At 55.3% G+C, this 223,349-nt stretch carries 226 protein-coding genes, 6 tRNA genes and 2 riboswitches (2 of these 234 running past the window's edge); of the genes, 92 read left to right on the top strand and 140 right to left on the bottom strand.

What is annotated here, in order from left to right; all coding sequences use genetic code 11:
- Positions 1 to 907, bottom strand: partial view of a cation diffusion facilitator family transporter gene (locus ACZ5SR_RS03660; RefSeq protein ID WP_464450223.1) — the 5' portion only. 20 nt of this gene lie to the left of the window's left edge; only the first 907 of its 927 coding nucleotides appear in the window; its start codon is at positions 905 to 907; its stop codon lies beyond the left edge, outside the window.
- A 49-nt stretch (positions 908 to 956) separates the two neighbouring features.
- Positions 957 to 2,189 carry a tyrosine--tRNA ligase gene (gene tyrS, locus ACZ5SR_RS03655; protein ID WP_464450222.1) on the bottom strand — a complete coding sequence of 411 codons (1,233 nt, stop codon included), beginning with the start codon at positions 2,187 to 2,189 and terminating at the stop codon, positions 957 to 959.
- 144 nt (positions 2,190 to 2,333) lie between these two features.
- On the opposite strand from tyrS, the gene ACZ5SR_RS03650 reads away from it, so the two are divergent.
- Both ACZ5SR_RS03650 and ACZ5SR_RS03645 read left to right on the top strand, forming a co-directional pair.
- Entirely contained in the window at positions 2,334 to 3,800 is a 1,467-nt protein-coding gene (locus ACZ5SR_RS03650; protein WP_464450221.1) for a peptidoglycan DD-metalloendopeptidase family protein, read from the top strand.
- A gap of 51 nt (positions 3,801 to 3,851) precedes the next feature.
- A complete protein-coding gene (locus tag ACZ5SR_RS03645; RefSeq protein ID WP_464450220.1) occupies positions 3,852 to 4,991 on the top strand; it encodes an anhydro-N-acetylmuramic acid kinase in 1,140 nt (379 codons plus the stop codon).
- A 33-nt stretch (positions 4,992 to 5,024) separates the two neighbouring features.
- Here the strand turns inward: ACZ5SR_RS03645 and erpA are convergent, their stop codons facing one another.
- From erpA to rplM, 3 genes are all read right to left on the bottom strand, one after another.
- Positions 5,025 to 5,390, bottom strand: coding sequence for an iron-sulfur cluster insertion protein ErpA (erpA, locus tag ACZ5SR_RS03640; RefSeq protein ID WP_464450219.1), 366 nt, complete (start codon positions 5,388 to 5,390; stop codon positions 5,025 to 5,027).
- A gap of 189 nt (positions 5,391 to 5,579) precedes the next feature.
- Complete coding sequence (rpsI, locus tag ACZ5SR_RS03635) at positions 5,580 to 5,972, bottom strand: 30S ribosomal protein S9 (protein WP_100119427.1); 393 nt, start codon at positions 5,970 to 5,972, stop codon at positions 5,580 to 5,582.
- A gap of 11 nt (positions 5,973 to 5,983) precedes the next feature.
- Complete coding sequence (rplM, locus tag ACZ5SR_RS03630; RefSeq protein WP_089953382.1) at positions 5,984 to 6,415, bottom strand: 50S ribosomal protein L13; 432 nt, start codon at positions 6,413 to 6,415, stop codon at positions 5,984 to 5,986.
- 197 nt (positions 6,416 to 6,612) lie between these two features.
- On the opposite strand from rplM, the gene ACZ5SR_RS03625 reads away from it, so the two are divergent.
- The 6 genes from ACZ5SR_RS03625 (at position 6,613) to ACZ5SR_RS03600 (ending at position 11,505) form a co-directional block, all read left to right on the top strand.
- Positions 6,613 to 7,500, top strand: a complete 888-nt coding sequence (locus tag ACZ5SR_RS03625) for a 23S rRNA (adenine(2030)-N(6))-methyltransferase RlmJ (protein ID WP_464450218.1) — start codon at positions 6,613 to 6,615, stop codon at positions 7,498 to 7,500.
- A gap of 176 nt (positions 7,501 to 7,676) precedes the next feature.
- On the top strand, positions 7,677 to 8,708 hold the full coding sequence (gene paaA / locus ACZ5SR_RS03620) for a 1,2-phenylacetyl-CoA epoxidase subunit PaaA (RefSeq protein ID WP_464450217.1): 1,032 nt from the start codon (positions 7,677 to 7,679) through the stop codon (positions 8,706 to 8,708).
- Positions 8,705 to 9,013 (top strand): 1,2-phenylacetyl-CoA epoxidase subunit PaaB, encoded by a 309-nt coding sequence (gene paaB, locus ACZ5SR_RS03615; protein ID WP_464450216.1) that lies wholly within the window; start codon positions 8,705 to 8,707, stop codon positions 9,011 to 9,013. The genes paaA and paaB overlap by 4 nt, the downstream gene beginning before the upstream one ends.
- 11 nt (positions 9,014 to 9,024) lie before the next feature.
- The gene (gene paaC, locus ACZ5SR_RS03610) at positions 9,025 to 9,807 is read left to right on the top strand and encodes a 1,2-phenylacetyl-CoA epoxidase subunit PaaC (protein ID WP_464450215.1); all 783 of its coding nucleotides are present in this window, start codon (positions 9,025 to 9,027) and stop codon (positions 9,805 to 9,807) included.
- A gap of 9 nt (positions 9,808 to 9,816) precedes the next feature.
- Positions 9,817 to 10,365, top strand: a complete 549-nt coding sequence (gene paaD / locus ACZ5SR_RS03605) for a 1,2-phenylacetyl-CoA epoxidase subunit PaaD (protein ID WP_464450214.1) — start codon at positions 9,817 to 9,819, stop codon at positions 10,363 to 10,365.
- 36 nt (positions 10,366 to 10,401) lie between these two features.
- Positions 10,402 to 11,505 (top strand): 2Fe-2S iron-sulfur cluster-binding protein, encoded by a 1,104-nt coding sequence (locus ACZ5SR_RS03600; protein ID WP_464450213.1) that lies wholly within the window; start codon positions 10,402 to 10,404, stop codon positions 11,503 to 11,505.
- A gap of 72 nt (positions 11,506 to 11,577) precedes the next feature.
- On the opposite strand, the gene ACZ5SR_RS03595 is transcribed toward ACZ5SR_RS03600, so the two are convergent.
- The 4 genes from ACZ5SR_RS03595 to ahcY form a co-directional block, all read right to left on the bottom strand.
- Positions 11,578 to 12,177: an OmpW/AlkL family protein gene (locus ACZ5SR_RS03595; RefSeq protein WP_464450212.1), complete on the bottom strand. Its 600-nt coding sequence runs from the start codon at positions 12,175 to 12,177 to the stop codon at positions 11,578 to 11,580.
- A gap of 165 nt (positions 12,178 to 12,342) precedes the next feature.
- Positions 12,343 to 13,173, bottom strand: a complete 831-nt coding sequence (metF, locus tag ACZ5SR_RS03590; protein WP_464450211.1) for a methylenetetrahydrofolate reductase [NAD(P)H] — start codon at positions 13,171 to 13,173, stop codon at positions 12,343 to 12,345.
- Between the two features lie 18 nt (positions 13,174 to 13,191).
- On the bottom strand, positions 13,192 to 14,040 hold the full coding sequence (locus tag ACZ5SR_RS03585; protein WP_464450210.1) for a TlyA family RNA methyltransferase: 849 nt from the start codon (positions 14,038 to 14,040) through the stop codon (positions 13,192 to 13,194).
- Positions 14,041 to 14,050: 10 nt separating this feature from the next.
- Positions 14,051 to 15,484 (bottom strand): adenosylhomocysteinase, encoded by a 1,434-nt coding sequence (gene ahcY / locus ACZ5SR_RS03580; RefSeq protein ID WP_464450209.1) that lies wholly within the window; start codon positions 15,482 to 15,484, stop codon positions 14,051 to 14,053.
- Positions 15,485 to 15,566: 82 nt separating this feature from the next.
- Positions 15,567 to 15,663: riboswitch (S-adenosyl-L-homocysteine riboswitch) on the bottom strand.
- Positions 15,664 to 15,789: 126 nt separating this feature from the next.
- Here ahcY and ACZ5SR_RS03575 point away from each other — a divergent pair.
- The 5 genes from ACZ5SR_RS03575 (at position 15,790) to ACZ5SR_RS03555 (ending at position 21,347) form a co-directional block, all read left to right on the top strand.
- A complete protein-coding gene (locus tag ACZ5SR_RS03575; RefSeq protein WP_464450208.1) occupies positions 15,790 to 16,758 on the top strand; it encodes a hypothetical protein in 969 nt (322 codons plus the stop codon).
- Positions 16,755 to 17,504, top strand: coding sequence for a flagellar motor protein MotB (locus ACZ5SR_RS03570; protein ID WP_464450207.1), 750 nt, complete (start codon positions 16,755 to 16,757; stop codon positions 17,502 to 17,504). Before ACZ5SR_RS03575 ends, ACZ5SR_RS03570 begins: the two co-directional genes overlap by 4 nt.
- 152 nt (positions 17,505 to 17,656) lie before the next feature.
- Complete coding sequence (locus ACZ5SR_RS03565; protein WP_464450206.1) at positions 17,657 to 19,285, top strand: peptide chain release factor 3; 1,629 nt, start codon at positions 17,657 to 17,659, stop codon at positions 19,283 to 19,285.
- Positions 19,286 to 19,333: 48 nt separating this feature from the next.
- Positions 19,334 to 20,128 (top strand): HAD-IIB family hydrolase, encoded by a 795-nt coding sequence (locus ACZ5SR_RS03560; protein WP_464450205.1) that lies wholly within the window; start codon positions 19,334 to 19,336, stop codon positions 20,126 to 20,128.
- A 55-nt stretch (positions 20,129 to 20,183) separates the two neighbouring features.
- Positions 20,184 to 21,347 carry a methyltransferase gene (locus ACZ5SR_RS03555; RefSeq protein WP_464450204.1) on the top strand — a complete coding sequence of 388 codons (1,164 nt, stop codon included), beginning with the start codon at positions 20,184 to 20,186 and terminating at the stop codon, positions 21,345 to 21,347.
- Here the strand turns inward: ACZ5SR_RS03555 and ACZ5SR_RS03550 are convergent, their stop codons facing one another.
- The 3 genes from ACZ5SR_RS03550 to ACZ5SR_RS03540 all read right to left on the bottom strand — a co-directional run bounded on the left by ACZ5SR_RS03550 (position 21,348) and on the right by ACZ5SR_RS03540 (position 29,932).
- Positions 21,348 to 27,746 (bottom strand): excinuclease ABC subunit UvrA, encoded by a 6,399-nt coding sequence (locus tag ACZ5SR_RS03550; RefSeq protein ID WP_464450203.1) that lies wholly within the window; start codon positions 27,744 to 27,746, stop codon positions 21,348 to 21,350.
- A 136-nt stretch (positions 27,747 to 27,882) separates the two neighbouring features.
- Complete coding sequence (locus tag ACZ5SR_RS03545; RefSeq protein ID WP_464450202.1) at positions 27,883 to 28,080, bottom strand: hypothetical protein; 198 nt, start codon at positions 28,078 to 28,080, stop codon at positions 27,883 to 27,885.
- An 88-nt stretch (positions 28,081 to 28,168) separates the two neighbouring features.
- Complete coding sequence (locus tag ACZ5SR_RS03540) at positions 28,169 to 29,932, bottom strand: MFS transporter (RefSeq protein ID WP_464450201.1); 1,764 nt, start codon at positions 29,930 to 29,932, stop codon at positions 28,169 to 28,171.
- A 316-nt stretch (positions 29,933 to 30,248) separates the two neighbouring features.
- Between ACZ5SR_RS03540 and ACZ5SR_RS03535 the strand changes: the two genes are divergently transcribed.
- The gene (locus tag ACZ5SR_RS03535) at positions 30,249 to 31,973 is read left to right on the top strand and encodes a GMC family oxidoreductase (RefSeq protein WP_464450200.1); all 1,725 of its coding nucleotides are present in this window, start codon (positions 30,249 to 30,251) and stop codon (positions 31,971 to 31,973) included.
- A 1-nt stretch (position 31,974) separates the two neighbouring features.
- Positions 31,975 to 32,229, top strand: a complete 255-nt coding sequence (locus ACZ5SR_RS03530) for a DUF4212 domain-containing protein (protein WP_464450199.1) — start codon at positions 31,975 to 31,977, stop codon at positions 32,227 to 32,229.
- Here the strand turns inward: ACZ5SR_RS03530 and ACZ5SR_RS03525 are convergent.
- From ACZ5SR_RS03525 to ACZ5SR_RS03480, 10 genes are all read right to left on the bottom strand, one after another.
- Positions 32,226 to 32,867 carry a DsbA family protein gene (locus ACZ5SR_RS03525; protein WP_464450198.1) on the bottom strand — a complete coding sequence of 214 codons (642 nt, stop codon included), beginning with the start codon at positions 32,865 to 32,867 and terminating at the stop codon, positions 32,226 to 32,228. The genes ACZ5SR_RS03530 and ACZ5SR_RS03525 overlap by 4 nt on opposite strands.
- A 30-nt stretch (positions 32,868 to 32,897) precedes the next feature.
- A complete protein-coding gene (locus ACZ5SR_RS03520) occupies positions 32,898 to 33,155 on the bottom strand; it encodes a DUF1289 domain-containing protein (RefSeq protein ID WP_464450197.1) in 258 nt (85 codons plus the stop codon).
- The gene (locus tag ACZ5SR_RS03515) at positions 33,152 to 33,664 is read right to left on the bottom strand and encodes a YbaK/EbsC family protein (RefSeq protein ID WP_464450196.1); all 513 of its coding nucleotides are present in this window, start codon (positions 33,662 to 33,664) and stop codon (positions 33,152 to 33,154) included. Before ACZ5SR_RS03515 ends, ACZ5SR_RS03520 begins: the two co-directional genes overlap by 4 nt.
- 3 nt (positions 33,665 to 33,667) lie before the next feature.
- Complete coding sequence (locus ACZ5SR_RS03510; protein WP_464450195.1) at positions 33,668 to 34,576, bottom strand: hydroxymethylglutaryl-CoA lyase; 909 nt, start codon at positions 34,574 to 34,576, stop codon at positions 33,668 to 33,670.
- A gap of 17 nt (positions 34,577 to 34,593) precedes the next feature.
- A complete protein-coding gene (locus ACZ5SR_RS03505; protein ID WP_464450194.1) occupies positions 34,594 to 35,514 on the bottom strand; it encodes a 2-hydroxyacid dehydrogenase in 921 nt (306 codons plus the stop codon).
- Between the two features lie 185 nt (positions 35,515 to 35,699).
- Positions 35,700 to 37,709, bottom strand: a complete 2,010-nt coding sequence (locus tag ACZ5SR_RS03500; protein ID WP_464450193.1) for an acetyl/propionyl/methylcrotonyl-CoA carboxylase subunit alpha — start codon at positions 37,707 to 37,709, stop codon at positions 35,700 to 35,702.
- A 21-nt stretch (positions 37,710 to 37,730) separates the two neighbouring features.
- Positions 37,731 to 38,855: a dienelactone hydrolase family protein gene (locus ACZ5SR_RS03495; RefSeq protein ID WP_464450192.1), complete on the bottom strand. Its 1,125-nt coding sequence runs from the start codon at positions 38,853 to 38,855 to the stop codon at positions 37,731 to 37,733.
- Between the two features lie 5 nt (positions 38,856 to 38,860).
- Positions 38,861 to 39,643 (bottom strand): enoyl-CoA hydratase/isomerase family protein, encoded by a 783-nt coding sequence (locus tag ACZ5SR_RS03490; protein ID WP_464450191.1) that lies wholly within the window; start codon positions 39,641 to 39,643, stop codon positions 38,861 to 38,863.
- Positions 39,640 to 40,173, bottom strand: a complete 534-nt coding sequence (locus ACZ5SR_RS03485; protein ID WP_464450190.1) for a DinB family protein — start codon at positions 40,171 to 40,173, stop codon at positions 39,640 to 39,642. Before ACZ5SR_RS03485 ends, ACZ5SR_RS03490 begins: the two co-directional genes overlap by 4 nt.
- Positions 40,174 to 40,217: 44 nt before the next feature.
- Positions 40,218 to 41,825, bottom strand: coding sequence for a carboxyl transferase domain-containing protein (locus ACZ5SR_RS03480; protein ID WP_464450189.1), 1,608 nt, complete (start codon positions 41,823 to 41,825; stop codon positions 40,218 to 40,220).
- Between the two features lie 98 nt (positions 41,826 to 41,923).
- Between ACZ5SR_RS03480 and ACZ5SR_RS03475 the strand changes: the two genes are divergently transcribed.
- Entirely contained in the window at positions 41,924 to 42,946 is a 1,023-nt protein-coding gene (locus tag ACZ5SR_RS03475) for an AraC family transcriptional regulator (RefSeq protein WP_464450188.1), read from the top strand.
- A gap of 21 nt (positions 42,947 to 42,967) precedes the next feature.
- Here the strand turns inward: ACZ5SR_RS03475 and ACZ5SR_RS03470 are convergent, their stop codons facing one another.
- The 12 genes from ACZ5SR_RS03470 to ACZ5SR_RS03415 form a co-directional block, all read right to left on the bottom strand.
- A complete protein-coding gene (locus ACZ5SR_RS03470; protein WP_464451007.1) occupies positions 42,968 to 43,615 on the bottom strand; it encodes an HAD family hydrolase in 648 nt (215 codons plus the stop codon).
- 33 nt (positions 43,616 to 43,648) lie between these two features.
- Positions 43,649 to 44,038 (bottom strand): YchJ family protein, encoded by a 390-nt coding sequence (locus ACZ5SR_RS03465; RefSeq protein WP_464450187.1) that lies wholly within the window; start codon positions 44,036 to 44,038, stop codon positions 43,649 to 43,651.
- A complete protein-coding gene (locus ACZ5SR_RS03460) occupies positions 44,038 to 44,469 on the bottom strand; it encodes a rhodanese-like domain-containing protein (protein ID WP_464450186.1) in 432 nt (143 codons plus the stop codon). Before ACZ5SR_RS03460 ends, ACZ5SR_RS03465 begins: the two co-directional genes overlap by 1 nt.
- Before the next feature lie 45 nt (positions 44,470 to 44,514).
- Positions 44,515 to 45,978, bottom strand: a complete 1,464-nt coding sequence (locus ACZ5SR_RS03455; RefSeq protein WP_464450185.1) for a TrkH family potassium uptake protein — start codon at positions 45,976 to 45,978, stop codon at positions 44,515 to 44,517.
- Positions 45,978 to 47,369: a Trk system potassium transporter TrkA gene (trkA, locus tag ACZ5SR_RS03450; RefSeq protein ID WP_464450184.1), complete on the bottom strand. Its 1,392-nt coding sequence runs from the start codon at positions 47,367 to 47,369 to the stop codon at positions 45,978 to 45,980. Before trkA ends, ACZ5SR_RS03455 begins: the two co-directional genes overlap by 1 nt.
- Positions 47,370 to 47,417: 48 nt before the next feature.
- On the bottom strand, positions 47,418 to 48,545 hold the full coding sequence (locus ACZ5SR_RS03445; RefSeq protein WP_464450183.1) for an acyl-CoA dehydrogenase family protein: 1,128 nt from the start codon (positions 48,543 to 48,545) through the stop codon (positions 47,418 to 47,420).
- 19 nt (positions 48,546 to 48,564) lie between these two features.
- Positions 48,565 to 49,242 carry an SDR family oxidoreductase gene (locus ACZ5SR_RS03440; protein WP_464450182.1) on the bottom strand — a complete coding sequence of 226 codons (678 nt, stop codon included), beginning with the start codon at positions 49,240 to 49,242 and terminating at the stop codon, positions 48,565 to 48,567.
- Positions 49,243 to 49,245: 3 nt separating this feature from the next.
- The gene (locus ACZ5SR_RS03435; protein ID WP_464450181.1) at positions 49,246 to 50,427 is read right to left on the bottom strand and encodes an acetyl-CoA C-acyltransferase; all 1,182 of its coding nucleotides are present in this window, start codon (positions 50,425 to 50,427) and stop codon (positions 49,246 to 49,248) included.
- A 100-nt stretch (positions 50,428 to 50,527) separates the two neighbouring features.
- Positions 50,528 to 51,184: a carbonate dehydratase gene (gene can, locus ACZ5SR_RS03430; protein ID WP_464450180.1), complete on the bottom strand. Its 657-nt coding sequence runs from the start codon at positions 51,182 to 51,184 to the stop codon at positions 50,528 to 50,530.
- Positions 51,185 to 51,230: 46 nt separating this feature from the next.
- Positions 51,231 to 52,412, bottom strand: coding sequence for an isovaleryl-CoA dehydrogenase (locus tag ACZ5SR_RS03425; RefSeq protein ID WP_464450179.1), 1,182 nt, complete (start codon positions 52,410 to 52,412; stop codon positions 51,231 to 51,233).
- Positions 52,413 to 52,457: 45 nt separating this feature from the next.
- On the bottom strand, positions 52,458 to 52,892 hold the full coding sequence (locus tag ACZ5SR_RS03420; RefSeq protein ID WP_464450178.1) for a PaaI family thioesterase: 435 nt from the start codon (positions 52,890 to 52,892) through the stop codon (positions 52,458 to 52,460).
- Between the two features lie 120 nt (positions 52,893 to 53,012).
- Complete coding sequence (locus tag ACZ5SR_RS03415) at positions 53,013 to 53,417, bottom strand: MerR family transcriptional regulator (RefSeq protein WP_464450177.1); 405 nt, start codon at positions 53,415 to 53,417, stop codon at positions 53,013 to 53,015.
- Between the two features lie 130 nt (positions 53,418 to 53,547).
- Here ACZ5SR_RS03415 and ACZ5SR_RS03410 point away from each other — a divergent pair, with 130 nt between their 5' ends.
- Complete coding sequence (locus ACZ5SR_RS03410; protein ID WP_464450176.1) at positions 53,548 to 54,663, top strand: MBL fold metallo-hydrolase; 1,116 nt, start codon at positions 53,548 to 53,550, stop codon at positions 54,661 to 54,663.
- A gap of 26 nt (positions 54,664 to 54,689) precedes the next feature.
- Here the strand turns inward: ACZ5SR_RS03410 and ACZ5SR_RS03405 are convergent, their stop codons facing one another.
- From ACZ5SR_RS03405 to ACZ5SR_RS03370, 8 genes are all read right to left on the bottom strand, one after another.
- Complete coding sequence (locus tag ACZ5SR_RS03405; RefSeq protein WP_464450175.1) at positions 54,690 to 55,643, bottom strand: M48 family metallopeptidase; 954 nt, start codon at positions 55,641 to 55,643, stop codon at positions 54,690 to 54,692.
- Positions 55,644 to 55,661: 18 nt separating this feature from the next.
- The gene (locus ACZ5SR_RS03400) at positions 55,662 to 56,414 is read right to left on the bottom strand and encodes a lysophospholipid acyltransferase family protein (protein ID WP_464450174.1); all 753 of its coding nucleotides are present in this window, start codon (positions 56,412 to 56,414) and stop codon (positions 55,662 to 55,664) included.
- A complete protein-coding gene (gene gmhB, locus ACZ5SR_RS03395) occupies positions 56,411 to 57,007 on the bottom strand; it encodes a D-glycero-beta-D-manno-heptose 1,7-bisphosphate 7-phosphatase (RefSeq protein WP_464450173.1) in 597 nt (198 codons plus the stop codon). The genes ACZ5SR_RS03400 and gmhB overlap by 4 nt, the downstream gene beginning before the upstream one ends.
- A gap of 36 nt (positions 57,008 to 57,043) precedes the next feature.
- Positions 57,044 to 59,176, bottom strand: coding sequence for a glycine--tRNA ligase subunit beta (gene glyS / locus ACZ5SR_RS03390; protein ID WP_464450172.1), 2,133 nt, complete (start codon positions 59,174 to 59,176; stop codon positions 57,044 to 57,046).
- 11 nt (positions 59,177 to 59,187) lie between these two features.
- Positions 59,188 to 60,093 (bottom strand): glycine--tRNA ligase subunit alpha, encoded by a 906-nt coding sequence (gene glyQ, locus ACZ5SR_RS03385; protein WP_464450171.1) that lies wholly within the window; start codon positions 60,091 to 60,093, stop codon positions 59,188 to 59,190.
- 71 nt (positions 60,094 to 60,164) lie between these two features.
- Positions 60,165 to 61,727, bottom strand: a complete 1,563-nt coding sequence (gene lnt / locus ACZ5SR_RS03380) for an apolipoprotein N-acyltransferase (RefSeq protein WP_464450170.1) — start codon at positions 61,725 to 61,727, stop codon at positions 60,165 to 60,167.
- A complete protein-coding gene (locus tag ACZ5SR_RS03375; RefSeq protein WP_464450169.1) occupies positions 61,724 to 62,617 on the bottom strand; it encodes an HlyC/CorC family transporter in 894 nt (297 codons plus the stop codon). The genes lnt and ACZ5SR_RS03375 overlap by 4 nt, the downstream gene beginning before the upstream one ends.
- A gap of 72 nt (positions 62,618 to 62,689) precedes the next feature.
- Positions 62,690 to 63,430 (bottom strand): GNAT family N-acetyltransferase, encoded by a 741-nt coding sequence (locus ACZ5SR_RS03370; protein WP_464450168.1) that lies wholly within the window; start codon positions 63,428 to 63,430, stop codon positions 62,690 to 62,692.
- Between the two features lie 171 nt (positions 63,431 to 63,601).
- Between ACZ5SR_RS03370 and ACZ5SR_RS03365 the strand changes: the two genes are divergently transcribed.
- From ACZ5SR_RS03365 to ACZ5SR_RS03355, 3 genes are read left to right on the top strand one after another with little or no spacing between them, the layout of a single operon-like run.
- On the top strand, positions 63,602 to 65,287 hold the full coding sequence (locus ACZ5SR_RS03365) for an AMP-binding protein (RefSeq protein WP_464450167.1): 1,686 nt from the start codon (positions 63,602 to 63,604) through the stop codon (positions 65,285 to 65,287).
- Positions 65,288 to 65,306: 19 nt separating this feature from the next.
- Positions 65,307 to 66,230 (top strand): MBL fold metallo-hydrolase, encoded by a 924-nt coding sequence (locus ACZ5SR_RS03360; RefSeq protein ID WP_464450166.1) that lies wholly within the window; start codon positions 65,307 to 65,309, stop codon positions 66,228 to 66,230.
- A 23-nt stretch (positions 66,231 to 66,253) separates the two neighbouring features.
- On the top strand, positions 66,254 to 67,795 hold the full coding sequence (locus tag ACZ5SR_RS03355; protein WP_464450165.1) for a caspase family protein: 1,542 nt from the start codon (positions 66,254 to 66,256) through the stop codon (positions 67,793 to 67,795).
- A gap of 385 nt (positions 67,796 to 68,180) precedes the next feature.
- On the opposite strand, the gene ACZ5SR_RS03350 is transcribed toward ACZ5SR_RS03355, so the two are convergent.
- Positions 68,181 to 68,513 (bottom strand): hypothetical protein, encoded by a 333-nt coding sequence (locus tag ACZ5SR_RS03350; RefSeq protein ID WP_464450164.1) that lies wholly within the window; start codon positions 68,511 to 68,513, stop codon positions 68,181 to 68,183.
- Positions 68,514 to 68,634: 121 nt separating this feature from the next.
- Positions 68,635 to 69,684, bottom strand: a complete 1,050-nt coding sequence (locus tag ACZ5SR_RS03345; RefSeq protein ID WP_464450163.1) for a hypothetical protein — start codon at positions 69,682 to 69,684, stop codon at positions 68,635 to 68,637.
- 240 nt (positions 69,685 to 69,924) lie between these two features.
- Here ACZ5SR_RS03345 and ACZ5SR_RS03340 point away from each other — a divergent pair, with 240 nt between their 5' ends.
- From ACZ5SR_RS03340 to ACZ5SR_RS03325, 4 genes are all read left to right on the top strand, one after another.
- A complete protein-coding gene (locus ACZ5SR_RS03340) occupies positions 69,925 to 71,340 on the top strand; it encodes a sigma-54 interaction domain-containing protein (RefSeq protein ID WP_464450162.1) in 1,416 nt (471 codons plus the stop codon).
- Between the two features lie 147 nt (positions 71,341 to 71,487).
- Entirely contained in the window at positions 71,488 to 72,150 is a 663-nt protein-coding gene (locus ACZ5SR_RS03335; protein ID WP_464450161.1) for a hypothetical protein, read from the top strand.
- A gap of 42 nt (positions 72,151 to 72,192) precedes the next feature.
- Positions 72,193 to 73,167, top strand: coding sequence for a hypothetical protein (locus ACZ5SR_RS03330; RefSeq protein WP_464450160.1), 975 nt, complete (start codon positions 72,193 to 72,195; stop codon positions 73,165 to 73,167).
- 10 nt (positions 73,168 to 73,177) lie between these two features.
- Complete coding sequence (locus tag ACZ5SR_RS03325) at positions 73,178 to 73,477, top strand: hypothetical protein (protein WP_464450159.1); 300 nt, start codon at positions 73,178 to 73,180, stop codon at positions 73,475 to 73,477.
- Positions 73,478 to 73,602: 125 nt separating this feature from the next.
- Here the strand turns inward: ACZ5SR_RS03325 and ACZ5SR_RS03320 are convergent, their stop codons facing one another.
- Positions 73,603 to 74,181 (bottom strand): SOS response-associated peptidase, encoded by a 579-nt coding sequence (locus ACZ5SR_RS03320; protein ID WP_464451152.1) that lies wholly within the window; start codon positions 74,179 to 74,181, stop codon positions 73,603 to 73,605.
- A gap of 151 nt (positions 74,182 to 74,332) precedes the next feature.
- On the opposite strand from ACZ5SR_RS03320, the gene ACZ5SR_RS03315 reads away from it, so the two are divergent.
- Entirely contained in the window at positions 74,333 to 75,034 is a 702-nt protein-coding gene (locus ACZ5SR_RS03315) for a hypothetical protein (RefSeq protein ID WP_464450157.1), read from the top strand.
- A 9-nt stretch (positions 75,035 to 75,043) separates the two neighbouring features.
- On the opposite strand, the gene ACZ5SR_RS03310 is transcribed toward ACZ5SR_RS03315, so the two are convergent.
- From ACZ5SR_RS03310 to ACZ5SR_RS03300, 3 genes are all read right to left on the bottom strand, one after another.
- Complete coding sequence (locus ACZ5SR_RS03310; protein WP_464450156.1) at positions 75,044 to 75,568, bottom strand: hypothetical protein; 525 nt, start codon at positions 75,566 to 75,568, stop codon at positions 75,044 to 75,046.
- Positions 75,569 to 75,578: 10 nt separating this feature from the next.
- Positions 75,579 to 78,437, bottom strand: coding sequence for a UvrD-helicase domain-containing protein (locus tag ACZ5SR_RS03305; protein ID WP_464450155.1), 2,859 nt, complete (start codon positions 78,435 to 78,437; stop codon positions 75,579 to 75,581).
- A gap of 117 nt (positions 78,438 to 78,554) precedes the next feature.
- Positions 78,555 to 78,836, bottom strand: coding sequence for an HU family DNA-binding protein (locus ACZ5SR_RS03300; protein WP_464450154.1), 282 nt, complete (start codon positions 78,834 to 78,836; stop codon positions 78,555 to 78,557).
- Between the two features lie 167 nt (positions 78,837 to 79,003).
- Between ACZ5SR_RS03300 and ACZ5SR_RS03295 the strand changes: the two genes are divergently transcribed.
- Positions 79,004 to 81,496: an AAA family ATPase gene (locus ACZ5SR_RS03295; RefSeq protein WP_464450153.1), complete on the top strand. Its 2,493-nt coding sequence runs from the start codon at positions 79,004 to 79,006 to the stop codon at positions 81,494 to 81,496.
- A complete protein-coding gene (locus tag ACZ5SR_RS03290) occupies positions 81,459 to 82,862 on the top strand; it encodes an McrC family protein (protein ID WP_464450152.1) in 1,404 nt (467 codons plus the stop codon). The genes ACZ5SR_RS03295 and ACZ5SR_RS03290 overlap by 38 nt, the downstream gene beginning before the upstream one ends.
- 373 nt (positions 82,863 to 83,235) lie before the next feature.
- Here ACZ5SR_RS03290 and ACZ5SR_RS03285 read toward each other — a convergent pair whose 3' ends face one another.
- The 8 genes from ACZ5SR_RS03285 to ACZ5SR_RS03250 all read right to left on the bottom strand — a co-directional run bounded on the left by ACZ5SR_RS03285 (position 83,236) and on the right by ACZ5SR_RS03250 (position 90,575).
- Entirely contained in the window at positions 83,236 to 84,042 is an 807-nt protein-coding gene (locus ACZ5SR_RS03285) for an ADP-ribosylglycohydrolase family protein (protein WP_464450151.1), read from the bottom strand.
- A gap of 28 nt (positions 84,043 to 84,070) precedes the next feature.
- Positions 84,071 to 84,664, bottom strand: coding sequence for an RDD family protein (locus ACZ5SR_RS03280; protein ID WP_464450150.1), 594 nt, complete (start codon positions 84,662 to 84,664; stop codon positions 84,071 to 84,073).
- A gap of 2 nt (positions 84,665 to 84,666) precedes the next feature.
- Positions 84,667 to 85,446 (bottom strand): hypothetical protein, encoded by a 780-nt coding sequence (locus ACZ5SR_RS03275; RefSeq protein WP_464450149.1) that lies wholly within the window; start codon positions 85,444 to 85,446, stop codon positions 84,667 to 84,669.
- A gap of 337 nt (positions 85,447 to 85,783) precedes the next feature.
- The gene (locus ACZ5SR_RS03270; protein WP_464450148.1) at positions 85,784 to 86,311 is read right to left on the bottom strand and encodes a thermonuclease family protein; all 528 of its coding nucleotides are present in this window, start codon (positions 86,309 to 86,311) and stop codon (positions 85,784 to 85,786) included.
- Positions 86,312 to 86,375: 64 nt separating this feature from the next.
- Positions 86,376 to 87,398, bottom strand: coding sequence for a hypothetical protein (locus tag ACZ5SR_RS03265; RefSeq protein WP_464450147.1), 1,023 nt, complete (start codon positions 87,396 to 87,398; stop codon positions 86,376 to 86,378).
- A gap of 30 nt (positions 87,399 to 87,428) precedes the next feature.
- Complete coding sequence (locus ACZ5SR_RS03260) at positions 87,429 to 89,426, bottom strand: DUF2779 domain-containing protein (RefSeq protein ID WP_464450146.1); 1,998 nt, start codon at positions 89,424 to 89,426, stop codon at positions 87,429 to 87,431.
- Between the two features lie 115 nt (positions 89,427 to 89,541).
- Complete coding sequence (locus ACZ5SR_RS03255; protein WP_464450145.1) at positions 89,542 to 90,309, bottom strand: hypothetical protein; 768 nt, start codon at positions 90,307 to 90,309, stop codon at positions 89,542 to 89,544.
- Positions 90,310 to 90,323: 14 nt separating this feature from the next.
- Complete coding sequence (locus ACZ5SR_RS03250) at positions 90,324 to 90,575, bottom strand: hypothetical protein (RefSeq protein WP_464450144.1); 252 nt, start codon at positions 90,573 to 90,575, stop codon at positions 90,324 to 90,326.
- A 221-nt stretch (positions 90,576 to 90,796) separates the two neighbouring features.
- Here ACZ5SR_RS03250 and ACZ5SR_RS03245 point away from each other — a divergent pair, with 221 nt between their 5' ends.
- Positions 90,797 to 91,231: a helix-turn-helix domain-containing protein gene (locus ACZ5SR_RS03245; RefSeq protein ID WP_464450143.1), complete on the top strand. Its 435-nt coding sequence runs from the start codon at positions 90,797 to 90,799 to the stop codon at positions 91,229 to 91,231.
- 56 nt (positions 91,232 to 91,287) lie between these two features.
- Here the strand turns inward: ACZ5SR_RS03245 and ACZ5SR_RS03240 are convergent, their stop codons facing one another.
- The 13 genes from ACZ5SR_RS03240 to ACZ5SR_RS03180 all read right to left on the bottom strand — a co-directional run bounded on the left by ACZ5SR_RS03240 (position 91,288) and on the right by ACZ5SR_RS03180 (position 100,681).
- Complete coding sequence (locus ACZ5SR_RS03240) at positions 91,288 to 92,070, bottom strand: N-formylglutamate amidohydrolase (RefSeq protein WP_464450142.1); 783 nt, start codon at positions 92,068 to 92,070, stop codon at positions 91,288 to 91,290.
- Positions 92,071 to 92,074: 4 nt separating this feature from the next.
- Entirely contained in the window at positions 92,075 to 92,641 is a 567-nt protein-coding gene (locus tag ACZ5SR_RS03235; protein WP_464450141.1) for a hypothetical protein, read from the bottom strand.
- A 289-nt stretch (positions 92,642 to 92,930) separates the two neighbouring features.
- A complete protein-coding gene (locus ACZ5SR_RS03230) occupies positions 92,931 to 94,040 on the bottom strand; it encodes a hypothetical protein (protein ID WP_464450140.1) in 1,110 nt (369 codons plus the stop codon).
- A gap of 4 nt (positions 94,041 to 94,044) precedes the next feature.
- Complete coding sequence (locus ACZ5SR_RS03225) at positions 94,045 to 94,632, bottom strand: hypothetical protein (protein WP_464450139.1); 588 nt, start codon at positions 94,630 to 94,632, stop codon at positions 94,045 to 94,047.
- 69 nt (positions 94,633 to 94,701) lie between these two features.
- On the bottom strand, positions 94,702 to 95,076 hold the full coding sequence (locus tag ACZ5SR_RS03220) for a hypothetical protein (RefSeq protein ID WP_464450138.1): 375 nt from the start codon (positions 95,074 to 95,076) through the stop codon (positions 94,702 to 94,704).
- Complete coding sequence (locus tag ACZ5SR_RS03215) at positions 95,073 to 95,648, bottom strand: HD domain-containing protein (RefSeq protein ID WP_464450137.1); 576 nt, start codon at positions 95,646 to 95,648, stop codon at positions 95,073 to 95,075. Before ACZ5SR_RS03215 ends, ACZ5SR_RS03220 begins: the two co-directional genes overlap by 4 nt.
- The gene (locus tag ACZ5SR_RS03210) at positions 95,642 to 96,106 is read right to left on the bottom strand and encodes a hypothetical protein (RefSeq protein WP_464451142.1); all 465 of its coding nucleotides are present in this window, start codon (positions 96,104 to 96,106) and stop codon (positions 95,642 to 95,644) included. Before ACZ5SR_RS03210 ends, ACZ5SR_RS03215 begins: the two co-directional genes overlap by 7 nt.
- A gap of 12 nt (positions 96,107 to 96,118) precedes the next feature.
- Positions 96,119 to 96,397 (bottom strand): hypothetical protein, encoded by a 279-nt coding sequence (locus tag ACZ5SR_RS03205; protein ID WP_464450136.1) that lies wholly within the window; start codon positions 96,395 to 96,397, stop codon positions 96,119 to 96,121.
- 103 nt (positions 96,398 to 96,500) lie between these two features.
- Positions 96,501 to 96,929, bottom strand: coding sequence for a DUF3293 domain-containing protein (locus ACZ5SR_RS03200; RefSeq protein ID WP_464450135.1), 429 nt, complete (start codon positions 96,927 to 96,929; stop codon positions 96,501 to 96,503).
- Between the two features lie 29 nt (positions 96,930 to 96,958).
- Positions 96,959 to 97,064, bottom strand: a riboswitch (SAM-I-IV-variant riboswitch).
- 85 nt (positions 97,065 to 97,149) lie between these two features.
- Positions 97,150 to 97,674, bottom strand: coding sequence for a macro domain-containing protein (locus ACZ5SR_RS03195; protein ID WP_464450134.1), 525 nt, complete (start codon positions 97,672 to 97,674; stop codon positions 97,150 to 97,152).
- A 6-nt stretch (positions 97,675 to 97,680) separates the two neighbouring features.
- Positions 97,681 to 99,531: a DUF3857 domain-containing transglutaminase family protein gene (locus tag ACZ5SR_RS03190; RefSeq protein WP_464450133.1), complete on the bottom strand. Its 1,851-nt coding sequence runs from the start codon at positions 99,529 to 99,531 to the stop codon at positions 97,681 to 97,683.
- 1 nt (position 99,532) lies between these two features.
- Entirely contained in the window at positions 99,533 to 100,141 is a 609-nt protein-coding gene (locus ACZ5SR_RS03185) for a hypothetical protein (RefSeq protein ID WP_464450132.1), read from the bottom strand.
- A 57-nt stretch (positions 100,142 to 100,198) separates the two neighbouring features.
- Positions 100,199 to 100,681: a hypothetical protein gene (locus ACZ5SR_RS03180; protein ID WP_464450131.1), complete on the bottom strand. Its 483-nt coding sequence runs from the start codon at positions 100,679 to 100,681 to the stop codon at positions 100,199 to 100,201.
- Positions 100,682 to 100,860: 179 nt separating this feature from the next.
- Here ACZ5SR_RS03180 and ACZ5SR_RS03175 point away from each other — a divergent pair, with 179 nt between their 5' ends.
- The 6 genes from ACZ5SR_RS03175 (at position 100,861) to ACZ5SR_RS03150 (ending at position 110,814) form a co-directional block, all read left to right on the top strand.
- Complete coding sequence (locus tag ACZ5SR_RS03175) at positions 100,861 to 101,448, top strand: SprT family zinc-dependent metalloprotease (protein WP_464450130.1); 588 nt, start codon at positions 100,861 to 100,863, stop codon at positions 101,446 to 101,448.
- 252 nt (positions 101,449 to 101,700) lie between these two features.
- Positions 101,701 to 102,672, top strand: coding sequence for a helix-turn-helix transcriptional regulator (locus tag ACZ5SR_RS03170; RefSeq protein WP_464450129.1), 972 nt, complete (start codon positions 101,701 to 101,703; stop codon positions 102,670 to 102,672).
- Between the two features lie 15 nt (positions 102,673 to 102,687).
- Positions 102,688 to 105,066, top strand: a complete 2,379-nt coding sequence (gene zorA, locus ACZ5SR_RS03165; protein WP_464450128.1) for an anti-phage ZorAB system protein ZorA — start codon at positions 102,688 to 102,690, stop codon at positions 105,064 to 105,066.
- A gap of 10 nt (positions 105,067 to 105,076) precedes the next feature.
- On the top strand, positions 105,077 to 105,871 hold the full coding sequence (locus ACZ5SR_RS03160; RefSeq protein WP_464450127.1) for an OmpA family protein: 795 nt from the start codon (positions 105,077 to 105,079) through the stop codon (positions 105,869 to 105,871).
- Positions 105,829 to 107,508: an EH signature domain-containing protein gene (locus tag ACZ5SR_RS03155; RefSeq protein ID WP_464450126.1), complete on the top strand. Its 1,680-nt coding sequence runs from the start codon at positions 105,829 to 105,831 to the stop codon at positions 107,506 to 107,508. The genes ACZ5SR_RS03160 and ACZ5SR_RS03155 overlap by 43 nt, the downstream gene beginning before the upstream one ends.
- A 3-nt stretch (positions 107,509 to 107,511) precedes the next feature.
- A complete protein-coding gene (locus ACZ5SR_RS03150) occupies positions 107,512 to 110,814 on the top strand; it encodes a DEAD/DEAH box helicase (protein WP_464450125.1) in 3,303 nt (1,100 codons plus the stop codon).
- On the opposite strand, the gene ACZ5SR_RS03145 is transcribed toward ACZ5SR_RS03150, so the two are convergent.
- The 3 genes from ACZ5SR_RS03145 to ACZ5SR_RS03135 are packed head-to-tail and all read right to left on the bottom strand — an operon-like array spanning position 110,815 to position 113,164.
- Entirely contained in the window at positions 110,815 to 111,270 is a 456-nt protein-coding gene (locus tag ACZ5SR_RS03145; protein ID WP_464450124.1) for a hypothetical protein, read from the bottom strand. It lies immediately after the preceding gene.
- On the bottom strand, positions 111,267 to 112,694 hold the full coding sequence (locus tag ACZ5SR_RS03140; protein WP_464450123.1) for a recombinase family protein: 1,428 nt from the start codon (positions 112,692 to 112,694) through the stop codon (positions 111,267 to 111,269). Before ACZ5SR_RS03140 ends, ACZ5SR_RS03145 begins: the two co-directional genes overlap by 4 nt.
- On the bottom strand, positions 112,691 to 113,164 hold the full coding sequence (locus ACZ5SR_RS03135; RefSeq protein ID WP_464450122.1) for a DUF2924 domain-containing protein: 474 nt from the start codon (positions 113,162 to 113,164) through the stop codon (positions 112,691 to 112,693). The genes ACZ5SR_RS03140 and ACZ5SR_RS03135 overlap by 4 nt, the downstream gene beginning before the upstream one ends.
- A gap of 463 nt (positions 113,165 to 113,627) precedes the next feature.
- Here ACZ5SR_RS03135 and lexA point away from each other — a divergent pair, with 463 nt between their 5' ends.
- From lexA to ACZ5SR_RS03045, 18 genes are all read left to right on the top strand, one after another.
- The gene (gene lexA, locus ACZ5SR_RS03130) at positions 113,628 to 114,215 is read left to right on the top strand and encodes a transcriptional repressor LexA (protein WP_464450121.1); all 588 of its coding nucleotides are present in this window, start codon (positions 113,628 to 113,630) and stop codon (positions 114,213 to 114,215) included.
- Positions 114,216 to 114,310: 95 nt separating this feature from the next.
- On the top strand, positions 114,311 to 115,567 hold the full coding sequence (locus tag ACZ5SR_RS03125) for a hypothetical protein (RefSeq protein ID WP_464450120.1): 1,257 nt from the start codon (positions 114,311 to 114,313) through the stop codon (positions 115,565 to 115,567).
- Entirely contained in the window at positions 115,536 to 116,552 is a 1,017-nt protein-coding gene (locus ACZ5SR_RS03120) for a hypothetical protein (protein ID WP_464450119.1), read from the top strand. The genes ACZ5SR_RS03125 and ACZ5SR_RS03120 overlap by 32 nt, the downstream gene beginning before the upstream one ends.
- A 189-nt stretch (positions 116,553 to 116,741) precedes the next feature.
- Entirely contained in the window at positions 116,742 to 116,954 is a 213-nt protein-coding gene (locus ACZ5SR_RS03115) for a helix-turn-helix transcriptional regulator (protein WP_464450118.1), read from the top strand.
- Entirely contained in the window at positions 116,951 to 117,424 is a 474-nt protein-coding gene (locus ACZ5SR_RS03110; RefSeq protein ID WP_464450117.1) for a hypothetical protein, read from the top strand. Before ACZ5SR_RS03115 ends, ACZ5SR_RS03110 begins: the two co-directional genes overlap by 4 nt.
- 4 nt (positions 117,425 to 117,428) lie before the next feature.
- Positions 117,429 to 117,713, top strand: a complete 285-nt coding sequence (locus ACZ5SR_RS03105; RefSeq protein ID WP_464450116.1) for a hypothetical protein — start codon at positions 117,429 to 117,431, stop codon at positions 117,711 to 117,713.
- A 1-nt stretch (position 117,714) separates the two neighbouring features.
- Positions 117,715 to 118,542 carry an ATP-binding protein gene (locus ACZ5SR_RS03100; protein ID WP_464450115.1) on the top strand — a complete coding sequence of 276 codons (828 nt, stop codon included), beginning with the start codon at positions 117,715 to 117,717 and terminating at the stop codon, positions 118,540 to 118,542.
- A complete protein-coding gene (locus ACZ5SR_RS03095) occupies positions 118,539 to 119,156 on the top strand; it encodes a hypothetical protein (RefSeq protein WP_464450114.1) in 618 nt (205 codons plus the stop codon). Before ACZ5SR_RS03100 ends, ACZ5SR_RS03095 begins: the two co-directional genes overlap by 4 nt.
- Before the next feature lie 9 nt (positions 119,157 to 119,165).
- Positions 119,166 to 120,848 (top strand): DEAD/DEAH box helicase, encoded by a 1,683-nt coding sequence (locus ACZ5SR_RS03090; RefSeq protein WP_464450113.1) that lies wholly within the window; start codon positions 119,166 to 119,168, stop codon positions 120,846 to 120,848.
- Positions 120,845 to 121,258, top strand: a complete 414-nt coding sequence (locus ACZ5SR_RS03085) for a DUF6511 domain-containing protein (protein WP_464450112.1) — start codon at positions 120,845 to 120,847, stop codon at positions 121,256 to 121,258. The genes ACZ5SR_RS03090 and ACZ5SR_RS03085 overlap by 4 nt, the downstream gene beginning before the upstream one ends.
- Positions 121,259 to 121,286: 28 nt before the next feature.
- Positions 121,287 to 122,069: a hypothetical protein gene (locus ACZ5SR_RS03080; RefSeq protein ID WP_464450111.1), complete on the top strand. Its 783-nt coding sequence runs from the start codon at positions 121,287 to 121,289 to the stop codon at positions 122,067 to 122,069.
- On the top strand, positions 122,012 to 122,413 hold the full coding sequence (locus ACZ5SR_RS03075; protein ID WP_464450110.1) for a hypothetical protein: 402 nt from the start codon (positions 122,012 to 122,014) through the stop codon (positions 122,411 to 122,413). The genes ACZ5SR_RS03080 and ACZ5SR_RS03075 overlap by 58 nt, the downstream gene beginning before the upstream one ends.
- Positions 122,406 to 124,718, top strand: coding sequence for a phage/plasmid primase, P4 family (locus ACZ5SR_RS03070; protein WP_464450109.1), 2,313 nt, complete (start codon positions 122,406 to 122,408; stop codon positions 124,716 to 124,718). Before ACZ5SR_RS03075 ends, ACZ5SR_RS03070 begins: the two co-directional genes overlap by 8 nt.
- A gap of 111 nt (positions 124,719 to 124,829) precedes the next feature.
- Positions 124,830 to 125,327: a crossover junction endodeoxyribonuclease RuvC gene (locus ACZ5SR_RS03065; protein WP_464450108.1), complete on the top strand. Its 498-nt coding sequence runs from the start codon at positions 124,830 to 124,832 to the stop codon at positions 125,325 to 125,327.
- Entirely contained in the window at positions 125,324 to 125,524 is a 201-nt protein-coding gene (locus tag ACZ5SR_RS03060; protein WP_464450107.1) for a hypothetical protein, read from the top strand. The genes ACZ5SR_RS03065 and ACZ5SR_RS03060 overlap by 4 nt, the downstream gene beginning before the upstream one ends.
- 2 nt (positions 125,525 to 125,526) lie before the next feature.
- Complete coding sequence (locus tag ACZ5SR_RS03055; protein WP_464450106.1) at positions 125,527 to 125,922, top strand: DUF6362 family protein; 396 nt, start codon at positions 125,527 to 125,529, stop codon at positions 125,920 to 125,922.
- A gap of 182 nt (positions 125,923 to 126,104) precedes the next feature.
- Complete coding sequence (locus ACZ5SR_RS03050; RefSeq protein ID WP_464450105.1) at positions 126,105 to 127,355, top strand: site-specific DNA-methyltransferase; 1,251 nt, start codon at positions 126,105 to 126,107, stop codon at positions 127,353 to 127,355.
- 8 nt (positions 127,356 to 127,363) lie between these two features.
- Positions 127,364 to 127,723, top strand: a complete 360-nt coding sequence (locus ACZ5SR_RS03045) for a hypothetical protein (protein ID WP_464450104.1) — start codon at positions 127,364 to 127,366, stop codon at positions 127,721 to 127,723.
- On the opposite strand, the gene ACZ5SR_RS03040 is transcribed toward ACZ5SR_RS03045, so the two are convergent.
- Genes ACZ5SR_RS03040 through ACZ5SR_RS03025 form a run of 4 tightly spaced genes read right to left on the bottom strand, consistent with a single transcriptional unit; the run spans position 127,720 to position 128,951 of the window.
- Entirely contained in the window at positions 127,720 to 128,079 is a 360-nt protein-coding gene (locus ACZ5SR_RS03040; RefSeq protein WP_464450103.1) for a hypothetical protein, read from the bottom strand. The two genes, ACZ5SR_RS03045 and ACZ5SR_RS03040, sit on opposite strands and share 4 nt — an antisense overlap.
- A gap of 7 nt (positions 128,080 to 128,086) precedes the next feature.
- A complete protein-coding gene (locus tag ACZ5SR_RS03035; RefSeq protein WP_464450102.1) occupies positions 128,087 to 128,539 on the bottom strand; it encodes a DUF3489 domain-containing protein in 453 nt (150 codons plus the stop codon).
- Positions 128,536 to 128,739 (bottom strand): DUF6900 domain-containing protein, encoded by a 204-nt coding sequence (locus tag ACZ5SR_RS03030; RefSeq protein WP_464450101.1) that lies wholly within the window; start codon positions 128,737 to 128,739, stop codon positions 128,536 to 128,538. The genes ACZ5SR_RS03035 and ACZ5SR_RS03030 overlap by 4 nt, the downstream gene beginning before the upstream one ends.
- An 11-nt stretch (positions 128,740 to 128,750) precedes the next feature.
- The gene (locus ACZ5SR_RS03025) at positions 128,751 to 128,951 is read right to left on the bottom strand and encodes a hypothetical protein (RefSeq protein ID WP_464450100.1); all 201 of its coding nucleotides are present in this window, start codon (positions 128,949 to 128,951) and stop codon (positions 128,751 to 128,753) included.
- Between the two features lie 105 nt (positions 128,952 to 129,056).
- On the opposite strand from ACZ5SR_RS03025, the gene ACZ5SR_RS03020 reads away from it, so the two are divergent.
- From ACZ5SR_RS03020 to ACZ5SR_RS02880, 29 genes are all read left to right on the top strand, one after another.
- Positions 129,057 to 129,431, top strand: a complete 375-nt coding sequence (locus ACZ5SR_RS03020) for an HNH endonuclease (RefSeq protein WP_464451006.1) — start codon at positions 129,057 to 129,059, stop codon at positions 129,429 to 129,431.
- Between the two features lie 103 nt (positions 129,432 to 129,534).
- A complete protein-coding gene (locus tag ACZ5SR_RS03015; RefSeq protein WP_464450099.1) occupies positions 129,535 to 129,996 on the top strand; it encodes a phage terminase small subunit P27 family in 462 nt (153 codons plus the stop codon).
- Between the two features lie 5 nt (positions 129,997 to 130,001).
- A complete protein-coding gene (locus ACZ5SR_RS03010; RefSeq protein ID WP_464450098.1) occupies positions 130,002 to 131,714 on the top strand; it encodes a terminase large subunit in 1,713 nt (570 codons plus the stop codon).
- A gap of 10 nt (positions 131,715 to 131,724) precedes the next feature.
- Positions 131,725 to 133,203 (top strand): phage portal protein, encoded by a 1,479-nt coding sequence (locus ACZ5SR_RS03005; RefSeq protein ID WP_464450097.1) that lies wholly within the window; start codon positions 131,725 to 131,727, stop codon positions 133,201 to 133,203.
- The gene (locus ACZ5SR_RS03000; RefSeq protein WP_464450096.1) at positions 133,200 to 134,126 is read left to right on the top strand and encodes a S49 family peptidase; all 927 of its coding nucleotides are present in this window, start codon (positions 133,200 to 133,202) and stop codon (positions 134,124 to 134,126) included. Before ACZ5SR_RS03005 ends, ACZ5SR_RS03000 begins: the two co-directional genes overlap by 4 nt.
- 124 nt (positions 134,127 to 134,250) lie before the next feature.
- Positions 134,251 to 135,567, top strand: coding sequence for a phage major capsid protein (locus ACZ5SR_RS02995; RefSeq protein ID WP_464450095.1), 1,317 nt, complete (start codon positions 134,251 to 134,253; stop codon positions 135,565 to 135,567).
- Positions 135,568 to 135,596: 29 nt separating this feature from the next.
- Positions 135,597 to 136,043, top strand: coding sequence for a hypothetical protein (locus ACZ5SR_RS02990; protein ID WP_464450094.1), 447 nt, complete (start codon positions 135,597 to 135,599; stop codon positions 136,041 to 136,043).
- 27 nt (positions 136,044 to 136,070) lie between these two features.
- Positions 136,071 to 136,688, top strand: coding sequence for a head-tail connector protein (locus ACZ5SR_RS02985; RefSeq protein ID WP_464450093.1), 618 nt, complete (start codon positions 136,071 to 136,073; stop codon positions 136,686 to 136,688).
- A complete protein-coding gene (locus ACZ5SR_RS02980) occupies positions 136,685 to 137,035 on the top strand; it encodes a phage head closure protein (protein ID WP_464450092.1) in 351 nt (116 codons plus the stop codon). Before ACZ5SR_RS02985 ends, ACZ5SR_RS02980 begins: the two co-directional genes overlap by 4 nt.
- Entirely contained in the window at positions 137,028 to 137,516 is a 489-nt protein-coding gene (locus ACZ5SR_RS02975; RefSeq protein ID WP_464450091.1) for an HK97-gp10 family putative phage morphogenesis protein, read from the top strand. Before ACZ5SR_RS02980 ends, ACZ5SR_RS02975 begins: the two co-directional genes overlap by 8 nt.
- A 2-nt stretch (positions 137,517 to 137,518) precedes the next feature.
- Positions 137,519 to 137,869: a tail completion protein gp17 gene (gp17, locus tag ACZ5SR_RS02970; RefSeq protein ID WP_464450090.1), complete on the top strand. Its 351-nt coding sequence runs from the start codon at positions 137,519 to 137,521 to the stop codon at positions 137,867 to 137,869.
- Between the two features lie 14 nt (positions 137,870 to 137,883).
- On the top strand, positions 137,884 to 138,294 hold the full coding sequence (locus tag ACZ5SR_RS02965) for a phage tail tube protein (protein WP_464450089.1): 411 nt from the start codon (positions 137,884 to 137,886) through the stop codon (positions 138,292 to 138,294).
- A 13-nt stretch (positions 138,295 to 138,307) separates the two neighbouring features.
- Positions 138,308 to 138,646 (top strand): hypothetical protein, encoded by a 339-nt coding sequence (locus ACZ5SR_RS02960; protein WP_464450088.1) that lies wholly within the window; start codon positions 138,308 to 138,310, stop codon positions 138,644 to 138,646.
- Positions 138,647 to 138,678: 32 nt separating this feature from the next.
- Complete coding sequence (locus tag ACZ5SR_RS02955; protein ID WP_464450087.1) at positions 138,679 to 138,978, top strand: phage tail assembly protein T; 300 nt, start codon at positions 138,679 to 138,681, stop codon at positions 138,976 to 138,978.
- A complete protein-coding gene (locus ACZ5SR_RS02950) occupies positions 138,971 to 141,418 on the top strand; it encodes a phage tail tape measure C-terminal domain-containing protein (protein ID WP_464450086.1) in 2,448 nt (815 codons plus the stop codon). The genes ACZ5SR_RS02955 and ACZ5SR_RS02950 overlap by 8 nt, the downstream gene beginning before the upstream one ends.
- Before the next feature lie 41 nt (positions 141,419 to 141,459).
- Positions 141,460 to 141,798, top strand: coding sequence for a phage tail protein (locus tag ACZ5SR_RS02945; RefSeq protein ID WP_464450085.1), 339 nt, complete (start codon positions 141,460 to 141,462; stop codon positions 141,796 to 141,798).
- Positions 141,795 to 142,499, top strand: a complete 705-nt coding sequence (locus ACZ5SR_RS02940) for a phage minor tail protein L (protein ID WP_464450084.1) — start codon at positions 141,795 to 141,797, stop codon at positions 142,497 to 142,499. Before ACZ5SR_RS02945 ends, ACZ5SR_RS02940 begins: the two co-directional genes overlap by 4 nt.
- A 9-nt stretch (positions 142,500 to 142,508) precedes the next feature.
- The gene (locus ACZ5SR_RS02935; protein WP_464450083.1) at positions 142,509 to 143,216 is read left to right on the top strand and encodes a C40 family peptidase; all 708 of its coding nucleotides are present in this window, start codon (positions 142,509 to 142,511) and stop codon (positions 143,214 to 143,216) included.
- Complete coding sequence (locus ACZ5SR_RS02930) at positions 143,216 to 143,809, top strand: tail assembly protein (protein WP_464450082.1); 594 nt, start codon at positions 143,216 to 143,218, stop codon at positions 143,807 to 143,809. The genes ACZ5SR_RS02935 and ACZ5SR_RS02930 overlap by 1 nt, the downstream gene beginning before the upstream one ends.
- Positions 143,806 to 147,333 (top strand): TipJ family phage tail tip protein, encoded by a 3,528-nt coding sequence (gpJ, locus tag ACZ5SR_RS02925; RefSeq protein ID WP_464450081.1) that lies wholly within the window; start codon positions 143,806 to 143,808, stop codon positions 147,331 to 147,333. Before ACZ5SR_RS02930 ends, gpJ begins: the two co-directional genes overlap by 4 nt.
- Before the next feature lie 78 nt (positions 147,334 to 147,411).
- The gene (locus ACZ5SR_RS02920; RefSeq protein WP_108257226.1) at positions 147,412 to 147,858 is read left to right on the top strand and encodes a hypothetical protein; all 447 of its coding nucleotides are present in this window, start codon (positions 147,412 to 147,414) and stop codon (positions 147,856 to 147,858) included.
- 13 nt (positions 147,859 to 147,871) lie between these two features.
- A complete protein-coding gene (locus tag ACZ5SR_RS02915; protein WP_464451141.1) occupies positions 147,872 to 149,062 on the top strand; it encodes a hypothetical protein in 1,191 nt (396 codons plus the stop codon).
- Complete coding sequence (locus tag ACZ5SR_RS02910; protein ID WP_464450079.1) at positions 149,063 to 150,019, top strand: hypothetical protein; 957 nt, start codon at positions 149,063 to 149,065, stop codon at positions 150,017 to 150,019.
- Entirely contained in the window at positions 150,001 to 150,810 is an 810-nt protein-coding gene (locus tag ACZ5SR_RS02905) for a hypothetical protein (protein ID WP_464451140.1), read from the top strand. The genes ACZ5SR_RS02910 and ACZ5SR_RS02905 overlap by 19 nt, the downstream gene beginning before the upstream one ends.
- On the top strand, positions 150,810 to 151,367 hold the full coding sequence (locus ACZ5SR_RS02900) for a 2OG-Fe(II) oxygenase family protein (protein ID WP_464450077.1): 558 nt from the start codon (positions 150,810 to 150,812) through the stop codon (positions 151,365 to 151,367). Before ACZ5SR_RS02905 ends, ACZ5SR_RS02900 begins: the two co-directional genes overlap by 1 nt.
- A gap of 32 nt (positions 151,368 to 151,399) precedes the next feature.
- Entirely contained in the window at positions 151,400 to 152,761 is a 1,362-nt protein-coding gene (locus ACZ5SR_RS02895; protein WP_464450076.1) for an SPASM domain-containing protein, read from the top strand.
- 65 nt (positions 152,762 to 152,826) lie between these two features.
- Positions 152,827 to 153,210, top strand: coding sequence for a hypothetical protein (locus tag ACZ5SR_RS02890; protein WP_464450075.1), 384 nt, complete (start codon positions 152,827 to 152,829; stop codon positions 153,208 to 153,210).
- Complete coding sequence (locus ACZ5SR_RS02885) at positions 153,207 to 153,671, top strand: glycoside hydrolase family 73 protein (RefSeq protein ID WP_464450074.1); 465 nt, start codon at positions 153,207 to 153,209, stop codon at positions 153,669 to 153,671. Before ACZ5SR_RS02890 ends, ACZ5SR_RS02885 begins: the two co-directional genes overlap by 4 nt.
- Positions 153,668 to 154,165, top strand: coding sequence for a hypothetical protein (locus ACZ5SR_RS02880; RefSeq protein WP_464450073.1), 498 nt, complete (start codon positions 153,668 to 153,670; stop codon positions 154,163 to 154,165). Before ACZ5SR_RS02885 ends, ACZ5SR_RS02880 begins: the two co-directional genes overlap by 4 nt.
- 106 nt (positions 154,166 to 154,271) lie before the next feature.
- Here the strand turns inward: ACZ5SR_RS02880 and ACZ5SR_RS02875 are convergent, their stop codons facing one another.
- On the bottom strand, positions 154,272 to 155,855 hold the full coding sequence (locus tag ACZ5SR_RS02875; RefSeq protein WP_464450072.1) for an ADP-ribosylglycohydrolase family protein: 1,584 nt from the start codon (positions 155,853 to 155,855) through the stop codon (positions 154,272 to 154,274).
- 96 nt (positions 155,856 to 155,951) lie between these two features.
- Here ACZ5SR_RS02875 and ACZ5SR_RS02870 point away from each other — a divergent pair, with 96 nt between their 5' ends.
- Positions 155,952 to 156,575 (top strand): VRR-NUC domain-containing protein, encoded by a 624-nt coding sequence (locus tag ACZ5SR_RS02870; protein ID WP_464450071.1) that lies wholly within the window; start codon positions 155,952 to 155,954, stop codon positions 156,573 to 156,575.
- 103 nt (positions 156,576 to 156,678) lie between these two features.
- Here the strand turns inward: ACZ5SR_RS02870 and ACZ5SR_RS02865 are convergent, their stop codons facing one another.
- Positions 156,679 to 156,879 carry a hypothetical protein gene (locus ACZ5SR_RS02865; RefSeq protein ID WP_464450070.1) on the bottom strand — a complete coding sequence of 67 codons (201 nt, stop codon included), beginning with the start codon at positions 156,877 to 156,879 and terminating at the stop codon, positions 156,679 to 156,681.
- 321 nt (positions 156,880 to 157,200) lie between these two features.
- Between ACZ5SR_RS02865 and ACZ5SR_RS02860 the strand changes: the two genes are divergently transcribed.
- The 4 genes from ACZ5SR_RS02860 to ACZ5SR_RS02845 all read left to right on the top strand — a co-directional run bounded on the left by ACZ5SR_RS02860 (position 157,201) and on the right by ACZ5SR_RS02845 (position 160,844).
- On the top strand, positions 157,201 to 157,617 hold the full coding sequence (locus ACZ5SR_RS02860) for a helix-turn-helix domain-containing protein (RefSeq protein WP_464450069.1): 417 nt from the start codon (positions 157,201 to 157,203) through the stop codon (positions 157,615 to 157,617).
- 176 nt (positions 157,618 to 157,793) lie between these two features.
- Positions 157,794 to 160,148, top strand: coding sequence for a VIT domain-containing protein (locus ACZ5SR_RS02855; RefSeq protein ID WP_464450068.1), 2,355 nt, complete (start codon positions 157,794 to 157,796; stop codon positions 160,146 to 160,148).
- A gap of 1 nt (position 160,149) precedes the next feature.
- Positions 160,150 to 160,530: a hypothetical protein gene (locus tag ACZ5SR_RS02850; protein WP_464450067.1), complete on the top strand. Its 381-nt coding sequence runs from the start codon at positions 160,150 to 160,152 to the stop codon at positions 160,528 to 160,530.
- Positions 160,473 to 160,844: a hypothetical protein gene (locus ACZ5SR_RS02845; protein ID WP_464450066.1), complete on the top strand. Its 372-nt coding sequence runs from the start codon at positions 160,473 to 160,475 to the stop codon at positions 160,842 to 160,844. The genes ACZ5SR_RS02850 and ACZ5SR_RS02845 overlap by 58 nt, the downstream gene beginning before the upstream one ends.
- On the opposite strand, the gene ACZ5SR_RS02840 is transcribed toward ACZ5SR_RS02845, so the two are convergent.
- From ACZ5SR_RS02840 to rpe, 36 genes are all read right to left on the bottom strand, one after another.
- Positions 160,845 to 162,530, bottom strand: coding sequence for a hypothetical protein (locus tag ACZ5SR_RS02840; protein WP_464450065.1), 1,686 nt, complete (start codon positions 162,528 to 162,530; stop codon positions 160,845 to 160,847).
- A gap of 2 nt (positions 162,531 to 162,532) precedes the next feature.
- Positions 162,533 to 163,426, bottom strand: coding sequence for a GIY-YIG nuclease family protein (locus ACZ5SR_RS02835; protein WP_464451139.1), 894 nt, complete (start codon positions 163,424 to 163,426; stop codon positions 162,533 to 162,535).
- 47 nt (positions 163,427 to 163,473) lie between these two features.
- A complete protein-coding gene (locus ACZ5SR_RS02830; RefSeq protein WP_464450063.1) occupies positions 163,474 to 166,206 on the bottom strand; it encodes a phospholipase D-like domain-containing anti-phage protein in 2,733 nt (910 codons plus the stop codon).
- Between the two features lie 4 nt (positions 166,207 to 166,210).
- The gene (locus ACZ5SR_RS02825; RefSeq protein ID WP_464450062.1) at positions 166,211 to 169,054 is read right to left on the bottom strand and encodes an anti-phage-associated DUF1156 domain-containing protein; all 2,844 of its coding nucleotides are present in this window, start codon (positions 169,052 to 169,054) and stop codon (positions 166,211 to 166,213) included.
- Positions 169,055 to 169,085: 31 nt separating this feature from the next.
- Positions 169,086 to 169,703, bottom strand: a complete 618-nt coding sequence (locus tag ACZ5SR_RS02820; RefSeq protein WP_464450061.1) for an anti-phage-associated DUF3780 domain-containing protein — start codon at positions 169,701 to 169,703, stop codon at positions 169,086 to 169,088.
- Positions 169,700 to 172,831, bottom strand: a complete 3,132-nt coding sequence (locus tag ACZ5SR_RS02815; protein WP_464450060.1) for a DUF499 domain-containing protein — start codon at positions 172,829 to 172,831, stop codon at positions 169,700 to 169,702. Before ACZ5SR_RS02815 ends, ACZ5SR_RS02820 begins: the two co-directional genes overlap by 4 nt.
- A 91-nt stretch (positions 172,832 to 172,922) precedes the next feature.
- Complete coding sequence (locus ACZ5SR_RS02810; RefSeq protein ID WP_464450059.1) at positions 172,923 to 173,141, bottom strand: helix-turn-helix domain-containing protein; 219 nt, start codon at positions 173,139 to 173,141, stop codon at positions 172,923 to 172,925.
- A gap of 367 nt (positions 173,142 to 173,508) precedes the next feature.
- Positions 173,509 to 173,584 (bottom strand) — tRNA-Phe (locus tag ACZ5SR_RS02805).
- 54 nt (positions 173,585 to 173,638) lie between these two features.
- A complete protein-coding gene (locus ACZ5SR_RS02800) occupies positions 173,639 to 174,298 on the bottom strand; it encodes a response regulator (RefSeq protein WP_464450044.1) in 660 nt (219 codons plus the stop codon).
- A 21-nt stretch (positions 174,299 to 174,319) separates the two neighbouring features.
- On the bottom strand, positions 174,320 to 176,617 hold the full coding sequence (locus ACZ5SR_RS02795) for a sensor histidine kinase (RefSeq protein WP_464450043.1): 2,298 nt from the start codon (positions 176,615 to 176,617) through the stop codon (positions 174,320 to 174,322).
- A 1-nt stretch (position 176,618) separates the two neighbouring features.
- Positions 176,619 to 177,167: a DUF4390 domain-containing protein gene (locus tag ACZ5SR_RS02790; RefSeq protein ID WP_464450042.1), complete on the bottom strand. Its 549-nt coding sequence runs from the start codon at positions 177,165 to 177,167 to the stop codon at positions 176,619 to 176,621.
- Between the two features lie 46 nt (positions 177,168 to 177,213).
- Complete coding sequence (rsmB, locus tag ACZ5SR_RS02785) at positions 177,214 to 178,569, bottom strand: 16S rRNA (cytosine(967)-C(5))-methyltransferase RsmB (RefSeq protein WP_464450041.1); 1,356 nt, start codon at positions 178,567 to 178,569, stop codon at positions 177,214 to 177,216.
- Positions 178,570 to 178,588: 19 nt separating this feature from the next.
- Positions 178,589 to 179,131, bottom strand: a complete 543-nt coding sequence (locus ACZ5SR_RS02780; protein ID WP_464450040.1) for a LemA family protein — start codon at positions 179,129 to 179,131, stop codon at positions 178,589 to 178,591.
- A gap of 103 nt (positions 179,132 to 179,234) precedes the next feature.
- The gene (gene rpoC / locus ACZ5SR_RS02775; RefSeq protein ID WP_464450039.1) at positions 179,235 to 183,449 is read right to left on the bottom strand and encodes a DNA-directed RNA polymerase subunit beta'; all 4,215 of its coding nucleotides are present in this window, start codon (positions 183,447 to 183,449) and stop codon (positions 179,235 to 179,237) included.
- A gap of 23 nt (positions 183,450 to 183,472) precedes the next feature.
- On the bottom strand, positions 183,473 to 187,597 hold the full coding sequence (gene rpoB / locus ACZ5SR_RS02770) for a DNA-directed RNA polymerase subunit beta (RefSeq protein ID WP_464450038.1): 4,125 nt from the start codon (positions 187,595 to 187,597) through the stop codon (positions 183,473 to 183,475).
- 253 nt (positions 187,598 to 187,850) lie between these two features.
- On the bottom strand, positions 187,851 to 188,228 hold the full coding sequence (rplL, locus tag ACZ5SR_RS02765; protein ID WP_090044659.1) for a 50S ribosomal protein L7/L12: 378 nt from the start codon (positions 188,226 to 188,228) through the stop codon (positions 187,851 to 187,853).
- Positions 188,229 to 188,268: 40 nt separating this feature from the next.
- Complete coding sequence (rplJ, locus tag ACZ5SR_RS02760; RefSeq protein WP_464450037.1) at positions 188,269 to 188,775, bottom strand: 50S ribosomal protein L10; 507 nt, start codon at positions 188,773 to 188,775, stop codon at positions 188,269 to 188,271.
- A gap of 257 nt (positions 188,776 to 189,032) precedes the next feature.
- A complete protein-coding gene (gene rplA, locus ACZ5SR_RS02755; protein WP_100120360.1) occupies positions 189,033 to 189,728 on the bottom strand; it encodes a 50S ribosomal protein L1 in 696 nt (231 codons plus the stop codon).
- Positions 189,729 to 190,160: a 50S ribosomal protein L11 gene (rplK, locus tag ACZ5SR_RS02750; protein ID WP_062407242.1), complete on the bottom strand. Its 432-nt coding sequence runs from the start codon at positions 190,158 to 190,160 to the stop codon at positions 189,729 to 189,731.
- Between the two features lie 122 nt (positions 190,161 to 190,282).
- Complete coding sequence (nusG, locus tag ACZ5SR_RS02745) at positions 190,283 to 190,864, bottom strand: transcription termination/antitermination protein NusG (RefSeq protein WP_108285878.1); 582 nt, start codon at positions 190,862 to 190,864, stop codon at positions 190,283 to 190,285.
- A complete protein-coding gene (secE, locus tag ACZ5SR_RS02740; RefSeq protein WP_464450036.1) occupies positions 190,864 to 191,247 on the bottom strand; it encodes a preprotein translocase subunit SecE in 384 nt (127 codons plus the stop codon). Before secE ends, nusG begins: the two co-directional genes overlap by 1 nt.
- Before the next feature lie 98 nt (positions 191,248 to 191,345).
- Positions 191,346 to 191,421, bottom strand: a tRNA-Trp gene (locus tag ACZ5SR_RS02735).
- 12 nt (positions 191,422 to 191,433) lie between these two features.
- Positions 191,434 to 192,624 carry an elongation factor Tu gene (gene tuf, locus ACZ5SR_RS02730; protein ID WP_100174243.1) on the bottom strand — a complete coding sequence of 397 codons (1,191 nt, stop codon included), beginning with the start codon at positions 192,622 to 192,624 and terminating at the stop codon, positions 191,434 to 191,436.
- A 73-nt stretch (positions 192,625 to 192,697) separates the two neighbouring features.
- Positions 192,698 to 192,772: transfer RNA gene (locus ACZ5SR_RS02725), tRNA-Thr, on the bottom strand.
- A gap of 29 nt (positions 192,773 to 192,801) precedes the next feature.
- Positions 192,802 to 192,875, bottom strand: a tRNA-Gly gene (locus ACZ5SR_RS02720).
- Between the two features lie 86 nt (positions 192,876 to 192,961).
- A tRNA-Tyr gene (locus ACZ5SR_RS02715) sits at positions 192,962 to 193,047 on the bottom strand.
- Between the two features lie 62 nt (positions 193,048 to 193,109).
- Complete coding sequence (locus ACZ5SR_RS02710; RefSeq protein ID WP_464450035.1) at positions 193,110 to 193,871, bottom strand: uracil-DNA glycosylase; 762 nt, start codon at positions 193,869 to 193,871, stop codon at positions 193,110 to 193,112.
- Entirely contained in the window at positions 193,871 to 194,659 is a 789-nt protein-coding gene (gene trpC / locus ACZ5SR_RS02705) for an indole-3-glycerol phosphate synthase TrpC (RefSeq protein WP_464450034.1), read from the bottom strand. Before trpC ends, ACZ5SR_RS02710 begins: the two co-directional genes overlap by 1 nt.
- On the bottom strand, positions 194,652 to 194,792 hold the full coding sequence (locus ACZ5SR_RS02700) for a hypothetical protein (protein ID WP_464450033.1): 141 nt from the start codon (positions 194,790 to 194,792) through the stop codon (positions 194,652 to 194,654). The genes trpC and ACZ5SR_RS02700 overlap by 8 nt, the downstream gene beginning before the upstream one ends.
- A gap of 3 nt (positions 194,793 to 194,795) precedes the next feature.
- Positions 194,796 to 195,824: an anthranilate phosphoribosyltransferase gene (trpD, locus tag ACZ5SR_RS02695; protein ID WP_464450032.1), complete on the bottom strand. Its 1,029-nt coding sequence runs from the start codon at positions 195,822 to 195,824 to the stop codon at positions 194,796 to 194,798.
- Positions 195,825 to 195,862: 38 nt separating this feature from the next.
- On the bottom strand, positions 195,863 to 196,543 hold the full coding sequence (locus tag ACZ5SR_RS02690; protein WP_464450031.1) for a LysE family translocator: 681 nt from the start codon (positions 196,541 to 196,543) through the stop codon (positions 195,863 to 195,865).
- 12 nt (positions 196,544 to 196,555) lie between these two features.
- Positions 196,556 to 197,623 carry a low-specificity L-threonine aldolase gene (gene ltaE / locus ACZ5SR_RS02685; RefSeq protein WP_464450030.1) on the bottom strand — a complete coding sequence of 356 codons (1,068 nt, stop codon included), beginning with the start codon at positions 197,621 to 197,623 and terminating at the stop codon, positions 196,556 to 196,558.
- A complete protein-coding gene (locus ACZ5SR_RS02680) occupies positions 197,620 to 198,201 on the bottom strand; it encodes an aminodeoxychorismate/anthranilate synthase component II (RefSeq protein WP_464450029.1) in 582 nt (193 codons plus the stop codon). Before ACZ5SR_RS02680 ends, ltaE begins: the two co-directional genes overlap by 4 nt.
- Before the next feature lie 2 nt (positions 198,202 to 198,203).
- Positions 198,204 to 199,703 carry an anthranilate synthase component I gene (trpE, locus tag ACZ5SR_RS02675; protein ID WP_464450028.1) on the bottom strand — a complete coding sequence of 500 codons (1,500 nt, stop codon included), beginning with the start codon at positions 199,701 to 199,703 and terminating at the stop codon, positions 198,204 to 198,206.
- 253 nt (positions 199,704 to 199,956) lie between these two features.
- On the bottom strand, positions 199,957 to 200,688 hold the full coding sequence (gene gph, locus ACZ5SR_RS02670) for a phosphoglycolate phosphatase (protein WP_464450027.1): 732 nt from the start codon (positions 200,686 to 200,688) through the stop codon (positions 199,957 to 199,959).
- 4 nt (positions 200,689 to 200,692) lie between these two features.
- Positions 200,693 to 201,373 carry a ribulose-phosphate 3-epimerase gene (rpe, locus tag ACZ5SR_RS02665; protein ID WP_464450026.1) on the bottom strand — a complete coding sequence of 227 codons (681 nt, stop codon included), beginning with the start codon at positions 201,371 to 201,373 and terminating at the stop codon, positions 200,693 to 200,695.
- A 29-nt stretch (positions 201,374 to 201,402) separates the two neighbouring features.
- Here rpe and apaG point away from each other — a divergent pair, with 29 nt between their 5' ends.
- Genes apaG through ACZ5SR_RS02645 form a run of 4 tightly spaced genes read left to right on the top strand, consistent with a single transcriptional unit; the run spans position 201,403 to position 203,811 of the window.
- Positions 201,403 to 201,795 (top strand): Co2+/Mg2+ efflux protein ApaG, encoded by a 393-nt coding sequence (apaG, locus tag ACZ5SR_RS02660; RefSeq protein WP_464450025.1) that lies wholly within the window; start codon positions 201,403 to 201,405, stop codon positions 201,793 to 201,795.
- 38 nt (positions 201,796 to 201,833) lie between these two features.
- Positions 201,834 to 202,793: a thiamine-phosphate kinase gene (gene thiL / locus ACZ5SR_RS02655; protein WP_464450024.1), complete on the top strand. Its 960-nt coding sequence runs from the start codon at positions 201,834 to 201,836 to the stop codon at positions 202,791 to 202,793.
- 35 nt (positions 202,794 to 202,828) lie between these two features.
- On the top strand, positions 202,829 to 203,332 hold the full coding sequence (locus tag ACZ5SR_RS02650; RefSeq protein WP_464450023.1) for a phosphatidylglycerophosphatase A family protein: 504 nt from the start codon (positions 202,829 to 202,831) through the stop codon (positions 203,330 to 203,332).
- Entirely contained in the window at positions 203,332 to 203,811 is a 480-nt protein-coding gene (locus tag ACZ5SR_RS02645) for a CinA family protein (protein ID WP_464450022.1), read from the top strand. The genes ACZ5SR_RS02650 and ACZ5SR_RS02645 overlap by 1 nt, the downstream gene beginning before the upstream one ends.
- A gap of 107 nt (positions 203,812 to 203,918) precedes the next feature.
- Here the strand turns inward: ACZ5SR_RS02645 and ACZ5SR_RS02640 are convergent.
- The 20 genes from ACZ5SR_RS02640 to glpK all read right to left on the bottom strand — a co-directional run bounded on the left by ACZ5SR_RS02640 (position 203,919) and on the right by glpK (position 216,127).
- Positions 203,919 to 203,995: transfer RNA gene (locus ACZ5SR_RS02640), tRNA-Met, on the bottom strand.
- 18 nt (positions 203,996 to 204,013) lie between these two features.
- Complete coding sequence (gene rplQ, locus ACZ5SR_RS02635; protein WP_464450021.1) at positions 204,014 to 204,400, bottom strand: 50S ribosomal protein L17; 387 nt, start codon at positions 204,398 to 204,400, stop codon at positions 204,014 to 204,016.
- An 82-nt stretch (positions 204,401 to 204,482) separates the two neighbouring features.
- Positions 204,483 to 205,475, bottom strand: coding sequence for a DNA-directed RNA polymerase subunit alpha (locus ACZ5SR_RS02630; protein WP_053172515.1), 993 nt, complete (start codon positions 205,473 to 205,475; stop codon positions 204,483 to 204,485).
- 104 nt (positions 205,476 to 205,579) lie between these two features.
- The gene (gene rpsD / locus ACZ5SR_RS02625) at positions 205,580 to 206,203 is read right to left on the bottom strand and encodes a 30S ribosomal protein S4 (protein WP_464450020.1); all 624 of its coding nucleotides are present in this window, start codon (positions 206,201 to 206,203) and stop codon (positions 205,580 to 205,582) included.
- An 85-nt stretch (positions 206,204 to 206,288) separates the two neighbouring features.
- Positions 206,289 to 206,693 carry a 30S ribosomal protein S11 gene (gene rpsK, locus ACZ5SR_RS02620; RefSeq protein WP_019429279.1) on the bottom strand — a complete coding sequence of 135 codons (405 nt, stop codon included), beginning with the start codon at positions 206,691 to 206,693 and terminating at the stop codon, positions 206,289 to 206,291.
- Between the two features lie 19 nt (positions 206,694 to 206,712).
- Positions 206,713 to 207,078: a 30S ribosomal protein S13 gene (gene rpsM / locus ACZ5SR_RS02615; protein ID WP_019429278.1), complete on the bottom strand. Its 366-nt coding sequence runs from the start codon at positions 207,076 to 207,078 to the stop codon at positions 206,713 to 206,715.
- Positions 207,079 to 207,102: 24 nt separating this feature from the next.
- On the bottom strand, positions 207,103 to 207,216 hold the full coding sequence (gene rpmJ, locus ACZ5SR_RS02610) for a 50S ribosomal protein L36 (protein ID WP_028820150.1): 114 nt from the start codon (positions 207,214 to 207,216) through the stop codon (positions 207,103 to 207,105).
- 103 nt (positions 207,217 to 207,319) lie between these two features.
- Positions 207,320 to 208,639, bottom strand: coding sequence for a preprotein translocase subunit SecY (gene secY, locus ACZ5SR_RS02605; RefSeq protein WP_464450019.1), 1,320 nt, complete (start codon positions 208,637 to 208,639; stop codon positions 207,320 to 207,322).
- A 22-nt stretch (positions 208,640 to 208,661) separates the two neighbouring features.
- Positions 208,662 to 209,093 carry a 50S ribosomal protein L15 gene (rplO, locus tag ACZ5SR_RS02600; protein WP_464450018.1) on the bottom strand — a complete coding sequence of 144 codons (432 nt, stop codon included), beginning with the start codon at positions 209,091 to 209,093 and terminating at the stop codon, positions 208,662 to 208,664.
- Between the two features lie 10 nt (positions 209,094 to 209,103).
- On the bottom strand, positions 209,104 to 209,286 hold the full coding sequence (gene rpmD, locus ACZ5SR_RS02595; protein WP_089951917.1) for a 50S ribosomal protein L30: 183 nt from the start codon (positions 209,284 to 209,286) through the stop codon (positions 209,104 to 209,106).
- A 14-nt stretch (positions 209,287 to 209,300) separates the two neighbouring features.
- Positions 209,301 to 209,819 carry a 30S ribosomal protein S5 gene (gene rpsE, locus ACZ5SR_RS02590; protein ID WP_019429274.1) on the bottom strand — a complete coding sequence of 173 codons (519 nt, stop codon included), beginning with the start codon at positions 209,817 to 209,819 and terminating at the stop codon, positions 209,301 to 209,303.
- Between the two features lie 17 nt (positions 209,820 to 209,836).
- On the bottom strand, positions 209,837 to 210,202 hold the full coding sequence (gene rplR, locus ACZ5SR_RS02585) for a 50S ribosomal protein L18 (protein ID WP_062407202.1): 366 nt from the start codon (positions 210,200 to 210,202) through the stop codon (positions 209,837 to 209,839).
- Between the two features lie 11 nt (positions 210,203 to 210,213).
- Complete coding sequence (gene rplF / locus ACZ5SR_RS02580) at positions 210,214 to 210,747, bottom strand: 50S ribosomal protein L6 (protein WP_464450017.1); 534 nt, start codon at positions 210,745 to 210,747, stop codon at positions 210,214 to 210,216.
- Between the two features lie 13 nt (positions 210,748 to 210,760).
- On the bottom strand, positions 210,761 to 211,156 hold the full coding sequence (gene rpsH, locus ACZ5SR_RS02575) for a 30S ribosomal protein S8 (RefSeq protein WP_108285857.1): 396 nt from the start codon (positions 211,154 to 211,156) through the stop codon (positions 210,761 to 210,763).
- 18 nt (positions 211,157 to 211,174) lie between these two features.
- Positions 211,175 to 211,480 (bottom strand): 30S ribosomal protein S14, encoded by a 306-nt coding sequence (rpsN, locus tag ACZ5SR_RS02570; protein WP_053172533.1) that lies wholly within the window; start codon positions 211,478 to 211,480, stop codon positions 211,175 to 211,177.
- Between the two features lie 8 nt (positions 211,481 to 211,488).
- Entirely contained in the window at positions 211,489 to 212,028 is a 540-nt protein-coding gene (gene rplE, locus ACZ5SR_RS02565; protein ID WP_062408250.1) for a 50S ribosomal protein L5, read from the bottom strand.
- 2 nt (positions 212,029 to 212,030) lie between these two features.
- A complete protein-coding gene (gene rplX / locus ACZ5SR_RS02560; protein ID WP_108365650.1) occupies positions 212,031 to 212,351 on the bottom strand; it encodes a 50S ribosomal protein L24 in 321 nt (106 codons plus the stop codon).
- A 9-nt stretch (positions 212,352 to 212,360) separates the two neighbouring features.
- On the bottom strand, positions 212,361 to 212,729 hold the full coding sequence (gene rplN / locus ACZ5SR_RS02555) for a 50S ribosomal protein L14 (RefSeq protein WP_019427444.1): 369 nt from the start codon (positions 212,727 to 212,729) through the stop codon (positions 212,361 to 212,363).
- 274 nt (positions 212,730 to 213,003) lie between these two features.
- Positions 213,004 to 214,605 carry a glycerol-3-phosphate dehydrogenase/oxidase gene (locus ACZ5SR_RS02550; RefSeq protein WP_464451005.1) on the bottom strand — a complete coding sequence of 534 codons (1,602 nt, stop codon included), beginning with the start codon at positions 214,603 to 214,605 and terminating at the stop codon, positions 213,004 to 213,006.
- A gap of 19 nt (positions 214,606 to 214,624) precedes the next feature.
- Entirely contained in the window at positions 214,625 to 216,127 is a 1,503-nt protein-coding gene (gene glpK / locus ACZ5SR_RS02545; RefSeq protein ID WP_464450016.1) for a glycerol kinase GlpK, read from the bottom strand.
- A gap of 88 nt (positions 216,128 to 216,215) precedes the next feature.
- Here glpK and proC point away from each other — a divergent pair, with 88 nt between their 5' ends.
- Positions 216,216 to 217,037, top strand: a complete 822-nt coding sequence (proC, locus tag ACZ5SR_RS02540) for a pyrroline-5-carboxylate reductase (RefSeq protein ID WP_464450015.1) — start codon at positions 216,216 to 216,218, stop codon at positions 217,035 to 217,037.
- A gap of 57 nt (positions 217,038 to 217,094) precedes the next feature.
- Here the strand turns inward: proC and ubiA are convergent, their stop codons facing one another.
- Genes ubiA through recG form a run of 3 tightly spaced genes read right to left on the bottom strand, consistent with a single transcriptional unit; the run spans position 217,095 to position 220,991 of the window.
- Positions 217,095 to 217,946 carry a 4-hydroxybenzoate octaprenyltransferase gene (ubiA, locus tag ACZ5SR_RS02535; RefSeq protein WP_464450014.1) on the bottom strand — a complete coding sequence of 284 codons (852 nt, stop codon included), beginning with the start codon at positions 217,944 to 217,946 and terminating at the stop codon, positions 217,095 to 217,097.
- Positions 217,943 to 218,905, bottom strand: coding sequence for a LysR substrate-binding domain-containing protein (locus ACZ5SR_RS02530; protein WP_464450013.1), 963 nt, complete (start codon positions 218,903 to 218,905; stop codon positions 217,943 to 217,945). Before ACZ5SR_RS02530 ends, ubiA begins: the two co-directional genes overlap by 4 nt.
- A gap of 16 nt (positions 218,906 to 218,921) precedes the next feature.
- On the bottom strand, positions 218,922 to 220,991 hold the full coding sequence (recG, locus tag ACZ5SR_RS02525) for an ATP-dependent DNA helicase RecG (RefSeq protein ID WP_464450012.1): 2,070 nt from the start codon (positions 220,989 to 220,991) through the stop codon (positions 218,922 to 218,924).
- A 109-nt stretch (positions 220,992 to 221,100) separates the two neighbouring features.
- Between recG and queA the strand changes: the two genes are divergently transcribed.
- Entirely contained in the window at positions 221,101 to 222,210 is a 1,110-nt protein-coding gene (queA, locus tag ACZ5SR_RS02520; protein WP_464450011.1) for a tRNA preQ1(34) S-adenosylmethionine ribosyltransferase-isomerase QueA, read from the top strand.
- Here the strand turns inward: queA and ACZ5SR_RS02515 are convergent.
- The 3 genes in view from ACZ5SR_RS02515 to ACZ5SR_RS02505 are tightly spaced (at most 5 nt apart) and all read right to left on the bottom strand, a layout consistent with a single transcriptional unit that may run on beyond the window.
- Complete coding sequence (locus tag ACZ5SR_RS02515; protein ID WP_464450010.1) at positions 222,198 to 222,515, bottom strand: non-heme iron oxygenase ferredoxin subunit; 318 nt, start codon at positions 222,513 to 222,515, stop codon at positions 222,198 to 222,200. The genes queA and ACZ5SR_RS02515 overlap by 13 nt on opposite strands.
- Positions 222,512 to 222,991: an aromatic-ring-hydroxylating dioxygenase subunit beta gene (locus tag ACZ5SR_RS02510; protein WP_464450009.1), complete on the bottom strand. Its 480-nt coding sequence runs from the start codon at positions 222,989 to 222,991 to the stop codon at positions 222,512 to 222,514. The genes ACZ5SR_RS02515 and ACZ5SR_RS02510 overlap by 4 nt, the downstream gene beginning before the upstream one ends.
- 5 nt (positions 222,992 to 222,996) lie before the next feature.
- A protein-coding gene (locus ACZ5SR_RS02505) for an aromatic ring-hydroxylating dioxygenase subunit alpha (protein WP_464450008.1) crosses the window boundary here: on the bottom strand, positions 222,997 to 223,349 show its 3' end. Its footprint extends 913 nt past the window's final position; 353 of the gene's 1,266 nt are visible here — the last part of the coding sequence; the start codon falls outside the window, past its right edge; it ends in the stop codon at positions 222,997 to 222,999.

Raw genomic sequence — 223,349 nt, 5'->3', positions numbered from 1 at the left:
CGTCAAAGTGCGCTTCCACATCACTGGGCAAGAGCTGGATGGTGGCGCGCAGTCCGGGCACCTCGCTCATCAGCGCCTGCTCCACGCTGGTGCGCAAAGCGGCAGCTCGGCCCAAGGTCCAGCTGGCGGGCATGTGCATGTGCACGTCCACAAAACGGCGTTGCCCAGCTTTGCGGGTGTTCAGATGGTCAAAGCGGATGATTTCGGTCTCGCCGCGCTGGTGGGCAAAGCCATCGAGCACCCGCTGCACATCGGCCAGCACTTCAGGCTCCAGCGCCTCGTCCATCAGGCCCTGCGAGGAGCGCCAAACCAGGCTCCAGCCTTCTTTGAGAATGTTCAGGGCCACGCCGATGGCGACCGCCGCATCCAGCCACAGCCAGCCGCTCACGCTCACTAAAACAATACCGACCACCACGCCTGCCGATGTCCAGACGTCGGTCACCAAGTGCCGGGCATCGGCTTCTAGCGCCAGTGAGCGGTGCTGCCGAGCCGCGCGAAACATCAACCAGGCCAGCAAACCGTTCAGGGCCGAGCTGCCCACCGACAGGGCCAGGCCCCAGCCCACTTGCTCAATGGGCTGGGGATCGAACAAACGATGGACCGCCACCCAAATGATGCCCAAGGCGGCGACCAGAATCAGGATGCCTTCAAAACCAGAAGAGAAATACTCGGCCTTGTGGTGACCGTAGGGGTGGTCGTCATCGGCTGGGCGCGCTGCGATGGTGACCATCATCAAGCCGAACACCGCACTGGCCAGATTGACCAGCGACTCCATCGCGTCCGACAGCAGACCGACCGAATCGGTCAACCACCAGGCTCCGGTTTTCAGGGCAATGGTCACCAGCGCCACCACCACCGAAGCCCACAGCATGCGGGTGGGCGTCATCCAGTCATCGAATCTTTTCATGGGCTCAGCATAGCCGCGGTGGATGACGGGTCTGTGCGCCAAGCCCCGATCAAGCCAGTGTGACCTTGGCAAACTTGCGCTTGCCCACTTGGACCACATACGTCCCGGCTTCGAGTTTCAGGCCTTTGTCACTGACCACACTGGAGTCCACGCGCACGCCGCCGCCGTCGATCAGGCGTCCAGCTTCGGTGGTCGAAGGGGCCAAGCCCGCCGATTTGAGCAAAGCGCCAATACCCAAGGGGGCGCCCGACAAAGACACTTCAGGGATGTCGTCCGGCACACCGCCTTTGCTGCGGTTGATGAAATCCTGCTCCGCCGTATCGGCAGCGGCAGCACTGTGAAAACGTGCCGTGATTTCCTTGGCCAGCATGACTTTGGCGTCTTTGGGGTTGCGCCCGCCCTCAACTTCTTTTTTCAACGCCTCGATGTCGGTCATCGACTTGAACGACAGCAGGGTGAACCAGCGCCACATCAAGGTGTCCGAAATGCTCAGCACCTTGGCGAACATGGTGTTGGGCTCTTCGCTGATGCCGATGTAGTTGTTCTTGGACTTGGACATCTTGTCCACCCCGTCCAGACCCTCGAGCAGCGGCATGGTCAAAATGCACTGAGGCTCTTGGCCATACTCGGCCTGCAGGTGGCGCCCCATCAGCAGGTTGAATTTCTGGTCCGTACCGCCCAATTCCAGGTCCGACTTGAGGGCCACCGAGTCGTAGCCCTGCATCAACGGGTACAGGAACTCGTGCACCGAAATCGGGGTGCCAGCCTTGAAGCGGTCATGGAAGTCATTGCGCTCCATCATGCGCGCCACGGTGTACTTGGAGGCCAACTGGATCATGCCCATGGAACCCAAAGGTAGTGACCACTCACTGTTGTAGCGAATTTCAGTCTTGGCGGGGTCCAGCACCATGCTGGCCTGCTTGTAATAAGTTTCGGCATTGAGCTTGATTTGCTCGGGCGTCAGGGGCGGGCGGGTGCTGTTGCGGCCTGACGGATCCCCAATCAGACTGGTGAAGTCACCGATCAAAAAGATCACCTGATGCCCCAAGTCTTGCAACTGGCGCATTTTGTTGAGCACCACCGTGTGGCCTATGTGGATGTCCGGCGCTGTGGGGTCCAAGCCCAACTTGATGCGCAAAGGAACCCCTGTGGCCTCGGATTTGGCCAGCTTTTGCAGCCAGCCCTCCTTGGGAATCAGCTCCTCGCACCCCCGCAATGTGACCTCCATTGCGTGCTGGGTCTTGTCCGTGACCGGGAATTTTGTAACAAGCGCTTGATTCATAAGGGTTTTTTCTAAAGTCAAATGGGCATAGACCAGTACAATGGACCGATACTTCCAAGTCGCCCATTTTAGAGGCGGCCTGACTGTGCAGATCGTGCTGCCATATCGCCTCAGCGAAAGGCAGCGCGAAACTCCCCTGAATTGATGCAATTTTTCGCTTCCATCCAGTCTCGACTGGTCTCTTTGTTGGTTGGCTTCCTGTTCCTTTGCACTGCCGTGCTGGGTGCGTTGCTCATGCTCGTTCAGCGCACGCTGAACTGGCTGGATGGTCAACACCCCCAATTGGTCAATGGACTTCAGGCTTTTGGTCAATGGCTGACACGTCACCCCAAAACCATCAGCGCCACGTTGACCGCTGTTTTACTTGCAGGTGGTGGCGGCGCCTTCGCCATCGCTAATTTGGGGCCAGACATCGCCGAACAACCGGTGGTCACGGTCACCGTGCCTGTCGAAATTGCCAAACTGGAAGAGCAAGCCCAAGCGATTGACCTGATCCAGATGAACCTGATGCGCACTGACAGCACGCGCGCCTCAGACACCCCTGAAAGCTTGCTGCGCCGTTTGGGGCTGGTTGACCCGGAGGCCGCTTCTTATTTGCGCAAGAATCCCTTGGCCAAACAAGCGCTCAAGCAAGGGGGGCGCTCCGTTGTCGCCGAAGCCGATGGCCAGAAGCGCCTGACGAAGCTCAATGTCCGCTGGCTCAACAACGAGACCGACACCTTCTTCCAGCGGCTGGCGATACAACGCACGCCTGATGGCCTGCAGGCCGCGCTGGAAACCTCCCCAATGAACACCAGCCTGCGCATGACAGGCGGTACAGTGTCCAGCTCCTTGTACGACGCTGCAGATGAGGCCCGCTTGCCCGATGCCGTCATCAGCCAGTTGACCCAGATTTTCTCCAACCAGATCGACTTTCACCGCACCCTGCGAAAAGGCGCTCGGTTTTCAGTTGTCTACGAAGTGCTGGAAGCCGATGGAGAGCCCGTGCGTACCGGTCGCGTTTTGACCGCTGAATTCAACAACGGCAACAAAACTTACGAAGCCGTGTGGCACCAAGAGCCTGGTCAAAAAGGCAACTACTACAGCATGGACGGCAAAAGCCTGAGCCGCACCTACTTGGCTTCACCTGTGGCTTTCTCACGCAAGACCAGTGGTTTTGCCATGCGCCTTCACCCCATCTTTCAAACCATGAAAGCGCACTTGGGCGTGGACTACGCAGCCCCCACCGGCACGCCCGCACAAACCGTCGGTGATGGGGTGGTCGAATTTGCAGGCGTTCAAGGCGGCTACGGCAATACGGTGATCGTTCGCCATGGCAACAACCACTCCACCGTTTACGCCCACCTCAGCCGTATTCAGGTTCGCAAAGGCCAGACGGTCCAAAAGGGACAAACCATTGGCGCAGTGGGCTCCACGGGCTGGTCTACCGGGCCGCACTTGCATTTTGAGTTCCGCGTCAATGGAACGCACGTTGACCCTCAAAAAGTGATTCAGCAGGCACAAAGTGTGCCGCTCAGCCCTGCCGCCATGGTTAGGTTCAAAAGAGCGGCATCACAAGCCCAGTCACAACTGCAAGCCGCAGCACAGATGCGAGAAGGCAACGTCCAGTGATCAACAAGGGCCGCAAGGCCCTTTTTTGATGCACAAGCCTCTTTTGTCCACATGTCCTCGCCCCAGCACTTCATCGGCTTGATGTCCGGCACCTCTTTGGACGGTGTGGATGGCGTGCTGGCGCACATCACCCCTCAAGGACAGTTGGCCGTTCAAGCGCATGCCTTTGTCGCCTTCGAAGCGCCCTTCAAAGGCGAGCTGATGGCCCTCAACCAAAGTGGCGCCGATGAGTTGCACCGCAGTGCGCTGGCAGGCAACCAAATTGCGCGCCTCTACGCTCAGGTTGTTCACGACTTGCTGAGGTCCAGCGGCCTTCGAGCCCAAGACATCGCAGCCGTGGGTGCCCATGGTCAAACTGTTCGGCACCGCCCTTTGGAGTTCGATGGTGACACGGCCCTCCAACGTGCACCGGTAGGCTACACACTGCAACTGATCAACCCCTCTTTGTTGGCCGAGTTGACAGGCATCGATGTTGTGGCTGATTTTCGCAACCGTGATTTGGCGGCAGGCGGTCAGGGTGCGCCCTTGGTACCCGCCTTTCATCAAGGTGTTTTTGGCACCTCTGGCTCTTGCGTGGCCGTGCTCAACATCGGCGGCATCTCCAACCTGAGCGTGATTCGGCCAGATGGTTCCGTTCTTGGCTGGGACTGTGGCCCAGGCAACGCCCTCATGGACCATTGGTGCAGCGCCCACACAGGCGCATCCTTTGACAACAACGGTGCTTGGTCTGCAACAGGGCAGGTTGTCGCCAATTTGTTGCAGACCCTCATGGCCGAAGCCTTTTTGCAGCGATCACCCCCGAAAAGCACGGGGCGAGATCTTTTCAACCCGACATGGCTTCAAGCACGCCTGCCGAATGATGCCCTGCAGCCTCAAGACGTTCAGGCCACCTTGACCGAGTTCACGGCCATGGCCTGTGCCCATGACGTGCAGCGGCACGCCCCTGAGGCACGCGAGTTGATTGTGTGTGGCGGTGGGGCTTTGAACGGGCAACTCATGAGCCGCCTGAGTCACCACTTGCCCGGCGTGCAAGTGGTCAGCAGCGAACTGCGGGGCTTACCGCCTTTGCAAGTGGAGGCTGCCGCATTTGCGTGGCTGGCCGCCAAAACCATGCGGCGTGAAACATCCAGCTTGCCAAGCGTCACGGGCGCCAGAGGCGCCCGTGTCTTAGGGGCGATTTACCCCCGTTGATGTGTGGCGAGCTGCGCTCGCCGTGTCAAATAATCAGGTCGAGAAAGAAGAGCCGCAGCCGCAAGTCGATGTGGCGTTCGGGTTCTTGATCACAAACTGAGCACCTTGCAAGTCTTCTTTGTAATCGATCTCGGCACCAATCAGGTACTGGTAGCTCATCGCGTCGATCAGCAAAGACACGCCGTTTTTGCTCATGGTGGTGTCGTCTTCGTTGGTGATTTCATCGAAGGTGAAGCCATATTGGAAGCCAGAGCAGCCGCCACCTTGCACAAACACGCGCAGCTTCAAATCGGGGTTGCCTTCTTCGGCGATCAGGTCGGCGACTTTAGCGGCCGCGCTGTCGGTGAAGACAATCGGGGAAGGCATTTCGGTCTGGATATTTTCAGCAAGAGCGCTCATGGTGTTTCTCCGGTTCAATGCCAAATAGTATAGCGCGTTGGTCGGGAATTAAAGCCCTTTGAAGCAGTAACGCTACTGCGCACATGGGCTTTGTCTGGCCGCTGCGTGATCCCCGCAAAGAGAGAGCCAAAAAACAAAAAGCCGCCTTGGCGAACCAATGCGGCTTTTTGATGAAGCAGAAAAAGCGGATTAACGCTTGGAGAACTGCTTGCGGCGGCGGGCTGAGTGGAAGCCGACCTTTTTACGTTCGACTTCACGAGCGTCACGCGTGACAAAACCAGCTTGGCTCAGCACGGGCTTGAGCGAAGCATCGTAGTCAATCAGGGCGCGGGTGATGCCGTGGCGCGATGCGCCGGCTTGACCGGATTCACCACCGCCGTGCACGTTGATCATGATGTCGAAAGTTTCGGCATGGTTGGTCAACATGAGGGGTTGCTTGGCGATCATGATCGAAGTCTCGCGGCCGAAGTAGGCTTGGATGTCCTTGCCGTTGACCGTGATCTTGCCAGTGCCTTTTTTCAGAAACACGCGGGCGACGCTGGATTTGCGACGGCCTGTGCCATTGTTCCATTCACCAATCATCTCAAGGCTCCTTAGATGTCCAGCACTTTAGGCTGTTGGGCGGTGTGGGGGTGCTCAGCGCCACCGTACACCTTGAGTTTTTTGATCATGGCGTAACCGAGTGGGCCCTTGGGCAGCATACCCTTGACAGCCTTCTCGAGTGCGCGGCCAGGGTGCTTGGCTTGCATGTCGCGGAAGTTGGTTGCAGTGATACCGCCGGGATAGCCCGAGTGACGGTAATACACTTTGTCGATGGTCTTTGTGCCAGTCACTTTGAGCTGGGCAGCATTGATGATGACGATGAAGTCACCAGTATCTACGTGAGGCGTGTAAATGGCCTTGTGTTTGCCGCGCAAACGGAGAGCAACTTCGCTGGCTACTCGTCCGAGGACCTTGTCGGTCGCGTCAATCACAAACCACTCGTGCACGACCTCAGCGGGTTTTGCGCTGAAAGTTGTTGTCATGAGTTTTCTCTTTAAAAGAAAGGTTTGGCGGGTCCTTTTCCACGGTCGGTGCTCCTCTTTTGGGAGCCTCTTAGGTGGGAATTTGCCAATACCTTGCGGCAGCTGGCGTCTTCGCCGCGGGACCACTGAATCGCTGCGAAGCCTTCTATTATACGAAAAATCAAGGACTTGCGCGCGTTATTGGTTACCATCAAGGCATGTTCAGTTACCGACACGCTTTTCACGCGGGCAACCATGCCGATGTGCTCAAACACATCACCTTGCTCGCGACCATGCGCCACCTCATGCAAAAAGAGGCCGGCATCACCCTGATTGACACCCACGCCGGGGCCGGTTTGTACCGCCTGGACGGTGATTATTCCCAAAAAGGCGCCGAAGCCGAGGACGGCTTGTTCAAGCTTTTGGCTGCGGCCGAAAAAATGGATGCCTTGCCCGACCCCGTTCAGGACTATCTGGAGCAAATCGCCAGCTTCAACCCGAATGGGCAGGCCAAGATCTACCCTGGGTCGCCTTTTTTGATGCACAAACTGATGCGCCACGCCTCGCGTGACCGCCTGCGGCTGTTTGAACTCCATCCCACTGACAGCAAATCGTTGATGTCCAACATCGCCCAGCTGGAAGCCGGACGTACAGTCACAGTGAGCCGGGAAGACGGCTTTGAAGCGCTCAAAAAGCTGCTGCCCCCACCGCCATCGGCCACCGGCTCCAAGCGCGCCATGGTGTTGATCGACCCCAGCTACGAGATCAAGTCGGATTACAGCAAGGTCGCCAGCGTCATTCAGGAATACCTCAAGCGCTTTTCGACGGGCACTTACCTGGTTTGGTACCCGATCATCCCGCGCCCTGAGGCGCACGACCTGCCCAAACGCCTTCGCACTTTGGCCAACCAGGCTCAAAAGCCCTGGCTCAATGCCACGCTGGCGATCGGCAGGGGGCCGGGCGACGAAGGCGGTTTGGTGGCCAGCGGCATGTTTGTCATCAACCCGCCTTTCACCCTAAAAGACCAGATCCGCAAAGCTCTGGACATGGTGGGACCGGCTTTGGCACGCGGATCCGGCAAAAACTGGGCCGTTGAGTCTTCTTGATCGTCTTGGTTTGGCCTGCTCCGACGATCTTGGCCAAGCCTTTTTGATACCAAAAATCAGGATCAGGGAAAGACCTGATCGATGGGCCCTCAAATTAACCGACCGAGCGGTCGGTTAATGGGTATACTGTCACCTGCGCCGCGATCATTCCATCCTGTTTGGCGCAGGAGAAGCCCATGTACACGCAATCTTTCAGCGTCCCGGACGGTTCCGAAGACGCCAAGTCGGCCGGCCTGAAGGCCGTGCCCAAAGCCCTGAGTGCGCAAGACACTGCGCTGCAAGCGGCTTTTGACGCCCGCATCGACGCCGACGGCCGCATCGAGCCGCGCGAATGGATGCCCGAGGCTTACCGCAAAACCTTGGTGCGACAGATCAGCCAACACGCCCACAGCGAAATCGTGGGCATGCTGCCCGAAGGCAACTGGATCAGCCGCGCCCCCAGCTTGAAGCGCAAAGCCATCCTGATCGCCAAAGTGCAAGACGAAGGCGGACACGGCCTGTACCTTTACAGCGCCGCCGAAACCCTGGGCACCAGCCGCGACCAGATGCTGGACGCCCTGCACACCGGCAAAGCCAAATACAGCTCCATCTTCAACTACCCGACGCTCAACTGGGCCGATGTGGGCGTGGTCGGCTGGCTGGTCGATGGCGCGGCCATCATGAACCAGGTGCCCCTGTGCCGTTGCTCTTACGGTCCTTATGCCCGCGCCATGGTGCGTGTGTGCAAAGAAGAGTCCTTCCACCAACGCCAAGGCTACGAAGCCTTGCTGGTGATGATGCAAGGCACCGCCGAGCAAAAAGCCATGGTGCAAGACGCTGTGAACCGCTGGTGGTGGAAGTGCTTGGCCATGTTTGGCCCACCCGACGCAGACAGCCCCAACAGTGCACAAGGCATGCGCTGGGGCATCAAACGCATCAGCAACGACGACCTGCGCCAGAAGTTTGTGGACGCGACCGTGCCGCAAGCCAAGGTGCTGGGCGTGACTTTGCCCGACCCCGACCTGAAGTGGAACGAAGCGCGCCAAGCCCACGACTACGGCCAGATTGACTGGGACGAGTTCTGGGCCACGGTGAATGGCAACGGCCCCTGCAACAAGGAACGCCTGGGTGCACGCGTCAAAGCTTGGAACGACGGCGCTTGGGTGCGCGAAGCGGCACTGGCCCACGCCCGTAAACAACAAGCACGCCAAATGAAGGAAGCAGCATGAACACCACTGCCAACACCGCCGTACTCAAAGAATGGCCCCTGTGGGAAGTTTTTGTGCGCTCCAAGCAAGGCCTGGAGCACAAACACTGCGGTAGCTTGCACGCCTCGGATTCTGAGCACGCCCTGCAAATGGCGCGTGACGTGTACACCCGCCGCCAAGAGGGCGTGAGCATCTGGGTGGTGCCCTCGGCCAGCATTTCGGCCAGCGAGCCCAATGACAAGCCTGAGTTCTTCGATCCGGCCAGCGACAAGGTGTACCGCCACCCCACCTTCTACGTCATACCCGACGAAGTCGGACACATGTGAGCGCCGACAACATGAACGCTCCCGTTGATTACCTGCTGCACTTAGCCGACAACGCGCTGATCCTTGGTCAGCGCAACGCCGAATGGTGCGGCCACGGCCCCATCCTCGAAGAAGACATCGCGCTGTCCAACAACAGCCTGGACCTGGTGGGCCAAGCCCGCATGCTTTACCAGCACGCGGCCGCGCTGCAAGGTGGCGGTGCCACCGAAGACAAGCTGGCGTATTTCCGCGATGTGCCTGACTTCAAAAACTACACCCTCTGCGAATTGCCGCACATGACCTTGATGGCCGCCACCTCAGCAGGCGACCGAGACTTTGCCACCACGATCGTGCGCAACTTTTTGTACAGCAGCCTGATGGTGCTGGTGTGGGACCAGTTGCAAAACTCCAAAGACACGCAGCTGGCCGCGATTGCGGCCAAGTCGCTCAAGGAAGTGCGCTACCACTTGCGCCATTCGCGCGACTGGGTGGTGCGTCTGGGTGACGGCACCGATGAGTCGCACGCCAAAGCGCAAACAGCACTGGATCAGTGGATGCCCTATTGCCAAGAGTTCTGGAGCACCAGCCCGCAAGAGCAAGCCGCTCAAGCGAACGGCACCGGCATCGACATGGCTGCGCTGCAAGCCGACTGGAACCAAATCGTGGACGCCGCGCTGCAAGAAGCCACGCTAAAGCGCCCCGCCGATGGCGGCTTTGTGCCCACCGGCAAGCAAGGCGTGCATTCAGAGCACCTGGGTTTTGTTTTGGCCGAGATGCAAAGCCTCGCCCGAGCACACCCCGAAGCCACCTGGTAATTGGCCCCAATGACCGCGACTGCTTCGCCCACCGCCACGTCCGACCGCACAGCCGATGTGAGCCACGCATGGGCACTGCTTGAGCAGCTGACCGATCCGGAAATTCCGGTCGTTACGCTGCGCGAGCTGGGCATCTTGCGTGACGTGCGTGAAGGCTCGCAAGGGCTAGAGGTCGTCATCACGCCCACTTACAGCGGCTGCCCCGCCATGGGCCAAATCGAAGACGACGTGAAAGCCCTGCTGCAAGCCAATGGGCTGCAAGGCCGCGTGGTCACGCAACTGGCCCCTGCGTGGACGACGGACTGGATGACAGAAGCCGCCAAAGACAAGCTGCGCGCTTATGGCATTGCCCCGCCGCACGCCTGCGCCAGCAGCGGCACGGGAGCGGCCAACGTGGTGCAGTTTGCAGCGCGCAGCGCCAAACCCGAGGTGGTCCACTGCCCACAGTGCGGCTCGGCCAACACCACAGAAACCTCCCATTTCGGCTCCACCGCATGCAAAGCCCTTTACCGGTGCCTGGCATGCATGGAGCCCTTCGATTACTTCAAACCTTACTGAGCGGCCCCAAGCCACTCAGCTCAAGAGCCTCAAGCCATGTCCGCACCCCGATTTCATGACCTCACCATCGCTCGCATCAACCCGGAAGCGGCCGGTGCCGTGGCCATCACGCTGAACGTGCCCACGGATCTGCGCAGCAGCTTCGACTTCCAGCCGGGCCAGTTCCTGACCCTGCGTGCCGACATCGACGGCGCCGACGTGCGACGCAGTTACTCCATCAGCTCGGCCCGCAGCCAGCTGCAAAAACAAGGCGTGCTCGAAGTGGGCATCCGCCCGGTGGAAGGAGGCGTGTTCTCCAACTGGGCGTCTACCCAACTCCAAGCGGGCGACAGCCTGCGCGTGATGCCACCCGATGGTCGCTTTGTGGTGCAGCGCCCTCGCGCCATTCACCGCGTGGGCTTTGCCGCTGGATCGGGCATCACACCCATCCTGTCCATCTTGTCGAGCACACTGGAAGAGCAGCCAGAGAGCAAATTCACCTTGGTCTACGGCAACCGCCGCATGGACAGCGTCATGTTCAACGAAGCCTTGCAGGACCTGAAAGACCGCTACCCCTCGCGCCTGACACTGATTCACATCTTGTCGCGCCAAGCGCAAGAAGTGCCTCTGCTCGAAGGCCGCATTGATGCGGCCAAAGTGCAAGCCATCATCGACGCGTTTTTGCCGGTGGGCAGCATGGACGAGGTGTTTGTCTGCGGGCCAGAAGCCATGATCGAAGCCACTGAGCAAGCGCTGCTGACGGCTGGCGTGAAAGCCGAACGCATCCGCACCGAGCGCTTCAGCTCTCCCACACTCGATGCGCTCAGCCCCGAGCAACGCAGCCAAGCTGTGCTGGGCCACGCGGCCACACGCGAAACTGGCGAAGTACAGCTGACGGTGGTGTTGGACGGCAAGCCCTACGACATGCCGATGAACCGCAACGAAAAGATCCTGGACATCGCCTTGTCCCTGGGTCTGGACCTGCCATATTCGTGCAAAGCCGGGGTTTGCTGCACCTGCCGCTGCAAAGTCATGGAAGGCTCGACCGAGATGGAGAAAAACTTCACCCTCGAAAAACCCGAAGTCGAACAAGGCTTCATCTTGTCTTGCCAGGCACGCCCCACCAGCGCGCGCGTGGTGATCAGTTTCGACGAGCGCTGAAACCCATTGGGAGGTCAACAGCGAAAACGCCCTGCTGCGCAGGGCGTTTTTTTTATGGCTGACGCAAGCCCGTCAAAAGCGGTAACCCAATCCCAGCCCCACCAAGAGAGGGTCTAGCTTCAGGGTGCCCTGGTTGACGCCGCCGACAAAGACATTGGAGCGGATATAAAGCTTTTTCACATCGAAGTTCAACGACCAGTTTTTATCCAGCGGAAAGTCCATGCCAACTTGGAGTGCACCACCCCAGCTGTCGTCCTCCAGATCAGCCCCTCCGCCGAGCAAATTGACGCTGGTGAGGCGGGTGTAATTCACGCCTGCTCCGATATAGGGCTTGTAGCCACTCAAACCGGTGAAGTGGTACTGCAGCAGCAAACTTGGCGGCAAATGTTTGAAAGTGCCAATCGATGTCCCACCCAACGAAACCGTCTGTTTTTGGGGCACCGTCAGAACCAGTTCCGCCGCCATGTTCGGCGTGAAAAAGTAGCTGACATCCACTTCCGGAATGGTCTTGTTGTTGACCGACAGGCCCAATCCTGTGCCATCTTTGTTGGCCATATCCAAGTGCACAGCGCGGGCGCGCACCATCCAAGGGCCTTCGCCTGAAGCTTGAGCCATGGCGGCAGTGGCAGAGCACGCAACCAACACGGCTGCAACGATGGTTAGTTTTTTCATGTTGACTTCCTTATGAACGAAGAGCTTTTTGCTCAACTTCATTGGAAGTTCAAACCACCCGCATTGGTTTGAGCGGGGTCAAACTCCGCGGCAAGGCAACACCAGATTTCAAGCGCAATTGTGTTGCGTCAATCCCATTGCAAAGCACTCAGGGCTTTGTGCGTTTCACAACCGACGACAGATTTCTGCTGTGGCAGCACTCTGGTTCATCGTGTAGAAATGGATGGCTGGCACACCGCCGTTGACAAGTTGCTCGCACAAATCACTCACCACATCCAAACCAAAAGCCTTGATCGACTCAACATCATCGCCATAAGCCTGCAGGCGCAGCCTGATCCAGCGCGGAATTTCAGCGCCGCAGGCATCCGAAAAACGCAGCAACTGCGAGGAACTGGTGATCGGCATGATGCCTGGTACCACGGGCACATCCACACCCAGTTTGTAGGCATCGTCCACGAAGCGGAAATACGCGTCGCTGTTGTAGAAGTATTGCGTGATGGCCGAGTTGGCGCCCGCCTTTACCTTGGTGGCAAAGGCTTGCAAGTCAGACTCTGGCGACTTGGCTTGCGGGTGAATCTCGGGGTAGGCCGCCACTTCGATGTGGAAATCGTCACCGGTCTCAGCCCGGATGAAGGCCACCAAATCGCTGGCGTAATGAAATTCACCGCCCGCACCGTAGCCGCTGGGCAAGTCGCCGCGCAAAGCCACCAGGCGCTTGACACCCATGGCCTTGAGGGTGGCCAACTCCGCGCGCACCGAGGCTTTGGTCGCGCCAATGCACGAGAAGTGCGAAGCGGCCGCAACGCCTTCACTCAAGATGGCGCTCACAGTCGAGAAAGTGCCTTCTTGCGTCGAGCCGCCTGCACCGTAAGTGACGGAGCAAAACTCGGGCTTCAGGGCGTAGAGCTTCTCACGCACACCACGCAACTTTTCTGCGCCCTCGGGCGTTTTGGGCGGGAAAAATTCCAGACTGATCGGCAGCTTCAAACCAGACATCACGTCACCTTCAAAAAATCAATAGTCGTTGGCCTTGGCATACGCCTTGGCGGCCAGATCGGCCTCGTGTGCCACGCGTGTTTTTTCGCGCGCAGGCAGCACCGCTGCTGGGTCAGGCCAGCAAGCTTGCACAAAAAATTCGTGGTTGCCATCCCCACCCGCAATCGGGCTGTCCAGCCAAGCGGTCACTTGGAGCCCCAGCTCGGTCAAGGCGGTGCGCACGCGGTTTTCAATGAACGGAAAATGCGTGTCGTCTTTCACGATACCGCCCTTGCCCACTTGGCCCGGCTGCAATTCAAACTGGGGTTTCACCAACATGAGCAACTGGCCTGTGGGCTTGAGCAAATGCACCACGCCCGGCAGAACCAGCGTGAGTGAGATGAACGACACATCGCCCACCACAAGATCAAAGCCCTCGAGCGCATCGGGAATGCGTTCGTCGCCCGGCGCCAGCTCGCGGGCGTTCACGCCTTGGATGCAGACCACCCGCTCGTCTTGGCTGATGCGCGGGTGGACTTGGGCATGCCCCACGTCCACCCCCACCACCTCGGCCGCACCGTGTTGCAGCAAGCAGTCGGTGAAACCGCCGGTGCTTTGACCCACATCCAGGCAGCGCAAGCCGTCGACCAGAACACCGGTGGCCTTCAAAGCCCCTTCGAGCTTGAGGCCGCCCCGCGAGACATAACGCGACTCGGCATCGTCCATCAACTCCAAGGCAGCGCTTTCGGGTACCTCGTCGCGGTTCTTGACGACGGTGCGCCAATTGCCGTCGGGCTGCTGCCACTTCACGCCCCCGGCGATCAGTCGCTGAGCTTGGGAGCGAGAAGCGGCGAGGCCACGTTCAACGAGAAGTTGGTCAATGCGCATGCGTGGTTTTTTAATAGCGGTAAGTGTCGGCCTTGTAAGGACCGTTCTTGGACACACCGATGTAAGCCGCTTGCTCTTCGCTGAGTTCGGACAACATCGCGCCGACTTTCTTCAGGTGCAAACGCGCCACTTTTTCGTCGAGGTGCTTGGGCAGCACGTAGACCTTGCCGTTTTCGTACTGGTCTTGTTTGGTGAACAGTTCGATCTGGGCGATGGTCTGGTTGGCAAACGAAGAAGACATCACAAAGCTGGGGTGGCCAGTCGCGCAACCCAGGTTCACCAAGCGGCCTTTGGCCAACAGGGTGATCTTCTTGCCATCAGGGAAGATGACGTGGTCGACTTGGGGCTTGATCTCGTCCCACTGCAGCTTCTCCAAGGAAGCCACATCGATCTCGTTGTCGAAGTGACCGATGTTGCAAACAATGGCTTCGTCTTTCATGGCGGCCATGTGCTCGTAGCGGATCACGTTCTTGTTGCCGGTGGCGGACACGAAGATGTCGCACTTGTCGGCAGCGTATTCCATGGTCACAACTTTGAAGCCTTCCATCGCGGCTTGCAGGGCGTTGATCGGGTCGATCTCGGTCACCCAGACTTGGGCGCTCAAGGCGCGCAAAGCTTGGGCCGAACCCTTGCCCACGTCACCGTAACCGGCGACCACGGCCACTTTGCCGGCGATCATCACGTCGGTGGCGCGCTTGATCGAATCGACCAAAGATTCGCGGCAGCCGTACAGGTTGTCGAACTTGCTCTTGGTCACCGAGTCGTTCACGTTGATGGCGCGGAACATCAGGCTGCCCTTGGCAGCCATTTCGTTCAAACGCAGCACACCGGTGGTGGTCTCTTCGGTCACGCCAATGATGTGTGCACCTTTGCGGCTGTACCAGGTCGGGTCCACGGCCAGCTTGGCCTTGATGGCGTTGAAGAGGCAAGTCTCTTCTTCGCTGGTGGGGTTGGCGATCAAAGAAGCGTCGGTTTCGGCGCGCTTGCCCAAGTGCATCAGCAACGTGGCGTCGCCGCCGTCGTCCAAAATCATGTTGGGGCCTTCACCGGGCGTGCCCGCTGCGCCGAAGTCAAAAATGCGGTGGGTGTAGTCCCAGTAGTCGGCCAATGTTTCGCCCTTGATGGCGAACACGGGAGTGCCCTTTGCAGCAATGGCGGCAGCAGCGTGGTCTTGGGTCGAGAAGATGTTGCAAGAGGCCCAACGCACGTCAGCGCCCAAGGCTTGCAAGGTCTCGATCAGCACAGCCGTCTGGATGGTCATGTGCAGCGAGCCGGTGATGCGGGCGCCCTTCAAAGGCTGGGCCTTGTTGAACTCTTCGCGGATGGCCATGAGGCCGGGCATTTCGGTCTCGGCGATTTTGATTTCTTTGCGGCCCCAATCGGCCAGGCCGATGTCGGCGATCACGCAGTCAGCGTTGACGGTGGAAGGCATACGTGCATTCATGAGAAAAGCTCCAAAGCAATGTGAATAAGCCACACGCGTGAATGCAGGCACTGAATGAAAAAAACAGGCTCACCGCACGTCGAGTGGATGAGCGTCGTTGCTGTATGAAGGTTCCGAGCCTCACGCCCCGCTGCCGACTTTTGAACAAGTCAGGGGGCGCTGCAACGCTCCTCGGAAGACTGAATTCTACCGCAACCGGACCCAAGTCATGCCCAGCATGGGTGAATGCACCGCTGCGACTGCGGGTGATTCCGCTAGACTGAGCCGGTTTCCAGCTTCCCAGCACCTTCACCATGTCAGACCTGATGCATCTCCTCCCCGACTACTGGCATTTGTGGGCCGTTGCGGCCGTGCTGGGCCTGATCGCCCTGAATTACGCCACCCAATTTATCTTGCCTGCACGCCATCTCAAAACCAGTTTGGCCAAGGTCAACGCCTATTTGACCGATCTGTCGCAACAAGCACCCGGCACACACATCGATCTGGCCCTGTTGAAAACCGAGGTGATGACCTCTCCCGCCTTGCAACATGCTTGGCAGCAATATGCCAGCACACTGCAAGCGCAATGGCAAGCCGCCGATGCGGGGCCCCTCGGGGCTGCGCGCCAGCGGGTTCGCCACTTGTCGCGGGCCTTTTTTGCCCACATGGATGTGGCCTCCCAAGGCCCCCGCCTTGACTTGTCCAACCTGGAGCAACTGGCTCAAAACGACCCCAACCTCGGCAAGCTCTGGACCGAGTACAACCAAGCACTGGAAGCACTCCAGCAACTGGAGGTCTCGGCACAAAACACCACCGGCCAATGGCAAGCCCAAAGCCATGCCGAAAACTACTTCACCGAGCAAGCCCTGGTGGACTCGCCACTGCAATCGAATTTCTACAAACACATCCCTGGTATCCTGACCGGCGTGGGCATCATTGGCACCTTCACGGGCCTGATTGCCGGGCTGGTCAGCTTTGACGTCTCCAACCCGGAACAGGTGCAAGCCGAACTGAGCCAACTGGTGCAAACCGTGGGCCACGCCTTTTGGGTTTCGGCCTTGGCCATCACCTTGGCGATGGTCTTCACCTGGATCGAGAAATCGGTGTTGACCGGGCGTTACAGGCAAGTGGAGCAACTGCAGCAAGGGCTTGACACCTTGTTCAACCCGCAAGGTGGTGCGCAGCACGTCGAGCGCCTCACTTTGGCGGCTGAAATGCAAGCCGCACTGTCCTTCAAAATTTTGAACCACCTGCGCGAATCGCCCACGCAGACACCCACACGATCCGCCCCATGATCGGCCCCAGAAGAGCGCCCGCCCGCAAGCGTGCTGACGAGGCAGAAAAACCCTTCTGGATTTCGTTTTCAGACCTGATGACCGCCCTCATGGTGCTGTTTCTGGTGGCCATGGCCGTCGCCTTGATGAACGTCACCCAAGGCTTGCGCAAGATGGACGAGCGCCGCATGACACGCGAGGAAGGCATCTCCAGCTGCCTGAGCAACGTTCAGCAACTGACCCAACAGGCCGAATACGCCGGCGTGAAACTGCGCGGCCAGACCTTGGAATTGGGTGCATTGGCCGAATTCAAAAAAGACAGCAACGAGCTGGAACCCCAACGCATGGCTTTTTTGCGCAGCTTCGTGCCGCAAATGCTGCGCGTGGCTCACACCCCCGGCTGCCAGGACTGGCTCAAGCGCTTTGTGCTCGAAGGCTATGCCAGCCCCGAAGGCTCTTTTTTGTACAACCTCAACTTGAGCTTGGAACGTTCTCAACGCGTGCTGTGCGTGCTGCTCGATGCCAAGGCTGCCGATGCCCCGAGCTTGGAAGATCGCCAAGCGATCCGTGAAATGTTCTTCGTGGGCGGTTCCTCGTTCAACTCGGCCATCCTGAACCAGCCCGAAAAAAGCCGCCGTGTCGAACTGCGGCTGGAATTCAAGGACCTGCGCCCCCAATGCACCGCCAACACGCCCGGCTGCGAGCCCGACGAGGTGCGCCCCATCCCTTGGGACGACGACTTCAAATGCCCAGTAGCCTCTCGCTGAGCGCCCGGTAGATCGCCTGCACCATCGGCCTGCGATCCAGCACCGGGCACTTTTCGCACAACTGGCCCGGTAAAATCGCATTTTTGCCAGCCTGCACAGGGCTTGGCCACCACGGGGGCTGATTGGCCACCCGCTCGACTTCAGGACTCCTTGTGACCTACGCCCACGAAACCCGGCGCCGCCGGACTTTTGCCATCATTTCCCACCCTGACGCGGGTAAAACCACGCTGACCGAAAAGCTCTTGCTGTTCTCGGGTGCGATCCAGATCGCCGGTTCGGTCAAGGCCCGCAAGGCTTCGCGCCACGCCACATCGGACTGGATGGAAATCGAAAAGCAGCGCGGCATCTCGGTGGCTTCGTCGGTCATGCAGATGCTGTACCGCGAGCACGTCATCAACCTGCTCGACACCCCCGGCCACAAAGACTTCTCGGAAGACACCTACCGCGTGCTGACTGCCGTGGACTCGGCACTGATGGTGATTGACGCGGCCAACGGTGTGGAAGCACAAACCCGCCGCTTGATTGAAGTGTGCCGTCAGCGCGACACGCCCATCATCACCTTTGTGAACAAGATGGACCGCGAAGTGCGCGACCCGCTCGATATTCTTGATGAGGTTGAGCGCGAGCTGGGCATGCCCTGCGTGCCCATGACCTGGCCTGTCGGTCAGGGCAAATCTTTTGGCGGCATCATCAACCTGCGCACGCAGGCCATGACGGTGTTCGACTCTGGCTCTGAACGCCTGCCGCAAGACTTCGAAACCATCCCACTGACCGAGCAAGCCCAACTGGCTGAGCGCTTTGGCCTGGAATGGCAAACCGCCATGGACAGCATGGAGCTGGCCACCGGCGCGTCGCCTGCGTTTGACGAAGCGGCCTTCTTGGCGGGCAAGCAAACCCCCGTGTTCTTCGGCTCCGGCGTGAACAACTTCGGTGTGATGGAAGTGCTCGACGCCCTGGTCGATCTGGCCCCCGCACCCCGGCCCCGCACCAGCAACTTGCTGGTCAATAAGCAGCCCGTGGTCAAAGAAATCCAACCCGAAGACAGCGCGTTTTCGGGTGTGGTGTTCAAGGTGCAAGCCAACATGGACGCCAACCACCGCGACCGCATCGCCTTTGTGCGCATGGCCTCGGGCAAATACACCCCCGGCATGAAGCTCAAGGTGCAGCGCACCGGCAAAGAGCTTCGACCGACCAGCGTGGTCACCTTCATGAGCCAGCGCCGCGAAGCCGTGGAAGAGGCTTTCGCGGGTGACATCATTGGCTTCACCACCCACGGCGGCGTGCAGCTGGGCGACACCATCACCGATGGCGCGAATTTGCAGTTCACCGGCCTGCCCTTCTTTGCGCCCGAACTCTTCATGACCGTGATCCTGAAGAACCCGCTGCGCACCAAGCAACTGCAAACCGGCCTCGACCAATTGGGTGAAGAAGGCGCGATTCAAGTCTTCAAACCCGAAATCGGCGGCCCCATGCTGCTGGGAGCGGTGGGCCAGCTGCAGTTTGAAGTGGTGCAACACCGCCTCAAAGCCGAATACGACTGCGACGTGCGCCTGGAAGGCTGCCAATACACAGGCGCCCGCTGGATCACCGCCGACACCCCGGCCGAGTTGCGCGAGTTCACCAACGCCTACCCGCAGCGCATGTCGCTGGATGCGGCAGGCACGCTGGCCTATTTGTGCACCAGCCCTTACGACGTGCGCTTGGCGCAAGAACGTTTTCCGAAGATCCACTTCCACCCGCTGCGCGAGCACGCGGGCCTGGCGTTGGGCTCGGCAGGTTGACGCTTTAATTGGGGTCAGATCCCAATTAAAACGAACACATTCCAACCGATGCGCCCCCTCTCCAGCTGGCAGGTTCCACGCCTCATCATCGGCGTCTTCACCGACATCGACGACACGCTGACGACCGACGGGGCCATCACGCCCGATGCCTTGCAAGCCTTGGCCGATCTGAAGGCAACAGGCCTGCATGTGGTGCCGATCACCGGCAGGCCTGTGGGCTGGAGTGAGCCGTTTGCCGCCAGCTGGCCAGTGGACGCCATCGTCGCCGAAAACGGCGCGGTGGGCCTGCAACACACCACTGCTCATGGCCTGCGCAAGTTCTACCAGCAAGCCACAGCCACCCGCAGTGCCAACTTCGCCCGCATGCAGCAGGTGCTGGCGCACATCGAGCAAACCGTGCCCGGTGCGCAGCGCTCGCAAGACAGTTCAGGCCGCGAGACCGACATCGCCATCGACCACAGCGAATTCACCCATCTGCCGCAGTCGGCCATCGACGAGGTGGTGCGCCTCATGCAGGCCGAAGGCATGACCGCCACCGTGAGCAGCATCCACATCAACGGCTGGTTTGGCGAGCACAGCAAACTCACAGGGGCCCGCTGGATCGTGCGTGAGTTGTATGGGCGCGATCTGGACGCCGAAATGGACCGATGGGTTTATGTGGGAGACTCCACCAACGACCAGGTGATGTTTGAGCACTTTGCACACAGCGTGGGGGTGGCCAACATCCGGCGCTTTGAAGCACAACTCACACACCCGCCACGTTACATCTCGTCTGCTGAACGCGGCGCAGGCTTTGCCGAATTGGCGCGGCATCTGCTGACAGACATCAACTGCCGCGCATGACAAACCCCTTCGCGGCCACCTGCGCGACACACACAAACTCTGACTGGACACGCGCATGAACGCCCCCACCTTTTTGACTTGGTCTGAAAAAGACACCCCACGCTCTGCCCTGTGGCGCTCTGACCAAGTGCTGCCCAAAACCGTGGTGCTGGCCGACGACACCATGACCGCCGACACGGCCTACCGCCTGGCCTGCGCGGGCACCGGCTTGCTGTGGCGCAGCGACTTTCAGAACGCGCGGCAAATGCTGCAAGCGCTGACACGGCGCATCGACAAACCGAAAAAGGTTCGCACCAAAAAACAAGACCCGGATGCCCCCGTGATCGCCGGTGCAGCCTTTCACACCCACCGCCAAGCGCAAGCCCAGCGCACGCGCATTCTGAGCCAGGTCTTGATTGAACTCAATGGCGACTACGGCATTGACCTGCGCCGTGCGCCCGATGCCAAAGCGGCCTGCATGCAAGCCTTTGGCCCAGCAGACGGCCAACCGTCGGTGATTTCGCTGCGCAGTTTGCAAGGGGTCATTGGTTCGTTTGAATGGCGCAAAAACGGTGTCGAAGTGCCCGCCATGGGCGAAGCCTTGCGCGTTTATCCGCACTACGGCGTGTTCTCGCCCGTGCGTGGCGAATATGTCGAGTTGGTGGCCAATGCGCCCTTGCCCGAAGCATTTCGTGCCAATCCAGTGGCTTTTGACATCGGCGTGGGCACAGGCGTGTTGACCGCCGTGATGGCGCGTCGCGGCGCGACCCATGTGGTCGGCACCGACATGTCCGAACGCGCTTTGGCTTGCGCCCTGGACAACCTGCAGCGCTTGGGTCTGCAAAACCAAGTGACCTTGCAGCACACGCATTTGTTCCCACAAGGCCAAGCGGCTGTGGTGGTCTGCAACCCCCCCTGGTTGCCCGCACGCCCGACCACACTGCTGGAGCAAGCGGTGTACGACGAAGGCAGCCAAATGCTCAAAGGCTTCTTGACTGGGTTGCCCGCGCACCTGTGCGCAGGCGGCGAAGGCTGGCTGATCTTGTCTGACCTGGCCGAACACTTGGGCTTGCGCACACGCGAAGCCCTGCTGGGCTGGATCGCGGATGCGGGCCTGGAGGTGGCAGGCCGCATGGATGTGAAACCCGTGCACGCCAAAGCCCAAGACACCACCGACCCGCTGCATGCAGCGCGGTCGGCAGAAGTCACATCGCTTTGGCGTTTGGTGGTGGCTGGCTGATCAGACCCGCGCCAGCACAGGCCCCAGCGCCACACCGGTGTGCGTACCCAAAAGTACCAGGGCCTCTGGCGTCATGGCCGCCACAATGCGCCCTCCCGCGTTGCCGCCTTCTGGCCCGAGGTCGATGACCCAGTCGGCTTCGGCGATCACGTCCAGGTCGTGCTCGATCACGATCACGCTGTGACCGGCGTTGACCAAGCGGTGCAACACACTGATGAGCTTGTCCACGTCGGCCATGTGCAGGCCCACAGTGGGCTCGTCCAGCACATACAAGGTGTGCGGCGCTTTGTTGCCGCGCTTGCCCACCTCGTCGCGCACTTTGGTCAGCTCGGTCACGAGCTTGATGCGCTGCGCCTCGCCGCCGCTGAGCGTGGGTGAAGGCTGGCCGAGCGTGAGGTAACCCAGGCCGACGTCTTTGAGCAGTTGCAGCGGGTGCGCGATGCTGGGCATGCTGGCGAAGAAGTCCACCGCTTCATCCACCTCCATTTGCAGCACATCACCAATGCTCTTGCCGCGCCAAGTCACCGCCAGCGTCTCTGGGTTGAATCGTGCGCCTCGGCAGGTCTCGCAATGCACTTTCACGTCAGGTAAAAAACTCATCTCGATGGTGCGCATGCCTTGGCCCTCGCAGCTCGGGCAACGGCCTTCGCCGGTGTTGAAGCTGAAGCGCCCGGCGGCATAACCACGGGCTTTGGCTTCCAAGGTTTCGGCAAACAGTTTGCGGATCGTGTCCCAAAAGCCGATGTACGTGGCGGGGCAAGAACGCGGTGTTTTGCCAATCGGCGTTTGATCGACTTCGAGCACGCGGTCGATGGTTTCAAAGCCTTGCACATCGCTGCACGCGCTCAAAGCCACGCGTTGGCCAGCGTCTTGCGCGGTGCGGCCTGCGAAGGTGGAGCGCTGGCTGACGAGCGCCTGCACATTGGCCAGCAGCACATCACGGGCCAAGGTGGACTTGCCGGAGCCACTGACGCCGGTGACGGCCACCAAACGTTTGAGAGGCACTTGCACATCGACTTGGCGCAGGTTGTGCAAGTTGGCGCCGGTGAGTGTGAGCCACTGGGGTGTGAGCACTTCGGGTACATCCGGCAAGGCGGGCTGAGCGGTTTTCTTTTTGCCCTTGACTTTGGCGGATGCGGTCGCGGTGTCGACGGCTGTGGCGTTCGCGGTTTGCAAAGAATCGGGATCTGACCCCAATTTATCCCTCGCACCCACCGCCTCCGCTGCTTCTGCATGGGGCAATGGCGTGGGTGACGATTTTGGCGTACCCCCGCCGTATGAGGAGCCCACGGCATTGCCCCGCGCAGAAGCATCCACCAACCTTCGCGACTGCATCGGATGCTTCATCGCATGCAGCAAATAGCGCCCAGTTTGTGAATCGGCTGAAGCCGTGATGTCAGCAACCGAGCCCTCGGCCACCAATCGACCTCCACGTTTGCCGGCGCTCGGGCCAATGTCAATGATGTGGTCGGCGCGGCGAATGGTGTCTTCGTCGTGTTCCACCACCACCAGCGTGTTGCCCTTGTCGCTCAGGCTTTGCAAAGCATTGAGCAAAATCTGGTTATCACGCGCATGCAAACCAATGGTGGGTTCGTCCAGCACGTAGCACACGCCTTGCAGGTTGCTGCCCAGTTGCGCGGCCAGGCGAATGCGCTGCGCCTCGCCGCCCGAGAGCGTGGGCGCACCCCGGTCGAGCGTGAGGTAACCCAAGCCCACTTCTTCCAAAAACTCCAAGCGGCTTTGGATCTCGGGCACCAGGTCACGGGCGATGTCGGCGTCACGGCCGGTGAGGTGGAGCTTTTGCACCCAATGGCGCACGTCGCTCACCGACAAGCTGGCGATGTCGGTGATGCGCCAGCCCTGGCCAGGTGCTGAGCCCAAGCGCACGGCACGCGCCGTGGCGTTCAGGCGCGTGCCTTCGCAGCTGGGGCAGGCCACGTTGGCCAAGTCTTCGATCTCGGGTTCCGCAAAGGTTTTCTCGCGGCCTTTGTCCTTGTCGTCTTGCACCGAGTCATCAAATACTTTGCGCTCGTCCTTGCTCAACTTGACACCCGTGCCCACGCAGTCGGGGCACCAGCCGTGTTTGCTGTTGTACGAGAACAAACGCGGATCGAGTTCCGCATACGAGGTGGAACACGCCGGGCATGCGCGCAGCGTGGAGAACACCCGGTGCTGGCCGATGCGGGCGGTGGACTCGCCGCTGAACATGGCTTCGCGCAAGCCGTCCAAATCGCTCAGCACATGCACCACGCCTTTGCCGTGCTCCAGCGTTTTGCTCAGCGCCTCGCGCAGCGCGGTTTCGTTGCTCGGCAACACATCCAGGCTGGCCACGGGCAGCTCGATGTTGTGTTCCTTGAAGCGGTCGATGCGCGGGAAACTTTGTGTGGGCAAAAAGTCCCCATCCACACGCAAGTGCGTGTAGCCACGCGGACGCGCCCAGTCGGCCAACTCGGTGTACACGCCCTTGCGGTTGACCACCAGCGGTGCCAACAAGCCGATGTGCTGGCCCCGAAACTGCGTCATCAACTGCGCGATGATGCTGTCGGGCGTTTGCGGTTGCACAGGCGTGTTGTCGTGCACGCAGTGTTGGATGCCCAGCTTGACGTACAGCAGGCGCAAGAAATGCCAAACCTCGGTGGTCGTGCCCACGGTGGATTTGCGGCCGCCGCGTGACAGGCGCTGCTCAATGGCCACGGTGGGCGGAATGCCATACACCGCATCGACCTCGGGGCGACCTGCAGGCTGCACGATGGCACGGGCATAGGCGTTCAGACTTTCCAGATAACGGCGCTGGCCTTCGTTGAACAGGATGTCAAACGCCAGCGTGGACTTGCCCGAACCGCTGACGCCGGTGACCACGTTGAACTTGCCGCGTGGAATGTCCACGCTCAGGTTTTTGAGGTTGTGCTCTTTGGCGTTGACGATCTGGATATTGTTGTTGAGCACAGGCGCGCGTTTGGCAGGCATTGCCGTTGACCCTGCAGCCTCGCGACCCCGAGCAAGCGCCAGCGAGGCTGCGGTGTCAGAGGGTGACGATTTTGGCGTACCCCCGCCGTATGAAGAACCCGCTGACACCGCAGCCTCGCCCCCATAGACATTCGAACGCTCAGCCACCCCAAACACCTCACCCATGGACTCGGCATATTCGCGCAGAGCCAAGCCCGTGTGCGATGTCGCGTGTTGACGCACATCTTCAGGTGTGCCCTCCGCCACGATCAAGCCCCCCGCATACCCACCCTCTGGCCCCAAATCGATCAGCCAATCGCTGGCACGGATCACGTCCAGGTTGTGCTCGATGACGATGAGCGAATGGCCGGCTTCCAGCAGCTTGCGCAAAGCGCGCATGAGCTTGGCGATGTCGTCAAAGTGCAGGCCGGTGGTCGGTTCGTCAAACAAGAACAGCGTGCCCTTGCGCGCCAAACTTTGGCGGCTTTTGGACGCGCTCTTGGCCGCTTCGGCCAAAAAGCCTGCGAGCTTGAGGCGCTGCGCCTCGCCGCCCGACAGCGTGGGCACGGGCTGGCCCAGGCGCACGTATTCCAGACCCACATCCACAATCGGCTGCAGGGCCCGTATGACTTCGCGGTCTTGCGCAAACAAAGCCGCAGCCTCGCTCACGGTGAGCTGCAGAATGTCGGCCACGTTGAGGTGGCGCACCGCGCCGCCGATGGCCTGGCGCTCGATAGTGATCTCCAAAATCTCGGGGCGGTAGCGTTTGCCATCGCAGTCGGGGCAACGCAGATACACATCGCTCAAGAACTGCATCTCGACGTGCTCAAAACCCGAGCCGCCGCAAGTGGGGCAGCGGCCATCGCCACCGTTGAAGCTGAACTTGCTGGCGGTGTAGCCGCGCTGGCGCGAGAGTGGCGCAGTGGCAAAAATCTCGCGGATCGCGTCCCACGCGCCCACATAACTCACCGGGTTGGATCGGGCGGTTTTGCCGATGGGCGATTGGTCCACAAACACCACATCGCTCAGGTGGTCAGCGCCCAACAGGCGGTCGTGTGCGCCGGGGGTTTCGGTGGCTTTGCCAAAGTGGCGCATCAGCGCTGGGGCCAGCACGTCTTGAATCAGGCTCGACTTGCCCGAGCCGCTGACGCCGGTGATGGTGACCAGGCGTTGCAGCGGAAAGTCCACGCTGATATTTTGCAAGTTGTGCTCGCGGGCACCTTCCAAAATCAAACGCGGCGTGCTGTCAGAGACCATGCGCTTGAAGCCCAAGCCGACTTGTTTGCGGCCACCCAGATAAGCGCCGGTGAGCGTGTCGGCATTGCGCAGGTCGGCGGTCGTGCCGTCAAACACGATCTGCCCGCCGCGCTCACCGGGGCCAGGCCCCATGTCGATCATGCGGTCGGCGGCCATCATGACTGCCGGGTCGTGCTCGACCACGACCAGCGTGTTGCCCGCGTCACGCAGGCGGTGCATGGCCAAGGTGATGCGGTGCATGTCACGCGGATGCAGGCCAATGCTGGGCTCGTCGAGCACAAACAGGGTGTTGACCAGGCTGGTGCCCAAGGCGGTGGTGAGGTTGATGCGCTGCACTTCACCGCCGCTGAGCGTGCGGCTTTGGCGGTCGAGTGTGAGGTAGCCAATGCCCACGTCGCACAGGTATTTGAGGCGGGTGGTGATTTCTTCCAACAGCAGTTGCAGGGCTTTTTGTTCGGCGCTTGGGCCTTGGTTTTTTGCCTTCGTGGTTTCTTCGGAGAGGCGGTCTGCATCAGAGCGGGGGGCGGGCTCCTCATGAGGCGGGGGTACGCCAAAATCGTCGCCCGCCCCCCGCTCTGACGCAGACCTTGTGGTCGATCGATCGTCTAGCGACAACTCTGTCGCTGCCTGTGCCTGCGCTTCTGCTTGTGCACCCGCCCCCATGGCTTCGGCCGGGGATGGGCTGGGCGACGATTTTGGCGTACCCCCGCCGTATGAGGAGCCCAGCCCATCCCCGGCCGGAGCCTGAACCAAGGTCGCTTGACCCGACGCAGACACCCGATCAAAGAACAAACGCAAACGATCGAGCGGCATGATCATCATGTCGTGCAAGCTCAGACCCGGCAGCGCCTCCAACTGCGCGCGTGTCCACTTCACACCTGCGGGCATGAAACGCTTTTCAACCGGCAAGACCCCATCGGCATCCGAGTGGCTGCCAATGCGCCACAGCAAACTCTCGGTCTTCAAACGGGCCCCTTGGCACGTCGGGCATTCGGTGTAACTGCGGTACTTGGACAAAAGCACCCGGATGTGCATCTTGTAAGCCTTGCTCTCCAGGTACTCAAAAAAGCGTTTCACCCCGTACCACTGGTGGTTCCAACGGCCCTTCCACTCGGGCGAACCGTTGATCACCCAATCTTGTTGCGCTTGTGTCAGTTTGTCCCAAGCCGTGTCGCGCGGAATGCCTGCGGCCTCAGCGTGGCGCATCAGGTCGTCCTGGTTTTCTTGCCATGCGGGGGTTTGAAGCGTCTTGATGGCCCCGGCCCGCAGGGTGAGCTTCGGGTTGGGAATGACCAGGCCGTAATCGACCCCGATGACCCGACCAAAACCCCGGCAGGTCTCGCACGCGCCCACAGCCGAGTTGAACGAGAACATCGACGGGATCGGGTCGGTGTAGCGTTGGTCGCTGTCGGGGCAATGCAGGCCTGTGGAAAAGCGCCAGAGGTCGAAGGCGGGCTCAGAGGAAGAAGAGAAATTGGGATCTGACCCCAATTTATCTACATACACATTCAGGCGACCGCCGCGTTTGAGGGCGATTTCGATGGCTTCGACCACGCGGGCTTTTTCGGCGGTGCCGATGCGAAAGCGGTCAGCGATCACATCCAGCACTTTGCGCGGGCCGGTGGGGGTGGCCACTTCGCGCTCGGCCTGCACCTTGGTGAAGCCGCTGGCCGACAACCATTGCTCAACCTGCTCGGCGCTGGTGTTAGCGGGCAGCTCGACCGGGAAGGTCAGGTACAGGCGCGGGTCACCCGCCTGCGCGGCACGCTGCGCCAGCTCGGCGTAAATCGTGTCGGGGTTGTCATGGCGCACCGACTGGGCGGTGTCTTTGTCGAACAGCTGCCCCAGACGGGCAAACAAGAGCTTGAGGTGGTCGTTCAGCTCGGTCATGGTGCCCACGGTGGAGCGCGAGCTGCGCACCGGGTTGGTCTGGTCAATGGCAATGGCCGGTGGCACGCCTTCAACCTTGTCCACCGCTGGTTTGTCCATGCGGTCCAAAAACTGGCGAGCGTAGGCGCTGAAGGTCTCGACATAACGACGCTGGCCTTCGGCGTACAGCGTGTCAAACACCAGGCTCGACTTGCCCGAGCCACTGGGGCCGGTGACCACCGTGAGTTCACCGGTGCGGATGTCGAGGTCGATGTTTTTGAGGTTGTGCTGACGGGCACCACGGATGCGGATGAGACCTTGGGACATGAGCTGGCTTTTTCGGGTGGAGGCCAAACATTCTAGGGCGCAGGCTGTGACATTTCTGCGGCCCAAAAGAAAAGCCACGCGGCTGCGTGGCTTTGGGGCGATCACCAGAGCCCTAAGCTCTGGGATGCAGGTGCGCTTACTTGGCTGCGCTGGCGTCTGAAGCCGGTGCGGCAGCGGGGGCAGCAGGCGCAGAGGCATCGGCCTTGGCGGGTTCCACATGCACGGCGTCAGCGCCATGCTTTTCACCGCTCATGTCCAGGCTGTCACCGCCTTTGCTGATGACATACAAAGCCAGGGCAGCAAAGAGCACGAATCCCACAACGAGTTTCCACATCATTCATCTCCAAAATAAAGAAGGCCCTCCACAGAGGGAAGGCCCAGAATGTAGCACCCGAGTCCCCCCGGGTTGCTTACAAAACAGATCAGTCGTCTGCGTAGATGTCGTTGTCTTTGGTTTCTTTGACGAACAGGCCACCGATCACGACGGTCACACCGGCGATGATGATGGGGTACCACAAGCCGTTGTACATGTTACCGGTCTGGGCCACGATCGCGAAAGCGGTTGTGGGCATCAAACCACCGAACCAGCCGTTACCGATGTGGTAAGGCAAGGACATGGATGTGTAACGGATGCGAGTGGGGAACATCTCAACCAGCATGGCGGCGATCGGGCCGTACACCATGGTCACCAACAACACCAAGTAAGTGAGGATGATGATGACGGTGACTTTGTCGAACTTGGCCATGTCGGCTTTGGCAGGATAGCCAGCGGCTTTCAAGGCTGCGCTCAGGTTGGTACCCAACAAAGTAGCACCAGCGGTCTTCTCGTTGCTCAGGTCTTTGACAGACTTGGTGGCAGCTTCGATGGCCTTGGCGTCTTTGGGTTCTGCAGCATTCAGAGCAGCCAGCTTTTCCTCGGCCTTGGCCTTGGCAGCAGCGATGTCTTCAGCGGAGTACTTGACGTTCACCACGGTCTCGCCCACTTTGATCACTGCAGGGGTGCCAGCAGGCGCTGCAACGTTTTCGTAGGACACGGAAGCACCAGCCAAACGCTGTTTAGCAATGTCGCAAGAAGAAGTGAACTTCTTGGTACCTGTGGGGTTGAACTGGAACGAGCACTCGGCCGGATCCGCAGTCACTGTCACCTGAGCCGACTGCTGAGCAGCGTACAGGTCAGGGTTGGCAGCTTTGGTCAAAGCCTTAAACACAGGGAAGTAAGTGACAACAGCCAACAAGCAGCCCGCCAAGATCAGTGGTTTACGACCGATTTTGTCCGACAGCGTGCCGAAGATCACGAAGAACGGTGTGCCGATGATCAAGGAGATCGCGACCATGATGTTGGCGGTCGCGCCGTCCACTTTCAAAGCTTGTGTCAAGAAGAACAAAGCGTAGAACTGACCGGAATACCAAACCACAGCCTGACCCATGACCAGCCCGAACAAGGCCAAGATCACGATCTTCAGGTTTTTCCACTGGCCGAAAGATTCGGACAGAGGTGCTTTGGAGGTCTTGCCTTCGGCTTTCATTTTCACGAAAGCAGGCGATTCGTTCATGCTCAAACGGATGTACACCGAGATGATCAGCATGATCACCGAGACCAGGAACGGAACGCGCCAGCCCCAATCAGCGAAAGCTTCTTCGCCGATGATGGTACGAGTGCCCAGAATCACCATCAGCGAGAGGAACAAGCCCAAAGTCGCTGTGGTCTGGATCCAGGCGGTGTAAGCACCACGCTGGCCCTTTGGTGCGTGCTCGGCCACATACGTGGCGGCACCACCGTACTCACCACCCAAAGCCAAGCCTTGCAGCAAGCGCAGGCAGATCAGGATGACGGGAGCGGCCACGCCAATGCTGGCGTAGTTGGGCAAGATGCCCACGATGAAAGTCGACACACCCATGATCAGGATGGTGACCAAGAAGGTGTACTTGCGGCCGATCATGTCGCCCAAGCGGCCGAAGAAGATCGCGCCAAAAGGACGCACGATGAAACCAGCAGCAAACGCCAACAGCGCGAAGATGAAAGCAGAGCCTTCGTCCAAGCCGCTGAAGAATTGCTTGGCAATGATCGCGGCCAACGAGCCGTACAGGTAAAAGTCATACCATTCAAAAACGGTACCCAGAGAAGAGGCAAAAATCACCTTCTTCTCTTCCGCCGTCATCGGGCGGTTTGCTTCAGTTGTAGCCATAAAGCTGTCTCCAAAAAAGAGTCTCCGAAAGGGAAACTTGGCGCGATTCTTAGGGCTCGCACTTGCCCTTGTCTGACAGGCAACCAACAAATACTTACAGACCAATCGTAAACCCTTGGTATTTATTTCACATGGCGACAAATTACCCTTTACCAAGGGTAATCCCTTGAAATTTTTTAATGCCGATGCCCCAAACCATGGGGGCTGAAAGCATTCAAGCCCATGTTTTATCTCCACCTAAAACCATGGCCAGATCCATTACAGTCGGACGCTCAGCACCCTTGCCTTGAACCTTGCAGCTCATACACATCGATCCATGAACGACAACACCTTTGACTACATCATCGTGGGCGGAGGCACCGCAGGGTGCCTCTTGGCCAACCGCCTGAGTGCCGATGCCAGCAAGCGCGTGCTGCTGATCGAAGCCGGTAAAAAAGACGACTACCACTGGATCCACATCCCGGTGGGCTACCTGTATTGCATTGGCAACCCACGCACCGATTGGCTTTACCAAACCGAGGCCACTGAGGGCCTGAACGGGCGCAGCCTGCGCTACCCGCGTGGCAAAGTGCTGGGCGGTTGCTCCAGCATCAACGGCATGATTTACATGCGCGGCCAGTCGCGCGACTACGACCAGTGGGCGCAGATGACAGGCAACGACGCATGGCGCTGGGACCAGGCGCTGCCCTACTTCAAGCTGCACGAAGACCACTACAACGGTGCCAACGAATTCCACGGTGCCAAAGGGTCCAAATCTGAATTGCTGGCCCCCAAGGACTTGCCCAAAGGCAGTTACCTGCACACGCTGCGCGGTCGCAACACCGGCGGCGAATGGCGCATCGAAAAGCAACGCCTGCGCTGGGACGTGCTGGATGCGTTTTCACAAGCCGCGCAGCAAGCGGGCATTCCGGCCACCGACGACTTCAACCGGGGCAACAACGAAGGCGTGGCTTACTTTGACGTGAACCAGCGCAGCGGCTGGCGTTGGAACACGGCCAAGGCCTTCTTGCGCCCCACCTGCTATTCGCGACCCAACTTTGAGCTGTGGAACAAAGCGCAAGTGTCCAAACTGATCATCGAAACCCAAGCCAACGGCGAAAAGCGCTGCACCGGGGCACAGGTGTGGACGGGCTTGGAGATGGTCGAGGTCAAAGCCACACAAGAGCTGATTTTGAGTGCCGGCAGCATCGGGTCTGCGCAAATTTTGCAGCTCTCGGGCATTGGCCCAGCGGCCTTGCTTCAGGACAAAGGCGTTGAAGTGCAGCATGACTTGCCCGGCGTGGGCGCCAACCTGCAAGACCATTTGCAGATCCGATCGGTCTACAAGGTCAAAGGCGCCAAAACCCTGAACACCCTGGCCAACAGCTTGGTAGGCAAGGCCATGATTGGCCTGGAATACGCCTTCAAACGCTCGGGCCCCATGAGCATGGCGCCCAGCCAGTTGGGCGCTTTCACCAAGAGCGATCCATCGCAGCCGCACGCGAACTTGGAATACCACGTTCAGCCGCTGAGTTTGGACGCGTTTGGTGAGCCGCTGCACAGCTTTCCGGCCATCACGGCCAGTGTGTGCAACTTGAACCCGACCAGCCGAGGCACCGTGAATATCACCAGTCCGCGGTTCGAAGACGCTCCCGCCATTGCGCCGAATTACCTGGCCACCGCAGAAGACCGCAAAGTTGCCGCCGACAGCCTGCGCGTGACGCGCCGCATCATGGCGCAAGACGCGATGAAACCTTTTGCACCCGAAGAATTCAAACCCGGCATTCAGTACCAAACCGATGAAGAACTGGCCAAACTGGCCGGGGACATTGCCAGCACCATCTTCCACCCGGTGGGCACCACCCGCATGGGGCGAGACGACGATCCGATGGCTGTGGTCAATGGGCGACTGCAGGTCCGCGGCATTGCGGGTTTGCGTGTGGTGGATGCGGGCGTGATGCCGACCATCACCAGCGGCAACACCAACAGCCCGACGCTCATGATTGCAGAAAAAGCGGCGCAATGGATTGCGGAAGATGCCGCGCAACGCATCACCCATTGACATGTCATCCCGACTACGCTTTCGCAAACGGGTTTTGACCACGGTGCTTTTGGGCATCTGGGGCTGCATGAACTTTGTATTGCCCTTTTTTGCCCACGACTTGTCGTTCACCTTGTGGGGATGGCCCCTTCACTTTTGGCTCAGTGCACAAGGATCGCTGCTGGTGTTTTTGGCGATTGTGACCTTGTACGCTTGGCTGGTGAACCGCTGGGAAGCAGATGAGGCAAAGTCGTCTGAAGACAAAACCCCAACTTAACCGGCGCGTTTGATCCCGACTGCGCACTGGTCAGGGGCTTGCCAATCGGGGCCGTCAAACCAGGGATCGCCTTGCAGATAGGCCCGCAGCATGGGCAGCGCATCTTGCCCCCAGAACACACGGCCATCGACCACCCAGCTGGGCACACCAAACACACCCTGCTCAATCGCCTCTTGACTGTGCGTTTGCAAAGTCTGCTTGACCTGCGCACTGCCGGGGTCTTGCGCCGGTGCCAGCTCGGCTGTCAGGGTCGACAGGCGCTCGGGATCGGCGGCATCCAACCCGGTGCACCAAACGTGGCGGAAAATTTTCTCGCACACATAACGGCTGGGTTCGCCATCGGCATCACACGCGGTGGCCAGTCGCAACAAGCCCAGCGGGTTGAAAGGGTGCATGGCGGGCAGCTGCAAGGGCGTGCCCTGCTGACGCGCCAACCACAACACCTGCCGGTACGTCCAATCGCGCTTGGCGGGGATTTCTGCCGGTCCCAGCTGGCCGTGGTGCTTGAGCATGGCGGCAAACAGCACTGGTTTGTGCACCACGCGGTGGCTGATGCCCTCCAAAGCACGGGGGAACGCATCAAAACCGAGCCAAGCGTAGGGGGAAATGAAATCGAAATAAAAGTGAATGGTTTTCATGGTCTGGTGCCATCTCGGCAGACAAAGCGCTCAGCGCTCCATCGCCTGTCGCTGGAGCAATCGCTGAGGAATTTGCGCCCACACCTCACGCTTTTCTTCATCGCTGGCCCGGCTCCAGCCGCCGATTTCGGGCAGCGTGCGCAAGCAGCCATCACACCAGCCTGCGCTGGGGTGCATCAGGCACAGCGAGACGCAAGGCGATGGCACCGAGTTGGGCGCAGGCGGCACTGGCTCTGCCAATACTTGGGCAGCACGTTCACTGAGTTTTTTCCAGTAATGCGCGCTCATGCGGAGGCCTCTGACATGGCTTGAACAACATCCACCACAGGCGCATCGGTCAGGCGCTTGAGGTCTTCTGGCTGCAACTGAAACACCCCATGCGGATGCCCTGCTGCGGCCCAAACCACCTCAAAACGCCACAGGTCCTGGTCGAGCAAGGTGACAGGCGGGTTCAAGTGCGCCACAGGTGAGACGCCGCCAATGCTGAAACCTGTTTGCGCCTTCACAAAATCGGCATCGGCTCGCCCGACCTTGCCCACCAATGCCGAGACTTTCTTTTCGTCTACACGCCGATCGCCCGATGTGACCACCAGCACGGCCACCCCGTCTTCCTTGCGCTTGAAGATCACGCTCTTGGCGATCTGACCCAGCAACACACCTAGGCCGTCGGCAGCCTCTTGTGCGGTGCGCGCTGCACCGTCGAGCATGAGCGGTGTGTGGGGGTGGTGGGCAGCTTGCAAAACCTTGGCCACACGTTGCACGCCTTCAGGCATGGCATGAAGTTCGGCGCCACACATCACTCAACCTGCCCGCTTGTTGAGGATGGCCTTGGCCACATTGGAGTTAGGCTTGCGGCCCAAAAAGTCGCTGATGAACGCGCCGGCATCGACCAGTTTGTCAAGGTCAATGCCTGTGGTGATGCCCATGCCGTGCAGCATGTAGACCACGTCTTCGGTCGCCACATTGCCCGTTGCGCCTTTGGCATAGGGGCAGCCCCCCAGTCCTGCCACCGAAGACTGGAAATTCCACACGCCCATTTGCAATGCGGCCAAGGTGTTGGCCAAAGCCTGACCATAGGTGTCGTGGAAGTGGCCACAGATGCGGTCGATGTCGAAATGCTTAAGGGTGGCCTCGATGGCGCGCTGCACCTTGAGCGGTGTGCCGGTGCCAATGGTGTCGGCCATGTCCACGCGCTGCACGCCAATCTGCTTCATCAAGCCTGCCAAATGGGTCACACTCTTGGGAGACACATCCCCCTCATAAGGGCAACCCACGGCGCAACTCATGGCTCCGCGCACGGCAATGCCTGCAGCCAGCGCAGCCTGCACCACGGGTGCAAAACGCTCGATGCTTTCTTCGATGGAGCAATTGATGTTCTTCTGACTGAAGGCCTGGCTGGCGGCTGCGAACACCACGATTTCATCTGGGCGTGACGCCACCGCCGCTTGGTACCCCACCATATTGGGCGTGAGAACCGAATAAAGCACACCCGGTTTTCGCTGAATGCCCGCCATCACTTCGGCGTTATCGGCCATCTGCGGCACCCACTTGGGGCTGACGAAACTGGTGACCTCGATTTCGGTCAAGCCTGCGGCCTGAAGGCGGTGCACCAATTCAATCTTGACCGCGGCGGGCACAGGCTGCTTTTCATTTTGCAAGCCGTCGCGGGGGCCGACGTCGATGATTTGAACTCGGGAAGGCATAGACATAAGGTTTCTCTTTCTGTTCAATAGCCGCGCTGCGAATCCACAACGCCATTGATCGCTTGGCCACGCTGCAAAGCTTGGATTTTGCCAACGATCTGCGCGATGCTTTCCTCGCGCAGGGTGCGGGCCGATGTGTGCGGCGTCACGGTGATTTTCGGGTGACGCCAAAATGGGTGATCAACAGGCAGTGGCTCGGTGCGGAACACGTCGAGCGTGGCCCCAGACAAGTGGCCGCTGTCGATCAGGGTGATCAGGTCTTCTTCGACCAGGTGCTTGCCGCGGGCCACGTTGATGACGTAGCCGCCTTGTTGCAGCAGCGACAAATTGGCATGGTTGAGGATATTTTCCGTCTCAGGGGTGAGTGGCATCAAATTCACCAGCACGCGCGTGGCGGCCAGAAAACCAGGCAAAGCCTGCGCGCCGCTGAAGCAGCGGATGCCCGGCAGGTCTTTGGGGCTGCGGCTGAAGCCGTTGACGGGAAAGTCAAACACCTGCAGCGCTTTGGCCACACGCTCACCCAATACACCCAAGCCCATCACGCCCACCGCAAAGTCGGCCCGGCTGCGGGGTTTGCGGTAGGACCATTTGCCCGCTTGCGTGTCGGCGTCGTAGACGTCGAATTCGCGAAAATGCCGGATTACCGCATGGCACACGTATTCGGCCATTTGCACCGACATACCGGCGTCGTCCAGACGCACCACCTTGAGGGCGGGCGGCAGTTTCAACTGGAGCAAAGCGTCGACCCCTGCGCCGATGTTGAACAGGGTTTGCAGACCCGGCTGCTGGTCGATGAACTGCTGGGGCGGCGCCCAGACGATGGCGTGGTCTGCGGGCGGCGCACCAGGGGCCCAGGCCGACACATTGGCCAGTGGAAGGGCTTGTTGCAGGCCCTGTACCCAAGGGTCCGCCGAGAGGCCAGAGAAACAAACAGTGAGCTTCATAGGGCTATTTTGTCAGCAAGCGCCTGACCGAGGTGTCACCAAGGGCAAGGACTTCCTGCTCAAGCCCGTCAGTTGCCTTTTGTGGGAGCGAGCCCTGCTCGCGAATGCGCACCCAGACTGAGCAGGTATTCGGCCGCAGGGGCAGCCGCCCACAAGCGTCTGAGCACGCCTCAGCTGCAAACGCCTCACACCGCCAGCTTGAGCAGCTCTGCCCCGTCGGCGACCTGGTCTCCCGGGGCGTAGAGCAACTCGGCCACGGTGCCATCTTTGGGCGCGCTGATGGTGTGCTCCATCTTCATGGCTTCCATCACCGCAAGGGCCTGCCCCGCTTTGACCTTGTCGCCCGCCTTGACGGCAAAGGACACGACCTTGCCCGGCATCGGAGCCGTCAGACGTCCGCCCTCTTGCGCAGCTTCACCGGCATGCGCCAATGGGTCGAGCACGGTGATGCGGGTCGCGCCCTGAGGCGTGAAAATGTGCGCGGTCTCGCCTTGCCAGTCGATCTGACTGAAGCAACGCGCACCGCCCCACTGCACCCACAGGCCTGCGCCATCGGGGGCAAAGTTCAATGTGCCCGACACAGCTTCTTCGCCTTCCAGCGAGAGGCTCAGAGCACCGTCGTGCAAATAGCTCAGGCGGGCCGAGCGGGGCTGGTCTTGCCAAACAAACTCAAAGCGGCGCTGCGCCACCCCGTGTGACTGCCAGCCATCGCGGCGGCTGAACGGGTCTGCACCCTGCAAAGCCTTGTCGGCCTGCAAGCTGTGCGCCACCACGGCCGCCACAGCGGCGGGCAAACCCACCTTGTCTTGCTTGAACAAGACGGCGGCTTCGCGCTGGATGAGCGCGGTGTCGAGCTTGGCCGTGGCAAAGGCCTCGCTTCGCACCACATGACGCAAGAACTGCACATTGGTGTTCAGGCCCACGATGTGGGTTTGCGCCAGCGCGGTGTCCAGGCGCGCCAGCGCCTGCTCGCGGGTGTCGCCATGCACGATGAGCTTGGCCACCATCGAGTCGTAAAACGGGCTGATGGTGTCGCCTTCGCGCACGCCATCATCGATGCGTACCGTGCTTCTTTCAAAGCTTGCGGCTTGCGGCTTGCGGTAAACCTGCAAGGTGCCCGTGGCAGGCAAGAAGTTGTTGTCGGGGTTCTCGGCGCAGATGCGCGCCTCAATCGCATGGCCCTGAATGCGCAGCTGATCCTGGCGCAAGGGCAGCAGCTCGCCGCTGGCCACACGCAATTGCCACTCGACCAGGTCCAGGCCGGTGATGGCCTCGGTGACGGGGTGCTCCACCTGCAAGCGCGTGTTCATTTCCATGAAGAAAAAGCGCATGGATTCAGGTTGGTCATAAGCGGTTTGCTCGACGATGAATTCCACCGTGCCCGCGCCCACGTAGTTCACAGCCTTGGCCGCAGCCACAGCCGCTGCGCCCATTTGTGCACGCAGGGCTTCGGTCATGCCGGGAGCCGGCGCTTCTTCCAACACTTTTTGATGGCGGCGTTGCACCGAGCAGTCGCGTTCGAACAAATACACGCAGTTGCCGTGGGTGTCGCCAAAGACTTGGATCTCGATGTGGCGTGGACGCTGCACGTACTTTTCGATCAGCACCGCATCGCTGCCAAAGCTGTTGATGGCTTCGCGTTGGCAACTGGCCAGCGCAGCTGCAAAGTCTTCTGACTTTTCAACCACGCGCATGCCCTTGCCACCACCGCCTGCGCTGGCTTTGATGAGCGCGGGGTAACCGATGCGGTCGGCCTCGGCTTGCAACAGCGCCGGGTCTTGGTCAGCACCGTGGTAACCAGGCACCAGCGGCACACCGGCTTGCTCCATCAAGCGCTTGGATTCGGCTTTGAGGCCCATGGCCAAAATCGCCGAGGCGGGCGGGCCGATGAACACCAAACCCGCAGCGGCGCAGGCTTTGGCGAAGTCTTCGTTTTCGCTCAGAAAACCATAACCGGGGTGCACGGCCTCGGCGCCCGTGGCCTTGGCGGCCTCCAGAATCCGCTCCCAGCGCAGGTAGCTGTCTTTGGGGGCGCTGCCGCCCACATGCACGGCTTCGTCGCAGGCCTGCACATGCTTGGCCCCGGCATCCGCGTCTGAGTAAACAGCCACCGTCTGGATGCCCATACGGCGGGCAGTGGCGGCAACGCGGCAGGCGATTTCGCCACGGTTGGCGATCAGAATTTTTTGGAACATTTGAAGTCTTTCTCAGCTCGTTTAAGGTTTCCACACCACGTGCTCATCCACCGCATACAGCAGACAAGGGGTTTTGGCATTTTTTTGGCAATTGCTCAACGCGCTGGCAAGAGGGTCATCTCCACCATTGGCCCAGCCCCAAGCACCCGAACTTGACAAGGCGAAAGCTCTGGGAAAGGGTCTAGCGAGAAACGCCCCATAGCCTTTTCGCCCGCCATCTTTCAAGTGCGGGATTCGATCAATCTCTTTTAGATCAGCCCATTGCGTTGCCTCTGGCTTCGGTGTTTTTCCAACTGTGCCGTACTGAGGAAAAATCAACGCAGTCGGCATACCGTGCTGCAGTAGTTTGGCTTCAACACTGGGCCACCAAATGGACAGTCCGTCAGGGCTCGCAAACATGCCATGCGCATCTGAACCAAAGGCACCAAAGGCATTCAGCTCAGCCTTGCCACCCGCTTCAACATAGGCTTGATGCGCAGGCTTGATGACTTCGGGCGGGAAAAAGCTGTCATTGGCACCGTAAAACCATAGCGAGTCAACCTTCGCCTTTTTGCCATAGGCATTGAACGCATCTTTCAATGCCAATTCCCACTGGCAACCTTGGGTGTACTTCAGCCCGCCTGCAAAATTGACAACAAATTTGATGCCTGAATGCGGGTCTTGCGCGTAAGCGAGCGTGGTCAAACCGCCATGGGATTGGCCCAACATGATCATCCTCTGAGCGTCCGCCCATGGCTGCTGCACCACCCACTTCATCACCGCATGGATGTCGTCCGCTTGCGCTTCGCCATTGCCCGCTATGTTGCAACCTTCTCCGACAGCCGCGCCTCCTGATTTGGAGAACCCCTGGCGCATGGGCAATATGACGGCGTAACCCCTTTGGAGAAATTGCCGAGTCACAAAAATCGCCCGCTCACGTCCCTGCAGACGGTTATTTCCAAAGCTTTTCCCATGATTGATGATCACCACAGGAAAAGGGCCTTCTCCCTCTGGTTTAAAGATCGTCGTCTCCAAATTCACGGCAAATAAACGGTTGTTCTTGATCGCCACAATCGACTCACCCAAACCGGCTATCGGTTCTTGCGCCTGTGCCAAACAAGTCCACAGCGCAAGCGCTATGACACCGAGCCAAGTCTTCGATTTCATGAACATCACCTCAGCCAATTGGGTTTTCGTTTTTGCAAGAAGGACTGCACGCCCTCCTTGCCTTCGCTGCTGGCGCGGATGTCGGCAATGCCCGCCACCGTCTGCGCTATCAGTGCGTCGTTGATCTCGCGCTCGGCCACGTCCTGCACCAGCTTTTTGCAAGCACGCACGGCATGGGGGCTGGCGTTCACCAACGCTTGGGTTAGCTCGGCCACTTTGGCGTCCAGCGCGTCGGCGGCCACCACCTCGTGCACCAAACCGATGCGGTGCGCCTCGGCCGCACCAAAGCGCTCGGCCGTCAAGAAGTAGCGGTGCGCCGCACGCGTGCCCATGGCGCGGATCACATAGGGGCTGATGGTCGCCGGGATCAGGCCCAGCTTGACTTCGCTCAGGCAGTAATGGGCCGTGTCCAAACTCACCGCCATGTCACACGCCGCCACCAGGCCCATGCCGCCGGCGTACACGTCGCCTTGCACGCGGGCGATGGTGGGTTGGGGGCATTCGTAAATGGCACGCAGCATGGCGGCCAACTCGCCTGCGTCGGCCAGGTTTTCTTCGCGGGTGTAGTCGGCCATTCGCCGCATCCAGTTGAGGTCTGCGCCGGCGCAAAAGGCGGGGCCCTCGGCGGCCAACACCACGCAGCGCACCGATGCGTCTTGCGCCACCGCCAGAAATGCGTTTTTCAGCTCGGCGATGACCTCATCGTTGAAGGCGTTGCGTACATCGGGGCGCGAGAGCGTGATGGTGTGCACGCCATTTTGGGTGGACATGTTCAGGGCTTGGCTCATGCTTTGGAGGCCTGTTCAGTTTGGAGGAAATACACCATGTCCAGCTCAGGACAGGGATGGCCCATCGCCGTCAACGCCGCCGTGATCTGACCCCGGTGGTGGGTGGCGTGGTTGAACACATGCGCCAGCGTGGCTGCAAAGGGCAAGGACTGGGGCACGCCCTTGCTGGTCTGGTAGTCCAGTTGGCTGTCAAAGCGCTCTGCGGGCAAGTTGACCATCAGGTGCGACCAGTTCGCCGCGCCGCCGTTCAGAGCTTGCGCCAAGCGTTCGCGGTGGGGTTCCACCTCGGTGTTCAGCGCCAGCACCGGCGATGTGCCTTTGGCAAAACGCGCATACCAAAGCAGGTGCTCGGCCACCAGCATGTGGTTCAGCGTGCCGTGGATGCTTTTGAAAAACAGACCCACGTCGCGTTGGTAGTCTTCGGCTGACACGCGTGAGACCGCTTCGAGCAAGCGGCGTGTGGCCCAGACGTGGTAACGTGCCAGACCGCTGAAGTGGGTGTGCCAAGTCGATGTGTTCATTGTGGCCATGTGTCCATTCCTTCAAGTCGTGTGAATTTGAATGGTCATGCACATCACATGCGGAAAAGTCCAAATTTCGTCTCAGGGATCGGCGCATTCAGCGAGGCACTCAAGCCCAGCGCCAGCACCCGGCGCGTGTCGGCCGGGTCGATCACGCCGTCGTCCCAAATGCGGGCAGTGGCGTAATAAGGATGACCCTGCACTTCGTACTGCTCTTTGATGGGGGCCTTGAAGGCGGCTTCTTCGTCGGCACTCCATTGGCCGCCCTTGCCCTCGATGCCGTCACGCTTGACGGTGGCCAGCACGCTGGCCGCTTGCTCACCGCCCATGACGGAGATGCGGGCGTTGGGCCACATCCACAAGAAGCGGGGGCTGTAAGCGCGCCCGCACATGCCGTAGTTGCCCGCACCAAAGCTGCCGCCAATGATGATGGTGAACTTGGGCACAGCGGCCGTCGCTACAGCCGTGACCATCTTCGCGCCATTGCGGGCGATGCCTTCGTTTTCATATTTGCGGCCGACCATGAAGCCGGTGATGTTCTGCAAAAACACCAGCGGGATCTTGCGCTGGCAGCACAGCTCGATGAAGTGCGCGCCCTTGAGGGCCGACTCGCTGAACAAGATGCCGTTGTTGGCGATGATGCCCACCGGCATGCCTTCGATGCGGGCAAAGCCACAAATCAAGGTGGTGCCAAAGCGCGATTTGAATTCGTCAAACTCCGAGCCGTCCACGATGCGGGCGATGATCTCGCGCACGTCAAAGGGCTTGCGTGTGTCGGTCGGGATCACGCCGTACAGTTCTTTGGCCTCGTACTTGGGCGGCACGGGCGTGTGTGTGGCAATGTTGGGGGCCTTTTGCGCATTCAGATTCTTGACGGCCTGACGCGCCAAAGACAAAGCGTGCACATCGTTTTGCGCCAAGTGGTCGGCCACGCCCGACAGGCGCGTGTGCACATCGCCACCGCCCAAATCTTCGGCGCTCACCACCTCGCCGGTGGCGGCTTTGACCAAAGGCGGGCCGCCCAAAAAGATGGTGCCCTGGTTTTTCACGATGATGGTTTCGTCACTCATGGCGGGCACATACGCGCCGCCTGCGGTGCAGCTGCCCATGACGACTGCGATTTGCGCGATGCCTTGCGCACTCATGTTGGCCTGGTTAAAGAAGATGCGGCCAAAGTGGTCACGGTCCGGAAAAACCTCGTCCTGGTTGGGCAGGTTGGCCCCACCCGAGTCGACCAAATAAATACAAGGCAAGCGGTTTTGCTGCGCGATTTCTTGCGCACGCAAATGCTTTTTGACGGTCATGGGGTAGTAGGTGCCGCCCTTCACCGTGGCGTCGTTGCAGACGATCATGCAGTCCACACCGCTCACGCGGCCAATGCCCACGATCACGCCCGAGCTGGGCGCATCGTTGTTGTACATGTTGAGTGCGGCCAGCGGAGCGACTTCGAGGAAAGGCGTGCCGGGGTCGAGCAGCATCTGCACACGGTCACGCGGCAGCAGCTTGCCCCGGGCGGTGTGCTTGGCGCGGGCGGCTTCTCCACCGCCTTGGGCCACGCGCTCCAGGTGGGCGCGCAAGTCATCCACCACAGACTGCATGGCGGCGGCGTTGGCCGCGAATTCGGCCGAGCGGGGGTTGAGTTGAGAGTGCAAAACGGTCATGGTGCTTCCAATGGAATCGCGTACAGCCGACAGCATAAGGTGCAGCCTTGGCCATGAAAAGGCCATATGGGTTGCAAATCCTGCCAAAATACCCATACATGTCGACCCCCACACCGCCCTCACGCGCAGAGACCCCGATCGCTTTCATTCAAGCAATGCTTCGGGCTTACGAACAACGCGGCATGGACCCACAACAAGCCCTGCAAAAGGCACAAATTGCGCCAAGCTTGCTGAAGCAGCCGCAAGCCCGCGTGACCGCCTTGCAGATGGAATGGATGAGCGAGGCCGCCATGCGCGAGCTGGACGACGAGGCGCTGGGCTGGTTTCGCCGTCGCCTGCCTTGGGGCAGCTACGGCATGCTGGTGCGTGCTTCGCTGACGGCCCCCACCCTGGGCGTGGCACTGGCCCGCTGGTGTCGGCACCACAACCTGCTGACCGACGACATCCGGCTGAACCTGAGCACATCGAACGGGTTGGCCCACATCGAACTGCACGAACAGCACGACCTGAAGAACCTGCGCGAGTTCTGCACCGTGTCGGTGCTGCGCAATGCGCTGGGTGTGGCCTGTTGGCTGACCGATTCGCGCATTCCGCTGGCTGCGACGCAATTGCACTTTGCGCCACCACCCCACATCGACAGCTACCGCGTGCTGTTTGACGTCCCCAGCCAATTCAACACCGCGCACAGCCAGCTGAGCTTTGATGCAGGCTACCTGCAGCTGCCGGTGCGCCGGGACGAAGCCGCCCTGCAACGCATGTTGCAGCGTGCCCTGCTGCTCACGGTGCGACCTTACCGGCGCGACCGCCTTTTGGTCGAAAAAGTGCGCCAAACCCTGGCCGAACACCCCGAACACAGCCGCAATGCCGACGATCTGGCCGCATGGCTCAACCTGTCACCCCGCACACTGCACCGGCAACTCAAAGAAGAAGGCGCCAGCTTGCAGCAACTCAAGGACAGCGTGCGGCGTGACCTGGCCACCGACTTGCTGCTGCGCACCTCACGCCCGATCAAACAAATCGCAGCCGAGGTGGGGTTTCACAATGAGAAGAGTTTCATGCGGGCGTTCAAGGGGTGGACGGGGGTGACGCCCGACGAGTTCCGCACCAGTCGCCAGGGCTAAGCCAAACCCCAACCCAAGCGATCAACCCAGACGCAACTCGTGCATGCCCGTGAACACGCGAGCGGCCCCAGCTTGCATCAGCGGCGCATGCTCGGCAGGTGGCGCGGCATAGGCCCACACGGTGGCTCCGGCCGCCACGCCCGCTGTGATGCCCACCGTGGTGTCTTCAATGACCAGGCAACGTGCCGGATCAATTTGCAAGTGCGCGGCAGCGGCCAAGTACACATCGGGGTGTGGTTTGCTGCGCGGCATCTCGTGCCCGCTGAAAATGCGTCCTTCAAAAAAGTGGATCAGGCCCACCTGCTTGAGCATCATCTCGACCTTGAAGCGGTCTGCGCCGGAAGCCACCGCAATGCGGCCCTGGCAATGGTCATGCAGATGCGCCACCGCTTCGTGCACGCCGTCAATGGCGGTGATGCTTTGTGTCAGGCGTTCGTTGCGGCGCGCAAAAAACTGCTCCAGCCACGCATCGGTCAGGGGCTGGCCGGTGTGCGCTTCGATGGTTGTACGCTGGCTTTTGACGGTGTGGCCCACAAAACGCTGCATGCATTCGGCCAGCGTCATGCGCCAGCCTTGCTCTTCAAACATGTCGCGCAGCACGCCACAGGTGATGGCTTCGCTGTCCACCAGCACGCCGTCGCAGTCGAACAAAATGGCTTCAAAGTTCATGCGGGCGATCATACGGTCTGTCACTGGGGTTGCTCAAAGCTCTTCGCCATCCACATAAAACCAGCGGCCGTCTTCGCGCACAAAGCGACTGCGTTCGTGCTGGCGCACCGCTTTGCCGCCCACCCGAAAACGCGCGACAAATTCGACCTCGGCGGTGTCAGTCCCGGTGACGCGGTGGTGCTTGATCTCCAAGCCCAACCATTTGCCGCCCGTTTCGAGCGTCAGCTCGGCAGGGCGCTGGGTGGGGTGCCAAGTGGCCAACAAATAAGGCACATCGCCCCGCACAAAAGCGCTGTAGCGCGAGCGCATGAGGCGTTCGGCATCGGGTGCAGCCTGGCCTGCGTGCAGGGGGCCACAGCAATCGTCCAAGGCCAGCCCTTGGCCTTTGGGGCCGAGGCGACCACACGGGCATGGCGTCGCCATCAAGCGCCTTTGCGCGCCGCGCTTTCGGCCTTGTGTTGTTCCATGGTGACAATGGGGGCCGCTGCTTTTTTCCAGGCCGCAAAACCGCCGTCGATGTGAGCGACGTTGGTCATGCCCATGTCTTGCAGGGTTTTGGTGGCCAGGGCGCTGCGCCAGCCTGCGCCGCAAAACAAGACGAACTGCTTGCTTTCGTCCGCGAACACGGGTTTGAAGTACGGCGATGCCGGGTCCACCCAGAATTCGAGCATGCCACGCGGGGCCACCAAAGCGCCGGGCAAGGTGCCATCGCGCTCAAGCTCGCGCGGATCGCGAATGTCCACGATTTGCACGGCCGGGTCGGCCAGGCGCGCTTGCACCTCGGCCACGCTGTGCGTGGTGACCTGGGCCATGGCCTCGTCGACAAGCGTTTGGAATCCTTTGGTGATGGGCATTTCAGTCTCCTAGTGATTATTGAATAGCGTCGATTGAAGGTGGGTTTATTTTCGCCAAAAGTGCGAGCTGAACAACACCAACACCGACAGCAGTTCCAGTCGGCCCAGCAGCATGGCAAAGCTCAAAACACTCAATTGAAAAGGGTTCAGACCACCGAAATTACCCGAAGGACCCACTTCACCCAGACCAGGCCCGATGTTGTTGACGGTGGCAATGACGGCCGAAAACGCGGTCACGATGTCCAAGCCGCTGAGCAAAAGCAACATACTCAGTCCCATGGTGGCACCGCCATAAATCAGCATAAAGCCCAGCACCGCCGTCATGACCGACATGGGAATCACCGCGCCGCCCAGTGTCACCGGGTTGATGACACGTGGGTGAATGATGCGCACCAACTCACGCCGGGCTTGCTTGACCAGCAACACCATGCGCACCATCTTGATGCCACCGCCCGTGGAGCCTGCACACGAAGCAAAGCAACCCAGAAACATCAACAAAATCGGTGCAAACACTGGCCACTGCGCGTAATCGGTGGCGGCATAGCCGGTGGTGGTGGCCAAGGACACCACATGAAAGGCGCTGATGCGCAAGGCCTCCAGGGCGTCGTTGTAAACACCATGCACCATCAAGAGCGCCATGACCAACAACGTGGCAGCCAACAAAACACCCAAGTAAGTGCGAATCTCCCGGTCATTGCTGATGGGCAAAATGGAGCGACTGCGCAGCACCACAAAGTAGCGCACAAAGCTGATGCCCGCCAGGGTCATGAACACGATGGCAACCCACTCGATCGTGGGCGAGTTGAAATGTCCAAAGCTGGCGTCGTACGACGAAAAACCGCCCAGGCCCATGGTGGTGCACATGTGCATGAAGGCATCGGCCCAGCTCATACCGGCCCAGCGGTAAGCCAGCAGGCACGCGCCCGAAAACAAGAAGTACACGCCCCACAGTCCGCGCGCCGTCTCGGCAATGCGCGGGGTGAACTTGGTGTCTTTCATCGGACCCGGCGTTTCGGTTTTGTAGAGCTGCATGCCACCCAAGCCCAACATGGGCAACACCGCCACCACCAACAGCATGATGCCCAAACCACCAATGAGCTGCAAAAAGCAGCGCCAGATGTTGACCGAGACCGGTAAATGATCGAGTCCCGACAAAGCCGTTGCCCCGGTGGCTGTGAGCGCGCTCATGGCCTCAAAGTAGGCTTTGAACCAGGTGATCTCGGGCACCAAAAACATGAGGGGCAAAGCCGAATAGGCCGGCAAGACCAGCCACACCATGTTGACGAGCAAGAAGCCGTCTTTGGTCTTTAATTCACGCTGGTGCTGCTGCGTGATGAATGCCAACACCAAGCCGCTCAAAGCCGTCAAACCAAAACCGGCCAACCAGATCCACTGCAAATCGCGGTGGTCTTCAAACCAGGCCCAAATGCCAGGCACCAAAAACGTCACCGAAAACGCCATCAGGATGCGTGCCATCAAAGACAACACGGGAGCGAAGAAGGTGAACATCAACCGAAGAAGGTCGCACTGACCTGGAAGAGTTTTTCCACCGCACGCACATCGCGCTTATTAGGAATGAACAAGACGATGTGGTCATTGGCTTCGATCAGGGTGTCATGGTGCGGCATGAGCACTTCGGCATTTTTGCCCTCACCACGAACAATGGCCCCCATGCTCACGCCCTGTGGCAGCTTGATTTCCTCAACGCGTCGCCCCACCAGCTTGGAAGTCTTGATGTCGCCACGCGCGATGCCCTCCAAGGCCTCGGCCGCGCCCCGGCGCAGGCTGTGCACCGCCGCCACATCGCCCCGGCGCAAATGCGCGAGCAACTCGCCGATCACGGTTTGCGCGGGCGAGATCGCGATGTCGATCGTGCTGCCTTGCATCATGTCGGCATAAGCGCGTCGGTTGATCAAGGCCATCACACGCCTTGCGCCCATGCGCTTGGCCAGCATGGCCGACATGATGTTGTCCTCGTCGTCGCTGGTCAGCGCCAGGAACAAATCCATCTCGCCCACGTTTTCTTCGTGAAGGAGGTCTTCGTCGGCGCCGTCGCCATTCAGGATCAGCATGCTTGAGGGCAACTGACTGGCCAGGTATTCGCAGCGTTTTTTGTCGCGCTCGATCAACTTCACGTCGTACTGGCCCGCCAGAATGCGCGCCAAGCGCAAACCCACTTTGCCGCCACCGGCCAGCATCAGGCGCTTAACCGGTTGGTCCGTCTTGTGAATGCCCGCCAGCACAAGGGGAATCTTGCGCGTATCGGCCAGCACAAACACCTCATCGCCAGGCAAGATGCACGTCTCGGGCAACGCGTCCACTTGCGCATCTTGCCGGTACAGGGCCACCACGCGCATCTCGGCATCCGGCAAGCGATCACGGAACTCGGCGATGGTGTGATTGACCAGCAGGCTATCGGCCGCCGCACGCACCACGATCAGGCTGACACGTCCATCGGCAAATTCAAGCACCTGCAAGGCCTCGGGGTACTCAATGAGCTGCTCGATGTAGCGCATCACCGACTCTTCGGGGCAGATTACATGGTCCACCGCGAAACCGGACTTGCCCAGCAACTCATCGCCCTCGTTGAACTCGGGCGAACGCAGGCGGGCAATGGTGGTGGGGACATTGAAGACGTCGTGGGCGATCTTGCAAACTACGAGATTCGACTCGTCGGCCGCCGCGCAGGCAATCAGCATGTCGGCATCTTGCGCCCCGGCTTCGCGCAGCACCGAGGGCTGAATGCCGTTGCCCACCACGCCGCGCAGGTCCAAGCGCTCTTCCAGCAACCGCAGGCGTGCCGGATCCTGGTCGATGACGGTGATGTCGTTTTGCTCGGAAACCAGACTCTCAGCAACGCTTTCGCCCACACGGCCCGCACCCAGGATGATGATGTTCATGGGGCAGGATGATACGTGAGCGGTGGCTCAAAAGGGCTATTTTGGCGCTCAAAGCGCCCGTTGAATGATGATTTTCTGCACGTCGCTCGTGCCTTCGTAAATCTGGCACACACGCACATCGCGGTAGATGCGCTCGACCGGAAAATCGCTCACATAACCATAGCCACCCAAGGTCTGGATGGCGGCAGAACAGACTTTCTCAGCCGCTTCGCTGGCGAACAGCTTGGCCATGGCCGCTTCTTTCAGGCAGGGGCGACCCGCATCGCGCAAGCTGGCCGCGTGCCAAATGAGTTGGCGTGCGGCTTCGAGTTGTGTGGCGCAGTCGGCCAAACGGAATCCCACCGCTTGGTGGTTGAAGATGGACGTGCCAAAGCTTTCGCGCTGCTTGGCGTAGTCAATCGCCACATCGAGTGCGCTGCGGGCCATGCCCAAACTTTGCGCAGCGATGCCGATGCGCCCGCCCTCCAAAGACGACAAGGCGATCTTGTAACCCTCGCCCTCTTGGCCGATCAGGTTTTCGGCGGGGATGCGGCAGTTGTCAAAGTTGATTTGTGCGGTGTCGCTGGAATGTTGGCCCAGCTTGTCTTCCAAACGCGCCACGTTGTAGCCGGGTGTGCGGGTGGGCACGATGAAGGCGCTCAGGCCTTTTTTGCCTGCGCCTTTGTCGGTCACCGCGATCACGATGGCCACGTCGCCGTTTTTACCGCTGGTGATGAACTGCTTGACGCCGTTGATGACGTAGCCGTCACCGTATTTCACAGCGGTGGTGCGCAAAGCCGAAGCGTCGGAGCCTACATGCGGCTCGGTCAGGCAAAAAGCGCCGAGCATCTGGCCTTGGGCCAGGGGCGTGAGCCACTGCGCTTTTTGCACGGCGTTGCCGTACATCATCAAGATGGCATTCACCGGGCAGTTGGTCACGCTGATCACGGTGCTGGTCCCGCCGTCACCGGCCGCGATCTCTTCGAGCACCAGCGCCAGCGTCACATAGTCCAGGCCCGCACCGCCAAGCTCCTCGGGCACGCAGATGCCATAGGCACCCAACTCGGCCAGGCCCTTGTGCACGTCTTTGGGGAAGTGGTGCTTCTTGTCCCACTCTGCGGCGTGGGGCCACAGCTCGCGCTGGGCAAAGTCACGTACGGCATCGCGGATCATTTCCTGGTCGGAGGTCAGTAGCATGTCGGTCTTTCAGTGTCGGTCACCAGGGCAGCGTGCTGCCATCGTGGTTCAAAAATGCGCCACGGTGTTTCGGGTCGCGTTGCGCAAGGACATGGCTCAGCGTCTGGCGCAAGCTGCTCGCGCTTTGCTCGGGCGTCAGCGGTGCAGCCGCCCCGCCCATATCGGTCTGCACCCAACCGGGGTGGATGGCCAGCACGGTGATGTCCGACTGCTCAGCCTGGGTGCACCGGACCACCATGTTGAGCGCCGCCTTGCTCACGCGGTACAGCGCCGCATTGCCACTGGTGGTCTCTTGCATGCTGCCCATGATGGAGCTGATGCAGGCGATCACACCTTTGGTCTCTTGAACCATGGGTGCGATTTGCGGGATGACCTGCATCGCGCCCATCACGTTGGTGTGCATGACGGCATCGAAACTTTCGCGAGTCGGCGGGATGCTGGCGCTCGCTCGGTCCATCGCGCCCGCCACGTAGATGGCCAGGTCAACCTTCTCGCCGTCAAGCTGCCAAGCCAGACCTGAGTTGCTGGCCGGATTGGCCACGTCCACGCGGAGGGTTTGCGCGCCCATCGACTTCAGACGTTCAAGCCCCTCATCGCTGCGGGCTGTCGCGATCACTCGCCAGCCATCTGCGATGTACTGGCTGGCCAGTTCAATGCCGATGCCGCGCGATGCGCCGATGAGCAGGACCGTCGGCATTCGTCAGACCAGTTCCAGCGCCACGGCCGTGCCTTCGCCGCCGCCGATGCACAGCGTGGCGAGGCCCTTCTTGAGACCACGGGCTTTGAGCGCGTGGATCAGCGTGACCATGATGCGGGCACCTGACGCGCCAATGGGGTGGCCCAGCGCGCACGCGCCGCCGTTGACGTTGACCTTGTCGTGCGGGACATTCAGCTCTTTCATGAGCGCCATAGGCACCACGGCAAAGGCTTCGTTGACTTCCCACAGGTCCACGTCTTGCACCGTCCAGCCCGCTTTGGCCAAGGCCTTTTGGGTCGCACCCACGGGGGCGGTGGCAAACCACTCGGGCTCTTGCGCGTGGGTGGCATGGCTCACGATGCGGGCCAGCGGTTTGCAGCCCAGCTTGGCAGCGGTGCTTTCGCGCATCAGCACCATGGCGGCCGCGCCGTCGTTGATGGATGAGCTGCTGGCGGCGGTGATGGTGCCGTCTTTCTTGAAGGCGGGCTTGAGCGATGTGATCTTGTCGAGCTTGACTTTGCCAGGGCCTTCGTCGATGGACACCACGCGTTCGCCGCTGCGGTCTTTCACCGTCACAGGTGTGATCTCTGCGGCAAAGGCACCCGACTCGGTGGCGGCTTTGGCGCGCTGCACACTGGTGGTGGCAAAGTGGTCTTGCTCGGCACGGGTGAAGCTGTATTTGGCCGCGCAGTCTTCGCCAAAGGTGCCCATGCTGCGGCCGGCTTCGTAAGCGTCTTCCAGGCCGTCGAGCATCATGTGGTCGTAAATTTTGTCGTGGCCCATGCGGTAACCACCACGGCCCTTGAGCATGAGGTAGGGCGCGTTGGTCATGCTTTCCATGCCACCGGCCACCAGCACATCGTGTGTGCCCGCCACCAGCATGTCGTGCGCAAACATGGCCGCGCGCATGCCCGAGCCGCACATCTTGGACAGCGTGACCGCGCCCGCGCTCTTGGGCAAACCGCCCTTGAAGCCCGCTTGACGCGCCGGCGCCTGACCCTGGCCTGCCATCAGGCAGTTGCCAAACAGCACTTCGGTGACCAACTCAGGGCTGATGCCTGCGCGGTCCACGGCAGCTTTGATGGCTGCGCCACCCAGGTCGTGGGCGGCCAATGGAGAAAAGTCGCCCTGAAAGCTGCCCATGGGGGTGCGGGCAGCGCTAACGATGACGATGGGATCGGACATGGTTTTCTCCAGAAAATTGAACAAGGAAATTTACTTTGGACTTTCGGTTCAGCGAAAGAAATCAAGCAAAAGATCTATGAGGGTCAGCCAGTGCCAAGCTTCAAAGACCGCCGCGTGGATAACGTTTGAAGGCGTTGCGGAACACGTCCACCACCTCGTGACTGCCGCTCATGCTGACACCCAGGTCTTTGGCCAGGCCATCTTTGAGGCCGTAGCACCAACCGTGCACGCTGAGCTTTTGCCCGCGTGACCAAGCGTCTTGCACCACATTGGTCAGAGCCACGTTGCCCACTTGCTCAATCACGTTCATCTCGCACAGGGCATCTTCTTGCTCGGGCACGGTCAGATGGTCCAGGCGACGGCGGTGGCGCACCTTGACGTCGTGCACATGGCGCAACCAGTTATCGGCCAGGCCCACGCGCATGCCACGCAATGTGGCCAACACGCCGCCACAGCCGTAATGCCCCACCACCATGATGTGCTCGACCTTGAGCGCATCCACCGCGTACTGGATGACCGACAGCGCATTCAGGTCCGAGTGCACCACCACGTTGGCCACATTGCGGTGCACAAAAACCTCGCCCGGGTCCAAGCCGGTGATTTGGTTGGCGGGCACGCGGCTGTCGGAGCAGCCGATCCACAAGTACTTGGGATTTTGCTGGTTGGCCAAGCGCGAGAAAAACGCCGGGTCATCGCGCACCATGCGCTCAGACCATTGGCGGTTGTTGTCCAGAAGTTGTTGCAGTGAAGTAGTCATGGGGAGATTGTCGCTGGACAGGCCTACCGCAGGATGACGAACCGACTCAGCAGGTTTCGGCAAACAGTTCGCGGCCGATCAGCATGCGGCGAATCTCGCTGGTGCCCGCACCGATTTCGTACAGTTTGGCGTCACGCCACAGGCGGCCCAGCGGGTATTCGTTGATGTAGCCGTTGCCGCCAAAGATTTGTACGCCCTCGCCTGCCATCCAAGTGGCTTTTTCGGCGGTCCACAAGATGACCGAGGCGCAATCCTTGCGCACTTGGCGCACGTGTTCTGCCCCCAGCAGGTCGAGGTTTTTGGCCACGGTGTAGGCAAAGCTGCGACCGGCTTGCAGTACGGTGTACATGTCGGCCACTTTGCCCTGGATCAGCTGGAACTCGCCAATGCTTTGGCCAAACTGCTTGCGGTCGTGGATGTAGGGGATCACGTTGTCCATGACGGCTTGCATGATGCCCAAGGGCCCACCCGTGAGCACAGCGCGCTCGTAGTCCAGGCCGCTCATCAGCACCTTGGCGCCGTTGTTCAGGCCACCCAAAATGTTGGCTTCGGGCACTTCGACGTTGTTGAACACCAGCTCGCCCGTGTGACTACCGCGCATGCCGAGCTTGTCGAGCTTTTGCGCGATGGAAAAACCTTTCATGCCCTTCTCGATCAAAAAGGCCGTGACGCCGCGCGCGCCCAGCTCGGGCTCGCTCTTGGCATACACCACCAGGGTGTCGGCATCGGGGCCGTTGGTGATCCACATCTTGGAGCCGTTGAGCAGGTAGTAGCCGCCTTTGTCCTCGGCCTTGAGTTTCATGCTCAGCACGTCTGAGCCCGCGCCGGGTTCAGACATGGCCAAAGCACCGACGTGTTCGCCGCTGATCAACTTGGGCAGGTACTTGGCGCGCTGCTCAGGGGTGCCGTTGCGCTTGATTTGGTTGACACACAAGTTGGAGTGCGCACCGTAGCTCAGACCGACAGAGGCGCTGGCACGGGAGATTTCTTCCATGGCGATCATGTGCGCCAAGTAGCCCATATTGGCGCCGCCGTACTCCTCGCCCACGGTGATGCCCAGCACGCCCAAGTCGCCCATCTTGCGCCACAGGTCCATGGGGAACTGGTCGCTCTGGTCAATCTCGGCAGCGCGAGGAGCGATTTCTGCTTGGGCAAAGTCGCGCACCGCGTCGCGCAAGGCATCGATGTCTTCACCGAGTTGGAAATTCAGGCCGGGCAAGTTGTTCATGGGTTCTCCGTTGGGGGTTATGCGTTGGGTGCCAAACGCCGTACATCAATAGGTCTTGGTCACAGGCACCAGGGTTTGTTGCATCAAGGCGCAGTCCGAGCGCTTGCCGCTGTCATCGATGTGCACCACTTCGGCCGTGGTCACGATGATGCGTTTACCCGCCTTGGTGACGCGGCCAATGGCGCGAATTTCGCCGCTCTGAAAGCTGGCGAGGAAGTTAATTTTGTACTCCACCGTGGTGACCTCCATGCCTTCGGGGGCCACCGTCAAAGCGGCGTAACCGCCCGCAATGTCGGCCAATGCGCCCATGGCGCCGCCATGAAAACCGCCCTGCTGCTGGGTCACTTTGTCGCTGTAGGGCAAAGCCAATTCCACCTCGCCCGCCGTGGCCGACAAGAGGCGCACACCCAAATGGTTCATCATGCCCTGACGGGCCAGGCTTTGGGCAACACGCTCGTGGGGGGTCAGGGCAGAGGTCACTTCGCATCCGGTGGTTAAAGTCAAGCCGAACTGTAATTGACGTTTACGTCAACGTCAACCAATTGCCCGTGCCCTTCAGGCCCTGCGCACAGGGTCTGGGCACGGCCCTAACAGCGGCGATCAGCTGGCCGACGCGGCCTTGTTGGCCTTGTTCAGCAAACTGCGGGTTTCTTTTTCGTGGGTTTTGACCTCGTCCAGCGTGGCCTCGAGGTCGGCCAGCTGCGACTCCAGCTGCTGGCGGTGTTCGGCCAACACCACCATGAATTTTTTGAGCTGGGGCACGGTGTCGCGCGGGCTGTCGTACATGTCGATCAGGTCTTTGGCCTCGGTCAGCGACAGGCCCAGACGCTTGGCGCGCAAGGTGAGTTTGAGGCGAGTGCGGTCGCGCGCCGAGTACACGCGGTTGCGCCCACCGGGGCCAGAGCGCTCGGGCTCCAGCAGACCCATGTCTTCGTAAAAACGGATGGCACGCGTGGTCAGGTCAAACTCCTGAGCCAAATCGCTGATCGTGTACGTGTTCGCCATGGCGTGCGGTTCTCACCTTGCTTGCGCAACCGGGACAGGTGGCTGCGCCACCGGCCCCTAGAATGCATTGTCATCTTTGACGTTAACGTCAACGTCAATTTCCCGAATCCTAACCCAAACCACCCCACGCATGCCCGATTTACCCGAAGCCAAGCCCGCCCCCGAGCCGAGCACGGGCATGCCGCCGCTGCGCTACCCGCTGGGCGAGCACCTGCCGCCGTCAGGTACGGTCACCGAAGTGGCGCCAGGCGTGTTCTGGTTGCGCATGGGTTTGCCTTTCGCCCTGAACCACATCAACCTGTGGCTGCTGCGCGACCGCCTGCCGGACCCGGCCCAGCCGGACGTGCTGCGTGAAGGCTGGACAGCGGTGGACTGCGGGATCGACAACCCTGCGACCCGCCAGGCCTGGGAGCAGATCGAAAAAAACGCGCTACAAGGCCTGCCCATCCTGCGCGTGCTGGTGACGCACATGCACCCTGACCACATGGGTCTGGCCCATTGGCTGTGCGAGCGCTGGCAAGCGCCTTTGTGGATGAGCACCAGCGAATACCAATCGGCGCTGCTCGCTTGCAGCGGGCTGTCCAATTTTGGCGGCGCACCCACGGTGGCATTTTTCACAGCGCATGGCTGGAGCCAACCTGAGGAACTGGCACAGGTCAAAGACCGTGTGGGTTATTACCCCAGCATGGTGCCCAAGATCCCCAACGCCTATGTGCGCCTGATGGAAGGCGCGTGCGTGCGCATTGGCGGCCGCCTTTGGCAGTGCATCAGTGGTTATGGCCATTCCCCTGAACACATGGCTTTGCACGATGCCCAGGATCAACTGCTGATCAGCGGCGACATGCTGCTGCCGTCCATTTCCACCAACGTCAGCGTGTACGCGATGGAGCCCGATGGCAACCCGCTGCAGTGGTTCCTCGAATCGCTGGACAAGATGGCGCACCTGCCGGACACCACCTTGGTACTGCCCTCGCACGGGCGGCCTTTCCAGGGCGCGGCCACGCGCATTGCGCAACTGCAAACCCACCACCAAGAGCGCCTGGCCGAGCTGCTGCAAGCCTGCCGTGCGCAGGCGTGCTGTGCCCACGAGCTGTTGCCTGTGCTGTTCAAACGATCCCTGGATGTACACCAAACCACCTTCGCCCTGGGCGAAGCCGTGGCCCACCTGAACCTGTTGTGGCTGTCAGGCCAGCTGCGCCGCGAACGCGGGACCGATGGGGTGTTGCGCTTCAGCACCAACCCGTAGTTCGGTGCCTTCAGACAAGACCTGAATCAATCCTCTTTCAAGTCCACCGGTGCCTGGCGCAAGGCTTTGCGGCGTTGGGCGTAGTCGGGCATGACCTCGCCCACGGTCTCCCAAAAGCGCGGGCTGTGGTTCATCTCGCGCAGATGGGCCAGCTCGTGCACCACCACGTAATCGATCTGACTGATGGGCAAATGGATCAGTCGCCAGTTCAGCCGGATGTGCCCATCGTTGCGCGCACTGCCCCAACGCGTGCTGGCACTCGACAAGCTGAGCTTTTGCCAGCGCACACCCAACAGCGGGGCAAAGTGATGCAAGCGCTGCTCAAACAAAACCTTGGCTTGTTTTTTCAGCCACACCTGCGCGGCGTCACGCACCTGCGTCACGCTGGCGCCCGGTGGCACCGTGACGGGCAACATCTGGTCGGGCGGAATGTCTTGCCCCTGCACGCGGCCCACACCACGCTCCATCACGCACAGCTGCACCATGCGGCCCAAATACGGCACCTCGGCCCCGTGCCGCCACTCGATCGCTTTTTGAAACTGCTCGGTCTGCCGCTCTTTGAATTGCTGCAGCTTGGCCACAATCCAGGCCCCTTTTTCTTGCACCGCGGCGTCCACCTCGCGCAGCGGCACCCAGTTAGGCGCACGCACCACCAGACCATCGGCCCCCACCAGAAAACCAATGCTCTTGCGGCGCGAGCGTTCAAACCTGAAAGACACCGTGACGCCCTGCAACTGGGCGTGGCGGTTGGCAGCGGGGTGGGTGAAGCCCCAAGGAGTGGCTTGTGCCTGGGGCATGTGCCCTGCTGCACCCACTGTGCTCGGCGGGAGTGACGATTGCGGCGGCGCAGCAGATGGGGCCTGTGCCGATGGCTGGGCCTCGGCTGTGGTTGCAGGCGCAGCAGGTGTGGGACTGGGCGAGGGGTACACCGGGTCACCCCCAGTGAAAAAGTCCAACACAAACTGAATCGGCGTGCGCATGCTTCGCCCGGCTCTGGCTCAGTGGTCCATGGGTGCGGCCGGGTAGGCCTCAGGATCCAGGCGGTGCATTTCCGCCTCGATCCAAGTCTCGACTTCGAGCATCAACTCGTCGGCACTGCGGCCTTCGGTCGCAATAGCTTGGCCAATCGAGATGTCCACCACACCAGGCGTTTTGACGAAAGCCCGTGTAGGCCAACAACGCGCCGAGGTCACGGCAATCGGGATCACGGGCACACCGGCTGCAATGGCCAGACGCGCACCGCCACTTTTGTACTCGCCCTTTTGTCCACGCGGGATGCGTGTGCCCTCGGGGAACATGATCACCCACACCCCCTCGGCCATCAGGCGGCGGCCTTGTTGCACCACCTTGGCAAAGGCACGTGAGCGCTGTTTGCGGTCGATGTGGATCATGTCCATGCGCGCCATGGCCCATCCGAAAAACGGCACATGCAGCAGCTCTTTCTTGAACACGTAGGCCAGTGGGTGCGGCATGATCACGGGCATCACAAAAGTCTCCCAGGTCGACTGGTGCTTGACCAACAACACTGCCGGATCTTTGGTGCCCAAGGGCAGGTTCTCCATGCCCTGGATGCGATTCTCGATGCCCAAAATCCAAGTGCCACTGTTGACCGCCAGGCGCAGCCAGCCGACACACACCCAATACAGGCGGGTGCTGCTGACGACATAAGAAATCAGGACCACAAACAGGGCCCAAGGGATGACGGTGATGGCCATCCACAACACATGGACCAGAGAGCGGATGAAATTCATGTTGTCGTCGTTGTCAAAGGTAAGCGCGAGCCCGATTCAGAGCCCAGCAAATGATCGACACAGGCAGCCAAATCGGCATGCACCTGTGTACGGGCCGGAAATCCCGGCGGCAAGGCTTGACCCAGCCATTCGGGGTGCCGCCCGCTCAGCACCATGTGCGGCACGCAGCCCACCGCTTCGGCCACTTGCATGTCCGTCAAGCTGTTGCCAATGCAGGGCACACCGGTCAGGTCTACGCCATAGCGTTCGGCAATTTGCGAGAAAAGACCGGGCCATGGCTTGCGGCAACCACAGCCTTCATCGGCCGCATGCGGGCAATAGAAGAAGGCATCGATGCGCCCACCCACGGCCGCCAATTTTTTGATCAGGTGGCTGTGCACGGCATTGAAGGCAGCCATGTCAAACAGGCCCCGGCCCAAACCCGACTCGTTGGTCGCCAGCACCACATGAAATCCCGCATGGTTCAAGCGGCTGATCGCTTCCAGCGCTCCGGGCAAGGGCTGCCACTCGTCTGGCGATTTGACGAACTCATCACCCGTGCGGTTGATGGTGCCGTCGCGGTCGAGGATGACGAGTTTCAAATGGGTGTTCATGCGTGCTCGACTGAGGGTCAGACTCGGTTCAGTCCGTCAAGCCGCCAGACGCGACAAATCGGCCACGCGGTTCATGGCCACATGCAAGCTCTTGAGCAGGCCCTGGCGGTTCAAGCGCAGGTCCATTTCTTCGGCATTGACCATGACATCGTCAAAGAAGGCGTCGACAGGGGCGCGCAGCGCGGCCAGGGTTTGCAAGCTGGCGGTGTAGTCACCGGCTTTGAACTGCGCCTCAGACTCCGGAACCAGCTTTTGCATGACGGCGTAGAGGTTTTTCTCAGCCTCTTCTTGCAGCAGTGCGGGGTTGACGTGGGCGTCCACCTCACCGGCTTTCTTGAGGATGTTGCCAATACGCTTGTTGGCTGCCGCCAAAGCGGGTGCTTCGGGCAAGGCGGCAAAGGCGCGCACAGCCGACAGGAACTGGCTGACCTGGCCCAGACGGGCGGGACGCAAGGCCATGACGGCATCGACTTCTTGCGCACTGAAGCCTTGCTCGCGCAGGCTGCCGGACAAGCGGTCGTAGATGAAATCAATCAAAGCGTCTGCACCGCCCGTGATCTTGTCGCCGAACACAGGCGCTGACAGCGCCAGCAACTCGGGCAAGCCCAGCGCTACGTCTTTTTCGATCAGCATGCGGATCACACCAAGCGCATGCCGACGCAGCGCAAACGGGTCTTTGTCGCCCGTGGGCACGTTGCCGATGCCAAACATGCCGACCAGGGTTTCGAGCTTGTCGGCCAGCGCCACCACCAAGCCGACGTTGTTGCGCGGCAACTCGTCGCCCGCAAAGCGCGGCTTGTAATGGTCTTCGATCGCTTCGGATACATCGCTGTTCAAACCATCGTGGCGGGCGTAGTAGCCGCCCATGATGCCCTGCAACTCAGGGAACTCGCCGACCATGTCGGTCAGCAAATCGGTCTTGGCCAAACGTGCGGCCTGCTCGGCTTGTGCCGCCAGCGCGTCGCCGCCCACTTGTTGGCCGATCGCCTTGGCGATGGCGCAGACACGCGCCATGCGCTCGCCTTGTGTGCCCAGCTTGTTGTGATAGACCACTTTGGACAGGCCTTCGACGCGAGACTCGAGCGTTTTCTTGCGGTCTTGGTCAAAGAAGAATTTGGCATCGGCCAAGCGCGGGCGCACCACGCGCTCGTTGCCACCGATCACCAAGGAAGCGTCGTCGGGGGTGATGTTGCTCACCACCAAAAAACGGTTTGTCAGCTTGCCCGATGCATCGATCAAGGGGAAGTATTTCTGGTTGGCCTTCATCGTGAGGATCAGGCACTCTTGCGGCACACCCAAGAACTCGGTCTCGAACTGGCAGGTCAGCACATTCGGGCGCTCGACCAGCGCAGTCACTTCATCCAGCAGGGCTTCGTCTTCGATCGGGCGGGCACCGTTGCCCACTTTGGCCGCAGCAGCGTTCAGCTGGCGCACGATCTCGGCGCGGCGCTCCGCGAAGCTGGCGATGACCGAGCCATCACGCTTGAGCACTTCGTCGTACTGGTCAGCATGTAGCAACACCACAGGCGAGACCTTGGCCTCAAACCGGTGGCCTTGCGTGCTGTTGCCAGCCGTCAGGCCCAAGGCTTTGACAGGCACCACGGCAGCGCCATGCAGAGCGATCAGGCTGTGCGCGGGGCGCACAAAGTTCACACTGCTCCAGCCCGGCAATTCGCAATCGGTTTCCAGCTGGTACTGCATGACTTTGGGGATGGGGAGCTTGGCCAGCGCTTCTTCCAGCGCCTTTTGCAGACCCGCTTGCAGCGATGCGCCTTTGACGATGCTGTCGTAAAACAGGGCTTCGGCTTTGCCATCGGGGGCGCGCTTGAGGGCGGCCACAGCCATCGCCGGGTCGCTCACATCTGCGCCCAGGGCTTGCAATTTTTTCAGCAGAGCTGGCGTGGCGTTGCCCGCCGCGTCCAGGCCCACGGCCACGGGCATGAGCTTTTGTTGCACGGCCTTGTCGGCACCTTGTGCCAACACACCGGTCACATGAGCGGCAAGGCGGCGGGGCGATGCGAAAGCAGTCACCACCGCGTCGGCCGCAGCCAGGCCCTGGGCCTTGAGTTGTTCAGCCAGCACGCTCGAAAACGCGGCACCCAACTTGTTGAGCGCCTTCGGAGGCAGCTCTTCCACAAACAATTCCACCAGCAGATTTTGTGTCGTCATGTCGCTCTCCCTCACGCGGCTTTCTTGGGCATTTGCGCAACCCATTCACGCGGAGCCATCGGGAAGTCCAGACGTTCGCGGCTTTCGTAATAACTCTGAGCCACGCTGCGGGCCAGATTGCGGATGCGGCCGATGTAGGCGGCACGCTCGGTCACGCTGATCGCGCCACGCGCGTCCAGCAGGTTGAAGGTGTGTGCGGCCTTGAGCACTTGCTCATAAGCCGGCAAAGCCAGCTGGGCACCCATGAGGTGTTGCGCTTGCTTTTCGTGTGCGCCAAAGGCTGTGAACAAAAACTCGGCGTCGCTGTGCTCGAAGTTGTAAGTGGATTGCTCGACTTCGTTTTGTTTGTACACGTCGCCGTAGGTCAAGCCCTCGGTCCATTGCAGGTTGTAGACGTTGTCCACGCCTTGCAAATACATGGCCAGGCGCTCCAGGCCGTAGGTGATCTCACCCGTGATCGGCTTGCAGTCGATGCCGCCGACTTGTTGGAAGTAGGTGAACTGTGTGACTTCCATGCCGTTGAGCCACACCTCCCAGCCCAGGCCCCAAGCGCCGAGCGTCGGGTTTTCCCAGTCGTCTTCGACAAAGCGGATGTCGTTCTTTTTCAGATCAAAACCCAGCGCTTCGAGCGAGCCCAAATACAGCTCCAGGATGTTGCTGGGCGCAGGCTTCAAGACCACTTGGTATTGGTAATAGTGCTGCAGGCGGTTGGGGTTCTCGCCATAACGGCCGTCTTTGGGGCGGCGGCTGGGCTGCACATAGGCGGCCTTCCAAGGCTCAGGGCCAATGGCGCGCAAAAACGTGGCGGTGTGGCTGGTGCCCGCGCCGACTTCCATGTCGTAGGGCTGGAGCAAGGCGCAGCCCTGGGCGTCCCAGTACTGCTGCAATTTGAGGATGATTTGCTGGAAGGTCAACATGGCCAAAGCAAAGCCAGCAGCGAGCTGGCCGGGGTTAGGGATGGGCGCAAGTTTTGCGCGAACCCTTGATTTTACGGCCTTTGCCGCTTCCAAAAAGCCCAAGCCACCACCGCACAGCACAGCGCCCACAGCGGCCCCAAACCCCAGGTTCCGGCCCAGCGGGCAAAGGGCGTGAGGCCATGACGCCCTTCAAAAGTCCCCTTCAGACTGCCCCGGGTAAAGCGTGGCATCTGATCGGTCACCCGACCGGTGTGGTCGATGATCGCGGTGGCCCCGGTGTTGGTGGCGCGCAGCATGGGACGACCCAGTTCCATGGCCCGCAGCCGCGAGATGCTCAAGTGCTGGTCCACCGCCAATGTGTCGCCAAACCAAGCGATGTTGCTCACATTCACCAAGGCGGTAGGGGCCGTAGCGGGGTCTTTGAAGCGCTGGGCCAGCTCTTCGCCGAACAGGTCTTCATAGCAAACGTTGGGGGCCAGGCGCTGGCCCTGCCAAGCCACAGAAGGCTGGCCCCAGCCACCCGAGCGAAAATCACCCAAAGGGATGTTCATCATGCGCACGAACCAGACAAATCCAGGGGGCACGAACTCACCAAAGGGCACCAGATGGGACTTGTCATAGCGGTAATCCGGCAAACCAGCAGGCTGCAACGCCACCACCGAATTGGTGTACCCCTCGGTCATACCGCCCAAAGGCATCCCCACCAGCGCCATCGACCGAGCCGACCGCGCGAAATGCTGCCTTAAGCTTGCCTCATAGCCCTCAGGCAAATGTCGTGGCAACAAAGGGATCGCGGTTTCGGGAGCCACCACCAGGGGCAGCTGGTTGGCGCGCAGCTGTGCGTCGTACCACTGCAGCGCATCGCGGATGCCGCTGGCCACATCAAATTTGGCATTTTGAGAGATATTGGCCTGCAGCAAAGCCACCTGCCCCACCCCTGCGGTGGTGGTGAAACTGGGGCCCCAAAGCTGCAGACCCCAAGTCACCATACCCAAACCGACCAAGGGTTTGAGCGCGCGCAGCCGCCAACCTGACAGCGCCAAGCGCATGGCCAACCAAGCGGCCAAAGCGCCCATACCGTACACCCCCACCCAAGGCGCCCAAACCGAAAGCACACCATCGACGTGCGCATAACCGCCCGCGCCCCAAGGAAAGCCGGTCAACCAGCGCCCGCGCATGAGCTCGGCCAAAGTCCACAGGGCAGCAAACACAACACTGATTGCTCCCGGACGCTGCGCCAACAGCCCGCGCGCCAAAACCACCCACGCAGCACATGCGGCGGCGTAATACAGCGCCAAAGCGGCCGCCAAAGCCAGCACCGCAACCGCTGCCAAAGGTGCAGGCAAGCCTCCAACATCGTGCATGGACACATACAGCCACCAAAAGCTGCCAGCCAGCCAAGCTGTGGCGAACACGCCACCCGACCAAGCGGCTTGTCGGTGTGCGGAACGTGACAAATATGAGTGACGGGCAACGTCGGCCAAGCCAGCGGCCAGCACGGCCAAGCTCAAAATCTGCAACCAGCCATGTGCTTGGCCGCTGCCGGGCATGGCAATCGACGCCGCCTGCGCTAAACCTGCCAAAGCGGGCCACACGGTTGACAGGCCGCGTGCTCGCTCAGGGCGGAAACTCATGCCTTGGACTCTGAGGATTCCACGGCTACAACCGGCGACACCTTGAACCAACGCACAGCGCCAGCACGGGTGTGCAAGACCACAAATTGCAAGCCCGCCAAAATGTATTTTTCGCCTCGTCGCGGCACGTGGCCCATTTCGTGGGCAATCAACCCCCCAATGGTGTCAAAGTCCGGGCCTTCGGCATCTTCACGGGCCTCTTGCAGGTCCACGCCAAAGGCTTCACTCACGCGCTCCAGGGAAGTATCGCCACTGACGCGGAAGCTGCGGTCGGGCAAGCCAAAAATGTCCCCCTCGTCGTCGGCGATGTCGAATTCGTCCTCGATTTCGCCGACGATCTGCTCCAACACGTCCTCGATGGTGATCAAACCCGCGGTGCGGCCAAACTCATCGATGACGATGGCCAGATGGTTGCGGTTGTCCCGGAATTGGCGCAACAAATCGTTCAGCCCCTTGCTTTCGGGCACAAACACTGCTGGGCGCAGCAGGGCTCGGATGTTCAATTCAGGCGCCCGTTGCAGCTTGAGCAAGTCCTTGGCCAGCAAAATGCCAATGATGTTTTCGGTTTCCCCTTCGTAGACGGGGAAACGCGAGTGTGCTGTCTCGATCACTTGGTGCAACAAGCGGTCAAACGGATCTTCGATGTTCAACAAATCCATCCGAGGTGCGGCCACCATCACATCGCCAGCGGTCATGTCGGCCATGCGGATGACGCCTTCCAGCATGAGGCGGCTCTCGGCATTGATGATGTGGTTGTCCTCGGCCTCGGCCAAGGTTTCGATCAACTCGTCGGTCGAGTCGGGGCCGGGATGGATGAATTCGGCGAGCTTTTGCAGAAAACTGCGTTTGTCTTCACGTTCAACCGAACGCGCAGGGTGAGGGTCGGACACAGTCAGGAGATGCAGGACATGCGGTTGTTGGCAAGCCTCTAGGATAGCGGATTCAGATGACAAACCGCCAAATCAAGGCTTGTGTGTTGTGTGACGGGCATCGCGCACGCCCTGACGGATCTCTTGCACTGTGGCCAGCCAGTCACGAAATTGGTGCGCCTGCATTTTCAGCTGGTAATCCACCTCGGCCATCTGCTCTTGCATCATTCCGCTGAACTGGCTGTCCAGCGTCGCCTCGGGCAATGACAGGTAGGCTTCGCTTTCGCTGCCATCCCGCTGAACTGTGGCTCCGGCATGGCGGGCAATCTTCAGCATGGCCACGTTTTCGCTCAAAGCGTGAATGAAGATCATGCTCACCCCCTCATTGCGGGCATGCATCACGGCATGGTTAAAAAGGCGGACGCCCAAACCTTTGCCCCGCTGATGGGACGCGACCGACACACCGAGCTCGGCGCAAGTGGCCCATTGCGGGTCGATCGAAAAGGCCAAATGGGCCATGGCTACCAACTCAAGCCTGCGGTTAAACACCCCAAAAATCTCGTCACGCTCAAAGTTCAAGCCCGTCACGTAGCGCGCAATTTGCTCATCTGTGGCTGGGTACCCGAAGCGCAAATACCGGTCCTCGGGCTTCAAAGCCAGCAAATGCTTCAAGATGCGCGGTTTGTGCCGCGCAGACAGGGAGCGAATCGGAATCCACCCGCCCAATACAGATTTGTGACCTGTATTGGCCGGCGCACCCGAGGCAAAAGCCGAAACCCAGCGCCGCCAAAGTTGCCGCCAGAATCCAGGAGAAGTGTTGAGTTCTGAGTTCATTTGAATTAAGGGTTTGCACCTATTTTGCACCCAATGCGCCGACCTTGTCAGCTGCTGTACTTGGCCCTGGCATTTGTCGCGTGAGAGACCCATACAGGCCTCACTGGGGAATTGCCCGATCACACTCGCCCACACAGTTGGCCACAATCAGGGCATCAAGGAGACAAAACGATGGAACGTATTTGGCTGAAGAACTACCCCCCCGGCGTCCCGCACGACATCGACCCCCAGCAATACAGCTGCTTGACGGACTTGCTGGAGCGGGCATTTCGGGAGCACGGCAACAGTCCTTTTTCGGTCTGCATGGGCAGATGGATGAGCTACAAGGAACTGGACGAACTCTCCAAAGCCTTGGGGGCTTGGCTGCAAGCCAAGGGCCTGCCTGCTGGCAGCCGTGTGGCCATCATGCTGCCCAATTTGCCCCAGTTTGCCGTGACCATGGCCGCTGTTTTGCGCGCTGGCTATGCGTGTGTGAACGTGAACCCCTTGTACACCGCTCGCGAGCTGCAGCACCAACTCAAGGACTCCGGCGCCACCACCATTGTCATCTTGGAAAACTTTGCCGCCACATTGCAAGATGTGATTGAACACACCCAAGTGCAACATGTGGTGGTGGCCTCCATTGGCGACTTGCTGGGGCCTTGGTATGGGCGTTGGATGACTTTTGCCGTTCGCCATTTGGCCAAAATGGTGCCCGAGTTCGAGTTACCGCTGACAAGCGGGCGAACCGTCACACCGTTCAAAAAAGCCATCTCACAAGGCCGTCAGCTGAACCTGAAGCCTACACCCCAAACCTTGGATGACACCGCGTTTTTGCAGTACACGGGTGGCACCACGGGTTTGTCCAAAGGTGCTGTGCTGACCCACCGCAACATCGTCGCCGCTATCTTGCAAGCAGAGGGCTGGTTCTCGCCGGCACTGGCCAGCATTGGCGACCTGCGCAAGGTCAACAGCATCGCCGCATTGCCGCTGTACCACATCTTCGCGCTGACGCTTTGCCTGCTGGCCATCCGCCAAGGCTCGCATCTGACACTGGTCCCCAACCCGCGCGACTTTGCCAAGTTCATCGAAGTGCTCAAGCAGCGCCCCTTTCACATGTTGCCTGGGGTGAACACCCTGTTCAATGCCTTGATGCAACACCCGATGTTCAAGACCATCGACTTTTCATCGCTCAAACTCACCCAAGCCGGCGGCATGGCGGCCTCTGAAGGCACCGCCAAGCATTGGCAAGCGGCCACAGGCAGCGCCATGATCGAAGGTTGGGGCATGAGCGAGACCTGTGCCATCGGCACCAATAACCCCGTCACACAAACCCATTTCAGCGGCAACATCGGCCTGCCCCTGCCAAGCATCGACATTGCCATCAAGGACGACGCGGGCAACAACCTGCCGGTGGGCAGTTCAGGCGAAATTTGCATACGCGGACCCAACGTGATGACAGGCTATTTCAACCAGCCCGAAGAAAATGCCAAGACCTTCACTGCCGATGGCTTCATGCGCACAGGCGACGTTGGCATCATGGACAACGAAGGTTTCACACGGATCGTCGACCGCAAGAAAGACATGATCATTGTGAGCGGATTCAACGTGTTCCCGAGCGAGCTGGAAAATGTCATATCGACCTGCCCCGGCGTGGTCGAGTGCGCCGTGGTGGGCATTGCTGACACCATGCAGGGGGAAACCATCAAGGTGTTTGTGGTGCGCAACGACCCCATGCTGACCGAAGAATCCGTCTCGCGCTTCTGCCAAGAGAACCTTACTGGTTACAAGCGGCCCAAGTACATCGAATTCCGCGATGAACTGCCCAAATCCAACGTTGGCAAGATCCTGCGAAGGGAATTGCGCAACCACAAATGAAGCGCCCGCGCCCGTCAGCATGAACTCTTCCCCCATCCTGCCTGCAGGCGTGACCGTATTCGAGCGCGGCTGGCTGTCGGCCAACAACGTGCTGCTGTGCGACGAAAACAGCGCCACCTTGGTGGACAGCGGCTATGTGACCCACCAGGTCCAAACACTGGCCTTGGTGGCGCAAGCGCTGCAAGGCCGCCCTCTGGACCAGCTGGCCAACACGCACCTGCACAGTGATCACTGCGGTGGCAACCAGGCCTTGCAAAATCGTTACCCCGGCTTGAAAACCTGGATACCGCCGGGCTTGGCACCGGATATTCAAGCTTGGCGCGAAGACGCGCTCAGCTACAAGCCCACAGGCCAAAACTGTCCCCCCTTCGGTTTTTCCGGCCTGCTCCAGCCTGGCGACAGCCACCACTGGGGAAACATGACTTGGGAGGTCTATGCCGCACCCGGCCACGATCCCCACTCGGTCATTTTGTTTGCGCCTGAACACCGCTTGCTGATGTCCGCTGATGCCCTGTGGCAAAACGGTTTTGGCGTGGTGTTTCCCGAATTGGTGGGCATTGACGCGTTTGACGAAGTGGGCCAGACCCTGGACCTGATCGAGCGGCTTCAACCGGCCATCGTCATCCCAGGTCATGGCGCCGTGTTCACAGAAGTCGCGCCTGCATTGGCACTGGCCCGCAGCAAACTCGAAAGCTTTGCGCGAAATCCTGAACGCCACGCCCGTTACGGCACCAAAGTCCTGCTCAAGTTCAAACTGCTCGAGTGGGGGCGCATTTCCAAAACCGAATTCAGCGAATGGGCTCTGCAAGTGCCCTACATGAACGACCTGCACCGCCGATTTGGTCTAGGCCACGATGCGCACACTTGGCTGGACATGATGCTGGCCGAACTGGAACGCAGCGGAGCCTTGGAGGTGCATGACGGCATGCTGCATGACGCTTGAGTCACGACAATGAAAATAGAATCATGTTTTTATTGCGCTGGCTGCGCCCTAACTGTGTCAGTTGGAAAGTGAAAACTGCTCAAACTATGATCTTTTCCAAATATTCGATCAAAGCACTTGCCGCACTGCTTCTGACGTTCTTAATGTCCCCGATTTTTGCCAACGAGCCAAAAATCGGTCCATCACAGGCCTTGGCCTATATTTTCATGGACACCAACTACGGTGCAGTGGTGAGCCGCTACAACCTGAAAGTAGCTGGCGTTGAAATGCCACAGATGCATGGCTACAAGTATTTGGCACTTTCATTACCACCCGGCCAGCATCTGATCGAATCAGATCGTGATGGTGTTGGCGGAACTTCGATCAACCTCAAAGTTGACTCAGGCGAAAAGCATTACATTTTCATTGACCCTATCGGATTTCCTAGGCCAAAGCCAACCTTAACCAAGGTCGATGCTAAAAGAGGAATTGAGGGTATAGACAAGTCCGTGGAATTGCCCCTCACAGAGACTGCACTTGCTCTTTTAGCAGGCAAAGGAATTCGGCCAGCTAAAACCCCTGAGATGTCACTCGTCTCAGTCATGGCTGGCTTACAGCAGCCTTCCGCAGTATTAACCCCACAGAAAACCCAAGCCATCGAAGCACGGAATCAGCAAGCTGAAATCGACCTATTGCGTGCAGAAGTTGAGGAGGCACGTAAGAAGCAAGCCGAAACCGAACGCTTACGCGTGGAATCTGAAGAGTCCAAGCGCAAGCTTGCTGCTGCAGAAGAAAATTTAAAACGCCTGACCCAACAGCAAAACACTCAGGTTGTCTCAACCCTCCCCGCGCCAGTCAATACACCGCCGGACGAAGCCACACTGGGCAACAGGCGAGCGCTCGTCATTGGTAACGACAACTACCAATCCGTCCCCAAACTCGCGAATGCCAACGAGGATGCTCGTACGATAGCTTCCACTCTCAGTGCCATTGGTTACCAAGTGACCTTGCGACTGGATGTGAACGAACGCGAAATGAAATCTGCCCTTCGCACCTTCTCTAGTCAGGTTCAAGGGGGAGACGAAGTGCTGTTCTTCTTTGCCGGGCATGGCGTCCAGCTGGGTGCATCCAATTACTTGCTCCCGATTGATATTGGCAGCGACAGCGAAGCTCAAGTACGCGATGAGGCCATTCAACTACAACGCATCCTCGATGATTTTTCAGATCGCAAAGCCAAGTTCACACTCGCATTGCTCGATGCTTGCCGCGACAATCCTTTCAAATCACTGGGCAGGAGCATTGGTGGCCGTGGCCTAGCACCAACTACAGCGGCTACTGGGCAGATGGTTATTTTTTCTGCCGGCAGTGGTCAGCAAGCGATGGACAAACTCAGTCAGGTTGACACACACAAAAATGGCCTTTTCACCAGGATATTCGTGCAAGAAATCCAAAAGTCGGGGCTCAGCATTGACAGGGTCATGAAGAATGTCCGCCATCAGGTGGCACAACTGGCCAGGTCCGTTGGCCACGAACAAGTGCCCGCCATTTACGACCAGGTTTTAGGGGACTTTTACTTCAAGAGATGAAATTGAACTTCAAACCATGTCTTGTCTGGAAGTAAGCCGCGACAGACTTCTAGCGTTGGTGTTGCCACCCTAATGCCCGTCGACACCATTCGAAAAGAACCCAAAGAGTTTCAGCACACCCACAAAGTAAAACACCGCAAGCACTTGCGTACTTGCGGTGTGAACTGGTGGTGGACTCCGGGCACTCAAAACAAACGCTCTCGGAAAACACAACGGCCTTTGTCACATCGTGTCGGGGTTTGTCGGGCCGTGTCGGGCTATCCAAACCCGCCAACTCCCGCCACCCCAAGGCGCTAAGAATAACGCCACCGTGGCCGTTTTGTGCCCTTTCGGACCCAGGCAGGGGTGGATTCTATCCGAAATTCTTCTGGTCTTGCGAAACCAATCAGTTTTTTGACCTAGACCCGGTCAATTTGCGTAGGATCGATGGATGTTGACTTCTTGCCTCATCTACCGCTGCTGCGATTGCGGTCAGGTTCTCTGACTCACAAGCTCTGACAAGCATCAGCAAGGTTCCTCGTAGATCATGAACTTCTTCCATTGACGCTTTATTAGGCTCAGGCAAGTATTCACGATTCCAGGGCACGCCACGAAGTGCCTCTCGAGCACGCATAGAAATCCAGTCAAGCCTTCTTGTTTGTTGTCGTGATGCGTTGGCTATCCGCCCAATGTGGTCCAGCGCGTCTCGCAGCAAATCGATCTCTTCATTTGAAGTCATCAGTTGAGGCTCCTAGTTGTTGGAACAATGGCCATTGCAGTAACGTCCACTGACAGAGCGCCGGATCAAGTTTCATCTAAAAGCACTGCCGATTGGCTTACAGAATTAATTGCCGATGCAGTTATTCAACGGCATACACATTTCGAAAATAGCCTTGCTTAGTCCAGTACCCAGGGTTGTTAATTGGATCCCAGCAAGAAATTCGAACACGTTTGCCTTTTAGCTTTTTTGCATTTTCAGTTATCAAGCCAGTTGGATCAAAGGTCGATGTTTTCATATAGCGTCGACTGTTATCGCCCAATACAAGCGCAGTACAACTAGATCCTCGGTATAGCTGATTCTCCAGTACATCTACGAGCAGATCAGGCGAAGACAAGGTAACCTGCTTGTTTTCTTTCTGCGCATTCAACTGCTCGCGCTTGAGTCGATCAATGTCCATTTTTTGAATCTGGATGGTGGACTCTTGTTCGGCAATGATGTTGCTCTGATTGGCATTGACTTCGCTTAGCTGCTTAACTTCCGTCTTTAATGTTTCTGCAACTTCCAATGCTTGATTTCTCTCTGCAATTGCCGCGTTAGTTCTTTGCTCTGAGGCAGCTACCGTTTCTTTCATCATTCTTATTTGTTCATCGCTCATCTTCTCTCCAAGAAGAATCACGAGGTCTGCATGCTTAGAGATTTCCCCTTTGATGTAATTGGGATGCAGCTCGATAAGAGCCTGAGGGGACAGCAAGTTGCATTCCCTTAGGCTGCGCATGACAGCTGAGAGATGCTCTTCTGTATCAGCGTCATTGCGCCAAACAGTCACAAGGACTGGGAGATCAAGGCCTTTACGCTCCCCAATGATGAAGTGGCCAAATTGTTCTTTTTTGTTTGAGTCTAAAAAATATGCGTCAAGACTAATTCGGTCAGCATTTTTTTGCGGCTTGTTAGTAAATGAGATACGAGTCAACGTGATTTTCGCGTCTACCTCAAAGTGCATTCCGTACCGAAGTGGAAGCGAGTCACAATTCGCATGCTCATCGCTCGGCACATGAACCACCAATGACGGTGACTGACTGACCTGCTGCCTAATCCAATCTTGAAAATTGGTACTTCCCAGGGTGCCGTGGAGCTTCCCTAGATCACTCAAGCTATTAACCTTGGCCTGATTTGACTTTTTCGTCTGCATAATGACCTCTTCTGCAAATGGGTGCCGACGGCCTCTTACTGGAAGCGCCCTCCAGCGACGTCAGCCATCTTTCACCTAGAGAGCCCCTGCCTCCAAGGCGTGGATTGTTAGCATATCATTCTAAAAATGAACTCAAAGTCTTGGCTTGTTGCGTGGATCGGCGCAGCTGATCATGAGTGCGCCGAGAGCAAAAGAGGCGCGGATCTAGGGCCGATTGCCACAGCCCTACTAGGCCAACCTATGTATGACAGGGTCTATCTGCTGTCCAACTACGACTTTGAACGCAGTCGAAATTTTTGCACCTGGCTAGAGTCAATCACTGGATACAAGCCATCGGCGATTGACCTATTCAGCGTCGACTTGGCTAGTCCGATTGATTACTCAGATATCTATACCCAGGTAAGCTCAAATCTCAGCCAGGCTGGCATCCCTCGCGATGATGTTTCACTGACTTTTCACCTCAGCCCTGGCACGCCAGCCATGGCGGCAATTTGGATCATTCTGGCTAAAACCCGCTTTCCAGCCAAGCTGATCCAGACATCTAAAGAGAGAGGCGTCGAGGCGATCGATTTCCCCTTCGATCTTGCCAATGACTTCTTACCCGAGTACCTACAGCGCACCGGCGATCGGGTGAAGAGACTCACTGACGCCATTCAACTGCCTGCGCCAGAGTTCGACAAAATTATTCACCAAAGTCAGGTAGTCGCAGATCAGATTAGCCTGGCCCGACGCATTGCTGCATACGATGTACCGGTCTTGATTCTTGGCGAAACCGGTACGGGCAAAGAGTTGTTCGCGGAGGCGATTCATGCAGCAAGCTCAAGATCAGACCGTCCCTTTATCGCCGTGAACTGCGGAGCTATATCTCCGGAGATGGCTAACTCGGAGTTGTTTGGTCATAAAAAGGGGGCGTTTACAGGCGCCACCACTGACAGAAAGGGTTGTTTTCTGGAGGCATCTGGCGGAACGCTCTTTCTGGATGAGATTGGAGATCTGCCGCTGGATACACAAGTTCGCCTTCTGCGAGCTTTGCAGTCACAAGAGATCACACCCATGGGGCAATCAAAGCCTGTTTCAATCAACACGCGCATTTTGGCTGCGACTCACCGGGATCTGGCTGCGGATGTCACGGCAGGTCGATTCAGAGAAGATCTATTTCACCGTCTGGCAGTGGGCATTCTTCAGCTGCCACCTCTACGCAACCGGGCAGGCGATGTGATGCTACTTGCTCAGCACTTCCTGGGTAATATCAACGCAGATGCAGCCAATAAACCGGAGGCTCAGCAAAAACACCTGTCCAAAGAAGCTGCCAGGGCGATTCAGAGCTATGCATGGCCTGGCAATGTGCGTGAGCTCTATCACACATTGCTGCGCGCAGTGATCTGGTCCCGGGGAGCTGAAGTGACGGGCCAAGACATCAATTCGGCATTACTGCCGGTCTCCAATCAGATTAATGTCTTCCATCAAGCAGTTCTTAAAGATGGACTTACTCTGCAGGACCAGCTCGATCAAGTTGCCCGCGACTGCATCGAGCAGGCGCTCCAAAAAACCGGATGGCGCAAAGCAGGGGCGGCAAAGCTACTAGGATTCACCAATCACCAAACACTTTCAAATTGGATGAAGCGGTTGGGTATGGAAGATGGCTCAGCCGCTTAAATCAAATATTTTTACATTTAAGTAAATAAATTTACACTTCAATCTCAAGCCAATCTTCATAACCCATTGATTTATAAGGGTTAAATTTAAATTTCTCGCTGGCACGGATCTCGCAACTTCTAAGGCAACAAGACTTAGGAGTGCGAAATGGAAAAAGCTGTCGAATTTGAGCGGATCGTGGATGGCGCAGTGACCTTGCAAGGCCGTCCGTTTGAACAAAGATCCTGCCCCGATCAGTACGTCGGTACTTTGGCCGAACTAATTGGTCAATCTTCGTTCCCACTGAGATGCCCAGTCGGACAAAGGGCATCAGGTCCTTGCCTAATCCTTGTGCTGGAGTCGCCTCATAACGACGAGTTTGTTGATGAACCCGGCCCCGCGAAAGGGTTTACGGGGGAAATGATCCGCAAGTACTTGCCGGATGCATTTGACCTAAAAGGGTTAGGCGAGTATGGCTTGATTCTGCTGAACGCCATTCAATATCAATGCTCATTAGGCAGTAGCACAGCGGTGTACCGCGACCGAATCTTTCGAGCCGCTTGGGAACAAGGCGGGAAGGAAAATTTCCAGGCTCGGCTCCAAGCCACGTTCAGACCAGATGACCAGGTTATGAATTGCTGCACCAAAGGCAACGATTTTGAAATCAATCCTCCCCTCCGATCGCTGGTTGAAGTAGCCATTCGGCAGGTGATTCCGGGGCTGCAAACGATCAAACGCATGCATCCTGCTGCCTGGCGAGATCCAGCCTGGAGAGGAAAGTCATGGCGACATCACGAGCAACCTGCACTTCCAGCTCCTCAAGCCCATTGAGCAGTGAGAGGCACTTAATCAATAGAAAGACAAGAGGAAAACATGCGCACCATTACAGTCCGCGTCATCAGAAGTAGTCATGCAAATTTAGATTCACTGCCGCTCCGGTTTGGCATGCATTTCGATGCTAATCAGACGTTAGAACTGGAGATCATCAAGGATTTGGGGGGCGACCCTGGGTACCCCGATCGATTTCATGTGGATGCCAAGTTTCGGGATCCAAGAAATGAAAATTCAGAAGAGTATCAAGGACATTTCGTCCTGGCTCATAGCCCACAAGACGTGACACCAGTTCTCGTTACTGTTTGGAGAGGAAACAGGGATACCGAGTGGGGCCTATCGAACACGATGACAGCACTTCGGAAGGATGGGTTCCTAACTGTTGAGCACCTCCTGGAAATGCATCCTCTCTATGCGCAGGGTCGCATGGCTGACTCGGCCAGCCTTTTGAAATACATGAGTTCGAGCATTGCTCGCAAGGACATTGAGCGCTTCGAAAGCGTTGCCGCCCAAGCACGTGCAGATACCGTTCGACTTATTAAGAACTTGGAAATGGCCAGGGAAGAGGCCGAGATGGCCCGCAATAAAGCTGAGCGGATGGAAAAAGTCGCCAAAGAAGCCATCAGCGCTGTTGAAGGGCTGGAAGTCGAGCGATCCAAGCAACAAACGAAGATCGATCAACTCGAGGCCCGAATCAAAGCAGGTGAAGCGCGGTACCAAATCGAGGTTGCCGCCGCCAAACAAGACAGCAGTGTGGCCACGCTTTCTGCTCCGGATACATTGATCGAAGTGAATGAGCGCGTAATGATTCGTGGATCGTTTTGTACGGTTCTGGTCCTCGCCGATGGAACTCGTCGCCACATGAAAACTGCAACCTTTGACAGGGATGGGGCAGTGACCAAAAAGGCCAAAGAGCTTGTGGGATCGCGCGTTCGGACAACCTGCTGGGACCCAGTGGGAAATCCAGGTAAGTGGTCAAGGCAAGGCTACTTCCGAAATATTTACGAAACCAAATGAAAGATAAAAAATGATCCTGAGTTACGTCATCCACAACAAAACCGACAACGACTTTCCACTAGGCCTCAATGAGGCTTGGAAATTTATAGTTGAAGCAGACGACAAGTACGACGCCTACATGCAAATGGAAAAGGTAAAAATGTCAGCTCGCATGCATCGACACACTATCATGAATGTCTATCTGGACGGCGCTCCATTTGACGCCAGGGAATACTGGACAGAAGGTGCTAATTCAGATGACTTTGACTACGACGACGCAATTCAGATCACCGAAATCCGGGATGAAACGACTCCTAGGCGTCGATCCTAAAACTAGTTGCGCATCACTCCGCCACCCCAAGGGGTTGTAACTAACGCTTGTGTGGCCGTTTTGTGCCCTTTCGGGCCCAAACAGGATGGATTCCATCTGAAATTCTTCTGGCTTGGCGAAACCAATCAGTTTTTTGGCGCAGGCACTGCCGACAAATCGGCCATGTGCGTCCAGGTCATCAACTCGGAGGCCTTGGTCGTGTCTGCGCTAAGCCAGGTTTCGTGCAGCTCTGAGGTAATGATCACGGGGGTGCGCTTCTCGTCCCCAGGCTTGTGAAACTGGTTCATCACCGGATGCTTGTCTGCATTGACCGTGAGCATGGAGAAACTGACCACCAACTCGCCAGTTGACGGATCCATCCAGCGGTCCCACAGGCAGGCAATGCCGAACGGATCACCCGAAGCCAGTTCAATCCTCCACCGCACTGCCCGGCCAGACTCGTAGCTGGGCTCGTAGAAATTGTCCACCAGCAGCAGGCCGTACTGACGGTGATGCCAAGCTGTTCGGTAGCTGGGCTTCTCCGCCGCAGTTTCACTGCGGGCGTTGTAGGTGTGGCGACTGATCTTGTCATCCTTTGCCCACGAGGGGATCAGTCCAAATTTAGCCAATCCACAAGCAACTCGTCCTGTCTGGTGACTCTTGACCACGATCGGTGCATCAAACCCAGGGTAAGTCTCATCTGGATACCCCGAGGGCAGATTCACGCCCAGCGAAGATTTCACCCACTGGGTGTTCTTTGTTGGCGTGAAATTTGTACACACACGGGCAGTTTATCTCTGGCCTTAACTCCTAGATCCTGAATTAACTGGCAATCAAACGTCAGAGACCTTGCCGAATTTGTAAGGACTCGAGAGAATGATCAACTACCTTATGCCATCTAAACCAAAAATCACTGCCAGCGAGTTACCCCGAGCAATCTTGATCGACTACGAGGGGAACATTGACCGAGCGCCAACTCTACTGGGTTGGCGAATAGACGGTCAGACAACAGCGGCAATCATCGAGGATGCCTTCGCGACCTGCAGTGATCGATACCGTGCCAAGGGAATTTTTCAACACCAGCACAAAAAATTGGCAGTTGATCTGATCGAACAAGCTTGCGACGAAGATCGTGTTGTTATTAGCTGGAGCGAACACGATCTACGCGTCATGTCGCAGATTCTTTCCCCGAAGAACCAATCAAGACTGATGCATCGTTACCGTAACGCGATTGCGACCGCCAGACCGTGGCACTACAAACTTGAACAGGCACGTGCTCCCACAGGTGAGTTGGCTTATTTCAACAAGCTTCTAGGGTTTCCGATCCCAGACAAATACGGGACAGGAAAAGTAGGTCAGGGACTGCGCCTGATACGAAATCAGCTCAACGAGGGACGAGACTATGCTGAACTCACCCCTAAAGCCCGCGCTTCATGGATCGCAATAGTTAAACACAATGCCTTGGACTTGAGATCAATGGAATATGTCCTGCGAGCGATGTTCCAGCTGCCACCTCAAGAATCAACTTCTGGTCAGTTGGCTCTAACGTTAATTCAAGAATCAATGGACACAGATTAAGCCAATGTTTTAACTGAATGTGAACCCTCTTGACTTGGCAAAAAGCACAAACAACTCCAGCCCTTCGTTAGATGAAATCTGCTCGAAATATCGAACACTTTCACCGTAGTTGCTTGGGACCTCCCAAACTGGATGATCGTAAAGATAACCGGTTCCCCATTTGGAAATCACTCGCTCCTCCTTCAAAGTAGTGCCAATGTGTCTGAACGAGTCATCTTGAAAATAGATCACAAGATCACCAGTAAGAAACATGCCTTTTGGCCGCTCCCGAAGAAGTTCATGGCTCAACAGAAAATTTATGAAATCGGCCCCTGCAAATGTTCGACCTAATCCGAAACCAGCAACAGAGAGATACGTTGGATCTTGCACTAATCCGAATGAGTGAACTACACATGTGTAGCTCTCAATCGGATATTTACTTTCAATAATTTTGATTCCGTGCCTTGCAATTAAGCTTAACTCCTGAATCAGCAAGGGGTGCTGGGTCACAGGCAATGTGTCTGTAATGCGTTGCAAATCTTGGCGAAGTGTCATGCCAGTCTTGTTATCGAATGTTGCGCGTATAGCTGCACTGCCCAGAAGAGTAATTTGTGCAACCTAGGAACGCGCCGTATTTCCCATCGCGTCTAACGAGCATCCCGTCTTCACACTCAGGGCATGCCTCGAACTCTTTGTTGCATCTCGGGTTGTCGCAACAAATATGCACCCCATAGCGAACAAGGAAGCCTCTTCCGCAAGCAATACAGGGGCGGCTGGTTGACTCGCAGATTGGGTAATTCGAACAACCGAAAAATAATCCATGCTGACTATTACGCTCAACCATAGGTGCCTGACAAGCAGTGCAACGTCGATTGATGGCGCGCCCGAGATAGTTCTTGTCAACATCAGGATCTTTGATGAGCTCAGTGAAGAATGTCGACTCAGCGCTGGGATCTCCGACAACATACACAGCGTGCTTGGTTCGCGTCAAAGCCACATAAAGCAATCGACGCTCTTCGGCATGTTCAAAATGCTCTCGAGCAGATAACACCAGATCCAACAGAGGATCATCGGCGATTTCGCTCGGAAACGAGTACCGTCCGCTCTTTACTCCGACCAGAATGGCATAGTCTGCCTCAGCCCCCTTGGCCGCATGCACGCTACTAAAAGTCAAAGTCAAATCAGGCCGTTGTACTTTCAGTTCAGCAATACCCAGTTGATCCTTGTAGAAGTTATATCGAGCCAAGATTAGGATGCTCGTTTTTCCAGAGCTTGCCACAGGAATATGCTGCGCAATTGACTCAAGTAGTGATCCACTCTCCTTTTGAGGATGCCAGAGGATCACGGATTTTGAGTTGTCACGAACTTTCGCGATGACCTTCTTTTTGATCTGAGCCTCATTCTTCAGGACAAACCTTGAAGCCACAGACTCGACCATCTGATCGAAGCGGAATGTCTCAGGAAGCATTCGGACTTCATGTCTTCCGAAATGATCTTCGAAGGATGTCATGACGCTGATGTCACTACCTGAAAACCGATAGATCGACTGCCAGTCATCGCCCACGGCGACTAATTTTGCGTGGTCAGTTGAGCTGAGTAGCGACTTGATGAACTGCGCTCTGCCGATGGAAATATCCTGAAACTCATCAATCAAAACGTACTTGATGTCTTTGAGCTCATGTCCGCCATCTAGCGCTTGCTCCGCAAGTCGAATCATGTCATTGAAATCGATCAGGGAGGTAGAGGCGAGATGCTCTTGATATCGCTGATACACCTCCCCAAATATTTCAATGAATTTTCTGGCACGAGCCGCATCAGAATCATTTTGGGGAAGTCGATTGGATAGATCACCAAGACTCAGAAGTGAACCTTTGAAGAGATTCAGAAAGGTGCCAAGCAAAATCCCAAGCTCAGAGATGTATCCAGAAGAATTGAGCTTATCCAGCAGCTGGTCCTTCGGCAGAGGCGAAAAGATCACACCCTGCTGCTCAAGATTCCTTCGGAGGTTGCCTGTCAGTGTGCCGCTTCGTTTCTCATGACTGAATGTCTGAACAAGCTTTGTCTTGTATTGCTGATGGGTAAGAATTTTCCAATCTCGAGACTCTAGGTAATCCTTTTCATTGATGAATGGCGGAGTATTTCCGTTGATATCAATTGCGAAATGCTCTATGTAGATTCCGTAGTCAGGCAGGTAGAAGTCGGGCTTGTATTGACGCCTTTTAATGCTGGAGACAGGGTGTTCGTAGTCTTGCTCGTAAAGGTAATTCACCCCATTTGCATAAAAGAAGTTGGCCAGCTCAAGCTCTTCAAGACTTTTGACCGTCTCCCCATTCAAAGTAATCAGCCCGACTGAGCGAACGTAGGCGATGTAATCACCCATGCTTTTGAAGTCGAATTGATCGCGATATGGTTTTGCATAACTGACGAAAAATTCAGCCAGCTCAGCGTAGTTGTCTTCGTAGATCTGTTTGATCAACCCGTCGAGATACTCTCCAAGCTTTTCTCGACTCTCCGCTAACTCTGTGAGGCTAGGTTTTTGGCCTTGCGCTTCAGCAAGTATCTTCAAACCAAGAGCATGGAATGTATTTATGTTGATGCCAGGATACGGTGAGGCGAGGGATTTCTCCAGATCTTGTTGCACGTTCTTGTTGAAAGAAATCACCAAGATTTGATGAGGGGAGGCCATCCCCTTGTGAACAAGGTAGGCAACCTTGGACTTGATGGTCGTTGTTTTACCCGAGCCAGCTGCAGCGACAACCAACTCCGCATCTTCATTCACGATGACTGCTTTTCTTTGCTCTAACGTGAGCGGATTTGAGAGCACGCTATCAAAGAAGCTCTGGTAACGCTTTAGCTCTTGCGCCTCGAACTCCAGATTGCACTTAGAACGAAAACCCGTCCGATCTGCCTTCACCTCGTTCATGTACCGAATGTGATTGGCTAGCTCCAACTTAAACATTGGTAAGTCAGATACATCCGTGTTCCAAAGATACGTGAGTCGATCCTCATGCTCTTGCAGGATATCGTCGATCTCACGATATGTCACCCATCGCTCACCTCTCGTCGCACTCAAATACCAATTGGTGCAACCTTCAATCCATTCGGCATTTGTAGCATTGCGATCATCAAAATTCTTGGCCTCCGCAATGCGTGCCTTCAATACCTGGGCAATTTTTTCTTGGGCTCCATTCGCGACCCACCCAAAGACCTCTTGAGAGCCGCTCGCCAGCTTGAAGTTGATTCTTGACCAAATGAATCGACGTTCAACCTCAAGACCGTCTAAATCCGAATACGGAACTTGCACGCTCCCATCGGCAGACTTGAGAGTTAAAAAATATGGGCTAAATCGCAAGAACCTTTGCCCAGCACTACTGGAGAAAATTCGATGAAAAAAAGAGGGCCGAAATTCAGTAAGCAAGGTCATTTTGTAATCATCGCCTATTTCGAGCAGACCTCAAACAGGACGGTGACCGCGAAGTTCGCCAAGCCAAGCCCAAAAGAACAACGGCCCCGAAGGGCCGCAGTCCGGACATGAGCTAGCTCACTTTTTCTTGTTCACAGCGGCTTTGAAGCCAGCGCCAGCTGTAAATTTGGGCACAGTAGCCGCCGCGATCTTGAGCTTCTCCCCCGTGCGAGGATTCTGGCCAGTACGGGCTGCACGCTTGGTAGCCTTGAAAGTACCAAAGCCGATCAGCTGGACGTCTTCCTTCTTGGCCACAGTCTTAACAATCGTTGACAGGACGGCCTCCAGAGCACGGCCAGCAGCAGCCTTAGACAGTTCGGTTTCCTTTGTGATCGCTTCGATCAACTCACTCTTGTTCACTCAAATCTCCTTAGTGTTGGATTGGATCATTTTGGCAGAGTTGGCTCATGAGATGAGCTTTCTAAGGCCTATTATTCAATTTCTGATTGCTTGCCATACTAAGATTGCTTATAAAGGTTCACGATGATCATGGACAGTCAACTAGATTGGGGTGTGGAGACAATGAAATGAGCGACTTGCAAAAGCAATACGCCGCATGGGATGAGTTCCTATCTGTCTGGCCCGCCTCTCGGTTGGCCACGATGACATTGAATGAATATAGCCTCGCGGGGTCCAAGGACAGCTTCACCTACTGGATTGAATCGAGGCTCGATGAACTGGGTAGCATCTGGGGTGGATCATCGTTCAAGTTCGGCGTTTTCTCTCGCAAGGACACGGAAGACAAAAAATCCGATGCAAAGCTTTCCTACTCGGATACCCATGGCTGGTATTCATCGCTAGGCACTACAGCTGAAGCCGCATTTGACCAGGTGCGAGGTTTTGTGGTGCAGGTGGCCGATTGGGCCGCCAAGGGCGATCTGGAGGCCATTGAGTCTTTCGAGCATCTGGGTGAAGCTTTCAAATGGAAGATTGCCTTCCACTACCAGAACCGCCACGAGCCTGTGATCGTGGACATCTTCAAGCGTGCGATGCTGGCGGTTTTCGTTAACGGGACTGCAAGCCAATCCATGGCTACGCTGCAGAAAGCTACTTTGGCTAAACGACCTGATGGGCTTGCCATTTTGGAGTTCGGACGGCAAGTGTGGGAAGCGTGGAGTCAAAAGAATCTGTCGATCTGGAAGCTATCGCATGGGATGAATGATTTTTCTTCCGAGGAACGCAAAGCTTACCTACAGGCTGAACTAGGTGTGATGCATGGTGACACCGCCAAAAGCCAGGGCGAAAACTTCCAAGAGGCCCCGGTTGGTGATCTATTCTTCTTGTGCCATGGCAACGAAAGCATGCCTCTGGTGGGTCAATTTACGTCCATGCCAGAACCTTGCGATAAAGGCGATGGTTGGTTGCAACGCCGCTACCGAGTGTTGAAGCAGAGTATCAAACAAGGCGGCTACCAAGGTGGCCAGAAGGGCTGGACCCCCAACTACAGGTCTACCTTCAAAAAGGTGCCTGAGCATGATTTGCCCGAGTTAGAGATCTCTTTACTCAAACCCTTCTTTGACACAGATCTGGCCGAGCTGGCCGCACTCGCTGGCGAGCCCGTTGAAGATGTAAGCGCAGACAGCAATGCCAGACATTTAGCCCCCCCTGCTACGACACAAAGCGCAATGACCCAACCAACCCCATCTTGTTTCAACCGCATCTACTACGGACCGCCCGGTACCGGAAAAACATACACCCTGATGCAGCTGCTCAAAGACAGCTATGAGCAACCCGTTCAAAACACTGATGAATGGCAAAAGCAATTCATTTTGGACCGATTCTCAGGATTCAAATGGTGGGAGGTTCTAGCAGCAGCGCTGTATGACCTTGGCCGCGATGCTGCCGCAGCGAAGGTGAATGATTTGGTAAATCATCCATTTGTCAAAATTTATAGCTCAACAAGGCAATCGACCGCTTATTTGAGTCAGTCCATTTGGCGAATCCTTCAAAACTACACAGTTGAGGATTCAAAAACTGTAAAACTCAAGAGCCGCTTATCTCCAGGAATTTTCGACAAAACACCAGACTCGCAATGGAAATTTTCTGGGGACTGGAAAAATGACTGCGCCCACATCATCGAGCTTGTAGACGAATACAAAAAAGGGGCGCAATCTACGGGCGCTGTTAAACGCTACTCATTTGTGACGTTTCATCAATCCTACGGTTACGAAGAATTCGTCGAGGGTCTTCGTCCTGTACTAACCGGAGATGCAGATGAGTCAGCGGTGCAATACGAGATCCGCTCTGGGGTGTTCAAAGATCTATGCCGCCGCGCCCGACTGGAGCCGGAACAGCGGTTTGCGATGGTCATTGATGAAATCAACCGGGGCAACATCAGCAAGATTTTCGGCGAACTCATCACTCTGATTGAGACAGATAAGCGTGAGGGTAATACCAATGCGGTGACAGTGACGCTCCCGTATTCCATAGAACCATTCAGCATTCCAGCCAACGTTGACATCATTGGCACGATGAACACAGCAGACCGGTCATTGGCTCTGTTGGACACGGCTCTTCGTCGTCGCTTCGAGTTCGTGTCTATCCACCCCGATACAGGAGATGAGTCGGGTGCCCCACTCGCTGGCTTGCGCATCACAATCAACGATGAAGTCATCGACATCCCCAAGATGCTCACCGTAATTAATCGACGCATCGAATCCCTTTATGACCGTGATCACTGCATCGGTCATGCCTATTTCACAGGCCTAAAACTGATTCCAGATGGTCAGCCCAGATTGAATGCTCTGAAAGATATATTTCGCAACCGCATCATTCCTTTGCTCGAAGAATATTTCTTCGAAGATTGGCAGAAGATTCGCTTGGTACTGGCTGACAACCAAAAGCCGCTATCGGCGCAGTTCATCGCGGAGAGCTCCGATCATGAAGGCGATCTGATTGAGCTTTTTGGCCATGACCATGGTCTGGACACCTTTTCGACCAAGAGAGGATTTCAAAAGCAAGACGACGCATTGGGGAACCCCAGTGCCTACATTGGTATTTACCAAACCATGGCTGCTTGACCCCTCAGCAATGAACGGCCGTTCTATCTACGAATTCGACGCACTCGTATCCAATGAGGGCGGGCTGGTTGACGTGGATGGCGTCCATGGCGTTCCCGCTCCTGTTTTCGCATGGCTTGAATCTGAGGCGTTGCGCATTGCTGATCTTGGCGAAGGTTCCTGGATTCGACTGTCCCAGCGCAGAGGTAAGCGGGCTGTTCAAGTGACCAGCTATGTTGGTGTTCTACGTGCGCCAAACGGTTTTCAGATTGAAGTGCTGCCTAAGGTCGGCAAGGTGATCGGCGGTGGTGCCGTCGAGGCCCGACAGCTATTGATTGATATGCTGTGCTGCCTGCAGCGGTTCAGACATGTGCAGACAGACAAGGCTAAATTGGTCGCCCGCCGGATGCCCTTACTTGAGGTTTTCATATCGGAGTTTCTGCGGGCGGTTGAGCTGGTAGTCAAACGCGGGCTTCAAAGCGACTACGCGGCACATCAAGAAAATGTTTTTGCGCTGCGCGGCAAGTTGATGATGGCACCTCACTTGCGCCAAAACTTATTCCGAGCCGATCGGTTCTTCACGCAGTTTGATGAATTCACACCAAATCGACCTGAGAACCGACTGTTGCACACGGCGCTGCAACATGTATTGCGATTAACCACCTCGCAAGAAAACCAGAAGCTTTCCCGTGAACTGACGTTCGTATTTGCAGATGTGCCGCTGTCAGACCTGCCTAGTGTGGATTTTCAACGTGTGCGTAACGATCGCAGTATGGGGCATTACGAAGGAGCCTTGGCGTGGGCACGCCTGATTTTGGGCAATGAATCGCCCATGACCGGTTCAGGGAGTCACACTGCGCCTTCTTTGTTGTTCCCGATGGAGGCTTTGTTCGAAGCGTTCGTTGCCAAGCACTTGCAAAAGCAAGTTGGCTCTGGCTTTGTACTCAAAACCCAAGCCCGCAGCCTTCACCTGGTTCGCCATCAAGAGCAAAATTGGTTCAGGTTGAAGCCAGATTTACTGATCCACGACGACCATGCCAATCGACTGGTTCTGGATACCAAGTGGAAGTTACTTGATAGCGTGAAAGCTAACGGTTCGGACAAGTACGGCTTGTCCCAGGCTGATTTTTATCAATTGCAAGCCTACGGCCAGAGCTACATGGATGGCAATGGCATCTTGGCGCTGGTCTATCCAAAAACTGCCGCGTTTGACCAGCCGCTACCCGTTTTCAAGTTTCCGAAATCCGAAGGACTGGAACTCTGGGTGTTGCCGTTTTGCTTAAAAAATAGAACGCTCTTGGCTCCTTCGTCCGAAGACTTTTCGACATACTTTGAAGGCACCATGAAATTAGAAACAATGAAAGCGGCTGACTCTAATTTTGTGTAAATGGAGGGTCTATGGGTCACTACAGAACAATAGCTATCGAATCATTCCGAAATCCCGGTGAGCCCTCAAGTGCCTCTGTGCGAGCTCGCCCGTTACCTGGCCAGGGATTGTCTACTGAGATTCGCGTGGAATGCTCGTCAAAAATGCGAAAAAATTATCCAATCGGGACAATTTTTATCGTGCAGGCACAGCTAATCGACAAAGAGGGAGGGGCTCCATTTCTCTATACACACTACAACTGGCCCTACACCGTGGTTTCACGGCCAGAGGCAGAAGTCAAAATAAAAAATAAATCGTTAGGCTGAAGTCAACGCTCATCAGCCACGGGGGCCGAAGTGGTGATGCGAAATGGGACAAACCAGACTTTCATTGGTCACACCACGGTATGTAAGGGCATCCTGTAGCCCCCGGTATGTTTAGATGCGTCCCGATACATATGCTGAACCACCGCGGTCATGTCTGGCGGCAGTCTTTGCCAAGCCTCTTTGCAGAGATCTGAAGGTATTTGAAAAAGCGCCTCGGCAACTGCACCCGTTATAGAGGCCAAGGTATCGCTATCGCCTCCGAGGGAGATCGCATTACGTATCGCGTCCTCAAAATCAACGGCTTCAATTGCGCAGATGATGGCTTCTGGCACCGTCTTCATACAGGACTCGTAGAAGCGATAGTCTGGGCGAATTGACCCGACTGTTCGGTCCATGTCGTATCCATACTCTGACGCTACATGGTTTCGAATTTCTGCTGGTGTGGCGGCATTGAACGCCAGCCAAATTGCATCTGCTGTTGCCAACGCGCCTTTAAGACCTTCAGGATGGTTGTGCGTGATTTCTGTCACCTTAGTCGCCAACTCCCTCGTGTATTCCAACGATGGCGAAAGAAAGGCAGCAGGGCTCACTCGCATGGCCGAGCCATTGCCAAAGCTCGCATAGGGTTCCTGCCACGAAAGATCAAACCACTTGGTAAATCGATCCCCGTACCCCATGCCTGGGTAATTCCTGCACCAGGACACCATTGTTTCCGTTGGGTCTCGGTGATTCAGAATGGTGTCTGCTACAGCCACCGTACAGACGGTGTCATCCGTAATTCGGCTTTCGGCTCGAAACAACTCAAAGTCCTTGGTCTTTATGTTGTCGAACTCGTAGATTGAGCCAACGATATCGCCAATGATTGCGCCCAGCATCTGATACCTTTCAGCCGCCTTCGAGACCCTACGTACGAACTACTAAGGTGTTCGCCCACTTGTCTCCCAATCTCTGTCTGCGGACGTTGAAAATCATGATGGCATCAATGAGCGCCAGAATGGGAATCATTGTGGTGATGTTCCTTAGGAAGGATTCTGTGAGAGTGCAAGAGGCACCACTTTTAGAATTGATGACCCTCATGCCCAACAGCTTTTTCCCGATCGACTGCCCCTTAGGCATTCCATCACTTAGTGACACATAGCTTAGATATGTAACGATCAATACAGCACCTTCAAAGCCGGAATCACCGACAAGGCTCGACAAAAGCACCGCTGCAAAAACAGCAAATATTTGATCTAGAGCCTGTGCTCCATACCTACGCGCTGGGGAAGCAAGTTGTCCAAGCGTGACTCCAACAGGAAAATCTTCAGGATGCGGATCGGCTGTAGCCTCATCGCTGTATGCCCTCAAATCATCAGCACCGACGCCCCGCTTTTTTAGCTCTTCGTCAAGTATCTGAAGAGCTTCCTCTGTAAGTCCTCCCTGAGTCCTTCGCTCCAGCAACTGATCAGTGTGCATATTCGAGAAGTTCTCTCTCAACATTTCAGCATAAGACTGCATGTTCATTTCTCCGCTCTCTTGACTGCGCTGAGACTCACCACCAAACGATCCGACTTGATTTTGAAATCATTTAATGAAACTCGCACAGACCTTATGGCGTCATCCTTCTGATATGTCACTTGTAGATCATCTCCGCGCTCTCTGTGTCCCATTACCTCATCAGCATCCGTGATGAGAGTAGTCAATTTCGAGCCGTCAGACTTGACCAAGCTCAGCGTTACCTTCTTTGATTTCGAATCTTCGTCGTTATCGACTTTCCTCTGGGTCTCTAAGTAAATGACTCTGGTTGCGTCGTTTTCGCTATGCAATGGAAGGATCCGGCTGAGTATCTGATTTTGATCTGGGAATAGCCATTGCGCTTTTTCTTGATCAGGTGAAACAAAGAGCAGATTTCGGGTTTCGTTGTCGCGCCCCTCGTACCCTCGTTTTGCCCCGTTTGCATTAACAAGCAAGATTAGATTGCCAGCTCCGCCATCAAAATGCGCTAGATGAACACGAAGAGCGTCCTCGGCTTCGACAGATGCACCAGCAGGTGGAATGATTTGCTTGCCTTGTGAATGTCCTTGGCTTGAAATGAAGGACCATCCAACCAAGCAAATCAGCAAGACCAGACCACCAGCTGGTATAAGAGTGTTGAAGCGGTGAATATAGAGGAAGAATTTTTCAGAATTCATGTTGATAATTTCCTTTTCCCGAAAAGCGAAACCAAAGAGGGAATCGCCTGTAAGGTCTAAAACGAATGTCTTTTGGCCCACCGTTACTCTATTCACTACAAGGCTCATGGAGTGAGCTTGGGTGGTTTTAGGATGGAACAAATCAATGCGGCTGGCATGCTCCTCGCCAAGATTTTTCCTGGGCGCTCTGACGACATAAATGGTTAACGCTGGAACTCCTCACATCGAACCGCTGTGTAAGCTTGCCGAGTGATAGGAATTTCGTTCTGGCCGGGATCGTTGATATCGAAGCGAGAAAACAGTATCTGACCGTTTTCAAATACATGCTTCAAGTAGACCCATTCACCGTCTGCGGACCATTTGCAAAATTCTTCGCTGGGAAAGTCGTACATATTTTCATGATCAATGACCGGGAATGTTCGCATTTGGTCTTTTGAGATATTTTTCAATTGATCACTCCAGCTTTGTCCTTACCCTTGCTATTAGATGATGAGCGTCGCCATGCCCAAGGCGGGGTTGGCTGGTCTTCAGACCATAGTCCAGCATGAGCAGCCCTTGCTGCCTGTTCAGCATGAGCATAGCTATGACGGTCTTCAGATGATTGCTCATTGGCATACTGTTTGTAATGCCAGGCCATCCCACGAGTAATCTGCTCAAGGCATACGTCGGCCCCATTACCTCTAAGAACCTTGCCCACTATGCGGCCATATCGATCTCGCTTGTCCCAATGGACTTCAACCTGACCTTCGAAAACAAGATCTGACAACGATTGCTTCGCTCGCTGTCCAAAGGGTTGCGCTTTTTCTGGGGCGTCAATGCCCATTAGACGAATAACGAACAATTTCTTGGAGTCATCAAGAACTTTGATCGTGTCTCCGTCACTCACTGAGACAACTCGACCCACAATTGTTTCGGCGTGCAGTAGAGATGCACATAGGCAAACAAGGGCGATAACTAACTTGAATGATTTCATCACAGCTAACTCATCCTAGGGAACGATACGAGATCAATAGTCAAAGGATGTGATTGACAGTCAATCAGTTCTCGTCTGCAAACTCACCAATCATTTTTATGAAAGCCGTTGCCTCGCGGAATGATTGCTCTTCATACGAATCAGGCTGATAACCTTGGGTCTTCCAGACGATGTACTGCTCCCAAGGCATCAACCCAAGGACCATTGCCATGGGTAGAAACAAACCAGCTTGGTGTAGCTGGTCCATTCCATAAAATTGAGTGAGCTGATAGCTATTTAACTTGCTCATGCCATCAGACAGGATTTCCGTCGCCTCATCGACATCCATCTCGATTGCTTCATCATCTTCCAGCCCCCAAATTGGACGCTCAAGCAATGCCCCTTGTGCATGCATAGCGAGATCGAGAAATGGGGAGCCCTCGAAGTCCTCAGCAGAGTACTGGAACTGATTTTTGACAAGTTGCTCACAGTAATCGTCAGGAAGTTTCTCATCGATGATCAAGTCGCGCCAAACGCAAAAAATCCCAAAGGCACTGATCTGTTGTGGATCTAGCTCACCCAAAACTGCTCGCTCAAATGCAACGGCCTCAATGAAGTCTCTGCAATTTGAAGCGACGGGATAACCAGCTGGCGTCGTTGTGTCAACAAGGTAAAAAAGACCATCTTTCAACACAATCTGTGCCTGACATTCCTCTAGTGCATGGATATCCTCTTCGATTGCCTCTACAAATTTAGCTGGCCATCCACTTTCTGTTTCAAGTAGTTTTATGTCGTAGCTGTTCTTGCCACGGGAGTAAATGCCCACCTTATCGCTGCTGGGTGTGACAACTCTGTCATCTGCTGAAAAGTGGTCACGAGTAAGTGTGTTGAATTCTCTCAACTGCTTGACTGCGACAGCCATCGAGTACCTAGGTACATGGGATTGACCAATGTCCCAATTGAAATGCCCATTTTCTGGATCAGACGATTCACCTGGCACTGACTTGACAAAGTGCCAGACTTTTTCCCGGCGTTCCGCAAACAGACGTCGATCACCATCTTCGCTGATGAGTTGCACATCAAAGTCGTTTTGGATCATCTGCCACATAGAAACACTTCACTTTCAAAAAATATCGAATCAAGACTTGATCTCAATTTTGGTTGGCACAACCCCCCAGGCTTGCATCACCATCACCATAGCAAGCGTGTCGAGCTCACAATATCTCAACAGCGCTGATCTGATTGATTGCCGTTGAAAATCTGGCATGTCTTCAAACTGCAAGCGAGCATATGCTGACATTGCGGCACCTCCCTCACGCAACTCCTCAGACAGACTTTCTTCCAAGGCCTCAATTTCAGCTACTGGAATGTCAGTAAAGACAGGGGGGAGGAGCTTGTATGGATCAACGACAACTTCATTCTTTTCTTGCCACCAAGCCATCGGACTATCAAAGTTCAAGCTTGCCCCCGGGCCATACCATGCTGCGCTGTATGAGTCTCGCAAAAATTTTGAACTACTCATCACTGCCGGGAGCACTTTCTTGAGGGAGTTGCTCCCCTTGGTCGAGGGGTGAAAGTAAAACTTCTCAGCCAACCTGCACAAATCGACCATGTTGCGCGGCCCCACTACGTCCGAACCATCTGCCTTCCTAGTTGTGATGCTCTCAATGAATGCAACCAGTTCATCTACGTCACTCGGGGGTTGCTCGGCGCGTTTTAATTGCAGCCGAATGTGGTTCAGTACGGTGTTCTCGTGCGCGGCCCAACGGAAGATTGTTCCCTCGTCTTGCGTAAGCGCGTCTCTGAGAGCTCTCACAAATTCATAATTAGGATTGATCCCCGGCTCGATACTAATCCACTGTGTTTTATGTTGGATTCGCCCATCTGATTTGATTACGTGATGGGAGAACTGGAAGGCCGTGGTCTCATAAGGATGCATCCCCTTCACGAAGGGGATTGCAACCGCACATGTCTCAAAATCGATGCAGTGCAATGGATAGGTCCAGCGTGAGCTCTCACGTGATAGGCCGCCCACGTCCAGGTAGTAGTCGCCACCACCCGGCCAATCTGGTTTGCAGGTATACCACTGCCTGTGTTTTGTCGTTAGGCCATCCAAGCCTGGTTCTTCATCATTGAAACCAATGTCGCTTGAATTGACAGTAGAAAGCTTGAGCACACCTTGGTCAATCAAGGCATCCTTTTTGAGGAATCTCCAAAGGTCCAGAACGGTCCCCGATTTGAAGTCTTCTTCATTCCAATCGAATGCTTGCGCCCAGCACTTATGGAAACCACTTTTCGGTTCGCCCGCACTGGGATAGCTGTCTACTTTGAACTGACACCCAGCGCATTTCCCTGTCGGGTTCGGGGGTAGCGGTGAGTCTGTTGCGTATGCTTCAGAGAATGCTTTCGCCGCCTCGACAAAGTTCACGAAATTGTGTGGCTTTACTAAAAGATCGCCAGCAATAATTTCATCCACTTGGCTGTCTACGTTTACGCACACCAACAATGGATCACCAAAGAGTGGCTGCGTTAAAGCAGGATCGGTCAAGACCTTTAGCCTACCTTCAACTTTTCGAACTTTGAACCGCTGATTGATGCCATCGACGCTGCTAACGGCATCCTTGTTAGCAAGCATGAGAAATGCATTGATCTTGTGCCCTGGCAGCGCCTGCTGCGCAACATAGCGTTGGAACGCCACATCCTGCAGGTATGGCAGAAAGTCAGACTTGATGCCGCCACGCGCTCCACGAAAGTCTCCATCATCCGACTGGCGGTAAGACTTCGCCTTAACCTCAATCAGCTCGATGCTATTTCCTGATTTCTTGAGGACATCGACACGGATGAAGAAATTTTCAAAAGCAAGGGCAGCTTCAAAGATGACGATTTGATCTCGTTTGAGAAGTTCTCGAGTCTTCTCCAGTGCAATTTGATGCCCCAACTCGTCGATGGTCACACCACCCGGGTACATGAGCTTTGCAAGCTCCCCTACTTGATAGCCGCCCTCGGCCAATGCTGCAAGGAAGCTGTCGTCCCGAGACTTGTCCAAGTACTCTCTCTTGCCCGTATAGAACAACTTGCGCGGACATTCGATAGCAATCTTAAAGCGAGACTTGGTGAGATAGCGGGAAGATGCCATTTTCGTCACAAACTCCAAATTACACGTTCGTTGAAGATACTGCACGCATAACATCGCGTGTTGTAAAGGTCATACGCACGATACTTTCTCGATGGCAAAGTGACTCCCCCTTGAATCAAGTGATACTCCTCAATCCTTCGTATGTAACGTTCAATCCGTGTCCTCTATAGATTGCAGGCATTTCATCCGAATCAATGTTGTCCATGCTAAACATTTCTGTCATATCGGCAACTCCGACAGCCGCGAAATTCCCCTTGGCTGAAGCTTTGCTAAGTTGAGCCTTAATTTCTTCGATATTTTCAGGCAATCCCCCATCCTCATCTGGGAACCGGTAGGCTTGAACAATGACCCATTCTGGCCCTTGATCACCAACGAACCAAATCGATGGCAAGACCGCTGGATTTCCATTCCAAGACATCAGTTCTCGACCAGCCTTCTTCAGATCATCTCGTACCACTTGCACAGCGAAATCCTGTAGCTCCCATTCAGTCATCTCAATTTTTTCGTCAGATACAAATGAAATGGGATCTATTGCTCTGCGGGTCTCAGCATCTATGAGCCCCCAACCTGGTGCTGTGGTCTGCCATCGGCCACCTTGCTTCTTCATTGGCATCAGACAGGCATGACCGTTGCAGCCTTCAGCAATCGCCACAAGTCCATCTGGGCTTCCAGGCACATCAAGTCGACCATCTTCATCCTCGATCTGGATGAAAAACAATTGATTCCCTAATCTGAACGAAAGATGCTCCAAAAATGGCGGCGCAAGAGTTGCTTTAAGCCAACTCATGAGCTCACCACCTGCCATACGTTGTATGTGCGAACCAGCTGCATTCCAGCACTGAGAAAATTCCTCGGTGAACTCGGCCATATGAATGTTGTGCATTTAGGTTTATCCCCTCAGAAGCGGTCTTCTTCGTCTTTGTTAAATACAGCACCCAAGCCGGTCGCCGAACTGCCCATTCTTGTACTGCCGTCTGAGCTGAAGCTGCCCATATGTGTAAAGACTGAACCATCACTACCCACCGTTGTGTTTCCCATGCGGTTGTAGACGGTCCCATCGGAGGAGATGGACGTCGTATCAGACACCTTCTGAATTGACTCGCCCGAGTCGGAATACGCCCACTTCCCGAGAATTTGCCAGAAAGACATATTTGCTCCTTGCTTCAGATGATTTTCAACATTAGAACCATGTGCAGGCTCATCCCGTGAGCTCACCAAGCCCTAACCTACATCCACTCCCCAAACCCAAACTCGGTATTGGATGCAGTTGCCAAAGGAGTCTTTGCGCCCCATACATGGGGCGTTTTTTTTGCTGATTTCAAATAACTCTTTTATGATGCCAACGTCCAATCAATCACCGCAAGTAAGTAATGACTAACTTTGCCATTCAACTCAAGTCAGAAATCAGCCGGATTGCCAAGAAGGAAATCCGCTCGGAAACTAAACAGCTCAAGAAAGCCTCTGCGGGCTATCGTTCCGAAATCGCATCACTGAAGCGACGGTTGAGTGAGCTAGAGAAGGCGCTGAGTAAGGCGAAAAGTGCGGCTTCCAAATCGCCTAAATCGCAGGACGCTGAGGCCAAAGAAAGTCTGCGTTTTAGAGCTTCAGGGTTCGCAACACTGAGGAAAAAGCTGGGGCTGTCGGCTGAGCAGATGGGTAAGCTCATCGGAGTATCAGCTCAGTCGGTTTATCACTGGGAAGCGGGAAAATCAAAACCCCGCGCCAGTCAGTTGCCTGCAATCGCGCAAGTTCGAAAGATTGGAAAGCGCGGTGCAGTTGCGCGACTTGCTGAACTGACGTCTTAATGCCCATGGCTTTGCCGCAAGTTTGCACAGAATCAACTAGATCCCTGCGCGTTGGTTCAAGCCACTAATTTGGCCAGTCCTGCAACACAGCAAGCTTTGATTTCATTTGAAATCCGAGCAAACTCCAAATTTGGTTCCCAGCTCTTAGAGTTCAGGTACAGATCTCGATTTACCTCGACCATCACAGCCATGACCCTGGGATCACTCCGATACCTGCTTGCAGGGACCAATGCTCCCGCAAATGGCTCATTCACTGCCACTCTCCAGCCATTGCGACCGAAGACTTCCACGAAACTCTGCTCGAGCGTCTTGGGGGTATGAAACGGATCTGAACCGATGCAGATATCAGGCCGAGCAAGCGCCGGATCCGCTTTCTCATAAGGCAGCGCAGTACCTGGGAAGCTGTGCCCATCAATCACCAAACAACGGCCATAACGTTCTAAAGTATCGGCGACTTCAGCCTCCAATCGCTGATGATGCGGGTGGTACCAGGTCTGCATGAGCACTTCCCGCGCCTGCGGCGATAGTCTTCGCCTGAGTGGCTTAAGGTGCGATGTGATCTCATAAACAGCACCCATCCCCCGCGCCGCCATAGGCTCTTGCGCATCTTCAGCGAAACGCTCCACATCAACCACAAGTCGACTGACTGGTGAGCGAACAACTTTCGCGGCTCCAAGCGGCTCGGCAAAAATTGCATGCGTGAAGTGATCGGTCATCAACCACAGTTCGTTCTCAAGTTCAGCATCCGAGAGTAAAAATTGAGACCGCACTTCATCAGGGATCAAGCTCGAATCATGCGGAATATGCAAGATCACCCAAGGAGGGTACATATGGCTCATGCAGTTAATTCCCGTCTACCATTACCTCGGCGACAGCACCCCGAAGTCGTGGGTCTACGTTATCGAGATAGTTAGGATCCAAATCCGCATCATCTCGAACTTCTTCGCGCCAGTCACCGGTAATCAATTCGCCTAGCGCTTCAAAAACAGCGTCTGGCAGATCCTCCGTTGGTGGTCGGCCCTCCTGCCATTCCAGCCAGTTGTATTCAGGTCCCAACCCATAGGTAAACACCTCGCGCTCCACCAAAGTAGAAACAGCCACGACGATTGATTCAGACCGAACTATCACAGATTTTTCATAACGACCATTGAACCGCGATGGCACAGCCCAAGTTAACCAGTCAACTCGAACAATCTCGTCAGCTGAGAACGAGCAAAGTGGTTCAAGAAACTCCGGATAAAGAGATCTGACCGCATCACCCGACACCCAGCGCACATCGAGAATAGTGTGATCGAGAAGAACCTCTTCAGTCTGGTCGTAACCACATTGCGCCGCTGCATCTCTAGCAGCTTCAAAAATCTGCTCTGATACTGGAGCAGACCGATAAACCAGTTCATCCATAACTGCCATCAGGACTCCTTGTTGAAACCTGGAATCTCAACCAAGTGTGAAAGAGCAGACATGTAGGCTCCGCAAACGGGGCACACAAGCTCCGTAATCTCATCATCCACCTCACCTATATCCACTTGACCACCATTTCCAGACCAGGCGCACTGACGGCATTTGAAATTCAGACTCTTCCAGGTAAGCAAGTTGAGGTAGGGCCATCTGGGGTTTCCGTATTGATCGTATAGATGCGCGAACTCGGGATCTGGAGCCTTCTGGAGAGCTTCGATAGATTGTTTGAGATTCTCCACAATCACTCCTTCAATTTCTTCAAATCAGGTTCATATTCACCCACCTGTTTCAGGATACTCTTGTCAAGTTTTACCTTACGTCCAGAAGACATGGAGCCTTCACTTTCCAACACTACCTTGGCATATCCGTCTTGATCCGGGGGGTACATGTAGGCGTCCCCGAGATTGGTTTCAACCCTGTAGACGTCGTGATAGATCCTGATCCACACTCCGCGCCGCATAACACCAACAACCTTCAAGATGCGTAACGTAGGAATTGTGGGCCATGTGCCCGCCGCACATCCAGCCAGGCATTTGACGCAATATGTAGCCCCTACGTCGAGTGCGATTTCCCTCAAGCGCTCGGCATACGGACCCAGAGGCTTTTGAGACTCATCCACGTCGTCATCGTCTAAGGAATCTCTGCTAAGTTGACTTGACTCAATTTCAGAGTCGCGTTCTATTGCCCACTGGACCAACTGACGCGTGCTCATCAGCTCCTTACTATCCGGAAGATCATCCATTCCAGAGAAGTCAGTGCTCTCGGTGATGAGATGCCAGCGACCGTTGCCTCGGTAGCGGAGATAGTGGTCCCACGATTCATTGCGCCCTGGCGCGTCTGTGAGCTCCCCGTGAAAGAAATGATGTTTGTCTGTGAGAGTCTTGCGACCCACAGCGGAAGCCGCGATCCCAACCTCTGACAGCGCAATTTCTGTAGCCTCAGCATTTCGCACAAAGGGGAGGCGATAGATTCTCCCTTTACTCGACACCAGGTTGTCGGCCCAATCCCATCCGATCGCATCCGATGCGTCTTCGACGGACAGGAAATAGCCCGTGGTGTCGAACTCGGGAGCCCAATAGAAGTACACCCCACCCAATCCACGTATATCGATGTGATAGCCACCGTAAGAGCCATGCGCGGTGTATCGCTTGTAGATACGACCGTCGTTGTGCAGCAAGTCGATCAAAAACGTATCGACATCAGCATTGGGCAACTGAAGTTCCTCACCCCTCGCCAGTGACGTCAAGATCGTCGGTGTGTCGCTTTTGAACGTCCGAGCAATTTCATCGCGGACGTGAGCATCGTCGATCAAGTAACGCCGTATCTCTTCAAATGTGAGGAGCTTTTTCATACGATCACTCCTTGCGCTTCTTGAATCGCACTGGAATGGCTGCCGCTGCCGCAGCTTTGTTCGCTGCACTGACATCACATGTCAACTCTGCTGCGTAGTAAGTGCTTCCTGGATGCTCGCCTTCGACAATGTTCACACCAAGAGCATCAAGCGCATCGCCATCCATGTTCTGGAAGAACTCCAGTGCAGCACCTTGCGCAGTTCCATTCCTGGGCAAATGGTCGTCTTCCCAATTCCAGTTAGGAGGGCTTGAAAACCATTTCTCGATCTCAGGAACAATGCGTTCCTCAAACTCGCCAGCGGTCAGCGCTAAAAGCCAATCTGCGACACCATTATCTGGCTCCTCAGGCATTGCCTTGAGCCTAGCCTTTAAGGCAGCTGTCCTCTTTTTAAACACCCCAGAAGTTTCGCTGATCTCATCCAGCGCAGACTGAATTTCGTCTCGAACTTCGGTGTAGATGGAGTGAACAGCCCAAGCTAGCGGCTCGCAGTCGTCCATCGCGTCAGCAAGATACGCAGGGGATTCAGACCACGAGTCGTACACAGACTCATAAAACTCCGATCGAATCTTGGGTTCCCAAAAGTCGGCCATGGCAAGAGTCCCTGAGCTATCTACTTCAAACTCTGTGCAACCCGCTCCAACACTTTTTATAGACATTTTCTACTCCTCGTTTAAAGCGTAGGTCTGGGCCTTTGGCGCTTTCAAACGCACATCCTTGCTCTGACCATTTTCAAGCTTTGGCGTCAATATTTCTTTCTGTACCGATTGAGGCAGCGGCTGTCCAGCATCAAGCGAAAGGTCGCAAAGCCTGATCCGAAGTGTCGGATGAAGCGTTCCCAACCAAGTTGGCAACTCACCAAATCGCTCCGAATAGGAGGATTTCTTCGCAAGCCACGCCATGCCGGTAGCCAACGGAAACGCGTAGCTGATCTGCTGCCCATCTTCGGCGGTCACGACTTCCTTGAACTGACCGCCCGAAATTTTGTCTTTAGGTGCTGATAGAAGAAGTTTCCGAATTTTCTCGATCAGAGTCATAGATTGACGCACGCAAGTTGTTCCATCAGGCGGACTTCAGCGGCGAGCAGGGCCGCCATTGGAGCGCGTCGTCGCTCAAAGATTTCAGCCAGCGACCTGTAGTACCAGAGGGTTCCTTCGCGTCCAGTAGTAAATCGATTAAATACATCAGGACCTATCTTCAACAGATCGCTAACGATTGCGCGCGCGTTGTGCAACTTATCAGATCCAGAGACGAGCAAAACATCGTCCGACGCATTTGCAAGATGCTCCAAATAAGCGCGTTTTCTCTCACCCCAAGCCCCTTTCTGTCCAGAGGCATCTGGCATCCCATCAGTGCATCCATCAACGATAGCCAATACTCGTTCGCCAAAGCGTTCCTTAATGACCGCCTCGTACTGCGGTCCACCATCTTCGAGAACGTCGTGGAGCAGCGCCGCAATGGCTTGGTCTTCGTCTGCGCCAAATTCCAGGGCGATTGATGCGACTCCCATCGGATGTGACACGTAAGGAATGGTCGTCCCTTTGCGCACCTGATTTTCGTGGGCTTGGACCGCAAGGGCAAGGGCTTCAGAAATTCTTTCCGTCAACATGAGACATCCTCCTTTTGATTTCTTCCCGGGTAGACGCCTGTGCGACTGGCTGAGTAAGGTGAGGGGGCTCCGCATAGATCAAGTCGCTTGATCTTGCTACCCTCAACTTTCGCTAGTACGACAGCCGCTAATTTTTCTTTGTCGCCCTGAGCCATAACAACGCACGGCCCGGGCAACTCTCGATCAAGGACTCCCATCTCAGCCCACACAGTTGCCCCTGACCTCCTGATAGCCTCAAGTTTCGAAGTGATGTAGGCAAGGTAGTCGGCTTTGGATGTGATCTCGGGTAGCACCCATTGCGATGCGTAGTGAAAATCCTCGGCCAACATGGGCTCCAAATTCGACGCATCGAGCGTGTTCATCATCTGGGCATAGGCCCAAAGTGCTTCCTCCTTGCTCAGATCCTTCGCAGCCAAGCTCGATCCGTCTTGATTTTGGACTGGTGCAGCGGTTGCCATTTTTTCCCCAGATTAAGCAGAGATAGCTTCATCCAATGAACCAGCGTTCTGCAGGAACTTTCCGATGACTGTTTGAATTTCGACCAAGCGAGTGCGTTCGATGCAAGTTCGCGACTTGATCCGCTTCTCCGCCGGATTCTTGGCATTCAGCAATTGCGTCTTAATGACCAGCTCAACCAGCCAGGGTTGAGCCTCAATTGCCTTAATGTTGAGCGTCTCGATGTACGAATCAGAAGCTGACAGGACACACTCGATTTCCGTTGGCTGAAGTGTTTCTTGGACGATGGACATTACTTTCTCCTATTTAGCCGCTTTGACGATGTGTCGGGGGCGGCAATCTGGATCAAATCCCCCCGAGCTGCATGACTGATGAGGCAGCCCAACTCATATTGGTTTATCGCAAAAGAATCAGCTGAGGAGTCCCATCCGATCCATTCCAGACAATCGCGTTTTGCTCAAGACGATTGCCTAAGGTCTTCGCTGCTTCCAGCGTCAGACCAAATACCAAAAAACTTGGCTCACCCGGCCATTGATTAGAAGAATGTTGGCCAATGCCAGCCACGAACTCTAGGCTGCGTGTTGCAAGCTCTTTTGCCAGCGTTTTTTGTCTTTTCGCATTGGCTTCATCAGTTAACTCTTGGCTGAAAGGATTGCAAGCCGTAATGAATGCGCTGCACTCAACCCGATGCCGCTTGTGCGCCACAAGCAAGTCGCTACTGACTTTGCCAATTCGGAGCGTGAAAGGTATTCCCTCCAGCACACGGAACTCAGTCTCCGTGTAGGCCTGGATGAGGTCGGGATGAATATCAGACGCAGAAAACAAAAAACCCTCCGTTCTTGGAGGGTCGACGCTGTTGCCCGGTTGGTTGCTTCTAAAGAAGCCACATCCGCTTTCGCGATCCACCTTGCCCGGGTAGGCAGGTTGGCGTGGGCGTCGACCCATCTCTGAATGTTGCCACTATTGTAGCAACGTATTTTTACTTTGCAAAGCCCCTAAGGCCACACATTGTGTGACCACCAGTTTTGAGACGGTATACACATCCTCATCCAACGTTTAGCCCCACATCAACAGCAAGCGCTGATTCAAAAAGCTGCCGCATATCGTCATTCACCACGCAAATTCTGACAAGCTCAATGTCATGCTCCCCCTTGGCGACCTCCTGCAAGCATCTAGCTGTTATCCGTGCAGCCAAGACCGCCGGAAACTTGAACATGCCTGTTCCGATGGCTGGCATTGCCAAGGTTTTGATCTTGTTATCTCTTGCTACATTCAGCATAGAAAAGATGGCAAACGCCATGTACCGCTCCGGCTCAGTGTTGTTGATGTAGTGAGCAGAGCGAACATGAATCACCCATTTGTTGGGCAAGTCAAAGCCTGGAGTGATTAGCGCTGCCCCGAGCTCTAAGGGGGCAAATGGCTGGCAGTACTCTTCTAGCTTTTTACCTGCCGCCATGTGAATGGCACCAGCAACACCGGACCCTAGGCGAAGGTTCGCATTTGCTGAATTTACGATGGCCTCTACGTCCGTCTGCTTGACGATATTGCCAATGACAACTTCAATCTTCATTGGTTTTCACTCCAGGAAATATTGCTGGCGCAGATCTCTCTGCAAGACTTTGGTGAATTGATCCCATTCCAAATCATCTTCTCTTCCACAAACAGATCGACCTCTGTTCGCTTCAAATGTTCGTGTCACTTGGATAGTTTTGCCCGTGACTTGATAGCTGACGAGATAACTCAGCGTTTTAGATTTGAATCTGACATCAGCCGGAGCACGAGTAATACGGGACTCCTCTGGAAGATTCAATTCAATAATTTCTTTGTGAGAGGAGGATCCGCAGATGTGAGGGAACTTGCCTTTGTCTTGAGCTTTAACGCTAGCAAGCGTTTGGAATCGTCCCTGCGCCAGCCCGACCGGCATAGACAAAGCGACAACACCGGGAAGGTTTGCTACGGGGTCTAATTCGTAATCTGAATTCACTACCCAGTCAGCATTCAAATCTAACGGGTCAGGATGCTGTATTCGTCCTGATCCAGATTCGTTGAATCTGGCCAACATATTTCCAACCACCTCGTCCTGAGGCTTGTTCAGATTTCTGTAAATCCTAGCTCTAGACAGGAGTTGAAAATAGCCGAACTGCTCAACCCGAGAAGTGCCCGTGACTCGGCCATCTGGATGAAGTTTCATCTTTGTCAGCGTGATGGTCTTATCTTTCTCCACATCATCAAGTGGTGTTGTGAGCACTTGGCCTGTTGCTGTGATCAGCCCAGGTTTGCCAACATCACCTTCTGGCAGCAGGCCAATTGGCGTGAACCGGGAGGTTGAATCCAAGAACAAGTCGAGCGACGGAACATACGTGATGACATGATCGAATACTGCAGCACTCGGGACCTCTGGCAGTTTGTAGGATTTGTCTGAATTGATCAGAACCTGCGAGCTCTCGATGCCAACCGCTCGCAGAAGCGCTTCAAGCAAAGTTGCATGGTCCTTGCAATCACCGTACCGCGCACGAAGAATACTTTGCGCCGAATGTGGAACATAGCCACCGGATCCTGCAAATACTCCGAGGTAGCGAATATTCCTGGAAACCCATTCATAGAGTCGTTTAACCTTCTCTCGCTCAGTACTTGCGTCCCCAACTATTTTGCGAGCATGAGCTACTATTTCGGGGGTAGTCGACGCCTTGGGACGAGCGCGATCTTGATATGCCTTCGCCACATCAGCGTAGCTCTTGAAGCTACTGGCAGAGAATTGAGGAGCGTAATCAACGTAGCTCACCATGTTCGGTTCTGTAGGGTTCGCAGTTGGCTGGGCATACCGAAAAACATAGCGTGTCACGCTGCTTTTGGTACTCGCAGGATCCTCTACACGACCACCAGTCATTCCACGACCACTGACTTTTATGTCTATCGATGCTGCGTGCGAAAACCTAACCTCGACGTCCCCATATTTCCTATGCGGAGAGAAGTACTCTGACCATGTGAAGTTGTTAGGAAAATTTGGCGTGTGCTCGAATGACTCGACAAGGTAGTAGGTTTTGCTTCCAACTCTGACGTTGGGGAAAATCATGACCTTCACCTTGGACTCGCTGTAAACGCCATTCGAGGCATCTTCCTGGTCATCTTGCGTCCGAATACGATCAAGCGTCACCACATCTTTACTTCCATCTGGATGAAGCGTGTAGGCCTTGATCACTCGGACACGTTCATGTGCGCTGTTGTAGGTGATCTTCTGCTCTCCGAGCAAGGCGATGCCTTGTTCCGTCTCAACCTTGTTCACGACCTCCATCCGCTGACGCACTGTCCAGTCCTTGTTCACATGGATCTCTATGAGAGATTTTTCAGTCGAAACTGGGGCCACAAATTCAGCCATCGCATGCGCAGCGAATGTGCAAGCCGCTATAAACATCAAAATCTTCCGCATTTCAATTCCATTGAGTCAAAAACTCACCAACAATTTTTCGACTACGAACTATGGCGTAGCCATGAATCACGTTGCGTGAAATTTCATATTGAGGCCCGTTGTAGTCCTCTCCTGTACTTGGCTGGTAGCCCGTGGTTTTGAAACTCCACATGACATCTCCAGGCTTCATCTGTTGACGCAATTCTTTCCACCCATGGTTGAGATGCCCAAAGGGCAAGTCGGGAACCCTTTTTTTCGGATCAACAACTTTTGCGACTGCTTCGACTTCGTGTGGATTAACGATCTCAATCAAGTCCTTTTTCTCACTTGTGAATTTCGGCTCATCATCTTTGATGTAAGACGAGTCAGGCTTCCCCCTGAGCTCATTGACTAGAACCGCGAATGCGACTGGCCAAACAACAAGCACCAATGAACCCGTGGCAATGCTCTTGAAAAACTCCCGCCGTTTCTCCTGAGGTGTTTTGTCCTCTTCAAGTGCTGCCAATGCGCTTCTCACGAATTCGCTACGCTTGTCCTTATAGAACAGCTTGACCAGCACTCGGCCAACAAGCACCAGGACAACACCAATGATGAAGTAGCAACCCAACCAAAACAACAGCTCAGAGTTCATTTCTTGGCTCCCCGAAGTTCAGCGATGAGCATGGTGATGAATAGAAAAATCATGCGATCACTTCCGTCCGAATGTTGTCATCGCTCCAATTCGATAGCCTTGAGGCGCATTTGGATCTGCGTGGCCGTTATTCACTATGCGATCGGACATCAAGACCCCGTTATCTATTCTCAAGAACAAGTCCATCTCGTATCGACTTGCATAGCCCCCATGTACATATTCAAGTAGTCCACCCATTGGGCAACGTAGCTCACCTGTGTACCAATGCGCAAACACGCCATCCGGGTATTCCGGGAAGATATCCCCAAGCTCGATTTCCGTTGTGCCTGAAGCTGTTTCCTTGAACCCTTTGAGCTTCACCAAATACAAACGTCCATCCTCAATCGTCCAAGTTCCTACATATCCTCTCCAGAGGGCTGTGGAAGGAGCTTGCAGCTTCAAGTCTTTGCCTATCGTCTGCATGTAGTAGCGCAGCGGCTCATCGCACAAGGAAAGCTCCTCGCCTTTGTAGATCATCTTTTCTGCAATTTGTGCGGTCATCTTTGGCTCGTTTGCGGTGATTCAGTGCCTTCAGTGTTCCAGAACCGAGGCTCAATGCATGAGCCTGCCAAATGGCTTCTTGAGCCACCTACTGTATAAAAACCCTCCTCCAGAGGCTCACGCAATTAGCCCCGGGCTCACCAAACTGTGAGCCTGACTAAATTCAGTTTTGAGCCCGTATGACCAAGCACACCACCCGCGAAACTTGGCTGCTTGCAGCCGTTGACTTACTCCGTCCAGTCTTTCTGGCAAAACACCACATCATCCCGTCAGATGTCATGGTCTCCTGCGGTTTCGCCAGCACAAGCACGCGCAGCCATCACGTCGGGCAATGTTGGTCAAAGCAAAGCAGCACCAATGACCAGAATCAAATTTTCATTTCCCCTGCGCTACATGAGCCCGTCGAGGTCCTTGACACGCTTGTGCATGAGCTTGTCCATGCCGTAGACGATTGCCAACACAAGCACGGCAAAGAATTCAAGAAGATTGCATTGAGCCTGGGCATGAAAGGTCCAATGCGCAGCGCAGATGCCGGGCCTGAGCTCAAGGAAAAGCTCACCCAACTTGCTAAGCAGCTTGGCGTCTACCCCCATGGGAAGTTGCAGGTGACTCACCACAAGGCGGTTTCTCGCGCCAGGGCACGTGCTAAGTGCCCAGAGTGCGGTTTTCAGGTGCCGATGTACCGCAAGTTTCTGGCGTATGGGCCTCCGCTTTGCCCCAAAGACAAAATTGAAATGACCCCTGTCGGCGATTGGGAGGAAGCATGATCTTCGGTTTCAGCTATGTCCTAGCGATGCTTTTTACCCAGATCGGGGTAATTTCGTCAGGAATCGATTTCGACCATTTCAGCTTCCGAACCAAACAGTCAGAGGTCGTCAGGACCGCCTCCGAGACAAATTTCATACTTTCTGACTATGGAGTGCGGTTTGACCCCAGGAAACTGGGGCGGAAGGAGCGCTTGGCACTCGCCTTCACCAACATGGCTGAATCTGGCCAATAATTATCATAATTGGACGCATATGAGTGAAATTGACAGGCTCTACAGCTACAGAACCCTCCTGACCGGGCGAAGGGCCGTTCCACGCCATGAAATCCTATCGAAGCTTGAAATCTCATTGGCCACGTTCAAACGAGACTTGGCTAAGCTACGTGATCGCCTCAATATCCCTATCGTCTTTGATCGGGATCTGGGAGGCTACAAGCTGGAGATCGCGGACTCACGAGAGGAACTGCCTGGACTTTGGTTTAGTCAGGAAGAAATCCTTGCGCTATTGACCATTCAAAACATGATCGGACAGCTGGAGCCAGGCATCCTGGGGCCGAAACTCAAGCCATTGCAAAAACGGCTGGATGAGATGCTGACCAGCCAGGGATTGAGCTCGCAAACCTTGGCCCAACGCGTGAGATTGGTACATGCCGGTAAACGTAGTCTCCAACTCAAATCCTTTGAAATCGTCGCCAAAGCCACGCTCGAACGGCTCCAACTAAAGATCACACATTTCAATCGCCAAAGTGGAGAAACGCTACAACGCGTCATCTCCCCACAACAACTCATTCATTACCGAGATAACTGGTACGTGGACGCCTGGTGCCACCTGCGTAAGGGGTTAAGAAGTTTTGCAGTGGATGCAATTGCTGAGTGCGAACTGCTTGAAGACGAGGCAAAGGAATTCGATCCCGAGATGGTTCGCGAGAGCATGCAAGAGGGATACGGGATTTTTGGTGGTAAGGTGAAAGATTGGGCGAAACTGAAATTCTCTCCAGAGAGATCAAGGTGGGTTCAGTTCGAAGAATGGCATCCAGATCAACGTAAGGCTATCAATAGTGATGGTTCTGTTGTGATGGAAATTCCATATTCCGACGAGAGAGAAATACTTGGAGACATTTTGAGATATGGCTCAGATGTAGAGGTTCTCTCTCCTCCGACTCTCAGAACCAGCGTACTAATGGCTGTTGAAAAAATGAAGACTCGATACGAGACATACAAATAAGAAAACGGATTCGTGATGATTGAACAATTGATCCCGTACCTCCAAAGCTGGGTACACCATGCTCTTACATTGGTGCTGGTATCCGTACTTGTCTACTTCGCCTACACATTTGTACGAGATTTTTATAAACCAGGCCAAAAAGTCTCTGCAGATTTGGCATTAGCACTGAGCAAGCTTCGAGAAATCAAATCTCAAGGCAATTACACAGATCTTGATGGCATTCGTGAGAATGCAATGGTCAGTTCAACTCTGAAGTCCTGCTGGGATGAATTTAGCGACACTTTGCATGGCCAAAAAAAGGCTGATTCCCAGGGGGTCATGCAGGTCAATCGGTATCGAGCAACCGCTCTAGCCAATAGCTTCTTCACCGAGCAAATTGTTATATCGACTCCGCTTAAAGCAGAGTTCTTTAAACATCTGCCGGGCATTCTCACTGGCATCGGCATCATCGGAACATTCCTAGGCTTAATTCTTGGACTGTTCACATTTGATGTTTCAAAGGATGCCGATCAGGTCCGAAATAGCCTGCGTAATCTTCTTTCAAGTGTCGGCAATGCATTCATCGTGTCGCTGACAGCAATCGGCATGGCCATGTGGATCACGTGGCGTGAAAAAAGAACAATCAACGGACTCTATACAGAATTAGATGAGCTATGCGGCTTGATAGACAGTCTCTTTGAGGCTGGCGCAGGCGAAGAATATCTTCAGCGCCTTGTGGATGCTTCTGAGACATCAGCTACCCAAGCGATGCAGATGAAAGAGTCGATAGTCACCGACTTGAAGCAGGTCCTGACCGAGCTTACGAATCAACAAATTGCAACGATGACTGCGAATAGTCAACAACTTGCAAAATCAATAGGCGAAAACATCACAGAAGGACTTGCGGAGCCACTGAAGGATATTGGCATCGCAGTCAAAACTGTAGGAAATAGTCAAGGCGAAGGCGTCACAAAACTCTTGACTGATGTCATGAGCCGTTTTGCAACGGAAATGGATGGGATGTTTGGATCTCAAATGCGAGGTATGAATGAAATGCTGGTGCAGACAGCCAGCACAATTCAAGATGCTTCACAGCGCTTTGAGCAACTTGCAAACCAAATTCAACAAGCAGGTAGCGGAGCAGCAGATGCAATGTCCAAGAGAGTGGAGGAGGCTCTGCTCAACATGCAAAATGCTCAAGCGAGCTCTAACGAGCAAATGCGATTGTTTGTGGAGCAGCTCAAACAAAACATTACTCAAGGTCAGTCCGAATCAACTGAGCTCACGAAGAATCTTGTGAAGGAATTGAGCGAGTCCACGACAGCGTTGGTTCGCAGCCTCCAAGACCAATCCAACAGTGCACAGAGCGCTCACGACGACAGACAAAAAGAGCGCGATGAGCAGATGAATCGGCTGCTTGAACATTTGAAAGAAAACATTGCGAATACACAAGCAGAATCCGCAAATGCGACAACACAACTGCTTGGAAAGTTGGGCGAATCAACTGAGAAATTGGTCAAGCAACTAGAAGATCAGACCGAGAAGGCTCGCCAAGAACAAGTTCAACGGAGTGCTCAACAAGACGCGAGCACAGCCGAGTTGCTCGACAACCTTAAGAAGCACTTTCAAAGCGCACAAAGCGAGACAGCGTCATCAACTTCTGCGCTGCTTACTCAACTGGGCGAGGCCACTCAAAATCTGGTCAAGAGCCTGCAAGATCAGGGCAACCAGGCTCAACTTGATCACACACAGCGCATGTCCGACCTGGTGGACAAGATCACCACCGTACTTGGCCAAAATCACGCTCAAGTATCACGACTCACAGAGGTCGTTACCGAATCCAGCAATGCCATGCGTGACTCCATCAGCCGACTGCAAACAAGCACCAATTCAAACATTGAGAAAATGGGCACGGGAGCCGAAATGCTTCATGGTGCATCGGTCAGACTCACCGAGAACTTATCGGCTGTCAAAGCATCCACAGAGGGTTTGGGCGCTAACGCAAAACAATTGGTCGATGCATCGAGCAACTTGTCCAATGCACTCTCGGCAATGCAACACGCTCTGGGCGATCAAAAGTCTGTACGCGATGCCATTGCATTGATGGTGACTGACTTGAAGAATACAGTCGAAAACGCGAAGAAGGACGCCGGATTGACTACGGAGCTGGTTGCCAACCTTGAACGCGCCAGCGGACAACTCCAGAAAGCACAAACAGATGCCGGTAAGTATCTGAGCGGCATTTCGGAAGTTCTGGCAAAAGCTCATTCAGAATTTGCAACACAGCTGAAAGCCACTCTGACTGATAGCAATAAAACCTATCAAACGGAGCTGGCACAGGCGACAAACTATCTGAAGGGCGCAATTCAAGATCTAGGCGATGTCTTGGATTCTTTGCCCTCAAGCTCAAAGTAAGCGCTAGAGCATGTTCGAAATTACCAAGAACGCTAACGCGCAAAAGAAGCGCGAGGATGGAGAGAAGCCCTTTTGGATTTCTTTCTCCGATCTAATGTCTTCCCTCATGGTCTTGTTTTTGATTTCCATGACCGTCGCTTTACTTGCTGTTACGAATGAACCAGACATTGCAGCAAAAGAGGAAGCGGAACGATCGCAGGCAATCAAAGACTTCATGGTGGAAATTGAGCAGATTTTGACTGCGCAAGAATTCAGCGGAGTACGAGTGGATGGGACCACCATTGACTTCGGTGTCCGAGGGACCTTCGAGAAAGAGGGGCAAAACACTCTCTCGCAGCAGCAAAGTCAAATGCTCAGAAGCTTCACCCCCAAATTGCTGGAGAAGCTGCGCACGACTGATGCTGGGAAAATTTGGTTTAAACGCGCAGTTGTTGAAGGCTACGCCAGTAAAACAGGCACGTATCTCTTTAACTTAAACCTGAGCCTCGAGCGCAGCCAGCGCGTTTTATGTGAGCTTCTTCGCGAGCCCACAAACGCAACCGAGAAACCGTTCTCCTCCGAGGACAGAAAACTCATTGCAACGAAGTTCTTTGTTGGCGGGGCATCTTTTAACTCCCTTAGATCCGGAGGGGGCGCTCAAAGCCGAAGAATTGAGTTCAAACTGGAATTCAGAACGAGACAGGAAAAACTGGCCGAAGAAAGTACACCTGCCCCCAAGTTAGACGATGCAGAATTAACCAATGCATTGAATCCGAAAGAAAAATGTCCGATTTTCGATCGCTCAATGAGCTCGAACATCTCTTAAAAGAGCAGTTCGATCCTCGATTGATTCTCCATGGGGTGACCTTTGGGGACTCTCGAGTCATGTCCAAAGTTCTCAAAGAGATCAAGCGTGACCTAGGTGATAGCGAGGGTCGCCCTTCAGAAGACGTTCTCATCAAGGCCATTCGGAAATTTGAGACCAAGGGCGACACGGATACATTCACTGAACTCAAATATGTCTGCTACGGAGCGGAAACTCCAGTTGGCCCCCAAAAATACAGACTCATTGAAGACAAAGAAACCTTCGAGCTCTTACTGAAGGCGGTAGAGAAACGAAATAGCAAGCAACTTCGGCGTTGCTTCCAAGGACTGCTGTCGAGCTACTTTCGTTTTGATCCTAAAGAGCCTGTCAATCAAAAAGGATCTGAAAATTGGGCTCTGCTCAAAGGCTTTTTGAAGAAGAAGCTATCCCCGATTTTTCAGTCATCAAAAGAACGAGGTTCAATCCCAGATTGGCTGTCCACTCTGTATGAGCACAAGAATCTTCTGGAAGAGAATCCATGCAAGCGATATGCGGACTCTCTGACAAGAGGCAGCACACAAGAGCTCAAGGAAGTCTGTGAAGGATTGGGAATCGAATCTTCTTCATGGGTCTGGAATGAAGCGTTCCTCGCTTATGTGCAGACAGTTTGTGCCATGCGTGACGAGCCTTTCGTGGGCCACCTCAATGGCGTACTCGAGCTTGTTAATGGGAAAGGGCAAATTCATTTGCCCGAAGCAATGGCAATTGAGGCTACGGCTCATTGTGTGATCCGTTACTCAAAATCTGCCAACACCATAGAGCATCCGTTTCTACGAGATACGTGCGTCAGAAGAATTGGCAACCCCATGTTGGAGCAGACCAAGTGGGATGCATTTGTCGACCATGAGCCTGCCCGTCAAATGGTCACCAGTTGGCTCAAGCAACAACTGATCAAAGACTTCTTTGAGCTATTGGCCCAGGATGGAGCTGCCGATATTCGAAGGCTGAACTATTGGTTGAAATGGGAAAAGCACATCACAGAGATGTGGTTCTTCTTGGGAGAGATGGCCTTTAAAGACCAAAGATCGGCATTTAAAGACGTTAGAGAGCGGATGGGCGGATCGATTCGTCAACTTGACGAACCTAGTAGGCCGGAGAACAACGCCTTTGTCATGCGCATTGGCGAGTATTTGGTCATCGAATTTTCTACCAAGAACAATGCAATGTTCATCTATCAGGCAGATCAAGCGTCACCTGATATGAAGTACACCTATCGAACCACCCCTCGACTTAAAAACCTGAAGGGATCACTTGGCAAACACTCTCACATAGGAGGTTGGGAGAGCTCGTTTGATCATGTCCTTAGGCGCAGGCTTAGTCAATCGATACCCTCAACGGCCAGTCAAGCGCCTATCTACCGGCCCTCATCATCGCAGCCAAAGCCTGCCTCAGCCGTAGCGTCTGGAGTATTGCCGCTCAACATGAGCGAGCTCAGAACTGTGGTTGATGTTTCCAAGGCAAGAATTGAAGACTACAGAGCCAAGCAAGGCAATCTTTGGGTGACATTGACGGACAGATCACAAGACCCAGGCTTGGCAACTTACCTGGAACGTCGTGGCTTCAAGTTCGTGGCTGGCAGAGGCTACTGGATCAAATAAACAATGAGTCTCTTTGACAAGCTTTTCAGTTCAAAATCCCTCAAGGGAGCGACTCCGGGTGAGTCGAATCCAGTTCGGCTGCATTTTGGCCATGAGGGGATTAAGTACGAATTCACCGCAAATCCTGTGGCGATTTCAAACGGCATTGAATCTGCGAATGAGACGGTTACCGATCAAGCGCGACGACTTTCCCAGCTGGCAACAGAAGGACTTGCAACCCAACAAGAGAACGAATTCTCGATCAGCTGGGACTCTGTGTATCAACTGCTTGCTGATGAAGACTTTGCAAGTTATGTCACCCCACTGGGGATACCTGGCTATACGTCTGCTGTCCCGAAGTTGAAAAATTCAGGGGCACTCCTCGACCCCTCTTTTTCAATTCTTCTGGAGGAATGGGTGGACTCGGATGGTATTCCACTCACATCGCAACCGAAATTGGAAGGCAAAGTGCTCCGCTCTCGTGATGGGGCGCATCTTCTCAAACCTCTAGTCGCAGAACTCTTAGATGAGTTGCAAGCGTTTCATGCTGTTCCTGCTGAGAAACGCGATCAAAAATTCAAAGAAATCCAGTACGGAAAAATCAGACGACTCGCTTTTGACACTTGCGCTCCGGTTTCTGACTATGTCTCCAAAACAATCGTTCTTACACCAGAGAAATTGAAACTGGAGATCGAAAAGCGAGGCGAAGCAAATGATCGCGTGATTGAAATTTGCCCTACGTTTGAAGATGCACCGCCCGATTGGATCTCCGTTTTTGACAGATTCCCCCTTAGCGACTCCTATGAGGTGCCAGATGGCTTGTCTGTCACACGAATTGTGCTCACGCCAGAGGTAAAGACAGTCTTAGATGAAGTCAAGAAAATGCCCGCACGCAGGGTTTCTGGTTCTCGTGCTGAGGCTTTCGTGCGCAACCCTTTTTCTTTGCTTGGAGAAGAAGCGGGGAAGGTATTGAGCCCAGAGGACGTTGAGTCACAACTAACAAAGGCGGGGATCAGCTTTGCGCAGTTCACCCCGCATGCTGAGTTTGGCGAATTCGGTGAAATTACACGCGTTGGCATCCTCATCAATGATCTTTCCAAACCTGAAGCATCAGCAGCCATTTATTGGTTTGACTCTCCGAGTGAGTTGAATCGCTTCATCCATAAGGCCACCACAAGCCATCAATCAAATGCCCATTCGTTTGCCTGGATGAGGTACGACTTAGAAGTCATTGGGGACACGCTAGATCACATAGATCAGTTGAGCACATGGCTTGATGCTTGGAGCTCACCAGAACTGTGGACTGCATCGGAAGTCCTTGACCTTAGTCATTACTCCGATCGAATCGAGTCTATTGGGTTTGAGAAGCCATTCATCGTTCCCGTCATCTCCAAGAAGAATAATGAAAACGGCTGGTTCGATGAAAACGTAACAACTGGTCTGGCTTCTGTCGATGAAAAAACGGGGCAGGTCACCATAGTTTCCTTCCCATTCAAAAACATTCTTCCACTGCATCAAGCCGTTGAAGAAGCAATTCAAAACAACAAAACACACGTACAGGTTGTTGGATTCAAGGAGCCCGTCCCGCTTTACGACGCACAGATGGCGTTGAAAGATCTCAAGGCCGCTCGCGAGGACTTGAAGGGAAAAAAGTTCAAACCTCCATCCAAGAACATCAAGAAGCCAAGTTCTCCCAAGAAGCGACTGGTCATCAAACGCAATCTTGAGGACATTGACTACACAGAGAACAGAGCTGAAGCCCTGACCATGGCCGAGGGCACGCAGCCAGTGCTCCCTTCCGCTTTGTTGCCTACGATTCAATTAAAAGAACATCAGCATATCGGAGTAGCTTGGCTCCAACACTTGTGGAAGCTGTCTCCACAGCAGTGCCGAGGGACCGTTTTAGCTGACGACATGGGCCTCGGTAAGACCTTGCAGTTGCTTACGTTCATTGTTTCGGCGTTTGAGGCTGATCCAGATCTACCCCCTGCTCTGGTTGTCGCTCCTGTCGCATTACTTGAAAACTGGCAAAACGAACTTGAACGTTTCTTTCAGCCGGGCACACTTCCAACTCTACTGCTGTACGGTTCTACTTTGAGGCAACTGCGCGTTGCCAAGAATGAGATCGACGCAACACTCAAGGCAGAGGGCGTTACACGACTCTTGAAGAAGGGGTGGATTGGCAACAACAAACTGGTGCTGACCACGTATGAGACGATGCGCGACCTTGAGTTCGCTCTTGCCAGCCAACCTTGGTCTGTCATGGTCTGTGATGAAGCGCAGAAGATTAAAACGCCTGCAGCTTTAGTTACCCGCTCCGCAAAAAAACAGAAGGTCCGATTTCGCATCGCCTGCACCGGAACGCCTGTTGAGAACACATTGGCAGATCTCTGGTGTCTATTTGACTTTGTTCAACCAGGGATGCTCGGTGCACTCAATTACTTCTCCAGAACATACAGGCAGCCCATCGAAGCAAAGACACACGAGCAGCAACTTAAGGTTGAAGAACTTCGTGAGCTGATTCGTCCGCAGATACTGCATCGAAAGAAGACTGAAGTTGCCAAGGACCTTCCTGCCCCAAAAGAAGACCAAGCCTGCAAACTGTTGGCGATGTCAGAGTATCAGCATCGACTCTATGAGCGCGCATTAGCTAATCTTCATGAACAGAGGCAAGTCAATCCGTCTGCCCAACTCCAGGCTTTGCAAGCTATTCGAAAAATTTGCTCAGATCCGCATGGACACGCCGAGTCCAATACAAGCAGCGTGTCGATCGATCGCTTACTTAGCGAATCACCCAAGATGGGATGGCTGATCAATCTGCTCAAGGAGCTTGGTGCAGACCAGAGCGGGAATCACAAAGCAATCATCTTTTGTGAGTTCCGAGAGCTTCAGCTAATACTTCAACGTGTGATTGCGGCCATCTTTGGTTTTGCACCGTCAATCGTCAACGGAGACACTTCGGCGGATCCTCGTGTAAATGAAAATCGCCAACAGTTGATCGACGCATTCCAGAGGAAAAATGGTTTCAACGTCATCATCCTCTCGCCATTGGCCGTGGGTTTCGGGGTGAACATTCAGGCGGCAAATCACGTCATTCATTTCACACGGACATGGAACCCAGCCAAAGAAGATCAAGCAACGGCCAGAGCCTACCGAATTGGTCAGACTCGAACTGTCCAGGTGTACTACCCAGGTGTGGTTAGCCCGAAATTCCCTAGCTTTGATGTCCGCCTTGATGCGCTTCTCAGCAGAAAACGAGAGCTAGCTTCCGACATGCTCAATGGATGCAGCGATCTGAAGATTGATGACTTTTCTGAACTTCTCTAACTACGTATATCCCAATTGCTCTTTTTGATCGCTCCAGATCACGGGTATTTCACAGTCCCGACCTCTGATTTGATGCAGATTTAACGTGACTGGCTGAGATCCATTGAGAATCGATTCCACAATCTCGGGAGCTAGCCGGGTCATTCGAAGCACTTCAGCCACCCAACCGGCCTCAAGCTTTAGCTCTTTCGCCAGGGCGTTTCCGCTGTCGTACTCGCCTTCATCAATGAGTTTTTGCCAATAAAACGCTTTTCCAAGCGTTTTCAGCATTGCGTAATCGATCGACGTTTTCGAACCCTCACGTTTTACCCCTGCTGGCGGGACGAGAACTTTGCTGGTGTGTTTCTTTTTTATCGTCAAGGGCACAAAGGTCACCACTCGGCCAGCATTGACGTATTCACGTTTTTCGCCGTTTTCTTTGATCAACAGTTTGCTCTTGTAATCACGGTTGCTCATGCAGCCTCCAATACATTTGGGACTCTATTTTTTTGCCGGGTGTGCTCCAAGTCCTCGGAAACGAAGGGGTGTTCTTCGTACTGATTTTTAAACGCTGAAATGACCTCTTCATTCCACGTCACCTCAATTCCGTGCGGTAGGAGCTGAACACGATCAAGAAGCTTTTGAGCTATCAAGTTTTGCTCTGCAGGAAAAAGTTTTGACCAGACTGCCTCAATCTCGCGCATTGCCAGAATGAACGTAGGCTCATCCAATTTGAGAGATTCGCTGAATCCCTCTACAACCTTGAATGCACCAATCACGACGCGAGGATCTCGCAGCACGTCCAAAATCATTTTCAGCACATGATTCTCGATCTCGGCTGCGGGGATATGCCCAAAGGATTCCATGCCTTCCACTGCTGTGGCTCCAGCCCGCTGCCTCTTTTCCAAGTACGGGACGTAGTACCTGTACATGCGGCCATTTTTCTTGCGGCTTTGCGTTGGAAGCATTCTTTGTCCGTCCGGCGCGTACAAGATCCCCGTAAGCAGAAATCGATTAGAGCTGTATCTTTCGTAGCTCCCGCGCTTTCTTTGGTCGACGATGGCGGCGACCTGATCCCACAGTTGGCGATCAACTATTGCGCGATGTTGTCCTGGGTACGCAACCCCCTTATGAACCATTTCTCCGATGTAAACACGGTTCCTCAACAACGTGAACAGGTACTGCTGATCAATCGTCCTGCCTTCTCGATGATTACCGCCTTGGGTCACCCATTCTTTTGTCTTGCGCCCTTCAATTTGTAGTTGCCTAACGATCGTGGCTGCAGAACCATGCTGCGCATACATCGCAAATATTTCACAAACCAGATTGGCTTCGACTTCGTTCACGATGAGCTTTCTTTCGACGACGTCATAGCCCAAAGGCGGAACGCCCCCCATCCACATGCCCTTTGCCTTGCTTGCTGCGATCTTGTCGCGAATTCGCTCCCCAGTGACTTCTCGTTCAAACTGCGCAAAAGACAATAGGATGTTGAGTGTCAATCGTCCCATTGAGGTGGTGGTATTGAATTGCTGCGTCACGCTCACAAACGTGACCCCGCATTTTTCAAAGGTGGCCACCATCTGAGCGAAGTCCACCAACGACCTAGACAGTCGATCTATTTTGTAGACGACTACAACATCAACCTTTCCCTGCTCAACATCTTCAAGCAATCTCTTCAACGAGGGGCGATTCGTATTCCCGCCGGAGAATCCACCGTCGTTGTACTCATCATCCAAGACAACCCAACCCTCATGTCTCTGGCTGGTGATAAAGGCAAGAGCTGCGTCACGTTGAGCCTCAAGGCTGTTGTATTCCTGATCCAGCCCTTCATCAGTTGATTTGCGCGTATAGATTGCACATCGCAATTTTTTCGCCGCCATTAGCGTATTGCTTGACTTCATGATCGAGCCCCCTCCTTACCTGCTTTCTTCTTGAGCCCAAAAAATGCGGGGCCAGACCAATTGGTCCCCGTGATTGCTCTTGCTATGGAGGAGAGACTCTTAAAGGGTCGATTCAGGTACAGGTATCGACCATCCTCTAAAACTTCGACACGGTGCTCTTGTTCTTCATGCACACGAATCAGCGTCGTTCCTGGCATCAAGTCATGTTCTGATCGGTTCTTATGGTTCGGGACTTCCCCGGTTTCGCCAATTTTTTCAAGACGTTTTCGAGTCTTTGCGGGCAGGCCTCCATATGCGACCTCTTGGATCCGGTGTGCCAATCGACTCTCTATGTATGTCCTGTGGTGATTTCCTGGTCGAAAGTCAAAGTGCTGATCCCATACCAGCCAAAGCTCTTTCATGGAGAGTTCAGTCAGGCTTGTGATCTGATCTCGGATGTTTTTTCCTTCTTCAAAAATTGACCGCTTCATACGCAAACTCCTTCTATCTGAGACGGGTCTGTATGAACGCTCTGTTTGGGCATTACTCCTAGTTGAAGATCGCTTGTTTCGCCGATCTGTGAGATATCAGCGACACCATCGCCTACATTCATGCCCCGCAGGACAGCTTTCGCCAACATCTCTTCAATAACCCGATGCCCAGGCCTTACCTTCGGCAAGACTGCGGCACTTGCGCATCGAATTGGTTTCTCATTTGCCATCTAGTCACTCCAGTTAAAAACTGGCTCTATTCCAAAGGCGAGAGCTCGGATTTCTAAGCGTGGAATTGGCCTGGCGCAGCTTGTTCTTGCGTCACTTTTGAAGCTTCGGCGCTTCAAGGCGGTTATTGGCGACGTCGATAATTTCTTAATACCTAGGGATTCAATATGGCCTGATTTCAGGTAAATGATGGCCACGCTTGCAAGGTGAACGAACGTTCACTACAATCATTTCCGTGAAAAAGTCCAACAACGATCCCCAATACCTTGCGACCTTGCAGCGCTACTACGCAGAGCATCGAGTTCTACCCTCGTATGCACGCATGTTGCCCCTACTCGGATTCGCATCGAAGGCCGCCGTCAAGAAGGTTCTTGAACGTCTTGAAGTGGTCGGCATGCTTGAGCGAACCGAGGATGGCGACTGGGCTCCAAGTGAACGATTCTTTGAGCGCGCTATAGCAACTCAACCAGTTCCTGCCGGGGCACCTATCTCTGCTGAAGCAGATGTTCATGAGCACATCACGATCGACAGATTTTTGATTCGCGATCCAAACAACACCGTACTGATTCGGGTCAAAGGTGATTCGATGGTTGAGGCGGGGATTCATGAGGGCGACCTTGCTGTAGTGAAAAGAACCACGCAAGTGAGTCCCGGTGAAATCATCGTGGCCATTGTTGATGACGATTTCACACTCAAGACCTTGGCCCGAGACAAAACCGGCTACCACCTCCTACCATCGAACAAGAACTACTCTCCGATTCGCCCAAAGGGGAAGCTCGAAATTTATGGGGTCATGGTCGGACTCGTTCGACGATACCCATGAGGACCAACTCCGTTGCAAAGAAAAATAACAACGCCTTCACTAACAAAAACAACCCACCCTAGAGAACGCTTTTCGTCTGACATTCAAGTCTCGCGATGGCTTCTGCTTTCTGGAGACAAAAAGAAATGATCGACGCTGAAAACCTTACCCGGCTCTTGGGCCACCTCCCTCCAAAGACATTCCACGAACTTGTGGTGGAGTCATTCAAAACGCCTTTGACCGCGCTTGATGAGAAACAAAACAAGACCGAGCAGCGTGCAGCCATGTCAGAGCAGCTGCTGGCGCTGCCGATCGGTAAGCGCAAAGGCATGGAGGATGAAGCAGAAAAAATCATGCTCCTCTCCGATGGTCCTGGTCAAGATGTCGTCGATGGGTTTCGCGATCAGATACCAGGACTGAAGGACAGAACTGCTTTTGCCGGACTGAAAACCCAGCACGAACGGGCCTACTGGCTGTACTCCAACAATCGAAAACTTTTCACAGAAGCCCTGGATGCTCGGCAGGCCGACATCTTTCGTCAGAGCTCAACTTGCTACTCAGGTTTTACGGCTCCTCCCCAGCTAAATTTCCATTTCGACGAGACGTCCATGGCGAAGTTTCGTTCGCAAATGGCAGAGAAATTGGCTTGCAATGTGGATGATGTCGCCGTTCAAATCTTCAAACGAATGAGGCCCGATGCAGAGCAAGGCGAGGATGTTGACCTGTACCAGGTCAGCATTCACTACAACCGCCCTCCTGAAGTCGTCGAAAAGGTTGAGAACAGTACGCTCAAGAATCAAGAGATCATCAGAGCCGTTTCCAGCTATGCCACGTATGAGCCGGTGAACGGACATCTAGAGGTTTTATCCCGTGACAACGTCGGGCGAGAAGATCTCGCGCGCTTGGTTGCGGATGTGCTGTTGGAGTCACCAATTACAGGTGAGCGCATACCGCTCAAATCGTATGACTACCAATGTCTGGCCGGAGACTTCTCATTTGACCTCTCGAGCGAGCCAACGGTTGCCTCGGCAAAAGTCATCGAGCTCGGGTATACAAATGGCGATAACCGATCGGTGGTCATGAAAATTTGGGCCAAAGACGTTGATGACATTCACACAGTTGCCAAAAAATTGATTGGCCCAACATTCACATTCTCAAGCCACCGTCTCAATTACGCTCGAATTTCAGTCCGCACGCACAAGGTCGCAGGAGAGCGAGCACGAAACATCAGCATCGTGATGCGCGACGAGAACAAGTGCAACATCAAAACGAAAAGGGATAAAGACCGTGCTCTGTGCGACCGCCTCCTTGCCCGTTGGGGATTGGTGAAAGAAATCGGCAATGAAGAAGCTGACGACACCAGCACTGATTGAATTGACCGAGGTCTTTGAAAGATCTGGCTCATCACTGCCAGATCTAGAGGGACTGCGTGTTCAAGGCGTACCTGGCTGGGATTTATGCAAGCTCGCACGGATCACTCCTGCCATAACCAGCTACTGGCTGAACAAAGTCGGCTACGCGGGAACGATGCCCGCCTACCGTGGTGATGAGAAGGTCCCAGTTGAGATTACGGAACTCGATGACTCAGGCCCGTCAAATTTCCAATACCGGTGCCCAGAAACATTTCGCATGCGTCGTGTTGCGGCCAGCGCCATTGCTGTCTACGCCGTAAAGCCTGAGGTGTACCTTGATTACATCGCGGAGCTATTCGGCATTCACAAAGCTGCTCGCTCAGGGATCAAGCAAGCCTCTATACCAGGGTGTCTTTGGAAGTTGGGCGTTGCTCGGATTGGACCATCTCAGGTCCCTATCTGGTTCGTTCGAGAGCTTGGAGTAAAGCTTGACAAAGTACTCACACACTTGAACGACGTCTCCGTTAATCCTGGCGGCTTACTCGTTACATCTGGGTTTGATTTGCCCAAGCACATTCAGTTTCCGAAGAATTTTCGAGTTGTGCGTCTGCAAGAAGCACTCGTTGAATTCACACGATTCTCACAACTTGATTTCACCTACCTTGAGCGACTCATGAGTCAACCTGCTGAAGAGAAGGTCATCAAAACAAGCAAGGTGTATTTCAACGAGAGTACATCCACGCTTTCGATCGGTTCGATAAAAGAATCATGGAAGATTGGTGGCGTCAAGCAAGCCAAGGCTGTTCACCGCATGTACCAGGCTGCCTGCTCTGACATATGGGAATTGACACACGCGGAGGTACTTGATGCCGCTTACAAAGGTGCTCCAGAAAGCGAACGCAAAGGAAAGACTATCCAGCATTTGTTCAAAGGGAATGCCAAATGGGAGATCTATTTGCGCATCACACGCAGAGGACATATTGCGTTCAATTTAGCCACCGACTGATCACTACAAACCCTTCAAAAAACCGCCTTCTTGGCGGTTTTTTTTTGGACGTTGACGACCCAAAAACACCTGAAACAGCCAAAGAGCTCAGCCCCCATATTCGCCCCCATATTTCGGGAGTGGCAGCCCCCATAAGCCCAAGAGGACAGTCCAACTCACGAACTCGCAATTACCTGAAAGGAGCGAAAAGTGAGCGTAAAACACCTCAATCAACGCCAATTGGCGGACCGTTGGGACATCAGCTTGAGAACCTTGGAGCGCTGGCGCTGTGAGGGTATTGGTCCCCTTTATCTCAAGCTTCAAGGACGTGTTCTGTACCGAGTCGAAGACATCGACAAGTACGAAACCCGTTGCCTGCATGCCAGTACTTCGGCACGAGCAGCAGTAGGAGGTGCAGCATGAATGCACCCCTTACACATCCCGAGATCAGCGGTACGCCGCTCTCCACCTTGGCCAACCTTTCAGCTCAAGAGCTGTTGGTACTCAAGGCGGGTCTGTCTCGTGACTACGTCGCTGCCAAGTCTGCACTTGAGCACCTAGACCGGGCACTCAATCAAAAGTACAGCGAACGCGCCAAGACCCTTCGCATGCAAGAAGGCAAAGACACAGGGGTTGTCCATTTCACCGATGGCGATGTCCGTGTGAGCTTTGACCTACCCAAGCGCGTCGAGTGGGATCAGGAAATTTTGTCAACCCTTTACACGACGCTCGTGTCGACGGGACAAGACCCTGCCAAGTACATCGACTGCGCCTATCGCGTGAGCGAAACCAAATTCAAAGAGTGGGACTCGGAAATCCGTCAGCTCTTTGAGCCCGCTCGAACCGTCAAAGGTGGCAAGCCATCTCTATCCCTTGAACAAATCACGGAGTAAAGCCATGTTCAAAAACCTTCTCCCCTCCTTGCGCAAGAAGTCCTTCGTTATGGAGGATTTGCCTGAAACCATCTCTGTGCCTAGCTACGGCAATAAGCCAGAAGTCCCAGCGCTGAGCATTGAAATCGCGACAGTGGATGACATTGCATTCGCCATTCGCGAACTGGATCAAAAGTCCACTGCCATCTATACGCAGATCAGCTCCTTGCGCCGCTTGCATGACCTTGCACGCCGTCGCGGTGCCGTTGGCACGGACAAAGTCGCTGACATCTTTGAAGGCGAGGTCTGACATGAAGTTGCAGTTCATCACAGCTGAGCAGCGCATGGCAGAAAAACGCGGCTCCAAAGGCGTCATCTTGGGTCCATCTGGCGTAGGGAAAACCTCGCTGCTGCACACCACAGATCCAGAAAAAACACTGTTCATCGATTTAGAAGCAGGTGACCTGTCGGTCATGGGCTGGAGCGGCGCAAGCGTTCGTCCTAGAACGTGGCAAGAGTGTCGCGATCTCGCTTGTTTCATTGGTGGTCCCAACCCAGCATTGCGCGAAGACCAGCCATATAGCCAGGCTCATTACGACAGCGTATGCGTATCGCTCGGGGACCCAGCAGTGCTGGACAAGTACTCGCTGATCTTTGTCGACAGCATCACGGTCGCCGGTCGCTTATGTCTGCAATGGGCCAAAGGTCAACCGCAGTCCTACTCCGAGAAAACAGGAAAAGCAGACACGCGGGCCGCTTACGGACTTCACGGCAGTGAGCTGATCGGCTGGCTCACGCAACTTCAGCATGTCCGCAACAAAGACATCTGGATGGTTGGGATCTTGGATGAAAAGTTAGACGACTTCAATCGAAAGGTTTTCTCACCGCAGATCGAAGGCTCTAAGGCTTCCCTTGAGCTGCCCGGAATCGTTGACCAAGTCGTCTCAATGGTTGTCCTCAAAAACGATGAAGGCAATCCATACCGCGCATTTGTGTGTCAGCACATCAACCCATGGGGCTACCCATCAAAAGACCGCTCTGGACGACTCGAAATTGTCGAAGAGCCAAACCTCGGGCGCTTGATTTCAAAGATTACCAGCCCCCGTCAACAACAAACCGAAAAAGGAAATTCCAAATGAACAGTTACTCATCCAATGGCGCGTGGTCGGACTTCAACGATGCAGAAGATCAACGCGAATTCGCGCTGATTCCCCACAAATCTATCGTGAAAGTTATCGCCAGCATCCGTCCAGGCGGCTATGACGATGCCAATCATGGCTGGGTTGGCGGTTACGCCACTCGCTCGGACAAGACTGGTGCCATTTACCTCAACGTCAAATACACCATCGTCGAAGGTCAGTACGCTAAGCGTGTGATTTTTGGATTGATCGGATTGCACAGCCCTAAAGGTCCTGAGTGGGCAAACATTGGGCGCAGCTTCTTGCGTGCAATGCTCAATTCAGCGCGCGGCATTCAACCTGCAGATGTTTCTCAACAAGCACAGAACGCACGTCGCATCCGAGGCTTTGGAGATCTGGATGGCCTGACATTCGCTGCCAAGGTGGAGATCGAGAAAGACCAAAACAACGAAGAGCGCAATGTGATCAAGGCAGTTATCCAGCCCGATCACAAAGAGTACGCAAGTGTCATGTGTGGCACACCGACCGTTCAAGTTGCCGTTTCTCAAACTTCTGCGAGCCAAACCGGGCAACCTGGCCCGAATGGCTTTTCAATGCCCGCCTGGGCCAAGTAAGGGGGCAGCATGATTCTTCGCCCTCGTCAGAGAGACTTTGTCTCTCGGTGTGTCAGTGCTCTCAAGGCACATGGGAACACGCTTGGCGTCGCCCCCACGGGGGCGGGAAAAACCATTTGTCTATCAGGAACAGCTGGTGAGTTACTGGCAATGCCGGATACAAAAGCATGTGTCATTGCTCACCGTGACGTTCTGACAAGTCAGAACCGGGACAAGTTCTCCAAGGTCAATCCACGAATCAAGACATCAGTCTTTGACTCACGTGAGAAATCTTGGGGTGGTCAGGTGACGTTTGGCATGGTGCAAACGCTGGCTAGAAATGTCTCTGACATCCCACGACTTGATTTGCTGGTTATTGATGAAGCACACCACTGTGCGGCACCAACATACCGGGCTGTCATTGACCAGGTGCGTGATAAAAACCCGGACGCATTGATTTTTGGCGTCACGGCGACCCCCAATCGTGGCGATGGCAAAGGTCTGCGCGAGGTTTTTACAAACGTTGCGGACCAGATCCGACTGGGCGAGCTCATTCGATCGGGTCACTTGGTGGCACCTCGAACCTTTGTGATCGATGTTGGCACACAGTCCGCATTAGACGGAGTCAAGAAGCTGGCGTCGGACTACGACATGGAGGAAGTCGCCTCCATCATGAACACATCCCCCGTGAACGAATCGGTCGTCAAGCACTGGAAGGAGAAATCCGCAGGCCGAAAAACCATTGCATTTGCTGCGACCGTTGATCACGCGCTCTCGGTTTGTGCTGCCTTCATCAAGGGTGGAGTCGCTGCAGATGTGATTTATGGAGAAATGAGCAAAGCAGAACGTGCAGTTGTACTTGAACGATTTGAGAAAGGCCAAACCGCTGTATTGGTGAACGTGGCAATCCTGACCGAGGGGTATGACTTCACCCCAACGTCCTGCGTCGTACTCCTTCGACCAAGCTCCTACAAGTCAACCTTGATTCAAATGGTTGGGCGTGGGCTGCGAGTAGTCGATCCCAACGAGCACCCTGGCTTTATTAAATCTGATTGCATCGTTCTTGACTTTGGAACTGCGTCTCTTAAACACGGGAGTCTTGAGCAAGAAGTCGATTTGGATGGACACGCTTCAAATGGAGAAGCGCCGCAAAAAACCTGTCCTGAGTGCGAAGCGGAAGTTCCCCTTAGCTGCAACGAATGCCCAATTTGCGGGCACGAGTTCAAAAGCATTCGGGAAGACAACAGATCAAAGATCAGTGACTTCGTCATGACTGAGATTGATCTTCTAAAAAGATCCAATTTCTCGTGGTGCGACCTCTTCGGGGATGACTGTGCGCTACTGGCAACGGGCTTCATCGCCTGGGCTGGGGTCTTCTTCCTGAATGGGCGCTGGTACGCCGTGGGCGGAGTTGAAAAGGGTGGGTCACGCCTTTTGGGTGTTGGGGAGAGAAGCATTTGCTTGGCACAGGCGAATGACTGGCTCAACAACAACGAAAGCGATGACGCTGCTCACAAAACCAAGCGCTGGCTCAAAGAACCACCCACGACAGGACAACTCAAGTACCTGCCAGTGGAGTTCCGTGCTGATTACGGCTTGACCCGGTATCACGCATCTGCCTTATTGACCTTCATGTTCAACAGGGTGGCCATCCGTCGTCTCGTGAACGCAGCCAATGACTCACAGATGACGCCTCAATTGGAGGCCGCGTGAAATGCCACATCTGCTCCAGACAAGCGAAGGGCTACGGCTACTTCAACCCCAAGCTCAAACGCTCCGATCCGCAGCGGCACAGCCACCTTTGGGTGTTTTGCAGTCGTCGGTGCCAAGAGGCTTTTTCAAAAGCCATGAAAAAACTCAACGACTGCTCGGAGGCTGGAGTGATTGATCCCTCAGAAATGGAAACCGAATCCATGCACTCAGCTCTCGTTCCATTGGGTGAATTCGTGGGATCCATTGGGATGGACCGACCTTTCTCCCAGTACAGCAAAGCCGAAGTGCTCCGCTTGATTGAAGTGGTCATTGACGCCTATCAGGGATCAATGCTCACCAAGCACGAAGAACAAGCCGAACGTGAGCGCATCTATTTCGAACGTCTTGCCGAGCGTCAAGCCCGTCAATGACTTCAACACAACAAAGGAATAACAACAAATGATTGACCTGAACCATCAACCCAAGTTTCACGAACTCGTGACTGCATTACTTGATGCATCCATTCAACGTGAACGAGGCAAACAACCCAAGCGCTCTTACCTTGGCGCATCACGTCTTGGGGTTTCATGTGAGCGCGCTCTTCAATTCGAATTCACCAATACGCCCAAGGACGAGGATGGAGATTTTCCTGGTCGAATCCTGCGCGTTTTTGATGTCGGGCACGCACTCGAAGACCTTGTCATCAATTGGCTGCGAGCAGCAGGATTTGATCTCTACACCCGCAAGCAAGATGGGCACCAATTTGGATTCTCTGTCGCGGGCGGAAAGATCAAAGGCCACGTGGACGGCATTCTTGCTGGAGCCCCCACTGAGCTCGAACTGGCATTTCCCATGCTTTGGGAGTGCAAGACGATGAACGACAAAAACTGGAAGGAAACCGCCAAGAAGGGAGTTGAGGCATCCAAGCCTGTTTATGCCGCGCAAATGGCTGTCTACCAAGCCTACATGGAGCCAAGCGTGCCTGGCATCTCCTCCAATCCAGCTTTGTTCACTGCGGTCAACAAGGACACCCAAGAGGTCTGGTGTGAGCTTGTTCCTTTCAATGCAGCCTTGGCTCAACGTATGTCTGATCGGGCTGTAAAGGTGCTTCAGGCAACAAACGCTGGCGAACTACTTCCGCGCATCGCAAGCCAACAGACCTTCTTTGAGTGCCGATCCTGCTCATGGAGCAATCGTTGCTGGAACGGTCCACAGGAAATCTCGATGGGGGCTTCTCAATGAAAGGAAATGCAGCAAAAGCATCCTCAAACAAGAAGGCATGCACTCTCACACGTGCAAAGCCGCTGATTACCGCTTCGTTGGTTGAAAGACTGCTGATGCGACATGTGGATTTCGTCTCGCCTGAGTCGCGACTGATCGTGGCCGTCATAAAGCAAGGATTCATCGACCTCAACGCTCCGTCCGAACATCTTCGCCGAGAGGCTTGCAAGTTTTTCAAAGACGACCGTCTAGGACTTTGGTCTGAACGTGTTGGTATCTCTGCGCATTTCGTTCGTGAAATTGCTGTCAAAGGTGGCTTTTTACCCATGGAGTTCATGGGGCTGAATGGAGGTGCACATGCTTGATTTCAATAATGATGAAACAGGAGCGCCTTCACCCCCTCATGATTCAGATCGCGATGCAATTCGGAATGAATTGATCGCACGCATCGAGTCTGTTCTGTTTTCGATCATGCCTGCTGGCAAGGTTGTTCATGGGAAATTCGTGGTCGGGGATATCTTGGGTAGCCCTGGGCGCAGTCTAGAAGTTGAAATCGATGGTGAGCGTGCAGGTCTTTGGATTGACAGAGCCACTGGCCATGGCGGTGACGTCTTTGATCTGATCGCGGCGAACTCTGGTCTGTCTTCTCAGGTGGACTTCGGTGAAGTGCTAAATGCAGCTCGAGAGCTACTTGGTCGTCCCATGGCTCAGCGACCTGCGCGAAAGAAGTCCAACGTCATGATCGATGACCTTGGCCCTGCCACAGCCAAGTGGGATTACTTTTGCGCAGACGGAACGCTCATTGCATGTGTCTACCGCTATGACCCCGAGCCTGGTCGCAAGGAATTCAGACCTTGGGATGCAAAGCGTAGAAAGCTCGCCCCTCCCGATCCTCGTCCGCTGTTCAATCAGCCTGGCATTGCAACCTCTGACACCGTTGTCTTGGTCGAAGGGGAAAAGTGCGCCCAAACTTTGATCGACTTGGGCGTGTGCGCCACTACAGCCATGCATGGTGCAAATGCTCCTGTGAATAAAACGGACTGGAGCCCTTTGACTGGCAAGAACGTCTTGATCTGGCCAGACCGAGATAAACCAGGCTGGGAGTACGCCATGCACGCATCTGAGGCGGTCATGGCAGTGGGTGCGACATCATGCGCCGTACTCATTCCCCCGACTGAACCCACTCCCGAACACCCCCATGGTGAGCCTGACGGATGGGATGCGGCAGATGCGTTGGCACAGGGCTTTGACATCCATGAATTCCTGGCTCATGGGGAGCGGTTGCAACTTCAGGCAGCAATCACCGATGTCGAACCCGTGGTTGATGAAATAACCGAACAGTCGGTTTGGGCGACCGAGGATGCTTTGGCGCTGACCTTCTCGACCCGTTACGGGCAAGACTGGCGCTATGTCGCAACCTGGGGCAAGTGGGTCTTTTGGACGGGCAAGCGTTGGCAAGTTGAGGAAACGCTTGCAGCCAACCAATTGATGCGACAGATCTGCCGAGAGGCAGCTCTGAAGGCCGACTCTCATCGACTGTCTGCACGGTTGGCAAGCAGCGGAACAGTTGCTGGTCTGGAACGACTTGCTCGTTCGGATCGTCGTCACGCAGCGACTGCAGAAGAGTGGGATGCAGACATTTGGTTGATCAACACCCCCGAGGGAGTTGTTGACCTGAAGTCTGGTGGCAAACGTCCACACGACCGCCTGGATCGAATGACCAAGATCACTACAGCCAGTCCGTCTGGAGATTGCCCCGTCTGGAAGCAATTTCTGAACGAGGTGACTGGTGGCAATAAAGACTTGCAGTCCTACTTGCAGAGGATGGCGGGCTACGCGCTTACCGGATCCACGCAAGAGCATGCGATCTTCTTCCTGTATGGAACTGGAGCCAACGGAAAGTCAGTCTTCACCAACACCCTCGCCACGATCATGGGCGACTATGCAGCCAATGCACCCATGGATACGTTCATGGAAAGTCGCACCGATCGCCACCCAACAGACATGGCAGGACTCAGGGGCGCTCGATATGTGTCTGCAGGTGAAACGGAGCAGGGTCGACGTTGGGCTGAGTCAAAGATCAAAAGCCTGACTGGTGGCGACAAGATTTCCGCTCGCTTTATGCGAAAGGATTTCTTCGAGTTCTTTCCGCAGTTCAAGCTCTTTTGCGCAGGAAATCACAAACCAGCAATCCGCAACATCGATGAAGCGATGAAGCGCAGGCTGCACTTGATTCCGTTCACGGTAACCATTCCGCCCGAAAGGCGTGACAAGAACTTGCAGCAAAAGCTCCTTGCCGAGCGCGATGGAATCATGGCATGGGCACTTGAGGGATGTCTGCAATGGCAACGCCTCGGGAAGCTCGAACCTCCCAAGGATGTTCTAGATGCCACTGACGAGTATTTCGAAGAAGAAGACTCGATTGGTGAATTTCTGGACGAGGAATGCACCCTCTCTGCCACGTCACGCGAAACGATTTCGGCAATTTACATCCGATGGCGAGAGCGAGCCGAAAGACGCGGGGAGTACTACGGAACAAGTCGCTGGCTTTCTCAGCAACTGATCAACAGGGGCTTTTCTCGAACCCGTCTAAGCGGGGGAACAAAAGCGCTCATGGGTTTGTCGCTCAAGCCCAAAGAGATGGGCTACATGCCCTACCGAGATGACTGACAAGGTCTGTGACCGAAAGTGACTCTCCTTTCTAAATCTCTCTATACGTGCGCGTGCGCACACGTGAGCAGTTAATGGAAATCAGGTCACTTTTGGTCACTCATAAAAGAAATGGAGATAAAAGTGTCGATTAATCATGTATTCGCGCTCGATCTGGGCACACAGACAGGTTGGGCCTTGATTGCAGCCAGTGGCTCAGTCACAAGTGGAACCCAGTCCTTCAAACCGCAACGCTTCGAAGGTGGTGGCATGCGCTTTCTGCGCTTCAAGCGCTGGCTGACCGAAATGAAGCAATGCACCCCGTCCATCGAACTGGTTGTTTTCGAAGAGGTTCGCAGGCATGCAGGCGTGGATGCAGCGCATGCATACGGTGGGTTCATGGGACAACTGACAGCTTGGTGTGAGCACCACCAAATCCCGTACCAGGGCATTCCAGTTGGAACGATCAAGAAGCACGCCACAGGTCGTGGTAACGCAAGCAAGGAGGAAATGATCGAAGCGATTCGCGCCAAGGGACACAACCCAGATGACGACAACGAAGCAGATGCCATTGCACTGGCTTACCTGGCAAAAGCAATGAATGAATCCTCAATGGAGGTGGGTAAATGAAGATTCCAAATCGTCCCTATCAATGCCCATTGGGGAAAGCACAGCCCACACCAATCAATCTGGATGCAATCAAAAAATCGGGATGGCTAGAACAACACATTCTTGTGATTTCAGATGAAGACGACCGACTTGATTTCATCGAGCGAGAGTTCATTCGACGAATTGGAAATCGCTTGTATGGCAAAGGGAGGCCGTGATCATGAGAGTGGAACAGAAGATTTGGACTATCGATGATGTGGATAACGAACTGCGACAAGCTGCACGCACCGCGCATCGCTTGCCTCCAGTTCGAGTTGCCGGGTATGTCAGTCGCTGGCCCGTCATCATCAGGACAGATGGCGAAAAGGTTACCGTTGAGGAACAGAAGCCCTTTCGCATCCCCCCTTCTCCAAAGGATGTGGATCAAATGCTTGAGGCAATGCGGTGGATGCACTGGCTAGACGTTGAGCAACGCCACCTTCTTTGGATGAGGGCTGAGCGGCATCGATGGTCTGAAATTGCGAAGCGATTTGCTTGCTGTTCTCGAACTGCACAAAGGCGGTGTGATGCTGCCATGCATCTGATATCGCTCTACCTAAACACGGAGAAAAAGTGAAATAGACGGGCCTCGAATATGAATGTCGGGGTCTGTCGGTTTTTGGCGAGATCGCGCTCTCCAAAGGGTGTCGCATTTAGTCCGGAATTCATCTACATTCTGGATACGGTCAGCAAGACCACGCGCTTTTGATTCCCGCGATAACTCGGGAACTCCTCTCCAAACTTCCCCCCAAATTCCCTATGAAACCCGAGATCCAAATGGTCCCGGTGGATTCGCTCATCCCGTATGCGCGAAACGCCCGCACCCACAGTGAAGAACAAATCGCCCAGATCGCTGCCAGCATTCGTGAGTTCGGTTGGACCAATCCAATCCTGACTGACGGTGACAAAGGTGTGATCGCTGGCCACGGTCGTTTGGCTGCAGCTCGAAAGCTTGAATTGACCGAGGTGCCCGTCATTGAATTGGGCCACCTAACTCCCGAGCAGAAGAAGGCCTACATCCTGGCCGACAACCGAATTGCACTCAACTCTGGCTGGGACGAGGAGTTGCTCAAGCTCGAATTGCAAGAGCTTCAAGGTGTTGACTTTGACTTGGACTTGCTCGGGTTTGGAGATGAAGAAATTGAACGCTTGCTCAATGGAGATGACGCAGGCGGTGGTTTGACCGAAGATGATGCAATCCCAGAAGCACCAGTAGATCCAGTATCCAGACCTGGGGATCTGTGGATTCTCGGCAACCACCGCCTCCTCTGCGGGGACTCAACGGTTCTAACGGATGTTGAGCGCCTCATGGACGGTCAATTGGCAGACATGGCTTTTACCGACCCACCCTACAACGTGGACTATGGCAACAATGCCAAGGACAAGATGCGGGGCAAAGACAGGCGCATCCTGAACGATGCGCTGGGTGAAGGGTTCTACCAATTTCTGTACGACGCCTGCGTGAACCTGCTGTTGGTCACTAAGGGCGGATGCTACGTTGCCATGAGCTCTTCGGAACTGCACACTCTCCAAAAAGCTTGGCTTGATGCAGGTGGTAAGTGGTCCACCTTCATCATCTGGGCCAAGAACACTTTCACATTGGGGAGAGCCGACTACCAACGTCAGTACGAACCCATCCTGTATGGCTGGAAGCAAGGCTCTGATCACTTTTGGTGTGGTGACCGGGATCAGTCGGATATCTGGAATTACAACAAGCCCCGGGTCAATGACTTGCACCCCACGATGAAGCCAGTCGAGCTGGTCGAGCGGGCCATCAAGAACTCATCTAAAACACGGGACATTGTGTTGGATCTGTTCGGTGGCTCTGGCACCACGCTGATCGCTTGTGAGAAAAACAACCGTCAGGCCCGATTGATGGAACTCGATCCCAAGTTCGTGGATGTGATTGTCAAACGTTGGGAGGATTACACAGGTAAAAAAGCAGAGCGTGTGCCCAGCGAACAATCTGCAGAAGTCACACTTGGTGACGCCGTCGTTCAGCCCTCATAATGAGAGCGATGGAAAACGACCTGCTACAAAGCATCGCCGCCAGAAAGCTCGCCATTAAAAAACGGGACGAGAAGATGTATGCCATGTACCAATGCGGCAGCGACTTTTCAACGATTGCACGTGCGTTTGATATGACGCGCGAAAATGCAATTAATCGAATCCAGCGTTGGGAACTTGCTATTGCAAAGGCTAATAGCACTAACCCGTTTGAAAAAGTTTCAGACAGAACTGCAAGGTTGCTACGAGATAACGGCATGAATACTCCTGAAGCAGTTCAACAGGCTGGCCCCCAAGCACTTCTTCGCATCAGGAACTTTGGAACAAAAGCCCTACTTGAAGTTCAGAAATATTTTTTTCATAGTGCTTAGCCCAGCCGGGCAACATAACGCGGGCTGTCGCCACCAGACGGATCGATGAACAGGTTTGGACGTCCCGGAGCGCGCACCATCACGCACAACCTGCCATCCCAGTAATCGCCTCCCTTGCCTTTGAGCCAGTCGCGAGACTTGCTCAAATTCAATTTAAAGCCATCGAATTCTTCAGGGTCCATTTCTCGGATCTCGGTCACGTAGACGGCCTCGACACCGCAAGACGCAATGTCGGAGATGTCCGTGGGCTTTCGGCCAAAGGGCAGCGGAATGCTGAGTTTTTGAACCTGCAATTCCCGGCCATCAAATTTGATGGTGATGGGCTTGGATTCAATTGTGATGGTGATGGGGTTCATATGGTCCTCAAACGGTAGTGGTGGTGATGCGGTAAACGCGGTCTGTGCCGGTCTGTTTCTCTGAAGTGATCTCAAGGCCCAGCTTTTTCTTTAGTGCGCCCGCCATGGCTCCCCTGACGGTATGCACTTGCCATTGAGTGGCCTCGACCATCTGAGACAACGTGGCACCTTCCGGTCGCTTGAGCAAAGCAATCAGCGCGGCTTGTTTGGTCCCGTCCCGTTGCTTGGTTGGAACTGCTGGCTCAGTGCCGATGGACTGTAAGCCTGCGGTGGTGATAGCAAACAGCGTGGTGCCCTCGGGTGTTTTACTGTGCGGTGCAATCAGCTCTGCGTTACCTAAGGCCGTGAGCACTTTGATGAGTGCGCCACCTTTGAGGTTGACTGGGAAGTCAGCCAGCAGTTTTTGAGGATGCTTGGCCGCTGCTTTGAGCAGATTGCGCTGGGTGTCTGAGAGTTTCATTTCTTTCCTTTCGATGTTGTTGATGTGTTTTTGGCTGCTTCGATCCCTGCGGCGTAGGCGGCTTCAAGCGCGCTCTTGACTGCCCAGACTGATACGTCATGAAAGTCCAAGCGGTCACGGTGCTGGGTTTTCAGCGTTTCGATGAACAGATGCTCAAGAGCAATCTGCTCGATGACTTGTTGTTGTTTGGTTTTGCTCATGGCGTTACCTTTCATGCGTTGTGAATCTGTTCGGCTTTTGCAAAGCCCACCCAGTGGCCTTGCTTGTCCAGCCCCCGGTTGGCGAGTTCTTTGCAGGCCAGCGCGTTGAGGTCTAGCTCCCCGTTGGCGACTGCTGCCAGGACCTTGTTCAGTGCGAGCTGGATGAATCCAAGCTCGTCGATGGTGAAGGTGTTGTTTGCTTCGGTGGTCATTGCGTTCTCCTGTGTGCGTTGCGATGTAAAGCATTGACGCTCTGAATCGAGGTGAAGCCAAGTTAATTACGAGATGTGTCGCTTAATTCTTGAAAGTTGATTGATATGCCAAGAAGTGCGCCAACCCCTTGCAGATACCCGGGTTGTATGGCTGTCTTGGCCAAGCCCGGCTACTGCGATTTGCACCGCGCTGCTACTCACCGTGAATACGGTCGGGCTAGACGTAGTTTTGATACCGAGCTGGGCTTTTACCAATCGAAGAGTTGGCGGCTCCTGCGTGCGGGCTTCCTTCGGATGCACCCCTTGTGTGAGGGTTGCGCCAAATTAGGAAACGAAACACCAGCGGTCGTCGCTGATCACATCCTTCCAATCAAAGACGGAGGGGAGCGATTTGACCCAAGCAATCTTCAGGCGCTGTGCATCTCATGTCACAACCGAAAGACAGCACATGAGACTGCCCGACGCCACCCGAGGGGATAGGGGGTCTAAATCTCTAAGGACGGCGGCCAAAGATGCGCGCGCCAGCTCAAATTTTTGCGCGTGCAAATTGAACTAGGGGGGGTTCCCCCAGAGATGGATATTTATGGCTGGTCGAAAACCGCTACCCACCAAAGTTAAGCAAATTAAAGGCACGCTTCAAAAGTGCCGCACAAATTTGCGCGAACCAAAGCCAACTGGCGACTTGGTTGAACCACCTGATTACATGCCCGATGGGGCAAAGACAGCTTGGAGATATGCGCTTGAGTGCGCACCGCCCAATTTGCTCAAGAAGTTGGACATGTCGGTGCTTGAGGTTTGGGCATGTGCCGCAGACCTTTATCGAAAGGCTCAAGCGGGCATTGCAAAAACAGGGTTACTTGTAAAAGCCCCAAACACAGGTGTGCCGATGCAGTCGCCATATTTAGCGATTGCCAATAAGCAGGCACAGATCATGACTAAAGCAGCTACTGAGATGGGGTTCACGCCTGCATCTCGTTCCAGAGTCACATTGCCGATGGAGGCAGCAGATGACGATTTGGATCCGTGGGCTGATATCGCGGGATAACTTCAATGGCACAAGACAGTTATGCGGACATTGCCAAGATGTACGCAGAGAGAGTCGTGGCCGGAGAGATTCTTGCGTGCAAGTGGGTGAAGGCAGCTTGCAAAAGACAACTCAATGATTTGAAGAAGTTCAAGGGCAAGTCCAGTCCATACCAATTCAATCCAAAGCTGACAAGCAAAAGCGGGAAAAGCTACTACCCAGCAGACAACCTGTGTGCGTTCATTGAACGGTTACCGCATGTCAAAGGTCCACTTGCAGGTGAGCCCATCGCTTTGGAGCCATGGCAAGTATTCATCCTCGCGACAGTGTTTGGTTGGGTGAAGGCTGATGGGACGAGAAGGTTTCGTCGTTCGTATATCGAGGTTCCACGTGGAAACGCCAAATCAACTTTGTCCTCCGCTGTAGGGCTGTACATGCTGGCGGCTGATGGCGAAGGTGGTGCAGAGGTTTACTCACTGGCCACCACACGTGATCAAGCACGTATCGTTTTCGGGGACGCACAAACCATGGCGCGTCGTAGTCCGGGATTTCGTAATCGTTTCTCGGTGAATGTCGGTGCGCACAACATGAACGTGATGGCCTCGGGCTCGAAGTTTGAAGCGCTGTCTGCTGAGGGCTCCACGCTCGATGGTCTGAACATTCACTTCGGTTGTGTGGATGAGTTGCACGCGCACAAAACTCGCACGGTTTATGACGTTGTTGAAACCGGTACCGGTAAACGGGATAACTCCCTGCTGTGGGTCATCACCACGGCTGGTAGTAATCGTGCAGGCATCTGTTACGAGGTCCGCTCATTTGTGACCAAGCTGCTCGATGAAGTGTTTGAGGATGACACCCAATTCGGGATCATCTATGGACTGGACGACGGTGATGACTGGACAACCGAAGAGTCACTCATCAAGGCCAATCCCAACTGGGGCATTTCAGTTCGATCGGAGGTGCTCGGACCGCTGCAAGCCAAGGCGATGCAGTTACCAAGTGCGGTCAACAACTTCAAGACCAAGCACCTCAACGAGTGGGTCAACGCAGACACTGCTTGGATGGATATGCGGGCATGGGATGCCTGCTCAGAGCCAGGAATGTTCATTGAACAGTTCGAAGGGCAACCTTGCTGGATTGGGCTTGACCTGGCCAGCAAGACAGACATTGCTGCACTGGTGGCTGTGTTCAATCATCCGGAGATCTCGGACGCATTTGTGACCTTTGGTAAGTACTACCTGCCAGAGGACACAGTCAATGCTGCGGTGAATAGCCAGTACTCCGGTTGGATGCACTCTGGACGATTGATCGTTACTCCCGGCAACGTGATTGATTTTGGTTGGATCGAAGCGGACTTGTTGGACATGGCCACGCGCTATGAAATTCAAGCAGTGGCATTCGATCCATTTCAAGCTACGCAGTTATCCACAAGGATGTTGTCGGAAGGGTTGCCAATGATTGAGGTTCGACCAACGGTCTTGAACTTCAGCGAACCCATGAAGACCTTGGAAGCCCTGGTCTTGCAAAAGAAGCTCGTTCACGACGGCGACCCTGTTCTAGGCTGGATGGCCAGCAACGTGGTGGCGCACTTGGACGTCAAAGACAACATCTATCCACGCAAGGAGCGAGCAGAAAACAAGATAGACGGAATCGTGGCGCTGATCATGGCGCTTTCACGTGCCATCAAACCCGGTGAATCGGTGGTGCTTGGTTCTGACTATGAGTTGATGGTGCTCTGAAGCCATGGGAATGTTCACATTTTTTGATCGATTCAGAGCTTCAGGCGGGGACCGTTCTCCATGGGGGGACTTCTTCTTTGAGCCAGTTGCTGCACGTAGCACCTCGGGCATGCGTGTCTCGCCCGATGGTGCGCTTAGGCTTTCGGCTGTTTACGCCTGCGTACGAATTCTGTCGGAGACGATGGCCTCACTTCCGGTGGTTGTCTATCGCCAGCGCAAGGACGGCTGCAAGGATCGGGTCACGGATCATTGGCTCTACGGACTTTTGGCTCGAAAACCAAATCGGTTCCAAAACCCTTTTGAGTGGCGCGAGATGCTGCAAGGGCATTTGTCTTTGCGAGGGAATGCCTTCTGCCAAATCATCTCTAACCCCAAAGGTGAAATCACTGAGCTGATGCCCATCCATCCGGATCGTGTGCGAATGGAGGTTATGGATAGCGGGGACTTCCGTTACCGTGTGCGAATGCAAAGCGGGGACGAAACGGTATTCCCTCGCGGTCAGATTTGGCACCTTAGGGGCTTGTCTTCTGATGGGTTGATGGGGATGAGCCCGATAGAACTGGCGCGTGAGAGTCTTGGAATGGCTCTCGCCGCTCAGGACTATGGCGCACGATTCTTCACCAACGATGCCAAGCCTACAGGCGGCTGGATTGAGTTTCCGGGCACCTTTAAGGATGCAGAAGCAAAACGGGTCTTTCGGGATTCGTATCAGTCGGCACAAGCTGGTTCTAACCGGGGCAAGGTGCTGGTGCTCGAAAACGGCATGAAGTTCCACGAGGTAGGTGTCACGAACAAGGACGCTCAGTTCTTGGAACTACGCAAGTTCCAAATAACTGATATCGCTCGAATGTTTCGTGTGCCACCGCACATGATTGCTGATTTAGATCGGGCGACTTTCTCGAACATTGAACAGCAAAGCCTTGAGTTCGTCATGCACACCATGACACCGTGGGCTGAACGCTGGGAAGCTTCGATTGAGTCAGACTTGATGCTCGAAGGGGATCGGTTGGAGGTGGAGTTTGACTTTGCGAACCTCATGCGAGGGGATGCAGCCAGCCGATCGGCTTATTACCAAAGCGGTATCCAAAACGGCTGGTTGACCCGAAACGAAGCTCGCATCGCTGAAAACCTCAACCCATTGCAAGGACTCGATCAGCCGCTGCGCCCACTGAACATGGTGGAAGAAGAGGATGCCGAAGAGGCCGAGCAAGAAAACGAGGCCAACGATACCGAACCTTCTGAGGACGCCACACCTCCGGCTGAGCAGGACATGAGCCTGCGTTTTCGGATGCTGGTGGCATCAAACGCCAATCGTCTGGCGCGGCGCATTGCCAAAAAGGGCGCGATTGGCACCAACGAAATCGGATTGATCTCACAAGCCTTTGGGCTCGATGCCACTCATGTGAGTACATGGGCGCAGCAACAAGTCCTCCCGCTTCAAGAAGACGCGCTGTCGGCTTCACTTATTCAACTTGGAATGAACCAATGAACAAACAACTCCTTCTCTCTGAATTCTTGACCACGCCTTGGGCACTGATGCCCGAGCGCTTGCAAGCCATGTCTGGCATCTTGACCCGTTGGTCTGCGGGTGAGCCGCCCAGCGATGAGACGATGTTTCAGGTCAATACTGATCGTGTGCTTCGCGACTCACGCAAACAGATGGCAGCGGCCAGCACAGGCTCTGGCATTGCGGTGCTTCCCCTGTATGGGGTGGTGACCCAACGCGGCAACATGGTCGATGACATTTCAGGTCCTGGTAGTTCGAGCACCCAGCAGTTCACCTCCGTCTTGCGCCAAATGCTGGCTGATGACACGGTCGGTCAGATCCTGATCGACATCGACAGTCCTGGTGGAAGTGTCTACGGTGTGAGTGAGTTGGCAAGTGAAATCACCAAAGCACGTGCCCAAAAGCCTGTAATTGCCGTGGCCAACAGTCTGGCCGCATCGGCTGCTTACTGGATTGGTTGCTCGGCCAGTGAGTTCTATGTCACCCCAGGTGGTGAAGTTGGCTCTATTGGTGTGTGGCAAGCCCACTTCGATTATTCAAAAGCACTCGAAGAGGATGGGGTCAAACCAACGCTCATCTCCGCAGGCAAGTTCAAGGTGGAGGGAAATCCGTACGTTCCGCTCGATGAGCAGGCGCAGGCTTTCATGCAGTCGCGAGTCGATGACTACTACAACGCCTTCGTGGAAGCAGTAGCGATTGGTCGCGGTGTGTCCATCAACGATGTCAAAACCGGAATGGGCGAAGGTCGAGTGTTAGGAGCTGATGCCGCATTGGCTCAAAACATGGTCGATGGCATCGCCACCTTTGATGATGTCTTGGCCAAGATGCAAGCGAACTTCCGATCCAGTAGGCCACATAGCCAGTCACGCCTGAAGCAAGCGCGTGACGCACTTGCGCTGATCTAACCACTTTCATTTTTTGCACCTCTCCTTAGAGGGGTGCGCATTACTTCGACCCGTTGGTCGTAATCCCTGTCGCCGCCTTGAGTCATTTCGACCAGGCGGTTTTTTCATTTCTGGAGAAAAACCAATGAGTAAACATTTGCGCGAGCTTCAAGCTCGCAAAGCATCCCTGGTCAAGGACGCACGTGCCCTGACCGATATCGCTGCCGCTGAGCAGCGTGACATGAACGAAGAAGAGGTCAGTGCTTTTGAAGCCCTGAAAGCCAAGATCGAAGCAACTTCGAGTGCCATCGATCGCGAGGCTGCCTTGATTGCTGAGGAGGCGCAGATGGCCCACACGGCCCAACTGCCCACTGCCTCGGTGATCACGGTTGTCGATAACGCAGCCTCTGACCCAAAACACGGCTTCAAAAGCGTTGGCGAGTTTCTCAAGACCGTCTGTCAAGCCCAAAAGCATGGCAGCTCTCTTGATGAGCGACTGCTGATTGGCTCAACCCGTGGTGCCGCTGCACCAACGAACTTTGGTAGCGAAGGCTCCGCTCAAGATGGCGGTTTCTTGGTGCCACCTCAGTTCGCACAAGAGATCTTCCAGTTGTCGCTGGGCGAGGACTCGCTCCTGCCGCTGACCGACAACGTGGAGATCACGGGCAACACCATGGCCTTCCCCAAGGATGAAACCACGCCATGGGGTAGCAACGGCATCCGTGCCTACTGGCAAGGTGAAGCCACCCCTGCGGTGAACACCAAGCCGGTGTTGGGCCTGTCCACCTTGCGCCTCAAAAAGCTGATGGCCCTGGTGCCTGTGACGGATGAGCTGTTGGACGACACCAATGCGTTGTCCACCTACTTGCCCGACAAGATCGCCACTTCCATCCGCTGGAAGACTAATGAGTCCATTCTCTTTGGCTCGGGCACAGGCGTTCCTGTGGGCTGTATGAGCAATGCCACCACGGTGACGGTGGCCAAGGAAACAGGTCAGGCGACACAAACGCTGTTGGCTCAGAACTTGGCCAAGATGATTTCTCGCCTGCCCCCAGCGTCATTTGCGAAGGCGGTCTGGATCGTCAACAACGATGTGTTGCCAGCGCTGTTCACACTCACCTTGGGCAACTACCCGATCTACCTGCCCATGGGCTTGAACGTCGGTGGCATCCAAGTCTCTCCCTACGGCACCTTGCTCGGTCGTCCGGTGTTTGTCTCGCAACACGCGAACAGTTTCTCCGGCGCAGGCGATGTGTTGTTGGCGGACTTGTCTTACTACCAGACCATCACCAAAGCGGGTGGTTTGCAAACGGCCACTTCCATGCATCTGTACTTCGATGCTGATCTGACGGCCTTCCGTACGACCTTCCGCATGGACGGTCAATCCAAGATCGCGGCACCCATTTCGCCTGCCAAGGGCAGCGCAACGATGTCGCCCTTTGTTCAATTGGGCGCACGTTGATCGTGGCCATTACCTAAAGGAAAAATTTAATGTTTCCCAATGCAAAAGGCAGCGAACTGATTTCAGTTCTGGCCACCATCGATCCCGCCAGTCAAGCGGCGGGTACTGTCACTACCGGCTGGATTTCAGCTGGCAATCACCACAACCTGCTGGCTTTGATTCAAAGCGGTGTCCTGGGCACGGGTGCCACGTTGGACGCGAAGCTCCAGCAAGCTACCGACGCCTCAGGCACAGGGGCTAAGGATGTGGCTGGTAAAGCCATCACCCAGATCGTCAAGGCCACGGGGGACAGCAAGCAAGCCTTGATCAACTTGCGCCCCGAAGAGCTGGATGTGAACAACGGGTTCAGCTATGTCCGTCTCTCTGTAACTGTGGCTGTCGCAGCCAGTCTGACTTCAGCGCAGTTGCTTGGGTTTAATCCTCGATTCGCACCGGGTGACGCAAGCAACCAGGCTGCAGTGGCTCAGGTTATCTGAGTCTGAGGGGAGACCAAGGGCATGCCCATGCAATTGATCACCTCTCCCGCAGGGGAGCCAGTTTCTCTTGAAGAGGCCAAGCTCCACCTGCGGGTGGATTTCGATGATGACGATGGGTTGATTCAGGCTTTGATATCTGCTGCCAGACAAGCAGCAGAGACCATCACCAACAGGCAGTTCATCACGGCGCGTTGGAAGTTGGTCATGGATAGCTTTCCCGGTCCGAGCCTCATGGGGGTTCCAGCGGGGCAGTCTTTCACATTGCCTGGGCATGCCATCTTGATTCAAAAGTCACCCGTTCTGAACGTGGTGTCTATCAACTACCTCGACATGGCTGGCGTCATGCAGACCATGCCCTCGAGCAACTACACGGTCGATACAGCCTGTGAACCTGCTCGGATCACGCCTGTATTCGGACAAATTTGGCCCATCTCATTGCCGCAAATTGGCTCGGTATCGGTCACCTTTGATGTTGGATACGGCAACGCCGATGCGGTGCCCGAGGGCATCAAAAGCTGGATCAAGTTAAGAGTTGGCAGCCTTTATGCGCACCGAGAAGAAGTCGCTGCACTCTCACGTGGGCGAATTGAATCTTTGCCATTTGTTGACGGCTTACTCGACCCATTCAAGGTCTCATTCATATGAATCCCATCAGCGCAGGCATGCTCTCGCGACGCATCAAGGTGCAACGTCCGAGCACCATCAAAGACAGCCTAGGCGCTCCTTGTCGGACTTGGCTGGACGTGGCGACGGTGTGGGCGGACATTCAACCCCTCTCAGGCAAAGAGGCTGTGATTGCCAACCGAATCTCTGCTGAATTGACGCATCAGATCACGGTTCGGTATCAGCCTGTATTTGACAACCCACAGCAAGTCGCACAGATGCGAGTGCTCTACAGGTCCCGCATCTTCAACATTCACTCAGCTTTGAATGAAGACGAGAAGCGAGCTCAACTCATCTTGCTGGTGTCCGAAGGGCTTGACGATGGCTAAGCATGAAATTGTCAAGATTGAAGGCTTGGCAGAGTTGGCCAAGGCGCTTCGCGAGTTGCCTGATCGGGTAGCGAAGAATGGACTGCGCGTCTGCGTCTATGCAGGTGCGAAGGTCATTCGAGATGAAGCGAGGATGCGTGCACCAAAGGCTGCCGAGTCGCTGGGTCCAAACCAACCTCCGCCAGGCACGTTGAAGCGCTCGGTGATCATGAAGCACATCCCCGAGCTTTCAAGCCTCACAAGGCAAACCTTCTTCGTAACTGTGCGTCACGGCAAGAAGTACCGCAAGCAAGGCAAAAAAGGGAACCTCTCGCAAGACGCTTGGTACTGGCGCTTCATTGAGTTTGGCACTCGAAAGATGCGAGCAAGGCCATTTCTGAGACCTGCTCTTGAAGCCAAGCGGCGTGAAGCAGTTCAAGCGATGAAGGATCGACTCAGCGATCGCATTGAACTTGAAGCCAAAGCGTTGAACAGGAAATAGCCATGCAGGACTTCTACGACGCCATCAAAACATTGGCGGCTGGCGAGGTCTATGCGCTAGTTGCAGCACAAGACGCTCAGTACCCAGCCATTGTTTACACGCCCATCGTGCAAGAGCACATCTTTGGTCTCGATGGGCCGCAAGGCTTGCAACGCATACGCATGCAGGTCGATACCTATGCCAGAACGTATCAAGAGGCATTGAGTCTGCACGACGAGATTCTTGAGATGTTGTTGGTCGACAAAAGCACCGTCGTCGATGTACGCATGGGGCTATCCGATTTTGAAGAACAGGCCCGGCTGTACCGGGTGAGCGTGGACTACACCTATTTTCGACAGGTCAGTCCACCCTAAACGTGGAGCTACACATGAGCAGCACAGCAATTACCGCACAGGGAATCACGATTTCCCGATTTGGCACAACCACCTTTGAAGTGATCCCCAACGTGGTGTCGTTTCAAGGTCCTGGCGGTCAAGCCGCCGTGATCGATGTCACCAACCTGGCCTCGGCGTCTAAAGAAAAGCGCGTGGGCTTGCGTGATGAAGGTCAGTTGACTTTGACCATGCACTACAACCCCGACGATACGATCCATCAAGGTCTGCGAAGTGATCGCGCCAATCGTGTGCGCCGTCAGTTCAAGTTGACGTTCACGGACACCGTGCCAGCGATTTGGACCTTCTACGGCTATGTCACAACCTTCAGCGTTCAAGGTGGTGTGGATGCTGTGGTGCAAGCGTCTGTGACGATTGAGATTGATGGCGAAATTACCGAAGCTTGAGAGGAAGAAACACATGTTGACGCGTGAACAAATTTTGCAATGTGACGACTTACCCAAAGAAACAGTCAAAGTCCCCGAGTGGGGTGGTGAGGTGCAGGTGCGCACCATGACGGGAACAGATCGCGATGCGTTTGAAGCCAGCCTGATTGGCAAAGAAGGCCGACTGGAAAACGTCCGTGCTCGCTTGGTCTCTTTGGCCGTGTGCGATGAATCGGGCAGTCGCCTCTTTGGTGACGCAGACGTTGCTGCCTTGGGTGCCAAAAGCGCCAAGGCACTTGATCGGGTGTTTGCGGTCGCTCAGCGTCTGAACGGCATTGGTGCTGAGCAGGTCGAACAAGCAAAAAACGCCTAAAAACCCATCCGACACGACGCTTTGCATTTCGCTTGGCACTGGCACTTGGAATTCCCGTGCGCGAGATGCTGGCTCGGATGGGCTCTGATGAGTTTTCGGAATGGTTGGCCTTTTACCAACTTGAGCCCTTTGGCGACTACCGCGCTGATTACAGGTCGGGCGTGGTGGCATCCACCTTTGCCAATGCGCACAGGGCCAAGGACGCAAGCCCCTTTAGGCCTGAAGACTTCATGCCGTTCATGGAAAAACAAGCGACTACGCAAGACGTCAGTCTCAATGTGGCGAGGTTCAAGGCCATGTTTGCTCACAAGGTGAAGAAGAACAATGGCTGATATTGGCTCCTTAGTTGTCAAACTTGCAGCTGAAACGGCAGAGTTTCGGGAAGATTTGGGCAAGAGTGCCCGACTTCTTGAAAAGCACGCCGATGGCATGCGATCTTCGTTGGAACGTGTGGCCGAAGTGGCCAAAACCACCTTTGCCATTGCGATCGGGGTTGAGTCTGTTGGCGCACTCAAGGAATTGATTGCTCACACGCTTGAGACCGTGGCGGCGTTGCAAGACTTCGCCGAGCAAACGGGTGCGAGTGCAGTCGCTTTGTCTGGTTTTGCCCCTGTGGCCACCATTTCTGGTGTGGCCATGGAGCAAATCAGCGTTGGACTGACCAAACTCTCCAAGGGTCTGGCCGGTGTTGATGATGAAACCAAGGGTGCAAGCCAAGCGCTGGCTTACCTTGGCATCAAGGCTAAGGACTCTGGGGGAAATCTTCGCGATCCTGCGGAGGTGATGAATGACATCGCCTTGAAGCTCTCGGACTTTGAAGACGGTGCAGGCAAAACGGCCATCGCGCTTGAGTTGTTCGGCAAGTCAGGGGCGACGCTGCTGCCGTTCCTTAAAGACTTGGCTGCAAATCAGGATCTCAACATCCGAATGACTCAAGCGGAGATTGAATCCGCTGAACAAGCATCCAAAGCCCTGGGGCGTATGAAGGCAGAGCACAACTTTGTGGCTCAGACCATCGTGACTGCGGCCTTACCTGCCATGGAAGAGCTGGTGGGGCAACTCAAAGAAGTAGTTCTTGGCACGCACAACTCGGCTGAGGCCATGGTTCGTTTGCGCGATGACGGCACACTGAAAGAGTGGGCGCAAGATGCTGCCGTTGGATTGGCGATCGTGATTGATGCGATGCGTGGGCTGATCCAAATGGTCAAGTCTGTGATCGGCAGTTTTGAAGCTGTCTGGGCAGATATGGAACTGCTTGGGACTTTCATTGCTGGTGGCAAGGGACTTAACCCGTTCTCAGAAGAGAACCAAGCCACGCTCAAAGCTGCACTTGAGAAGCGAAACGCGATTGTTGAAAAGGCCAACCAGAACTATGTTGACCTGTGGAAGATGCCGCTGCTCTCCGATGCGGTCAAGTCTCGATTTGATGCCATAAACAAAGGGGAATCCGATGCTGCAGGCGGTGCAGCCAAACCGAAGCTGAACTACAACTCAGCGACAGGGGCACTCACTGCAGGAGCAATGGCTCAAATTGAGAGCGACATCAAAAAGCTTCAAGGTCTCACAGACGTTGAGAGCGGCATTCTCAAAGACCGTCAGAAGATCATTGATCTGTATGAGAGTCAAGGCTACATCAGCTACAAGGAAGCGAGTGAGGCAAGGCTAAACGCGCAGGAAGACTTCACGCAAAAGCTGGGTGACCTGTATGGGCAAGAGGAAGCCATTCTCAAACGCGGTCTTGCAACGGTTGCTAAAACCACCCAAGACAAACTCAAGCTTCAAGAAAAGCTGTCTGAAATCACGCTGCGTCGTGAAAAACTCGAACGTGATGCGCAACAGTCCAATCTGGAGCGCGAGATCAAATTGCCCGGCGAGACGATCAAGGACATCCAAGAGCAAGTCGCCAGAGGTCAAAACCAACTGCGAGCCACCGAGGAGCAGATCAAGGTTCTCAAAGATAGTGGTGCCATCAGCGAGGTGGAGTCGCTCAAACGCCTCTCGGCTGCACGCAAGTCCAGTGCTGAGGAATTGGCTGAATTTTCCGCAAAGGCAAGGGAGCTGGTAGAGGCTGCACCAGGCAACGACAAGTTGGCTGACTCCTTCAAGCGAATCGAGGAAGCAGCAAGGCAGGCCGCTGATGGTGCGCAGCTCTTGGGTCAGCGAGCGTTTGAACTAGCAGACCCCGGTGCTGGGTTTTCTAAAGCGTTGCGGACCCTCGGCGAAGAGACCGAACAAGTGGGTAAGCAAATGGAGGCGGTTACCACCAGAGCCTTCCATGGAATGACCGATGCGTTGACCAACTTCGTGATGACAGGAAAGCTTGATTTCCGAACCCTTGCAACGTCGATCATTTCGGACTTGATTCGAATTCAGATTCAACGCTCCATCACCTTGCCAATGGCAAATGCCTTGGGTGGGATGTTTGGATTTGCCAATGGTGGCGTGATGACTTCAGCTGGCCCTTTGCCATTGCGCACCTATGCAGGCGGCGGGGTTGCCTCGTCCCCTCAATTAGCTGTGTTTGGTGAGGGCTCCATGAATGAGGCCTATGTGCCTTTACCTGATGGCCGCTCGATTCCCGTGACCATGCGCCAAGGTGGTTCGAGTGGTGGGGACGTCTTCAACATCTCGGTCAATGTTGCCGAGGGTGGAACAACCTCAACGGCTGGTCAAGGCCAAGACTTAGGTCGCGCTATCTCCAGCGCTGTTCGCCAAGAGTTGCTTAACCAAAAGCGAGCTGGCGGCTTGCTTGATCCCCGAAGGATGGGGTGATGAGACTGAACCAAGGAACTTTCTGACCCAAGGAACTTTTGATGGCTACCTTCACATGGATTCCATCCATCGGGGCTTCACTCACCGTTAAACCCAATGTGCGACGGGTCTCGTTTGGGGATGGCTACGAGCAACGCTTGGCTTATGGCATTAACACGCAGCCTGAAGTCTGGTCGTTGGAGTTTCGGGGGAAGTCCACCAGCGACGCATCTGCCATCGACACCTTCTTACGTGCCCGAGGTGCTGTTCAAGCATTCGACTGGACAACGCCAAGCGGCCTCACGGGCAAATTCACCTGTGAGGAGTGGAGTCGCACGATTGAAGAGCCCAACATCGAAAACATTCGCGCCACCTTCAAGCAGGTGTTTGATTTGTCATGACCACACAAGCCATCACGACCGAAATTCAAAAACTTGCACCAAGTGCGGTCATCGAGTTGTTTGTTCTGGACCTGAGTCTTTTCAACGAAGGGGTCGTGCGCTTTCATGCGGGCACAAATGAGCTGCGCAGACAGGTGGTCTGGCAAGGAAATGCCTACGAGCCGTTTCCGATTCAGGCCGATGGCTTTGAGTTCAACGGCAATGGGCAAGTGCCAAGGCCAAAGCTCAAAGTGGCCAACGTCACTGGCAGTATCACAGCCTTGATCTTGTCGTATCAAGACCTAGTGGGAGCCAAGATCACTCGCAAGCGCACCTTGGTCAAGTATCTGGACGGGGTTAACTTTGCCAGCGGCACCAACTCAACGGCGGATCCAAGTGCGGAGTTTGCGGATGACGTTTATTACATCGATCGCAAGTCTCGCGAAACGCGTGATGTGGTCGAGTTCGAGTTGGCAGCTTCGTTTGACCTTGAGGGTGTCTCGTTGCCGCGCAGACAGATTGTGCAAAACGTCTGCCCTTGGGGGTATCGAAGCTCAGAATGTGGATACACAGGCACGGCGTATTTCAATGCCAACGATGTGTCCGTTTCTTTGAAATTCCAAGACGCCTGTGGCAAGCGACTGAGTTCTTGCCAAAAGCGATTTGGCTCCAATGCGGAGCTTCCCTTTGGCGGGTTTCCCGCTGCTGGATTGATACGGTGATGTTTGCTGATGCTTGAAACCAATAAACAATTGGCTCTTGAGCATGCAGCGCGTGAATTTCCACGCGAGTCATGCGGCTTGCTCGTCATCCGCAAAGGCAAGGAGAGCTACGTTGCGTGTCAGAACATTGGCGTGGGGACTGATCAATTTGTGATTGACCCTGTGGACTATGCCAAAGCAGACAAGCGTGGGCAGATTGTTGGCGTTGTTCATTCGCACCCCAACATGCCTGCGACACCAAGCCAAGCGGATCGTGTGGCCTGTGAGGCCAGTGGTATTCCTTGGTTCATCGTCTCCTATCCCAATGGGGTGTGGGAAGAGATCGAGCCGCAGGGTTATGTGGCTGCGCTTGTTGGCCGGGAATGGTCACACGGCGTTTTGGACTGTTACTCGCTGATCCGAGATTGGTATGCCCAAGAGATGCATCTCGACTTGCCCGATTACCAACGCTTTGATGAGTGGTGGAAGCGTGGTGAAAACCTCTACCTCGACAACTTTGCACATGCGGGTTTCGGTGTTGCCAGTTCAGATGGTTTAAGCGAAGGCGATGTCTTGCTGATGCAGGTGAACTCGGATGTTCCGAATCATGCGGCCATCTACTTGGGCGATGGATTGATCTTGCATCACCTGCAAGGCCGGTTATCGAGCCGCGATGTTTATGGCGGCTATTGGCAAAAGATCACAACACACATTCTTAGACATCAGTCACAACGGTAATGGCAACCATCATTCTTCTCGGCGAACTAGGGCGACAGTTCGGTCGCCGACACAAGATGGTGGTGGCTAGTGCTGCTGAGGCCGTGCGTGCATTGAGTGCCAACTTTCCAACCTTTGAGCGTGAGTTGGTGGGCTCTGGAGAGCGCGGTGTTGGCTACAAAGTCCTGGTTGGCCGAGATGAACTCAATCTTGAGCGTTTGCATGAACCTAGTGGTCAGCAACGCATCACGATTGCGCCCGTCATCTCGGGTGCTGGTGGTAATGGACTTGGGCAAATCATCCTTGGCGCTGCATTGATTGCCGTTGCTTGGTGGAACCCCATGGGATGGGCTGCGGCAGGAAGTTTCTTGTCGCAAGCCACGCTGTATTCGGTGGGCACATCCATGATTCTTGGCGGTGTGGCTCAGATGATCGCTCCAACGCCTAAATCCTCAGACCCTTCAGAGCGGCCAGAGAACAAACCCAGCTATGCATTCAATGGTGCAGTCAACACGACTGCGCAAGGTCAGCCTGTCCCAGTGGGCTACGGACGCTTAATTGTGGGTTCCGCTGTCATCAGTGCAGGGATTGATGTGGACGAGGTGCCTGTATGAGTGAAGCGATGACCGAATCAATGAGCCAAGCTTCACTCATCATTGGATCTGGGGGTGGCGGCAAAGGTGGTGGAGGTAGTGCGAGGGTTGCACAAGAAGCCCCCGATAGCCTGCGCTCCAAAGCCTTCGCTCGCGTGGTGGACTTGGTGTGCGAGGGAGAAATTCAAGGGTTGGCCAATGGTCTGAAGTCTGTCTATCTGGACGACACAGCCATTCAAAATGCCGATGGCAGTTACAACTTCGCTGGCGTAACGCTAGAAACTCGCAACGGAACGCAACAGCAAAGCTACATCCCTGGTTTCTCATCGGTTGAGAACGAGGTGGCTGTGGGTGTTGAGTGCAAGTTCAATCAGCCCGTTGTTCGCGCCATCACCGATCCGGATGTAGATGCTGTTCGCATCAAGATTAGTTTTCCGGCGCTGACCTATCAAGACGCTACCAATGGCGACTTGAGTGGCACAACCGTGGACTTTGCGATCGATGTGCAAAGCAACGGCGGTGGTTACTCGCAGGTGGTGGCTGACTCAGTTTCTGGAAAAACTACTACCAAATACCAACGCAGCTACTACATCCCACTCAATGGTTCTGCCCCATGGGATGTGCGGTTGCGTCGCATCACAGAGGATTCAACCAAGACCAACATCCAGAACAAGACATTCCTGGAGTCCTATACCGAAGTCATTGAGAGCAAGCTTCGTTACCCAAACAGCGCCTTGATGGCATTGCGCGTTGATGCCTCGCAGTTCAGTTCTATCCCGAAGCGCAGCTATGACTTGAAGCTGCTTCGGGTTCGCATACCGTCAAATTACTATCCTGAGACTCGCTCTTATTCGGGTGTGTGGGATGGCACGTTCAAAGTCGCATGGACGGACAACCCCGCATGGTGCTTCTACGATCTGGTGACCAGCACCCGTTATGGGTTGGGCAACTACATCCCAGAGGCACAGGTCGACAAGTGGGCTCTGTATCGCGTGGCTCGTTATTGCGATGAATTGGTGCCCAACGGGTTAGGAAGCTATGAACCTCGTTTCACCTGCAACCTGTATCTGCAAACCAGAGAGCAGGCGTACAAGGTCATGCAGGACATGGCCTCGATCTTCAGGGGCATGGCGTATTGGTCTGGTGGTGCCATCACCGTGACCCAAGATGCACCGCAAGATGCGGTCTATCAATTCACGGCTGCCAACGTCATCGATGGGGACTTCTCGTATCAAGGCTCGTCTGCCAAAGCGCGTCACACCGTGGCGTTGGTGAGTTGGATTGACCCGGACGACTTCTACCGTCAGAAGGTGGAATACGTTGAGGATGTCGACGGCATTGCCCGCTACGGGGTGGTGCAAGCTGATGTTGTGGCCATGGGATGCACTTCCCGAGGTCAGGCTAACCGAGTTGGTAAGTGGTTGCTCTACTCGGAGCAGTCCGAGTCGGAAATCATCACGTTTCGCACAGGACTTGAAGGTGCGGTGGTGCGTCCAGGTGACGTTATCAAAGTGGCTGACGCTAGCCGTGGTGGATTGCGACTCGGTGGGCGAATTGCAGCGGCCACAACTGTGACCGTGACCCTTGACCAAGATCCGCCTGCAGGTTCGTGGCGAATTTCAGTCATCACGCCAGCTGGAACGGTGGAAGAGCGGCAGGTTGGATCGTTCAGCGGTCGAACACTTGGTGTGACCAGTGCATTCTCTGCAGCGCCTCAAGCAGGGGCGATTTGGGTCTTGGCCTCAAGTCAGGTCGAGGCACAACTCTTTCGGGTGGTGCAAGTTGCTGAGAGTGAGCCGGGCATCCATGAGGTGACAGCCCTTGCGCACAACCCAAGCAAGTACGCTGCGATTGAGCAGGGCTTGGCGTTGCAACCTCGTGACATCACTGTGCTGTCGACCACCCCTGCAACGCCAACAGGCTTGAAGGTGTCTGAGAGCCTGTATCGGGTCAAGGATCAAGCGCTCGTTTTGATTCAGGTGGCGTGGGAGCAGGTCTTTGGTGCGCTTGAGTATCAGGTGAGCTATCGGGTTAATGGCGGCAACACCGTCACCTTGCCTCGGGTGTCCACCAGTTATCTGGAAATTCGCAATGCCGAAACTGGAGACTATGTCTTCACGGTCAAAGCCGTTGGCGTTTCTGGAAAACTTGGTAACGGTGCAACGCTTGGGCAAACCATCCTTGGCAAATTGCAGCCCCCCGACGATGTGCAAGATTTCCTTGTGTATCGCCGAACGACTGACTTGCTTCTCAAGTGGGCAGCCAACACAGATGCTGACTTGGCGGGTTATGAGGTTCGTGTGGGCTCGGGTTGGGACTCAGGCGTATTGGTTGGCCAAACCGCAGGCACGCAGCTTGTTCATGACCAAAGTGAATCGGGCCAGTACAACTACTTCATCCGTGCGTTTGATACCTCGGGCAAGTACAGCACGCATGTCACGACTTTTCAGCTGATCTTGCTTGCCCCATCGTCGGTGAGGCAGTTTGATGTGGTCCAGTCAGCGAATCGTCTTGAGTTTCGATGGTTGCCCAACCCAGAGCCTGAGGTTGTGGCTTACGAACTCAGGGAAGGGGGAGCCTGGGACACCTCTATCTTCATTGCAGAGGTGAAGTCCAGTAGCTACACCTTGCCATCGGGCTTCGATGGTGAGCGCAAGTTCTGGATCAAGGCGATTGCTTCTCCTGGCATCTACTCGGACGAAGCCACCTTTGTCTCGACGGTGGTGGTCCAGCCGCAAAACGCCAACCTACTGGTGACAATGGATGCGCAAGCGACAAGGTTTCCGGGGATCAAGCACTTTGCGTCTGTGGAATCAGTCAACAGTCTCGATGTCCTGCGCATGGACAGCGGAGTCAGTCAGTCTGAGTATCTGTTCGAAGTGAACCTTCCGACCAGTTATCGGGCTCAGAACACCTTACTGGCCAGCATTGGCGCAACGCTGGATGACCGCGAGACATGGAGCACGGCCAACTATGCGTGGAACAGCCAAGCGGCCAAACGTCAATGGACCTATGACGGGGCGCTCAAGAGCATTGAGGCGCGATTTCAAATTGCGCGTGAAGACACATTGCAGTCGGGCGAGATTTATGGATGGCGCCTCAACGGTGTGCTCAGCGGTTACGGCAGTCCAACAAGTGGGGATGCCGCAGGCGTGAGCTACGGAGATGGTCGTTACGGAACAGGTGTGTTGATCAAGGACACCACCAAAGTGTCATGGGGCGTTCGCATACCGGCCGTGTTTCATGTGAGCTTTTGGTTCATCCCTAATCAAGTGACCACATCGGTGATCTGGAGTGCGACAGGTGTAGGCGTGAGCTTGTGTGTCGGGTATGACGCAACGAACCAGGTGTTTTTCCTTGAAGATCACCTGTTCAATCGCATCCAAGTTCCATACCCCGTCAATGTGAGTGATCGCATTTGCGTTGGGGTGTGTCAAACCGCGACAGAGCGCAGGCTCTTTATCGGAAAGATGGGAGGGGATGTACAAAGCGCTAGTAGCGCAATGGCACCTACAGCGGGCTACACCGCACTCAAGCTTTATTGATCCCCACGGAATTTTCAAAAACCAGGCGTTGTACCGAAAGGTCCAGCGCCTTTTTCTTTGCACAACTAGGAATTACTCATGATTGAAGAAGGCATGAACATTAAAGGCGCAATCACGCTGCTGTTGGCCAAGGCCAGTGGCGAAGTGGAGGTGGTCCATAAAGAGAACATCATCGTCAATGGAGGCTTTGACTTTGTAGCCGATGCCATTGGTAACTCATCCAGTCGCCCCGGTGTGATGGGGTGGATTGCCCTTGGAACGGGGACCACGGCAGCTGCTGCAACGCAAACGGCGCTGGTCACCGAGATCAAGCGCAACGCTGCAACGTATGCCCATACGGCTGGCACCAAGGTTTTTACCTTCACCGCCAGTTATCCCGCCGGGGATGCTACGGGAGCGATCACCGAGGCGGGAGTGTTCAACGCTGCATCTGCTGGCTCCATGTTTGACCGTGTCGTCTTTCCTGTGGTGAATAAGGGCGCTGATGACAGCTTGACCGCCGTGTTCACCTTCACCATGAGCTGATAGGACTGGGGCTATGGCCGAGACCGCAAGCGTCACAACGACACCGGGTGCTAACTACACCTGGAACACGGCAAAGTTTGCGTGGAACAGCGCCACCTCAGGCAAAAACTGGACAAACGCCTATCCCGCCATATATGCCCTCAATGTGGCATCCGATCTCAACTTCGCAGAGTTGGTCCAAAAGCTCAACATCAAGCAAATCGCCGATGGTTTTGGCATTGTCGAAACCAGCCGTCGTGGCGTGGGACTCAATAAGTTCGAAGCCTGGGGGTTTGTTGAAACCTACACCCACCTGATTGCCTACGTCCTGCGGTTTGTGGAGTCGTTCTCGGTATCGGAGCAGTACAAGCAGAACTGGACCAAGGTTGTGCTCGAGGCATTTCAAGTTGGCGAAGGACTGGCACGGCAGTTGGTGCTCAAGAAGTTCGAAGCGATTGGGATCGCTGAAACCTATACCGACCTCATCGCGTTCATCCTACGCGTGAGTGAGAGTTTTAGTTTTTCCGAAGTCTCCGCCAAGAGCATCACGCAACCTCAGTTTGAGACGCTTGGTCTGTCGGATGGCCTTGCCAAAGCGCAGACCAAAAGAGTGGCAGAAGCATTTGCTTTGGCTGAACTCTTCGGACGCACCGTTGCCTACCGACGCGCCCTTGCCGAAGGCTTTGCAATTGGTGAGGCATTAAAGCGTGCTCAGACGATCAAGCTCAGCGAGGCATTTGCGCTGGTTGAGCAATACAGGCGCAAAGCCAACGGCGTGATCAGCGACATGATCGTTGCCAGCACCGAGATCACTGAGCAGGACTTCATGGACATCTTGGAGTCTGGTCATCCACCGGGTTACACAAATTTCCGAGACTTCATCCAAGGCGACTACACCTACCAACGGGCGCTGTTCAGAGCGGTGATCACCTCCAACAACGCGGACAGGGGCTACATCGATGGTTTGCGGGTCACCGTGGATGTGCCCGATGTGTTTGATCGTGGAACGGCGCAAGTCACGAATGCGGCGAATGGCGTGTTCGTTGGTTTCTCCCGAATGTTCAGAGTGGCCCCTGAGGTGACGCTGACCTTTAAGGGCGGAACAACCGTTGCCGTACCTCGGATTCTTGGAAGTGTGAGCACCACAGGCTTCACGGCAGTTTTAGAAAACACCTCTGGCACGCGGGTCACCGGTGCCATCTCTTGGGTTGCACAAGGTTATTAAATGCAAAACTACACCGAAATTCCATCGTCTTCGACGCTGTCGGACTCGTTGTCTCAAATCTTGAACAACGACAAGACGGCTATCTCATGTAACAGTGGAACCACCTTTCCGACGACTTCCGTGCAAATCGGAATGCTGTGCTACCGCACGGATCAGTTGAAGCTCTACCAGTTGATCGGAACCAACCCCGACAACTGGCGCTTCATCATGGATTTGGCAAACGGCATCGATGCCCAGTTCGCAGCCAAACTCAACGCTGCGTCTTACACCGCTGCAGACGTTCTTGCAAAACTACTGACCGTTGATGGTGCAGGAACTGGGCTCGATGCTGACTTGCTCGATGGCCAACATGCGAGTGCATTTGCCTCTAGCACGCACAACCATAACGCTGCCTACCTCGGCATTACCGCCAAGGCAACCGACGCCGACAAGCTCGATGGCTATGACTCCACAGCCTTTGTGAGGTCAGTTAACGGTGCCGGGCCTGACGCTGCTGGCAATGCGACGGTCAACATTGACCTGTCGAGCCGGGTCGCAAAAACCGGCGACACGATGACGGGCAATCTCACGATTCAGAACACCGCCCCAACTATCAATATGCAGGACACGGACAACGTGACCCGCTATCTGCATGTCAACAGCAACCTGATGGGCTTTTTAAAGTCCGATGGCAACTGGGACATGTACATGAATAACAGCGGATCTATGTGGACCGCGAACTACGGATGGTTGCATGACTACTTCTTCTCATCCGTCTCAAATTGCGCGCCTACGCTGGTCAACTGCAACGGCAATGCTGGTAACTGTATTCCCGAGGTGCCGATCAATTGCTACGGAAGCGGGAACGTCGCAACTGTTCGCACTGAACTGATCGACAACGGAAGTCAGATTCAACTTCGGTCGGTTCGGTACAACTTCAACTGCAATTGCAACTGTGCTTGCGACTGTTGCTGCTGATGGGGGAGATTATGAAAGTCATTGCAGTACCCAACCCGCTTCTTCATCCCTATGCATTCCATCAAGTCTCCATCTCGCGCGAGTTAGAAAGCAGGTCGTTGATCGTTCGATACCGGTTGGCCAGAACAAATCATGCCGAAGAAGATCCTGTCTTTGATGCAGAGGAACAGGCGGTACGGATCAATCTGGCAGCGCTCAGAAACCGCCCCGACTGGTGCGACCATCAGTGCTATTTCCTGTCGCTCAAGGATGGGCGTCTGGGCCCCCTTTTTTCCCTATTTGTGGCCACACTTCCTGCACGACTTGCAGCAACAGAGTTCGCAACTATGTCGCAGCAGAGTTTGATTCTGGGAGTCAATGTGCCGTTTGCCGACGCTACGGACGACGAGCTGTTTCTGACCGTCAACATGAACCAGCGATGCCGCGATGCAGATATCTCACTTGACGGTGATTTGGATCTTGAGTGGAGCCAGGCGGCTTCAAGCGGAACACACAGAACCTTATTGCTACCGCACCTGCGTTTGTCGGCTCCGTCAACCATCGCAGCCGATGGCCAGGCGACGATCACTATTCAACTTGAGGATGCTGCTGAACAACCTATTGAAAGGCAGGCAACCGTCTATCTGGAAGCGGTCTCAGGTGTCTTGCCTCGGGCCAGGGTAACCACGACTCAGGGCACTGCCGCCGTCCCTGTATTTGCCACTGGTTTGAGACCAGGTGAGAAGGTTCGCATCAAAGCAGGCTGGAAGTACTTTCCCGGCGTGGACGACATCACGCTTGAGGTTGTCTGATGCTCCAAGCACTGTTTACGGTCCCAGTCCTCGTAACAGAACTGGGCATATCTGAACGCGAACGCAGCGTTCTCTGCGAGCGTGCCCTTGCCGCATACCGGGCCAACAACACGAACGGGAAGCCTTGGTCTAGAGCTACCCGGGAGTCTCTGGCAGTCCAAGAGCCGGTTTTTGAGGCTCTCTTCGCCATGGTCTCTGGGGCGATAGAAGTTGCATTTGGCGTCCGTGTCGTATCCATCACCGGTCGCGAACTGGTTCAGTTTGATGGCGATTTTGTCCCCCCGCATGTTGAGCCGTCTGTGCTGTCTGCCATCTACTGGATAGATGCCGCCGCCACGCCGAATCATGCGTATGGGGATCACAACGGATCGCTGGTCCTTCAAAGTCCAGTAGGCCCCTTTGGCACCAAGGTACTTCCAATTGAAGAGAGGGTTCGGTTTATCGATCCGAAGCCTGATCGCCTACTGGTTTTTCCAAGCCATCTGGTGCACTTCGGCCACGTCTACCGCGCGGCAACACCAAGCGTCGAGGTTCACTTCGAAATGGAGATTGCGTGATGTGCGCAGTCAATTTCTACCAATAGGAAGCCATGAGTACTTTTGTCATTCATACCCTCATTCCGGGCGGGCAGGCAGGCCCCACCCTCCGCTATGACAACCAGACCTCGGAACTCACCAACCTGCAAACTGGGCAGCCGGTTGTGAGGTCTTTTGCAGCCATCCAGCCCGCGAGCCAAACCTTCGCCACCAGCAAAGACACACCAGCCCGAAAAGATTCCCCTCGGGTCTTGAAGATCTCTCTTGGCCTATCATGCAACTACGAGTGTGAATACTGTTCTCAGCGCTTTGTGCCGCGCGCGGCTGAGACGAATCCTGCTGAAGTTCACGCCTTTGTTGCGGGGCTAGATGGGTGGGTGACCATGCCGCCCGAGCGTATTGAGTTCTGGGGAGGGGAACCCCTGGTTTACATCAAGACCCTGCGTCCGCTCGCTCACGCCCTTCGTCGCAAGTACCCAGACGCTGGCTTTTCAGTGATCACCAATGGATCGCTGCTGAACGCCGACATCAATCAATGGCTGGATGACATGGGCTTTAGTGTTGGCATCTCGCATGATGGTCCAGGTCAGCATGTACGGGGTCCTGACCCACTTGATGATCCTGAAAAGCGTGCAGCGATTTTGGATCTATATCGGCGACTCGCACCGAAGAGGCGTGTGAGCTTCAATGCAATGCTCAACCGCTCAAACATCTCCAGGGCGGCGATTCAGCAGTTTTTTACCAATCTGACCGGTGACCCTGGCGTCATGATTGCAGAGGGCGCGTTTGTTGATGCTTACGATCCGGGCGGCTTGGCGCTATCACTGTCTTCAGATGAAGCCCATTCATTCCGTCGGACCGCCTTCCAGGAGATCCGACAGGGTAAGGCGGACAGGGTCTCCGGTGCAAGGGATCGGGTTGCCTCCTTCGTCAACTCCATCCGTTTAAAACGTACTGCATCCAGTGTGGCGCAAAAGTGTGGCATGGATCACATCGATTCGATAGCGGTTGATCTTCGCGGCAATGTGCTGACTTGCCAAAACGTCAGCGCTCAGTCAACCGCGCCCAATGGAGAGACTCACCGCATCGGACATGTCAGCGATCTTCCATCGGTGGCGCTGCGCACTTCAACGCATTGGTCCAAGCGCGAGGACTGTCCGAAGTGCCCTGTACTTCACATTTGCAAGGGCGCATGCATGTTTTTGGAAGGGCCGCTTTGGGAGGCGTCATGTAATAACGCCTACTCAGACGCTCTGCCAATCTTTGCTGCGGGTATTGAGTTCCTTACGGGTTTAATTCCGGTACATATCGATGGCGAGCTTCGTCCCGATCGCAAAGATGTCTTTGGCTTTTCAGATCAGATGGCACAGAGTAATAAAGCTAAGCCATTTTCAATTCCGATCGTATCGGCCTAAGTCGACTAGTTCATAACCAGTCACCCTGAGTTTGCTCACGGTGGCTTTTCTTTTTGGAGATTTCAATGCCTGAACCTACAAGCTCCGGAGTCGCAGGTGCGGCCGCCGCATATAAAGCCATTGGAGGCACTGCGGGGGCTGTTGCAAGTGGTGCGACGCTTGCTGCAGTTGTTGTCATGCTCATGACGCCTCCTCGAAACAAGCGCGAATGGGCCGTCGGACTCATCAGTACGGTTGTTTCAAGCATTGGCGGCGGTGCGGTGACGATTGAGTATTTCGTACTTCATCACTGGGCGTTCTCAACGACAGGCCTGTACGCTATGGGTGGACTGATGTTTGCCTGTGGCTTGCCCGGGTGGGCACTTGTGCGCTGGCTATTCAATTTCATCGATCTGCGACGCGACGAATCCATCGATCAGGTAGCCAAGGATGTTAGGGAGTTGCTATGAGTCCAAGTGAATTCATCATGCGGCTCACCACGGCTGCCATTGCATCAGCCAAGGCAAGTGGCGTACCCGCAAGTATCACAATTGCACAGGCGGCACTTGAGTCTGGCTGGGGTGAGTCTGCCTTGGCCAAGACTGGCAACAACCTCTTTGGTATCAAGGCTGACAGTCTCTGGCGCGGTCAGACCCTGACCATGAACACCAAGGAGTTCATCAAGGGGCAGTGGGTGGTGGTGCCTGCTTTGTGGCGCAAGTATTCGAGCTGGCAAGCCAGTGTGGATGACCACGCTGCATTTCTTAAGCGTAACCCGCGCTACAAGATTTGCTTCACTTGCACCACGGCCCAGGCATTTGCCAAAGCGCTGGCACAGGCAGGCTATGCCACCGATCCGGCTTATTCGGACAAGGTAATTAGTCTGATCAAACAGCACGACCTGCTGGCCTTGGACGGAGAAGCTCCATGAGCTGGCTTAGCCGCTTCATGCTGGCCAACTGGTCGCACATTCTGGGGGCACTAATTCTGCTCATTGCGCTGCTGTTCGGCATGCAAATTGGCGCATCTCGTGTCCAGAAGGCATGGGATGCCGAAAAGCTGGAGATTGCACTGACCCAGGCCAGACAGGAGCAACGTGTAGCCGATGTGCAGCTGACTCAATCTCAAATCACCCAAGATATCTCGAATGAATACGCAAAAAGGTCAAAGCTGCTGGCTGATCGTCAGCTTGACAGTCGTGCTGGCGGGGTGTGCAACATCCCCGCAACCAGTGTCAGGGATCTGCCCGCCGTTCCCGAAGCTCCCGCCAGAGCTGCTCCAGCCCGCTCCGACCCTTTACCTGCTTCCTCAGGCGATGCGGGAGCGGTGAGCTGCGAACAGCTGAGCAAGGATGCTGCACAGACAACCCTGATGCTTACTGAGCTACAGCGGTGGTACGTTTTTCAGTCTGAAGCCTTCAAATGATGAAAGCCCCTAGTAGCCATGTTCGGCTGCTGGGGCTTTTTTATTTGGCATGTCCGAATGCTCAATCAGATGTGTTCTCCCAATCAATTCTCGATGGTTGATCAGATCAGTTCAAGATTACAGAATTTAATTTTCGCAAGCTCGGCAAAACCATTTTGATAGTAAATTCATCAGGCCGAGGCTGCCCTTTTCTTGTTGAACAGGTCATCAACTTTACGAGCATTTCTTGTGGAATTTTGTCGACACCATGAAGTGTGCCAATAAGGCCCCCAACGATGCAGGCATTAGTGTCAGTATCCCCACCCCGTTCAAGTGTTTGCGTCAAGGCATCTTCATAGCTATCTTTACGTTTAAGGTGATAGAAGGCGAAGCTAAATGCATGTTTGACAAAGCCAGCCAGTGGATATGCCGGGGCAGGTTTATTTTCAATAATGTTTTCCATCCACGAAGTCACTTCTTCGCTGTTTTCGCGGGCATAGGTCATAGCTATTGCAAAAGCACCAGTGGCGTCACCTGGGTGACGAATTAGATGACGAATCGCAAGGACATATGCCGCAGTGGCGTGCTGGCATGTTTCGTTTGGGTGCGTCAAACACGCATCTTTTCGGGCGATCTCAATTGCGTCTTCTAAACTGAGAACTGCGGAGATCACTCCTAACGGAGTGGCCCGCATCAGACTGCCGTTTGCTTTTGATTCGCTATTGAAGTTAGCTGCCTGTCTTGTGACCTTCATCTCAAGAGGATCTGTGCTGTCATCGTAGGGATCTTCCATCAGTGCGCTTGAAGTCGCCATTCCGATATCAAATGGTTTGGAACGCTCCCAACTGCAATAGGCATTGGCCACTTGATTTACCAAGTAACTTCCATTTGACTGCGCAAGACTGTTCAATAGGGCGACAGTCATTTCACCGTCATCAGTGAACTGCCCAGGTGCTAGATTGAAAACTCCGCCGCCAGGCATGTCGAGCGCCCTTTGAACCTCTTCTTTTGTTGGCTTGCGGCCCATGAACTCCAGCACTCCACCGGCCGCGTCCCCAATCAGTGCGCCGAAAACACTACCGTACATTGCGCGTTCAGCGCTCGTTAATTCTTCGGTATCCATCATTTTGTCTGGCAGATTGCCAAGCATGGCTTTGAGTTCTTTGGATTGGCGCACCAGTTGCGCAGATGGGTAGGTGGTACAGGCGCCATTGCTACGGTTAACAATTTCAGCAATCCCCTGGGTGGTCTCTAAGACCATTTTCAATTTGTCATATGTGTTTTCACCCAAAAGGATGTGCCAGGCCTTAACCAGGCTTGGTTGGCTCTGGTTGATTAGGCCTTGGCCTGCGTGTTGCCAGAACTGCTCTTTTGCCGCATCTTCGGCTAACTGTCTCTTTGCTCGGTAATCTTCAAATGAAGTTTCCTCACTGCATCGCTTAATTTGTTCAGCAGTTAAAACATATCTGCGTTCTTTAGCGTCAGCACCTTCGAATGCGAGATAGGTGGCTGTTAAGTGAATGGGGTCAACTTCCACACATTGCCAGCAACCACCACCATTAGAAGTAACCATGTTGTACGACTTGCCAACGCAGGCCCAAAGTTCAAAAACACCCCAGCCACCGCAGACCCACTCTGGCTCCAAGCACATGGAAATATTGCCGTTTTCCACTCGCAAAGCGCCTGCTTTCAGTGTTTTACTCTTGCGCATACATACCTTTCATAATCGTCAGCCTAATAAATTTTGCATACCAGTTTGAGAAAATTGATAAATCCTGGACACTAGTGTCACTTATTACCTAGCAGCATGAAAGAAACAGAAACAAAGCCAGCCCTTCGTATCAGCCACATAGTTCACGGTCGTCAGCTTGTGGGCAATCGCGTGTATTACCGAGTTGATCCCAAGGGCATCAAGGATTTAATGGCTGTGCCTGAGACAGTGGTTCTGAGACGTTGGCGTGCTCGCCACTTTCCAGGATATTCTTTTTCCGGCACTCGCTTGAGTTCAACTCTTTGGCGTGCAGTTGGGTTGGCATTGGGTGCAGATGCAAAGTACTTATGCCGCCTAACACCTGTAATAATTTCAGAAATCGTAGACCAGCAACGGACTGTGCTCAGAGCACACCATTTTGCATTGCCTGCGCCAGACGCCTTGCACGCTTTGTTTGCTGTGCTTGGTCCTGACAGACTGCAAGCCGTTCTTAACCGCCATTTAGCCCCCGATCGAGGCAACCTCTCAGGCATTCCAGATCTTTTCCTCTTTGCAACACCCACTGGCTCGAAAAAGCCAGGAATAGCTCGGTTTGTTGAGGTAAAAAAACCAGAAGAAGCAGTATCCAAAGCGCAGCTTGCCGAAATTGACTTTCTCAACGGCTTAGGACTACACGCTCGAGTGTTGCGTTTAATCGAGCCAACGCTACCCAAAGACTGAATCGATTTGAACGTCAAGAACACGGACTGATACATGTAGATCATGTTGTTTTAGATTAGTGTCATGAGCCCCCAGCAAGCTACTAGGCTGCTGGGGGCTTTTTTCATTTAAGCGCTTCACGCACCTTCACAGCGAGCCCCATCACCTTGGGGTCATTGCCAGATTTCGTGATCACCATTTCCAAAACAGACTCAATTGCTTTTTTCATGGCTGGGCTGTATGTCACGTCCTTCAGCTTGGCCACTCGTGCGCACTCGTCTTTTGCCAGCTTGATGAGCCCGTTGATCGTTGTTGTCGTAGTCATATTGTTCCTTTCGGTGTTGATTTCGTTTTTTCAGAAGACCACGTTTCCGGCTTGGTCGTCAACTTCTGATCTGCTCCGGATAGCCACACCTACGGTGTGAATTCCCGACTTTTTTGAGCGGGAATTGATCCCGTCCCGGACATCTCAAATTCTTCCGCTGGCCAGGCTCACGCCTTGAGCCCAGCCCTACCTACATTGACCTCTAATCAGTCTGCCCCTCTGGTTTGGGTGATGGTTCTGGGTAAAAGTGGCCTGATTTATTGCGACAGTTTATTGCGACACTTTTAACTGTTACAATAATTCAAAACGCCCCTTCTGAACATGAACACCAAGACCTTTACCGCTGACGAGTTGAGCCAGTTGACGGACATCCCGAAGAGGACGATCCGCTACTACATCCAACTCGGACTGGTGGACAGACCAATCGGCGAAACCAAGGCCGCTCATTACGTTGATACCCATCTGGACCAGCTCCTGCGGGTAAAGAAACTGACTGAAGCCAAGGTTCCGCTGGAGCGGATTCGGCAGGTGATGGATGGTGAAGCTGAAGCTCCCCCAACCAGCACTAGGAAGCCAGGCTCGATGGAGGTGAAGACGCACCTCTATGTGATGCCTGGGATTGAGATACAGATTTCTGCTGAGGAGGCAGGTATGAGTCCAGAACAAATTCGGATGCTGCTCAAGGAAGTTATGGCAGCAACACATCGAGTAATGAAGAAAGACAACGGCGAGAGCTGATTGGTGGGCCTACGTGATATGGGCAGTCAGGTGATGCCTTGTAGATGCGAAACCTGACTGTCGGTGGTACTTGTGGCCCTTAATGATTGAGCAAGTACCACCCCTTTCCAACCGCGAAACGAGGGACGCGGAATCTACATCTCCCCTCAACTAACAACACCAAGCTGGAGCGTCCTATGAAAACAAAGACAGGTCTCGAAAACGAATACGGCCAAAACGTTTCCCTCAAATCTGTTCATCTCGAGGGCAAACTTGAAGGCCTCCTGCTCACCATGCTCGTGAAGCAGCGGTACCTGAATGATTCAGATGAGACGATCGAAGCCAGCTACACCTTTCCGGCGGGATGGGGTGCAAACCTGATGGGCTTCAGTGTGGAGCTCAATGGCAAACGGATGCAGGCAGTAGCTCTTGCCAAGAAGAAGGCGGAAAAGAAGTACGAAGAGGCGATCGAAAGCGGTGACACCCCTGTCATGCTGGAGAAGTCTCCTCTTGGCCTGTACACAGCTAACCTGGGGAATATCAAGCCGGGCGAAGAAGCAGTGATCATCATCGAGTATGCCCAGCTACTCAGGTTTGAAAAAGGGCGGGTGCGCATTACTGTCCCCACCGTGATCGGAGAGCGGTATGGTGACGAGGTGTCTGATGGACATATTGCTCCGCACCAGACGGTGGACACGGACTTACTGGTCGAGTACCCATTCACTGCCACTCTCGACATCCTTGGTCAAATGGCACAAGGCAATATTGCCTGCCCGAGTCATCAAGTTGATGTGGAGCAAATTGAGGGAGGAACTCGCCTGCGACTTGCAAAGGGTGGCTTGCTTGATCGCGACTTCATTGTCACCGTAGAAGAGCTCAAGGGTGAGTCGTTCGTTTCAGCAAGTGAAGATGATGGGGCGTATGCAGTTGTTGCGAGCTTCTGCCCGAAGCTGCAAGAAAAAGAGCCGACGCCTCTGGGGCTCAAGATCCTTGTCGACTGCTCTGGTTCGATGCAGGGTGACAGCATTGAACAAGCGCAAGAAGCGATGCATGAGCTGATCCTCAGGCTCAATGAGCAAGACATGGTTTCCTACAGCAAGTTCGGCTCGAAGGTGATTCACACATCTAATCAACTCGAAAAATGCACACCGCGCTACATCAAGAACGTGCTGGCTAAAGCTGTTCACGACACAGCGGCAGACCTTGGCGGTACGGAGCTGAATCAGGCCCTGACATCGACGTTCAAAATCAGCTTCACTAAGGCCTACACAGAAGGCTGTGATCTTCTCCTGATTACCGATGGCGACGTTTGGGAAATCGAAGAAACCGTCAAGCAAGCCAAGATCAGCAACCATCGAATCTTTGCCATTGGGGTAGGTAGTGCGCCAGCCGAAAGCTTGCTGAAGGATCTGGCCGAGCAAACAGGTGGCGCATGCGAGTTGGTTACCCCCTCTGAGAGCATCTCGGAAGCGGTGCTGAGGATGACTCAGAGAATCCGATCTGCTCGGACGAGCTCGATTGCCATTCACTGGGAAGGCGAAGTCCTCTGGCAATCCAAGCTCCCCAAGCAGGTTTTCTCAGATGAGACGATCCATGTTCATGCGCGACTCAAGAACAAGCCCACAGCAACTCCGACTCTGCGCTGGACGGTTGAAAACGTCTTGAATGAAGAGTCCGCACCTTCAATCGACTGGAATTCAACAGGGGCGTTGCCTCGCATGGTGGCGGGAGCAGAAATCTCCAGCATCACTGATCCGAAGGCTGCCGAAGAACTTGCCCTGAAATATCAACTCGCCAGCAAGTACACCAACCTGCTTCTTGTCCATGTTCGCGAGGACGAAGAGAAGGCGGAAGGGCTTCCCAAGCTGCAAAAGATCAAGCAAATGAGTGCCGCTGGCTGGGGAGGTCTGGGCACTGTTGAACAGTCACGAGTGCTGTACTCAATCTCTGCATCTCGAATTCTTCGGACCGGAACAGATGCTGTTGCATTTTCAGCCAGTGCGGCTCCTGCTGTTTGGCGTGCCAGTCGAACCGCTGCAGCTTCACGGGTTAGTGATTTGTCGATTCAAGACATGGATGATTTTGAGGTTCCAGCATTCCTCCGAAAACAGGATGACTCTGCAAAATCGAAGGCTGTCTTTGAAGAGGACAGCTTCACCCCAGAGGAAATGCTTGAGAAGTTCAATGAGCTTTCACTCACAACCACTAAATTCAGCGACATCACTTGGGAGCTCATGGAGCGAGTATCCAAAGGATACGTCTGGAAGGTGTTGTGTGAGATGGCATCGTCCGAAGACGAGATGGATGCCTATTGGGCGTGTCTCTTGCGTTGGCTCTCAAACGAGGTCGCTGGAATCGTTTCGCTGACAAGACATTCACAGCGACTGCTTAACGCTCAGATTGCCAACATTGAAGCCTCGTTGGTTCAAGAGGTTGAAGAACAACTTACCCAAGCGTTCCCAACCATCTCCAAGTCCTCCTGGGGGCAAACCCCTGCGACAGAGAAGCGCTCGTTGCTGTCCCGCTTCAAAAAGTTGATGTCCGGCGGTTGATATGCAAACGAAGAGCAGCACCCTTTGCCCTCACTTCCAGTCTGTACCGGAGGAGATCAAATGGCACCAGGCCGATGCGAATCTGGGCTTCACCAGTGCGCAGCATCGTCTTGGGGTGCTCTATCTTGAATCTGCGAGCGGCTCAGATGATTTGTATCAAGCCTACAAGTGGCTATTCATCTCAGTAGCCCTGGGCAACGAAACAGCCCGGGATGATCTCATTGAGGTCAACAGACGACTTGATTACGAGCAAATTGGAGAAGCCTACCAATTGGCCGAAGATTGGTTTGAAGAGAAATTTGACGATGATTTAGACCGAGATGAATGCAACTGGTCGCCAGAGTTGATGAAGTGGCGCTTTGCTCTTCCATTGGTCCATTGAAAGGAATAGCTGTGTCCTCACAACCAACTGAAATCATGTGCGACAAGGAGACCATGAAGGCTCGGATGTCAGAAATCATTGAAAAATTAACCCCTGATCAATGTGAGCATTTCGCCTATGCGTTAGAACAGGTGGCGAGTTGCTATCTGAGCGCATCCAGCCATGGGGCACTACTCATTTCCAACGAAAAGGATGAATCTCAGTCATTGGTCGCCATCAATGCAAGTGAGATGCAGATCTCTGAGATGGTTGGATTCATGGCTGAAGCCATACAAGGACGACACTCATCTCCTGGCGGGATGTACGTCAATTAATCAGGTTGGCCACCGGAATCGATGGATCGGCTTGTAGTAAGTCCGCTTGAGCCAATCTAGATCACTCTCCCATCGAGCGACTGCCTCCATGTGACGTTTAAAGCGCTTGGTCATCAAATGCAGGTGCCAAGCAATACGTCGAAGACGCTTACGGGAATTTGCTTCTCCCCAGTCCTCCATGTATTCATCCGAAATGCACCAGGGCAAACTCTCTTCGGCGTATGTTTCTTCAAGCAAGTCATGTCGTCGTGATGGGGTCAGGGCAACTTGCTGCGCCACGGAGTACCCCATCTTGTACAACGGCGACGAGGCATCTTCACCGTCGAAACCTTCTCCTATAGTGGCGGGAGGGCCGTCTTCAAAAGTGGTTTCAGGCCATGGGAATTCTTGATTAAACAGGTACTCAAATACTGGGTGCCCGTCTACAAACTTCAGCAAGGATTCAGGATCTGCGATCTCAAGTGGATCTGCCTGCATTGCCAACAGCATCACAAATAACTCTTGTGGGTAGACCCGCAACGATTCACCATCTCGTTCTTCGATCTGAGCGTCGATTACAGACTCTGACCAGTTCTCTCGTCCAACAATCACGACCTCAATGTCAGCATCACAGCCGTTTTGCCAAACCTCGAACCCGATCTCCTGAAGCAACTCCGTGAAGTTATCGATAGGCCAAGGCCCATCACCAACCAGAAGAACCTGCTTCGGCACTACACGCTCGTAGGGATCCTCGAATTGGCTGACTAGCCATTGGACTGTTTCAAATGATCGGATGATGACTTCACCGTCTGGCGTCGAAGCCAGCTTGTTGAGAGCATCTTTCAGATCACGGCTGATTTTTTTTGCATTTGCCTCAGCTAAAGATTGACTCTGTAAGGCTTGATTTTTCTCAGCCGTCAGATTGCGAATGCGCGTCTTTCCCGCTTCATAGAGCCTGGTCACCTTCGTGTGTTCTTCTTCTAGGGATCGCAGCGCTTTTTCGATTCCTCTGAAGTGCCCCACACGCGCCTGTAGATCACTCAATTCGTTTGACAATTTTTCTAAACGAGCTCGCTCAACGGAAAGTTTCTTTTCGGATCTTTCAGAGTCGATGATCCGCAGTCGAATTTCTACCTCTGATTCTGCTAACTCACGCTGTGCGGCGGACAACTTTTCTGTTGCTTCATCAAGCTCCTCAAGACGAATTAAATCGGCCTCAAAGGCTGCTCTATCCTCCTCAAGTTGAAGCCGAGCCTTTTGAAGTAGGGCCATTGACTCATCGGCTTCGCGGATGATCGCATCTGCCTGAATAGCTTTTTCTCTCCAACGCAGGATCAGATCTTTGTCGGGTAACTCTGCAAGCTCGCGCTTCAGCCGCAAGTTATCTTCTGCCAATAAGCCATTGGAATTCTCTGCGGCTTGCAAGCGTGCAAGGACATCTCTGTGTTGTTCCTGCAGTTGACTCAGCACAACATTTGGATTGGCCTTGACAGAGTTGAGCTCTGCGACCAGTTGAGTGTTTGCTGTTCGAAGCCCCTCAATTTCCAGAATTAGGGCTTCATATGAATTTGTGGAGGATTGAGGACTATGTGTCTTAGAAGAAACTGCTGGCAGAGTTTGCTGGTGCGTAGCTTGAACAGGCGAGTTTGTCTGAAGTCCTCCGGACCTAGCCAGCCTAGCCAACTGCTCTTGCAGACTTTCTTTCATAACTATCCCTCTTGAGCCCCTTCCCAATCAGCAAATGACAATTTGTTGAGCATCTTCCACGCATTGCGTCCGTTAACACTAGTTCCACTCACAATAGCTGCAGCTGAAGAAACGGAACGAAAAACGTAGTCAGAGTTCAAAACCAGATGCCCTTCAATTTCACTGAGCAGGCCTTTTTCAATTAACTGGGCACGCAAGGCAACAATGCCCTCTGGAGCAGTAGCCGCTGTAACAAGACGAAGCTTAGAACCTTTCTTGAGCACAAATTCACGACCATCTGTGATGGACATCTCTGCTTCGTAGCCTTTTCCTGAGTAATAAAAAACGGGACTTCCATCTATCGATGTCTTTTCGTCCCTTGTCACAACGCTGCTGCCCGTGACAACTTTGAATAAATCACATCCTAAGGAGCCGACCAACGTCTTTGTTTGATCGATAAATTCTTCCATGGCCTCCCTGTCAGGCAGGGGTAGCTTCCCAAATTCGCTAGCTCGTTGCGTGTTATCCAGAGTCCACCTGGGATTCAAAGAAGCATCAGAAATTAGCCTTGCTTCTACATATCTCGCATGTGAAGCCGTGAGGTTTTCGTCCTTACTAACCAAGGCGATTGTGTCTGTCCAGTAGTTCTTATCTTCTTTCCCAGCGTGGAATCTGAGCCTGTCAGCGACACACTCAGACTGTCCCACATAGGCAATCAATTTTTCAATATTCGTCTCGTCATAGCCGAGCAATATGTAAACACCAGGGCGTGACAGTTCTTGAAAGCGTTCACGAACTTGACTAAGTTGCAACTTTCTAAATGCAAGTGCTTGGATTGTGGACATCGAAACTTGGGCTACGCGTATTCCACCGGGATCGCCTTCAGCAAGAAAAATATTAATGGAGCGTGGCCTCATTCATTGCCCCATTACAGATTCAATCTGCCTGACGAAATTGATCGCAGTTATTTCCATGGCGCCTCCATAATTTCTTGAATATCTCGCCTGGAGAGAACCCGTGTGCATTCTTCCCATTTGTTCTGATCGCTGCTAACGGTTGCACCCCAAGTTTCTTCGAAGATATTTGAGATCTGGCCACGCAAATGAAGGTGGGTCTGAGCTAGATCTTCGAACTCTTGGATGTCCTCTATCCAGTCGTCGTCGATACAATCTGGAAGACCACCGAAGATGTCGAAGCGATCTTTCATACGCGCCGAGATAGTGTTGTAGACGTCCTCATCACGCGTTGCGTGATACGTCAAGTTGAGCATGTCAACCGTATCCCTTGCTTGCCCAAATCGCTTAATGCGCCCTAATCGCTGTTCAAGGCGAGATGGATTCCAGGGCAAGTCAATATTGACCAATGTTCCAAGCGTTTGAAGATTCAATCCCTCGCAAGCGGCATCTGTCGCTACAACCAACTGTACTTCCCGCGTCTTGACCAACTTCTTGATTCGATCGCGTTCGACACTAATAAATTCACCATCCCTGAAGAGACCACTCTTACCTGCACCCGCGTAGACGGCAACGACCTTATCTGGGAAGTCTTTTGCAAGTTCAGTGGCCACCCAATGTGCAGTGTCGTAGTACTGCGAAAAAATAATGCACCCTAACTCGCTCCAAGTCTGTCCACTGCTGCGATGCTGGCTTAGAAACCATCGCACTGCATTGAGTTTCGGATCGACGGCTTCTGCTCGGGTAAGTTCATCTCGGATCGCTTCTAGGTAGCCAACTTCTTCCTCGGTTAGAGTTTGCAATGCACCAAGTTCCGCCATTTCCATTTGCGGATTGTCATCGCTGGTGTCAACACGCCGTTCCAACATGCGCTCGACGGTTAGGCGTCCAGACTGAAAGGAAGAGCAAATCCGTTGCAAGAAGACTGAGCGTAGTAATTTCGCTCCCTTTGTACGCTTGCTGAGAACATCAATGAATGCCTCTGCTGCCTCATAAGCCAACTCAAATGGGCGATTTGTCATCAGACCTCGTCCAACGAACGTCACGCCAGGATATGTGCCCGGCGATGCATCAGGATCTGGATGAACGTCAACCGCAATTTTCTCCAGCAAACCAGCGTCCTCAAGTGTCTTGCGACGCCGAAGTACAACATGCCGAACGAAAGGATTGTTGCGTTGAAAAAAGTTCGTCTTGACAACAGATTGCAGGTCTGAACGGGCAAAAGGCGACAAAGCTGTGGGAGCGTCAGATACGTGAAATTGAGTATCTGCCAGGTTTAAGTCGGTTCGAACCGAAAGCACCAATTGACGGCATACGTCGTCCATCATCGGTGTCATCTTTGCGGGTAAGGGGGAGCGCAATAGATCCCATGCAACAGCTTCGTCCGGAACAAACTCCTGCCCAGTGATAAATGGATGTGTTCGCTGCCAGAATCTCCAAATCGAAGCGTGATCTCGTCCCATCACGAAGTCTGCGCTCTGATTCAAGATCATTAGCAGATCCCACAGTTCACGCACCGAAGTTTGGATGGGGGTTGCTGTACCAAGCAAAACATGGCGAGCGTTGCTAGCCATCTCTTGCATGAAGGCTAGCAAATTATTTGGCTCTGGTTCATCGACTCCAAGTTGACCGCGTCGTCGCGCCTTGTGTGCCTCATCAAGAATGAGTGTCCCCACACGGACTCGTTTCAGTATGCTGGCCTCAGTGGATTGGTGCACGATAAGCCCGGTCGAAACAATTGCGACCTGAAATGGACATCGAGCAATGTCCTCAGGTCCACGGGTCATGATCGTTCGGCCTTCAGAGTCTATCCAGCACTTTTGATTACTGACCCAAACACCGCTTGGAATACCCAATCGATCCTTCAGTTCTGCTTGCCACTGCAGCGTCAGCGTGGCTGGGCAAAGAATGAGTACAGGGCCATCCCCCAATAATGAGCTGACCAATGCAGCTGTGGCCATAGATAGCGTTTTACCTAGCCCCACTTCATCGGCAATAAGAAGACGAGCCTTGCCGTAGATCTCACGGTGCTGCAAGAAGGTAGCAACAAATGATCGTTGCCAAGGTTGAAGTTGCTCCCCGCCTCTGTAGATAGGAGACTCCGCCATCGTCGCAGCCGGGATATCCTTTGGCGGCAAGTCGCCGAATGTAACTTCCACACGCTCCGCGATCCGCTTGACCTCGGTGAGGATGGCATCGGGCAGATCGTGACCTTCCGCCCATAAAGCTTCGAACTCCTCATCTACCCATCTGCAGCCCTCTTCAGAGGGGTCTTCCCAGAGAATTTCGTAATTTTCAGCGAATGCTGCTCTACTCTCATTGATACTTCCTAAGAAGCTTGTACGCTGCCCATCCGCCATCGTGATGACGCCAGCCTTGCCATGCAGGAAGACCCTGTTCTTTGGGACGACCTTAATTTGTACGCGTCCACTACTCAGAAGCTTGTAGAGTCGGCGGTATCGCTCCCGGTGAAAAAACGCTTCGGTATCAATTGGCTCTTGATTCCAGCGCTCCTTCAGCGCGACTTCGCGAGCCGCCTTGGACACCATCACATCGTGTGGATCCAGTTCGCTATTGCAGACGATTCGCACATCTTCAATATCTTCGATCTGCTCGCCAACTAACTCCAAGATGGATGATCGAAAATAGCCCGCGATGCGTTTGTAGGATCGCGCACCCTTTAGGCGATTTGCAAGGAACACATGATCCAGGCGTTGCCGTAGCGATGAAAACCTCTGAATCAAGACGTTACACCCGTTCGCGTCTGACGAGATCGCGCAATACCATGGCGTTCGAACTTTCGTCGGGTCGAGCCTTGGCGGTTTTCTTATTCACATAATCAGCCAGTGCGATGATTCGATCGCGTTCACGGAAGTAATCCGGAATCAAATCTCGCAATTGGTGAAGGATGTCTTCAGGCTTGACCTTGTTCTCCTGAAGTAAGTGAATGGCGTAGAGCACACTTCGCAATACAGTCGGTCCAAACTCTTCGCCAGCAGTCATGCCACGCTTTCCGAGCTGCGCGGCGGACTTGAGATTTGCGTGGTTGGCTCTTACCTCGTCCATCACAGCACCGTAGTCCTGTACTTTGAAGGCCTTGGCAAAGTTCTGGTAATTTGACAGGACGTGAATTCCCTTGGATTCCATGTCCAACATCTTTAGGTAGAAACGCTCAATGCCAGTGCTTTTCTCCCATACAGCACGATCTACACCCTCCGGCACCAAGTACTCGTTTGCAATGTTGACCGCAAACGCGATCAACTCGTCGACCATCGTTGTTTGACCTTTGACTCGAGGACGCATGGCCTCTTGAGTCATGGAAACACCATCAATCTGGCTGTATCGCGTTAGGACACGAAGGGCCGCCGCATAGCCCGCCATCTGTAGATCAGCGTCTTCAAACAAGTTCTCGTCTCTGTATAGCTCCTTTACGTCTTTATTAAGGCCAGTTAGTAAATCAACTTGCGTCTTCACCTCTTCGGCCAGTTCATACGCTAGCTCGTCACGCGCCGCATCGACGTCTTCAAGCCGCTTACGCAACACAAGCAAGATCGTCCCCTTGACATACTGACCGTCTCGCAAAGCACTGTCTGTTTCAGTGACCACATACCATGCTGCTGTAACTCGGAGACCGCTAGCCCAAACAATGTTGGCCATATCAGCCCAGATTGCGCCGGACTGGTGTGTGAACATCACAATTTGCATACCGTTGTCAGGCATGTGATCGGTCATTCGCTTGTATACCGCAACCATGCCCAACTTAAAGTCGTGATCTTCGCCTTTAACTGCCAGAGCTCTCCTAGAGTCCCAAACCCAGTCTTGAAACTCTGGGAATGAATTTTTTCTTACCCAAGCAATAAAGAAATCAAGAAGTTCCTCGTACTTCACTGCATCCCCATAGGGAGGGTCAGTTATGAATAACTCTGCTTCAGATGAAAAATCGTTAGCAGGGCCATTGATTATTTGATGTTGACCAACCACGGGGGCATGTGAACCCAGCGATGAAATAAATGGAGCTAGATAAACAAGGCCGCGACTTCCGTAGTCGTAAAGCGGGTTGAGGGCCTGATTCATGAATACTTTTTGAACGCTCCCTCCACCTCCGTCGGAACGATGCCAAACGCTTAGCCGGGAATTCACATCCAGGCCTCGCATCGTCATACTTAAACTTTCCGGTGTTTTGCAACAGGAAAATAGAGTCGCATTCAATAGCAATTGGCGAGGGTTGAATGCGTGATGCCAATGTGTCCAACCACGCTCAACGATTAGGCTTCGTCCCTGGTAACGAGGTGGTGCACCTGGTTCAATACGAAGATCCGGTAGATATCCAAGGTTCTGCCACGTAGTCAGATTTTTTTGTACGTGCGCAAGTATCTTCTCTTCTCTCTTGAGGTCATCCTTTGTTACCTCTCTGAACTCGCTTTTTGGCCGACTTGCGTCAGTGTCTTCAATCCACTGAACAGCGTAAAGTCGCTCGCCAAGTATGTCTTCGGACTTGAAAACAAGATCTGAGTTTTCCCATTGCCTTAATCGATTCCTAGGTACATCTGCTCCTTCTACTTTTGCGACATAGTCTCCTCGAATACTAGAAATGGAATTCCTATGCTGAATTCCATCAACGGTATGAGTTAGAAATGCTTCGCCATAACGGCTGTTTCGCGTGATGGTTCCAACCTCAGCATTTTTAAGTTGAGCATCAGTTGCGTTCTGGTCAAGTACTATGTGGTAGCGCTTTTGAGTCGCATCAGGGATTAGTCTGGCCACAACTCGATATCCAACACTAACCACTAAAGATTGAAGAACTGGGACCCTCCAACCAGACGTTGGACACAAGACTTCCAAGCAATATAGATATACCTTTCCGCGCCAACCTTTACCATCGGTCTCTACGCCAAGTGCGTCTATTTTTTCCTTTGCCTCGGCAATTGTTCTTGCCTGTTCATTGGATATCTCTTGGCGTCGAGCTTCCGAAGAACCTGCGATTCTGAAAGCACTCCAGGTAAGAAGACATGCAATTGGATTCAGGTCAGATGCATAGGCATCGCATCCCAATCGAGAGGCTTCAAAAGGAATCTGACCAGAACCTGAGAATGTGTCTGCTACCCGAGGTCGGTGACCATATCTCATGATCCCAAGTTGCTCCACCAACTGGGCGTAGTTTCTGGCATTTGTTCCAAGATGCGCGTTCACCTTTTCCCAAATATGCGTGTGAACGCTGTCGATTATTTCTTCGGCTCGCTTGGCTTTGCTTGCGTGAGTTTTGTATGGCAATCGAGGCAAAGACTCATCGTCGCGCAGCTGCAGTCTCTTGCGCATGGACTCATCGTCCATACTCATCAGCATTTCAAAGACTTCGAGATCTCTCTTAGTGTTGCCGGTCGCTGGTAAGAGCGCGCCCAGAATGCAAGCTCGATTCAGAACAAGGGGCTTCCGTCCTTTCCAGTAGGAGCCCAAAGAGGTTAGCGTTTGGCCAGATCCCGCCATGCGCTCTTTGTAGACATCAATCGAAAGACGCTGAACCGGAAGCACTTTCTCAATCAGTGCCGGTGCGTCTTTCAGACTTAGCGGAACAATCTCATTTATTTTTGTCATCTGGTTGGGCTCTCAAAACTGCATCTCAGTTTCAACCGAATAGGCTGATCGTCTTCGGGTCATCCATCAGCGCCCGCTTCGCTCTTCGAGGTTCAACGGCATCGATATCAGACAAGGCATAAAACAAAGCTCTGCGCCATCCACGCTTGCCGTCTTCCGCAAGGCCGCCCTGTGCTGCAGTCATGGCATACAACCACCACCGCTCCTCTGGGCGAAGGGCTGTCCACTTAATGCAAATAGCATCTAGTTGCTCCTCTCCTGCATGCTCCGCAGCCCACATGAGCACACAGAGTTCCTTTCCGAGCATACGATCCAGCGGGTTGTCCTGCGGCTTCCAGGAACTCGGAGGAACTTTTCTCGCCCGCAATCGCGCATTAAAGTCCTTGCGCGCGGCGTCAGCCAGCTTTCCCCACTTCCCTCGGGGTAGAACGGCACGGACTTCATATTCCGGCGTGCCTTCTAGGCCAGCAAGATACCCGTAATCTTCTGTGAGAACGACCTCGCCAGCACGCCCAGCTGGGATATTCGCTTTGAATACATGAGCACCAAACTCAGCACTGGCACCAAACCCAATGAATTTGGCGGATTCGTCATCCTTGAGGGCAGTTGTTTTTTGAAGTAGACCTTCTGTCACCAATGGGTGCGTCATTCAACCTCCTTCCAGTCACCGGCATAGCTTAGATCGAGCGCGCCAGCGAAGTCGATCAGATCTTGCCCTGTAGGGAAACTAGCTCGAAATTGCATTGTTACCGGCGTTGAGGGTGAGAAGCCCTCTGCCAGCATGGTCAATGCTTGCTGCACGCGCTCGCCTTTCGCGGACTGACCTTGCAGGCCAAATTGCCCGAAGGCAGCCCCCTCTTGGATGCGCAGTACGACATCGGTAAATTCAATGTTGCGTTCTGAAGCCTTGGCCAGCGCTGCGAACACCTTTTCGCGGGAGGTCACCTGGGCATTGCGCTGGGTAGGAAACACAACAGGCTTGTTCAGCGGAGGTTCCGGCTCAGTTCCGCCGCCCGCGCCACCGCCTGCTTCACTCCCGCTACCGGAGGCCTGTGGTATGCGAAAGTCAACTTTGGTCTCTAGCCCGCTGGCCTCGGCGAACACCAGTAGCATGGACGCTTCTGCGCCAACAGTAAAAGGTGCCGTGTAATCAATGCCATTGCGTGGCTCCGCACCATTGAGGGTATAGCGGAGCACATCAGCACGTGGAAGCGCCTTCAACGTAACGACCCTCTTACCCTTTGCTGCGGGAGCGATTTCCCACTGGACCATCAGCTTGTTCGGCCAGACGTAGGGAGTGCCCGTTTGCGTCCGACCAGAGTGGTCGACAGCTAGGAAGGCCACGCGCAGTGCCTTCGTTGTCAGTTTGTCGTCGTTGAGCTTTGGACTGGCTTCAGTTACCTCGCCGTCCTCGGAGTAATGTACGCTGGTGGTGTCAGGGCTAGCGTTGATGATGCCAATCTGCAGAACTGTCGACCCGTCGTCTTGCATCTTGCCAACCGGCGTAACCTGCACCCCAGCCTGCTTGGGTTTAGGCTTCTTGGTGATGTAGCCATTACCCAGGTCTTCCCACAGCCCTTCGTTGATCGCGCGTGTCTTGATCTTCTCAAGGTCACCCGACGGCAAGAAGTACATCGAACAGTCGGTCTGAGCTTTATCTTTGATGTCAGCCCAAGCCATGTCGTCCTGCGCTCCAAATAGGCGTTCGACACGAGACTTTACGCCAGAGAATTTTGTTGGATCCTGCCAGTCAAGATAAAGCTTGATCGGATCCTTGATAAGGGTGGCCTCAATGCGCGCTTCGCCATCGTTTGTGTCACCGCTCTGCTCCAAATTTCGGGGCTGCAACTTCGCAGGGGTATTCTGCGTTTGAAACGGGAAGAGGAGCTTATCGAACAGAGTCTTCACGACACCCGTGAATGTGAGTTCGAACTGCTTCTTCAGGTCTTCAAACTCTTCCCACTGCGGGCCACCGCGTTCGACACGGCGCTGGGCTTCGGCCTGGCCAGCTGCATAGACCATCTTCGCCGCATCCCACAGTTTGTCCATTTCGAATGAACGCTCGCCGCAGAGTATCAGCAGATTGTTTTTACGAGTCAGACCTTCGAAGAGCTTTACAACTTCTTCGGGAGGCAGCGATGAGTCCGGAGGAACTATGGCAAGTACACGACCAGCCTGCACGTCGGCCTGGATTTCGTCGATCAACGGCAGCGCGAGTACTTTGCTGTATGCGGATTTGCGTTTGGGTTCAAACATCTGCTTGAGACGTGTTGCAACCAGTTCCTTGACTTTTGGCTCTGGTGCGCGCTCGGCCAATCCGACTAACATCTTTGTCAGATTTTCGATTTTGTCGAAGTAGATTCGGCCCTCTGTTGTCTTGTGCAGATACCAAGCGGACTTCTGTAGCGACTCAATGGCGGCTTCGAAGAAGCTCAAGTCTGCAAGAGGAGATGCCAAGCATTCAAGCGCTTCCGACCGCGTCAATCCTTTTACCGGATTCACAGCAGTCGACATGCTGGATATAAGCAACAAGTTAGCTGCCTGGGTGGCGCAATCGCTGCCTGCGTTTGCATCAATGATTTGAGCGTGAGCACCACCTTCCTTCGAGTAAATGTCTCGAGCGACTGCGTCCTCCAAGCGAGAGATGGAGATTACCTTTTCTCGAACTTCATCGATACTGAGGTCGAAGTGCTGAGGTCCAATTAGCAGGACATCGTCGGCCTGCCGTGACCACACTGAATTCAGCAATCGCGAGGCTAGTTCCATGAGGCCTCGCGTTTGCTGAAATTCTTTGTTCTCCTTGAACAGGGCGAACAAGTTCTTCATCTGTGGATGAAATGGGTAAGTCTGCTCGACTTCCATCGCCAACTGCTCTGGCGTCTTCTGTTGATCGATTGTGCGTGATTTTTGCGCCTGTTCGATGCACTTCGAGTACATCTGCGCCAAGTGGCTGATCTTGTTGGCATCGGGTAGGCTGGCGAAGAGCCGTTTCTTCAAGATCGCGTAGGTTTCGTCTCCGGCCAAATCTACTGGTGTGATGTTGAACTCGACCCTACTCAGTTCCTTACGTGCGTTTTCCAGTGCAGAGTTGATGATCTGCGTACCCTCCGAATGGGACGCTTCAAGATCGGATACCACTACGCAGATATTCTTGCGGGCCATAGCCGCAGTGAGCATGTTTGCGAACGCGCGTCCAGCAACGTCAGCTACCGTACCCCCGCCAATTGGCTGAGTTTTGTAGTACGCGAAGTACGTCGGCATCTCGTCCAGAAGGATTAGCGCGGGCGCCTCGATCTTGTTGAAGAGATCTGTCCAGTGGTTCTCGCCCGGTGCCTTCACGCCTGGCTCAAAAAACCCCTCGTATCCAAGCTGGAAAGCGATGCGCCCCCAGAAATAGTCATCGGGTTGTTCCCGCCCGTTGAAAAACGTGACCTTTGCAGCACCGAACTTGTAGCGGCTGGCAGCCTCACTGAAAAACTCCGATCGTAGAGGTTCATGCCGTGCCAGGAATGCCATAGTCTTGATCAGATGCGTCTTACCGCCACCCATGGCTTGTTTCAGGCGAAAGACTGGTTTACCACCAAGTCCGCCAGAGAGTCGTTTAAAACCCTCCTGAACTAACTCGATCATGCCCTTAGTCAGGTAAGAATGCTTAAGGAACAGGCGGCCGTCATCGATGCTCTGAGTATCCTCATCAACACGTTCGATGCCGTCACTGATGCGGATGCTAAGTGCGCCTTCATTGAGTGTGCAGGCTTGTTTAACTGTCAAGAGCATTCAATTACCCCGTTCAAATATTTAACTTGAAATTCTTTTCTAGATCTAACGAGAACGACTTCGGACTGATAGATCAAGCCAAAACCGATTGCTATGCAACGACTTGCCGCGCCGAAATGCCTGGTGTCATCAATGACTTTTGCGCATCGATCCATCCTTGGATGTCGGCAAACTGAAATCGCCAAGTCCCAGCCACCTTGAATCCCGGCAACTTGCCTTGTTGAGCTAAGCGATAGATCGTTTTTTCATCTACGCTGAGAAAGCTTGCAACGTCTTTCACAGTCATGGCGGGTTTGATGGTTTCAGTCATATAAGCCTCCATTCCGATTCATGATACATGCGAATTCAGGGCAAAGTAGTCCAAACCAATCAATCTCGGTACAAGCTCAGGTTAACAAACCCCAAGCTCACGATATGAGCGCGTCCTAGCTCATATGTGGAGAGCCCGTGCTATTCGACACACGCTTATCTCATTGATTTTTATGGATTTTTGCGCGTGCTTCTCGCACCTAGTTCGCCATACTTTTTTGAGAAACGGGGGGCAGGAGAGAGTCGAGTGTCCCGTTTGGGCGACACGCGCACAGACTTGTGGCACACGCAGAATGGGCCGTAAGCCCTAGAATTGCGCCACGAACCCAAAAGAAAAGGCCCAACTGAGAACAGTTGGGCCTTCATATTGGTGGCCTGGGGCAGAATCGAACTGCCGACACGCGGATTTTCAATCCGCTGCTCTACCAACTGAGCTACCGGGCCGAAGACGAAATTATAGCAGAGCCAAATGGGAATTTTGGACCGCATGAAGACAAATCAGATGGGCCGCTTGCTTCGGGACAAATCAACGCCCAACTGCTTGAGCTTTCTGTACAGATGTGTGCGCTCAAGACCGGTCTTTTCGGCCACTTTGGTCATTGACCCCGCCTCATGGGCAAGGTGGAACTCAAAGTAGGCTTTCTCAAATGCATCACGCGCCTCGCGCAATGGTCGGTCAAGGTCAAAGGTTTGCTGAACAGCCAGCACAGCGTCGATGACTTCGCCATGTGTCACTGCAGATGCCGCCACCGCTGAGAGGGATGCCGAAGCAGCAACAACGGCCTGCTTCACTTGGTCGCGGGCAAGCCCCTGCTCCACCGCGGTCAGCAGTTTTTGCAATGTGATCGGTTTTTCCAGAAAGGCATGCGCGCCAATTTTGACGGCATCAACTGCCGTATCGATGGTGGCATGTCCGCTCATCATGATGACGGGCATGTTGAGCAAGCCCGATGTTGCCCACTCCTTCAAGAGACTGACGCCGTCCGTGTCAGGCATCCAGATGTCCAGCAGCACCAGATCGGGACGCATGCGCAACCGCGCTTCACGCGCCATGGCTGCATTTTCGGCGAGTTCAACTTGATGACCCTCGTCAAACAAGATTTCTGAGAGCAGGTCACGGATGCCCAGCTCGTCGTCAACCACCAAAATATTTGCCATAGTGTCTTGTCTTGTCTCTGTTCAAGGGGTGGGCTGAGGCGTGCCGCCCACCTTGGATTCCAAGGCGAATGATAACGAGACTTGCGCGCCTTTGATTTCACCATCCTGAATCACATTCGCGAGTTCTATTTTTGCGGCGTGTTCGTCGGCAATTTTCTTCACGACCGCCAAGCCCAACCCCGTGCCTTTGGCCTTGGTGGTGACATAGGGCTCAAACGCACGCTTGAGAATATTGGGCTCAAAACCAGGGCCTGTGTCGGTCACGATCAAACGGACTCGGCTGCGCGAGACGTTCCATTCGGTACGCAAACTCACAAGAGCGCCCTGTGGCAACACGCCTTTGACCTCGCAGGCGTCTTGTGCGTTTTGAAGCAAGTTGTGAATCACCTGTCTGAGCTGTTGTTCGTCACCCAAAATTGGCGGGCAAGTCGTGTCGAGGGTTGTGATCACAGGCGCACGAGGAACTTGATCACTGGGCTCATTGGTGTACAAAACCATCAAATCGGAAATCAGCGCATTGAGCTGCACAGGCTTCAGATCAGCCGAGGGCAAGCGCGCGTAGTCGCGAAACTCATTGACCAAGCGCTTCATGGCGTCCACTTGGTCCACGATGGTTTTGACCGATTTGTGGAGCACCGCATCGTCCAGGTCATCGAGCTTACCCTTCAGTTTGCGCTGCAGCCTTTCAGCAGACAGCTGTATCGGGGTGAGTGGGTTCTTGATTTCGTGGGCCAAGCGTCTGGCCACTTCACCCCAGGCTTGAGCACGTTCTGCAGACACGATCTCGGAGATATCGTCAAACACCAGAAGGCGCATACCGTCGGGCAACACTGCACCTCGGGCCACCAAGGTCACAGACGTCTCGGTCAGCCCCTGGCCTGTGGCGTGAATTTCAAATGATTTTTGCCAATGGTCCAGCTCATGTGCGTCTGAGTCCAATCGCAGCATCGCAAACTGTTCGGACACGCCCTGCGCAAAACTTCCAAGCCCAGGAAGGCTGGGCAGGGGCGCCCCTTGATGAGCTGCCACAGGCACACGCAAGATGCGAGTCGCGCCCGGATTGGCTGATTGGATAACCCCCTGGGCGTCCAGCACCATGACGCCTGCCGTCAAGTTGTCGAGGATAGTTTGCAAGTTACCCCGTGCTGTATCCAGCTGCACCAGACTCCGCTGCACATTCGTTCGGGCATCCAGCAGTTGCTGCGTCATATCTGCAAAAGAACGGGTCAAGCCACCGAGTTCATCTTTGCCTTGCAACGCCATCTTGGGCGTCAAGTCACCAGAGGCCACTTGACGCATGCCCAGTGCCAGCAAAAGCAGCGGCCGCGCCAACTGGTTACCCAGGACGACGGCCAGCAAGATGGCCCCGAGCACCGCCATAAACAAACTCAGGGTCAGCGTGCCGATGTACATGCGGCGCAATCCTTCGCGTGCGAGGGCACGCTCCTGGTATTCCCGATAAGCCGACTGCACTTCCAATGCGTTGTTCACCAAGGTCGGCGGCAGGTCTTGCGTCACTTGCAGCAGGCGCTTGTCTTCGTCAATGGCCAATCCCGATTGGGGCAACAAAACCAGGGCCTTGATTCGGCCCTTGTCACCTCCGGGGACGGCCTCATCAAAACCTTCCACCCATTCGATGCTGCCTTTTTGGCGTGCATCCTTGAGTTGCTGCAAAGGGGGGCGTTCGGGACGAATTTGGAATCGCGATTGACCAGCACTGGCCACCATGCGCCCACTGACCGTCCAGAGCACCGCATCGCTGACGCCCATTTGTTCTCGTAGCTTTTCCAGGGCGATGCTGGCACTCACCTCAGACACATCGCTCAATTGCGTTGCAGCGGCCCGTGCTTGTTTGGAGAGGTCGGTGCTCAAGGTGTCGAGTGTGGCTCGGCCAAGATTCAGGCCAGCGACCAGCGCAGCCTCCACCTTCACATCGAACCAGCTTTCTATCGAGCGCGAGACAAACTGGTAGGACACCACGTAAATCAGGACGCCGGGAATCACACCGACCAGCGCAAAAATTCCTGCGAGCTTGACGAGCAAGCGAGAACCAAATTGACCACGCTTGAGCCGCAACAGAAGCTTGACCGCACCCCACAAAATGGTGACCAGCAGGCCACCTGCCACCACGGCATTGACCAGGACCAACCATTCGTAATTTTGGTTGTAACTTTCACGATTGCCAGTTGCCTGGGTCATCAACACCAACAAGCCCAAACCGATAACGACCATCGCCAGTGCACCCAAGCCCAGCAGCCATTGGCTGGCTCGCGATGCCCGTAGGGCCTGCTTCTCCGTACGCCTGATGGACAGTCCCATCTCAGCGCACCATGTCTGGGGTCAAACGCATCTGCCTCGCCACAGACAAACTCCATTCGGCCTGATTACCTGCCGCGATCTGGAAAGGACGTGGCAGCTGGGTCATGTCTAGCCTGAAGCGGTAAGTCATGTATTGCCGTGCGTCCACATCCAAGTCGGTGATGTCCGCCACTTTCCAGCCAGATTGGCGGCGAATCACATCCAATGCTTCGGGCAAAGTTTCAAAGTTTTGAGAAATGCTGCCTGCCAAGCCTGCCCCGGAAATCGGTTCATTGGAGACATTCAGCCGCCAGCGGCGCGTCAGGGGCTGAAAAGCGAGGCGGTAGTAACGGGTGGCAGCCCCGACTTTGCGGTCGTACCAATACCAGCGGTCCCTCAAGACCTCGGCCTCAGCGACAAAGTGCACGGCCAGTCCTTTGACCAAGGCGTCCTCGACCACTGGCCCCAGTTCGAGTTTGACTTGGGCGGTCAAGTAAAGGCCCGTATCCCGCCTTTCGGCCCGCAACTCTGTCAGCTCCGCTGTGGCGGATTGAGCCCAGACAGCGGGCACAACAAGCAGCCAGGCCCCCAGGACCCAGCCACCCCGGCGCCAGAGTTCAGCCCAGGCGCTTTTCCAGCAATGCGTAATAAAACCCGTCATGTTCACCCAATGCATTGTCCACGACTGGCAGCCCAAAAGGGGGCTGCCCGGGTATCAAATGTCCTGGAGAAGGCTGCATTAAGGCGTCGGTGTTGCGTTGAAGGAACGCCTGCACCGTTTCGTCGCCCTCTGCCTTGAAAATCGAGCATGTGCAATACAACAATCGACCGCCGGGCTTGACCAAGGGCCAAAGCGCCTTGAGCAGCAGCGCCTGGGTACGCGCCAACTGTTCGCTGTCCGTGGGACGGCGCAGCCAACGCACATCGGGATGCCTGCGCACAATGCCCGAAGCCGTGCATGGGGCATCCAGCAAAACCGCGTCAAACAGCACGCCATCCCACCAAGATGCAGGCTGCCCAGCATCGGCCGCAACGACTTGAGCGATCAGTCCCAAACGCTGTAAATTTTGGTGGATCCGCTCGCAACGGCCCGCATCCACATCCAGCGCCAGGACTTGCGCCTGAGGGCTAATCTCTAGCAAATGTCCAGTTTTTCCGCCCGGCGCAGCACAGGCATCCAGAATGCGCCATGGCGTTGCGGCATCCATACCTTGCAGCAACAAGTTGGCAGCCACTTGAGCAGCGGCGTCCTGCACCGACACATGCCCCGCCGCAAAGCCGGGCAACTGGTTCACGGGAACGGCCTTGTCCAATTGCAAGCCCTGCGAGCCCACCGCCTTGGCCTGCAGCCCTCTCGCCTGAAGTTGCTCTTGGTAGGCGGCCACGCTGTGGTAACGGGTATTCACCCGCACGGTCATGGGAGCCGCTTGTTGTGCCTGGAGCAAGATCTGCTGCCAGTGCAAAGGATGATCCGCTTGCAATCGCTCCACCCACCAGCGTGGATGGTTCCATTGCGCTTGCAGATTGTTGTCGGTTTTTAGAACCAACGCCTCGCGTTCACGCATGAAGCGCCTCAGGCAAGCGTTGACAAATCCGCTTTGGGCCTGGGTATTTCTCTGCTTCCGCGCTGCTTCTACCGCTTGATTCACCAATGTATGAATTGGGTAAGGCGCTTCTTCATCGCGCCAGCATAAAGCCAGCGCCGTGCAGAGCAGGGCATCCACAGCAGGAGTGGGTGTTTTGGCAGCCAATTGCTCACGCAGCGCCGTGGCGCGACCGAGCTGCCTGAGCACCTGAAAGCTCAAGGCCTGCACACCAGGTCGCAGCTCCTGCGAGACACTTTCAAGCAGTGCGGTGAGGGAACGCCCCTGCCGAGTGGCCTGCACTGCCGCCGCTGTCGCCTGCAACAGACGCCACAAAGGGGCAGACTGAGCTGAGGCGCGCGGATCCTTGGACGGAACGTGTGTTGTCATCGTTGATTTCAGGCAGCGCTCAAGCGGCGCCCATGGATAAATCCATTCGGATTGCGGGTTGGAGTTTCAAACGGCGGGCCAGCAATGACGCCGGGCGCATGGCCAATGCTTCGTTGTAAGCGACCACCGCCACATGGTAAGGAATGAGCGCGGCGGGCAGTGTTTGCCGCATACGGCTCAAGGCAATTTCCAGATCCGGTTTGACAGCATCGTTTTCTGTTTGCAACAGACGGCGAATTTCGACCACAACCTTCTGATGTTGCACCATCACCAGTTTCTGACTTTCTGCATCGAGTGCTTGCAAACGGGCCTGAGACAAGGCCTCCAGCAGTTCGTCACAAGACGATTGGAGGTGCTGAAGCTCATCTGCTCCCTCGATCAATGCCAAGGTCTGCCGTGCCGCAATACCACCTTGCATGCGTACAACCAAGCGCAACCAAACCGCATCAACACTGCTCCATTGCCGAACCACTTCGGCACGCAAACGCACCAACCTATTGTGTGCGCCAACCGCCCAAAAAATGGCAATGGCCAGCATGAGACCCAAAATCAACGCCACCATGCTTTCACCTTTTTCGACTTCTCGCCATAAAAACAGCCCCTGACCGCATGACGGTGCAGGGGCTGTTCACGTGTGCTCACCAACTAGAGGGTGAACGCGTCACTCAAGCGGCTTCGCCGGTATCGGTGACAGCATCTTCAGTCGCAGGACCTGCGAGGTCAGCCGCTTCGGCATCCGCAATGGCGCGGCGCTCGGCGTCGTCCATGGCGTCCTTGACTTTGCGTGCTTGGTGGTAAGCCAAACCGGTACCGGCAGGAATCAGGCGACCAACGATCACGTTTTCCTTCAGACCGCGCAGCTCGTCGCGCTTGCCCATGATGGCCGCTTCGGTCAACACACGGGTCGTTTCCTGGAAGGAAGCGGCCGAGATGAACGAGTCGGTCGACAAGGAGGCCTTGGTGATACCCAGCAACAAGTTGCTGAAGGTCGCGGGGATCTTGCCGTCGCGCTGCAATGCGTCGTTGGTGTTGAGCATTTCGGAGCGCTCCACCTGCTCACCGGAGATGTAGTTGGAGTCACCGATGTTCTCGACCACCACGCGGCGCAGCATCTGACGAACAATCACTTCGATGTGCTTGTCGTTGATCTTCACGCCTTGCAAGCGGTAAACGTCCTGCACTTCGTCCACGATGTAGCGGGCCAGCTCTTCGATGCCCAAGAGGCGCAAGATGTCTTGTGGGTCGGCTGGGCCGTCCACAATGCTCTCGCCCTTGTTGACCACTTGGCCTTCGTGCACCAGGATGTTCTTCTCTTTGGGGATCAGTTCATCCCAGACCTTGCCTTCAGGGTCGGTGATCTGCAAGCGGACCTTGCCTTTGGTTTCTTTACCAAACGACACGGTACCGGTGATCTCGGCCAGCATGCCCTTGTCTTTGGGTGTGCGGGCTTCGAACAGTTCGGCCACACGGGGCAAACCGCCGGTGATGTCTCGGGTCTTTTGACCTTCGACCGGGATACGCGCCAAGACTTCGCCTGGGCCCACATCCATGCCGTCGCGCACCTGGATCAGCGAGCCGATCTGGAACCCGATGGTCACCGAGTGGTCGGTACCGGGGATCTTGACTTCCTTGCCAGCCGCATCGATCAGCTTGACCTGAGGACGGATGACCTTGGCAGCGCCACGGCGCTTGGGGTCAATGACCACCAGGGTCGACAAGCCGGTCACCTCGTCGAGCTGCTTGGCCACAGTCAGGCCTTCTTCGACGTTCTCGAACTTCACGGTACCCGCGTACTCGGTGATGATCGGGCGGGTCAATGGATCCCAGTTGGCCAAAATGGCGCCAGCCTTGATGGTCTGGTCGGCCTTGACCGACAAGATGGCACCGTAGGGCACTTTGTGACGCTCACGCTCACGGCCGTGTTCACTGATGACGATTTCGCCAGAGCGGGAAATCACCACCAACTCGCCTTTGCTGTTGGTCACATAACGCATGGTGGCGTTGAAACCAATGCTGCCGTTGGACTTGGCTTCCACGCTGGAGGCTACAGCGGCACGCGAAGCCGCACCACCGATGTGGAAGGTCCGCATGGTCAGCTGTGTGCCGGGCTCACCAATCGACTGGGCAGCGATCACACCGACCGCTTCGCCGTTGTTGACCAGGCCACCACGGCCCAGATCGCGGCCATAGCACTTGGCGCACAAGCCAAAGCGTGTTTCGCAAGTCAGGGCTGTGCGCACTTTGACTTCGTCGACGCCTGCAGCCTCGATTTCGTCGAGCAAGTCTTCATCGAGCAAGACGCCCGCTTCCACCAGCACGGCGCGATTTTCTGGGTGCAGGACGTCTTCGACGACGGTACGGCCCAGAATACGGTCGCGCAGCGATTCGATGACTTCACCACCTTCGACGATGGCACGCATCAAGGAACCATCCGAAGTGCCGCAATCGAGCTCGGTCACGACCAAGTCTTGCGTCACGTCGACCAAACGACGGGTCAGGTAACCCGAGTTGGCGGTCTTCAAAGCCGTGTCGGCCAGACCTTTACGTGCACCGTGTGTTGAGATGAAGTACTGCAACACGTTCAGACCTTCACGGAAGTTCGCCGTGATGGGGGTCTCGATGATCGAGCCGTCAGGCTTGGCCATCAGGCCACGCATACCGGCCAGCTGACGGATCTGCGCTGCAGAACCGCGGGCACCGGAGTCGGCCATCATGTAAATCGAGTTGAACGATTCCTGATCGACTTCGTTGCCATGGCGGTCAATGGTCTTCTCTTTGCGGAGTTGGTCCATCATCACCTTGGAGACGACGTCACCGGCCTTGCCCCAGATGTCAACGACCTTGTTGTAGCGCTCGCCTGCGGTCACCAGACCGGAAACGTATTGCTGCTCGATGTCTTTGACTTCTTTTTCGGCCGCTTCAATGATGGCGGGCTTCTCTGGCGGCACCAACATGTCGTCAATGCCAATGGAGATACCGGCGCGTGTGGCCAAACGGAAGCCGTTTTGCAACAACTTGTCAGCGAACACCACGGTCTCTTTCAAACCGCACTTGCGGAAAGACGTGTTGATCAGCTTGGAGATTTCCTTCTTCTTCAGCGCCTTGTTCAGGTTGGAGAAAGGCAGGCCTTTAGGCAGGATTTCCGACAGCAATGCGCGACCCACAGTGGTTTCCACCATCGACACCGACGAAGTGAATTCACCCGTCGATTTGTCCTTGGTCCACTCGGTCATGCGCACGTTGATCTTCGCAGTCAACTCAACGGCATTAGCGTCCAGGGCGCGCTGCACTTCGCCGATGTCGGAGAAGATCAGGCCTTCGCCCTTGGCGTTGATGCGGTCACGGGTCGCGTAATACAGACCCAGCACCACGTCTTGCGAAGGCACGATCGAGGGTTCGCCAGAAGCGGGGAACAAGATGTTGTTCGAAGCCAGCATCAAAGTGCGGGCTTCCATCTGGGCTTCCACCGACAAAGGCACGTGAACGGCCATTTGGTCACCGTCGAAGTCGGCGTTGAAAGCCGCGCAAACGAGGGGGTGCAACTGAATGGCTTTGCCTTCGATCAGCAAGGGCTCAAACGCCTGGATACCCAAACGGTGCAGCGTAGGCGCACGGTTGAGCATCACGGGGTGCTCTTTGATGACCTCTTCCAGGATGTCCCACACCACAGGGGTGCCGGCTTCAACTTCTTTCTTGGCGGCCTTGATGGTGGTCGCGATGCCCATGGCTTCGAGACGCGCAAAGATGAAGGGCTTGAACAGCTCGATGGCCATCAACTTGGGCAAACCGCACTGGTGCAGTTTGAGGGTGGGGCCCACGGTGATCACGGAACGACCGGAGTAGTCCACGCGCTTGCCCAGCAAGTTCTGACGGAAACGACCGCTCTTGCCTTTGATCATGTCGGCCAACGACTTCAAGGCACGCTTGTTGGCGCCGGTCATGGCCTTGCCGCGACGGCCGTTGTCCAGCAAGCTGTCCACGGCTTCTTGCAACATGCGCTTTTCGTTGCGCGCAATGATCTCGGGGGCCTTCAATTCCAGCAAACGGCGCAGACGGCTGTTGCGGTTGATGACGCGGCGGTACAAATCGTTCAGGTCGGAGGTCGCAAAGCGGCCGCCGTCCAGTGGCACCAAAGGACGCAGGTCCGGTGGCAACACGGGCAGCACTTCCAGCACCATCCACTCGGGCTTGATGCCCGACTTCTTGAAAGCTTCCAGCACTTTCAAGCGCTTGGAATTTTTCTTGACCTTGAGTTCGGAGCCGGTCAAGTCACCGCGCAGGCGCTCGATTTCGCTTTCGATGTCGATGCCTTGCAGCAATTCCTTGATGCCTTCCGCGCCCATCTTGGCGACGAATTCATCGCCGTACTCTTTGACCTTGGCGTCGTAATCGTCTTCGCTCATGATGCCGAACTTCTTCAGCGGCGTCATGCCGGGATCGGTCACCACATAAGCTTCAAAGTACAACACGCGTTCGATGTCACGCAGCGTCATGTCGAGCACCAGGCCCAAACGTGATGGCAGCGATTTCAGGAACCAAATGTGGGCGCAAGGCGCGGCCAGATCGATGTGACCCATGCGCTCGCGACGCACTTTGGTTTGTGTGACTTCAACGCCGCACTTCTCGCAGATCACACCGCGGTGCTTGAGGCGTTTGTACTTGCCGCACAAGCATTCGTAGTCTTTGATAGGGCCAAAAATCTTGGCGCAAAACAGACCATCACGCTCGGGCTTGAAGGTACGGTAGTTGATGGTTTCCGGCTTTTTCACTTCGCCGAAAGACCACGAACGGATCTTCTCGGGCGATGCCAGACCGATGCGGATCGCATCGAAGTGGTCATCGGGCGTGAACTGCTTGAACAGGTCGAGTAGTGATTTCATGGTTTAAATCCTTTGCCTGTGAATTAAGAACGCTCGAGCTCGATGTCAAGGCCCAGCGAACGGATTTCCTTGACCAGCACGTTGAACGACTCGGGCATGCCCGCTTCGATGGAGTGTTCGCCTTTGACAATGCTTTCGTACACCTTGGTACGGCCTTGCACGTCGTCGGACTTCACGGTGAGCATCTCTTGCAGCACATAAGAGGCGCCGTACGCTTCCAGTGCCCACACTTCCATCTCACCGAAACGCTGACCACCGAACTGCGCCTTACCACCCAGCGGCTGCTGCGTGACCAAGCTGTAAGGACCGGTCGAACGGGCGTGCATCTTGTCGTCCACCAAGTGGTGCAGCTTCAAGAAGTGCATGTAGCCAATGGTGGTCGGACGGTCAAAGGCATCGCCTGTGCGGCCGTCAAACAAGTTGGCTTGTGTGCGCGTGGCTGTAAGACCTTTGGCCTTGGCCAAGTCTTCTGGGTAAGCCAGGTGCAGCATGGCGCGGATTTCTTCTTCGGCCGCACCGTCGAACACGGGCGTGGCGAATGGGAAACCTTCTTTGAGGTTGCCAGCCATGGACAAGATTTCGTCGTCGCTCAGTTGCGACAAGTCTTCTTTGCGGCCCATGCTGTTGTACAACTGCTCGAACAGCTTACGCAGTTCAGCAATCTTCTCCATGCGCTGTGTTTCGGCTTGCAGCATGTTGCCAATGCGCTGGCCAATGCCTTTGCCGGCCCAGCCCAAGTGAACTTCCAGCACCTGACCCACGTTCATACGCGAAGGAACGCCCAAGGGGTTCAACACGATGTCGGCGGGGGTGCCGTCGGCCATGTAAGGCATGTCTTCGACGGGAACGATCTTGGAGACCACACCCTTGTTACCGTGGCGGCCGGCCATCTTGTCACCAGGCTGCAAGCGGCGCTTGACAGCGAGGTAGACCTTGACCATCTTGAGCACGCCTGCGGGCAACTCGTCGCCTTGGGTGAGCTTTTTGCGCTTTTCTTCAAACGACAAATCGAAGCTGTGGCGGGTTTGCTCCAGCGAGTTCTTGATCGACTCGAGTTGCATGGCCACGTCGTCTTCAGCTGGGCGAATGTCGAACCAGTGGAATTTCTCGACCGACGCCATGTAGGCCTTGTCGATCTTGGTGCCTTTGGCCAGCTTTTGTGGGCCACCGTTGGCCACGCGGCCCACCAACAACTTTTCGATACGGTCAAATGCGTCGGCTTCCACGATGCGCAGTTGGTCGTTCAAATCCAAGCGGAAACGCTTGAGTTCGTCGTCGATGATTTGCTGGGCGCGCTTGTCGCGCACGATGCCTTCGCGTGTGAAGACCTGCACGTCGATCACGGTGCCTTGCGAGCCCTGGTCCACGCGCAAGGAGGTGTCTTTCACATCGCTGGCTTTTTCACCGAAGATGGCGCGCAGCAGCTTCTCTTCTGGCGTGAGGGTGGTTTCGCCTTTGGGTGTGACCTTGCCCACCAGCACGTCGCCGGGCTGCACTTCGGCACCCACGTAGATGATGCCGGAGTCGTCCAGTCGGCCCAGTTGCTGCTCGGACAGGTTGGGAATGTCGCGCGAAATTTCTTCGGCACCCAACTTGGTGTCACGTGCCATGACCACGAGTTCTTCGATGTGGATCGAGGTGTAGCGGTCTTCCGACACCACACGCTCAGAGATCAAGATCGAGTCTTCGAAGTTGTAGCCGTTCCAAGGCATGAAGGCGATCAGCATGTTCTGACCGATGGCGATTTCGCCCAGGTCGGTCGATGCGCCGTCGGCGATCACGTCACCCTTGGCCAGCTTGTCGCCACGCTTGACGATGGGTCGCTGGTGGATGTTGGTGTTCTGGTTGGAACGCTGGTATTTGATCAGGTTGTAGATATCCACACCCACTTCACCGGCCAAAGCTTCTGCGTCGTTCACGCGGATCACGATGCGGGTCGCGTCCACGTAGTCCACGATACCGCCACGGGTGGCGGTCACCACAGTGCCGGAGTCGACCGCTGCAACGCGCTCGATGCCGGTGCCGACCATGGGTTTTTCAGGACGCAGCACAGGCACGGCCTGGCGCGACATGTTGGCACCCATCAACGCGCGGTTGGCGTCGTCGTGCTCGAGGAAGGGGACCAAAGAGGCCGCCACCGACACGATCTGCGCTGGCGACACGTCCATGTACTGAATGCGCTCTGCGCCGCACAGGATGGATTCACCTTTTTCACGGGCAGAGACCAAGTCACCGGTCAATTTGCCATCTTTGTCCAATGTGGCGTTGGCCTGGGCGATGACGTACTTGCCCTCTTCGATGGCCGACAGGTAGTCGATGTCCATTGTGACTTTGCCTTCGACCACTCGACGGTAGGGGGTTTCGATGAAACCGTACTCGTTCAAGCGGGCGTACAAGGCCAGCGAGTTGATCAAACCAATGTTGGGACCTTCAGGTGTCTCGATAGGGCAAACGCGACCGTAGTGGGTCACGTGCACGTCACGCACTTCAAAGCCTGCACGCTCGCGGGTCAAACCACCTGGGCCAAGAGCCGACACGCGGCGCTTGTGGGTGATCTCGGCCAGAGGGTTGGTCTGGTCCATGAACTGCGACAGCTGCGATGCGCCAAAGAATTCTTTGAGTGCAGCAGAGATGGGCTTGGAGTTGATCAGGTCGTGCGGCATGAGCGGTTCTTGCTCAGCTTGACCCAAACGCTCTTTCACAGCTTTTTCGATACGTGCCAAACCTGTACGGTATTGGTTTTCGGCCAACTCACCGACGCAACGCACGCGGCGGTTGCCCAAGTGATCGATGTCATCCACTTCGCCATTGCCGTTGCGCAAGTCCACCAAGATCTTGACCACGGCCAAGATGTCTTCGTTGGTCAACACCATGGGGCCTGTGGACTCGCCACGGCCCACGCGAGCGTTGAATTTCATGCGACCGACACGCGACAGATCGTAAGTGTCGGGGTTGTAGAACAAACGCTGGAACAGGGCTTGCACAGCGTCTTCTGTTGGCGGCTCGCCAGGACGCATCATGCGGTAGATGGCCACACGTGCGGCGAATTCGTCGACGGTTTCGTCAATGCGCAGGGTCTGAGAAATGTACGCGCCCTGATCGAGTTCGTTCGTGTAGATGCAAGGCAAATCTTGAATGCCCGAGGTGCGCAGCTTTTTGAGCAACGCTTCGGTCAATTCTTCGTTGGCCTTGGCGATGATTTCGCCTGTGTCGGCTTCGACAATGCTGCGTGCGACCACACGGCCAAGCAAGTAGTCTTCTGGCACGCTGATGTGCGTGGTGCCCGATTGCTCGAGTTCACGGGTGTGGCGAACGGTGATCCGCTTGTCTTTGGCCACCACCACTTTGCCGGACTTGTCGGTGATGTCAAAACGGGCCACTTCACCGCGCAGACGCTCGGCCACAAATTCCATTTGGGCGCCACTGTCCATCAGGCGGAAGTTGTCGTTCACAAAGAAGTTCGCCAGAATCGATTCAGGGTTCAGGCCAATGGCCTTGAGCAAGATCGAGACAGGCATCTTGCGGCGACGGTCGACGCGGAAATACAAGATGTCTTTCGGGTCGAATTCAAAGTCGAGCCAAGAACCGCGGTAAGGGATGATGCGGGCCGAGAAGAGCAGCTTGCCCGAGCTGTGGGTTTTGCCCTTGTCGTGTTCAAAGAACACACCAGGAGAACGGTGCAACTGGGAGACGATCACGCGCTCAGTGCCGTTGATGATGAAGGAGCCTTTGTCGGTCATCAAAGGCACTTCGCCCATGTATACCTCTTGCTCTTTCACTTCCTTGACCACTTTGTTTTGTGATGTCGAGGAATCGCGGTCGTAAATGATGAGCTGAACACGCGCACGCACGGCCGACGAGAAGGTCAGACCACGGGTCTGGCATTCGCGCACGTCAAAGGCTGGCTTGGCGAGGTTGTACTCGACGAATTTCATCTCCACAAAACCGTTGTGGGACACGATCGGGAAAGCCGACTCAAAGGCCGCTTGCAAACCCTCGTGTGTGCGTTTGGATGAAACAACACCTGCTTGCAAGAAAGACGTGTAGGCGTCTTTTTGCATTTGCAACAGGTAAGGAACTTCGAGCACGCTTTCGCGGCTGCCGAAACTTTTGCGGATTCGCTTGCGTTCGGTGTATGAATAGGCCATGAGATCTCCGGGCTTGATCTTTCAGAACTGTGTGCTGAGCGAGCTTTTGCACTCTCTCAACGGGCTTGGCGGCTGGCCTCTACCAGCGTTGGCGGACGATTGCGCATTGCACGCAACCCGAACCAAGGGTTTTCTGCAGTCGGGTCAGAAAACACTGGAAAGCAGACTGAATGGAGTCTGCTTTTCGGTGTGCTCTTCAAGCACCAAAGGCTGGAGGCCCTTGCGGGCACTCCAGCCTTGGAACAAAACCGAATTACTTGAGTTCGGCCTTGGCGCCAGCTTCTTCCAGCTTCTTCTTAGCAGCTTCAGCGTCAGCTTTTGGCAGGCCTTCTTTGACCGCCTTAGGAGCGCCGTCCACCAGGTCTTTGGCTTCTTTCAAGCCCAAGCCTGTGATTTCGCGCACAGCCTTAATCACGGACACTTTGTTGGCGCCGGCTTCGAGCAACATGACGTTGAAGTCTGTCTTCTCTTCAGCAGCAGCACCACCAGCAGCAGCGCCGCCAGCAGCAGGAGCGGCCATAGCGGCAGCGCTCACACCAAACTTCTCTTCGATGGCTTTCACCAGGTCGTTGAGTTCCATGACCGTCATGCTGTCCAGCGCGGTCAAAAATGCGTCTTTATCGAATGCCATTTTTATTTCCTAACAATTGGTTAAAACACGAACGCTGGCCTTAAGCGGCAACAGCTTCGCCTTCGCCTTTTTTGGCCGCCAAAGCACCCAGCACAATGGCTGTACGCGACATAGGCGACATCAACAAGCCACACAACTGAGCCAACAAAACTTCTTTCGAAGGGATGCTTGCCAATTGCTTAACGCCGTTCACGTCCAAAGCTTTGCCTGCAAATGCACCTGCACGAATGACCAACTTGTCGTTGGTTTTCGCGAAGTCAGCCACCACCTTAGCGGCAGCCACTGCATCTACAGAGAAGCCGTAGATCAGCGGACCGGTCATCTGGTCGGCGACAACTTCAAACTGCGTACCTGTCACAGCACGGCGAGCCAAGGTGTTTTTCAACACCGTCAGCGATACGCCGAGGCTGCGAGCTTTGACGCGCAGGTTGGTCATGTCAGCGACCGTGATACCACGGTATTCCGCCATCACAAGCGTTTGAGCTTTAGCGGCGAGGTCGGTCACTTCGGAAATGACCGCTTCTTTCTCACTGCGATTCAGACTCAAGGTCTACTCCTTTTTATGTGTTTTTCGGGTTGCCCCTGAAACACGCCTATTTGCAGCGACCAACTGTTCAGGATCTTCATCCATCTGCAGCGGGATCGCCATCTGCGTTGGCCCAAACTTTCAAGCGGACTTGAGAGTTTGTTGATTAAGCACACGGGGTGTGCACCAACGGTCTTGGATGGCCTGCAATCCTCTTACAAGGAATACAGCCCACCACATCGAGCAGGTTTTAAAACCCGCTCAAATTTTTATCGCCATCAAGCTGCGATGGATTGTGTGTCGACGCGAACGCCCACACCCATGGTCGAAGACACGGCCACTTTGCGCAGGTAAACACCCTTGCTGGTGGCTGGCTTGGCTTTCACCAAAGCTTCGATCAATGCAGCCAAGTTGCCCTGCAACTTGTCAGTGTCGAATGAACGACGACCGATGGTGCCGTGCACGATACCGGCTTTGTCAACGCGGAACTGGACTTGACCAGCCTTGGCGTTGCGCACAGCGGTAGCAACGTCAGGGGTGACAGTGCCGACTTTGGGGTTAGGCATCAGGCCACGTGGACCCAGGATTTGACCCAATGTACCCACGACGCGCATGGCGTCGGGTGCAGCGATGACCACGTCGAATGGCATGTCGCCCGCTTTGACGCGTGCAGCCAAATCGTCCATACCGACCACATCCGCACCAGCAGCCAGCGCTTCTTCAGCTTTGGCGCCTTGGGCGAATACGGCCACGCGTGCTGTTTTGCCAGTGCCGTTAGGCAACACAACAGCGCCACGAACCACTTGGTCAGATTTCTTGGCATCAATGCCCAATTGAACGGCCACGTCGATGGACTCATCGAACTTGGCAGTGGCGCATTCTTTGACCATGGTCAAAGCATCGGCCAATGCGTACAGCTTCAGGCTGTCGACTTTACCCACGAGGGCTTTTTGTTTCTTGGTCAGCTTGGACATTTACACGCCCTCCACATTCACGCCCATGGAACGGGCAGTACCAGCGATGGTGCGAACGGCTGCGTCCAGATCGGCAGCAGTTAGATCTTTCATCTTGGTCTTGGCGATCTCTTCCAGCTGAGCGCGGGTGATTTTGCCGACCTTTTCCAGACCTGGCTTGGTCGAAGCCTTGTCGATCTTGATGGACTTCTTGATCAAAGTCGCTGCAGGCGGCGTCTTGATGATGAAGGTGAAGGACTTGTCTGCAAACGCTGTGATGACCACAGGCAATGGCAGACCTGGCTCAACGCCTTGGGTCTGGGCGTTGAACGCCTTGCAGAATTCCATGATGTTCAAACCACGCTGGCCCAGTGCTGGACCGATGGGTGGTGATGGATTGGCTTTACCAGCTGGCACTTGCAGCTTGATGAAGCCGACGATTTTTTTCGCCATGCTTTTCTCCTTGCGGGTTGTAACGCTCAAAACCAACTGGTCTTGGGCTCCCCGGGGTTAACGACTCTGGAATATTGTTCGGTGCCGAGTCGGGAAGCACCAAACAGGAAATACAAAACCAATCAGGTTTTTTCGACTTGCCCGAACTCCAACTCAACGGGTGTAGCGCGACCAAAAATAGTCACTGATACACGCATCTTGTTGCGCTCGTAATTGACTTCTTCAACAGTGCCGTTGAAATCGGTAAATGGACCCTCTTTGACGCGGATGTATTCACCCACTTCAAACTCCACCTTGTGGCGTGGCTTGTCAGTGCCTTCTTGCATCTGACTCACAATTTTCTGGACATCGGCTTCAGAAATAGGTGCTGGACGGTTTTTAGCGCCACCCACAAAGCCAGTGACTTTGTTGGTGTGCTTGACCAGGTGCCAAGTTTCATCGTCCATGACCATTTCCACCAGCACGTAGCCGGGGAAAAATTTGCGTTCAGTGGTGCGCTTTTGACCGTTTTTGACTTCGACCACCTCTTCCGTGGGCACCAAAATACGGCCAAACTTGGACTCCATACCTGAGCGGGCGATGCGCTCAATGATGTTGCGCTCGACCGCTTTTTCCATGCCCGAATAGGCATGAACGACGTACCACTTCAAGTCCGGATTGGTCGAGGAACCCGCCATGGGCGCGTTGACTACTGCATCGTTCATTATTTTTTCCACCCAAGAATCAGATCGTAGAAAACCCATTCCAGAGTTTTGTCGGTGAGCCACAAGAACAAGGCCATCACCACCACAAAGGCAAAGACATAAGCCGTGATCTGCATCGCCTCTTTGCGCTCAGGCCAGACCACTTTCTTGACTTCGCGAACAGCATCACGGCCGAAAGCCACCAATTGACGCCCAGACTCGGAAGTAAAAAACACCACCACGCTGGCCGCCAAGCCCACGAGCAAGCCTGCCCATTGCGCCAAACTGCCTTTGCCAGCCAACATGTAGAAGGCCACCAATGCGGCAATGACCAATGCACCAGCCAATGCCAGACGCATCTTGTCACCAGCAGCACTCACAGTTTGAACTTCGGACGTTGCCATACGGCTTTAAACCTTTGTTGAGCCTTCTCTCGAGAAGACTCCTATCAGACAAGGAAGCCCGCTAGGGTCTAGCGGGCTTGAAAATCCACCTTTTCAGGTGGCAGGGGCAGTAGGAATCGAACCTACAACCTTCGGTTTTGGAGACCGACGCTCTGCCAATTGAGCTATACCCCTACAGCAAATTCTTTAAGCGATGATCTTGGCAACCACGCCAGCGCCAACCGTGCGGCCACCTTCGCGGATGGCGAAGCGCAAGCCTTCTTCCATCGCGATGGGGTTGATCAACTTCACAGTGATCGACACGTTGTCACCAGGCATCACCATCTCTTTGCCTTCTGGCAATTCGATCGCGCCGGTCACGTCAGTCGTACGGAAGTAGAACTGAGGACGGTAGTTGTTGAAGAAAGGCGTGTGACGGCCGCCTTCGTCTTTGGACAAGACATAGATCTCGCCCGTGAAGTGGGTGTGGGGCTTGATCGAGCCTGGCTTGCACAGCACTTGGCCGCGCTCGACGTCTTCGCGCTTGGTGCCGCGCAGCAAGATGCCGACGTTGTCACCGGCTTGACCTTGGTCCAGCAGCTTGCGGAACATCTCAACGCCTGTGCAAGTGGTCTTGACAGTGTCTTTGATACCCACGATTTCAATTTCTTCGCCGACTTTGACGATACCGCGCTCGATACGGCCAGTCACCACAGTGCCGCGACCGGAGATGGAGAACACGTCTTCCACGGGCATCAAGAAAGCGCCGTCCACTGCGCGGTCAGGCGTAGGGATGTAAGTGTCCAAAGCAGCAGCCAGCTTCATGATGGCTTCTTCGCCCAATGGGCCTTTGTCGCCTTCGAGGGCCAGCTTGGCAGAACCCTGGATGATCGGTGTGTCGTCGCCTGGGAAGTCGTACTTGGACAACAACTCGCGCACTTCCATCTCGACCAGTTCCAACAACTCAGCGTCGTCGACCATGTCGCACTTGTTCAGGAACACGATGATGTAAGGCACGCCAACTTGACGGGCCAACAGGATGTGCTCACGGGTCTGAGGCATAGGGCCGTCAGCAGCGGAGCAAACCAAAATAGCGCCGTCCATCTGGGCAGCACCGGTGATCATGTTCTTCACATAGTCAGCGTGGCCTGGGCAGTCCACGTGCGCGTAGTGACGGTTTTCTGTTTCGTACTCAACGTGAGCGGTGTTGATCGTGATACCACGAGCCTTCTCTTCGGGAGCCGCGTCGATCTGGTCGTACGCTTTGGCAGCACCGCCGAACTTGGCTGCCAACACGGTGGTGATGGCGGCTGTCAGGGTGGTTTTGCCGTGGTCAACGTGACCGATGGTGCCCACGTTGACGTGGGGTTTGGTCCGTTCGAATTTCTCTTTTGCCATATCTTCGACTCCGAAAAGTAGTGGTCAACAACCAAGACAGAGGGCGCACAATTCGCATTGCGCGCCCCAAAACTGGTGCCCTTGGCGGGAATCGGACCCGCGACCTCTCCCTTACCAAGGGAGTGCTCTACCACTGAGCCACAAGGGCAAAACTTCTAACAAACTCAAGCAATTGACTGGAGCGGGAAACGGGAATCGAACCCGTGTCATTAGCTTGGAAGGCTAAGGTTCTACCATTAAACTACTCCCGCACTGATTGCGCCGCACGAGTGGATGCTGCGCCAATGCTTGGAAACCATTTCCAAATGCTCTCATCAACTGCCAAATGACAGTTTGCTGGTGGAGGAGACTGGATTCGAACCAGTGTAGGCGTAAGCCAACAGATTTACAGTCTGCCCCCTTTAGCCACTCGGGCACCCCTCCAGAAGCGAGTCTTAGATTATGCCATCTTTTTGTGAACCCCTGCAAGATGGCTCACAAAATTTTCACCACTTGATGGTTTTTTCGCCGCTTTGCGCCAAAAAGGCATTGGCCTGCACGAAATGACCACAGCCGACAAAAGGCAGGGGGGCTCGCAAGGCCGACAAGGGCGAAGGATGGTTGGCCACCAAAATCAAATGCCGGCCCGACTTTCCAGCTTGTTCGATCAACGTTTTTTTGGCCTGGGCCTGCGCGCCCCACAACATGAACACCACTGGAATTGAACTTTGGGCAACCGCTTTGACCAGCTCATCGCTCAAAACCTCCCAGCCCCAGCGGGCATGACTGCCCGCTTGCCCAGCCTGTACCGTGAAACAGGTGTTGAGCAGCAAGACCCCTTGTTTTGCCCAGCGCACAAGAGAACCATCCGTAGGCATGGGGGCGCCCAAGCTGCGTTGCAGCTCTTTGAAGATATTGCGCAAACTGGGCGGCAAGCGAACACCCGGCGCCACCGAGAAGGCCAGGCCTTCTGCCTGGCCCGATCCGTGGTACGGGTCTTGTCCCAGAATCACCACCCTCACCTGACTCAAAGGGGTCAGGCGCAACGCCAAAAACGGATCGGGAGGGTAAATGAGCTCACCGGCATTCAGGTCATCGGTCAAGCGCTTGGACAAGGCAAGCCCCGTCTCGGAATTGAGAAAAGCGTCGACCAAGTGTCGCCACCCCTCGTCCAGACCTTGAAGATCCGCTGGCCAATTCAGCCCTTGGTGGGGCACTCCAGGCACCTCTTCAAACCCCAGGCTTTGCTGCCCCGTCACGCTGGCCATCAGCTAAAGAGTTTGGCCAAGGCTTCGCCGGGCTCAGTGGCACGCATAAAAGCCTCGCCCACGAGGAAAGCATTGACTTGGGCCTCGCGCATGCGGCGGACGTCTTCCGGGGTTTGAATCCCGCTTTCGGTGACCAGCAAGCGGTCGGCCGGTACATCGGGCAACATGTCCAGGGTGGTCTGCAAGGACACCTCGAAGGTTTTCAGGTTGCGGTTGTTGATACCAACCAGCCGCGTTTTCAACTTGAGGGCCCGTTCGAGTTCAGCCCGGTCGTGCACCTCCACCAGCACCGCCATGTCCAGGCTGCGGGCCACTGCCTCCATCTCCGCCATGTGGGCATCGTCCAGGCACGCGGCAATCAGCAAGATGGCGTCGGCCCCCATGGCCCGGGCTTCGTACACTTGGTAGGCATCGATCATGAAGTCCTTGCGCAGCACCGGCAGGTCACAACTGGCGCGGGCTTGCTTGAGGTAATCCACACTGCCTTGAAAAAATTGCTTGTCCGTCAACACCGACAGGCAAGCCGCCCCGAACTCGGCATAGCTTTGGGCAATATCGGCCGGGATGAAATCCGCCCGCAACACGCCTTTGGACGGGCTGGCCTTCTTGATTTCGGCGATCACCGCTGCTTGGCCTGCAGCGATCTTGGCACGCATCGCGCCTTCGAAGTCGCGGGTCAGCACACGGCTTTCGGCATCGGCGCGCACCACGGCCAGCGATTTTTGCTTCTGGGCCGAAGCCACCTCTTCGCGTTTGACCGCGACGATTTTGTCCAGGATGTCACTCATGATTTTCTTTCTGTGCGGGCGCGGTGGCACCGTTTTTCAAAATGCGAACAAAGACGCGGTGCATCACCAACCCGACCACCACAAACAAGGCCGATACGCCCACGGCGATCCAAGCCCCTTCGTCGTGCCACATGGCTCAAGCCACCTTTTGGCCAAAGGCCACAAACTGTGCCAGCTTGGCTTTGGCCGCGCCCGACTCAATGGCCTCACGCGCACGCGCCAAACCATCGGCCATGCTGCTGGCCACATTGGCGGCGTACAAGGCAGCACCCGCATTGATCATGACAATGTCACGGGCTGCGCCAGGCTCATTGTCCAGCACGCCACGCAGCATGGCCATGGATTGCTCGGGCGTGTCCACTTTCAGGGCTCGGTTGCTGGCCATGGTCAAGCCAAAGTCTTCCGGGTGGATTTCGTATTCGGTGATCTGACCATTTTTGAGCTCTCCCACCAGCGTGGCCGCGCCCAGGCTGATCTCGTCCATGCCGTCCCGCCCATAAACCACCACCGCATGCTCCGCACCCAAGCGTTGCAAAGCGCGCACCTGAATACCCACCAGGTCAGAGTGGAACACACCCATCAGAATGTTGGGTGCGCTGGCCGGGTTGGTCAAAGGCCCCAGGATGTTGAAAATGGTGCGCACGCCCAGCTCCTTGCGCACCGGAGCCACGTTTTTCATGGCCGGGTGGTGATTGGGCGCAAACATGAAGCCGATGCCCACCTCTTCGATGGAACGCGCAATTTGCTCTGGCTTGAGGTTGATGTTGCCACCCAATGCCTCGACCACATCGGCGCTGCCTGATTTGCTGCTGACACTGCGCCCGCCATGCTTGGCGGTTTTGGCCCCGGCAGCAGCCGCCACAAACATGGCGCAGGTTGAGATGTTGAAGGTGTGGGCACCGTCACCGCCAGTGCCCACAATGTCCACCAAGTGCGTGGGGTCAGGCACATGGACCTTGGTCGAAAATTCGCGCATCACTTGCGCGGCGGCGGTGATCTCGCCAATGGTTTCCTTTTTGACACGCAGGCCGGTGATCAGCGCTGCGGTCATGACGGGTGACAGCTCGCCATTCATGATCATGCGCATGAGGTGGAGCATCTCATCGTGAAAAATTTCGCGGTGCTCGATGGTGCGTTGCAACGCTTCCTGTGGGGTGATAGGCATGGGAATTTCCTTGCGATGAATCGAAAATTTTGAAAGCGTCAATGCGCGGGCGCGTCTGTCAGCGCCAGTTTCAGGCCGAAGCCCACAAACAGGCATCCCGCCAAGCGGTCCAGGTGCTGCAGTCTGCGCTGTAACCCGCGTGAGCGTTGCGACAACCAATCGGCCGCCAGCGCCCAGCCCATGCAGATCAACAAGCCATTGAAATTGAACAAGCAACCGAGCGCCACAAAAGTCCAGGCGGGATCGGCCGTTTGGGCCGGAATGAATTGCGGCACGAAGGCCAGAAAAAACAGGGCCACCTTGGGGTTCAAGACATTGGTGGCGAACGCCTTGAGGAAAACCCACCGCAGGCGGGGAAAATTGGGCGTCTGATCACTCGCCGCATGCGCCGGCATGGCAGGCCCCATATCCCAGGCCAAACCACCTGATTGGGTTATGGCCCACAACATGCGCACGCCAATCCACATCAGATAAACCGCCCCCAACCATTTGACGGCATTGAATGCGTTGGCAGAAGTGGCCAGCAAAGCACCGACACCACAGGCCGCCACGCCCACATGCACAAAACACCCGGCCGTGATCCCCCATGCAGCCACCACACCAGCGCGCACACCGCCACGCAGAGACTGAGTGACGATGAAAAGCACGTCTGGCCCAGGCGTGACGTTGAGCAGCACGCCCGCCGCCATGAACATCCAAAGTTGCTGCGCGTCTGGCATGTTTTGAAAAAATCAGTAAACGCCTGAGCGGGAGGGGCCTTGCGCCGTATCGCCGGCCGAGGTTTGCATGAATTGGCGGATGCACGCCACGGCATGGTCAATGCCTGCTGCGTCCACATTCAGATGCGTGACAAACCGCAAACCGATCAGCCCCGTGGCCAAAACGCCCTGGGCTTTCAAAGCCTCCAGCAGCGCCGGGCCTCGGCCATCGGCCACGTCCACAAACACGATGTTGGTCTGCGCCGATCGCACGCTCAAGCCAGGTATGTCCTGCAGGCCTTGTGCCAGACGCTGGGCCAAGGCATGGTCATCGGCCAGCCGATCGACATGGTGGTCCAGTGCATGCAAGGCCGCCGCCGCCAACACGCCGGACTGGCGCAAGCCACCGCCCAAAACCTTGCGCCAACGCAACGCCTTGGCGATCAGCTCACGCGAGCCGCACAGGGCAGAGCCCACGGGCGCGCCCAAGCCCTTGCTGAAACACACGGACACGCTGTCGAAGTGGTCCACGATGCGGCGCACGCTGGCTGTGACTGGTCCACCTTCGGCCTGAGCCACGGCCGCATTGAACAGCCGTGCGCCATCCAGATGCACAGCCAAGCCATGCTGTCTGGCCAGACCCGTGGCTTGAGCCAAGTAGTCTTGCGACATGGGGTGGCCGTTCCAGGTGTTTTCCAGCGCCAGCAGGCGAGTGCGCGCAAAGTGGCAGTCGATGGGTTTGATGGCTACAGCGATGTCACTCAGGGACATTTCACCTGAAGTGTTTTGCGCCAGGGGCTGCGGTTGGATGCTGCCCAACACGGCCGCGCCGCCGCCTTCGTAGCGGTAGGTGTGGGCGTTTTGCCCCACGATGTACTCGTCACCCCGCTCGCAGTGCGCCATCAAGGCGCACAAGTTACTCTGCGTGCCAGAGGGCATGAACAGTGCAGCCTCTTTGCCGGTGATGTGCGCGATGCGCTCTTGCAAGGCATTGACCGTGGGGTCGTCGCCAAACACATCGTCGCCCACAGGCGCAGCCAGCATGGCCTCGCGCATGGCGGCGGTGGGCTGGGTGACGGTGTCGCTGCGCAAATCGATCATGGCCGTTCCAAAAAGTTCTTGAGCATGGCGTGACCATGCTCGGTGAGGATGGATTCCGGATGGAACTGAACGCCTTCGATGTCCAGCTCGGTGTGGCGCACGCCCATGATCTCGCCATCGTCGGTCCAGGCCGTGACTTTCAGACATGGTGGGCAACTGGCCCGCTCAATCGCCAGCGAGTGGTAGCGGTTGACGGTGAATTTTTCGGGCAAGCCCGCGAACACACCTTCTTGCGTGGTGGTGATGACACTGGTCTTGCCGTGCATCAACACTTGCGCCCGCACAATCTTGCCGCCCAAGGCCGCGCCAATGCTTTGGTGACCCAAGCACACACCCAAGATGGGCAACTTGCCCGCGAAGTGCTGAATGGCCGCCACCGAGATGCCCGCCTCTGCGGGCGAGCAAGGGCCCGGTGAGATCACCAATCGATCAGGTTGACGCGCTGCAATGCCTTCCAGCGTGATCTCGTCGTTGCGAAACACCTCAACCTCTGCACCGAGCTCACCAAAGTACTGCACGATGTTGAAGGTGAAAGAGTCGTAGTTGTCGACCATCAGGAGTTTGATTTTTTTCGCCATGATCACTCCAAACCTTCTTCGACCAACTCGCTGGCCCTCAACAAGGCACGCGCCTTGTGCTCGGTTTCGCGCCACTCCATCTCGGGCACCGAATCGGCCACCACCCCGGCAGCGGCTTGCACATACAGGGTCTGATCTTTGATGACCGCGGTGCGAATGGCAATGGCCACATCCATGTCGCCCGCATAACTGATGTAGCCACAAGCGCCGCCGTAAATGCCACGCTTGACGGGCTCAAACTGATCGATCAACTCCATCGCGTGCACCTTGGGTGCGCCTGTCAGGGTGCCCGCCGGGAAGGTGGCTTTGAGCACATCCATGTTGCTCATGCCCTCGTTCAGCAAGCCTTCGACGTTGCTGACGATGTGCATCACATGGCTGTAGCGCTCGACCACAAAAGCCTCGGTCACCTTGACCGAGCCAATTTGGGCAATACGACCAATGTCGTTGCGCGCCAAGTCAATCAGCATCACATGCTCGGCCCGCTCCTTGGGGTCGTTGATCAGTTCCTGCTCGGCGGCCTTGTCCTTTTCGGGGGTCGCACCACGGGGGCGTGTGCCTGCCAAAGGACGGATGATGACTTTGGCGCCCTCGTCGGTTTGCTCCTGCCGCACCAAAATCTCGGGACTGGCCCCGACCACATGAAAGTCGCCAAAGTTGTAGAAATACATGTAGGGGCTGGGATTCAGCGAACGCAGCGCCCGGTACAGCGAGAGCGGGCTTTCGGTGTAGCGTTTTTTGATGCGCTGCCCCACCTGCACCTGCATGAAGTCGCCACCGGCGATCAGCTCCTTGGCTTTTTCCACGGCGGCGATGTAATCGGCCTTGGCAAAGTCACGTTCAGCGGGGTAAGACTGGCTGGCTTTGACGACCGGAGCGCTGACCGAATACTTGAGCTGCTCTTTCAAGTCACGCAAGCGTTTTTTGGCACCCACATAGGCCTCGGGCGTTGCGGGATCCGCATAAACGATGAGGTAGAGCTTGCCCGACAGGTTGTCGATCACCGCGAGTTCTTCGCACTGCAGCAGCAAGATGTCGGGCGTGCCGAGGGTATCGGGCGGGCAGGTTTTCTCGAGTTTTTTCTCGATGTAACGCACCGCGTCGTAACCAAAGTAGCCCGCCAGGCCGCCACAAAAACGTGGCAAACCGGGCCGCAAGGCCACCTTGAAACGCTTTTGGTACTGCTCGATGAAGTCCAGCGGGTTGCCGGTGGCCGTTTCGATGACCGCGCCATCGTGCACCACTTCGGTCTTGGCATCGGCACCAAAACCGCTGGCTCGCAACAGCGTGCGTGCGGGCAGACCGATGAAGCTGTAGCGTCCAAAACGCTCGCCGCCCACCACCGATTCGAGCAAAAAGCTGTACTTGCCGTTGTCCTTGGTATGAGCCAGCTTCAGGTAAAGCGACAGGGGAGTTTCCAGGTCCGCAAAGGCCTCGAGCATGAGGGGAATGCGGTTGTAGCCTTGGCTGGCCAGGCTTTTGAATTCAAGTTCGGTGATCACAGGTTAGCGCCTCCTAAGCGCTCAGCGACCTCGCTTGAGGTGCTTTTCATTCATCCAGGTGCCCGGTCATTTTGCGTATGCAGCCGGGCGCGGGTGGCGGGCAAGCCGCCCAATCGATGGGGTCAGGCTGGCCGACGCCAGGGCCAGGCTCCCCGGCCTTCCGCGGAGGAATGGCTCGGCAGGCAGGCTGCGCTGAGGTGGCTGTGGATGATGAACATGATTTGCCAAGTGTAGCAAAGCCAGCAGACGGTTTTCACCGGATCTTGGTTTGTAACCGTTCTGGCAAGTCGGCCAGCGTATCCAACCAAGCAGCGGCAGGTGTGTCTTGCACGCGCTGACCGTGGTTGTAGCCGTAAGTGACCAGCACCACCGGGCAGCCCGCAGCGTGGGCAGCCTTCGCGTCGTTGCTGGAATCCCCCACCATCAAGGTGCGTGCGGCGTGGGTGCCCAGCGCCTCACAGGTTTTGAGCAAGGGCAAGGGATCGGGCTTTTTGCGCTCGAAACTGTCCCCCCCAAACACGGGGCCAAAAAAGTGCGTCAGTGACTTTTCTTTCAGCAAGGCTTGGGCAAAGGCCAAGGGCTTGTTGGTGACGCAGGCCATGGGCACGCCCTGAGCCGCCAAGTTTTCGAGCACCTCCAGTGCGCCAGGGTAGACATCGGCAAACTGACCATTGATCGACAAATAGTGTTGCTGGTAGCGCTGCCAGGCACGGTCAAAAAGGGCGTCCACCGACAGGGCTGGGCAAGCCTGGCCCACACCCTTGACTTCAGGCCGGTTGATTTGATGCGCGAGCAAAGTGCGGATCAGGTGCTCGGATCCTTTGCCAATGGTTTGCGCGATGAGCGCATCTGGCACGGGGGGCAAGTCCAAGTCAGCCATGGTGCGGTGCAAGGCCACCTGGAAATCACCCAAGGTGTGCACCAAGGTGCCGTCCAAGTCAAAAATGACCGCATCGACTTCTAGCAGATCCTGCATGGCTTTCATGGCGTTAACCCAAAGCAACGCGCATCTGGTCGATCACGCCCTTGTAATCGGGTTTACCAAAGATGGCGCTGCCCGCCACAAAAGTGTCCGCCCCGGCATCGGCCACGCGGCGGATGTTGTCGGCCTTGATCCCCCCGTCCACTTCGAGGCGAATGTCCCGGCCGCTTCGCTCGATCCATTGGCGTGCCAGCTCGACCTTGCGCAAGGCCGAATCGATGAAACTTTGGCCCCCAAAGCCGGGGTTCACGCTCATGATGAGGATCAGGTCGATTTCATCAATGGTCCACTCCAGCACATCAAGGGGTTCGGCCGGGTTGAACACCAAACCGGCCTTGACGCCTTTGCTTTTGATGGCCTGGATGCTTCTGTGCACATGGGCGCTGGCATCGGGGTGAAAACTGATCAGGTCCGCTCCGGCCTCGGCAAAAGACGCCGCCAGTGCATCCACTGGCGAGATCATCAAATGCACATCGATCGGCACGGCCACGCCGGATGCCGTTTTGGCATGCGGCTTGAGGGCTTGGCAGATCATGGGGCCGAAGGTGAGGTTGGGCACGTAATGGTTGTCCATCACGTCAAAATGAATCCAGTCTGCACCGGCGTCAATGACGCTTTTGACTTCCTCGCCCAAGCGGGCGAAATCAGCCGAGAGGATGGAAGGGGCAATGCGGTAGGTCGTCGTCATGGCTTAATTGTCGCAGTTAACATGTGCGCATGTCCGCCCACACCGTTCAAATTGATGTGCTGCCCCAATACGTGGCAGACCAAAGCAATCCTTTAGAGGATATTTTCGCCTTCGCTTACACCGTCACGGTCACCAACACAGGCCGTGTTCCTGTTCAGCTGATTTCGCGCCACTGGGTCATTCAGGATGAGCGTGGACACAGCGAGGAAGTCAAGGGCCTTGGCGTCGTCGGTCAACAACCCTTGCTTAGGCCTGGCGAATCATTCCAGTACACCAGCGGCTGCCGCCTTCGCGCAGCCAGTGGCACCATGCACGGCAGCTACTTTTTTGTGGCGGAGGACGGTCACCGATTTGATGCCCCCATTGGCACTTTCGTTCTTGATGCTTCCAGCGCCATCCCCGGTGGTCGAACCTTGCATTGATGTCGCTCTCGGTTTGACTCTCGGTTAAGCTCTGCCCCATGGGTGAATTTGAGCTGATCGAACGGTTTTTCAAACGTGCTGCGCGGCAAGCGGATGTCGGCATCGGTGACGACTGCGCCATTTGGACACCCAGTCCAGGCCACCAATTGGCCCTGTCTGCTGATATGTTGGTCGAAGGTCGGCACTTTCTCTCGACCGTCAACCCCCGCGATTTGGGCCACAAGGCTTTGGCCGTCAACCTGAGCGACTTGGCCGCCTGTGGTGCGACGCCACGCGCTTTTTTATTGTCTTTGTCTTTGCCCCGGGTGGACGAGGTCTGGTTGTCAGGCTTTTCGGAAGGCTTATTCGCTTTGGCAAATGCACAGGGCTGTGAATTGATCGGCGGTGACACGACCCAAGGCCCTCTGAATATTGCCATCACTGTCATGGGCGAGGTGCCTGGCCATCAGGCCGTCTTGCGCTCAGGCGCCCAAGCTGGCGACGACGTGTATGTGAGCGGACACTTGGGCGATGCCCGTCTGGCTCTGGAAGCATTTCGTGGCTCTGTCAGCCTGCCGCAAAGTGTCTTTGAGATGGCCCGCTCTCGCATGGAACGGCCCGAGCCACGCACAACGCTGGGTGTTTCATTGCGCGGCGTGGCCACTGCCATGGCCGACATCAGCGATGGTCTCTTGGGTGATCTGGGACACATCCTCAAAGCCAGTCGTGTTGGGGCCGATATTCAGATCGCCTCGATTCAAAATTTGATGCTGACAGGCGGTGCATGGTCCTGTCCTCAAGAACTCTTGCAACGCTGCGTTCTGGCGGGCGGGGATGATTACGAACTGGTTTTCACCTGTCAACCCACACACCGCCAGCATGTCGAGTCCTTGAGTGTGGCTTGTGGCACGCCTGTCACGCGCATTGGCCGCATCACGTCTGACCCCCGCTTGCTTTTGCTGAACGAGGACGGCAGTGTTTTGCCCAACTCCTTCTCTTCTTTCGATCATTTCGCTTGAAGATGTCCTCCATTTCTGAACTATCTTCCGTTCTCATGACCCGCCCCATTCGGCCCAACGCTTCGTTCATGTTGCGGCATCCCGCCCATGCCATTGCCTTGGGTTTTGGCTCTGGTTTGTCGCCCAAGGCGCCGGGCACAGTCGGCAGTCTTTGGGGATGGGCTTCTTGGTTGCTGATTCAAAACAGTCTTTCATTTCATGCGCAAGCGGCCTTGATCTTGTTTGCGTTGTGTATCGGTTGGTGGGCATGCACCTTGACGGCTCGCAACATGGGGGTGAGTGATCCGGGTTCTATTGTTTGGGATGAAATTGTGGCCATGTGGATGATCTTGTTTTTGATCACACCCTCTGGTTTCATGGCCCAACTTTCTGCATTTTTGTTGTTCCGCTTTTTTGACGCCGTCAAACCTGGTCCTGTGGCTTGGGCTGATCGCTTGTTCAAAGGATTTGGCTGGCGTGGTGGCTTGGGTATTTTGTTTGACGATTTGGTGGCCGCTTTTTGCACGCTCTTTGTCTTGGCTTTGTGGAGGTGGTTCTGATGTCTGAAATTGCATTCGATTTGGCTGACAGGCTCACCTCATTGGGTTGGATGATGGCCACCGCTGAAAGCTGTACTGGCGGCTTGATTGCAGCCCAATGCACCGATTTACCTGGTTCAAGTCGCTGGTTTGATCGTGGTTTGGTGACTTATTCAAATGCCGCCAAATCCGACTTGCTGGGTGTTGATGCTGCACTGATTGATGTGCATGGCGCAGTGAGCGAATCTGTGGCCCGAGCCATGGCCTTGGGTGCCGTGTACAGAACAAACGCCCGAGTAGCCGTTGCGGTCACAGGCATTGCGGGTCCTGATGGCGGCAGCGACGCCAAACCTGTGGGCACCGTCTGGTTTGGCTGGTGCATTGACGGCTTGGTCTATTCTGAGTGCCAACTTTTCTCTGGTGACCGACAACTGGTACGACAAGCCAGCAGCATTCATGCGCTCTCGGGTTTGGTCAAGCGACTGCCTGTTGTGGCATGAATTGTCACAACGGATCGCACCCAGAACTTGCTGTTTTTTAAATCCTGAGGCACAAAACAAAAAACCCTCCGAAGAGGGTTTTTTGTTTTTCAACCGCTGTTGAAATTTGGTTGCGGGGGCCGGATTTGAACCAACGACCTTTGGGTTATGAGCCCAACGAGCTACCAGACTGCTCCACCCCGCGGTATCTTTGAATTATACCTTACTCTGCTGCTGTATCAGCAGAAGAATCAGCGCGATCGACCAATTCAACCAAGGCCATCGGTGCATTGTCACCCACGCGGTAACCCATTTTCAGGATGCGTGTGTAGCCACCAGGACGCTTTGCAAAACGTGGGCCGAGATCGGCAAACAACTTGACGACGCTGTCGCGATCGCGCAGGCGGTTGAATGCCAAACGCTTGTTGGACAAGTTGTCTTCTTTGGCCAAAGTGATCATCGGCTCAATGACGCGACGCAGCTCTTTGGCTTTAGGGAGTGTTGTTTTGATGACTTCGTGCTCGATGAGCGAATTCATCATGTTGCGCAACATCGCGAGGCGGTGCTCGCTGGTGCGGTTCAATTTGCGGAGGCCGTGTCCGTGACGCATGGTGCTTACCTTTCTTTATTAAACAGGCAGCCGTATCAGGTACTGCCCGTGCACACCCCGGAATTTTTCCGGGAACTTCAGATTATCGCTTTTCCAGACCTGCTGGTGGCCAGGCTTCGAGCTTCATGCCCAAAGTCAAACCACGAGAAGCCAGAACTTCTTTGATTTCGTTGAGTGACTTGCGACCCAGGTTAGGGGTCTTGAGCAACTCGTTCTCGGTACGCTGAATCAGATCGCCGATGTAATAAATGTTTTCTGCTTTGAGGCAGTTGGCAGAACGAACGGTGAGTTCGAGCTCGTCCACTGGGCGCAACAAGATCGGATCGAAACTGCCAGCGCCACCACGTTGAGCAGGCTCATTGAAAGCAGACAATTCACTGCCTTCAAGCTGTGCGAACACAGCCAGTTGCTCAACCAAGATTTTGGCGGATGAACGCACTGCATCTTCCGCGCTGATCGCACCGTTGGTTTCGATCTCGATGACCAACTTGTCCAAGTCGGTACGCTGCTCAACACGGGCGCTTTCAACGGTGTAGCTGACGCGCTTGACTGGAGAGAAGGAAGCATCGAGAACGATGCGGCCCAAGGCCTTGGTCGGCTCATCGGCAAAGCGACGCATGCTGCCGGGTACATAACCACGACCTTTTTCAACCTTGATCTGCATGTCCAGCTTGCCACCATGTGACAAATTGGCAATGACATGCTCAGGATTGATGATTTCAACATCGTGAGGTGTCTGGATGTCCGCTGCGGTCACAGCGCCTTCGCCGTCTTTGCGCAAGCTCAGAGTCACTTCGTCACGGTTGTGCAGTTTGAAAACCACACCTTTGAGGTTCAACAGGATGTTGACCACATCTTCTTGAACACCGTCAATGGAAGAATATTCGTGCACCACACCTGCAATGGTGACTTCGGTGGCGGAGTAACCGACCATGGAAGACAACAAAACGCGACGCAGCGCGTTGCCGAGGGTGTGACCATAACCACGCTCGAATGGCTCCAGCGTGACTTTTGCACGGTTGGCGGCCAATTGCTCGACTTGGATGGCTTTGGGTTTCAACAGATTGGTTTGCATTCAGACTTCCTCTCAATACCCCCGGTCCGTTACACCGGTAAGGCTGATGAAGCACCCGGTGCAGCCTGTTAGGGCCACCCGGGAACGATTGAAACGACTCAGAATTAACGCGAGTACAGTTCGACGATCAACGATTCGTTGATGTCTGCAGCGAATTCGTCACGATCAGGAACCTTCTTGAAGGTGCCTTCTGCCTTATCGGCATTGACTTCAACCCAAGCAGGCATGCCCACTTGCAAAGCCAGTTGCAAAGCTTCAACCACACGGTTTTGCTTTTTGGACTTTTCGCGGACAGCGATCACATCACCGGCCTTGACCAAGTAAGAAGGAATGTTCACAGACTGACCATTCACCGTGATGGCCTTGTGTGACACCATCTGACGTGCTTCAGCACGTGTAGAGCCAAAGCCCATGCGGTAAACCACGTTGTCCAGACGGCATTCCAACAGACTCAACAAGTTCGAACCTGTGTTGCCTTTACGGCGGTCAGCCTCAGCAAAGTAGCGGCGGAATTGTTTTTCCAGCACGCCATACATGCGTTTGACTTTTTGCTTTTCACGCAGCTGCAAACCGTAGTCTGAAGTACGTTGACCCGAAGTACGGCCGTGCTGGCCTGGCTTGGAATCAAATTTGGACTTGTCCGCAATCGAGCGACGTGCGCTCTTCAGGAACAGGTCGGTGCCTTCACGGCGAGAAAGTTTGGCCTTGGGGCCGAGGTAGCGTGCCACTTGATTTTCCTTTATGCAACTGCCGCATCAGAAATGCGGGAGCCAGGCGATGCAAGCATGGCCTGGCGGTGGGCTTGGTTTGAAATTAGATACGACGACGCTTTTGAGGGCGGCAGCCGTTGTGCGGAACCGGTGTCACATCGGCAATCGAAGTGATGCGGATACCCAACGCACCCAGGGCACGAACCGAAGACTCGCGACCAGGACCGGGGCCCTTGATTTCGACGTCCAGGTTTTTGATGCCTTGTTCTTGCGCAGCGCGACCTGCCACTTCTGAAGCGACCTGAGCGGCAAAAGGTGTCGACTTGCGTGAACCCTTGAAGCCTTGGCCACCCGAAGAAGCCCACGACAAAGCATTGCCTTGACGGTCGGTGATCGTGATGATGGTGTTATTGAAAGACGCGTGAACGTGTGCAATACCGTCAGCAATGTTCTTGCGGACTTTCTTGCGAACTCGTTGTGATGCGCTGTTTGATTGTGCTTTAGCCATGGTGGTCTCTCAGTCCTGCTTATTTCTTCAGAGCCGCTGCGCCTTTGCGCGGACCCTTGCGAGTGCGTGCATTGGTGCGTGTGCGCTGACCGCGCATGGGCAAGCCGCGACGGTGACGGAAACCACGATAGCAACCGATGTCCATCAAACGCTTGATGTTCATGGTGGTTTCGCGGCGCAGATCACCTTCAATGGTGAAGACTGCGATTTGATCCCGAATCTTTTCGAGATCAGCGTCCGTCAGATCTTTGATCTTTTTGGAATAAGCGATGCCAGAGGCTTCGCAAATTTGTCGAGCGCGGGTGCGACCAATACCGAAGATGGCGGTCAAGCCAATTTCAGCATGTTTGTGCGGCGGAATGTTGATGCCAGCGATACGTGCCATTTTCGTCCTCTAAAACTAATTCAATCAGCCTTGACGCTGCTTGTGACGTGGATCTGTACAGATCACACGAACAACGCCTTTACGGCGAATGACTTTGCAGTTACGGCAAATTTTTTTCACCGAAGCAGAAACTCTCATGGTTCTCTCCTAAAACTCATCGATACCCAGACATCGCAGACCAGGTGAAAATTGTGGCCCTGCGTCAACCGCAGGGTTCTTTACCAAACCCAAACCAAGTCAATCAAGACTTGAAACTCGCCTTCTTCAAAAGCGAATCGTATTGTTGTGACATCAAGTAGTTTTGAACTTGAGCCATGAAATCCATGGTCACGACCACAATGATCAGCAACGAGGTGCCGCCAAAGTAAAACGGAACATTGTATTTCAGAATCAGGAATTCAGGCAGCAAACACACGAATGTGATGTAAGCCGCGCCCACCGCAGTCAATCGCAGCAAGATCTTGTCGATGTACTTTGCAGTCTGATCCCCTGGACGAATCCCCGGGATGAATGCACCGCTTTTCTTCAAGTTGTCTGCAGTTTCACGGCTGTTGAAAACCAACGCTGTGTAAAAAAAGCAAAAGAAAATAATGGCAGCGGCATAGAACATCACATACACAGGCTGTCCTGGCGCCAAAGCATTTGCCACATCTTTGAAGAATCGAACGACCGCACTCTCCGAAGAACCCGAACTGAACCAGCCAATCAGGGTTGCTGGCAGCAAAATGATCGACGAAGCAAAAATCGGAGGTATGACACCCGCCATGTTCAGCTTGAGTGGCAGGTGCGATGACTGTCCACCATACACCTTGTTACCCACCTGACGGCGTGCGTAATTCACCAAAATTTTCCGCTGTCCGCGTTCGACAAAGACCACAAAGTAAGTGACCAAAGCCACCACCACAATGATCATGATCGAGACCAATGGATTCATGGCGCCGGTACGAACCAACTCAAACAGGCCACCCAATGCACTGGGCAATCCAGCAGCAATACCCGCAAAGATCAAGATCGAGATGCCGTTGCCCAAGCCGCGTTCAGTGATCTGCTCACCCAACCACATCAGGAACATGGATCCCGCAGTCAAACTCACGACGGCCGTCATCCGGAATCCGATGCCAGGGTTGATCACCAAGCCGGCAGAAGCCTCAAGCGCCACAGCAATACCGAAAGACTGGAAGATCGCCAAACCCAAAGCACCAAACCGGGTGTACTGAGTTATCTTGCGACGACCTGCTTCGCCTTCTTTCTTCAACTGCTCAAAGGTCGGCAAAACATACGTCAACAACTGCATCACGATGGATGCAGAAATGTACGGCATGATGCCCAACGCGAACACGGTAAACCTCGACAGGGCACCACCCGAAAACATGTTGAACAGGTTCAAAATGCCGCCTTGCTGACCATTGAACAACTGTTTGAGCTGATCAGGATCGATGCCAGGAACCGGGATGTGTGCGCCCGCACGGTAAACCACCAGCGCGAGCAACAAGAACAGAAGCCGGCGACGAAGGTCACCAAACTTGTCTGTTTTGGCTGTCTGATTAGCGCTGGTTGCCACTGTGTTTCTCGCTTATGAACATTCAGGCAATAGAGCCGCCAGCAGCCTCAATGGCCACCTTGGCACCAGCTGTTGCACCAATGCCTGTCAACTTGACGGCTTTGGTCAACTCACCTGTGTTGATCACTTTGACCACTTTGGCCATTTGTGAAACCAGACCAGCTTGCTTCAATGCCAAGACATCCACTTCTGCCAAGTCCAAACGGGACAAGGTGGTGAGTGTGATTTCTGCGTTGTACTTCAGCAAATGTGATTTGAATCCACGCTTTGGCAAACGGCGCTGCAAAGGCATTTGACCACCTTCAAAGCCCACCTTGTGGTAGCCGCCTGAACGTGACTTTTGACCTTTGTGACCACGGCCGGCGGTTTTACCCAGACCCGAACCGATACCACGGCCCACGCGACGTGGCGCGTGCTTGGAGCCTTCTGCGGGCTTGATGCTGTTGAGTTCCATCATTCGCCTCTTAGAGAACTTTGACCAGGTAGCTGATCTTGTTGATCATGCCGCGCACTGCGGGCGTGTCTTGCAACTCGCTCACAGAGTTCAGCTTACGCAAGCCCAGACCGCGCACAGTGGCACGATGGGACTCTTTGGTGCCAATCGGGCTGCGAACCAGTTGGACTTTCACTGTAGATTGTGTCGTCATGTTCGATCTCCGGTTCAGCCGAACAACTCTTCAACCGACTTGCCACGTTTGGCGGCCACGTTGGAAGCTGTTGTGCAATTGGACAATGCGTCCAGAGTGGCACGAACCATGTTGTAAGGGTTGGATGAACCATGGCTCTTGGCCACGATGTCAGTGATACCCACCACTTCGAACACAGCGCGCATAGGACCACCCGCAATGATGCCGGTACCTTTTGGCGCTGGTGCCATCATGACGCGAGCTGCGCCATGGTGACCGTGAACTGCGTGGTGAATGGTGCCATTTTTGAGGTGGACTTTGGCCAAGTTGCGACGGGCTTCTTCCATCGCTTTTTGCACGGCTGCTGGCACTTCTTTCGATTTGCCCTTGCCCATGCCGACTTTACCGTCGCCATCACCAACCACTGTCAAGGCTGCGAAACCGAGGATACGGCCACCCTTGACCACCTTGGTCACGCGGTTGACCGCGATCATCTTTTCACGCAGACCGTCTTCAGGACCGTCGCTCTGCGGTTTTGCTGTAAATTTAGCCATTTGTAACTCCGATCCGTTTAGAACTGCAGACCTGCTTCACGGGCTGCTTCGGCCAAAGCCTTAACACGACCGTGGTAAGCGAAACCTGCGCGGTCGAAGGCGACCTTCTCAACGCCAGCAGCCTTTGCTTTTTCAGCAATGCGCTTACCGATGACGGTGGCTGCAGCGGCATTGCCACCTTTGCCTGCTGCACCCAATGCTGTGCGCACTTCGGCTTCGGCAGTGGAGGCGCTGGCCAACACTTTGGTACCGCAGCCCGAAATAACGCTGGCGTAGATGTGCAAGTTGGTGCGGCTCACGGTCAAACGGGCCACGCCTTGCTGTGCAATGCGGATGCGTGTTTGGCGTGCACGACGCAGACGCTGCTCTTTCTTGGTCAACATGATGCAGCTCCTTATTTCTTCTTGGTCTCTTTGATCGTGATCTTCTCATCCGAATAACGGATGCCTTTGCCTTTGTAAGGCTCAGGAGGACGAACAGCACGGATCTCAGCAGCAATTTGGCCAACACGTTGACGGTCAGCACCCTTGATCACGATTTCAGTCGCGGTCGGGGTGGCCACCGTGATGCCAGCTGGCATGTCGATGTTGACAGGGTGCGAGTAACCCACAGCCAGGTTCAATTTGGCGCCAGAAGCAGCCGCCTTGTAACCCACACCGATCAGGTTCAACTTCTTTTCGAAGCCTTTGGTCACGCCAGTTACCATGTTGTTCACCAGCTGACGCAAGGTGCCGCTCATGGCATTGGCTTCACGCGAATCATTGGCGGGAGCAAAACTCAATTTGCCTCCTTCGTTGTTCACGGTCACCAGTGTGTTGGTGGCGATGGCCAATTGACCACCAGAGCCCTTCACACTGATTTGTGTTGCATTGATCGACACATCCACGCCAGCGGGGATGGTCACAGGCATTTTTCCTACGCGGGACATTCTTTTTCTCCCTTTAAGCGACGTAGCACAGCACTTCGCCGCCGACACCGGCTGCACGCGCTTTGCGATCGGTCATCACGCCCTGAGGTGTGGTGACGATGGCCACGCCCAAGCCGTTTTGGACTTGAGGAATAGCATCACGGCCTTTGTACACACGCAGGCCAGGACGGCTCACGCGCTCAATACGCTCAATGACCGGACGGCCAGCGTAGTACTTCAGGGCAATTTCGAGGGTGGCTTTGCCATCTTCGGTTTTGACTTGGAAGCCATCAATGTAGCCTTCATCTTTCAGCACTTGGGCGATGGCGACCTTCACTTTGGAAGATGGAACCAACACGTTGGCTTTTGACACCATTTGTGCGTTACGGATGCGGGTCAACAGATCGGCAATAGGATCACTCATGCTCATGTTGTTATCTCCTGCCGATTACCAGCTGGCCTTGGTCACGCCCGGAATATTGCCTGCAAAGGCAAGTTCACGGATCTTGGCGCGGCCCAGACCAAATTGACGGAACGTACCGCGTGGGCGACCGGTGATTTCACAGCGGTTGCGTTGACGGGTCGGGTTTGCGTTGCGCGGGAGCTTTTGCAGACCCAGACGGGCAGCTGCACGCTCTTCATCACTGCGCTTGGCATCGTTGGCGATGGCTTTCAATTCCGCGTATTTTTTCGCGAATTTGGCCGCCAGTTTTTCACGCTTGAGCTCGCGCTCGATCAAAGCTACTTTAGCCACGTGACACCTCAGTTCTTGAAGGGGAAGCGGAAAGCCGCCAGAAGAGCTTTGCACTCTTCGTCAGACTTGGCCGTTGTGGTGATGCTGATATTGAGACCGCGCAAGGCATCGACCTTGTCGTACTCAATTTCAGGGAAAATGATCTGCTCTTTGACGCCGATGTTGTAGTTGCCACGGCCATCAAAGGCACGGCCAGAAATACCACGGAAGTCACGAACACGCGGCAAAGCCACGGTCACGAAACGGTCCAGGAATTCATACATCTGAACGCCACGCAAAGTCACCATGCAACCGATAGGCTGCTGCTCACGGATTTTGAAGCCCGCAATCGCCTTCTTGGCCTTGGTGACCACAGGCTTTTGACCTGCAATCTTGGTCAGATCGCTCACAGCGTGGTCCATGACTTTCTTGTCAGCCACCGCCTCAGACACACCCATGTTAAGGGTGATCTTGGTGATGCGAGGCACCTGCATGGGTGACGTGTAGCCAAATTTGGCTGTCAGGTCAGCTGCGATTTTCTCGCGGAAGAGTTGTTGCAAACGTGCCATGCTCATGCCACCTTGATTTCTTCGCCGCTGGACTTGTAAACGCGAACGCGCTTGCCGTCAGCCTGCAACTTGATGCCCACACGATCAGCCTTGCCGGTTGCAGCGTTGAAAATCGCCACATTGGATTGGTGAATTGGCATGGCCTTTTCGATGATGCCGCCAGTTGTGCCCTTCATGGGGTTTGGCTTGGCGTGTTTTTTGACGATGTTGATACCATCAATCAACAAGTGCGAATCGCTGGCACGCGAGGACACTTTGCCGCGCTTGCCTTTGTCACGACCTGTGATGACGATGATTTCATCGCCTGTGCGAATCTTGTTCATGGCGCGTCCTTACAGTACTTCAGGAGCCAAGGACACGATCTTCATGAACTTCTCGGTACGCAGTTCACGCGTGACCGGGCCGAAGATGCGGGTGCCAATAGGCTCCAACTTGGCATTCAGCAACACTGCAGCGTTGCCATCGAATTTGATGAGGGAGCCATCGCCACGGCGAATGCCCTTGGCAGTGCGAACCACCACAGCACTGTAGATCTCGCCTTTTTTGACGCGACCACGTGGGGCGGCTTCTTTGATGCTCACTTTGATGATGTCGCCAACACTTGCATAGCGACGCTTGGACCCGCCGAGCACCTTAATGCACAGCACGGACTTAGCGCCGGTGTTGTCGGCCACATCCAACCGAGATTCTGTCTGGATCATTTCTTTGTTCCCAACTTGTACTCCTTGCCAACTGGCCGATAAGCCAACCCGCAGGAATCAGTCTTGGACCCGTCATTCACACAGCAAACCACTCGCTGTGCTTCAGTTTGGGCAGATACCTACGCCTTTTGCAAGGCGAAGCCCACGATTATGCCTGATAAAAATGGGCCGCGCAAGAGTCTTTTGAAAAAATCCCTTGAATCCGCTTCTTGTTGGCCCATCGGCGCCTTTAGACCTGCTGCCCCTAAGGGACGCATTCAATCATGGGGTCACCTCAAGGGCAACGGCCATATTCGTCGGCAAGCACCTGAAATTCTTCCAAATTCGGATTGATCGCCAATTCCTGTCGCAGGATTTCCGCCACTTTGGGTGCCACCGATTTGGCCAAGGCCGCATCCAAAAATAGGCAGCGAGATCGTCTGGCCAAGACATCTTCCACATTGCGCGCATATTCATACCTTGCCGCAAACCTCACCATGGCCTCTGTCAGACCCGGTGCGAGCTCCACTTGAGCCCCCGGCAAACTCCCAAGCCAAAGTTGCTCCGATCCATACAAATGCGCCCCACCAGGTCTGGTGAGAGGCGAGGGTCTGTCGCCCTTCTTTGGCGCACCGATCAATGCGTACGCTTTTTCCAATGCATTGACTGGGGACTTCAGCCCCACCAGGCTTCTGGCTTGCTTCATCACGTCTTGCGCCATGACGCTGTAAGTTGTCCATTTCCCACCCGTGACCGTCACCAACCCGGAATCGGTCACCTCGACATGGTGTTCGCGGCTGATTTTCTGGGTCATTCCACTTGACGCAGAGGATTGCGAATCCGCCCGAACCAAGGGGCGAAGTCCCGCCCAAGCACTCAAAACATCTTTTCGCTCTGGCACCTTTTTTAAGTACCGACCCGCCTCTTTCAAGATCAAGTCCACTTCTTCACTTGCTGGACGGGGCTCACTGGGCGCGTCAAGGCGGGCGGTATCCGTCGTCCCCAACAAGACCTTGCCCAGCCAGGGCACTGCAAAAAGCACACGCCCGTCAGCTGTTTTGGGGACCAGCAAGGCTTTATCCCCCGGCCAGAACGAGGCGTCAACAACCAAGTGAACGCCTTGGCTGGGCGACACCAAGCGGCTCATGGGCTGCTCTCGCTGTATCCCATCGGCCAAGCGCAGCCCATCCACCCAGACACCCGTTGCATTGATCACACAAGCCGCCTTCAGATCAAATTCCAGGCCCTGTTCGGCGTCTTGTGCACGCACCCCCGCGACCCGCCCCTTTTCGTAAAGGAGGTGACGTACAGGAACATGGTTGACCACGCACGCCCCTTCGCGGGCCGCTGAACGTGCCAACGCCAAGGCCAGCCGAGCATCGTCAAATTGACCATCCCAATACTCCACCCCCCCACGCAAACCTTCAGTGCGAACACCTGGCAAGAACGCTTGTGTCACCTGCGCATTCAAAAAGCGGGTTTTACCCAAACTGGCCGAAGCGGCCAGCCACTCATAGAGTTTGAGCCCCGCCCCGTAAAACGCCTGGTCACCACGACGGTAAGTGGGCATGACAAAGGCCAGCGGCTGAGCCAGATGGGGTGCCCGCTCGAGCAAACCACGCCTTTCGTGCAGCGCCTCCCTCACCAAAGGCCAATGGCCTTGGGCCAAATACCGCACGCCACCGTGCACCAGCTTGGTCGATCTTGAGGACGTGCCCTGGGCAAAGTCCTTGGCTTCCAGCAATGCCACTTTCAAGCCTTCTCGTGCGGCCTGCAAAGCAATCCCTAAACCCGTCGCTCCACCACCAACAACGACCAAATCCCAGACCTCGGCTGCGGTCAAACGGGCCAGCAAATCTTCACGCCGGGTGGGCAAAGGCGCGGCTGAGGCCGCCAATGGATGATTCAACACTTCGTCAAGCCCTTGCCCAAGCGCGAGACCGATCGACAGCCTCACGCCAGCGTGCGACAAACTGTTGGCGCTGCGCCACGCACCATTCGGGCTCAAAACGGCGCTCCTCTTGCCATTGCGCCGATATTTCTTCAGCGCCCGACCAAAAGCCCGTAGCGAGTCCCGCCAAATAGGCGGCACCCAAGGCTGTGGTCTCCGTCACGCGGCTGCGCACCACAGGCACGCCCAGCACGTTGGCCTGGATTTGCATCAGCAAATTGTTTTGACAGGCGCCGCCGTCCACACGCAACTCGGTCAAGGCCAAGCCACTGTCACTGGCCATGGCTTGAAACACATCGGCGGTTTGCAAAGCGATCGCCTCCAGTGCTGCCCGTGCAATGTGGGCTCGCCCCGTACCGCGTGTCATACCCACCAATGTGCCCCGGGCATGACCATCCCAGTCGGGGGTTCCCAGTCCTGCAAAAGCCGGCACCAAAAATACATCACCCGTATCCACCACGCTGGCAGCCAATGCTTCTATTTCCGGCGCACTTTGAATGATCTGCAAACCGTCCCGCAACCACTGCACCGTCGCGCCCGCCATGAAGACAGAGCCCTCCAGTGCATACGCCGTCGAATGTTCAGTGTCAGAGGGGCCTTGCCAAGCGACCGTGCTGAGCAGCTGGTGACGGCTCACCACAGGACGATCCCCCGTGTTCATGAGCATGAAGCAGCCTGTACCGTAGGTGTTTTTGGCCATTCCTGGCGCAAAACAGGCCTGCCCGAACAGGGCTGCTTGCTGATCACCCGCCCATCCTGCAATCGGGACACGCCCACCCAGCAAAGTGGCATCGGTTTCAGCCACGATGCCGCACGAAGGCATGACCTGGGGCAAAACAGCAGCAGGAATGTTCAGCAAAGCCAACATCTCGCCATCCCACGCACCCGTCTCCAGATTGAACAACAGGGTACGTGAAGCGTTGCTGGGGTCGGTGGCGTGCACGCGCCCTGCTGTGAGCTGCCAGACCAACCAACTGTCCATGGTGCCAAAGGCCAACTCGCCCCGCTCAGCACGGGCACGCGCACCCGGCACATGGTCCAGCAGCCATGCCAACTTGGTTCCCGAAAAATAGGCGTCCAGCACCAGCCCGGTTTTGCGGGCAATACGACGGGCATGACCCTGCGCCCGCAAAGCCTCACACCGATCAACGGTTCGACGGTCTTGCCAGACGATGGCCGGGGCGACTGGTTGACCTGTTTGACGATCCCAAAGGACCGTGGTTTCACGCTGGTTGGTGAGGCCTATGGCCCGCAACTGGCGCGCCGAAATCCCGGCTTGGGCCATGGCCGCGTGCATGACAGCCGATTGGCTGCGCCAAATTTCCAGGGCATCGTGCTCGACCCAACCAGGCCGAGGAAAGTATTGGGTCAATTCGCGCTGCGCCATGGCCACGGGCTGGCCTGCATGGTCAAAAACCACCGCGCGACAGCTGGTGGTCCCCTGGTCAAGAGCAAGGATGTATTCCATTCCTGTGAGACTACCCCAAACTCGTGGCCACAAAAAGCGACAATTCCCGGATTGACCATCTGCATCAGACACACAAGGGACACCCGACATGAGCACCTCACAACACATCGCCTTCATCGGTGGCGGCAACATGGCCAGCGCCATCATCGGCGGCCTGATCCGCCAAGGCATGAAGCCCGATCAATTCACTGTGATTGAACCCTTTGCCGAAACCGCCGCCAAACTGCTCAAGGACTTCGGCATTACCGCCTTAGCCGCAGCAGGCCCCGCCCTGGCTCAGGCCAACTTGGTGGTCTGGGCGGTCAAACCGCAAGTCTTCAGCGAAGCGGCTGCACCTGTCATGCCCCACACCCGGGCCGCCTTGCACCTGTCGGTGGCTGCAGGCATCCGCACCGACAGCATCGGCCGTTGGGTCGGCACAGATCGGGTGGTGCGCTGCATGCCCAACACACCGGCGTTGGTGGGACAAGGCATCACTGGCTTGTTTGCCTGCCCATCGGTCACACCGGCAGACCAAACATTGGTGGAGCAGATCATTGGCACCACAGGACAATTCATCTGGGTGCAGCAGGAGTCGCAACTGGACGCTGTGACCGCCTTGTCGGGTTCAGGTCCAGCCTATGTGTTTTATTTTCTAGAAGCCATGACCCAAGCCGGTGTAGGTATGGGCCTGAGCGCACAGCAGGCCTATCAACTGGCAGTGGCCACGTTTTCGGGCGCGTCTTCACTGGCTGCTGCATCCACTGAATCACCCGAGGTGCTGCGCCAGCGCGTCACGTCCAAAGGTGGCACCACCTACGCCGCCATCACGTCGTTGGATGCCTCGGGTGTCAAGGCCTCATTTATGAAAGCCATGCAGGCCGCCGAAGTTCGCGCCGGAGAGTTGGGCGACGAATTCGGCAAGGCCTGATCGGCTTGGGCCCTTCGGCAGCGTCGACAGCTTCGGCTGCGACATGGCTGACACGCGTCAACGGTATGACAAGACCACACCCACAAAGACGCTGAACCCCAGCCAGTGGTTCAACCGGAAGGCCTTGAAGCAACCTGCGCGTGTACGGTGTCGGATCAAAAAATAGTGCCACACCACCTGCCCCACCGAGACGAACCAGGCCAGCCAGAACCAAAGCCCTTGCCGGTGCGCATCCAGCAGCCATGCCCAGATCCACAAATAAGCCCCATAAAAACCCATGATGGCGGGCACATCCAGCTTGCCCAGCGTGATGGCAGAGGTTTTCATGCCGATTCGCAGATCGTCATCACGGTCCACCATGGCGTATTCGGTGTCGTAGGCCAGAACCCAAAACAAGTTGCCCAAGAGCAAGGCCCAAGCCAAAAGCGGCACTTGCCCCTGCACAGCCGCAAACGCCATCGGGATGCCAAAACTGAAAGCCACGCCCAGCACGGCCTGCGGCATGGACACAAAACGCTTGGCATAGGGATAAATCAAGGTCACGGCCAGCGCCGCGAAAGACCAAGCGATGGTGGCTTGGTTGGTGGTCAGCACCAAGCCGAACGCACACAGCGCCAGCACCGCCCCGACCCTCAAAGCTTCGCGCGTGCCGATGCGCCCACTCGTCACCGGGCGGTTGGCCGTTCGTTTGACGTGCTTGTCAAAGTCGCGATCGGCCACGTCGTTGATGCAACACCCAGCGCTGCGCATGAGGATGGTGCCCAAAGTAAACACCGCGATCAGATGCCACCCGGGAAAACCGCCCTCCGCCACCCACAGGGCAGCCAACGATGGCCAGAGCAAAAGCAGCCACCCGGCAGGCCGATTCCATCGGATCAAATCCAAATACAGCTTGAATTTTTCGGTCATGACAGGCGCGTGACACCTGGCAGCGGGCAGGCATAAATGGCGTTGCGCATGGCGGCAATCGCCTCGTAGCGGGTGTAGCTGCGACGCCAGGCCAGTACCACGCGGCGGGTCGGTGGCTTGCCGCCCGCGGGGTCGACGATGGGCAAGTAGCGCACCGGTGAATCGTGTGGTCCGCCCGTGCGTTTGCGCACAGGTTTGAGGTCGGGCACCGACATGCGGGGCACCAAGGTCACGCCCATGCCTGCGGCCACCATGTGCTTGATCGTCTCGAGGGACGAGCCCTCAAATGTTTTGCGGATGCCCTCGGTCTGGCTGGCGTAACGCGCAAACTCCGGACACACCTCCAGCACATGGTCGCGAAAGCAATGGCCCGTGCCCAGCAGCAGCATGGTCTCGTTTTTCAGTTGCTCGGGCGTGATGAACGCCTCTTTGGCCAGCGGATGGTTCAGCGGCAAGGCGGCCATGAAGGTCTCGTCATACAGCGGCGCAATGGCCAAACCTGACTCGGGGAAAGGCTCCGCCAGGATGGCGCAGTCAAGCTCGCCTGTGCGCAGCATCTCCAGCAAACGCACCGTGAAGTTCTCTTGCAGCATCAACGGCATCTGCGGCACGTCGGTGATGATCTGGCGCACCAGATCGGGCAACAAATACGGTCCAATGGTGTAGATCACACCCAGCCGCATGGTGCCCGCCAGCGGGTCTTTGCCGCGTTTGGCAATTTCCTTGATCTCGGCTGCCTGCTCCAACACGCTTTGTGCCTGGCGCACGATCTCCTCGCCAAGCGGGGTGACCGACACCTCGCTGGCGCTGCGCTCAAACAATTTGACTTCCAGCTCTTCTTCGAGCTTCTTGATGGCCAGTGACAACGTGGGTTGCGACACAAAGCAGGCCTCGGCCGCCTTGCCAAAGTGCTTTTCACGGGCCACGGCCACAATGTATTTGAGTTCGGTCAGGGTCATGAGCGTTATTTAAACATCAAGCTTTCAAATACTCGGATTTCCCGCCCAGCCAACGGCCAATGTGGCGTTCGGCCAAGTAGGCATGCTGGTCCAACATGTGCGGGGCCAAGGCCCGCGCCCAGTCCAGCAAATGCCCGTCGGTTTCAAGATCGGCAAAACGCAGCAAAGGCGCACCCGACTGCCGCGCCCCCAAAAATTCCCCCGGCCCCCGGATCTCCAAATCGCGCCGGGCAATCTCGAAGCCGTCGTTCGTCTCCACCATGGCCCTTAACCTCTCGCGGGCAGTCTCACTCAGTCGCCCACCTTCGGGCGTGCCATAGAGCAGCACACAGGCCGAAGCCGCAGCGCCCCGCCCCACCCGACCACGCAGCTGGTGCAGCTGAGAGAGGCCAAAGCGCTCGGCGTGTTCAATCACCATCAGCGAAGCATTGGGCACATCCACCCCCACCTCAATCACCGTGGTGCTGACCAGCACACCCATCACGCCGGCGGTGAAGAGTTCCATCACCGCTTTCTTTTCGGCCACCGGCATGCGCGAGTGCAGCAAGCCCACCATCACACCCGGCAGCGCCTCGCTCAGGTCGGCGTGGGTTTGCGTGGCGTTGGTCAGGTCAAGCGCTTCGCTTTCTTCAATCAAAGGGCAGACCCAATACACCTGCCGCCCTTCTTGCAACTGCGCCCCGATGCGCGAGACCACTTCGTCACGGCGGTGGTCCGACACCACGCGGGTCACGATGGGCGTGCGCCCCGGCGGCAGTTCGTCGATCACCGACACATCCAGGTCGGCGTAATAGCTCATGGCCAGCGTGCGCGGAATGGGCGTGGCCGTCATCATCAGCATGTGCGGCTCCATGCCGGGGGCCTGCATCTTGCCGCGCAAGGCCAGGCGCTGGGCCACGCCAAAGCGGTGCTGCTCGTCAATGACCGCCAGTCCCAAGCACTTGAACTTGACGTGCTCTTGAATCACCGCGTGCGTGCCCACCACCAGCGCGGCCTCGCCCGACTCGATCAGCGCCAGCATGGCGGCGCGTTCTTTCTTCTTTTGGCTGCCAATCAACCAGGCGACTTTCACGCCCAGCGGCTCCAGCCAGCCCACCAGTTTTGCAAAATGCTGCGTGGCCAAAATCTCGGTCGGGGCCATCAAGGCGCATTGCCAACCCGCGTCGATAGCCACCATGGCCGCCAGCGCGGCCACCACGGTTTTGCCCGCACCCACATCGCCTTGCAGCAAACGGTGCATGGGCACCGGGCGGCTCAGGTCTTGGGCAATTTCTTGGCCCACACGCTGCTGGGCATTCGTCAAGCCAAAGGGCAGTGCTTTGAGCAACTGGTCGTGCAAAGCGCCGCGCTTCATCTTCAAATCCGGGGCCCGCAACAAATCGCGCTCGCGCTTGGCCGTGAGCTGCGACAGCTGCTGAGCCAGCAACTCCTCACACTTCAGGCGTATCCAGGCCGGGTGGCTGCGGTCTTCTAAAGCGGCCAGCGACACGTCGGACGTGGGGTGGTGCAAAAACTGCAGCGCATCGCGCAGCGTCCAAGCCCCACGCGGGTCGGGCCAGGGCACACCCGGGGGCAAGGTCTCGCTCAAATCAGCATGATTCAGCCCGGTGATCACGGCGCGGCGCAAATAGGCTTGTGCCAAGCCTGCCACTGTGGAGTACACAGGCGTCAGCGCCTCCGCCAAGTGGCCGCCCGCTGCCTTGAATGTAGGGTGCATCATGGTCAGGCCCATGAAGCCGCCCTTGACCTCGCCCCGCGCCCGGATGCGGTTGCCCACCGCCAGCGCCTTTTGGTGCGAGGGGTAAAAGCTGAAAAACCGCATCACGCAGGTGTCTGAGCCGTCATCCACCGTCACCAAGAGCTGACGGCGCGGGCGCATCGTGATCTCACACGCCGTCACCGTCGCCTCAATCTGCGCCGTGTCGCCCTCGCGCGCATCGCGCAGCTTGACGATTCGGGTCTCGTCCTCGTAGCGCAGCGGCAGGTGCAGCGCCAGATCGATGTCGCGCTTCAAGCCGAGCTTGATCAACGCCTTTTGGGGGGCGCTCAGCGTTTTCACAGGCTTGACAGCGGACGGGGTGGACATGCCCCGATTGTGCCGCGAGAGCGGCCTGCATCGGTAGATTGGAGCGCACTGACCCCTTCGGGCACAATGGCGTTTTTCTTATTTGTACGGGCCTGTCCAGCCCTGAATCATGTCTGCACCTCCATCCCCAAGCGCACCACGCGCCTTCACGCTCAACGATTTCGACTTTGAGCTCCCCCCCGAACTGATTGCCCAACACCCAGCCGCCCAGCGCAGCGGCTCGCGTTTGCTCGACGGCTCTGGGGCCACCGCGGTGGACCGCATCTTTCACGAACTGCCCGGCCTTCTGAATGCAGGCGACCTGCTGGTGTTCAACGACACCAAGGTGGTCAAGGCACGCATCTTTGGCGAAAAGGCGTCGGGCGGCAAGCTGGAGCTGCTGATCGAGCGCGTGCTGCCTGGGCATCAGGTGGTGGCGCACATGAAGGTGAGCAAAAAGCCTTTACTGGGCGGCAAGATGCATCTGGCAGGCGGCGCGCACAAGGGCGGATTCGATGCGGTGCTGTTGGGCCGTTGGCCCGATGAAAACGGTCAGTTGTTTCACCTGCAACTGAGCGACGAGCCGCACGCCTTGATGGAAAAGCACGGCGTGATGCCCTTGCCCCCCTACATTGAGCGCCCAGCGGGCACCGCCGACCATGCCGACACCGCAGAAGACGCCCGGCGTTACCAAACCGTTTTTGCGCGCGCACCCGGCGCGGTGGCCGCACCCACGGCAGCGCTGCATTTTGACGAGGCCTTGCTGGCCTCGCTGGAGGCCCGTGGCGTGCAACGCGCCAGCGTGACCCTGCATGTGGGCGCAGGCACTTTCCAGCCTGTCAAAACCGAAAACATCGCGGACCACACCATGCACAGCGAGTGGTACGAAGTGCCCGAAGCCACCCAACAAGCCATCGCCGCCTGCAAGGCAAGGGGTGGCCAAGTGGTGGCCGTCGGCACGACCACGGTGCGCACACTGGAATCGTGGGCCCAATTCAAACAGGCCAGCGGCGACACCCAGATTTTCATCACGCCGGGGTTTGAATTCAAAGTGGTCGATCGGCTGGTCACCAACTTTCACCTGCCCAAAAGCACGCTCATGATGCTGGTCAGCGCCTTTGCAGGCTACGAACACATCATGGGCCTGTACCGCCACGCGATCGCGCAGCGCTACCGTTTCTTCAGTTATGGGGATGCGATGCTGCTGACCCGCACCGCGCCAGCATCTCAGACCAGCTGAAGAAACACTCGCCCGCCTTCGATCTTGACCGGCCAGGTCTTGGCGGGTTCTGTGGCGGGGCCACAGGCCACCGAGCCATCGCGCAAGCTGAACTGGGCCTGGTGAAAGGGGCACTCGACATGGTCACCTTCGACAAAGCCTTCGCACAACTTGGCGTTGCCGTGGGTGCACAGGTTGTTGATGGCAAAGACTTCACCATCAACACTGAACAGTGCAATGTCTTGGCCCTCGGGGGCCACGGCAATGCCTGCGCCTTCAAACAAATCGGCCTCGGCGGCCACGTCGATCCAGTTTGTCATGGTCATATTGGGTAAATGATGGCGTTGGGGATCATTTCGCTGTCGTAAACACACAGGCGTTCGGCGAACTTCAGACCCTCAGGGGTCTGCACGATGGTATCGATGTAGCGGCCCACGTTGAACACCGTGCTTTCCTTGTCGAGCTTGGTGCGGAACACCGCATAGTTGGCCTCGGCATGGATGCGCTCACCGTCGACACGCCTCACCACGGGCGCACCCACCACATGGCGCTGGTAATAGGGGTCGTGGTACAGCGTTTCCTGAATGCCGTACACACGGTCTTTCAGCATGCCCTTGCTGGTGAACGACAGGGTGCACAGCGGAAAGCCGCGCTCATGGTTTTCACGCGGGATGAGTTTGTAAACGCACTGCTCGGTAAAAAACTCGGGCCACAAATCCCAATGGCCGCTGTCCACGGCCAAGGCGTAATCGGCATACAGGCGGGTCAAGGCCATGTGGGTTTCAAAGTTCACCATGGTCATTTTGTTCAGGCCTCCATCACTTTGCGCCAGTATTCGTACATGCCCCGGATCAGCGTCTCGGTCACCATGTGGTCCGTCTCGCCGACATCGCGTCCACCCAGCTCCACCAGCATGCGGTGCTTGGGTTTGGTCTCAAAGGCTTGCTGCGAGAACTCGATCACCTCGCCGTCGTCCGCGCTCACAAAACCCGCCGGGCCAAACAAATTGGATTGGCGCAGGCGCCGCTCGGTCATCTCAGGTGTGTCGTCTTCAAAGCCAAAGTGCGTCCAGACAAAGTCAAACGCGCCATGCCCATCGGGCTGGATGTGGCGCGTCGACACGCTGTTGACCTGCTGCTGAAAAATCACGCTGGGGAACA

The sequence above is a fragment of the Limnohabitans sp. TEGF002 genome (genome assembly GCF_055395845.1).
Note: the sequence above shows the minus strand (reverse complement) of the source record. Positions and strands in the feature narration are given on the sequence as shown.

What these genes read in the sequence shown, in the direction of transcription:
- ACZ5SR_RS03195 (WP_464450134.1), bottom strand. Translation starts at nt 97,674, where the DNA reads ATGAAGATTGAAGTTGTCATTGGCAATATCGTCAAGCAGACGGACGTA.
- ACZ5SR_RS03365 (WP_464450167.1), top strand. Translation starts at nt 63,602, where the DNA reads ATGGAACGTATTTGGCTGAAGAACTACCCCCCCGGCGTCCCGCACGAC.
- ACZ5SR_RS03110 (WP_464450117.1), top strand. Translation starts at nt 116,951, where the DNA reads ATGAATGCACCCCTTACACATCCCGAGATCAGCGGTACGCCGCTCTCC.
- ACZ5SR_RS03520 (WP_464450197.1), bottom strand. Translation starts at nt 33,155, where the DNA reads ATGAGCGCGCATTACTGGAAAAAACTCAGTGAACGTGCTGCCCAAGTA.
- paaB (WP_464450216.1), top strand. Translation starts at nt 8,705, where the DNA reads ATGAACACCACTGCCAACACCGCCGTACTCAAAGAATGGCCCCTGTGG.
- ACZ5SR_RS03220 (WP_464450138.1), bottom strand. Translation starts at nt 95,076, where the DNA reads ATGACTCTGATCGAGAAAATTCGGAAACTTCTTCTATCAGCACCTAAA.
- rsmB (WP_464450041.1), bottom strand. Translation starts at nt 178,569, where the DNA reads ATGACAACACACGTTCCGTCCAAGGATCCGCGCGCCTCAGCTCAGTCT.
- ACZ5SR_RS02840 (WP_464450065.1), bottom strand. Translation starts at nt 162,530, where the DNA reads ATGAAAGAAAGTCTGCAAGAGCAGTTGGCTAGGCTGGCTAGGTCCGGA.
- ACZ5SR_RS02650 (WP_464450023.1), top strand. Translation starts at nt 202,829, where the DNA reads ATGACCCGCCCCATTCGGCCCAACGCTTCGTTCATGTTGCGGCATCCC.
- rpsI (WP_100119427.1), bottom strand. Translation starts at nt 5,972, where the DNA reads ATGATTGGTGAATGGAACAATGGCACAGGCCGTCGCAAATCCAGCGTC.
- gp17 (WP_464450090.1), top strand. Translation starts at nt 137,519, where the DNA reads ATGCAGGACTTCTACGACGCCATCAAAACATTGGCGGCTGGCGAGGTC.
- ACZ5SR_RS03440 (WP_464450182.1), bottom strand. Translation starts at nt 49,242, where the DNA reads ATGCCGACGGTCCTGCTCATCGGCGCATCGCGCGGCATCGGCATTGAA.
- ACZ5SR_RS03010 (WP_464450098.1), top strand. Translation starts at nt 130,002, where the DNA reads ATGGCACAAGACAGTTATGCGGACATTGCCAAGATGTACGCAGAGAGA.
- ACZ5SR_RS03465 (WP_464450187.1), bottom strand. Translation starts at nt 44,038, where the DNA reads ATGGCGACGCCATGCCCGTGTGGTCGCCTCGGCCCCAAAGGCCAAGGG.
- ACZ5SR_RS03225 (WP_464450139.1), bottom strand. Translation starts at nt 94,632, where the DNA reads ATGGCCGACTTTTGGGAACCCAAGATTCGATCGGAGTTTTATGAGTCT.
- ACZ5SR_RS03135 (WP_464450122.1), bottom strand. Translation starts at nt 113,164, where the DNA reads ATGAAGCGGTCAATTTTTGAAGAAGGAAAAAACATCCGAGATCAGATC.
- ACZ5SR_RS03140 (WP_464450123.1), bottom strand. Translation starts at nt 112,694, where the DNA reads ATGAAGTCAAGCAATACGCTAATGGCGGCGAAAAAATTGCGATGTGCA.
- ACZ5SR_RS03105 (WP_464450116.1), top strand. Translation starts at nt 117,429, where the DNA reads ATGTTCAAAAACCTTCTCCCCTCCTTGCGCAAGAAGTCCTTCGTTATG.
- ACZ5SR_RS03050 (WP_464450105.1), top strand. Translation starts at nt 126,105, where the DNA reads ATGAAACCCGAGATCCAAATGGTCCCGGTGGATTCGCTCATCCCGTAT.
- ACZ5SR_RS02630 (WP_053172515.1), bottom strand. Translation starts at nt 205,475, where the DNA reads ATGCAAACCAATCTGTTGAAACCCAAAGCCATCCAAGTCGAGCAATTG.
- ACZ5SR_RS02845 (WP_464450066.1), top strand. Translation starts at nt 160,473, where the DNA reads ATGCAACTGGTCGCCAGAGTTGATGAAGTGGCGCTTTGCTCTTCCATT.
- ACZ5SR_RS03025 (WP_464450100.1), bottom strand. Translation starts at nt 128,951, where the DNA reads ATGACCACCGAAGCAAACAACACCTTCACCATCGACGAGCTTGGATTC.
- ACZ5SR_RS03625 (WP_464450218.1), top strand. Translation starts at nt 6,613, where the DNA reads ATGTTCAGTTACCGACACGCTTTTCACGCGGGCAACCATGCCGATGTG.
- ubiA (WP_464450014.1), bottom strand. Translation starts at nt 217,946, where the DNA reads ATGACCGAAAAATTCAAGCTGTATTTGGATTTGATCCGATGGAATCGG.
- ACZ5SR_RS02985 (WP_464450093.1), top strand. Translation starts at nt 136,071, where the DNA reads ATGCAATTGATCACCTCTCCCGCAGGGGAGCCAGTTTCTCTTGAAGAG.
- ACZ5SR_RS02850 (WP_464450067.1), top strand. Translation starts at nt 160,150, where the DNA reads ATGCAAACGAAGAGCAGCACCCTTTGCCCTCACTTCCAGTCTGTACCG.
- ACZ5SR_RS03585 (WP_464450210.1), bottom strand. Translation starts at nt 14,040, where the DNA reads ATGCGCATTGACCAACTTCTCGTTGAACGTGGCCTCGCCGCTTCTCGC.
- ACZ5SR_RS03275 (WP_464450149.1), bottom strand. Translation starts at nt 85,446, where the DNA reads ATGAGCCTTGTAGTGAATAGAGTAACGGTGGGCCAAAAGACATTCGTT.
- gpJ (WP_464450081.1), top strand. Translation starts at nt 143,806, where the DNA reads ATGAGTGAAGCGATGACCGAATCAATGAGCCAAGCTTCACTCATCATT.
- ACZ5SR_RS03480 (WP_464450189.1), bottom strand. Translation starts at nt 41,825, where the DNA reads ATGACCGTTTTGCACTCTCAACTCAACCCCCGCTCGGCCGAATTCGCG.
- rplL (WP_090044659.1), bottom strand. Translation starts at nt 188,228, where the DNA reads ATGGCATTCGATAAAGACGCATTTTTGACCGCGCTGGACAGCATGACG.
- ACZ5SR_RS03145 (WP_464450124.1), bottom strand. Translation starts at nt 111,270, where the DNA reads ATGAGCAACCGTGATTACAAGAGCAAACTGTTGATCAAAGAAAACGGC.
- ACZ5SR_RS03435 (WP_464450181.1), bottom strand. Translation starts at nt 50,427, where the DNA reads ATGTCCGATCCCATCGTCATCGTTAGCGCTGCCCGCACCCCCATGGGC.
- ACZ5SR_RS02895 (WP_464450076.1), top strand. Translation starts at nt 151,400, where the DNA reads ATGAGTACTTTTGTCATTCATACCCTCATTCCGGGCGGGCAGGCAGGC.
- ACZ5SR_RS02960 (WP_464450088.1), top strand. Translation starts at nt 138,308, where the DNA reads ATGTTGACGCGTGAACAAATTTTGCAATGTGACGACTTACCCAAAGAA.
- ACZ5SR_RS03125 (WP_464450120.1), top strand. Translation starts at nt 114,311, where the DNA reads ATGGCTTCTGCTTTCTGGAGACAAAAAGAAATGATCGACGCTGAAAAC.
- glyS (WP_464450172.1), bottom strand. Translation starts at nt 59,176, where the DNA reads ATGACGACACAAAATCTGCTGGTGGAATTGTTTGTGGAAGAGCTGCCT.
- ACZ5SR_RS02930 (WP_464450082.1), top strand. Translation starts at nt 143,216, where the DNA reads ATGGCAACCATCATTCTTCTCGGCGAACTAGGGCGACAGTTCGGTCGC.
- ACZ5SR_RS02900 (WP_464450077.1), top strand. Translation starts at nt 150,810, where the DNA reads ATGCTCCAAGCACTGTTTACGGTCCCAGTCCTCGTAACAGAACTGGGC.
- ACZ5SR_RS03400 (WP_464450174.1), bottom strand. Translation starts at nt 56,414, where the DNA reads ATGAATTTCATCCGCTCTCTGGTCCATGTGTTGTGGATGGCCATCACC.
- metF (WP_464450211.1), bottom strand. Translation starts at nt 13,173, where the DNA reads ATGTCTGGTTTGAAGCTGCCGATCAGTCTGGAATTTTTCCCGCCCAAA.
- ACZ5SR_RS03045 (WP_464450104.1), top strand. Translation starts at nt 127,364, where the DNA reads ATGGAAAACGACCTGCTACAAAGCATCGCCGCCAGAAAGCTCGCCATT.
- ACZ5SR_RS02910 (WP_464450079.1), top strand. Translation starts at nt 149,063, where the DNA reads ATGCAAAACTACACCGAAATTCCATCGTCTTCGACGCTGTCGGACTCG.
- ACZ5SR_RS03040 (WP_464450103.1), bottom strand. Translation starts at nt 128,079, where the DNA reads ATGAACCCCATCACCATCACAATTGAATCCAAGCCCATCACCATCAAA.
- trpC (WP_464450034.1), bottom strand. Translation starts at nt 194,659, where the DNA reads ATGAGTGACATCCTGGACAAAATCGTCGCGGTCAAACGCGAAGAGGTG.
- ACZ5SR_RS02940 (WP_464450084.1), top strand. Translation starts at nt 141,795, where the DNA reads ATGACCACACAAGCCATCACGACCGAAATTCAAAAACTTGCACCAAGT.
- paaD (WP_464450214.1), top strand. Translation starts at nt 9,817, where the DNA reads ATGACCGCGACTGCTTCGCCCACCGCCACGTCCGACCGCACAGCCGAT.
- rplX (WP_108365650.1), bottom strand. Translation starts at nt 212,351, where the DNA reads ATGAACAAGATTCGCACAGGCGATGAAATCATCGTCATCACAGGTCGT.
- rplK (WP_062407242.1), bottom strand. Translation starts at nt 190,160, where the DNA reads ATGGCGAAAAAAATCGTCGGCTTCATCAAGCTGCAAGTGCCAGCTGGT.
- ACZ5SR_RS02825 (WP_464450062.1), bottom strand. Translation starts at nt 169,054, where the DNA reads ATGACAAAAATAAATGAGATTGTTCCGCTAAGTCTGAAAGACGCACCG.
- ACZ5SR_RS02915 (WP_464451141.1), top strand. Translation starts at nt 147,872, where the DNA reads ATGGCCGAGACCGCAAGCGTCACAACGACACCGGGTGCTAACTACACC.
- ACZ5SR_RS03410 (WP_464450176.1), top strand. Translation starts at nt 53,548, where the DNA reads ATGCCCGATTTACCCGAAGCCAAGCCCGCCCCCGAGCCGAGCACGGGC.
- ACZ5SR_RS03065 (WP_464450108.1), top strand. Translation starts at nt 124,830, where the DNA reads ATGGAGATAAAAGTGTCGATTAATCATGTATTCGCGCTCGATCTGGGC.
- ACZ5SR_RS02860 (WP_464450069.1), top strand. Translation starts at nt 157,201, where the DNA reads ATGAACACCAAGACCTTTACCGCTGACGAGTTGAGCCAGTTGACGGAC.
- ACZ5SR_RS03175 (WP_464450130.1), top strand. Translation starts at nt 100,861, where the DNA reads ATGACCAAGCACACCACCCGCGAAACTTGGCTGCTTGCAGCCGTTGAC.
- trkA (WP_464450184.1), bottom strand. Translation starts at nt 47,369, where the DNA reads ATGAACATCATCATCCTGGGTGCGGGCCGTGTGGGCGAAAGCGTTGCT.
- ACZ5SR_RS03340 (WP_464450162.1), top strand. Translation starts at nt 69,925, where the DNA reads ATGTATGACAGGGTCTATCTGCTGTCCAACTACGACTTTGAACGCAGT.
- ACZ5SR_RS03490 (WP_464450191.1), bottom strand. Translation starts at nt 39,643, where the DNA reads ATGAGCCAAGCCCTGAACATGTCCACCCAAAATGGCGTGCACACCATC.
- ACZ5SR_RS03005 (WP_464450097.1), top strand. Translation starts at nt 131,725, where the DNA reads ATGTTCACATTTTTTGATCGATTCAGAGCTTCAGGCGGGGACCGTTCT.
- ACZ5SR_RS02795 (WP_464450043.1), bottom strand. Translation starts at nt 176,617, where the DNA reads ATGGGACTGTCCATCAGGCGTACGGAGAAGCAGGCCCTACGGGCATCG.
- glpK (WP_464450016.1), bottom strand. Translation starts at nt 216,127, where the DNA reads ATGGAATACATCCTTGCTCTTGACCAGGGGACCACCAGCTGTCGCGCG.
- ACZ5SR_RS02680 (WP_464450029.1), bottom strand. Translation starts at nt 198,201, where the DNA reads ATGGCGAAAAAAATCAAACTCCTGATGGTCGACAACTACGACTCTTTC.
- ACZ5SR_RS02865 (WP_464450070.1), bottom strand. Translation starts at nt 156,879, where the DNA reads ATGACTACGACAACAACGATCAACGGGCTCATCAAGCTGGCAAAAGAC.
- ACZ5SR_RS03355 (WP_464450165.1), top strand. Translation starts at nt 66,254, where the DNA reads ATGTTTTTATTGCGCTGGCTGCGCCCTAACTGTGTCAGTTGGAAAGTG.
- ACZ5SR_RS02980 (WP_464450092.1), top strand. Translation starts at nt 136,685, where the DNA reads ATGAATCCCATCAGCGCAGGCATGCTCTCGCGACGCATCAAGGTGCAA.
- ACZ5SR_RS02700 (WP_464450033.1), bottom strand. Translation starts at nt 194,792, where the DNA reads ATGTGGCACGACGAAGGGGCTTGGATCGCCGTGGGCGTATCGGCCTTG.
- ACZ5SR_RS03235 (WP_464450141.1), bottom strand. Translation starts at nt 92,641, where the DNA reads ATGGCAGTTATGGATGAACTGGTTTATCGGTCTGCTCCAGTATCAGAG.
- ACZ5SR_RS02965 (WP_464450089.1), top strand. Translation starts at nt 137,884, where the DNA reads ATGAGCAGCACAGCAATTACCGCACAGGGAATCACGATTTCCCGATTT.
- nusG (WP_108285878.1), bottom strand. Translation starts at nt 190,864, where the DNA reads ATGAACGATGCAGTAGTCAACGCGCCCATGGCGGGTTCCTCGACCAAT.
- ACZ5SR_RS03310 (WP_464450156.1), bottom strand. Translation starts at nt 75,568, where the DNA reads ATGACACTTCGCCAAGATTTGCAACGCATTACAGACACATTGCCTGTG.
- rplN (WP_019427444.1), bottom strand. Translation starts at nt 212,729, where the DNA reads ATGATCCAGACAGAATCTCGGTTGGATGTGGCCGACAACACCGGCGCT.
- ACZ5SR_RS03595 (WP_464450212.1), bottom strand. Translation starts at nt 12,177, where the DNA reads ATGAAAAAACTAACCATCGTTGCAGCCGTGTTGGTTGCGTGCTCTGCC.
- ACZ5SR_RS03445 (WP_464450183.1), bottom strand. Translation starts at nt 48,545, where the DNA reads ATGCTACTGACCTCCGACCAGGAAATGATCCGCGATGCCGTACGTGAC.
- rpsH (WP_108285857.1), bottom strand. Translation starts at nt 211,156, where the DNA reads ATGAGCATGAGTGATCCTATTGCCGATCTGTTGACCCGCATCCGTAAC.
- ACZ5SR_RS03100 (WP_464450115.1), top strand. Translation starts at nt 117,715, where the DNA reads ATGAAGTTGCAGTTCATCACAGCTGAGCAGCGCATGGCAGAAAAACGC.
- ACZ5SR_RS02990 (WP_464450094.1), top strand. Translation starts at nt 135,597, where the DNA reads ATGTTTCCCAATGCAAAAGGCAGCGAACTGATTTCAGTTCTGGCCACC.
- ACZ5SR_RS02890 (WP_464450075.1), top strand. Translation starts at nt 152,827, where the DNA reads ATGCCTGAACCTACAAGCTCCGGAGTCGCAGGTGCGGCCGCCGCATAT.
- ACZ5SR_RS03285 (WP_464450151.1), bottom strand. Translation starts at nt 84,042, where the DNA reads ATGCTGGGCGCAATCATTGGCGATATCGTTGGCTCAATCTACGAGTTC.
- ACZ5SR_RS02530 (WP_464450013.1), bottom strand. Translation starts at nt 218,905, where the DNA reads ATGACCCTGACCGAACTCAAATACATTGTGGCCGTGGCCCGTGAAAAG.
- ACZ5SR_RS02645 (WP_464450022.1), top strand. Translation starts at nt 203,332, where the DNA reads ATGTCTGAAATTGCATTCGATTTGGCTGACAGGCTCACCTCATTGGGT.
- ACZ5SR_RS03325 (WP_464450159.1), top strand. Translation starts at nt 73,178, where the DNA reads ATGATCCTGAGTTACGTCATCCACAACAAAACCGACAACGACTTTCCA.
- rplQ (WP_464450021.1), bottom strand. Translation starts at nt 204,400, where the DNA reads ATGCGTCACGGACACGGCCTCCGCAAATTGAACCGCACCAGCGAGCAC.
- ACZ5SR_RS03180 (WP_464450131.1), bottom strand. Translation starts at nt 100,681, where the DNA reads ATGACCGCACAAATTGCAGAAAAGATGATCTACAAAGGCGAGGAGCTT.
- gph (WP_464450027.1), bottom strand. Translation starts at nt 200,688, where the DNA reads ATGAAAGCCATGCAGGATCTGCTAGAAGTCGATGCGGTCATTTTTGAC.
- ACZ5SR_RS02945 (WP_464450085.1), top strand. Translation starts at nt 141,460, where the DNA reads ATGGCTACCTTCACATGGATTCCATCCATCGGGGCTTCACTCACCGTT.
- ACZ5SR_RS03245 (WP_464450143.1), top strand. Translation starts at nt 90,797, where the DNA reads ATGACTAACTTTGCCATTCAACTCAAGTCAGAAATCAGCCGGATTGCC.
- paaA (WP_464450217.1), top strand. Translation starts at nt 7,677, where the DNA reads ATGTACACGCAATCTTTCAGCGTCCCGGACGGTTCCGAAGACGCCAAG.
- ACZ5SR_RS02810 (WP_464450059.1), bottom strand. Translation starts at nt 173,141, where the DNA reads ATGACTGAAACCATCAAACCCGCCATGACTGTGAAAGACGTTGCAAGC.
- ACZ5SR_RS03095 (WP_464450114.1), top strand. Translation starts at nt 118,539, where the DNA reads ATGAACAGTTACTCATCCAATGGCGCGTGGTCGGACTTCAACGATGCA.
- ACZ5SR_RS03470 (WP_464451007.1), bottom strand. Translation starts at nt 43,615, where the DNA reads ATGAACTTTGAAGCCATTTTGTTCGACTGCGACGGCGTGCTGGTGGAC.
- ACZ5SR_RS02950 (WP_464450086.1), top strand. Translation starts at nt 138,971, where the DNA reads ATGGCTGATATTGGCTCCTTAGTTGTCAAACTTGCAGCTGAAACGGCA.
- ACZ5SR_RS03500 (WP_464450193.1), bottom strand. Translation starts at nt 37,709, where the DNA reads ATGTTCCAAAAAATTCTGATCGCCAACCGTGGCGAAATCGCCTGCCGC.
- paaC (WP_464450215.1), top strand. Translation starts at nt 9,025, where the DNA reads ATGAACGCTCCCGTTGATTACCTGCTGCACTTAGCCGACAACGCGCTG.
- ACZ5SR_RS03505 (WP_464450194.1), bottom strand. Translation starts at nt 35,514, where the DNA reads ATGAAGCTCACTGTTTGTTTCTCTGGCCTCTCGGCGGACCCTTGGGTA.
- ACZ5SR_RS03030 (WP_464450101.1), bottom strand. Translation starts at nt 128,739, where the DNA reads ATGAGCAAAACCAAACAACAACAAGTCATCGAGCAGATTGCTCTTGAG.
- ACZ5SR_RS03360 (WP_464450166.1), top strand. Translation starts at nt 65,307, where the DNA reads ATGAACTCTTCCCCCATCCTGCCTGCAGGCGTGACCGTATTCGAGCGC.
- ltaE (WP_464450030.1), bottom strand. Translation starts at nt 197,623, where the DNA reads ATGATCGATTTGCGCAGCGACACCGTCACCCAGCCCACCGCCGCCATG.
- rpsE (WP_019429274.1), bottom strand. Translation starts at nt 209,819, where the DNA reads ATGGCTAAATTTACAGCAAAACCGCAGAGCGACGGTCCTGAAGACGGT.
- ACZ5SR_RS02885 (WP_464450074.1), top strand. Translation starts at nt 153,207, where the DNA reads ATGAGTCCAAGTGAATTCATCATGCGGCTCACCACGGCTGCCATTGCA.
- ACZ5SR_RS02935 (WP_464450083.1), top strand. Translation starts at nt 142,509, where the DNA reads ATGCTTGAAACCAATAAACAATTGGCTCTTGAGCATGCAGCGCGTGAA.
- ACZ5SR_RS03495 (WP_464450192.1), bottom strand. Translation starts at nt 38,855, where the DNA reads ATGAAATCGAAGACTTGGCTCGGTGTCATAGCGCTTGCGCTGTGGACT.
- ACZ5SR_RS03060 (WP_464450107.1), top strand. Translation starts at nt 125,324, where the DNA reads ATGAAGATTCCAAATCGTCCCTATCAATGCCCATTGGGGAAAGCACAG.
- ACZ5SR_RS02515 (WP_464450010.1), bottom strand. Translation starts at nt 222,515, where the DNA reads ATGACCATGACAAACTGGATCGACGTGGCCGCCGAGGCCGATTTGTTT.
- rpoC (WP_464450039.1), bottom strand. Translation starts at nt 183,449, where the DNA reads ATGAAATCACTACTCGACCTGTTCAAGCAGTTCACGCCCGATGACCAC.
- ACZ5SR_RS03210 (WP_464451142.1), bottom strand. Translation starts at nt 96,106, where the DNA reads ATGGCAACCGCTGCACCAGTCCAAAATCAAGACGGATCGAGCTTGGCT.
- apaG (WP_464450025.1), top strand. Translation starts at nt 201,403, where the DNA reads ATGTCCGCCCACACCGTTCAAATTGATGTGCTGCCCCAATACGTGGCA.
- ACZ5SR_RS03020 (WP_464451006.1), top strand. Translation starts at nt 129,057, where the DNA reads ATGCCAAGAAGTGCGCCAACCCCTTGCAGATACCCGGGTTGTATGGCT.
- ACZ5SR_RS02920 (WP_108257226.1), top strand. Translation starts at nt 147,412, where the DNA reads ATGATTGAAGAAGGCATGAACATTAAAGGCGCAATCACGCTGCTGTTG.
- rpsK (WP_019429279.1), bottom strand. Translation starts at nt 206,693, where the DNA reads ATGGCTAAAGCACAATCAAACAGCGCATCACAACGAGTTCGCAAGAAA.
- ACZ5SR_RS03570 (WP_464450207.1), top strand. Translation starts at nt 16,755, where the DNA reads ATGATCGGCCCCAGAAGAGCGCCCGCCCGCAAGCGTGCTGACGAGGCA.
- thiL (WP_464450024.1), top strand. Translation starts at nt 201,834, where the DNA reads ATGGGTGAATTTGAGCTGATCGAACGGTTTTTCAAACGTGCTGCGCGG.
- ACZ5SR_RS03205 (WP_464450136.1), bottom strand. Translation starts at nt 96,397, where the DNA reads ATGTCCATCGTCCAAGAAACACTTCAGCCAACGGAAATCGAGTGTGTC.
- gmhB (WP_464450173.1), bottom strand. Translation starts at nt 57,007, where the DNA reads ATGAACACCCATTTGAAACTCGTCATCCTCGACCGCGACGGCACCATC.
- ACZ5SR_RS03075 (WP_464450110.1), top strand. Translation starts at nt 122,012, where the DNA reads ATGGAGCAATCGTTGCTGGAACGGTCCACAGGAAATCTCGATGGGGGC.
- ACZ5SR_RS02855 (WP_464450068.1), top strand. Translation starts at nt 157,794, where the DNA reads ATGAAAACAAAGACAGGTCTCGAAAACGAATACGGCCAAAACGTTTCC.
- ACZ5SR_RS02880 (WP_464450073.1), top strand. Translation starts at nt 153,668, where the DNA reads ATGAGCTGGCTTAGCCGCTTCATGCTGGCCAACTGGTCGCACATTCTG.
- ACZ5SR_RS02710 (WP_464450035.1), bottom strand. Translation starts at nt 193,871, where the DNA reads ATGGCCAGCGTGACGGGGCAGCAAAGCCTGGGGTTTGAAGAGGTGCCT.
- zorA (WP_464450128.1), top strand. Translation starts at nt 102,688, where the DNA reads ATGATTGAACAATTGATCCCGTACCTCCAAAGCTGGGTACACCATGCT.
- ACZ5SR_RS03370 (WP_464450168.1), bottom strand. Translation starts at nt 63,430, where the DNA reads ATGAACTCAGAACTCAACACTTCTCCTGGATTCTGGCGGCAACTTTGG.
- ACZ5SR_RS02780 (WP_464450040.1), bottom strand. Translation starts at nt 179,131, where the DNA reads ATGGTGGCGTTGATTTTGGGTCTCATGCTGGCCATTGCCATTTTTTGG.
- ACZ5SR_RS02875 (WP_464450072.1), bottom strand. Translation starts at nt 155,855, where the DNA reads ATGCGCAAGAGTAAAACACTGAAAGCAGGCGCTTTGCGAGTGGAAAAC.
- ACZ5SR_RS03645 (WP_464450220.1), top strand. Translation starts at nt 3,852, where the DNA reads ATGTCCTCGCCCCAGCACTTCATCGGCTTGATGTCCGGCACCTCTTTG.
- ACZ5SR_RS03510 (WP_464450195.1), bottom strand. Translation starts at nt 34,576, where the DNA reads ATGTCTATGCCTTCCCGAGTTCAAATCATCGACGTCGGCCCCCGCGAC.
- ACZ5SR_RS03475 (WP_464450188.1), top strand. Translation starts at nt 41,924, where the DNA reads ATGTCGACCCCCACACCGCCCTCACGCGCAGAGACCCCGATCGCTTTC.
- ACZ5SR_RS03160 (WP_464450127.1), top strand. Translation starts at nt 105,077, where the DNA reads ATGTTCGAAATTACCAAGAACGCTAACGCGCAAAAGAAGCGCGAGGAT.
- ACZ5SR_RS03215 (WP_464450137.1), bottom strand. Translation starts at nt 95,648, where the DNA reads ATGTTGACGGAAAGAATTTCTGAAGCCCTTGCCCTTGCGGTCCAAGCC.
- ACZ5SR_RS03255 (WP_464450145.1), bottom strand. Translation starts at nt 90,309, where the DNA reads ATGCACAACATTCATATGGCCGAGTTCACCGAGGAATTTTCTCAGTGC.
- ACZ5SR_RS02690 (WP_464450031.1), bottom strand. Translation starts at nt 196,543, where the DNA reads ATGCCAGACGCGCAGCAACTTTGGATGTTCATGGCGGCGGGCGTGCTG.
- ACZ5SR_RS03560 (WP_464450205.1), top strand. Translation starts at nt 19,334, where the DNA reads ATGCGCCCCCTCTCCAGCTGGCAGGTTCCACGCCTCATCATCGGCGTC.
- erpA (WP_464450219.1), bottom strand. Translation starts at nt 5,390, where the DNA reads ATGAGCGCTCTTGCTGAAAATATCCAGACCGAAATGCCTTCCCCGATT.
- rpmJ (WP_028820150.1), bottom strand. Translation starts at nt 207,216, where the DNA reads ATGAGAGTTTCTGCTTCGGTGAAAAAAATTTGCCGTAACTGCAAAGTC.
- ACZ5SR_RS03250 (WP_464450144.1), bottom strand. Translation starts at nt 90,575, where the DNA reads ATGTCTTTCTGGCAAATTCTCGGGAAGTGGGCGTATTCCGACTCGGGC.
- ACZ5SR_RS02835 (WP_464451139.1), bottom strand. Translation starts at nt 163,426, where the DNA reads ATGAGGCCACGCTCCATTAATATTTTTCTTGCTGAAGGCGATCCCGGT.
- ACZ5SR_RS03335 (WP_464450161.1), top strand. Translation starts at nt 71,488, where the DNA reads ATGGAAAAAGCTGTCGAATTTGAGCGGATCGTGGATGGCGCAGTGACC.
- ACZ5SR_RS03070 (WP_464450109.1), top strand. Translation starts at nt 122,406, where the DNA reads ATGCTTGATTTCAATAATGATGAAACAGGAGCGCCTTCACCCCCTCAT.
- queA (WP_464450011.1), top strand. Translation starts at nt 221,101, where the DNA reads ATGTCTGCACCTCCATCCCCAAGCGCACCACGCGCCTTCACGCTCAAC.
- ACZ5SR_RS03280 (WP_464450150.1), bottom strand. Translation starts at nt 84,664, where the DNA reads ATGCAGTCTTATGCTGAAATGTTGAGAGAGAACTTCTCGAATATGCAC.
- ACZ5SR_RS03015 (WP_464450099.1), top strand. Translation starts at nt 129,535, where the DNA reads ATGGCTGGTCGAAAACCGCTACCCACCAAAGTTAAGCAAATTAAAGGC.
- ACZ5SR_RS03260 (WP_464450146.1), bottom strand. Translation starts at nt 89,426, where the DNA reads ATGGCATCTTCCCGCTATCTCACCAAGTCTCGCTTTAAGATTGCTATC.
- rpsM (WP_019429278.1), bottom strand. Translation starts at nt 207,078, where the DNA reads ATGGCACGTATCGCTGGCATCAACATTCCGCCGCACAAACATGCTGAA.
- rplO (WP_464450018.1), bottom strand. Translation starts at nt 209,093, where the DNA reads ATGGAACTCAACAGCATCAAGCCCGCAGAAGGCTCCAAGCACGCGCCA.
- lnt (WP_464450170.1), bottom strand. Translation starts at nt 61,727, where the DNA reads ATGAGTTTCCGCCCTGAGCGAGCACGCGGCCTGTCAACCGTGTGGCCC.
- proC (WP_464450015.1), top strand. Translation starts at nt 216,216, where the DNA reads ATGAGCACCTCACAACACATCGCCTTCATCGGTGGCGGCAACATGGCC.
- ACZ5SR_RS03240 (WP_464450142.1), bottom strand. Translation starts at nt 92,070, where the DNA reads ATGAGCCATATGTACCCTCCTTGGGTGATCTTGCATATTCCGCATGAT.
- ACZ5SR_RS03405 (WP_464450175.1), bottom strand. Translation starts at nt 55,643, where the DNA reads ATGCGCACGCCGATTCAGTTTGTGTTGGACTTTTTCACTGGGGGTGAC.
- ACZ5SR_RS02870 (WP_464450071.1), top strand. Translation starts at nt 155,952, where the DNA reads ATGAAAGAAACAGAAACAAAGCCAGCCCTTCGTATCAGCCACATAGTT.
- ACZ5SR_RS03455 (WP_464450185.1), bottom strand. Translation starts at nt 45,978, where the DNA reads ATGTTCACCTTCTTCGCTCCCGTGTTGTCTTTGATGGCACGCATCCTG.
- can (WP_464450180.1), bottom strand. Translation starts at nt 51,184, where the DNA reads ATGACTACTTCACTGCAACAACTTCTGGACAACAACCGCCAATGGTCT.
- ACZ5SR_RS03535 (WP_464450200.1), top strand. Translation starts at nt 30,249, where the DNA reads ATGAACGACAACACCTTTGACTACATCATCGTGGGCGGAGGCACCGCA.
- ACZ5SR_RS03090 (WP_464450113.1), top strand. Translation starts at nt 119,166, where the DNA reads ATGATTCTTCGCCCTCGTCAGAGAGACTTTGTCTCTCGGTGTGTCAGT.
- ACZ5SR_RS03515 (WP_464450196.1), bottom strand. Translation starts at nt 33,664, where the DNA reads ATGTGTGGCGCCGAACTTCATGCCATGCCTGAAGGCGTGCAACGTGTG.
- ACZ5SR_RS03530 (WP_464450199.1), top strand. Translation starts at nt 31,975, where the DNA reads ATGTCATCCCGACTACGCTTTCGCAAACGGGTTTTGACCACGGTGCTT.
- ACZ5SR_RS03080 (WP_464450111.1), top strand. Translation starts at nt 121,287, where the DNA reads ATGATTGACCTGAACCATCAACCCAAGTTTCACGAACTCGTGACTGCA.
- ACZ5SR_RS03600 (WP_464450213.1), top strand. Translation starts at nt 10,402, where the DNA reads ATGTCCGCACCCCGATTTCATGACCTCACCATCGCTCGCATCAACCCG.
- rplE (WP_062408250.1), bottom strand. Translation starts at nt 212,028, where the DNA reads ATGGCACGTTTGCAACAACTCTTCCGCGAGAAAATCGCAGCTGACCTG.
- rplR (WP_062407202.1), bottom strand. Translation starts at nt 210,202, where the DNA reads ATGTTGACCAAGAAAGAGCAGCGTCTGCGTCGTGCACGCCAAACACGC.
- ACZ5SR_RS03540 (WP_464450201.1), bottom strand. Translation starts at nt 29,932, where the DNA reads ATGGCTACAACTGAAGCAAACCGCCCGATGACGGCGGAAGAGAAGAAG.
- rplM (WP_089953382.1), bottom strand. Translation starts at nt 6,415, where the DNA reads ATGACAACAACTTTCAGCGCAAAACCCGCTGAGGTCGTGCACGAGTGG.
- ACZ5SR_RS03170 (WP_464450129.1), top strand. Translation starts at nt 101,701, where the DNA reads ATGAGTGAAATTGACAGGCTCTACAGCTACAGAACCCTCCTGACCGGG.
- ACZ5SR_RS03315 (WP_464450157.1), top strand. Translation starts at nt 74,333, where the DNA reads ATGATCAACTACCTTATGCCATCTAAACCAAAAATCACTGCCAGCGAG.
- ACZ5SR_RS03575 (WP_464450208.1), top strand. Translation starts at nt 15,790, where the DNA reads ATGCATCTCCTCCCCGACTACTGGCATTTGTGGGCCGTTGCGGCCGTG.
- ACZ5SR_RS03330 (WP_464450160.1), top strand. Translation starts at nt 72,193, where the DNA reads ATGCGCACCATTACAGTCCGCGTCATCAGAAGTAGTCATGCAAATTTA.
- ACZ5SR_RS02995 (WP_464450095.1), top strand. Translation starts at nt 134,251, where the DNA reads ATGAGTAAACATTTGCGCGAGCTTCAAGCTCGCAAAGCATCCCTGGTC.
- ACZ5SR_RS03415 (WP_464450177.1), bottom strand. Translation starts at nt 53,417, where the DNA reads ATGGCGAACACGTACACGATCAGCGATTTGGCTCAGGAGTTTGACCTG.
- ACZ5SR_RS03155 (WP_464450126.1), top strand. Translation starts at nt 105,829, where the DNA reads ATGTCCGATTTTCGATCGCTCAATGAGCTCGAACATCTCTTAAAAGAG.
- ACZ5SR_RS03150 (WP_464450125.1), top strand. Translation starts at nt 107,512, where the DNA reads ATGAGTCTCTTTGACAAGCTTTTCAGTTCAAAATCCCTCAAGGGAGCG.
- ACZ5SR_RS03305 (WP_464450155.1), bottom strand. Translation starts at nt 78,437, where the DNA reads ATGACCTTGCTTACTGAATTTCGGCCCTCTTTTTTTCATCGAATTTTC.
- ACZ5SR_RS03425 (WP_464450179.1), bottom strand. Translation starts at nt 52,412, where the DNA reads ATGAACAACTTGCCCGGCCTGAATTTCCAACTCGGTGAAGACATCGAT.
- ACZ5SR_RS03345 (WP_464450163.1), bottom strand. Translation starts at nt 69,684, where the DNA reads ATGCAGACGAAAAAGTCAAATCAGGCCAAGGTTAATAGCTTGAGTGAT.
- ACZ5SR_RS03545 (WP_464450202.1), bottom strand. Translation starts at nt 28,080, where the DNA reads ATGTGGAAACTCGTTGTGGGATTCGTGCTCTTTGCTGCCCTGGCTTTG.
- ACZ5SR_RS03295 (WP_464450153.1), top strand. Translation starts at nt 79,004, where the DNA reads ATGAGCGACTTGCAAAAGCAATACGCCGCATGGGATGAGTTCCTATCT.
- ACZ5SR_RS03270 (WP_464450148.1), bottom strand. Translation starts at nt 86,311, where the DNA reads ATGAAATCATTCAAGTTAGTTATCGCCCTTGTTTGCCTATGTGCATCT.
- ACZ5SR_RS03350 (WP_464450164.1), bottom strand. Translation starts at nt 68,513, where the DNA reads ATGACTTCAAATGAAGAGATCGATTTGCTGCGAGACGCGCTGGACCAC.
- ACZ5SR_RS03555 (WP_464450204.1), top strand. Translation starts at nt 20,184, where the DNA reads ATGAACGCCCCCACCTTTTTGACTTGGTCTGAAAAAGACACCCCACGC.
- ACZ5SR_RS02975 (WP_464450091.1), top strand. Translation starts at nt 137,028, where the DNA reads ATGGCTAAGCATGAAATTGTCAAGATTGAAGGCTTGGCAGAGTTGGCC.
- ACZ5SR_RS03265 (WP_464450147.1), bottom strand. Translation starts at nt 87,398, where the DNA reads ATGTGGCAGATGATCCAAAACGACTTTGATGTGCAACTCATCAGCGAA.
- ACZ5SR_RS03485 (WP_464450190.1), bottom strand. Translation starts at nt 40,173, where the DNA reads ATGGCCACAATGAACACATCGACTTGGCACACCCACTTCAGCGGTCTG.
- ACZ5SR_RS03230 (WP_464450140.1), bottom strand. Translation starts at nt 94,040, where the DNA reads ATGAAAAAGCTCCTCACATTTGAAGAGATACGGCGTTACTTGATCGAC.
- ACZ5SR_RS02815 (WP_464450060.1), bottom strand. Translation starts at nt 172,831, where the DNA reads ATGCTCTTGACAGTTAAACAAGCCTGCACACTCAATGAAGGCGCACTT.
- ACZ5SR_RS02510 (WP_464450009.1), bottom strand. Translation starts at nt 222,991, where the DNA reads ATGACCATGGTGAACTTTGAAACCCACATGGCCTTGACCCGCCTGTAT.
- ACZ5SR_RS03035 (WP_464450102.1), bottom strand. Translation starts at nt 128,539, where the DNA reads ATGAAACTCTCAGACACCCAGCGCAATCTGCTCAAAGCAGCGGCCAAG.
- ACZ5SR_RS03000 (WP_464450096.1), top strand. Translation starts at nt 133,200, where the DNA reads ATGAACAAACAACTCCTTCTCTCTGAATTCTTGACCACGCCTTGGGCA.
- ACZ5SR_RS03525 (WP_464450198.1), bottom strand. Translation starts at nt 32,867, where the DNA reads ATGAAAACCATTCACTTTTATTTCGATTTCATTTCCCCCTACGCTTGG.
- ACZ5SR_RS03460 (WP_464450186.1), bottom strand. Translation starts at nt 44,469, where the DNA reads ATGCCCATCACCAAAGGATTCCAAACGCTTGTCGACGAGGCCATGGCC.
- ACZ5SR_RS02800 (WP_464450044.1), bottom strand. Translation starts at nt 174,298, where the DNA reads ATGGCAAATATTTTGGTGGTTGACGACGAGCTGGGCATCCGTGACCTG.
- ACZ5SR_RS03120 (WP_464450119.1), top strand. Translation starts at nt 115,536, where the DNA reads ATGAAGAAGCTGACGACACCAGCACTGATTGAATTGACCGAGGTCTTT.
- ACZ5SR_RS03055 (WP_464450106.1), top strand. Translation starts at nt 125,527, where the DNA reads ATGAGAGTGGAACAGAAGATTTGGACTATCGATGATGTGGATAACGAA.
- trpD (WP_464450032.1), bottom strand. Translation starts at nt 195,824, where the DNA reads ATGCCTATCACCCCACAGGAAGCGTTGCAACGCACCATCGAGCACCGC.
- glyQ (WP_464450171.1), bottom strand. Translation starts at nt 60,093, where the DNA reads ATGTTGACCTTCCAGCAAATCATCCTCAAATTGCAGCAGTACTGGGAC.
- rpe (WP_464450026.1), bottom strand. Translation starts at nt 201,373, where the DNA reads ATGACGACGACCTACCGCATTGCCCCTTCCATCCTCTCGGCTGATTTC.
- ACZ5SR_RS03190 (WP_464450133.1), bottom strand. Translation starts at nt 99,531, where the DNA reads ATGCGGAAGATTTTGATGTTTATAGCGGCTTGCACATTCGCTGCGCAT.
- ACZ5SR_RS03650 (WP_464450221.1), top strand. Translation starts at nt 2,334, where the DNA reads ATGCAATTTTTCGCTTCCATCCAGTCTCGACTGGTCTCTTTGTTGGTT.
- tyrS (WP_464450222.1), bottom strand. Translation starts at nt 2,189, where the DNA reads ATGAATCAAGCGCTTGTTACAAAATTCCCGGTCACGGACAAGACCCAG.
- secE (WP_464450036.1), bottom strand. Translation starts at nt 191,247, where the DNA reads ATGGCAACGTCCGAAGTTCAAACTGTGAGTGCTGCTGGTGACAAGATG.
- ACZ5SR_RS03185 (WP_464450132.1), bottom strand. Translation starts at nt 100,141, where the DNA reads ATGAACTCTGAGCTGTTGTTTTGGTTGGGTTGCTACTTCATCATTGGT.
- ACZ5SR_RS02820 (WP_464450061.1), bottom strand. Translation starts at nt 169,703, where the DNA reads ATGACGCACCCATTGGTGACAGAAGGTCTACTTCAAAAAACAACTGCC.
- recG (WP_464450012.1), bottom strand. Translation starts at nt 220,991, where the DNA reads ATGTCCACCCCGTCCGCTGTCAAGCCTGTGAAAACGCTGAGCGCCCCC.
- ahcY (WP_464450209.1), bottom strand. Translation starts at nt 15,484, where the DNA reads ATGAATGCACGTATGCCTTCCACCGTCAACGCTGACTGCGTGATCGCC.
- ACZ5SR_RS03550 (WP_464450203.1), bottom strand. Translation starts at nt 27,746, where the DNA reads ATGTCCCAAGGTCTCATCCGCATCCGTGGTGCCCGTCAGCACAACCTC.
- rplA (WP_100120360.1), bottom strand. Translation starts at nt 189,728, where the DNA reads ATGTCCAAGCTGACCAAGAAACAAAAAGCCCTCGTGGGTAAAGTCGAC.
- rplF (WP_464450017.1), bottom strand. Translation starts at nt 210,747, where the DNA reads ATGTCCCGCGTAGGAAAAATGCCTGTGACCATCCCCGCTGGCGTGGAT.
- tuf (WP_100174243.1), bottom strand. Translation starts at nt 192,624, where the DNA reads ATGGCAAAAGAGAAATTCGAACGGACCAAACCCCACGTCAACGTGGGC.
- rpmD (WP_089951917.1), bottom strand. Translation starts at nt 209,286, where the DNA reads ATGACGACACAATCTACAGTGAAAGTCCAACTGGTTCGCAGCCCGATT.
- rpoB (WP_464450038.1), bottom strand. Translation starts at nt 187,597, where the DNA reads ATGGCCTATTCATACACCGAACGCAAGCGAATCCGCAAAAGTTTCGGC.